Origin of the sequence: Ochrobactrum sp. AP1BH01-1 (assembly GCF_018066705.1) — a bacterium.
Taxonomy (GTDB): Bacteria; Pseudomonadota; Alphaproteobacteria; order Rhizobiales; family Rhizobiaceae; genus Brucella.
This window is the reverse complement of record NZ_JAGPOU010000002.1, coordinates 686,237-914,704: the sequence shown is the minus strand read 5'-3', so window position 1 is coordinate 914,704 and position 228,468 is coordinate 686,237. Positions and strand designations below refer to the sequence as shown.

Below are 228,468 nucleotides of genomic sequence, written 5' to 3'. Positions count from 1 at the left end.
GCGACTTTCAAAAGCTCCTTGCGGTTTTTGAAGGCTCCTGCTTCATCGCGATGGGCAACAATCGCTTCGGCGAGAGATTTTCCAAGTCCCGAAACACGCGCCAGCAGCGAGGCGGAAGCCGTGTTGAGATCGACGCCGACAGCGTTCACGGCATCTTCCACCACCGCATCAAGTGAACGCGCCAGGCGGGATTGATCGACGTCGTGCTGGTATTGGCCAACGCCGATGGATTTCGGCTCGATCTTGACGAGTTCGGCCAGAGGGTCCTGCAGGCGGCGGGCGATGGAAACAGCGCCGCGCAGCGACACATCAAGTTGAGGAAATTCGGCGGCGGCTGTTTCGGACGCCGAATAGACCGACGCGCCTGCTTCCGACACGATGACCTTGAGCGGCTTGGGGGCGGGCATGTCCGAGAGCATATCCACGACAAGACGTTCGGTTTCACGGCTTCCCGTTCCGTTGCCGATGGCAATCAACTCGATCTTGTGCTTGCGGACGAGACTTGCAAGTTCGGCCTGCGTGCCGCGCACGTCATTCTTTGGCGGGAAGGGATAGACAGTCGTGGTGTCGAGCAGCTTGCCGGTGCCATCGACCACCGCGACCTTCACGCCCGTGCGAATGCCGGGATCGAGACCCATCGTCGCGCGAGAACCGGCAGGGGCTGCAAGCAACAGATCCTTGAGATTACGGGCGAAGACGTTGATAGCTTCTTCTTCGGCGCGCTCGCGCAGGTCGCGCATCAGGTCGAGCGACAGCGACAGCGAAAGTTTCACGCGCCATGCCCAGCCCGCGACTTCCATCAGCCAGCGGTCGCCGGGAAGCGTCGCACCGATATTGTATGCGGCGGCAATCTTGCGTTCGACCGGCTTTACAGGCGAGGTGTCGTCGGCATCGATTTCAATGTCGAGCGACAGGAAATCCTCATTGCGCCCGCGCAGCATGGCCAACGCCCGGTGGCCTGCAACATTTGCCCAGCGTTCGGAATGATCGAAATAATCGGAGAACTTCGCGCCAGCTGCCTCTTTGCCATCGACAACGCGGGAGCGGAGAACTGCACGTTCCTTGAGATAGTTGCGCAAATTGCCGATCAGTTCGGCGTTTTCGGCAAAGCCTTCGGCAATGATGTCGCGCGCGCCATCAAGTGCAGCCTTCACATCGGCAACATCGGCGGTGATGTATTGGGCCGCAATTTCGGCAGGCACAAGCTTGCGGTCGGCAAGAATTGCTTCGGCCAAAGGTCCAAGGCCGCGCTCACGGGCGATTTCCGCCTTGGTGCGCCGCTTCGGCTTATAGGGGAGATAAAGATCTTCCAGTTCGGCTTTTGTCTGGACGCCCGCAATCTTCAATTCCAGCTCGGGTGTCAGCTTTCCCTGGCCGCCAATCGATTCCAGGATCGACGTGCGTCGGGCTTCCAGTTCGCGCAGGTAGGCGAGGCGTTCTGAAAGCTGGCGCAACTGCGTGTCATCAAGGCCGCCGGTGACTTCCTTACGGTAGCGTGCAACGAAAGGCACCGTCGCGCCTTCGTCCAGCAGGCCGATGGCGGCGAGCGCCTGATCCGGCTTTGCGTTGATTTCCGCCGCGATGATCCCGGCAATGCGCTTGGTAATATCCGCCATGTAGGTCCCATTTCTTGATCGTCACGGGGAACATAGTCGGATGCCGGTTCGGCGCAATCAAGGCAGTATGGATGTTCCACAGGAAAGGCGTCCGTATTCTCGTTCACGGCGATGTGAACTGCCGGCATCTTTTTAAATCGGATTTTAGCAATACTTATATCGGGAAATGACGATACGCATCGGAAGATCAGCGAGGTGACTGCAATGTCGGATGTTCAGCCTATACCCCTGGACGAGATATTGAAGGCGCTCGCCAATCCTGTGCGTCTCGACATTTTGAGCTGGCTCAAGGAGCCGGAGAATCATTTCTCCGGCCAGCACATGCCTCTGGAGATGGGCGTGTGCGCGGGCCAGTTCGAACGGTGCGGGCTCTCGCAGTCGTCCGTTTCCGCTCATTTGTCCGTGCTGACAAAGGCGGGGCTGATTACGCCCCAGCGCGTCGGGCAGTGGACCTTCTACAAGCGCGACGAGGAGGCGATAGCCGCCTTCGTCAAAGCCCTTTCCGATCTTTAATCCATCCTGAAACCGCTCTTTCCCACTTGCCCAATCTTTCCCATTTGAAGGAAATGTATCCATGGCCTCATTGTTCGATCCCGTTACCATAGGCGATCTCAAGCTCGCAAACCGCATTGTCATGGCGCCTTTGACGCGCAATCGCTCGCCGCGCGCCGTGCCCAACGATCTGAACGTTACCTATTACGAACAGCGCGCAAGTGCGGGCCTCATCGTCACGGAGGCAACGCCGATCAGCCATCAGGGACAGGGCTACGCCGATGTTCCGGGCCTCTATTCGGCCGAACAGCTCGCGGGCTGGAAGCGCGTGACCGATGCCGTGCACAGCGCAGGGGGCAAAATCGTCGTTCAGATGTGGCATGTGGGCCGCATTTCACATACCACCTTGCAGCCGAATGGTGGCCAGCCGGTCGCGCCTTCCGCGATCACGGCAAAGTCCAAGACCTATCTGGTTCAGCCCGACGGCACGGGCGCATTCGTGCCAACATCCGAGCCGCGGGCACTGGACAAGAGCGAACTGCCGGAAATCGTCGCCACCTACGGCAAGGCTGCCAAGGATGCCGTCGAGGTCGCGGGTTTCGATGGCGTGGAAATCCACGCCGCCAACGGCTATCTGATCGACCAGTTCCTGCGTTCGGGCAGCAATCACCGTACCGATGAGTATGGCGGCTCGATCGAAAATCGCGCCCGTTTCCTGTTTGAAGTCGTCGACGCCGTGACGAAGGCGGCCGGTGCAGGCAAAGTAGGTATCCGACTTTCGCCCGTGACGCCAGCCAATGATGCATCCGATCCTGATCCGCAGCCGCTGTTCGATTATGTGGTCGAGAAACTGGCGGATTATGGCCTGGCCTATATCCATATCATCGAAGGTGCGACGGGCGGTCCGCGCGATTTTCAGCAGGGGCCGCAGCCTTTCGATTATGCGCGTCTCAAGCAGGTCTATCGCGATGCGGGCGGCAAGGCTGCGTGGATGGTCAACAACGGTTATGACCGTGCGCTTGCCGAAGAGGAGGTCGAAAGCGGCCGCGCGGACGTCGTGGCTTTCGGCAAGCCCTTCATTGCCAATCCGGACCTTGTGCGTCGTTTGAAGGACAATGCGCCGCTGAACGAACTCGACCAGCAGCATATGTATGGCGGTGGGGCCAAGGGGTATACGGATTATCCCGTGCTTGCCTGATCATGCGAAGACAAAACCCGGCTAAATGCCGGGTTTTTGTTATCAGAGCCTTGCTCGTGTCGAGCGCGGCGTTGCCAGCAGCAGATTGGTTTCGCTGGCCTTGATACCCGGCACCAGCCTGATGCGGCGCAGCACGGCGTCGAAATCGGTGAGCGTCGCAGCGCCAAGTTCCACCACAAGATCGAAGCGGCCATTGGTGGTATGGATCGCCGATATCTCTGAAAAGCCGCCAAGCGCTTTGACCACGCGGTCGGCGACATGCCCTTCGATTTCGATCATCATGATGCCGCGTACCGGCAGATCGACCGCATCCGAGCGCAGGATGACCGTATAACCGAGAATATCACCGGAATTTTCCAGCCGCTCCATGCGAGCCCGCACCGTTGCCCGCGAAACACCGAGATCGATAGCAATATCCGAAATGCTGCGTCGCCCGTTGTGGCGCAATAGCGTAATCAGCTTTTCATCCAGATCGTCCATGCTTTCTCCATTTTGAAAAGCCAAACCGACATTCTGATAAACCAAACCGATAAAATTGCCAATCCGGTTGCTTCACATCGCCAAGCGTAAATGGTGAATCTTGATCTGGATATTCAGAAGGACTCCAATTTATGCATTGCAAGATTCTGGGACTGCCCGTTCAGGAAGGCACTGGCCGCGTGGGCTGCAATATGGGTCCTGATTCCTACCGTGCTGCAGGCATTGCCTCGGCCATCGAGGAACTTGGCCACGAGTTTACCGATCTCGGCAATCTCGCCCCGGCTGTCCAGCGCCCGCTGGAGCATCCGAACCCTGCAATCAAGGCTCTGCCCCATGCCGTTGCCTGGATCGAGGCAATCAGCGAAGCGGCCTATCGCGAAAGCGCGGACGGTTTCCCGATCTTTCTCGGCGGCGATCACCTTCTTGCCGCCGGCACAGTTCCGGGAATTGCGCGCCGTGCCGCTGAAAAGGGACGCAAGCAGTTCGTGCTCTGGCTCGATGCTCACACGGATTTCCATACGCTGGAAACGACAACCAGCGGCAATCTGCACGGCACGCCTGTTGCGTATTACACCGGCCAGAAGGGCTTTGAAGGTTATTTCCCGAAGCTCGCCGCGCCGGTCGATCCAAAAAACGTCTGCATGCTCGGCATCCGCAGCGTCGATCCGGCGGAACGGGAAGCAATCAAGCAAACCGAAGTCGCCGTCTATGATATGCGCCTGATCGATGAGCATGGCGTTGCGGCCTTGCTACGCCGCTTCCTTGAGCGCGTGAAAGCTGAAGACGGCCTTCTTCATGTCAGTCTCGATGTCGATTTCCTCGACCCGTCCATCGCGCCTGCTGTCGGCACCACGGTCCCGGGCGGCGCGACTTTCCGCGAAGCGCATCTCATCATGGAGATGCTGCACGACAGCGGGCTGGTGACGAGCCTCGATCTCGTCGAACTCAATCCCTTTCTCGATGAACGCGGACGTACCGCCACCGTCATGGTGGACCTGATGGCGAGCCTGCTTGGCCGCAGTGTCATGGACCGCCCGACGATCAGTTACTAAAGAATGCTCAAGGAGCAATGATGACCCAACCCAACCTCAATATCGTTCCCTTCGTCAGCGTCGACCATATGATGAAGCTGGTGCTGTCCGTCGGCGTGGAAACCTTCCTCAAGGAGCTTGCCGATTATGTCGAAGAAGATTTCCGTCGCTGGGAAAACTTCGACAAGACGCCACGTGTGGCGTCGCACTCGAAGGAAGGCGTGATTGAGCTGATGCCGACGAGCGATGGTACGCTTTACGGCTTCAAATATGTGAACGGCCATCCGAAAAACACGCGTGAAGGTCTCCAGACCGTCACGGCCTTCGGCGTTCTGGCCGATGTGGGCAGCGGCTATCCGATGCTGCTGACCGAAATGACCATCCTGACCGCATTGCGTACCGCAGCGACTTCGGCGGTTGCTGCAAAGCATCTGGCGCGTGAGAACTCCCGCACGATGGCCATCATTGGCAATGGTGCGCAGAGTGAATTCCAGGCTCTGGCTTTCAAGGCTATCCTGGGTGTCGACAAGCTGCGTCTTTACGATCTCGATCCGGAAGCAACTGCCAAGTGCATGCGCAACCTGCGGGGCGCCGGTTTCGACATCGTTGCCTGCAAGACGGTTGAAGAGGCCGTCGAAGGCGCGGATATCATCACCACTGTCACTGCGGACAAGGCCAATGCGACGATCCTGACCGACAATATGGTCGGCGCTGGCGTGCATATCAACGCGGTTGGCGGCGACTGCCCTGGCAAGACGGAACTGCACGGCGATATTCTGCGCCGTTCCGACATTTTTGTCGAATATCCGCCGCAGACCCGCATCGAAGGCGAAATCCAGCAATTGCCGGAAGATTATCCGGTCAATGAGCTTTGGGAAGTCATCACCGGCAAGATCACGGGTCGCAAGGATGTCCGCCAGATCACGCTGTTCGACTCCGTCGGTTTCGCCACGGAAGATTTTTCTGCCTTGCGCTATGTGCGCGACAAGCTGAAGGATACCGGCCTCTATGAGAAGCTGGACCTGCTTGCAGACCCCGACGAGCCGCGCGATCTCTACGGCATGCTGCTGCGCCACGAGAAACTGCTGGAAGGCGAAAAGACCAAGCCTGCGGCCTGATCTTTCTCATTTCTAGGAGCGATTTTACTCAGCTTCACCTGTTGCAACCCTGCCGCGCTCGACGTGCGGCAGGGTTATGTTTTTTCAATCAGTGCGATAAATCCTTGTGCCGGGCACGATTTCCATTATTGCAGAGGGTACTTCTGAGATTGGGGATGCATCGGGCATGGATGACAGGGTGGAAAACGCAACATCCTTCAGGCAATCGGCAAATACCATCCGGTCTGCCGCCAGCCCTCTCGTCTTCAGCGATACGCTCGGGCTTTATCAGCGGCCCATTGGTGAAGCTCTGGATACGGTCGTCTTGTTTGCAAGCCCCTGGGGGCTGGAGGAACTCTGCACGACGCGGAAGTTCTGGCGCATCATAGCCGACAGGCTTTCAGCGCGGGGCGTAGCTTCCTTCCGTTTCGACTGGCCGGGTACTGGCGACGGCCGCGACGACATCGATTTTTCCAAAGGTCTGGAACTCTGGCGCAATACGCTCGCAGAGGCGGCCCGAAAAGCGCGTGCCCTGTCAGGGGCAAGCCGTGTCGTTATTATCGGGCAAAGCCTCGGAGGAGCCGTGGCTGCCGAAACGGCATCGCAGATCGACGGCGTTGCGGCCCTGGCGCTTCTGGCACCGGTTATCTCCGGGCGGTTCTACACGCGGGAACTGGCAGTCTGGTCGAGCATGGTCGATGCCGATCTCGGGCTTACGGACGAGCAAAGGATCAAGAACAGCGTTTCCATCGCCTCCCTGACGATGCAGCCCGAAGTAGCCGACGATGTGAAGAAGATCAATCTTCTGGCGCTGGAGGCAAAACCTGCGCAACGGTGCCTGTTGCTGGCGCGGGCGGATCGCCCCAACGATGCCGAATTGGCGGCGCATCTGGCAAAGCTTGGCAGCGATGTGACGGTCGAGTCTTTCGACGATTACGACAAGCTGATTTCCAACCCCGTCATCTCGCGCCTGCCGCTGGAGGTGGCGGAACGGCTGGTCGACTGGGTGGCCGGTCTTGCAGGTTCCGCGCCTGCACTGAACACGCCGGATGAAGACGCCCTTGGCGGCACGTTGGCGGGCGATGGTTTTGTCGAAACACCTGTTTCTTTCGGCTTTGAAAACCGCCTTTCAGGTGTTCTCTGCGCACCTTTGGGCGAGCGGCAAGGCAGGACGGTCCTGTTCCTTTCGTCATCCTACGACCGGCGCGTCGGATGGGGACGCACGACCGTCGATATGGCGCGCAAGCTCGCGCGAGAGGGCGTTGCGTCCCTGCGCTTCGATATTGCCAATGCTGGCGACAGTCCGCCCAACCCCGATATGCCGGAGCAGGTGCTCTACACGCATGGGCCGGAGGCCGATGTTGCCGAAGCCCTCGACTATCTTGACGCCCTTGGCTGGGGCCGTCCCGTTGTCGCGGGGCGGTGTAGCGGTGCATTTCTCGGCTTCCATAGCGCCGTCAAGGACGAACGCATTTCCGGCGCGGTACTCGTCAATCCGGTCACGTTCTACTGGGCGCCGGGACGCTCTGTCGATGATGCCGTTCGTGAAGGCAATCGCACGCTGGAGGATTATGGAAGCCGAGCGTTCCGCGCCGAAACATTCCAGCGCCTGTTCCGCGGCGAACTGGATATCCGCGCCATCCTGCGTAACCTTACGCGCGGCGTAGCGGGGCGTATTCGCGGTCTGGCACGCAAGTTTTTGCGCCGTCACACTGAGGAAGGCCGGGCGGTCTACTCGGCTTTTGGAGAGCTGAAACAGCGTGAGGTTCCGCTGGCGCTCATCTATGCCGAAAAGGACCCCGGACGCGAACATTTCAATTTCTATTTCGATCAGGGGGGCACTGGCGTTCCAGGGTTCGACAATGTGTCGGTCGCCATCATTCCCGATGCCGATCATAATTTGACGCCGGAGCATTCGCGCGAAGTCTATATCGACGCGATCCGCTCTCTGGCCCTGAAGTAATCAGAACCAGACGATCCGCGACGAACCGGCGATGCGAATTTCCCCGGATGGCTTTTCCGGTGTTTCCTTGCGCGGGATAAGTGTGACGCGTTTCGTTTCGTAGGGGGCAAGGTGAAACCAGTTTTCGGCTGCGCGCCAGTCGCCCGCATCGATGCTGACGGACTGGGCCAGAACTGGTGTTTTGAGATCAAGGAACCAGTTCCCGTTCTCTTCCACAGTTACGGCTTCGATGGCGGCGTCGTGAAAGGCCTTTGTCCGTCCGAGCGGAAAGTGAAACGCCTCGGCGATGGTAATATCATTATGCTTCAATCGTGCGACCGTCACGTCATGCGCTGGCGGGCCGAAACGATAGGCATAGGTGACATCGAAGAACGCGCCGAACAGATCAGTTGCCGGGATGGTAATTGCTGAACGGCCGGCAATCGAAACATCGCGGCGGCCAGAAACCACCGGTTGCGAGCCGGCACGCAGGCACGCTAATTCAAGCGTAAGATCAGTGATTTCTGTCTGCTCGTTCAGAATATGAATCGCGAGACCGTTGACACCTTCGTCGGTGAAGGCAAGCTGCTGTGGACGGAAGGCGCGCTTTAGCCCATACCACGATGGCTTGGGTTCGCCGGTCGCATCGATCATGCCCCACCCGGCACCGGGCAGAAGGTCCTGAAACATCCAGGCCAGCGCACCGAAACAGGTGCTTCCCGGTCGTCTCCATTCGGCAAACGTCGTTTCCATCACTTCCGCAGTGACAGCGCGGGACAGATGGAGATATTGTTCCACATCCTCGCGCCGCAGCCGCGCTGGATCGTAACCGTATAACATCTCCAGATAGCTATCCCGCACATCCTCGAAATCCCAGGATACACCACGGTCGCGGGGTACGCGTGCTTTCCAGCGGGGATCGTGGACCGGCGGTACATCGAGATGGGTTTTCAGCGTGCGTGCTTCCGGCACGTTGGAGAAGGCGAGGCATTCGGTCGCAAAGCGCACCTCGGCCCGCCGCGCATCTTCCAGCGGACGGCAATAGGCGCTGACGCCGTAATAATGGCTGACGCCTTCATTGCTGATGAAGGGAAGGGCGCCATCGCAGGGTGAATTCGGCACATAGGGAATATTCGGGCAAAGCTCGCTGGCGATACCGGGCAGGATTTCCTCGGTAAGCGGACCTTTCCATGTTGCTTCCGGCAAGCCCATCATCGCGCCCTGCTGATAGATTTCGCTGCCGCCGCAAAGGACGGTCAGCGATGGAGCATGGCGCACGGCAGCGAGAAGCTGAGAGGCTTCGGCCCGCACTTTCTCGACAAATGCCTCGTCCTTCACCGGGTAATCGAAGTTGGCGAACATGAAGTCCTGCCAGACCATGATGCCCAGCTCGTCGCAAAGCGTGTAGAAATCTGGTGTCTCGTATGTGGTGATGCCACTCAGCCGCAGCATGTTCATGCCCGCTTCCTGTGCGAGCTTCAGCCATGGTTCGTAATCGTCGCGCGTGCCGGGCAGGCGGACAATATCGGACGAACTCCATACTGCGCCGCGACAGAAGATTTTCTCGCCATTGATCTTCAGCGCAAATCCCTTGCCGTCCGGTCCGCGATCGACCTCAATGCGGCGGAAGCCGGTGCGTCCGAGCGATCGGATTTCTCCGTCGAGAGAAAGTTCAACATCATGAAGTGCAGGATTGCCATGCGTGTGGGGCCACCACGGCTCAACATCGGGAAGCGCTAGCCTTGCCGTCCAATGACCGCCGGCTCCTCGTTCGCAAATCGCCTGTTGCCCCGCGCAATTGAGGACGAGCGTACCGGCTTTACCGCTATAGGTAAAATCAACCTGAAGTTCGCCTTCGCCGGTTTCGCCAAGCCTTGCCCGGATGGCTATGTCCGATATGGTTTCAGCATCGGGGCGGCTGATCGTGACGGGACGCCATGGGCCTAGGGCATGCACTTCCGGGCACCAGCCCGGCATGTAACCAAGCGCGGTCGTGCGGATAAGGCGAAGGCCCTGTGTATTCATCAGTTGCGTGCGCCAGCGAGCCCTCGGGCCCTTTTGATTGAGACGAGGTTCGAGCGCACGAAAACACAGAGCAATCTCGTCCTTGCCGGTCAGCGCAACGGGCAGATCATGGCTGAGAAACATGCTGTCGGTCTGCAACAGCAATTCGCCGTTGAAAAAGACATCGCAGATGGTGGCAAGCCCGCCAAAATGCAGTGTTGCAGGACCGGGTTTATCTTCAAGGTCGAGGAAATACCAAGCATCCTGATCGTCCAGTGGTACAGGACTTTTTCGGTCAAAGCGTCTGGAGATTTCCAAAGCTTCCGCCACCGTGCCGGGCACCGGCGCGTCATTGATCGCCCCACCGGACTTCGCATCATGCGGCGTTTTTGCCGCGTCAGGGGCAGTGAGAACGAGCCGCCAGCCGGTCGAGAGCGGGCGGCTCGAAGGACTGGGTTCAAGCCGCATCGCGATTGAGTTCCGTTGCAAGCGCTGTCATCAGCCGATCCCAGGCATCTGCCGCGGGTAGAAGCGTTCCGGCCAATGCGTCGAACTTCTTGCGCATGACGGCGCGGGCAAGCTGGAACTGAACGGCCTTTGCCGTTTCTGCAATCTGCAACGCATCCGCCGAGGCTGTTGCGAACCGCTTGCCTTGCCCGAGCCACTCAAGATGGCTGGCGGCCAGTTCAAAATTGGCGCCAAGCTGGCGCAGCGTGTTGAACGCATATTTATGGAAGAAGCCGAACGGACGTTCCGCGATTGCTTCCACCTGAGCGGGAAAGACGCTGGCAAACGCGCGGACCGGGTTTTCTTTCGGCCTGCGTGCGAAGTGGCGCGGCAGAAGGATTTCAGCGACGCGTCGTTGATGTCCTTCATCCGGCACGTTCTTCGGGAACTTGGCGAATTCCGTATAGGGCAGAAAGGGCAGGTCGGTTTCCGTCGGATGGCGCTGAAAGACGCCATCGAAATCCGCGCCTTCGAGATGGTAGAAACCGCCATTGTGGAAATAATCGAGCTGACGGTTTTCAACATCCATGCGGTTGATGGCGATGGTGGTCTTGCCGTGCTCGGTGCGGTAGCTGACGCCATGCGTATCAGGCATGAAGTAGCTGTCCATTTCGACCATGCAGAGGCGTCCGCGCGCGATCTGCTCGGCGACATGGCTTTCCACATGATCGAAGATTGCAAGCTCCGTGGCCCGCACGCCGTAAAGGGCTTCAAGATCTTCCAGCGGCACCTTGAAGAAAGTGAACTGGTCGCCCTCGAAATCCTGCGTCAGCGTGAAGCCGAGCATGGCTTCCGGAGCGACACCCAATGTTGCCAGCACTTCGATCCAGAGATCGACATAGCAGTTGGTTTCCGGCCAGATACGCGTCTGGGCATGCAAAGCGTGCGGCGTATAACGGTCGGGCGCGATGTTCGGAAAGACAGCCTGCATAGCCGCGCTTAGCCCCACAGTGTCTTGCGTGTGTTTTCGGGCCAGTCCTCGACGTTCAGGCCATGATGGTGGAAGAGCGCCAGCGCGATACGTTCCAGCCCGAAGCCGACACAGGCCGTATGAGCCACGGCACCGTCATCGAGCGAGAGGCCCCATTTCAAGCCGAACTGGTCCTGATGATAGTTGAAGCTCATGCAGGCGGTCGGCTTTTCGACGCTGGTGATGGGGATCAGCAGCTCGAACTTCAGGTTCTGGTCGCGCTGGTTGTTGACCAGCATCTTGCCCGCGCGTCCGAAGAACGGATCGTTGGCGACGTCGATTTCAACCGGCAGTCCAACCTTCTTCATCATTTCCGTGCCGCGGTCGATCCATAACTGGCGGAACGCCATTACGTCGGCTTCGGTGCCCATACGCACATATTCGCGCATGCGGAAAAGCTGCTGGCGGGCAGGGTCCACCGATGGCTCGTGGCGGAAGCAATAGGATTGCAGGTCGTAAAGCCCGCCGCCCTGCGGCAGCGGCCCGCGCCTGGCAATGGTTGGATAGAGCGGATAGCAGGCCGCAGGCGTCAGCACGATGTCGGTCGCTTTCTGCTCCAGCGTCCAGTCCTTGCCCTCATCCATGCATTTGATGAGGTTGATATGATCGAGTTCGCAGCCGCAGAAGCTGTGCACGGTGCCAGCCAGTTGCGGAAAGCTCTTCATATAGCCGCTTTGTTCGAAAAAAGCGCGGTTCATGCCGGGCGGGAAGCGGATTGCTTCGGCGCCGTCATTGCCTCCGGTACGGTCAACCAGCCGCTCGAAGGCGACAATCACATCCTCAAACTGGCCGGAGCGTCCGTAAAGACCTTCGACGCCGGTGTCGATCAGGAGACCGGAATCGAAGAGCCGGTCGAGAAATGATCTCTGAGCATCCATGGCGATTATCCCAAAAGGCTGGTGTTCTGTTTGTGAATGAGCAGCATGGTGGCCGTATTGCCGAGGATGCGCTCGTTTGAAATCATCAGCTGCGCGGAATGCGCGTCGCGCAGATGGCGTCCGAGGCTGAAGGGCGTACCATTCTTGTAGCCCATGATGCCGCAGACCAGCATGGCGTGATTGATGATCTGCAAGATCGTCTGCGAAGCGGCAATCTTGAGATTGTTCATCGCGATCGCAAAGCCCATGGAAGCCAGCTTGTCCGGATCGTGTTTCGCTTCACGATAGGTCTTGAGGCAGGCGACGATTTCGGACTTCAGCATCTGAAGCATGTTGGATGCTTCGGCGACGCGCAAGGCACCCGGCTGCGGCGCACCCGGATTGCGCTTTGCGGCGGCGCGCACAAATGCTTGCGCCCGGTTGACCGCATCGACGGCGATGCCATACCAGAGCGAGCTCCACAGCGTATGCGACTGGGCCAGCATGGACTGCGCTGCGATTTCAGCGAAAGGATGCGGCAGGATCTGCACCTTGTCGGCTTCGCCACGGAATACGAACCCTTCGGAACAGGTGCCACGCATGCCGAGCGTATCCCAGTCATGGGTCTTTTCGAGCGTGTACTGGTCTTTCAGGAACACGGTCATCACCTGATCCGACGATGCGGCGTCTTTGTGTGAGCGCGATGTGATCAGAATGGCATCTGCGTGAGAGCCATAGGAAATGACCGTGGCATTCTTTTCCAGGCGGCAGATATCGCCTTCAACCTCAACAGCGCAGATCGAGTTGCGCAGATCACCGCCAATGCCGCCTTCGGTCGTAGCCGAAGCGAGCAGCAGCTGATCCTTCGCGACCCTGCGCATGAAGTCCCGGTGCCATTCGACCGTCTGTCCGTGTTCCACAAGGCTTGAAAGCTTGATGTGATGCATGGCGAAGATCATGGCGCTCGACGCGCAGGACTGACCAAGAATGCAGCACAATTCTGCAATCTGGTCTATCTCTGCGCTCTCGCCGCCTAGTTCGCTCGGCACCTGAATGCCAAGCAGACCTTCCGCTTTCATCGCATCGATTGCTTCGCGCGGGAAGCGGCCTTCCTTATCGACGCTATCGGAAAATTTACCCGCTATGGCCGCAACGCGGCCTGCGCGCTCTGAAAGACTGTTTCCCGCCCCGGCATTCATTATGCAGCCTCTTTGTCCTTGAGAATCTGGGTGATCGTCTGTTCGATGGCCTTGATGCTCGCGAAAGACTTGCGGTTGAGGTACTGGTCCGGAAACTCGATATCGAACTTGTCTTCAAGGCCGAGCATAAGCTGCACCGAGGCGAAGGAGGACAGTCCTGCGCTATAAAGATCGGCGTCGTCGGTGATGTCGGCCACCGGCGTCGGCAACCCGCCGACCTTGGTCAAAAGCTCGCGGATGGATTCGTTCATATTCACTCTCCCTGCATATCCGCCCAGATGGAATGTTCGCGTTTGAGTTGACGGAATATCCGGTCTTTGGGCTTTCATAAAAAGCTGCGGCAACTGTTCGAAATTCTGATCGATTATGCAAGCGACATATTTCGAATATTAGCTATTTCGCAAACAGGTCGCAGTGCGTTTCGCCTTATCTGCTCCCGCAAGCCTTTATTTTCTATTGACGTGACTGGGTAGCAGTCCGTCTAATCTGGAGATGTGCTTATATAGTTAAATATTGGATGACAAGACGTATTGCATTGCCCGCAAGGGTTGCGATGGTGAGCGTCTCACAGAGGGCGGCGGGAATGCCTCGGTGCCGAGATTTTCCCGGCATGAGTGGCGATCGCCATTTCGAAGCTGTCGGCGATGCGGCGTGCCCGGTCGATGAAGATGATCGCGGCTTCCGGTGGAAAGATTTCGCGTGCGGTCTGTTCGAAAAGTTCCAGCCAGCGGTCGAAATGCTCGGCCTTGAGGGCCAATTTCAGGTGGGGCGGCATCGGTCGTCCCTCATATCCGCCGGTCTTGAGAATGACGGACGACCAGAAAGCCGCGATCTGCGCGATGTGGTGGTCCCAATCGTGCACAGCCTCGGCAAAGATCGGGCCGATGGCGGCATCCTCACGCGCGCGTCCGTAGAAAGTGGCTACCAGTCTTTCTATTGAAGCCGGATCGATGGACGGATGTGGCTGATTGATGAGAATGGTCATGATCGCTTTGTGATGTCTTATGCCGGAAAGCGGGCTCAGGGACGGATATAGTGGCTGCACCTGCCGCAATCCAGCGAAGTGTTGCCGCATGAGTATCAACTTGCCGTTGGCTAAGCCTTTGCAACGGCTTGGAGCACGGGCCTGATCGTCAGTGGAGAGGCTTAAATCACTCTCAAACGCCCGCTTCGGAATCGGTATTTACTGCCAAACCCAGTGGCGGAACTGCCAAAACCGTACATCCTGCTACACCGATAGCCGGACAAGCCATGTGGTTGGGCACACAATTCGGGACAGGGAGAGCAATGGTAGCGGAGGTCCGTCGCAATAACGTTAGCCGCAGCGAAATTATTGATTTGATTGCTTTTTCGCCGACGTCTGGAAGGCACGGCTGGAAGATTTTCCCACCAAATTATAGGCATACGCCCGCAAGATTTACAGAAGGCCGCGTTTAGCGGCCTTTTTCATGCGCCTGCGCTGAAATTCTCGGCTGGTCTGAAATCGACGTTCGCGTTGGTTTCGACTTTGCCGACCTGACCACAGAATTTTTTGACAACGCGGCGATTTACCCCGCAAAGCAAGGCCGCTTGATGGCGGTCGGGGAGTTCCGGGGCGAGACGGTTATAGCAACGATTTTCGTCCTACTTGGAACTGAGGCGCTCTCGGTAATTTCGATGCGCCGCACCAGCCGGAAGGAAAGGAAGTTATATGACGAACAATAAGCGAAAGGCGATCCGACCGCTGACAGATGCGGAGGAAGCGAAAATTCAGCAGGAAATTGCCGCCAACCCCGATGCGCCGGAATTGACGGACAAACAGGCCGCGCAGCGCATGACGTTCGCAGAGGCGGTTCGGCGCACGCGAGGCCCCGGCAAGAAAGCCCCGAAAAAGCGGTCGCGCTCCGGCTCGCCCCCGACGTCGTAGAAGCCTTGAGGCAGACGTGAAAGCGGCGATGGAAGGCGCGGAAGCGCTGGCGGCTCGGAATACCGAGCTTGCAGCTAAAGCCAAGGCGAAGGCCCCAAAATCCGGCCCGGCTGTCGATATCGAAGCGATCAAGGCGAAAGCAGTGCGGAGGTCGAAGAGCGTTCAAGCCCACTTGTTATTGCAACATGCTTTGAGCATGTTCTCGGTATGGGCAAATACATCTACGACATTCGCGACTGCGATGTGACCGACAGAGTTTCTGTGCAAACGTTCCGTCAAAAGCGGGAACAATGGAGTACATGGCTTGACGATGATCCAGATCACGCCATCTGGAACGTCATCCATACTCTTGTCTGGAGAGACACAAATTTTGCAGCCATTAGTAAACTGGCTCTCGAAAATCCGACAGGGCCACTGCATACCACGCTTATCGGAGAAACACTCGTCAGTGGACATGTCACGATGCAGGTCATGGCACTCCGACGCCTTATTGATCGTCGTAGGGACGTTATTTCCCTGCCTCGATTGATTACTGACCTCAAAGCTAATTGGCAGTTATTGACCCGCGAGAATTTCGTTTGTTTCGACGGGTTGCCCTATGACTATGAAGCAGCGGCACGGGAGTTTTGGGAGGATAAGAAGCCGGAAGGCGCTATATGGGTGGATACGACCGGCCCCTTGGCGTACGGAACATCGGAGAGATTGCATCGCCACTTTGATCGCCTTGCTGGTATTTCTCCGACCGACCGTAAAAGGCACGATGTTCTTCCGAAAACGCTGATTGCAACGGTTGAACGTTGGTTGCTCAATAGCCGCGCAATGGATGTAGCGGAATGGAGCCACGTACATGTAGCGCATGCAGCAAACGCGCAAAACCGTGAAGCGATTGCCCATGTGCAAGTAACAAATAACACTATTTCGGCTGCTATCCGGGAAATTGCTCGTGTTGCCGAAGCGATATCCGGTGAAATTCTATACATAGGAGGGCGATTAGGCGCATTAATGCCGATTGCGCAGTACGATATCTTTGATCGTTTGGAACGCCCCATTGCTTCAACGCCAATTCGCAAAGTGGCGGAAGAAGCATGGGATGCAAAGACACAGGAATGGGACGAAGCCGTCCGCGATGTGGCAGACGATCTTTTAAAATAAGCGGTCTAGAAGACGTGAAAAATCTGCTTCGTTTTATCGGTAGCGGCACGATTATTACTCCGGCGGGCCAGCCGCCGGAGACGTATGGTGTTGGTTAAGCCAGCCCGCGAATTTTATCGAGCTTGGCTTCCGCATTCCGCTGACGCGCAACCTGAGCCAGTTCGGAAGGAACAACCCGACGACCAACCGGCCAAAACGAAATGCCAGCAAGTTTGAACGATTGAAGGCCGAACGGGATGCCGATAATCGTCAGGCAGTTGAAAATCCCCGCCACCAGATAGGTCAAGAATAGCACGATCCCAAACGTGCAGGCCCAAATGATGTTGGCGATAAACCCAATCGTACCTGTTGCCGCCGTTGTTGCAGATAGCTTTTTGGCGTCTAGTTCACGTACATGCACGACGTCTTTTCCAAATGGAAAAGCCGACATTTTGGCCATTTCAATAGCCGCGCGGGAAATCGGCAAGCCAATTATACTGATCGCAAACAGAACTGCGCCAATCAGCCAAAGGAACGCGATAAAAGCTCCCCCAAAAACAAACCATATAACATTGCCAGCAAAACGCATTTCATACCCCCTAATTTTGCAGTGAGTGACGTTCACTCCGCAAGCTGAGCTTTAGCGTATCCGCGTTTTGGTAGTCCAGTTGTGGCGCGATCAAATTCACATCTATTGCGTGCGATATTCTTAACGTCAAAGGGCTGCTTGTAGACGCCATTTCCCAAGCGATATTGCCGCGCCTTCTTTTGCTGCAATTTGAGCCGTTAACGAACCGTATTTCTCGCCAACAATTTCAACCCAATTTCGGAGTGTCGGCGGCAAGCTTTTTGGAGAACTATCAGCATCTTTTGAGTTATGTTATTGAAAGACGTTTTAAACTGTGTTTATAGCGCCATTTTATTGCTGGCTTTCGAAGTAATATATTGGAGATTATTTATACATTAACTTGAAACTCAATATAGTTTCATTGGTTGTTCGGTCATTTTTATTGACTTTAATCGGCTTGTTGCTATCTTAATGCGCAAGGCCGACCAGCGCCCCTGTTTGATGGACTTAGAAACAATCAAGTTGATCGTCAGGGAATGCACATGCCTACGTCCGAGCCTAATTTCCTTACCGCACGCGAAGTTTGCACGATGCCGGACGCTCTGCGCCTTCATGGGGGTGCGGAATGACCGTCCGTCTTATCCCTGCCACTCACCGCAGGCGTGAAGAACTGGATAAGCAAGCGGTGCGGCTCTTCGCGCAGGTGAAGCCGTACACCTATGCTTCTGTTCGTGGGTATCTGCTAGCGGAAGGGTTAGGCATGGGCGCGGATCATACCGAAGCCAACCGTTATGCTGATGAGGCCATGGCTTATATCCGCCGCCGCATCGAACAGATCGCGGCTATTACGATCTATGATCCCGATGCACGCATTAACTTCTGGAACCATTTTCACGAAGCCACGGGAGCGAACCGTTGAAAACGTTCATGGATCACATGGACGATGAAATCGTTCGTGACGATAAACAGAAAGCGCCATCGCCAAAAGGCGGTGACGCTAATGTGCGATTGATGCTCTTCATGCGAGCTTTCAAGGCCGGTCTGGTTTGCAGCGAGAAAGACCAGAAAGGCGCTATCGAAATCCTCGCTAATGCTTGCATCTACATTTCACGCTGCCGTAACGGCGTCAACGCTCGCGATAAGTTTGAAGCTCTTTGCAAGCGCTATTTCCCCGACGCCGACCGGGAATTGACCGACCATACCTATAATGAATGGCTGGAAGAGCGCGGTCTAATGACGGTCGAAGAAACCGGCGAACGCCTCAATATTACGCCAGAACAGCGCGAAGAACATCAACTTTGGCTTCTCGGCGCTCGCGGTGAAACGCAGGAACAGCGTTACGCCCGCCGCGCGGAGCGCGCGGCGGCGCGTGAAGTAGCGCGCAAGGCTCGGAAGAAGGTCACCGTTACAAGTATCGCCAAGGAACTCGGCGTAACGCGCATGACTGTCCATCGGTGGATAAAGACCGGAAAGCTAAAGGTCGAAAACGGTGAGACTGCCCCCGGTTACACTCTTGTTTCCGTATATAATAAGGAGGAAGCGAAAAGTGTAACATCGGGTAGTCTCAATCAGTCTCAGCCTTGGATCGTCCTCGGCATTAGCCGCGCTACCTATTTCCGCAAGAAGCGCGCCGAAGGCGGACGGCTTCAAAGCCGTCCCGCCGATAATATCGCGCAGATTGATAAGACCGTCGCTACCGCGATAGAGCCGAACGTTCTTCGGCCTGATTTCAATCTCTCTGTAATCCGGTCCATTGTCATCATTGATGGCGTTGCAACCATCGTTGCTTCGCAGCAGCTTGCCGTTAGCTCTTCGCAGTCGGCTCCAACCGACATTCTGGCGAGGTCTTGCGGATGACTTTCCAGCGCCACTTCGCCCGCCATTACACGGCCCCCTGCAAAACGATCTTTTGCGGCCCCCGGAAGGGCGCGGGCAACACGGCCCCGGTTTTCGAGCGTATTTCCGATTTTGCAATCGCCGTTTTGTTTTGGAATGAGCCTAGAAAGCGGTCAGCCAATGAACTCTAATACTGACGCCGATAGGCGCGCCGAAATCAAAGCCCTAATTGATGCGATTGTCGTGGAACTAGCTCAACCGGAACCGGGCGAATATGTTCACGCAAACGGTGACCGCAGCTACAAGACCGTAGAGGCGATTGCACATCATGAAGCCGCGCACGCAATTGCTGTTGTTGCTTTCGGCTACAGGCTGATCAGCGCCAACATAGCGGACGGTAAGCCCGAAGTCTGGTTTCAGGCAGACATTCCTTTCGGCGATATGTCCGTCATCTATCTCGTTGGCGAGCTTGCCGAGGGGGTTCCTAGTCGGCGCTTCTACCGCAAGTCGGATGCCGTGTTAGTGCCGCATCTGCGTGCAGCTTGGGGCTGTGAACCGGGGGAAAACGATCTGGTTCAGTTCTTCGTGTCGGCGCGGCGCGAGCATTCCAAATGTCAGCCTAACATTCACTTCGACACTGACACCTCTATCGCCGCTTACCGGCAAGCCGAAGAAGCGGCGCTCGCATTCCTCGAAATTCCACAACATCGCATGGCGATCCGGGCTGTAGCGGACGCGCTCTTAGAGCGCGGTACGCTTACCGGCAACGAAGTGCGAGCAATCGCCAGCCGATACATCGATCTCCCCAACATCGAAAAGGAAACCTGCAATGGACTTGCAGCGTAAAGAAAACACTATGGATACAGCTTACCGGCGCGCAGCCGAACTGCGCGCCACCAGCTTTAACGAGGCCGACAACACTGTAGAAGTCATTTGGACGACAGGTGCACGGGTTCGCCGTTATAGCTGGAACGACGGTCCCTTTGACGAAGAGCTTGAGGTAACGCCGCAGGCAATTCGCCTTGACCGCCTGAATGCTGGTGCGCCGTTCCTTGATACACACGACGGGTCCGACCTCAGCAAAGTTATTGGCTCTGTTGTACCCGGATCAGCCCGCGTCGCGAACGGGATCGGAACGGCTCGCATCTTGCTTTCCGCAACTCCCGGTGATGCCGATACGATCCAGAAAATCCGCGACGGCATTATCCGCAACGTGTCTGTCGGCTACCGCATCCATCGGGTCATCAAGGAGGAAACCGAAACTGACGTAGCGCTGCACCGCGTAGTCGATTGGGAGCCGATGGAAATTTCCGCCGTTCCGATCCCTGCCGATGCCGGAGCGCAAATCCGCTCCGCCGATACGGTGGCAGGTGCTGGCGCTGCTGACCAACTTGAGGCCATCATCGCCAAACGACAAGGCCACTCTGGCGGAGATACAAGCCGCGCGCAGCAACGCGCGGCGGCAATCGAGAATGCCTTATTGTTCCGTGATGATCCTGAACGAAATCCGCTGACTGTTCGTGGGGCACAGGATTTTGTCGGTATGTCCTTGGTTGAGGTCGCCCGCGAGTGCCTTGAAGCCAATGGGGTCAGCGCTAGCGGCATGTCGCGGCAAGAAATCGCCGAGGCGGCGATGCAGGTTCGTAGTAGCGGAATGCAGACCGTCGATGCCTTCCCGACTATCTTGGCGAACGTTCTGAACAAGTCGCTTCGCTCCGGTTACGAAGCCGCTCCGCAGACCTTCCGTCCGCTCACCAAGGTCAGCTATGTTCCCGATTTCAAAGAAGTAGCCCGCGTGCAGCTTAGTGAGGCACCGACGCTTGAGCCAGTCGGTGAACACGGCCAGTTTAAGCACGGTGACATGGGCGAAGCTTCCGAGCGCTTTCATGTCGAGACTTTCGGTAAAATCGTATCGCTGACCCGGCAGACCATTATCAACGACGATATCGGGGCTTTCACTCGCATTCCCCATGCAATGGGCGTTCAGGCTGCACAACTTGAAAGTGATGTGGTTTGGGCGCAGATCATCGGTAATCCTACGATGGGCGACGGGCTTCCCCTGTTCCATTCCAAGCATAAAAATCTTCTCGCAACGGACTGGATCAGCAAATCCAGCTTTTCGGAAGCTTTCCTTCGGATGGGATTGCAGACGGGAACGGATGAAGCCACTTTCCTGAATTTCGCGCCTGTCTTCCTTATTGTGCCGAAGGCATTGCAGACGGATGCGGAAACCTTTCTTGAGCCATTCTATCCGGCAGGCCAACAAGACGCGGTTCCACCATCATTCCGCAACATCACGGTCATTTCCGAGGCACGACTTGATCAGGGTATCGAGCGCTTTGGTATCGCTGGAAGCGAAAAGGCTTTTTACTTCTCAGCCTCGCCATCTGCCGTCGATCTGGTCGAAGTTGCATATCTCGACAGCCAGCAAGGCGTTTTCACCGAAACTCGCACGGGCTTCGAAGTTGACGGCATAGAAATCAAATGCCGCCTCGACATTGGTGCGAAAGCCATCGACTGGCGAGGCTTCTCCAAAAATTCAGGACGTTAATCAATGGCCGCGCCTATGAGCGCGGCCTTCAAATTCATGAGGTCAAGAATGCTTGATACCATCAAAAAAATCATCAAAGGCGGCGACGCTCAGACGTCGGAAACCTTGAAAGCCGTACTTGTCAAAATCGACCTAGCTAAGTTGCAGTCCGATCTTGACGCTGCACGTAGCGAAAGGGCGCGCCTTCTTCTTGAGGGAACGGACGCCGATATTCAAACCGCCGAACAGAAAATCGACGCGGCCCGGATCGCTCTTGATCGCGGGCGAGCGGCTTCGGAAGAAATCACAGCCCGCATTGGCAAGGCGGAACAGATTGAAGCCGAAGAGGCGTTTCAAGCCGAACGCACAGCCGTCGAAAAAAAGGCAGATGACGCAGCCAAAAATCTCGCAAAGGTGTACCCGGAAGCCTCGAAAGTCATCATCCAAGCTCTTGAGTTGCTCATGCAAGCACAGGCAGAAGTTGACAACTTCAACAGCCGTTGCATCGCGCGTGAGCGTACCGATGATCGTATTGAGGACGTCGAAAACCGTGCCTGGGGCGAAACGGACTGGCGGCGGTATCCGCAATACGGCGTGATTGCCAACACCAGCCTTCGTCCTACGCCGACGACGCCCGGCTTCGGTTCGGGTCGCCAGCAACATAATCGTTAGCATAAGGCCGCGCCATTCGCGCGGCCCCTTTTATAGGGGGCCAACATGGCCAATCTTACATCTTCACTTCTCGTTCGGCTTGTCGATGGCATTTCCAAGCCAGCGGCAAAAGCGGCGACCGCCATGCGCGGTATTGGGAAGGCTGCGACCGACATAAACGGTATGCAGTCCCGATTAAATTCGGCGATAGACCGCAATAACAAAGCGCTCGACAACGCGCGCGGTCGAATGGTCGATGCTGTCGCAGCGTTCTATACGCTCAAGTCGGCACTGTCCGCGCCGTTAGACGCGGCAATGAACCTAGAAACGCAGCTTGAGGATATCGGCCAGAAGGCCAATATCCCGCAAGAGCGTCTTGGCGCTCTTGGCAAGCAGCTTCGCCAAGTTGCCCGCGAAACCAATCAGGCAACGTCGAAGATGGCGCAGGGTATGGATACCCTTGTAGGCTTCGGCGCAAATGAAAATGATGCGCTCGGATTGCTCAACCCAATCGGTAAGGCCGCCACCGCTTATCGGGCCGAAGTAGATGATCTTGCCAATGCGGGTTATGCCGCTTTGTCAAATCTTAAAGTCCCTGCAACGGACTTCGGCAAGGCGCTCGACGCCATGGCGCAGGCCGGTAAGGAAGGCGCTTTCGAACTTCGCGACATGGCGCAGTATTTCCCGTCGCTCGGCGCTGCTTATCAGGGCTTGAAGCAAAAGGGCGTTCCTGCCGTCGCTGACCTTTCGGCAGCTTTGCAGATCGTGCGCAAGGGCGCAGGTGATAGCGAAGAAGCTGCAACCAATCTTGGCAACGTCCTTCAAAAGATCAACGCTCCGCAGACGCGCAAAGCTTTTAAGAAGATGGGCGTTGACCTTGAGAAGTCGCTGACAGAGGCAACAGCAAAAGGCATGACGCCTATTGAAGCCATTGCCGAAATCACCAACCGGACGCTTAAAGGCGACCTCGGCAAGCTCGGCGATCTTTTCCAAGATAGCGAGGTTCAAAAGGGGCTTCGTCCTCTTATCCAGAATATCGCGGAATACCGCCGCATCCGTGCCGAAGCGATGAAGGCGCAAGGCGTCGTTGAAGAAGATTATCAGCGCCGCCTCAAGACGTCTCGCGGCTTCGCGGATCGTCTGCGGGCGACCATTGAAAACCTCAATGCTTCGCTTGGTGTCGCTCTTCTGCCAGCCTTCAACGATATCGCCGACAAGGTTTCCGAAGTGGCGAACAAGCTCGCTGCCTTTGCCGAAGCCAATCCGAAGCTGACGCGCTCCATTGTAATGGTGACGTCATCGCTGATCGGTATGCGCATCGCTCTCACGGGCCTGCAATTTCTTGGCTTGATGGGAAAAGGCGGCGCGCTATCTGTGGCATCCTTTGCCATCGGCAGTATCGGGAAGGCGAGTAGCCTTACGGGAAGCATCTTGTCGGGCACGCTCGGCAAGGCGATTACAAAGGTTTCCGGCCACTTCGGTACGCTTGCCGTCCGTTCGAAGCTCGCTACGGCTGCAACTGGCAAAGCGCCGGGCGTATTTGCCCGACTTGCTGACGCTGGTATCGTTACCGGTCGCGGCCTTCTTAGGATGCTCAATCCGCTCAATCTCTTGCGCGGTGGCTTCTCAATTCTTCGCGGTGCAGCAGTAGTCCTTCGTGGCGCTCTAATGTTTACCGGCGTCGGCGCTGTCCTTGCCGGGATCGCGGCGGCGGGCACGCTGATCTATAACAATTGGGAAGGCTTGAAATCCTTCTTCGTTGGTGTCGGCGAAGGCTTCATGAAGGCTCTTGAGCCGGTAAAGCCGATCATTGAACCCATCGCGAAGTTTTCGACGGATATCTTCAATTCGATTAGCAATCTCCTTGGGCTGTTGGGCGCGACAAACGCCGAATGGAAGTCATGGGGCGAAACGGTCGGTGGCGTCGTAGGCGGCGCTGTTTCAACCATCATCGACAAGATCAGCACGCTTGTAGGCTGGTTGCGTCAAGGCGTTGAAGCGGCAGGAAAGCTTATGTCTGCCTTGTCCGGGCCTATCGGTCCTAGCGGCCTGCCTACGTCCGTTACGGGCGGTTCCGATGGTTCGCGCGGCGTCAATACGCCTTCCTACATGGGCGGCGCGGTCGTACCGGACGGCCATCGTGCAAAGGGCGGGCCAATCTCCGCCGGAAGCTCGTATCTTGTCGGCGAGGAAGGCGCGGAAATCATTACGCCTAGCCGGAATGGCTACGTCCATCCGAACGGCCAAGCTCCGTCCGGCGGACGCGGCGGGCATTCGGCGGGGGCTTCCGGTGGATCGCGCTTCCAGTTTGGCGACATTCATATCCATGGCGTCAAAGACATTAAGAACGTCGGACGGGAGCTTAACTATGCAATCGAAGCACAGCTTCGCGGCATTCATGGCGATTGGGACTAGAAATGTCGATTATCGATGACTTGAAAGCGTTGCAGCCGCCCATATACCGTCATGCGCTTGATGAATTTCAGAAAGCCATGGACGCCGGGTTAACTTCGGAAGCCGAAATCCAGCGGGAAACGGGGTTCATGGATCGCGTTGCTAGTCGCGCGGCTTACTATTTTTACGAATTTGTCTCGCGCGATCCTGCTGACTTCAAAAGCGGCGCTGCTCACGGTTTCTCCTATGCATGGTGCATGGCCGAACGTGAAACGCTTCGGCGAGCCGTAGCAGCGATTTCGAAACCAGACGCGAAGGGGCATGAAGTCGAAATCCTGCAAGCGCTGCTGGAAGATGGTCGCGCAGACGATGCGGTCAAGCAAGCCGCGCAACCCGTCACGGCTACCAGCAATGTCGTCACGTTTCCTAGGAAACGGGTCACAGACAAATAAACGGGAGGCCCGCTTTATGCGGGCTTTTTTCCTATTCGTTTCATCCGGTCAATGCTTTCGGCAAGATCGGGGAATACTTCACGGAAAGGCCGGAAGGCTTTCAATTCTTCCTCTGTCCGGGGGCGTTCAATTTCAGGATCAGGGCCGATTATCTCGCCGGTCGCCTTATCAAACCACCAGCCTTCATCGTCCTGATATACAGTGCCGGTGGCGATCAGCGCCTTCATTTCCCTGTCGTATTGCTCCCAACGGCGCTGCATTTCGGCGTCGTCTTCCGGGGTATCGCCAAGGTCTTTTGTTTCAAACGAGGGCCACTTTGTCATTTTTGCGCCCTTTCAATTTTGCTTTGTCGCCTGAAGCGTAGGTGCGTCCCATTTCGAAATGCTGGTAGTTTAACGCCTCAAGCGGCATAGCCGCCATCGTTATTCTGCCCCCATCTTCATAGCCCACTCGGAATGCCTGTTCATATCGATCAGGACCTACAAGCCAAAGGAACGGCGGCCTGCGCTTGCGCAAAGCCGCAACCTTCTTGAAGGCATTCTTGGACGCATTCTTTTCATCGTGCAATTCATGCGGGTTCCACGCAAAATGCTTCATATATTCGGCCAAAACATCAATTTCTTTCCGCGACTTCTTCACTTCGCAGGCGATGTATTCGTCCATGCTGTCGGGGTTCGTTGTCACAATCACATCAAAAGCCCAATCCCCTGCGGACTGCGTTCCGATATGTTCTCGCGGCCAGCCAAAGTCGAAATGAAGGCGAGCCAGAACGCCGAGCGTGATTACTGGCTCAATCCATAATGTGAATGTCCGTGGCGAAGCTTTTTTGCTGCCACACCAGAAAAATTGTTCGGATGCACCGCTACGGGCTGCGCGATATTTCCCTGCTCCGATGTGGGTTACAAGCTGGCCGTTCCACGCTCGGATAAAATCAGCCATGTCGGTTTCTGACAGCCGCACGGATCGCGGATCAAAGCCGCTTGGCTGAAATCCGCCACCGTTTCCGGTGCAGAAATGCGGGATGAGCGCTTCGGTAAGAAGGTTCTGAAAAGAAAGTGAGGTGTCCGTTTTCAAATCGGCTTACTTTCGAAGTACGCGGCTTTCCCTGTCGCTCAGCCATTTCTTTCCATCTTTTTCGCTAGTCCACGGGTTGCCGAATTCCCGTTGATCGGGAATAGGCTCGCCAGCCTTAATAGCGGTGCGCACAGCACGGCGCTCGCGCCGATGCTCAGCTTCTTTAAAGGGCTTGTCGCTATCGGCGGTGGTTATGCCCGTGATAGGCGTCTTCTTTCTGGAACGGCTCATCGTCATTATCCCTAAGCTGTTGCGAAGCTAACGGGTTGCGATGAAGGCATCAAGCGCGCGTTCGCGGCAGTTTGTCAGCGGAATATAACATGCCCTTTGGCATCAGTTTCCGGTGAATATCCCTGGTTTCTGTATTGCAACACGACGCAAGGGGAGGTTGAAATAACCTGTACGCGGAAGTCAAGGGAGGGCAAAGTGGCGGGGTATAAAGAAAAAGCGCTTATTTTATGTAAAACTTATCCATCACCAAGTAGCAAGTATGTCGAATTATCTTGTGTTGCGGCAGCGCTCGAAAGTGGCGAGCTAATACGTTTATTTCCTGTTCCGTTTCGCTTGCTGAAGGACGACGCCAAATTTGCAAAGTGGCAGTGGGTTGAAGCTCGAATTGAACATTCAAAAGATGGTCGCCCGGAAAGTCACTATATTAAAATCGACACGATAGAGGTGAGAGATAAAATAGGCACTGAGAACTTCTGGCAAAAGAGACGGGATATATTAAGCAAGCTCCCAACCTTTGCCTCACCGGAAGAATTGGAAGCCAAAAGGTTGAAAACCAATCACAGTCTTGGCTTAATAAAACCAGAGAAAATAATAGACCTCTTGATTAAGCCATGCTCGGCTGAATGGGGAAAAGAAAATATTGAAAAACTTATGCAGGCGGAAAAGCAAGCGTCATTCTTTGAAGAAGAAAGACATATTCCTAGCAATATTCTTGAAAAGATACCGTTCGATTTTTATTACACATATAAATGCTCGGAAAGTGATAGAATTTATAAATCTAAAATAATTGACTGGGAGGCTGGTGCTTCTTATTTAAAATTCAAAAAATTGTATGGCGACATTTGGATTGAGAAATTCAAGCAAAAATATCTATACGAATTTCAAGAAAAAGACATTTACTTTATTATGGGAAATCACAACAGATTTAGGCACCAATGGATGATAATAAGCCTAATTTATCCTCCAAATACGCAGCCAAAACCGCAGACTATGGATTTGTTTGCTTAATTATTCAGCGGCGACTAGGCAGTAAGTAGGTAAGAAAGCGAGGTTTCTTTCATATTTCGCAGGGTCGTCGCCGTATAGGTCGAATGACGAAACACCGTAATCGACAAGCTTTTCAGCAATGATCGTGCGGTGACAAGTTTTAGGATCGCGCTCAAAGCACAACATACAGGTTATTTTTTTTGAAGCTGTCAACGAAAGCTCGGCAACTTTCTCCTTGGCTGCATCAGTTTCAATGTGATTTGTATAGATTTTGCGGAATTCATCAAATCGACCCGCACGGGCAGCATCTCTGCCCGGTTTGGGGTCCCCTAATCCCTGATAAGAATGATACTCAATACCCGCTTGCTCTAGACGTTCTCTAAGTACGTTTTTCGAGAAGCCCTTCTTGCGAGAAAGCGGTAATGCTCTAACGTCAGCAAGCACTTGTACGCCTACGACCTGAAGGGTTCGCACAAATTTTTCGATATCTGTGCCTTCATATCCGATGGTGTAAATTGTGCTCATGGTAGGTATCCTTTTCTGTGAAAACACCACAGTATGGTTAACATACCCTTATACAGTCCGGGGAAAACAACAATCCGTTAACTTTTTTTGCTCTGCTATCCGTGACAACTGAGGCGATAGCGCCACACTGTGAACGACGCTTTTTTAATCAGCTAATAATGAACGGACTAACTTGTTGTAATAGTGCGTCATCCGAAATGAGCGAGAAAATTCAAAATCCAGCCGGCTTTTACGGCGTACACAAAATTCTTTGATGCGCGAGTTACGATCCCTGCGAAATAGGCCGTTGGATTGGGTCGGCTTGCATGTACGATGAATACTGAGCCACCGCTAAGCCCGTCCGGTTCAAACGACATATTTTCCAATGGACGCAGCGTGATAACTGCTTGGTCATTTGAAGGGCGGTCGAGTTGAACAATCACCTTTGCCTTCACGGTGCCAATGTGGCTGGCGTCCATGTCGTAATTCTGAAGCTCAGTTGGAAAGCCGCTTACCTGTGCAAATGCGAACTCGTCGTAAGGCGCGTCTGGGGGGACTACTCCAACGTTATAAAATCTTGACTGCAATTGTGGTAGTGATTTGCATGGTTCCGTGAAATCGAACGCGCAAAGATCGTGAAAATCACCATCATTAATCTCAATAAAATGCTTAGCCCCGCCTGAAGTAATTACATTTCCATCAGGGCATAGAATTCCTATCTTGGAAAGTTCTAGTCCGTTGATTTGGTGGCGAGTGCATACGACAAAATATTTATCGTGCCAATGTAGGCAAGTTGCAGAGCCGATTAGACTAATGGAGTAAGTTTCGTGGCCGGTTAGCACGACCAGATTAGTAGAGAATGCTGCTAATGCACTATCCAAAGCGCTGATAGGTACAAGAACGCCATTAACTTTAGTGCTATAATGAAACAAGCGGTCTTTAATATTCTTCATATTTATCTACGTAAGCGCTTCGCTGAGTGGTCCGTTCAGGAAAGGGAGAACCGGGTGTTCGCCAGCTTCTTCTTATCCTAGTGGCCCGCCAGCGGGAGATTAATTCGTTTGGTTTCGCCGTCTGAATAAGTGATAGCGACGTAAGATTGCGGACGGAATTCCAGTGTAGCGAGTACCTTGCCCGCTTTCTGCAATGCGTCTTCGACATTGTCTGCATGGAACCGACAGGCAAAATAGCCGCCCCCGATTTCATGACCGTCGAGACTTGCTGTATCTGCCATTGCCTCTTCCAAGGCATCTTCTAGAGGATAAAGATCGAACGTTTCACCGGATGCGCCAAAGGCATCATCTGAAAGCTTTATATTGACGACAATAGTGCCGGGGACTGGCTGTGCGGTGCCCTCGTTGGCAAACACAGATGCGCCCAAGAGAGAAGCAATAAATACAACGATAGATCGAAACATTTCGAAACCTTGCTTATACGATAATCTTATCTGAGCGGGTTATATTGAAGATTGCTACCATGATCCGCCTTCTGCTTTGCCAGTAAGGAGGTCTACGGAGAACGGATATAATTTATCGTCCCTTGGATCAAAAGCTTCGCCTTTAAGCTTATTGCCTTCTATTGATATAATCTCAATTCCATCCCATGAGATGCGGCCACTTTTCCAAAGTATTCCGTCCTTAGTGTGAGCGCTGATTTCTAAGTCATCTGCGATGATCATAGCTTCAAGAGGCTTGTGATACCCCATCCAAGCGATAGGGCCGGGTAACATCTCAACTAAAGTTTGAGATAACACATTGATTTTATAAGCATTCCCGTCAGCAAGAACAAAAACCGCAGTTTCTCCTAATTCAGGATAAACGCCTGTTGCCATGGCCCAAGTACGATATCCGCGGTCAAAATTTCCAGTCCAAGTCTTGCCGTTTGAAGTCGTGAACTCGAAAACGATACCTTCGCGAAAACTGCCGGGTTTAGGAAAACACACGGCGAGGTCACCATATGCCGGTAATCCCGAAAGTCGCTTGAATGAAAACATTTCAAAAATCCTCTACTGCGGGCTTGACTTTTTGAAGAAAAATTAGAGTACGCTGCCCGATTTTTTCATTTTAGCGGAGTGTAGGTATGCTGAATGATGAGCTTCGTGAAGCGTTAATTGAAATTGCAAAACAAGGTCTACGGCGGCGTAAATCATCGGGTAAAAACCCACTTTACCACAAGCCCTCCAATGCAGGCGCGGCTTGGACGCATCTTTATGGTTCATGCCGGGCCTTGGCCGAATGGGCTTCTACGGAAAATCTGGACCTTTCAATTCAAGGGCGCAGTGAGCGCACCGACGATCAGTCAGCAAATCTTGCTGCTGTGAGGGCGTGCGTTGACGCGCTGAATATCTTTTTGGCGAAGGTGGACGCTCGCCCAAAGTAATGGGAACAAAAGCGGCGTGTATTTACGCTGTAATCGCCAAGATCGATGCAATCCATGATCGCATTGCCACAAGGACTTAGCCATGTCTGAGAAAAGCATTCGTTCGAAGATGCATAAACTGGTCAATGACGTTACATTAATCATTGCCCGCGATTATGTTTATGCCCTTGATTTCCATGGCAAACCACCGGAGCGTTAAGCATCGCATCGGAAGATGCGATGCGGGTTAGAAGCCGCAAGATCACAGGGCGCTGACTGCGCTGCGCCGATTTCGATTGGGCGGCAACTTATGGTCGGGCGTAACGTGGGGCTTTCGAGCCGTCGTGTCCTGTGCACGGTCTTCTAACCCGTTAAGCCCGACCGCCAGTTTAGAAGCTGCCGGTCGGTTCTCAAACACAGGGAGCCGAACCATGATAAACATTCGTCCAGCCAATTCCACGTCTGATACTGCCGCCTGCCTATGGGATAGGTACGAGGCGATCTATGACGAGCTTGAAGTGCTTACCAATCCCGCGTTGGCTACAGACAGGGCAATAACCGACAACCTGGCGGATCAAGCTAATTGTGTCCTTGTTGCGCTGTCTTACGCACAGCCACGATCACATAGTGGAGCAGCGGCGGTGCTGCGCGCCGCGAAAATCCTAGCTGAAAATGCTGCTGATTACGCCGACCCTGCCGAAGCTGCTGAATGTGGCGCGGCTCATGAGCGCTGCATGAAGACGGCAATAGCTTTTGTCGAGAGGCAGGTAGCTTGAATAAAAAAGCCGCTGCGGAACAATTAAGACCGCAGCGGCACCCCTGAAATGTGGAGACAAGCACGGCGCAAATTTGCGCATCCGCAGGACTTACCCTTTTATCTCATAATCGGGGTCGGGATTGGCTTGGAAACGCCTCAAAATATCATGATTTCAATGGATTATGAATACAAAAACTGATGCGTGTTTCGCTGTTAACGCAGGATTTGACCCGGTAATATTTTGTCTCCTGCTATGGTTGATGGATGGGATTTGAATATGAGTATTCGCCGCGCAGCCCTTTATGCTCGTTTCAGTACAGAATTGCAGTCTGATCGCTCCGTTGACGATCAAATCGCCCTTTGCAGGAATTTTGCAGAGCGAGGGGGTTTTGAGGTCGTGCGAACGTATGATGACCGCGCCAAGTCTGGCGCGTCTATGATCGAACGCGATGGCCTCCTGCGGCTTCTCGCGGACGCAAAGAGCAATCAGTTTGACGTTGTAATTGTCGAAGCGCTTGATCGCGTATCGCGCGATCAGGAAGACATGGCCGCAATCTATAAGCGGCTCAAGTTTCTTGGCATTGATATTATCGCGGTCCATGACGGCAAGGCCGACACCATTCAAATCGGTATCCGTGGTCTGATCGGCGCGATTTATCTTGAAGACCTAAAGCATAAGGTCCGGCGCGGTATGTCTGGCCGCGTTCGCGACGGCTTGTCAGCAGGCGGCAAAGCTTACGGCTATAAGCCGGTTCTCGGCAAGCCGGGCGAACTTGTCATTGACGAGGATGAAGCCGCTGTCGTTCGCCGCATATTCAGGGAATATGCGTTGGGTAGGACACCTCGGCAGATAGCGATTGATTTGAACCGCGACGGTATTGTCCCGCCGCGAGGCGCGGTTTGGAACGCTTCGACGCTTAACGGCTCGAAAGCGCGCCAGAATGGCATGTTGCGCAATCCCATCTATTACGGCGTACTGATTTGGAACCGGGTAACAATGGTCCGCGATCCTGAGACGGGCAAGCGCGTAAGCCGGAACAATCCCGAAAGCGAGTGGCAGCGCAAAGACGTGCCAGCGTTGCGGATCGTAGACGAGGAAACGGCGGCGAAGGTGCAAGCCCGTATAGAAGAGCGCACGTTTAATATGTCGCCGGAGCGTGCGCCGAAGCGTCCGCGAATGCTGTCCGGCATTCTCAAATGCGGAAAGTGCGGCGGCGGCATGACGCTTGACGGCTACAACCGGGGCCGAATGCGTGTCCGATGTGTTCGTACGCGCGAGACGGGCGCTTGCGATCATAAGCGCAAATATCACCTTGAGGACATTGAGGCCGGTACGGTCGAAATGCTGCGCCAGCAATTTTCAAAGCCTGAATTGCTTCAAGCCTATCTAGACGCCTTTCTTCAAGATCGGCGGCAGAAAGCCGCCGAAATTAATAACACGCGTTCTATCTTGGAAAAGCGACTAGCGCGTCTTGAAAGCGAGTTGGAGCGCGCGATTGACCTCTGCATCAAGGGCGTCTTGTCGGAAGACAAGTTGATGGAGCGCAAGAAAGAAATCGATCCAGAGATTGTTCGCATCAAGGCTGATTTGTCGATGCAGCCGCCGCCGCCAAAGATCGATGTTCATCCTGCGACGATTGCAGCCTTGCGCGGGGATATGGAAGAGCTTGGGCGTATTTTGACAAAAGGGCCAGTGGAAATAACCGAAGCCGTTGTCCAGACGCTACGCAGCGTTGTGGATAGCGTCGTCGTTTATCCAACCGAACCGCGTACAGCGCCGGTAGTTCAGGTGCGTGGAAAACTCGCGCGACTGCTTGGAGAAGACATAGAAAACGGCTTTCTTCCGAAAGCGGCTAACAAAATGGTAGCGGAGGAGGGATTCGAACCCCCGACACAAGGATTATGATTCCTCTGCTCTAACCTACTGAGCTACTCCGCCACGCGTCGCTTTACAGAGACAATCTCATGATCACCGTTTCCAGTGAGGCAAATCGTTGTTCCTGCAAGGAATGGCGGCGGTATATGTGCGGAATGAAAAGCTGTCAAGCACTCTTCGCATAGCTTTCGTCTTGTTTTCTATCATTTGCACCGATAAGGAACTTGGCATCAGCAAAGGCATGGTTTTATGGCACCTCGTATTGCGGTTTTGGGTTGCGGCTATTGGGGCGGCAATCACATTCGTACCCTGAAGAGCCTCGGTGCCCTTCAGGCAGTCTCAGACGCAAGGGCAGAACAGGCGGAACGCTTCGCGGTCGAGTTCAATGTTCCCAGCGTTCCCGTCGATGAATTATTCACACGTTCGGATATCGATGGCATCGTCCTGGCATTGCCGGCACAGTTTCATTCACAATATGCCATCCAGGCCGTGAAGAACGGCAAGGATGTTCTGGTCGAAAAGCCGATCGCGCTCGACATTCCGGCTGCCGAAGCCGAAGTGGAAGCCGCCCGCGAAAACAGTCGCGTATTCATGGTTGGTCACGTGCTGCGCTTCCACCCGGCTTTCGAGAAGCTTCTCGATATGGTGAAAAGCGGTGAGCTCGGCGATATTCGCTATGTGCATTCACATCGCGTCGGGTTCGGTAAGTTCCACAACACGTTCGATGCGCTGTGGGATCTTGCGCCGCACGATCTTTCGATGATCCTGGCCATCACCGGTGAAGAACCCAGCGCGGTTCGCGGAGAGGGCGTGGCGACGCTGGATCATCTCACCGACATTGCCCATCTTCATCTCGATTTTCCGAATGGTATTCGCGGCCATCTGTTTGCATCGCGCCTGAATGCCTATCGCGAGCGTCGCCTGACCGTCACCGGCACAAAACGCATGGCCGTGTTCGATGACGGCGAACCGTGGGATCGCAAGCTTGCACTCTATAGTCATGAAGTCTGGCGGGAGGACGACCATTGGTCTTTCAAATCCGTCGAGCCTGTCTATATCCCGATTGAGGAAGGCATGCCGCTGACGCGCGAATTGCAGCATTTCATGCATTGCATCGAAACGCGCGAAACGCCGCGCACTGATGGCAAGGAAGCGATCAGCGTGCTGCGTATTCTCACGGAAGGCACCGTCAGGCACCCGCGATAAACGGATGCCGGGTAGCCCGTACCAACTGCGTCAAGCGGTGTTACAGGAATCGCAAAACTTTGAACGCTCTGGCCGTAGCGGGGCAGGGCGCAAGCGAATAAACAGGTTGCCGAGGATTCGCATATCGACTTGTGCGGGCCAGATATATTGGAGCCAACATGCAGTTTATTGATCTTGGAGCGCAGCGCGCGCGTATCGAAGACCGTCTCAATGCCGCCATTTCCAAGGTTGTTGCGGAAGGCCGTTATATTCTTGGACCGGAAGTGGCCGAATTCGAAAAGAAGCTTGGCGAGTATCTCGGCGTAGAACATGTCATTGCCTGCGCCAATGGCACCGATGCCTTGCAGATGCCCCTGATGGCACGCGGCATCGGACCCGGCGATGCGGTGTTCGTCCCGTCCTTCACTTTTGCGGCTACAGCGGAAGTCGTCGCGCTTGTGGGTGCCGAGCCGGTATTCATCGACGTCGATGCGCAAAACTACAATCTGAATGTCGAGCAGCTCGAAGCTGCCATCGCCGCCATCCGCAAGGAAGGCCGCCTGCAGCCGAAGGCGATCATCCCGGTCGATCTGTTCGGCCTGGCTGCCGACTATAACCGCATCAGCGCCATCGCGGATCGCGAAGGCCTGTTCGTCATCGAAGATGCAGCGCAGTCGATCGGCGGCAAGCGTGACAACGTCATGTGCGGCGCTTTCGGCCATGTCGGTGCGACGAGCTTCTATCCGGCCAAGCCGCTCGGCTGCTATGGCGACGGCGGCGCGATGTTCACCAACGATGCAGAACTGGCGGACACGCTGCGTTCGGTATTGTTCCACGGCAAGGGCGAAACCCAGTACGACAATGTCCGTATCGGCCTCAATTCGCGTCTCGACACGATCCAGGCCGCTGTTCTTCTGGAAAAGCTTGCAATCCTCGAAGACGAAATGGAAGCACGCGACCGCATCGCCAAGCGCTACAACGAAGCGCTTAAAGATGTCGTGAAGGTTCCGGCACTTCCGGCTGGCAATCGCTCGGCTTGGGCCCAGTATTCCATCGAGAGCGAAAACCGCGACGGCTTGAAGGCACATCTTCAGGCGGAAGGCGTTCCTTCGGTCATTTATTACGTGAAGCCGCTGCACCAGCAGACCGCATACAAGCACTATCCGGTTGCACCGGGCGGCCTTCCTGTTTCGGAAAGCCTGCCGAACCGTATTCTGAGCCTGCCGATGCACCCTTATCTGTCGGAAGCCGATCACGACAAGATCATCGGCGCCATCCGCGGATTCCACGGCAAGAAGGCTTGATCTTTTGCTATCCGTCTGACGAAAGACCCGGCGAGAGCCGGGTTTTTTTGTTTGTCAGGCCTGCAAGTTCAATTGCCAGGAAACACCGTATTTGTCCTTGATCCAGGCGAAAAGCTTGCTGAATCCATAATTGTCGAGCGGCATCAGCGTCTCGCCGCCTTGCGAAAGCTTTTCAAAAACGTCGGTCAGACTTTCCTCATCGTGAAAATCGACGAACAGCGATACGGATGGATTGAAATCAAACTGGTGCGGAATGGGACTGTCGATCACGATCAGCCGGTGTTCTGCAAAGGTCACGCGGGCAATCTGCACCTTGCCCGGACTGCCGCTCGCTTCGTCATAGATTTTGATCGACTCGATCGCGAAGTCGGGAAAGATCGAACGATATGTTTCCAGAGCCGCGCCTGCACTGCCCTGAAACATGAGATGGGTGCAAACCTGTGTCATTCGGAAAGCCTAACATGGTCCTGCCAGTCCCGGCAATCAGGCTGTTACAGGTTCTTTTTCGTAATCCGCTCCATAGTACGCTTGTCGACGCGCGCTGCGACAAAACGGGCGATGGCCGGGCCTGCCAGAAGCACGATGAAGAAACGGCTCGTCTGCATTGCGATGATGAAGGGCAGGTCGACATTGCTTGATGCGGCGATGATCGCAACCGTGTCTGCGCCGCCGGGGCTGGTGGCAAGGTAGGCGGTCAGCGGGTCGAGCCCGAGCAGGTGTCCGAGCGCCATGCCGAACAGTCCGCAGACGGCAATGAGGAGAAGCGTGGACACCAGCACAGCCGGAAAAGCCCGTGCGGCATGAACGATGATGGCGCGAGAGAAGCCGAGGCCGATGCGCCATCCAATGAGCAGATAGCTGACCGCGAGCAGCCACGGCGGCAGGTCAATGGTGATGAAACCCGTATCCTGAAGCAGCGTGCCCAACAGGAGCGGCACGAGCATGGCGCCAGTAGGGATACGGAGAATTTCCCCGAGGAACGCACCGCCGACGATCAGAAGCAGTGTGGGGCCGAGAGTGGACCAATCGACGGGTGGAAACCAGACGATTTCGGCAGGCGCAACGGTTTCCACACCTGCGCTGAGGCGCAAGACGAGCGAAGCAGCAGTAGCAACCAGCACCACGCGCAGATATTGCATGAAGGCGACGAGACGGGCATCTGCGCCATGAGATTCCGCCATCAGCGTCATGGCTGTGGCCGCACCCGGAGAAGACCCCCATACGGCGGTTGTTCCCGGCAAGATGCGAAAACGCGCGAGCAGATAGCCAATGAAGGTGCTGGTAAACAGCACATAGCCGACAGACAACAGGATGACGGGCAGGTGTTGCCCCATGCTGGTGAAAAACTCCGCCGTGATCGAACGGGCGATGAGGCTGCCAACGACGCCCTGCGCGCCCAATGACAGCCAGCGGTGGACCCGCAACGTGCTTTCGCCCGCAGCCATCAGGATTGCGCCGATCATCGCGCCCAGAAGCATGGCGGCCGGCAATTGCAGCTTTTCACCTGCAAAGATCAGAATAGCAGAAAATATGACCAGCAGGCCCCACTGGGCTGGTCTCGGCAAGGTCCTGACGCTGAATTTTTGGGAGGCCGAATTCGGCTCCGAGGGGGAGGATTTCTGCATTATGTCTTTTCACTACATCCGGCCCGGGAGCGATGCAAACCAAGATTTGCACGGTTTTGGCCAAATCTCCGCGCTTCTTCCAGCTAACCGCCCCTGTTTTTTGCAATTGTCGCATTTGATCGGAAGAAACGGATGGTTCATTCGCTTCTCCATCGGCAGTTTGAGAGACGGCGCGTGAAGCATGGGCGGCCCTGTCCATGCGGCGTTCACGCCGATTGCCGGTCAACGGAGAAGAAGGGCGATGAAATTAAAATATCTTCCAATGCCGAGCGACGAGGTGCGTGCATTGCAAGCCGGTGGCATGGATGCTTATGGCTGTGTGCCGGAGCGAACGATTTCCGATGGAGACGGCAATCCCTGTCGCCATTGCCTTGACTTCGTACCGAAGGGGGCGGGCATGCTCATTTTGGCTTATCGCCCCTTTCCCGATATCCAGCCCTATGCTGAAACCGGGCCGGTCTTTTTGTGTGCCGACCCCTGCGAGGCCTGGGCTGGAGAAGGCGTTCCGCCCATTTTGAAGTCGAGCAAGGATTATCTGCTGAAAGGCTATACCGAAAACTACCGCATCAAATATGGAACAGGGAAAGTCGTCGAGCGCGATGATCTGGCAGATTATGCCGCCGACCTGCTCGGCCGCCCGGAGATCGGTTTCGTCGACGTCCGATCTGCCCGCAACAACTGTTTCCAGTTGCGGATCAAGCGCGCAAGCTGAATTGGACGAAGGACCGGTTTGATCAGCAGAACACGAAAACACCGCCAGCGGGGCGGTGTTTTTCATCGTTGGGCAAGGTTGAGAAACGGATCGTCAATCAACCGATCATGGCGCGGCGCTGGTTGCCCGAACGCTCGATCACTTCCCTCGGCGCCTTGCCGCCGTCGCGTTCTTCGAGCGCTTCGGCTTTCGTCAACTCGGTTTCCGCTGCCGACAGTTCGGCTTCGGCCGCTTCCTTCTGGGACATCAGGTCGCGAATCGATACGAAGAGATTGTCGCGCCGCTGGCGTGCCGCCTTGGCGAAGGTCGGATAAGCGAAATGATTGATGTCAGTGATGCCAGCTTTTTTCTCTTCCGATAGAATCTGAGCGTCGAGTTCTCCGGCCATCCGTTCGAACTCGCCGATCATCAGGTCGAGCTGGCCCAGTTGACGGCGTTTTTCCTTCACCTGGAACAGTTTCAGCCTGACTAGGCTTTCACGTGGCTTCATACGCAATACTCCTTGAACACCAACCAGCTTTCATGTGTTGGGGCGTTCCCCCCGACTTTATTAACAGGTGTAAACAGGCAAAACGCGCCCGGCTCACCCCCGAATCTCCTTGCGAATTCAGTCCCCTGAAGGGGAACTCATCGCAACCGTTCTTCTGAAACGGCTCCATAAGCGAAACAAAAAGTTAAGAATTCGCTCGTTTGGTAACCATTCCTTTACCGGCGAAGTTAATCATACGCGTTAGGACTTAAGGCTCGGTAAACCTCGTGTGGTTTTTCGGCAACAGGCGAAAGCTAGAGTCAGATGAATCGCTTAGCGAAGATTCTTAATGCGATGCTTTAGAGTCGTGAGGAAGAGAATGTCTTTATGATTCAGGCGCGTAAGAGAATTTTCTAAACAGGGCACAAATATGCTTGCCAAGCAGAATCATATTTTGTTAACCATTTGCTGGCACCTTCATGCAAAGGCAACGATAGTTCCGTGTGCTGCCGTGAGGGACATCGGGTCGGCTGCGGAAAGGGGATAAGAGATGCGCGTCCTTTTGATTGAAGACGACAGTGCTATCGCACAGAGCATCGAGCTGATGCTCAAGTCCGAGAGTTTCAATGTCTACACGACCGATCTGGGCGAAGAAGGCATCGATCTCGGCAAGCTATATGATTACGACATCATCCTGCTGGACTTGAACCTGCCGGATATGTCTGGTTACGAAGTTCTTCGCACCTTGCGTCTGTCCAAGGTGAAGACGCCGATCCTTATCCTTTCCGGCATGGCCGGCATCGAGGACAAGGTTCGCGGTCTGGGCTTCGGTGCCGACGACTACATGACCAAGCCGTTCCACAAGGACGAGTTGATCGCACGTATTCATGCGATCGTGCGCCGTTCCAAGGGACATGCGCAGTCGGTCATCACGACGGGCGACCTCGTGGTCAATCTGGATGCGAAGACGGTGGAAGTCGCCGGCCAGCGCGTTCACCTGACCGGCAAGGAATACCAGATGCTGGAGCTTCTTTCGCTTCGCAAGGGCACGACGCTCACCAAGGAAATGTTCCTCAACCATCTCTATGGTGGCATGGACGAGCCGGAACTGAAGATCATCGACGTCTTCATCTGCAAGCTTCGCAAGAAGCTAGACGCTGTTTCCGGCAGCCAGAGCTATATCGAAACGGTCTGGGGCCGCGGTTATGTGCTGCGTGAGCCGGATGCGGAAATGCGCGAAAGCGCCTGATTGGTTTCGTGCGCTTAAATGTAAAAAGCTCCGCTTCGGCGGAGCTTTTGCTTTTTGAGGGGCTGGTTGCAGGCTTTAAGCGGATAGAACGCCTGCGAACTGCTCTGTGAGATAGGCGCGGTCAAATGGTTTGAGAATATAGCCGTTGGCGCCTGCGCGCTTTGCCCGCATGATGCGGGTCACGTCGAGTTCATAAAGACACAGGATGACACGCGGCTGGTCGCCGCCAGGCATGGCGCGCAATTCGGTCACGACTTCCAGTGCCGTCATGTCCGGCAGGTCGTAGTCGAGCAGAATGACATCGGGCATGCGCGAAAAACAGGTTTCGAGCGCTTCCCGACCGCTCGAAGCTTCAGCAAATTCTGCGATGGTTTCGGAAAGGATGCGGCGGGCGACCTTGCGAATGACCGAGGAGTCATCCACCAGCAGGCAATAACCTGTCATTGGTCCATTCGTCATTCAGTCCCCCCACATACGCACTGCCTGACTGATAGAGGGTTTCATGACAGTTTGCCAGTGTGAGCGCGGGCTGGCCCCGCGCTCGGGAGCGTTTATTCAGCAGAAAATACGATGTCTTCCGCAGTCGCGTGGATGGAAATCTTCATGCCGGCCTCTTCGGCCAGAAGAAGTGTATAATAAGGCTGGACGGAATGGGCGTCGATCGGCTCTTCCGGGGCAGCACCGGAATGAAGTTCAAGGAACTTCGGCGGAACGCGCAGCATCCGGCCCTTCACGGTGATGACGAAGCGCGGTTCGGTGTCGCCGCCTTCAAGCCGCACGGCGAGCGAGCCGCCGCGCGGGATGGCTGCGTTGCCGATCAGAAGCATGTTCAGAAGCAGCTTGACCTTGTTCTTGGGCAGAAGGACGCGGGTGCCTTCCCAGGTGAATTCCGGCTTTTCGTTCTTGAAATATTCGGTGGCAACGTTCTGCGCGTCACCTGTATCGATCTGCACGCCAGCAGAGCCTGCGGCTCCGAAAGCGATGCGGGCAAACTGAAGGCGAGCGGAGGCGTTGCGGGCGCTTGATTTGATGAGCGCCATTGCATCTTCGTCGGCTCCGCCTTCTTCGAGCAGCTCCAGACCGTTATTGATCGCGCCGACCGGCGAAATAATGTCATGACAGATCCTGCTGCACAGAAGCGCACCGAGGTCGAGCGCGGAAAGGGTAACGGGCATTGGCATGGCGTTTTCTCCGGAACGCGGATTGATCCCGGTCTCCGAGCAGGTCGGATAACAGGATCGTTATCGGTTAACGAGACAGCCCGCAAAGCCAGAGTTTGCGCGCTGCATGAAGATGGGCGAATCGCCCTGAATATCGATTTAACTGGATACACGCGCCATCGGAACGCCGCAACAAAGCTCTCTTTTTGATCCGCCGGGCTCCGGCACCGCTTCACATCATATGAGAAAAGCCGGAAATTCCATGCCTTCGTAAAGTCAATTTCGGTGCTTAAAGGTTTGGACAATAAATTCGGGTCTAAAATAGGCGCGATTCGACCAAAATGTCCGTAAGAGACGTGGTCTGGCTTTTTAACAGGGCCGTCAGACAGAGGAGCGGAGAGCCAAAAGGAATTTTACATGGCCATACAATCCCTGTCGCAAATCAGGTTCCGCAATGCGGCGTGCTTCGTTGCGTTTTTTGCGGCGCTGTTTGTTTCTTTCATCGCTCTGCCCAATCAGGCGAGAGCACAGAACACATACACTGCCGAGGAAATCGTCGAATCCGGTCACAGGTTCTTCGGATCGGCTTCGGGTGGAATCGCAAGCGCGGTCGAGAAGGCGTTCCAGAGCTTTGGTCTGCCCAACGGCTATATTCTTGGTGAGGAAGGCTCCGGCGCGTTTATCGGCGGCCTGACCTACGGCGAAGGCACGCTCTACACCAAGAACGCAGGCGATCATAAGACGTACTGGCAAGGCCCCTCACTTGGCTGGGATTTCGGCGGGCAGGGCTCACGTGTCATGATGCTCGTCTATAATCTGGACGACATCCAGAACCTGTACGGGCGCTACGCCGGTGTTGCAGGTTCCGCCTATGTCGTTGCCGGTGTCGGCTTCAACGTCCTGAAACGCGAGAACATCATGCTTGTGCCGATCCGCACCGGCGTGGGCGCGAGGCTGGGCGTAAATATCGGTTATCTGAAGCTTTCCGGAGCGCCGACGTGGAACCCGTTCTAAGCCTCGGTTGTCCGGGCGCGATACTTTTCAGCCGGTGATTGTTTCTGCTGGCTGGAAAGATGGTGGACCGCGCACTATGAATAGTAAATGCTTGTCTGAAACCGCTCGGGCCATCTGAAACCGTGATCCAGTCCGCTCTCTTTTTCATATTCGGCGTTCTTGTGACGGTTTTCGCCGTGGTTCTGCTCGGCCCTTCGGTCTGGCGGCGCGCGTTCTTTCTGGCGCGGCGACAGGTCCAAGCGGAACTGCCGATCACTCTTGCCGAGATTCGCGCCGATCGTGATGGGCTGCGCGCGGAATATGCCGTCGCGGTCAGCAGACAGGAACAATTGCTGAAGCTCGAACGTCAGAAGAATGCCGAACAGAAGGTGACGCTGTCCCGGCAATATGAAGAGCTGAAACGCATTCCACGCCTCGAAGAGAGCCAGGCCGATATCGAGAAACAGCTGGCAGAACTTGAGCGGGCGACCAAGGAAGCCGAGACAGCCCGCGATAACGCGCTGGAAAAGGCGGCGATCCTTCAGGCTGAACTGGAACGGATGCAAAGCCATTACAGCGCGCTCGAGGGATTGGCGGATACCTTGCGTATCGAAATAAGTGCAAGCGAGACGGAATACAGCCGTCTGACAAACGAGATGACCGAAATGCGTCGAGATCGCAAGGAAGCCGCAGCGCGCTACAACGAAGTGTCGACCCAGTTGACGTCGGCGCAGACGGAGCTGAAAAGCGAAAAGCGCCGCAATAGTGAATTGCAGCAGAAACTTGAGAAGCTGATTTCCGAGCTTTCGGATGCGCAGGAAAAAATCGAGCGCTACAGCCGCAGGAATGCGGACGCGAGCGACAATCCCGAGTGGTCCCGGATCGAGCGCGAAAATGCAGTCCTTCGCGAAGAAATGGCTGAACTTGCCGCTCGCATGGTAGCTGCAACCGCTGAAAAGGAAGGACCGGAATCACCGATCCATTCAATTCTTGAGGCAGCAGAAAAGGCCGATGCAGGAAAAGGCAAGAAAGCGGGTCCCAAGAGCCTGGCGCGCCGCATCCGCGACCTGCAATAGGGCTGCAGTCGGCGACTATTCCTTGCCGAGAACATCCGACCAATCGGGATGGCGCATCGCCTGCGCGTGCATGAAGCTGCAGCGCGGGATGATCTTCCACCCGCTCCGGCGTGCATCCAGAACCGCATTCTTGGCAAGCGCCTGCGCGACGCCTTTGCCGCGCATCGCGTCCGGCACAAAAGTATGGTCGATGGATATCAGCGAGGGGCCAAGCTTCGTATAGGTCATTTCGGCTTCACTGCCGTCGAGAACAGCCGCATAGCGTCCGCCATCGGAGCTGTCTTCCTTGCGAATCTCGATAGTTCCGCTCATGCCATCCTCCTGAACCTTTTGTGTCTGATCAATATGCCAAGTTCACAACATAGGAACGGAATGTGCAAATAAAAACCGGCCACGTGGGCCGGTTTTCGGTTTGTCGATCCAGACCCGGTTGCGCAAGACTTGCTCCGCAGGAGGCCCGATCCTCGCCTTTCCAAAACCTGTTCCGGTTTTGGGAGACGGTTTTAGTGACGATACTGCTGTATTCTGGTGGTCCTGAGACCGGCGAGACCATGCTCATCGATTGAGGATTGCCAGGAAAGGAATTCCTCCACCGTCAATGTGTAACGCTGGCATGCCTCCTCAAGGCTCAGAAGTCCGCCCCGCACCGCAGCGACGACTTCAGCCTTGCGGCGAATGACCCAGCGCCTTGTATTGGCGGGGGGGAGGTCCGCGATGGTCAGCGGGCTGCCATCAGGACCGATAACATACTTTATACGTGGTCTTACCAGATCGGTCATTGTACTCTCTACACAACACTCAAGGACCTAATCGAGTAGGAGACTAACGCGACAGCTTTAAAAATTACCTAAGCAGCTGGTAACTCTCTGGTAAGACTTGAAAAAATACTCGCGATCGCCCTTTTGCGGGCAATTTTGCGGCATATGATCGGAAAACTTCACGCCGAAGTGTGCGTCGCCTGTCGCAATCTGGACAATGATTGCGCTCTGACCCTTGGCAAATTGCCGCAGTTTAGCCTATATAGGGCCCAGAAACCTAAATTTTGAGAAGCAGGGCATCTGCCCGGAAGCTGGAATCAATCATGAGCCTGAACAGCCTCGATCTGCCGGGAAAGCCGGAAGACACGCGCGTTGTCGTCGCCATGTCGGGCGGCGTCGATTCATCTGTTGTGGCCGGAATTCTCAAACGTGAAGGTTACGATGTCGTTGGCGTGACGCTGCAGCTTTATGATCATGGCGCAGCTGTTCATCGCGCCGGTTCCTGCTGCGCGGGACAGGACATCGAAGATGCCCGCCGCGTTTCTGAAAGTCTCGGCATTCCGCATTATGTCCTCGATTACGAAGCACGCTTCCGCGAGGCCGTGATCGATCCTTTTGCGAATTCCTATGTCAGCGGCGAAACGCCTATTCCTTGCGTTTCGTGCAATCAGACGGTGAAGTTCGCCGATCTGCTGCAGACCGCGCGGGATCTTGGCGCCGATGCGCTGGCGACCGGGCATTATATCCGCAGCCGCGCCAATGGCGCGCATCGCGCGCTTTATCGTCCGGTGGATACGGATCGCGACCAGAGCTATTTCCTTTTTGCCACCACGCAAGAGCAGATCGATTATCTGCGCTTCCCGCTTGGTCATCTGCCAAAGGCGCAGGTGCGCGAAATCGCCGAGGAAATGGGCCTGACGGTTGCCAAGAAACAGGACAGCCAGGATATCTGCTTCGTGCCGCAGGGCAAATATTCCGACATCATCTCCAAGCTGAAGCCGGAAGCGGCCAATCCGGGCGATATTGTCCATATCGACGGGCGCACGCTCGGCCGTCACGACGGTATCGTACACTACACGGTCGGGCAGCGTCGCGGTATCGGTGTTGCGACAGGTGAACCGCTTTATGTCGTTCATCTCGATGCCGCCAATGCACGGGTTATCGTCGGTCCGCGTGAAGCGCTGGAAACGCATAAAGTTTTCCTGCGCGATATCAACTGGCTGGGCGATGCGCCAATTGGCGATCTGCCGGAAGGCGGTATGGAAGTGTTTGCCAAGGTTCGCTCGACCCGACCGCCGCGTCCGGCCGTTTTGCGCCATGCTGATGGCCAGACCTGGGTTGAACTGGTCGACGGCGAAAGCGGTATCGCTCCGGGGCAGGCCTGCGTGCTTTATTCCGATGAAAGCAACACTGCGCGCGTTTTTGGGGGCGGTTTCATTGGCCGTTCCGAGCGTGAACCGCAGGCAGAAGAAATGCTGCGCCGTCTTGTTGCCAATACGGCAAGCGCCTCGGCGGCCTGATAAATCTTTCCTGCTGAAATCAAAACCTCCGGCCTGCTGCCGGAGGTTTTTTGTTTCACGCTGACCTTTTCACGAGAACTTGCTGAACCGGGACAAGGCGATGCCCGATGCGGTTGCTACATTCAGGCTGTCGAATGCAGTGGACATGGGAATTCGCGCTGTCTGAAGCTTCTGAAGTAGCCGTGGCGGCAATCCTTCCCCTTCCGTTCCGAGCAGAAGGGCGTGATGGTCGTGCTTCGCCGCATCGTAGATGCTGAGCGATGATGACGGGCTCAGCGCAAGCAGGTTGAAGTCGGCCTCGTCAAGCGCGGCGATGATTTCATCAATGTTGCCGCCGCGGAAATAGGGGACTTTCAGCGTCGCGCCGACCGATACACGGATGGCCTTGCGATAAAGCGGGTCGCAGCAGGTTTCGTCCATCAGGACGCAATCGGCCTCGAAAGCAGCGGCATTGCGAAAAATCGAGCCGACATTGTCGTGATTGGAAATACCGCACAACACCACGACAAGCGATTTGGCGGGCAGGGCTTCAAGCATGGTCTGCAGACCCGGCTGCGGTTTGCGGCGACCTACGGCAAGGATGCCGCGATGAACGTGAAATCCCGCGACTGAATCCATGACAGTCTGCGGGACGGAATAGACGGGGACACCAGGTGGGAGTTGGCTGAGTTGTTCTCCGAGCCCCTCGATCCGGTTTTCCAGAACGAGCAACGATTCCGTCTCGAAGCGTGCGGAATAGGAAAACAGGACGTTCAAGACCACCTTGCCTTCAGCGATGAAACGCTGCTGGCGCCCCACGAGATCTTTTTCACGAATGTTCCGGTAGGGGGCGAGGCGGATATCGTCCGGATCGTCGATCGTCTGGCAACAGCCGCGCGAATGAGAATTTTCGTTCATCGCACGGCTGTGACCTCATGATGTTATGCGTGAGCGACTGCCGCCAGATTATGCCTGCGCGGTGTTGGACTCATATACAGACTCGAGAGTGTCGACAACATCAACTCGATATGCGGCGAAGAGACCATGTAATAGATCGTCTGTGCGTCGCGACGAGTTGAAACGAGATCAAGAGCTCGTAGTTTTGCCAGGTGCTGAGACAAAGCGGATTGGCTAAGGTCAATCGCCTTGGCAAGTGCACCGACGGACATTTCATTGTGAAGCAACTTACATAAAATTAGTAATCGCTTATTGTTAGCAAGTGCCGAAAGAAAATCGGCAGCCTGGTCTACATTCTCAATTAAATCAAAGAAAGTATCTTGGTTGCTCATTTGCCGTCATACCCCCGTAAGACTGGACAAAGTTAAAAATATACATGCGAATTTTCATAAGCATGCATATTCAAAATAATGCTATAAGCTGCTTTTGAAAAGCCCTTGCTTATATTCAATTCAGTATAAAGAGGTGCAATTTCGTCCCAAAAAAAATGCGATTTTGTTTCAAAGGGGTTTATTTTACCGTTTGACCAGTGCTGTAACAGCTTCCCCTAGGGAATCAGGCTTCGTTGAAAACATGTGACGAAGAACGAGGTCGCCCTGGGCAATGTCAGCACCTTCGGGGTCTATACCCACAATTTTGAACTGTTCCCGCAGGCCCCCTGATTTCGAGATATTCTGTGCAATACGCGCGATTTCCTGCACGTGGTTTTCATTCAGATCGTCAAGCGCGTCTTGTTCATTTTCGGCGAAGTTCGCACTTGTCGAAGCTGCGCACAGCAAATCGTCCCGCGTAAGGTTGAATGCCTTGCCGAAGCCGCCGTTCAGGCTGGCGCTTTCCAGTTCGAGGCGAAAGAAGGCGAAATCCCCGAGATCCACGTAGAGCGAACCCTTGGGATTGTGATTGAGGTAGCGTCGGCGGATGCGTGGATAGTCAAGGGCGGTCCTCTCAACTTTTCGGGCCTGGCAATGCAGTGTGACGCGCGCATGGGCAAGAGGGTCTCCCTTGCCGACCTCGCCAAGCAGAAGCGAGCAGGCAGGGTTTGCGAGCAATCCCGGCGTATGGGCTGCCAACCCGGAGACCAATATCAGTGGAGTGCCGTCCGTGTCCGTCGCAACAGCAACGCGGCTCGCCAGCGGCCTGCCGGTCGCTGCATCGAAAACGGCAACGGCCCCATAGCGCGACGTGCGCAGCAGGGTTTTGGCAAGCTGTATGGCTTCGGGTGTTGTCGGGCGAATTGGATTGGCTTCGGGCATAATTTGCACAGCTCAAATATGACATTAATTATCCACTTAATACCGCGCCTTTTCCCAAAGCACCAGTCAATTCGGTTGCAGATTGCCGGCGATTGAACCCAGAAACAATTTCCAATTGATCGGACACATCTATGTCGCGTCCGAGTCGATGATGCACAGCTTGCATTACCCCATGCAAAATGCGTGCGAATAATATTATAATTCAATGTGCTTTAGCGCAATTTTCCGAAATTGCGTATGTAATTAGAATAAAAATCTAACGAATGACCCCACAATCGGTTGAGAATATGAAGTGGTTCTAAAAATTGCGCTTGCAAAGTGGCGATCCACACGTTTCGATAAGCGCAAGCTGCGGGCAATGGGGTGCACGCGGCATGCTTTTCCGTGGAGGCGGACAATAATGAAATTCTACCAAAAACTCCTGGCAGCAACCGCGCTGGTGGCTCTGATGAGCGGTGCTGCATCGGCGAAGACCTTTGTGTATTGCTCGCCGGCTTCGCCTGAAGGCTTCGATCCGGCTGCCTATACCGGCGGCGATACGTTCGACGCCTCGGCCCACCCGGTTTACAACCGCCTTGCCGAATTCGAAAACGGAACGACGAAAGTCGTACCCGGTCTCGCCGAAAGCTGGGACGTCACCGACGACGGTCTGGAATACACCTTCCACCTGCGCAAGGGCGTCAAGTTCCACTCGAACGACTATTTCACGCCGACCCGTGATTTCAACGCCGACGACGTGATCTTCTCCTATGATCGCATGCGCAACAAGGACAATCCTTGGCACCAGTACACCGCTGGCATTACCTACGAATATTTCGACAGCATGGAAATGGGTGCGCTGATCAAGGACATCGTCAAGGTTGACGATTACACGGTCAAGTTTGTGCTGAACCGTCCGGAAGCGCCGTTCCTCGCCAATATCTCGATGCCTTTCGCTTCGATCATCTCGAAGGAATACACCGACAAGCTCGCCGCCGATGGCAAGAAGGACGATCTCAACCAGATTCCGGTTGGTACTGGCCCGTTCCAGTTCGTCGCCTACCAGAAGGACGCTGTCGTTCGCTTCAAGGCCAATCCGGACTATTGGGGTGGCAAGCCGAAGATCGACGATCTCGTCTTCGCAATCACAACCGATCCTGCCGTTCGCGCGCAGAAGCTCAAGGCTGGCGAATGCCAGCTGATGTCCTATCCGGCTCCGGCCGACATCAAGGGCCTCCAGGCCGATTCCAACCTCAAGGTTGACGAACAGGCTGGCCTGAACGTGGCTTACTTCGCGTACAACACGCTGAAGGCGCCTTATGACAAGCCTGAAGTCCGCAAGGCGCTGAACCAGGCAATCAACAAGCAGGCGATTGTCGATGCCGTGTATCAGGGTCAGGGCCAGGTGGCCAAGAACCCGATCCCGCCAACGATGTGGGGCTATAACGACAAGATCGAGGACGACAAGTACGATCCGGAAGCTGCCAAGAAGGCTCTCGAAGCCGCTGGCGTCAAGGATCTGAAGATGAAGCTCTGGGCTATGCCCGTCAGCCGTCCTTACATGCCGAATGGCCGCCGCACGGCTGAACTCATGCAGTCCGATCTGGCCAAGGTTGGCGTCAGTGCAGAGATCGTTTCGATGGAATGGGGCGAATACCTCAAGAAGTCGGGCGACAAGGAACGTGACGGTGCCGTCATCCTCGGCTGGACCGGTGACAATGGTGATCCGGACAACTTCATGGGCACGCTTCTCGGCTGCGCTGGCGTCGGTTCGAACAACCGTGCCCAGTGGTGCTACAAGCCGTTCGAGGATCTGATCCAGAAGGCCAAGGTCACGACCAGCCAGGAAGAGCGTACGAAGCTTTACGAAGAAGCTCAGGTGATCTTCAAGGAGCAGGCTCCCTGGAACACCCTCGCTCACTCGACGGTCTTCGTGCCGATGTCGGCCAAGGTTACCGGCTTCAAGCAGAGCCCGCTTGGTGACTATCGCTTCGAAGAAGTCGATATTTCCGAGTAAAATCTGACAACACGAGCGGCCGGGTGTGGAGAGTTCCTCCGCACCCGGTCGGAGTTTTTGTATGTTCCGCTTCATATTGAACAAACTTGTCTATCTGGTTCCGACCTTCATAGGCATCACAATTGTGGCTTTTGCCTTCGTCCGTGTTCTGCCCGGCGATCCCGTCCTGCTGATGGCAGGTGAGCGCGGCGTAAGCCCCGAACGCCATGCCGAGCTGATGGCGCAGCTCGGCTTCGATCGCCCGATCTGGCAGCAATATCTCGACTATGTCTGGAACCTGCTGCATGGTGATTTCGGCCAGTCTCTGGTGACCAAAAAGCCTGTTCTCGTTGAATTCTTCGCGCTGTTTCCTGCAACTGTCGAGTTGTCCATCTGCGCGATTATCGTGGCTATTCTCCTGGGTATCCCTGCCGGCGTCATCGCGGCTGTCAAGCGCGGCTCATGGTTCGATCAGGGCCTGATGGGCATTTCGCTGGTCGGTTATTCGATGCCGATCTTCTGGTGGGCGCTTCTGCTTATCATTCTGTTCTCGGGCGTGCTGCAGTGGACGCCGGTTTCCGGCCGCATCTCGCTGCTCTATTTCTTCCCGCCTGTGACCGGTTTCATGCTGATCGACAGTCTGCTGTCGGACCAGAAGGGCGCTTTCGCCTCCGCGATCTCGCACCTTATCCTGCCGACCATCGTGCTTGCGACCATTCCGCTTGCGGTTATCGCGCGTCAGACGCGTTCTGCGATGCTGGAAGTTCTTGGCGAGGACTATGTGCGCACTGCCCGCGCCAAGGGCCTGCCGGTTCGTCGCGTTGTCGGACTGCATGCGCTGCGCAATGCGATGATACCCGTTATCACGACGATCGGCCTTCAGGTCGGCGTCCTGATGGCCGGTGCGATCCTGACCGAGACGATCTTCTCATGGCCCGGTATCGGCAAATGGATGCTCGATTCCATTTTCCGTCGCGACTATCCGGTCGTGCAAAGCGGATTGCTGCTGATCGCATTCATCATCATGCTGGTGAATCTGGTCGTCGATCTGCTGTACGGCCTCATCAATCCGCGTATCCGGCACAAGTGAGGGTATCATGACACACTCAGCTATTCAGCCGGAAGCCGCGAACGACATTGGCAAGATGCGCGCGCTGAAAGACTTCTGGTTTTATTTCAGCGTCAATCGCGGCGCTGTGATCGGTCTTTTCGTATTTCTCGCGATCATTCTGGTTGCAATCTTTGCTCCGCTTATTGCGCCGCACGATCCCACGGAACAGTTCCGTGAATTCGTGAAGGTCCCGCCATTCTGGGAAGACGGTGGCTCGACACAGTTCCTTCTGGGAACGGATGCGGTCGGACGTGATATCCTGTCCCGCCTGATCTACGGGTCGCAGTATTCGTTGCTCGTGGGCTTCGTCATCGTCATCATTTCGATGTGCCTGGGCATCACCATTGGTCTTATCACCGGCTATTTCGGTGGCGGCGTCGATACGGTGTTCATGCGCATCATGGACGTTATCCTCGCATTCCCGTCGCTTCTGCTGGCGCTGGTTCTGGTGGCGATCCTCGGACCGGGCCTGATCAATGCCGTTCTGGCGATCACGCTGGTTCTGCTGCCGCACTTCTCGCGTCTCACCCGCGCTGCCGTCATGGCGGAAAAGGAACGCGAATATGTGACCGCCGCCAAGCTCGCTGGTGCGAGCAAGCTGCGCCTGATGTTCAAGACCATCCTGCCGAACTGTCTTGCCCCGCTCGTGGTGCAGGCGACGATGTCGTTCTCCAACGCCATCCTCGACGTGGCAGCGCTTGGCTTCCTCGGCATGGGCGCACAGCCGCCAACGCCAGAATGGGGCACGATGCTTGCCGAAGCGCGTGAGTTCATCCTCAGCGCCTGGTGGATCGTTACCTTCCCCGGCCTTGCGATCCTGATTACTGTTCTCGCCATCAATCTGATCGGCGACGGTCTGCGCGATGCGCTTGACCCGAAGCTCAAAAGGAGCTGACCGATGGCGCTGTTAGAAATCAAGAACCTTACGGTTTCTTTCGACACCTCGACCGGTCCCTTCAAGGCTGTCGACGGGATCGACATCACCGTCGACAAGGGCGAAGTGCTTGCGATCGTCGGCGAATCCGGTTCGGGCAAGTCGGTTGGAATGCTCGCCGTCATGGGCCTCCTGCCCAAGTCGGCAACCGTTACCGCAGACGTCATGACCTTCGATGGCAAGGATTTGCAGGCGATGTCCGACAAGGAGCGCCGGAAAATCGTCGGACGCGACATTTCGATGATCTTTCAGGAGCCGGTTGCGAGCCTCAATCCCTGCTTCACCGTCGGGTATCAGCTTGAGGAAGTTCTGAAGCAGCATATGGGCATGAACGGTTCGGCGAGCCGCGCCCGTGCCATCGAGCTTCTGGAACTCGTCGGGATTCGCGATGCGGCGGAACGCCTGAAGAGCTTCCCGCATCAGATGTCGGGCGGCCAGTGCCAGCGCGTCATGATCGCCATTGCGATTGCTTGCAATCCCAAGCTCCTTATTGCCGACGAACCGACGACGGCTCTCGACGTGACGATCCAGAAGCAGATTCTCGATCTGCTGATGCGGCTTCAGGTGGAGCATGGCATGGGCCTCATCATGATCACCCACGACATGGGTGTGGTCGCGGAAACGGCGGACCGCGTGATCGTGCAGTACAAGGGCCACAAGATGGAGGATGCCGACGTGCTGTCGCTGTTCTCTGCACCCAAGCACCCTTACACCCGTGCGCTGCTGTCGGCCTTGCCGGAAAATGCGACCGGCGACCGTCTTCCGACGGTGTCCGATTTCGTCTTTGAAAATACTGGTGCGGGAGAAGCGCGATGAGCGAGGTTGTTCTCGAAGCGCGCGATATCAAGCGCGATTATCATGTCGGCGGCGGGCTGTTCGGCAAGCCGAAAGTGGTTCATGCAGTCAAGGGCGTGAGCTTCAAGGTGGAGAAGGGAAAGACGCTGGCAATTGTCGGCGAATCGGGTTGCGGGAAGTCCACGCTGGCCCGCATTCTCACCATGATCGATCCGCAGACTTCCGGCGAACTGAAGATCGGCGGCAAGGATGTGAACATCGCTCGCGATGGGCTGACGGCTGAAATGCGCCAGAAGGTGCAGATCGTGTTCCAGAACCCGTATGGTTCGCTCAACCCGCGCCAGAAGATCGGTGATGTATTGGCAGAGCCTTTGCTGCTCAACACCAATATGTCGGCGGAAGAACGGCGCGCCAAGGCGATGCAGATGCTGTTGAAAGTCGGCCTTGGCCGCGAGCATTTCAACCGCTATCCGCATATGTTCTCCGGCGGCCAGCGCCAGCGCATCGCCATTGCGCGCGCGTTGATGCTCAACCCGAAGCTGCTCATTCTGGATGAGCCGGTTTCCGCACTCGATTTGTCGGTGCAGGCACAGGTTCTGAACCTGCTGGCCGACCTGCAGGAAGAGTTCGGCCTCACCTATGTCTTCATCAGCCACGACCTTTCGGTCGTGCGCTATATCGCCGACGAGGTGATGGTGATGTATTTCGGTGAGGTGGTTGAATACGGTTCGCGTGACGACGTGTTCAACAATCCGCAGCACGATTATACGAAGAAGCTCTTTGCTGCTACGCCGCGTGCGGATGTGGATGCTATCAAGGCACGCGTGGAAGCGCGCGCTGCTGCAAGACAGGCCGCACATAGCTGACCCGGCCCTTGGGCAGTCTGAAATTCAAAAAGCCGCACATGCGAATGTGCGGCTTTTTTGTTCAGGAAGAGGTTCCGCGTTGCTGATGCCAGGCCAGCGCGCGCACAATGTCGTCTGCCGCAATCTTGCCGATGACAGCGCCGTTCTCAACGATGCCGACATCGCCGCTGCTGTCCGCCACGGCATTCATCAGTTCGCGGACCAGTGTTTCGCGCCGTGCCGTGGCCGCAAAAGGACGCGGCGCCGCATTGCGATCGAAAGGCACCATGATGTCTCCGGCGCGAAGCACGCCGAGTGGGTTCATATGCGCAACGAAGTCGGCGACATATGCATCGGCGGGCTGCAGGAGAATTTCCTGCGGCGTGCCGCACTGGACGATGCGCCCGCCCTCCATGATGGCGATGCGATTGCCGATCTTCATGGCTTCATCGAGATCGTGACTGACGAAGACGATGGTCTTTTTCAGGCGTGACTGGAAAGCCAGCAATTCGTCCTGCAACCGTGTGCGGATCAGCGGGTCGAGGGCTGAGAACGGCTCGTCCATCAGCAGGATCGGCGCGCCGGTTGCAAAGGCGCGGGCAAGCCCGACGCGCTGCTGCATGCCGCCGGAAAGCTCGCCAACCTTGCGCTTGGCCCAGTCCTGCAGGCCGACGAGCTCAAGCTGGTCGCGGGCCTTGGCGAGGCGCTCTTCCTTGCCCATGCCGGAAATTTCCAGTCCGAAGGCGACGTTTTCCTCGACCGTGCGCCACGGCAGCAGGCCGAACTGCTGGAACACCATGGAAACGAGCTCGGTGCGCAGATGGCGAAGGGTTCCGCGGTCGGCCTTGCCGACATCGATGGGGCGGTCGCCCTCACGCACGAGAACGCGGCCGCGCGAAATCGGATTGAGCCGGTTGATGGCGCGAAGGAGTGTGGATTTTCCCGAACCTGACAGCCCCATGAGAACGAGAATTTCGCCTTCCTCGATGTTGAGCGTGCAATTATGGACGCCCAGCACGAGATTGGTTTCCGCCTGAATCTGCGAGCGGGTTGCGCCGCGATCCGCCAGCGCAAGCGCGTCGCCGACATTGCTGCCGAAAATGATGCAGACGTCTTCGAGTGCGATGATGGTCATCCGCTTGTTCCTATTTCTCGTTCCCAGCGCGGAAGATGCGATCAAGTATGATTGCAACCACGACGATGATGAAGCCTGCTTCGAAGCCGAGCGAAATGTTGACGGAGTTAAGACCGCGCACCACCGGCACGCCGAGGCCGTCGGCACCGACAAGCGCGGCGATGACCACCATCGAAAGCGAAAGCATGATCGTCTGGGTCAGGCCTGCGAGGATTTGCGGCATCGCATAGGGCAGCTCGACCTTCCAGAGAAGTTGCGAGCGCGACGCGCCAAAGGCTTCACCCGCCTCAATGAGCGAGGACGGTGTGGAGGAAATGCCGAGCTGGGTGAGGCGGATGGGGGCGGGGATCACGAAGATAACGGTGGCAAGCAAGCCCGGCACCATGCCGATACCGAAGAATACGATTGCCGGGATCAGGTAGACGAATGTGGGTAAGGTCTGCATCAGGTCGAGAACGGGGCGCATCGCAGCATAAAGCGCGGGCCGATGGGCCGCAGCAATGCCAAGCGGCACGCCGATCGCCATACAGACAAAACACGATGACAGAACGAGCGTCAGTGTTTTCAGGGTCGGTTCCCAATAACCCTGGTTGATGATGAAAAGGAAACCCAGAACGGTGAGCAGGACGACCGAGAGGCGACGCTGAATCAGCCATGCAATGATTGCGAAGATGGCGATCAGAAGCAGCGGATGGGGCAGCTGCAAGAGATACAACAAGCCATCAATGAGGCCCTGCATGATCGCCGCCAAAGTGTCGAAGAAGAGCCCCAGATGGGTCGTCAGCCAGTCCACCACAGATTTGGCGGTTGGTCCGACAGGAATCTTGTAGTCCGTCAGCCAGTTCAACGATCAAGTCTCCTGCTGCGTGCTTGTAATAAAGGTCCTGGAATGTGCCGGGCCGCGTTTGTCACAGCCCGGAGACACGGGGGATCAAAGGCCGAGCGCCGCCTTGACGGCCGGCAGGCCTTCCTTGCCGTCAACGGTGGTCACGCCTGCAAGCCACTGGTCGAGAACGCCGGGATTGGCCTTGAGCCAGTCATTCGCGGCTTTGGACGGTTCCTGGCCGTCATCGAGAATCTTGCCCATGATCTCGTTTTCGATATCGAGCTTGAATTCCAGATTGGTGAGGAACTTGCCGACATTCGGGCATTCCTGCGTGTAGCCGGTGCGGACATTGGTTTCGACCTTGGCGCCGCCGAGATTGGGGCCGAAGAAATCGTCGCCGCCGGTGAGGTAGGCGATTTCGAAACGCTTGTTCATGGGATGCGGCTCCCACGCCAGGAACACGACCGGTTCCTTGCTCTTGATGGCGCGCGCGACCTGCGCCAGCATGCCCTGCTCGGACGATTCCGCCAGCTCGAACGACTTGAGGCCGAAGGCGTCCTTGTTGATCATGTCGAGGATCAGGCGATTGCCGTCATTGCCCGGCTCGATGCCGTAGATCTTGCCGCCAAGCTTGTCCTTGAACGCGGCGATATCCTTGAAATCCTTGAGACCTTCATCATAGGCATATTTCGGCACGGCGAGCGTGTATTTCGCGCCGGTCAGGTTGGTGCGCAGCGTCTCGACGGTCTTGTTGTCCAGATAGGGCTGGAGATCGGCGCTCATGGACGGGTTCCAGTAGCCGAGGAAAACGTCGATGTCTTTCTTGCTCAGCGAGGCATAGGTCACCGGCACGGAGAGAACCTTGATGTCGGTCTTGTAGCCGAGACCTTTGAGGATTTCCGTCGCTACCGCCGTCGTGGAGGTGATGTCGGTCCAGCCCACATCCGAGAAACGGACGGTCGAGCAGCTCTCGGGTTCGGCGGCGATAGCGGTTTCAGGCGCGCTCAGCATTGCCGTTCCCGCGGCAAGCCCACCCAAGGCAAGCGTAAGCATAAAGGTCGATGCGGACTTCATTGTTCTCTCCATTTACCGGGCCGTTTTTACGGATTGATTGTTTTTCCGGTTCCAGCTTTAGCAAACACCAAAGATTTCGCCATTCAAGTACCATAGCGGCGAAAATGTTCTTGATTGCGACGTTGACCGCAGTTTCCGGCGAAAAACCGTTTCGCACCTGACTTGAAACTGCCTTGAAGCTGTTTGTCGCTCATCATTTTCCGGAACCGTCGGCCAAGGGGAAACGAGCAGGATTGCCACGTATTTGACCGAAGCGAGTTGGCGCCATGTTACGGATCGGCCCCCGGGATTCAACCCTGTCAGCGGAAAATGACGGATAAAATCAGTTGGATGGGGCTTCGAGGTTGTCGAAAAGATGAGCACACTCTATTTGAGAACCTGAAGCTTTTTCAGGCTTGGCTGCTTGCGAACGGGACTTGCGATGTATGGGTCTGCGTGCGGCGCAGAAGCGGTGCAAAGCCCGGCGTTTTGGGCAAAAGGAAGGATTTTCTATAGTGTGGAATGCAGTAAAGGGCGTTTTTTCCTTCCTCGGGCGTTTCATCGCGGCGCTTGCCCGCCTGATTGCCATTCCGCTTGGCGGCTTGTGGCGGCTGTTCCTGCGGCTCGGAATATTGTGGAAAGTCGCCGTTTCGGTTGTCGTGATCGGACTTGGCGGGCTTTATCTCTATTTCATCTGGCAGACTCAGGCCTGGACGAATTTCGATCCCGATTATCCGGCCAAGTACAGCTATCAGAACGCGACGACGCCCGGTGAAGAGGTGAAAGCGGAGGCTGCCCCGGCAGAGGCACCATCTACTGCCGCGCCTGTCGAACAGCCCTCCACCGCGCCCGAAACCGGGCAGACTGGCGATGCCGCACCGGCGAATCAGCCGGTGCAGGCGGCGCAATTGCCGTCGCCGGCGCGTAAATGCTCGCGTTCGGCCATTGCCGAAGTCGCTGCCGACCTCACCGATTTCAACGTCAACCAGAATGCATGGATTTCCTCCATGCTGCTCTACAAGCTCGGCTTTTTCGGGCTGGATTGGGACCGTACCCCGTTCCTCGACAACAAGGCGTCGTTCCAGCGCGGCATCAATGCGGCGGTGCGCCGTACCGCGATTGAACTCGTCGACAATATCGGCCGTCTGCGCGGCACATCGCAGATCGACGGCGATCTGCAAAAGGCACGCGGCAATCTGCAGTTTGCCGAAGATTCCTGGTATTTCGGCCTGAGCCCCTTCGGCCCGAAGACGCCGACGCCGAGCTATTACCGTTCAGCGATCAAGGATCTGCGTTCGTTCAACGGGCGGCTGGAAACTTGTCAGGCAACATTCGATGCCCGCGCCGACAATCTGATTCAGTTCGTGGACCGTATCGCGAGCGACCTCGGTTCGACTTCGGCCATCCTGAAAGACCGTGCCGAGAACTACCATGCCGGTTGGTTCGACACGCGCGCGGACGACCGCTTCTGGTTCGCCTATGGCCAGCTTTATGCCTATTATGGCTTGCTGCGCGCCGCACATTCGGATTTCCGTGGCGTTCTGGCCGAAAAGCACCTCGACGGCGTATGGGACGAGATGGAAAAGCAGATGCGGGCAGCGCTCGACATGCAGCCCTTCATCGTTTCCAATGGCAGCCCTGATGCCTGGTTCACGCCGTCGCACCTGACGACGATGGGCTTCTACATTCTGCGTGTCCGTTCGAATCTTGTCGACGTGAAGCAGGTTCTGGAGCGCTGACCGGCAATGGAACTGCCAGCTTCCTTGCGACAGGCGGTGGATGCCGCGCTTGAGGGCGTGGCCTTGGCCGACCTGAAGCGGGCATCCGAAATGCTTTCACGCCGGTACCGCGCCGAGACGCGGGATGGGCGCATGCATATTTCCGACGATCTTGCGGCAAAAGCCTATCTGGCGGCGCGCCTGCCTGCGACCTATGCGGCGGTGCGCGCCAGTCTGGACAGTGCTGCCGAGGTCCGCCCCGATTTCGCGCCGCAATCCATGCTCGATGTGGGGGCAGGGCCGGGCACGGCTCTTTGGGCGGCAAAACAGTGCTGGCCCATGCTTCAATCGGCAACGATGATCGAGGCAAGCCCTGCAATCCGTGCAGTGGGAAGCGGCCTTTCGCAAAATAGCGGACTGCCGGATCTCGATTGGCGGGCAGGGGATGTGGTGCGGGAAAAGCTCGATTTTCCGCAGGCCGATCTCGTGACCATTGCCTATGTGCTGGACGAGCTTGCGCCTGAAAAGCGGCAGACGCTGATCTCGCGCCTGTGGGCAGCGGCAAGGCAGATGCTGGTGATTGTGGAGCCCGGCACCCCGGCGGGCTGGCAGCGCATTCTCGATGCGCGCCGCACGGTCATCGCTGAAGGCGCAATTATCGCGGCGCCCTGTCCGCACCAGCTCGATTGCCCACTGGTCGCGCCCGACTGGTGCCATTTCTCGCGCCGTGTTGCGCGCTCGCGTATTCATCGTCTCACAAAGGAGGCGGAAGTGCCTTGGGAGGACGAGAAATTCATCTATCTTGCCGCGGTGCGCAAGACGGTCGATGATGTGAAGGCGCGGGTGATCGCGCCGACGCGGGTTGGCGGTGGCAAGGTTTCGGTTAAAATGTGCAAGGATGACGGCACAGCCCAGGAACGGCTCCTCACCAAGCGCGACGGAGACCTGTTCCGTTGGGCGCGCCGCGCCGACTGGGGCGACGCCTTGTTGAAGGATTGAGCCGGAAACAAACCGGAACCAAAAAGATGAAGATCAGTCTGGTCCAGTTACGTCTGCTTGAAGCGGTCGCAGAAACCGGCAGTGTCGGAGCTGCGGCGCGGCGCGTGCGGCTTACACAATCGGGTGCGAGCCAGGCGATTGCGACGCTGGAAAAGATTCTCGGAATTGATGTGCTGGCGCGAAAGCGCGACGGGGCTGCCCTGACGGCATTCGGGCAATCGATCCTTGCCGATGCGAGGGCCGCGCTTCAGGCCGTGGACCGGATAGAATTGCAGGCGCGGTGCAGTGCTTCCGGTGCACCCGAAAGATTGCGTGTCGCGGCAATTCCAAGCCAGCTCGAATATGTTTTGCCCGGCCTGCGAAAGACCTTTCAGCGGCTTTATCCGGGCATCGAATTCAGCGCATTCGAGGGCGGGCACGATGATGTCACCCTCTGGGTGCGGGACGGTATCGCCGATCTCGGCATAACATCGCTGCCGGCGCCCGATCTGGAAGCGCGGGAAGTTGGCCGGGAAGAACTTGTCGTGGTGGGACGGCGCGATGATCCGTTCATGCGGAGCGACACGATCGCAGCCAAGGATCTGCGAGATCGCCAGTTGATCGCCGCAGCAGGCTGCGAAATGATTATCGACCGGATCATCCATGGCGAGAGCGAGGGCGATGGCGAAACGCGCAGCGAGCAGGTGCGCACCCGCGACGTCGCCACAGTGCTGGAAATGGTGCGGCATGGCATTGGCACGACGCTTCTGTCTGAAATCAGCCTGCCGGGCGCGGATTTGAATGGTTTGCGGGCGCGCCGCCTCGATCCGCCGACGTTTCGCACTGTCTATATTGTCTTTAGGGCCGACAGTCCGGTCAGGCATCTCATCGAACGGTTCTGCGATGTGGCTTTGGACGCCAGAAGCCGGGCGGCATAAGAAATTCTAATATCTCATATCTCGCTTATCCGTGGTGCTTGTGCAGGCCGGGAGTGCAATAGTCTGCGCTCATCCTTCAACGTGCAGTGAGTGACCATGACGGCAATTACCGACACCACCTCGACAAGCTCGACTTCGGATACCATACGCGGTCTGGCCTGGGGACTATCTGGGGTTCTGGTATGGTCCGGGTCTTTCGTCCTGACCCGTTTCGGGTTCAAGACCGCCTTGACGCCCTTCGACATCATTGCCCTGCGCTTCGGCGTGGCGGGACTGGTGCTGTTGCCGGTGGTCTTGATGAAGGGGTTCGGCTTTCGCAAGCTCGGTCCGCTCGGCTTTGTGCTTCTGGTTTCGGGAGCGGGCGTACCCTATGCGCTTTTGACCACCTGCGGCCTGCAATATGCTCCGGCATCCCATGCGGCGGCGCTCATTCCGGGGCTGATGACGGCGATGGTTGCGATATTAGGCATGGCGTTTCTCCAGGAACGTCTGGCACCGTCGCGCTGGTTCGGGGTCGTGCTGATCGTGACCGGCGCCATGCTGATCGCCGGCCTGTCGCAATTGGGCGGGCGCGAAATGCTCGGGCACCTGTTCTTTTTCGTCGCGGCGCTGGTGTGGGCGATCTATGTCATGGTGTTCCGCAGGAAGGGAATGGACGGGCTGCACGCCACCGCCATCGCAGCCGTCACTTCAGCAATCGTCTATCTGCCGATCTACATGATCTTCCTGCCCAAGGGGATGGGCGCGACATCATGGGGCGATATTGCCTTGCAGGGTTTTTATCAGGGCGTGCTTACCTCCGCCTTCGGCGTCTTTGCCTTCAACCGTGCGGTCGTCCTGCTGGGAACGGCAGCTGGCGCGGCGCTGTCGGCGCTGATCCCTGTCATCACTCTGGTACTGGCGCTCGTCCTTCTGGGCGAAGTGCCGGGTTGGGCCGACACGCTCGCCGCCTTCCTGATCAGCCTCGGCGTGCTGGCGCTGAACAGGAAGGGCAGGAAACGTGTCCCGTCATGAAGCCTGCAGGATTGGCCTCGCAGCAGGGCGGTTGATGATGAAAACCATGGCGGCTGCGGCAAAGCACATGGCACCGGCGAGGATCAGGGCAGGGGTGTAGCTGTCATAATCGGTGCGCACGAAACCGGCGAAGGCGGCAGCGGCGGCTGCGCCTATCTGGTGGCCGCTGAACACCCAGCCGAAGACCAGACCGGCCTTTTCCGGGCCGAAACGTTCGGCGGCAAGCTTGACAGTTGGCGGCACGGTCGCCACCCAGTCCAGCCCGTAAAAGACGGCGAACAAGGCCAGTTCGTAGACGGTGAAATCGGTAAAGGTCAGGTAGATCAGCGACAGGCCGCGCAGCGCATAGAACCAGAACAGGAGCCAGCGATTGTCGAACCGGTCGGAGAGCCAACCGGACATGATCGTGCCGATCAGGTCGAACGCGCCGATGACGGCAAGGATGCCCGCCGCACCGACCGGCGCAATGCCGAAATCTCCGCAAAGCGTGATCCAGTGCGTCTGGATCAGGCCGTTGGTTGAAAAGCCGCAGACAAAGAAGGTGAGGAACAGGACCCAGAAGGTTGCGGTTGAAGATGCTTCGCGCAAGGTGACGAGTGGCGAGGCAAGCATGGCGCCGAAGCTTTTGCGCGGTTCGGGGGCTGGAAGCGGAGCGGTGCGGCCATAAGGCTTGAGGCCGATATCGGCCGGATGATCGCGCATCAGGGCAAGGACCAGCATGAGCGCGGCAACAAGGAAACAGATGACGATGGTGAGCGACGTGCGCCAGCCAATGGTCTGGCTGACGCTGGCGAGGATCGGCATGAAGACCAGCTGACCGGTAGCGTTGCTGGCCGTCATCAGGCCGACGACGAGGCCGCGCCGCTTTTCAAACCAGCGTGCCGCAACGGTAGCGCCGAGCACAAGCGCGGTCATGCCTGTGCCAAGGCCGATCACGATGCCCCAGAGCCCGACCATCTGCCATTCCTCGGTCATGAAAATGGAGCCGATCAGCCCGAGTGAAATCATGATGAGAGCGGCGGAAACCACGCGGCGCAGGCCGAACTGGTTCATGAAAGCGGCTGCAAATGGCCCCATAAGGCCGAAAAGTACAAGGCGAAGCGCCATTGCGAAGGAGATATTCGCATTCGTCCAGCCGAACTCACGCTGGAGCGGCTCGATCAGGATGCCTGCCGAACCCATGGCGGCAGCCGTCGCCAGCATGGTCAGGAAGGTGATGGCGGCGACGATCCATCCGTAATGGATGTTTCTCTGGGCGAGAAAGCTGGCAAGGCGGGCAGAAATCATCTTTGGCGCTTTCGGTTCAAGCTGGCTTCTGGCCAGCCATGCGTTGATGGCGAAACCGGTCGCTCCTTAGAGGTCGCGGGGCTTCGGGTCATTGTTTTCAGTCAAAATGCGTCGGGTCATCCAAGGCTGCGAAGCAGGTCTTGCAGCTGTTCCACGCCGTCCTCTCCCAGCCGGTTTTCGATTTCCTCCTGCGCCTGATCCCAGAGCGGGCCGCCGCGTTCCACGAGATCGCGGCCATCCGTGGTCAGCGTCACGCTGGTCTCGCGATGATCGTTGCTGGCAGCGGGCTCGATCAGGCCCATTCGTTGCAGAACCTTCACATTGCGGCCCATGGTCGAACGGTCCAGCTCCGACAGCTGTGCGAGTTCCGTCACCGAAATGGAGCCCGCGCGGCGGATTTTTCGCAGCGTGCTGAACTGCGCGACGTTGATGCCAAGCGGAGCCAGAGCGTTGTCATAAATGCTCGATGTCTTGCGGGCTGCCTGGCGCAGAAGAATGCAGAAACACTGGTGTGACATATTGCGGGTATATACCCGCAAATTATCGCATGCAAGATGGAAGTGCAAAATTGGGAGTGCGTTGCTGCCATGCTGCTGACAGCAACGATGTTTTCAGGAAAAGCTTTTCGCCAGTTCAGACGGCGATATAGGCGGTTTCCTTCACTTCCTCCATCACGGCATAGGTGTGCGATTCGCGCACGCCGGGCAGGGAAAGGAGCGCTTCCGAGAGGAAACGCCGGTAGTGATCCATGTCGGATACACGGGCTTTGACGAGATAATCGAAGCCGCCCGCCACCATGTGGCATTCCAGAATGTCTGGATTGTTGCGCGTGAAGGTCGAGAAGGTCTCAAAGACTTCCGGCGTGGTGCGGTCCAGTTTGATCTCGATGAAGACCAGCATGGCGCGGTCGAGCATCTTGGGCGAAAGCCGCGCCGAATAGCCGAGAATATACCCTTCACGGGTCAGTCGCTTGACGCGTTCGGCGGTTGCCGTCTGCGAGAGATTTATGCGATCGGCCAGTTCGGTATTGGTCAGGCGCCCATTCTCCTGAAGGGCGCGCAAAATACTCCTGTCCATCGCATCGAGATTCTTCATCAGTTGTCCCCAATGGCCGTTTATGTGTGACGGCTCTATTCTTGATTTTTGCATATGTGTTTGAGTTGCCACGGAAATGAATCCGAAATCGCTTCCCGACGCAAGACGAAACTTGTTGGGTGGTCCTACAAATTTTCGAACTGTTTCGATGAATTGGACTTAAATGTAAGCATACACGCAAATAACAATCACAGATTGCATATCATATACAACCTGTGGTAATAGTACTATGCATACTGAAAGTCATATTACACCTGTAAATTTAGCATGGGGTATGGGGGTGCCCGGAGCTGAAGGAAGCGTCCCCTTCCTTCCGTCTCGTTCATCCCGGTTCTAAGGAAATCCGGACAGCCCCAAACTGTCCGGATTTCTTTGTGATAATTGCAGAGCTTGCAGAAGGCCGCGTCGGCGCCGATCTCCGCCGCACATTTCCGCGCTCGAATTTTCCGGTTGCAAGGAAACACATTGGACGCTAACAGTACGTCCATGAACATTTCGCGCAATATCGTCATCAACGGTTGGTGGTGGGCCCGCTAAAAGCGGCCACGCAGGCGTTTGTGCATTTGCGTTCAGGAACAGGCCGCTGGGATTATCCGGGCGGCCTTTTTGTTTGGCTGTTTGTATAAGACCGGCGGGGAAAACCGATTTCCGGAAGTGTTTGGAACAGTTGGAGCATGTCCCCAAAAGCTGGAACCGGTTTTGGGATCAGGGCATGCATCAAAAACAAATAGAGATAGAGCAATTTGAACCGGAAATGCTCTAGTTTGGGATAGCCGATCATGAATGCGAAGATTGCGGATAGCGAGATATTCCAGCACGAGACGGCAGGCGGCATCGTCGTCGAGCGTGTGCGCCACCTCACAGCCTACAAGGGCGCGATCGAGACCTATATCGATGCGCTGAACGAACGGCGCGGTGCGGTGTTTTCGTCAAATTACGAATATCCGGGCCGCTATACGCGCTGGGATACGGCTATCGTCGATCCTCCGGTGGTCATCACCTCGCGCGCCCGCACCATGCGCATCGAAGCGTTGAATGCCCGCGGCATCATCCTGCTTCGTCCCATTCTGGACACGGTCAAGGCGCTGGCCGAGGTAACGGTCGACAAGGCCGAGGAAAACCGCATCGAGTTGACGATTGCCGAGCCGAGCGGAACCTTTACCGAGGAAGAGCGCTCGCGCATGCCTTCGGTCTTTACGGTCCTGCGCGCCATTGTCGGCCTGTTCTTCTCCGAGGAAGACGCCAATCTCGGTCTTTACGGTGCCTTTGGCTACGATCTGGCGTTCCAGTTCGATCCGATCCAGTACAAGCTGAAGCGCCCCGACGATCAACGCGATCTGGTGCTGTTCATTCCCGATGAGATCTTCGTGGCCGATCATTATGCGGCACGCGCCTGGGTGGATCGTTACGAATTCAACTGCGGCGGTTCTTCCACGCACGGCCTTGCACGCGCAACGCCTGCGCAAGCCTTCAAGCCGTCCGACGCCAAGCTTGCGCGCGGCGATCATAATCCGGGCGAATATGCGAAGCTGGTCGAGCGCGCCAAGGAGAGCTTCAAGCGCGGCGACCTGTTTGAAGTGGTTCCGGGCCAGACCTTCTATGAGCGCTGCCACACTGCGCCGTCGGAGATTTTCCGCCGGTTGAAGGCGATCAACCCGTCGCCCTATTCCTTCTTCATCAATCTGGGGGAGAACGAATATCTGGTCGGCGCATCGCCGGAAATGTTCGTGCGGGTCAACGGGCGGCGTATCGAAACCTGCCCGATTTCAGGCACGATCAAGCGCGGAGAGGATGCAATTTCGGATTCGGAACAGATCCTGAAGCTGCTGAATTCCAAGAAGGACGAGTCCGAACTGACCATGTGCTCGGACGTGGATCGCAACGACAAAAGCCGCGTCTGCGAGCCGGGTTCGGTGCGCGTCATCGGCCGTCGTCAGATCGAAATGTATTCGCGCCTCATCCATACGGTCGATCATATTGAAGGGCGGCTTCGCGACGGCATGGATGCCTTTGATGGTTTCCTCAGCCATGCATGGGCTGTGACGGTCACCGGCGCGCCAAAACTGTGGGCGATGCGTTTCCTCGAGGAGAACGAACGCAGCCCGCGCGCATGGTATGGCGGCGCGATCGGCATGATGCACTTCAACGGCGACATGAACACCGGCCTGACGCTGCGCACCATCCGCGTCAAGGACGGCATGGCTGAAATCCGCGCCGGTGCGACCCTTCTGTTCGATTCCAACCCGGAAGAGGAAGAGGCCGAAACCGAATTGAAGGCTTCCGCCATGATTGCTGCCGTGCGTGAAGCACAGAAGAGCAATCAGGTCGCTGAGGAGCGCGTGGCAGCTAAGGTGGGCGAGGGCATCTCCATCCTGCTCGTGGATCACGAAGATTCCTTCGTGCACACGCTCGCTAACTATTTCCGCCAGACGGGCGCCACGGTCTCGACCGTGCGTTCGCCGGTTGCCGATGACGTGTTCGACAGGATCAAGCCGGACCTCGTGGTTCTGTCGCCTGGGCCCGGCACCCCGCAGGATTTCGATTGCAAGGCGACCATCACCAAGGCGCGCAAGCGGGAACTGCCGATCTTCGGTGTCTGCCTCGGATTGCAGGCGCTGGCCGAAGCCTATGGCGGCACGCTGCGCCAGTTGCGCATTCCGATGCATGGCAAGCCGTCGCGCATTCGCGTGTCGAAGCCGGAGAGGATATTCTCGGGTCTGCCGAAGGAAGTAACGGTCGGGCGCTATCATTCGATTTTCGCCGATCCGGAGCGTCTGCCGGATGATTTTCTGGTGACGGCGGAAACGGAAGACGGTGTCATCATGGCTTTCGAGCACAAGCACGAGCCGGTTGCCGCCGTTCAGTTCCATCCGGAATCGATCATGACGCTTGGCCATAATGCCGGAATGCGCATGATCGAGAACGTGGTGACGCATCTGGCGGGCAAGAACAAGGCGCGCCGCACCAATTACTGACCGGATGCATCGCCTGATGATTTTAAGCCAGCCGCAGCCAACGCTGCGGCTGTTTTTTTTATGAACTGGCGACGCTTGCCCATTGTCTGCTTTGGCAACTCATTTGCAACTGTAATGCCTTGCATTTGCAGAAGAAAATTAAATGCGGGAACTGAAAAAACAGGGTACGAAGTTTCGATTTTCTGGGGTATAGAACGGCGGTGAACTGCTGCTGCATAAGCCAGTTGCGTTGTGGATGTATCCCGCGCGCTGGAGCGCATTCCGAAAAGTGTGAAACGGTTTTCGGATAAGATGCGCGGTTCAAAACAAACGCTTGGAGCGCCGATCTCATTCAACCGGATCGATCACGCTCTGGCGAATGAATGAAGGGCCGTGCGTAGGCCCGTCCCGGTTACGGGACAAGACCACGATAATCAAAGGTTCATTATGGACGCGAGTGCAAAGGTTCGGCGGCTTGCCGCTTGGTCTATTCCCATTGCTTTCGGTGTGATGGGTCTGAAATATCTGGCCTATGCGCTGACCGGCTCGGTGGCCCTTTATTCGGACGCGCTGGAATCCATCGTCAACGTGATTGCGGCCATCGGTGCATGGTGGGCAATCCGCATGAGCTACAAGCCTGCGGATGGCAACCACCCCTTCGGCCATCACAAGGCCGAATATATTTCGGCTGTCGTGGAAGGCGTTCTGATCACGGTCGCTGCACTCCTGATCTTCCGCGAGGCGTGGTTTGCGCTGGAAAGCCCGCGCAAGCTCGATGAACCCTGGCTGGGTCTGGCCATCAACACCGCTGCCGCCGTCATAAACGGCCTGTGGGCGACATTGCTGATTCGCACCGGCCGCAAGTTCCGCTCACCTGCGCTGGAAGCCGACGGCAAGCACATCATGACCGACGTGTTCACCTCCGCCGGCGTTCTGGTCGGCCTTGTCGGTGCTGTGGCTACAGGCTGGGCCATCCTCGATCCGCTGCTCGCCATACTGGTCGCCATCAACATTCTCTGGCAGGGCTGGCATGTCATCAATTCCTCGGTGCAGGGCCTGATGGATATAGCTGTCGAGCCAGCCGAGGAAATGCGCATCCGCGACGTGATTTCAGCCAATGCTGGCGGCGCCATCGAAGTCCACGACCTCAAGACGCGGATTGCCGGTCGTGTCACCTTCATCGAGTTTCATCTGGTCGTGGCTGCGGATATGAGTGTGGGCGACGCCCATCTGATTTGCGACCGGATCGAAGACGCCGTGAAAAAGGAGATCGACAGCGCACGCGTGGTGATCCATGTCGAGCCGGAAGAGGAAGCGAAACTGCCGCTCGGCACCAGTTCCGTTCCTTTTGCGTGAGCAAAATCGTCTTGCGCTAATCTGGTCCCGTGTGTAAAAGCTTTGAACATGACGATGATGAACGCAAAATCTCTGGAACATTCGGCAGCCGCCTCCGGCGCGCCCGTGAATGTCTGCGTTCTAAACTCGCTTCTTACCCTCGGCCTTAGCGGCGATCGCCGGGCTCGTTGAAGGAGCGTCCGGCGGTCGATTACGGTCCCGCCGACTTTAGCTCCTTACACATCATCTCCATCGATTTATCATCAGGAAATCCGTGCTTGACGGCTTGAGGGCCGATGTGAAGCCGGGAGGAAACCAGAAATGAACCAGACTGTCGCCGCGTCGCAAACTGAAACCGGATCCGCCGGCCGCAAGGGCATGTCCATTGCCGGCACGAAATATTCGCCATTCCCCGCACCGCAGCTCAATGACCGTACCTGGCCGTCGAAGCGTATCGAAAAGGCACCGATCTGGTGCTCGGTCGACCTGCGCGACGGCAATCAGGCTCTGGTCGATCCGATGGGCCATGACCGCAAGGAGCGCATGTTCCGCTTGCTGGTGGATATGGGTTTTCCGGAAATCGAGATCGGCTTTCCGTCCGCCTCGCAGACCGACTTCGATTTCTGCCGCTGGGCCATCGAGCATGGCAATGTGCCTGACGATGTGGACCTGCAGGTTCTGGTGCAATGCCGCCCGGAACTGATCACGCGCACCTTCGAGGCGCTGGAGGGCGCGAAGACGCCGATCATCCATTTCTATAATTCCACCAGCGAATTGCAGCGCCGCGTGGTGTTCGCGAAGGATGTGGCGGGCATCAAGCAGATCGCCACCGATGCTGCCAAGATGATCATGGATATGGCTGCGAAAGCAGGAGGGGGTTATCGCTTCCAGTATTCGCCGGAAAGCTTCACCGGCACTGAGCTGGAAGTGGCATTGGAGATCTGCAACGCCGTCACCGAAATCGTGAAACCCACCCCGGAAAACAAGCTGATCCTCAATCTGCCTTCGACGGTGGAAATGAACACGCCGAACGTCTATGCCGACCAGATCGAATGGATGTGCCGCAATCTCGACAATCGCGAGAACCTGATTATCTCGCTGCACCCGCATAATGACCGCGGCACGGGCATCGCCGCCACCGAGCTTGGCCTGATGGCCGGCGCGGATCGTGTCGAGGGCACGCTGTTCGGCAATGGCGAACGCACCGGCAATGTCGATGTGGTGACGCTGGCGCTCAATATGTACACGCAGGGCGTGGACCCCGAACTGGACTGCACCGACATCAACCGGATGAAGGAAGTCTATGAATATTCCAACCAGATGAAGATCGCCGAACGCCATCCTTATGTGGGTGAACTGGTCTATACGGCATTCTCCGGCTCGCATCAGGATGCGATCAACAAGGGCATGAAGGCGCGCCGCTCGGCCAATTCCCCCATCTGGGAAGTGCCCTATCTGCCGATCGATCCGCAGGATGTGGGCCGCTCCTATGAAGCGATCATCCGCATCAATTCGCAGTCGGGCAAGGGCGGCATCGCCTATATCCTGCAGGCGGATTACGGCTTGAACCTGCCGCGCAACCTGCAGGTGGAATTCCGCGAGATCATCCAGAACATTACCGATGAGGAAGGCAAGGAGCTGCCATCCAAGCGCATCCACGACGAGTTCCAGAAGCTCTACGTGGCGCAGCCCAGCGCCCGCATCAAATTCGTCGATCATCACACCATGCCCGATCCCGAGCAGAAGGGCCGCCGCATTCTGACCGCCGAAATCACCGATAACGGCGTGACCAAGAATATCGAGGGCAAGGGAACCGGACCAATCGACGGTTTTGTCGATGCGCTGTCCAAGTATCTCGGCGTGAAGATGTCGGTGGTCGACTATTCCGAACATTCGCTACAGCAGGGTTCGGACGCTTCGGCGATTTCCTACGTCGAGATGGCTTATCCGGGCGGCAAGCTGTTCGGTGCAGGCATCAACGACAATATCGTCAGTGCTTCACTGGAAGCAATCGTCTCCGCTGCCAACCGGGTGATTGGCAAGTAGGTGAGAGCAACTAATGAAAACGGCGCTTCGGCGCCGTTTTTGTTATGGAATCAATAAAGAACGCGCTCGTTGAGCTTCGTTATTCTCTCGCTGGCATCGGAAACGCCGTGCTCTTCCATGAGGCAGGACCAGCCGCCCTCAGGCCGCCTGTCGATGCTGAATATATTGTAGCGGGCGGCGGGTTTATGACCGCCGAAGTTCTGGCTTGCGGAAGGCACGCTTATGACGGGAACCTTGCCGTTCGGTCCGTCAATCTCGTAATGCGTGATAAGATGCGTATGACCGTGAAGCACCAGTTCCGCCCCGTGCTTTCGTATGATCTTCTGGAAACGGCGGATGCCGTAAAGACGCTTATGGGCAGGCGTTGCGCCATGGATCGGCGGGTGATGGATCATCACGATGCGGAAGAGTCCGCGTGCACCGGCTTCGTCCAGCATTGCCGCCAGACGCTTGCCTTGCGCAGACCGGAAGTCGCCGCTTGCCATGAAGGGGGCGGTCGCACGCGCCGAGGAAACGCCGATCAGCGCAACGGGACCGCGCACGCGCATATAGGGAAATTGCGGGCGGTTGCCGTGATTGTCGATGCCGTCACCGCGCATCCACGGTTCCCATTTCCGGCACGACTTGTCGAGCGCACCCGGAACATAGGCGTCATGGTTGCCGGGAACGACCGAGACATCTTGCGGATCGCCTAGTTTGGCAAGCCAGTCATGGGCAATATCGATTTCGAGATTGAGCGCCAGATTGACGAGGTCGCCCGTCACCGCGATATGATCCGGCGATTGCGCCTGCATGTCGGCAATGAGAGTATCAAGCACGGTTCCGTGCATCGCGTTTTTGCGATTGCGCAGCCAGTTTATGTAACCGGTAATGCGCTTCGACGCCAATTCGCGGTATCGCACGCGCGGCAAGGGCGAAAGGTGGATATCGGATATATGGGCGAGACGGAACATAAGGCTCAGGACCTGTTAATTTGATCGAAATGGTGTGAGGCCATCCGTTTGGATACGAGGAGAAGATGCGAAGGAAATGTGGTTCATTTTCGAGCCTCTTCGACGAAGTAGCCGGGCGGATGGACCACATCCTTCGGACACCGAAATGACTCGCGATCTGCTACGTCGAACCGCTCGACCGGGGGAACCACCCCGTTCTTCGCGTCTCTCCTTGCAGCTCTTGTCATTTCGAGTGCCATTTCCAGCAAATTAACAGGTCCTGAGCCTATGCCTCGTTTACTGGATAATGTTTAAAATCAAAACCTGTTTAGCGACTTTTTGTTGATGTCATTAATGCATTAATACGAAGTAGATTACTTCGCGGAGAGACGGCATGCGCTTTCGACATTTTATATTTCATACATATTTTTTATTAAGACGACCGATGACATTAGGAGTAAGGGCCATTGTTTTCGATGAAAAAAAGAATTCGGTTTTCCTGGTCAGACATACCTATGTGCCAGGATGGCAATTGCCGGGCGGAGGCGTCGAGCGCGGCGAGACCTTTCTAGAGACGCTGGAAAAGGAACTGCGCGAGGAATGCAATATTGTGCTGAAAGGCTCCCCCCGGCTTTTCGCGCTTTACAAGAATGCCCACGCATCGCCGCGCGATCATGTGGCGCTCTATGTGTGCAGGCAATTCGAGCAGACAGAGCCGCGTTTGCCTGACCGCGAAATTGCCGAATGCGGGTTTTTTCCGCTCGACAATCTGCCGGAGGGAACCACGCCCTCGACAAAGCGGCGCCTGCAGGAAGCACTTCACGACCTGGAGCCGCTGCCGGTCTGGTGAAGGTGCATCCGCCGCACCTTCACCCTGGCGTGTAGAGTTTTAGAAGCGGTAGGTGATACCCGTGCCGATCAGCCACGGATTAAGCTTGGCCTTGCCGCTTACCTCGGTGCCGCCGATCAGGGTGGCGTCGAATTTCGGTTCCAGGAACAGCTTCTTGACGTCGAAGTTCACGCCCCAATGTTCGTTGAGCATGTAGTCGAAACCGATCTGCAACGCGCCGCCGAATGCATTCTTGACCTTCAGATATTCGACGCCTGTCGCATCCTGATTGTAGAACACGGTGTAGTTCACGCCTGCACCGACATAAGGCTTGAAGGCGCCAAAATTGGTGAAGTGATATTGCAGCGTCAGCGTGGGAGGCAGAATCCAGGTCTTGCCGATCTTGCCCAGTCCGTCGATTGAACCCGCACCATTGATATTGGCATAGGTTGTGCCGAGAATGAGTTCAGCGGCGAAATTGTCCGTGAAGTAGTAAGTGATGTCGAGTTCAGGCGTGATCGACTTGGAATAGTCGAGATCGGAGCCTGAAACGCCGTTCACATAGCCGGAATTCTGCGGAACGACGCCGAGTGCGCGGACACGGATCTGCCAGGGCGACAGGGCTTCCGGCACGGCCTGAATTTCGGATGCAGGCTGGGCTACGATGGCATCTGCGGCAAATGCAGCAGGCGCGGCCAAGGTCAGGGCGGTAGCGGCCAGCAATCCTCTTGTGAAGCGGTTCATCTCTCTCTCCTTAAGTCGTGGTCAGTCTTTGAAGTCCTGGGGGAGGTAGTAGTGATGCGCGCAATCTGGACCGCGCAACGAAACGCCCCATTGATCGAAATCAATGGGGCGCGAGAGATTTAAGAGATTGCTGATGTTCTCCCGGCACTGTTGCAGGAAAAGCGCAGTCTGTCCGATCAGATTTTGGGGAAGCGATCCCGATCATGCGGAGCAGAGAAGTCGATTTCCGGTCCAAGCGGCACAACGCCGGTCGGATTGATCGTCTTGTGGCTGCGATAATAATGGCCCTTGATGTGTTCCATGTTCACGGTCGGGGCCACGCCCGGCACCTGATAAAGCTCGCGCGTGTAGTTCCAGAGGTTCGGATAATCGGCGAGGCGGCGCAGATTGCATTTGAAATGGCCGACATAGACCGGATCGAAGCGCAACAGCGTCGTGAAAAGCCGCCAGTCGGCTTCCGTCAGGCGGTCGCCGGTCAGATAGCGCTGGCGGGAAAGGCGGTCTTCGAGCGTATCGAGTGCGGCGAACAACTGTCCGAACGCTTCCTCATAGGCTTCCTGCGTCGTGGCGAAACCGGCGCGATAAACCCCGTTGTTGATGTTGGGATAGATGAAATCGTTGAGCGCATCGATTTCGCCGCGCAGCGCTTCCGGATAAAAATCGAGCGAGGCATCGCCGTAAGCGTCGAAGGCGCTGTTCAGCATGCGGATGATTTCCGACGATTCGTTGGAGACGATCGTCTGGCGCTCTTTGTCCCACAGAACCGGCACGGTGACGCGGCCGGAATAGTTCGGATCGGCGCGGGTGTAGATCTCGTAAAGACGCTTCGCGCCATAGAGCGTGTCGCCGGTGCTGCCGGTGGTGCCGTGGAAGGTCCAGCCTTCCTCTGCCATCAGAAAATCCACCACCGATACCGAAATCACGTCTTCCAGTCCTTTCAGCGCACGGAAGATCAATGTGCGGTGCGCCCATGGACAGGCATAGGACACATAGAGGTGATAACGGCCCGGTTCGGCCTTGAAGCCGCCTTCGCCGGTCGGACCGGCGCTGCCATCTGCGGTTACCCAGTTGCGGAATTGTGATTTCGAACGTTCAAAGCGGCCTTTCGTGCTCTCGGTGTCGTACCAGACATCGTGCCACTTGCCATCGACCAGAAGTCCCATGCGATTTCTCCTTTTGGCAAGAGAATAGGACGATAACTGCCGTTTTGCAGCATTCCAAGCCGTGAACAGTGCGTAACGGTGTCAAATAGATCAGTTGAAGCCGCCATTTTGAAAAAAATGGTTTTACCTCTGTCCATTTTGGTGTAATGCAACTTCCAAATTGCGGTCATCCCAATTCCGGCCGCACAGGAGAACGATGTAATGGAAATGCTTTTCATCCGACGATGAAACTTGGACCGCGCCAAAGCGCGGAGCGCATTCCATTGACCTGACGGTCCCCGACTTCTCCTATTGCGATCTTAAGCCCATGCAGCAGCTTGAACTGACCTACGCGCAGGAATGCCCGGCGCACGACATTGAAATCGAAGCCATCAATGCCGAAGCTTTCGGACCGGGACGCTTTACCCGCGCCGCGCATTTCATCCGCGAGGGTGGCCCGCATGCGCTCGATCTCTCCTTCGTGGCGCTGATGGGCGGCATCGTCGTGGGATCGGTACGGCAGACGCCGGTTGTCGTCGGCAAGACGCCCGCGCTCCTGCTCGGACCGCTTGCCGTCAGGCCTGAATGGAAGAAGCGGGGCATCGGCGGCAGGCTGATGCGCATGTCGCTGGAAGCAGCCGAAAAGGCAGGCCACAAGCTCGTCATCCTCGTCGGCGATGAGCCTTACTACGGTCCGTTCGGTTTCAAGATGGTGGCGCCGGGATCCATGGTCATGCCGGCACCCGTCGATCCGCGCCGGATGCTCGCCTGTGAACTCGCGCCGGGCGCGGTGAATGGGGTCGGCGGCATCGTGTGCCACGCCAATCGGGCCTGATTCCGATCGGGGAAACTCCTTCCTCGACCCTTCGAGACGCCGCCCCTTGCCGGCTCCTCAGGGTGAGGGCGAAGCAGATTGCACGGGAGCGGTTTACCGCCCTTCGCGATACCACATGCTGCCGAAGACCATGAGCAGGGCAGCCAGCGCCAGGAAGCCGGAGAACAGCGGCAGGCGATTGACGCTTTTCAACTGCGTATCCGACGTTTCGCGCAGGCCGATCCAGTCATTGCCGCTGGCAGCGCGGTTGCCGCTGATGGCGGTGATTGCCGGTACACGGACTGCACTCTCCCCGCTTGCATGGACGCGATGGACCGAGCCGCCGGTCGCCTCGGCAAGCGGCTTCAGGCGATCCACCGTCGAAATGCTGTCGGCAAATTCCGGTGCATCGATAGGCCCCACATGGGCCAACGCTTCCAGATCGCCATTCTTCACCCGGAAAATCCCGATCTCGTCCGTCTGCAACGAGCCTTCGAACAGGCCCGGCTTGCTTTGCGCAAGATTGACCTGCAATTCCTTGCCGGAAGGGGTTGTAACCGTTGCCGCACCCGGATTGTCGCCCATGGTCTGGCGACGGATGGAAAGAGTACGGCCATTGCCCGAAGCTGTGAGCGCTTCTTCCTCCAGTTCCGGTTCCTGCATCAGCCAGTGGGCGATGCGGCGATAGAGCGAGGCATAGGGACCGCCGCCCTCAAAACCACGCGCCCAGAGCCAGCCCTGATCGGAGAGGAACATGCCGACGCGGCCCTTGCCGACGCGGCTTAATACCAGCAGCGGCTTGTTGTCCGCGCCGCTCATCACCGTTTCGCCCTGCGGCGCGGTGATGTCGATGGTGCGGAACCAGCGGCTCCAGTGTGGCGGTTCCTGATCGCTGCCATCGAGGCCGCGCGTGACCGGGTGGCGTTTGCCGAGATCGGTGAGGCGGGGATAGAAAGCCTTTTCCGTCACTGCGCCAGTCGGCATGGCGGGGAGGGCGCTATAGAGCGGCGTGCGGGCAATCGACATTTCGCCCGCATATTCCGGCCCGGCGGCGACCAGAAGCGCGCCGCCATTCTCCACATATTGCGCGAGATAATCGTAGTAGAGCAGCGGCAGTATATCGCGATGCTGGTAACGATCCAGGATGATGAGGTCGAACTCGTTGACCTTGTCCACGAAAAGCTCGCGATGCGGAAAGGCGATCAGCGACAATTCGTTGATTGGCGTGCCGTCCTGCTTTTCCGGCGGGCGCAGAATGGTGAAGTGGACGAGATCGACGGCGGCATCGGATTTGAGCAGGTTGCGCCATGTGCGTTCGCCATTGTGCGGCTCGCCGGAGACGAGCAGTACGCGCAGGTTTTCGCGAACGCCGTCCACGGTCGCGACAGCGCGATTATTGGCGTCGGTCACTTCGCCGGGAAGCGCTGGCGTGGCGATTTCGACAATGTTCACACCGGCACGCGGCAAGGTGATGGTGACGGGCGTTTCCTGCCCGACGCGCGCTTCCTCCTCGCTGACGGTTTCGCCATTGACGCGGACCTGAACCGGAGCGGGGCTGCCGAGGCTTTTGCCTTCGTCGATCACCGTAAACGACATTTCCAGCGGCTTGCCGCTGATGCCATAGCGCGGCGCCTTGTTGAAGCGGATGCGGCGGTCGAACTCGTCCGACTTGCCGGTCACAAGCCCGTGCAGGGGCGCATCGAAGCCGAGCGCATTCCTGTTGGCGGGAATATCGTGCACCTGACCGTCAGTAATCAGAACAGCGCCCGCGACGCGGGAAGGCGGAACATCGAGAAGCGAACGCGCCAGCGGGCCGAAAAGCCGGGTTGCATAACCGTCTTCGTTTTCGCCGGGCTTGCCTGCTTCTACCACGCGGGTTTCAAACTGCGGCATGGTGGCAAGCTGGTCCTGCACCGCCTTCAGGGCGGCATCCGTGTCGGCACGGCGGCTTCCCAGTTCCTGACTCTGGCTGCGATCCACCACCACCGCGACCACGCTTTTCAACGGCTCGCGTTCTTCATTGATGATGACCGGATTGAAGAGGGCCAGCGCAAGCGCGGCAGCGGCCAGAAGGCGGATCAGGCCACCGCGCATCCGCAGAAAGATGGTGGCGAGCACCAGCAACGCCAGCGGCACGAGAATGCCAATCAGCCATGGCGTGGAGAGGAACGGTTCGAAATCGATATTCATCCGTACCTCCTGTCGCCGTAGGTTGCCATCTTTAGGGACCGCAACGCTTCCCCCTCATCCTGAGGTGCGGAGCGAAGCGAAGCCTCGAAGGACGAGGGCAGGCGCGCCGTGTGTTTTTCCCTCGCCCTTCGATCCTTCGACAAGCTCAGGATGATGCGCCGTCTTTGACGGCTCCTCGGGATGAGGGGAAAAGGGAACCCGGATCTGCTGACGGCTTCGTTAAAAAACATCATGCTAATTCCCCAGCCGTTCGAGCAGGGCGGGAACGTGCACCTGATCGGACTTGTAGTTGCCGGTCAGCATATACATAACGATATTCACGCCGCCGCGAATGGCATGGATGCGCTGCATCGGGTCGCTCGGCACGGTCGGCAGCAGCGGATTGCCTTGCTCATCCACAGCCCAAGCGCCGGCGAAATCATTGGCCGTAATCATGATCGGCGTCACCCCGTCACCGGTGCGCACAGGGCGATCCTGCGGCGAAGCGTTGGGCGTGGTGGCCTCGACCCAGAGCGGGCTTCCTTCATAACGGCCCGGAAAATCGGGCATGATGAAGAAGGATTTGGTCAGCACATGATCATCCGGCACAGGTTCCAGCGGCGGAACGTTCATGCCGTCGAGGATGGCGCGCAGGCGCTGGTTGGCGGGCGAGGCGGAAGGGTCGAGGCTGGCACCCGCCTGCAACTGGTCGCGTGTGTCGAAAAGCACCGTGCCGCCCTGCTGCATATAGGCGTCGACCTTGGCAATCGCTTCCGGGCTTGGCATCGGAGCGTTGGGGTCGATCGGCCAGTAGATCAGCGGATAAAAGGCCAGTTCGTCCTTGGCCGGATCGACACCGATAGGGTCGCCCGGTTCAAGCGCGGTCTTGTCCATCAGCGCGAAGCCGAGGCCGCGCAACCCGGCCTTGCTGATATCGTCGGTCTCAGCGCTGCCGGTGATGACATAGGCAAGATGCGTCTGCGAAACGGAGTTTATGATCGCCTCATCTCCCGGCTTGCTGTCGTCATGCACCTGCTCTTGCGTCTGGGATTGGGCCTGAGCCTGCGCTTTTGCTTCATCCATTCCGGAAGGAAGAAGGTTGAAGGCGAGCGAACCGGCGAACAGCAAGGCAATCCCCGTCGCCTTGGCGCGCACTTTCATGCGGCGGCGGAAGGCACCGCGCAGCCAGAGCATCAAAAGCGTATCAAGCGCGAGAAGCATCGCGGCGGCGGCGAAGAACGGTCCGGCCAGTGAAATCGACTGGTCCGACGTGTAGGAAGCGGGTGTTATGCCGACAGAAAATGCGGGCTGGGCAATGGGTTGCAGCTTGATATTGGCACCTTCAAATATGTTGAGCGCTTTCAGGCCGTCCTCATTGCCATAGAAACCGGGCGGCGTGTTGATGCTGACGCTCGCCTGTTTGTTCTTCTCGACGATAAGCGGCTTGGCTTCCGAAGTCGGCGGTGTCAGCGCACCCGAAGCCGAAAGCAACTGGTAAGGCGGCAGCGAGACCGAAGCCTGATTTTCCTGCGCGCCGGTTCTCTGCGACAGCGACACGATGCGGCGCAGCATTTCCACGAAAGAACCCGAAATCGGCAGGCTTGACCAGCTTGCATCAGGGGAAATATGGAACAATACGATATTGCCGCGCCCGCGCTGTTCGCCCGTCACAAGCGGCGTTCCATCCTGAAGAACGGCATAAGCCTTGTCGTTGAGATCGAATGAAGGTTCGGCAAGAACCTGTCTTGTGACGGTCACGTCATCGGGAACGGCAAGACCGGCAAAAGGTCCCTTGTCCGGGAAAGCGCGCAGTTTCTGCGGTTCGGACCATGACAGCGTGCCGCCAAGCGCGCGTTCGCCCTTGCGCAATTTCACCGGCAGGAGCGGGTCGCTGTCGCTGGCACCGGCAAGGCGCGGACCGGCAAACCGCACCAGAGTACCGCCATCCTCGATCCATTTGGAAAGCTGTTCGGTGACCGGCTGCGGCAGCGTGCCGATATCGGCCATGATGAGGATCGACGGCTTTGCATCCAGCACTTCCGGCACGGATTGCATGAGATCGGCAGAGCGCGGTTCGATCAGATTGACATAGGGCGAAAGGGCCCGGGAAATATAATGCAGCGGTGAAAGCAGGGGCTGCGCCAGATCACCATCGCCGCTGGCGATCAGGCCGACAGTGCGCCGTTCCGATCCTGCATCGATCAGCCTTGTTGCGCCTGCCTGTTCGATGCCATCGACGCGGATCAGGCGGAAATCATTGCGTAGCTCCACCGGCAGATTGAACCGCGCGGTGCCTTCTGCGCTTCCAAGCGCGAAGGAAAGCGGCGCTTCGGCGATGCGGCGTCCCTTGTCGTCATAGGCGGCTGCGGTGAGCGTGCGCGGGACCGATACGCCTTCCGGGCGGATGGCGATGGCTTCCAGACCGTCAGCCTTGTTGTCGATGCCGGTGAGCGTGAAAATGCGGCTGAGGCTCGCGCCATACCAGAGAACGGAGGCGAGATGGCCGGACTTGTCCAGTTCCGCGAAGGTTTGCGCATCGTTCGGCGCAGCCAGCCCATCGCTCATGAAGGCAAGGCGAACCTTTGCACCGGCAGGCACGGTTGATGAGAGCCGCTCCAGCGCCGCCTTGCGGTCGACGGGAATAGGGCGCGGCTCCAGCGCCCGCAGGCGTTCTGCGGCGCGCTTGCCGTCATAGGGGCCGATTTCCGCATTGGCCGGCTCCGCCGTGCCTGCGATATAGATCGGCGCGTCAGTGCCTTCCGCATCGGAAATGAGCTTTTCGGCAGCATTGACGCGCTGCTGCCAGTCCTCGGCGGAAGCCCAGCCATTATCGATGACGATGGCGAGCGGTTCGTTGCCTGCAAGCGCCACCGGGCGCGGATTCCAGATCGGCGAGGCAAGTGCCAGAATGACGAGCGCGGCGATGAGCAGCCGCAGCAGCGTCATCCACCATGGGCTTTTCGACGGCACTTCCTCGCGCTTGAAGACCTGCGCTAGAATGCGGAGCGGCGGAAAGGTTTCCTCCTGCGGGCGCGGCGGCGTCATGCGCAATAGCCACCAGATGACCGGCAGGGCGATCAATCCTGCAAGGATCAGCGGCGAACCGAAGGCGAGCGGCAGGAAACTCATGCGCTCACCCCCGTTGCGCTGAGCGCATTATGCAGGCGCGCCAGCGCTTCCGCTGTCGGCCTGTCGGTGCGGTGAACCGTATAGCTCCAGCCAAGCCGCTTGCAGAAATCAATGAGGGTTGCGCGGCGCGCGGTGTAGAGGCGGCGATAGTCGTCCGCATAGGTTTCGGCGCGACCGGCGACGAGCGTCGCGCCGGTTTCTGGATCGCGGAACTCGGTGCGGCCCGAATAGGGAAAAGTTTCCTCTGCCGGATCGGCCACTTCCACCAGATGCGCGCGGACGCCGCGCTTTGCCAGACGGTCGAGAAGATCGGTCAGTTCATCGAATGGATGCAGGAAGTCGGAGACAAGGACGACTTCCGAAAAGCGGCGGATCTGGCCGATGTCCGGCAATGCGGCTGCCGGTGCTTCATGCATCAGCGCTGCCGCCAGACGTTCAGCCCCGTTGCGGGCCGAAAATGGCTGGATCAGTGACGGAAAGGCAATGCGTTCACCCGAGCGCGACAGAAGTTCGGCAAGCGCGAGCGTCAGCACCAGCGAGCGCGCTTCCTTGGAAACGGGTGCCAACTGCGAGCGATAGAGCATGGAAGGCGAGAAATCGCACCAGAGCCAAACCGTATGGGCGGATTCCCATTCGCGGTCGCGGACATAGGTATGATCGTCGCGGGCGGAGCGCCGCCAGTCAATACGGGCAAGCGATTCACCTTCCACATAGGGGCGGAACTGCCAGAAATTTTCACCCGGACCGCGTTTGCGCCGCCCGTGCCAGCCGTTCATGATGGTGTTGACAACGCGCTGCGCTTCCACCAGCAGATCGGGGATTGCGGCTGCCCGCGCACGGGCGCGGGCAAGCGTATCCTTGCGATCTGCGGAGGAAACTTCTGCGCCGATGACCATCAGACAGCAGCCTTTACCAGATTGGCGATGACGTCGCGAATATGCATGCCGTCGGCGCGCGCGGCGAAATTGAGCGCCATGCGGTGCTGAAGAACCGGCTCGGCCAGCGCCTTCACGTCGTCAACCGATGGGGCAAGACGGCCTTCATAAAGCGCGCGCGCCCTTGCACAGAGCATCAGCGCCTGACTGGCGCGGGGGCCGGGACCCCAGGCGATATGTTTCTTCGCATGGTCGTTGTCGGCGTCGGGGCGCGCAGAACGCACGAGTTTCAGGATTGCTTCCACGACGCTTTCCGACACCGGCATGCGCCGCACCAGCGTCTGCATTTCGATCAGCCGTTCGGCATTGATGATCTCATAGGCCTTGGCTTCGGAAACGCCGGTCGTCTCCAGAAGAATGCGGCGTTCCGCATCGAGTTCCGGGTAAAGAATGTCGATCTGCATCAGGAAGCGGTCGAGCTGGGCTTCCGGCAGCGGATAGGTGCCTTCCTGCTCAAGCGGGTTCTGCGTTGCCAGAACGTGGAACGGCGCGGGAAGATCATAGCGCTGGCCCGCGACCGTCACATGATATTCCTGCATCGCCTGCAAAAGTGCGGACTGGGTGCGTGGGCTGGCGCGGTTGATCTCGTCGGCCATCAGAAGCTGCGCGAAGATCGGCCCTTTCAGATAACGGAAGGAGCGGCGTCCGTCGGCATCCTGCTCCATGACTTCCGAGCCGATAATGTCGGAGGGCATCAGGTCGGGCGTGAACTGGATGCGCTGGCCGGAAAGGCCAAGGACGGTTCCAAGCGTTTCGACCAGCTTGGTCTTGGCAAGGCCCGGCACGCCGACGAGGAGCGCATGGCCACCGGCCAGCACTGCGACGAGCGTGCGCTCGATCACGTTTTCCTGACCGAAGATCACGGTGCCGACACTTGCCTTGATGCGGGCGATATCTGCGAGCGCCCGTTCGGCCTCCGCGACGATCTGTTCGGGATTGGCGGTTTCAGGCGTAACGGCAACGCTCATATGGACCTCGCAATGCTCTGGCGGAACTGCTTCTTAAATCGCTATATAATACTGACAAGCCGCGAAAGGGTGACTATTTCATGGCTTTGGGTCTATTTGCGCAGGAATAACCGAGTCGGATGATAAAAAGCACCCCTGAAGGCAAAGCCGTGCCGCAAGAATCCATGCGGACCACCGAGACCACCGGCGGGCTGGAGGCCCTGATCGCGCGCGCCCATGCCGATGCGCAAAGCGGTCCTTCCACCAGGGAGCGCGGGATTCCGCCAGTCGAGCGCTGGGACCCTGATTTCTGTGGCGATCTCGATATGGAGATCAAGGCGGATGGCACATGGTTCTACATGGGCACGCCGATTGGCCGCAAACAGCTCGTCAGGCTGTTCTCGACCGTGCTGCGCAAGGATGAGGACGGAAAGACCTATCTGGTCACGCCAGTCGAAAAAGTCGGCATCCGCGTGGAAGACGCGCATTTCATTGCCGTCGAGATGGACGTTTCGGGCGAAGGCGAGACGCAGGCGCTCACCTTCCGCACCAATGTGGGTGACGTGGTGACAGCCGATGCCGAGCATCCCTTACGCTTCGTGGTCGAGCGGGAAAGCGGTGGCCTCAAGCCTTATGTGCTGGTGCGCGGTCGCCTTGAAGCGCTGATCGGGCGCGCCGTGATGTATGATCTGGTGGCGCTGGGCGAGGAAATCGAAATCGACGGCGTGCCGACATTTTCGGTCCGCTCCGGCGGCACGGTCTTTCCGATCATGGCGTCCGATGCGCTGGAGGCGGCATTGCAATGAGCGGCTTTCCTGCCTTTTCAGCCGGTGATTTTGCCGACCGGGTCCGGCAATGGCGTCCGGACCATGATGCGGTTACGGGCGATCATTCGCTTAATCCCGATTTCACGCAGGCCATGGTGACCGCGAAAATGCGCGATGCCGCCGTGCTGGTGCCGGTGGTGGATCGCGGATCGGAAGCCACGCTGCTCCTGACGCAACGCACCGATACGTTGCGCAAGCATTCCGGCCAGATTGCCTTTCCGGGCGGCGCAATCGACCCGGAGGACGGCACAGCGGAGCGGGCGGCACTTCGGGAGGCCAATGAAGAGATCGGGCTTGCGGCGGACCGCGCCGAGATCATCGGCAATCTGCCGCGCTATCTGACGGGCAGCGGCTTTTCGATCACGCCCATTCTGGCGGTGGTGAAAACGCCGTTCGACGTGCATCCCAACCCGGACGAAGTGGCCGATATTTTCGAGGTGCCGCTGTCCTTCCTGATGAACCCGGTGAACCATCGCCGTGAAAGCAGGATGTTCAACGGCAAGGAACGCTTTTATTACGCCATGCCCTATCACGAGCGATTCATCTGGGGGGCAACCGCCGGTATCATTCGCGGACTTTATGAAAGGCTCTACGTTTGAGTGAGAGTATCAATATTGCCGGCAAGGCGGACTGGCTGAAGGCAAAGCCGTTGCAGGCCCTGTTCGGGGCGTTGAACCGCGACGGCGGCGAGGCGCGCGTGGTCGGCGGGGCAGTGCGCAACACGCTGCTTGGCAGCAAGGTGAGCGATGTCGATCTGGCAACGACGCATCTGCCGCAGGAGACAGTCAGGCTGGCGAAGGAGGCCGGTTTCAAGCCGGTGCCAACCGGCATCGAGCATGGCACCATCACCGTCGTCGTGCAGGGGCATCCGTTCGAGGTAACGACGCTGCGGCAGGATGTGGAGACGGATGGCCGCCATGCAAAAGTGGCTTTCGGGACCGACTGGAAGGCCGATGCGGATCGGCGCGATTTCACCATCAACGCACTCTATGCGACCGCAGACGGCACCGTGATCGACGATGTGGGCGGGCTCGCCGACATCGAAACCCGGACGCTGCGCTTCATCGGCGATGCGGAACAGCGCATTCGCGAGGATTATCTGCGCATCCTGCGTTTCTTCCGCTTTTTCGCCTGGTACGGTTCGGGACGGCCCGAGGCTGACGGCTTGCGCGCCAGCGCGCGGCTGAAGGACGGTCTTGCGCAACTTTCCGCCGAACGGGTCTGGTCGGAACTGAAGAAACTTCTGTCGGCTCCCGATCCGTCGCGCGCGCTTTTGTGGATGCGTCAGGCGGGGGTCCTGAACCTCGTTCTGCCGGAAAGCGAGAAATGGGGCATCGACGCCATTCATGGGCTGGTACGGACCGAGGCCGATCTTGGCTGGCAGGCCGATCCGCTGCTCAGGCTCGAAAGCATCGTGCCGCCGGACGCGGTGCGCATGGAAGAGATGGGCAAGCGGCTCAAAATGTCCAATGCGGAAAGGGCGCGCCTCGAAGCTTGGGCGCGCGCCGATGCAGTCAAGCCGGAACTTTCCGAACAGGCGTTGAAGAAGACCATCTATCGCGGCAGCAAGCAGGCCGTGCTCGACCGCATCCGGCTTGCCTATGCCGCGGCGCGGGCGGATGCCGCAGGCAGCGACGATGCCATGATCCGCGCCGGTGGTTTCGCGCGCCTTCTGGAAGCCGCCGAGCGCTACGATGCGCCTGTTTTCCCTGTCACGGGCAGCGATCTTCTGGCGCTTGGCATCGAGAAAGGGCCGGGACTCGGTGTGGTATTGCGGTCTTTGGAAACTTTCTGGATAGACTCCGGTTTTAGCCTTGACCGTGCCGCGCTTCTGGACAAACTTGATCGCGATAAAATGAATAGCTAATGGCTTGCCTGCAAATTTCAGCCGTAGTTTCATCGCTTTATAGATGAAAACTTTTTAGCGCGCGTTTTGAAAGAATATGAGATGTCCAACCCCGATACATCGATACAAGACAAGGCAGCGACCGATCCGAAGCAGAAATTTGGCACCGAGGGCATCGCCGCGATGGACCGGCCAAGCCGGATCACCCGTTTCTTCATGGGGATCGTATCCTGGGCCGAAGGTCTCAACCTGAAATATGCCAAGCTCGGCAATCCGCCGGTCTATGACAACGCGACTTTCCCATGGGCGGCGGAAATCGAGAAGGAATGGCCCGCCATCCGCAAGGAACTGGACAAGGTTCTTCTGCGCCAGAGTGAACTGCCTTCCTTTCAGGATATTTCGACCGATGTGAAGACAATCTCGACCGACAATCGCTGGAAGACTTTCTTCCTGCTCGGTTTCGGCGTGAAGTCGGAGCAGAACATCAAGGCCTGCCCGGAAACCTGGCGCATCGTCAACAAGATCCCGGGCCTCACGACGGCGATGTTTTCCATCTTCGAGCCGGGCAAGCATCTGCCGCCGCATCGCGGACCCTATAATGGCGTGCTACGCCTGCATCTTGGCCTCATCGTGCCGGAGCCTAACGACAAGCTGGCCATTCGCGTGGACAAGCAAGTCTGCCACTGGCAGGAAGGCAAGGTTCTGATTTTTGACGATGCCTATGAGCATGAGGCATGGAACCACACCGACAAGACCCGCGTGGTGCTGTTCGTCGACTTCGTGAAGCCGCTGAAGTTCCCGGCCCGTCTGGTCAACTGGTGCCTGATGAACCTCGCCATCTTCACGCCCTTCATCAAGGAAGGGCTGGACAACCACAATGAGTGGGAAAAGAAGTTCTACGCGGAAGCCGAAAAGCTTCGCAATCAGCCGAAGAACTGAGGCTGGCCTGACGCTGGTTTGACTTCCGGCCCGTAGGATTTTAGATACTGGCAGAGGGCGGTGTAGCCCTCTTAACCTTCTGCCTCTGGAAGAGGAATTGTTGATGCTGGAGATTGTCGGAAGCCTTTGAGCGTTCCGGACGAAACTGCAAGTGACGGGCGCTGAAAGCGCCTGACATGCAGGTCCAGGAGCGGAAACGGCATTGGCCGTGGATGGTTCACCGTCCGCGAAGGCTGATGCTTGTCATGGTTTCCATCCAGGCATTAACGACAATGAATATCTCACGCATGGAACAGCGCGTGTTGCACGTGCTGGCGCAGGGCGGTTACATCCGCCATCTGCGCGAAGACGGACGCATCTGCGAAATCGAATGCTATACCCGTGAAGGCTATCTGCTTTCCGATTGCACGATGGCGATTTTCCAGCAATTGCGCCGCAAACGGCTGATCGAATCGCGCATGGGCAGCCCTTATCGCATCTCCTTGAAGGGCCGCGAAAATGTCCGCGCCCAGGCAAATAACCGGTAAAGGGGTCTTCATGCATTTCGCAGGGAAACGCCAGAAGACGCCGCCGAAATCCGTCGCCTGACGGATGAGGCATTCGGCAACGCTGCCCATAACAGCGGGAAGGAAGGGGAAATCGTCGATGCGCTTCGTGCCGCAAAGGCGCTCACCCTGTCGCTGGTCATGGAAGAGGACAGGCGGCTTCTGGGTCACGTCGCCTTTTCGCCCGTCCTGATCGGCGGCGAGGAAAAGGGTTGGTACGGGCTCGGGCCTGTCTCGGTTTTGCCTGACCGGCAAGGCGAGGGGATCGGCAGCATCCTTATCCGCGAGGGCCTTGCCATTCTGCGGCAGGAAGGAGCCAAAGGCTGCGTCCTGCTGGGTGATCCCGGATATTACGGGCGCTTCGGCTTCAGGGCCGATCAGCGGCTGAAACTGCCGGGTGTGCCAGCGGAATATTTCCAGTGTCTGGCCTTTGGGCCGGACACGCCGGAAGGCGATGTCGCCTATGACATGGCCTTCAATGTTTAAAACAAAGGGCCGGGAAACCGGCCCTTTTCATTTCGTCTCTTACGGCCACTTCACCACGGGCGGCATGGAAGACAGGATGGAATTCACATTGCCGCCTGTCTTGAGGCCGAAGATCGTGCCGCGATCGTAAAGCAGGTTGAACTCGACATAACGGCCCCGGCGGATAAGCTGTTCGTTGCGGTCCGCATCGGTCCAGTCCTTGTTGAAGTTCTGGCGCACCAGATGCGGATAGACGACGGAGAAGCCGCGTCCCACATCGCGGGTATAGGCAAAATCCGCATCCCAGCCGCCCTTTTCTTCCGGAGAGTGCAGCCAATCATAGAAGATGCCGCCAATGCCGCGCTTCTCGTTGCGGTGCGGCAGGAAGAAATATTCGTCGCACCAATCCTTCACGCGCTGGTAATCGACGATATCCTTGTGCTTCTCGCAGATGAAGCGGAAAGCCTTGTGGAAGGCGACCGTGTCCGGATCGTCCTGCGTGCGGCGGCGATCCAGCACCGGCGTCAGGTCGGCACCCCCGCCGAACCACTGGCGCGTCGTCACGACCATGCGCGTGTTCATGTGGACGGCCGGCACGTTCGGGTTCTGCGGATGCGCGATCAGCGAAATGCCGCTTGCCCAGTAACGCGGGTCTTCCTCGGCTCCGGGGATTTGCTTGCGGAATTCCGGCGAGAACTCGCCATAGACCGTCGAGACATGAACGCCGACCTTTTCAAAGACGCGGCCATGCATCATCGACATGACGCCGCCGCCGCCGCGGCCTTCATCCTTCTGCCACGGCGTGCGGACGAAGCGTCCGGGTTCGCGATCCGAAAGCGGGCCCTGCAATTCATCTTCAAGTTGTTCCAGGCTTGCGCAGATGCGGTCGCGCAATTCCTCGAACCAGCGCTGTGCCGCCTGCTTCTTCTCTTCGATATCTGCCGGGATGATTGCTGGAATCTCTTCGCGTTGCATTCTCGTGTCCTTCCGGCGTGGTCCGGCGGTGTCGGCAGACCCTGCGCAGCCAAGGTTGGAGCGCATCCCGAAAGTGTGAAACGTTTTTCGGATAGATGCGCGGTTCAAAATAAATATCTAGAGCGCCGATCTGATCCAATCAGATCAAACGCGCTCTAAATGGATGAACTATTATTGCTTGGCTTACCAAAATCCCGCTTCGCCGCAAAGCGGGAAGCGCGTTGGGGGAGGCCGGTATAGACCCTCTCCCCAAGAAAAGACTCGTCTTTGCGAACCTGCTCCCCTATCTTTCTCTACCTAAGGTTTGGAAGTGCCGGGAAGGGCCCCGCATGACAGCAACACCGCCCCGTCCACCGCTTGAAGGCCTGCGCAAGCAGCTCGAGAAGAGCCGCGCCCAGAAAAGTACGAAGCAGAGCACGAAAAGCCGGATGCCGCGCGATGGCTTCATCCGCGAGACATTCACCCTGCCGAGGCTGGCAGCGCGTGAAAAGGCACGCGAGTGGTTCGAGACATTCCCGAAGGCTGCCTACTGGACCGAGATCGAAAGCTGGTGCGAGCGGCCGGACGATGTGATCGAGTTCACCATGCGCCGTCTGGCGACCGCGGATTGAGCGGCGCTTTAATCGCGACGGCCAAGGCGTTGAATTGCGATTCAGATTAGCGATCAAAAAAGGCGCCCCGCAGGGCGCCTTCGCTTTTTGAATCGTTATTCCATTACAGGCTCATTGCGCCACTGTTTGCGGCGCCTTTTCCCATGCGTTCCAGTTCTGGATGATGCTGTCGGCGTAAGCCTTGCCGACGCGGTAGGCGTTGGCCGTGGCAAGCGGGAAGCCGCCGGAATTTGCGGCAAGCGATTGAGCCGCCGTCTGGTCCTTGCCCTGACGGTCGAAATTCGAGGCGGTGCGCAGCAGCGCGATGCGGGCGAAATCGAGCTTGCCAGCTTCGGCGGCGCGCTTCAGAGAGGTCAGCGTGGCGTTGTCCTCCATCTGCGAGGTGCAATAGTCGGCCTTGCCGTCGGTCAGAAGCTTCGACCATTCGGCCATGGCTTCACCGAGCTTTGCGCCGTGCCAGTAGGTATCGCCCGACGCCGTGTCGCAGATCGTGACCTTCGGCGCGCCGGTTGCCGCTTCTTCCGTGTAGTGCTTGCGATATTCCTTCGCCGCGTCGCTATCGAGAAGTTCGACGCCCTTGGTCGTCGTCAGCGCGTAGTCGGCAAGCTTGCCGTTCAGCTCGAAGACCTCCGTCCCGGCGGCCCATTTCGGCTTTTCGCCGGGCTTTGCCGCGCCGAGGCCGAAGAAATCCGTGGGCGAGCCTTCCGGCGCTTCACGAATGTCGATGCGATGGTTCAGATTGGCGTCGATGGCATATTTTGCCCAATGCGCCGAGCCGAGCGTGCCATGCTTCGGGTCGACACCGGCAATACCCGCGATTACGAAATAGGTGTGGCTGAGGTCGAGCTTGTCGCTCAGCGCCATCGCGGAAACCGAGCTTGCAGCATTGGCGAACCCCATGGCCGTCGTCATGTGGCAAAGGCCTTCGGCGGTGCAGTCGATCTCCGGATATTCAGGGTTGAGACCCGGCAGCTTGATCTTCTGCGTGAATTTTTCGCCTTCCAGCCATGGCTTGGCTTCCTCGCCGAACATGGTGATGACCATCACTTTCGGCTTAATGGTTTCAGGTTCCTTGGCGAAAGCCGGGGCGCTTGCCAGCAAGGCAGCGGCAGAAGCGGCGAGAGCGACGGTGCGCATGGGCAGGTTCATGGGAGAAGCGGGCCTTTCAGACCGGACGGGAGATGCTGCGCTTCGCGAATCCGGTCATTTCGCGAGGCTTTTCCTTTGCCGCAGAGCTTCGCCCGTCGTCATCGCAACCGAAATCGCAAGATTTAGCGAGCGCGCGCCGGGCATCATCGGGATCAGAAGCCGCGCATCGGCGACGTCATGCACAGCGTCGGGAACCCCCGACGACTCGCGTCCGAAGAGCAGGATGTCATTTTCCTGAAACTGATAATCCGTATAGGGAACCGCTGCCTTGGTGGACAGCAATACGATGCGGCGCCCGGCCTGCCGGCGCCAGTCCTCGAAATGCTGCCAGTCGGCATGACGGGTGAGGGCTGCCTGCTCCAGATAGTCCATTCCGGCGCGCTTCAGCGAGCGGTCGGAAACATCGAACCCGGCAGGCTCGATCAGGTCGACCGCGAAGCCGAGGCAGGCGGCCATTCGCAGGATGGTTCCCGTATTGCCGGGAATGTCGGGCTGGTAAAGTGCGACGCGCAGTTCCATATGATGCGGGTAGCTCACAAAACCGATGGCTGCAAGCGTTGAGCGTGGTCGGGTGTCCGGCGTCAACATCTCAGTAAGCGGGAATCGTGCCGGCAAGAAAAAATCATTCTCGCATCGCGAAAATATTCCTGTTTTGTTCCTGTCCCGTCTTGGAAATTCTGCAAGGTGCCCGTAAAAGGATCGCCATGTTTAGATGGTTTGAAAAACGACTCGAAGCCTATCCCGAAGAACCGCCGCGTGAACCGCCGCGCGGACTGGTGGCCTTTTGCCTTTATTACACCCGTGGCGCATGGCCGTGGATCATCGGCATGGCGATTTTCACGACGCTCATCGCCGTGATCGAAGTGTCGCTTTTTGCCTTCATGGGCAATATTGTCGACTGGCTGTCGCACCAGTCGCGCGAGACTTTTCTCAGCAATGAAGGCTGGCGGCTCGCCTTGATCGCGGGCGTCGTCCTGATCGGCCTGCCGGGGGTGGTGCTGATCCATTCGCTGCTCATCCACCAGACATTGCTCGGCAATTATCCGATGCGCGTGCGCTGGCTGATGCACCGTTACCTGATCCGCCAGTCGATGTCGTTCTTCCAGGACGAATTTGCCGGGCGCATATCGACCAAGCTGATGCAGACCGCGCTTGCCGTTCGTGAAACGGTGATGAAGCTTCTGGATGTGCTCAACTATGTCATCGTCTATTTCGCGGGCACGCTGTTCATCGCGGCGTCTGCGGATCTGGTGCTGATGATCCCGTTTGCCGTCTGGCTCGTTGCCTACATCCTGTTGCTGCGCTTCTTCATTCCGCGTCTGCGCGTGATTTCCGAACAGCAGGCCGATGCGCGCTCGCTGATGACGGGCCGCATTGTCGACAGCTATACCAATATCGCGACGGTGAAGCTTTTCTCGCATTCGAGCCGCGAGGAATCCTATGTGCGTGAGAGCCTCGACGGCTTCCTCGGCACCGTGCATCGGCAGATGCGTCTCATCACGATGTTCCACTTCACTCTCTATATGGCAAACTGCATCCTGCTGTTCGCTGTAGGGGCAATCGGCATCCAGCTCTGGATGAACGAGGCGATCACCGTCGGCGCCGTTGCCGTCGGCATCGGTCTGGTGCTGCGTCTCAACGGCATGTCGCAGTGGATCATGTGGGAAATGTCGGCTCTGTTCGAGAATATCGGCACGGTGGAAGACGGCATCACCACGATTGCGCGTTCGCATGAGGTCGTGGACGTTCCAAATGCACCCGCCTTGCAAGTGACCCGAGGCGAGCTCGACTTCGACAAGATCGGCTTCCATTACGGCAAGGGCAAAGGGGTTATCGAAGACCTCACGCTCACCATTAAGCCGGGCCAGAAAGTGGGATTGGTTGGACGCTCAGGCGCTGGTAAATCCACGCTGGTCAATCTGTTGCTGCGTTTCTACGATCTGGAGAAGGGCCGCATCCTGATCGATGGGCAGGACATTTCCAGGGTCACGCAGGATTCGCTGCGCGCCAATATCGGCATGGTGACACAGGATACGTCGCTGCTGCACCGGTCGGTTCGCGAAAACATCATGTATGGGCGGCCGGATGCCACGGAGGAGATGCTCCAGCAGGCGATCCGCCTGGCGCAGGCCGACCAGTTCATTCCGCAACTGACCGACCCGAAGGGGCGGCAGGGGCTGGATGCGCATGTCGGCGAGCGCGGCGTCAAGCTTTCGGGCGGGCAGCGCCAGCGCATTGCGATTGCGCGCGTGATGCTGAAGGATGCGCCGATCCTCATTCTGGATGAAGCCACCTCGGCCCTCGATTCGGAGGTGGAGGCCGCCATTCAGGACAGCCTCAACACCTTGATGGAGGGCAAGACCGTGATCGCCATCGCGCACCGCCTTTCCACCATAGCAGCACTTGACCGTCTCGTGGTGATGGACAAGGGGCGCATCGTGGAAGACGGCACGCATGAGGAACTTGTGGCGCTCGGCGGCATTTATTCAAGTCTATGGGCCCGCCAGTCCGGCGGCTTCCTCGGTTTCGATGAAAACACCGAGGACACGCTGGTCAAATAAGGACAGAAGCCATTGATGAAAGCGGTTTACAGCCTGTTCGAACGTTGGGTCGATCCCTTTCGTGAACCGGACAAGCTGAGACCGCCTTCAACGACGCTCGGCTTTCTGTGGCATTATGCGCGGCAGGCGAAATGGCCGCTGGCGGCTTCCCTCGTCGTCGGCGGATTGCTGCCGCTGGTCGAGGCGGGCCTGTTCTATTTCACCGGCAGGCTGGTTGATATTCTCGATCAGGCGGGAAAGGGCGGCGTCGAACGCAGCTGGTCGGCGCTCGTGCAGGCGGCAGGACCCGAGCTGCTTTTCATGGGAATCACCGTTCTTGTGATCCGCCTCGTCGTGACGGCGATCAACACGTTGCTCGAAGAGCAGGTGATGGGCCCGAATTTCTATAACCTGATCAGGTGGCAGGCCAATTCCTATGTGTTGCGTCAATCCTACGGGTTTTTCCAGAATGATTTTGCAGGGCGCATAGCAACCAAGGTTTGGCAGGCCGGACAGGCTGCCGGTGACTTCATTCAGAGCCTGATCCAGGTGGTCTGGTTCATGCTCATATACAGCATCAGCACATTGTTCCTGATAGGGCGGCTGGACTGGACGCTGGCGGCAGCCGTGCTGGCATGGATTGCTGTTTTCGTGTTGATTGCGCGCCATTATCTTCCACAGATCCGCCGTCAGGCCGAGGCTTCCGCCGAAGCGGGGTCGTTGATAAACGGGCGGCTGGTCGACAGCTATTCCAACATCCAGACGATCAAGCTCAACACCGTCAATGACGATGTTCAATATCTGCGTGAGGGTTTCAAAGGATACATCGCAGCGCTTCTCCCATTCATGCGCTCGCTCACCGGCGTTCGCGTGTCGCTCACGGCACTGTCGGGCCTGATGATCGTGACGGTTGCGGCGATTGCCATCGACCTGTGGACGCGGGATGCCATCACGGTCGGTCAGGTGTCGTTCACGCTCGGCCTCGTGTTGCGCCTCAACATGCTTCTTGGCCGTCTCATGATGCAGTTGAACGGCATGCTGCGCCAGCTCGGACTGATCGAAAATTCCATGCGGCTGGTTTCGGCTCCGCTCGGTCTGGAAGACCGGCCTGACGCGAGACCCTTGCAGGTGACGGAAGCGCGCATCGATGTCCGCAACGTCACCTTTCACTATGGCAAGGCCGCGGGGGTTCTCGACAATATCAACCTGACGGTTCGCGGCGGCGAGCGCGTCGGGCTTGTCGGCCATTCCGGCGCGGGCAAGTCCACGCTCGTGAACCTCATCCTGCGTCTCTACGATGTCGAGAAGGGTTCTATTCTTGTCGATGGGCAGGACATCCGCGACGTCACCCAGACATCGCTGCGCCAGGCCGTCGCGGTCGTCAGTCAGGAGACCGCATTGCTGCACAGGTCGCTACGCGATAACATTATGCTGGCGCGTGACGATGCGACCGATGAGGAATTGCTGCAGGCGGCGCGGCAGGCCGAGGCAGACGGGTTCATCGCCAATCTGGAGGATTTTCAGGGGCGGCGCTCTTTCGATGCCTTTGTGGGCGAGCGCGGCGTCAAGCTTTCGGGCGGGCAGCGGCAGCGCATCGCCATCGCGCGCGCCATCCTGAAGGACGCGCCCATCCTGATCCTCGACGAGGCGACTTCCGCACTCGATTCGGAAGTCGAAGCCTCAATTCAGGAGAATCTGAAACGCCTCATGGACGGAAAAACCGTAATTGCGATCGCCCATCGCCTTTCCACCATCGCAGCGCTTGATCGTCTCGTGGTGATGGATCATGGCCGCATCGTGGAGGAGGGCACGCATGATGAACTTATCGCCCGTGGCGGCATCTATGCGGGACTTTGGGCCCGCCAGTCGGGCGGTTTCCTGGGGCGGAACGGAGAAAGTTGAAATCTTTCGACTGCCGGGGCTTTGTTGCGCATTCCCTGAATCGAGCAGGCAAATTCGCCTGCGACATCGTGCCGTCATAAGGGCTTGGTGTCTGGACAAGCGATTTTTACACGCATAAACCGGATAGTGAAATGGAGGGAATTTCGTCCTGTGAGCACTTGCGGGACTACTTTTGCGCAAGTGCAAAAGAGGACGAGGGGAGAGTTCAATTGAACATGCAGGTTGAAAAGGAATTGGCACGTGAGCGCACACGACACGGCTGAGCCGACACGGCGTGATTTTTTGTATATTGCGACGGGAATGGCCGGTGTCGTCGGAGTTGGCGGACTGGCCTGGCCGTTTATCGACCAGATGCGTCCGGACGCTTCGACACTCGCGGCTGCGTCCATCGAGGTTGATGTTTCGTCCCTGACGGAAGGAGCATCATTAACTGTTAAATGGCGTGGTAAGCCGGTTTTCATCCGTAACCGCTCCGCCAAGGAAGTCGAGGATGCCAAGGCGGCCGCCCTTGGAGATCTCAAGGATCCAATCGCGCGTAATGCCAATCTTGCTTCGGACGCGCAGGCGACCGACCTCGCCCGCTCGGCAGGCGAGGGCAAGGAAAACTGGCTGGTGATGATCGGCGTGTGCACCCATCTGGGTTGCGTGCCGCTCGGTGAAGCCGGCTCTTTCGGCGGCTGGTTCTGCCCATGCCATGGCTCGACCTATGACACGGCCGGTCGTATCCGCAGCGGCCCGGCGCCGGAAAACATGCACATCCCGCAATATGCGTTCACTTCCGATACGGTCATCAGGATCGGCTAACAGGTCTTGGGGAGAGAAGACATGAGTGGTGGACACTCCACATACACGCCGAAGACCGGCATCGAAAAATGGGTGGACGAACGGCTTCCCTTGCCGCGTCTCGTCTATGACTCTTTCGTGGCCTATCCGACGCCGCGTAACCTGAACTACATGTACACCTTCGGTGGCATTCTGAGCTTCATGCTCATTTCGCAGATCGTTACCGGCATCGTGCTGGCAATGCATTATGCTGCGGATACGGGCATTGCGTTCAATTCCGTCGAAAAGATCATGCGCGACGTCAACTCCGGTTGGCTGCTGCGCTACATGCACTCCAACGGCGCATCCTTCTTCTTCATCGCCGTTTATCTCCATATCGCTCGCGGCCTCTATTACGGTTCCTACAAGGCGCCGCGCGAGTTGTTGTGGATTCTGGGCGTGGTGATCTTCCTTCTCATGATGGCAACCGCCTTCATGGGCTACGTGCTGCCATGGGGCCAGATGTCCTTCTGGGGCGCGACGGTCATCACCGGCTTCTTCACGGCTTTCCCGATCATCGGCGAACCGATCCAGCAGCTGCTGCTCGGTGGTTTTGCGGTCGACAATCCAACGCTCAACCGCTTCTTCTCGCTGCATTATCTGCTGCCGTTCATGATTGCCGGCGTCGTCATCCTGCACGTCTGGGCGCTGCATGTGACGGGCCAGACCAACCCGACCGGCATTGAAGTCAAGTCCAAGACCGATACGCTGCCGTTCACGCCCCATGCGACCATCAAGGACGCTTTCGGCGCGCTCGTCTTCTTCGTGTTCTTTGCCTACTTCATCTTCTACATGCCGAACTTCCTCGGCCATCCGGATAACTATATCCCGGCCGATTCGCTCAAGACGCCTGCTCACATCGTTCCGGAATGGTACTTCCTGCCGTTCTACGCGATGCTGCGCGCCATCACCTTCAACATCGGCCCGATCGATTCGAAGCTCGGCGGCGTTCTGACCATGTTCGGTTCGATCGCGATCCTCTTCGTCGTGCCCTGGCTCGATACGTCGAAGGTTCGTTCGGCTGTCTATCGTCCGTGGTTCAAGCTGTTCTTCTGGCTGTTCGTGATCAACGCCATCTTCCTCGGCTGGCTCGGTTCGCGTCCGGCGGAAGGTTCCTACGTCTTCATGGCGCAGCTGGGTACGCTCTACTACTTTGCCTTCTTCATTATCATCATGCCGGTCATCGGTCTGATTGAAACGCCGAAGCGTTTGCCGAACTCGATCACCGAGGCGGTTCTGGAGAAGAACGGCAAGGCCGAGATTACCCCCGTGGAAATCAAGGGCTAAGCAGCGAGATGAAGGACGTAACAATGAAAAACATCCTCAAGAATTTCGCTGCCTTCGGTATTGTTCCGCTGGTTGCGCTTGGTATCGCCCTTGCCAGTTCAATGGGTGGTGCCTCGGCTGAGGAAGGCGGTAACCCCGCGGAGCCGGAACATTTTCCGATCCACCATCCCAAGCAGGAAAAGTGGAGCTTCGCCGGTCCGTTTGGAACCTACGACAAGGGCCAGCTCCAGCGCGGCCTGAAGGTCTACAAGGAAGTCTGCTCGGCCTGCCATTCGATGAACCTGGTGGCCTTCCGCACGCTGGAAGGTCTCGGTTACTCGCCTGAACAGGTCAAGGCGCTTGCCGCTGAATATGAAGTGCAGGACGGCCCGAACGCGGATGGCGAAATGTTTACCCGCAAGGCGCTTCCGACCGACCACTTCCCGTCGCCCTATCCAAACGCGGCTGCGGCCGCTGCGGCAAACAACGGCGCAGCTCCGCCGGATTTCTCGCTCATCGCCAAGGCGCGTGCGGTGGAGCGTGGTTTTCCGCAGTTCATCTTCGATATATTCACGCAATATGCCGAAGGTGGCCCGGACTATATCCATTCACTGCTGACCGGCTTCGATGAACAGCCGCCGGCAGGCATGCAGATTGCCGAAGGTACGCATTATAACCCGTACTTCATTTCGGCGAAGGCACTCGCAATGGCGAAGCCGCTCAGCGACGATCAGGTCACCTATGACGATGGCTCGCCGCAGACGGTAGACCAGTATGCACGCGACGTTTCGGCTTTCCTCATGTGGGCTGCAGAGCCGCATCTGGAAGATCGCAAGCGGACCGGTTTCCGGGTCATGATATTCCTGATCCTCTTTGCAGGACTGGTTTATGTCGCCAAGCGTTCGATCTGGTCGGATGTGAAGCACTGACAGGGATCAACTCTCACTTTAAGGATGGGCGCCGTGAGCGCCCATTTTTTTGTGCTTCCAAAAATGGCGCGCCGTCGCCGCCGCCACAATTCAGCCATGAAAAGAACGGTTCGTCGCCGCAATGTTTCTGGCGGAAACGGGCAGTTTCTTTTGCAATTTACCCGTTTGAAGGTGTAAAGGGGCTTTGCCCCAACTTTGCCTTGATTAGTTTGACCGGCCCGCAGGCCGCCTGAAAGGATGGAAAATGGAATCCGGATTTAAAGCCAGCTTGAAGGATGCGATCCGCACCATTCCGGATTATCCGAAGCCGGGCGTCCAGTTCCGTGACGTGACGACGCTCATGGGCGATGCGCAGGCATTTCGCCGCTCCGTCGATGAACTGGTCTATCCCTATGCCGGCAACAAGGTCGACAAGGTAGCCGGTATCGAGGCGCGAGGCTTCATTCTGGGCGGCGCAATCGCGCACCAGCTTTCCGCCGGTTTCGTGCCGATCCGAAAGAAGGGCAAGCTGCCGCGCGATACGGTGCGGATTGCCTACAGCCTTGAATACGGCATCGACGAAATGGAAATGCATCGCGACGCGATTGAAAAGGGCGAGCGCATCATTCTGGTGGACGATCTGATTGCCACCGGCGGAACCGCGGAAGCGGCTGCGAAGCTCCTGCTTCAGATGGGCGCGGAGATCGTCGCCGCCTGTTTCATCATCGACCTGCCGGACCTCGGCGGCCGCAAGAAGCTCGAAGCGCTCGGCGTGCCGGTCCGCACGCTGGTTGCCTTTGAAGGCGATTGAGAATACGAAAAAGCCCGGATCGCTCCGGGCTTTATTGTTTCAGAGGTCTGCTTTCGGCGGCAGTTTCACCATTGCCGCATTGTCGAATGACAGTACCTCTTCGCCATTCTGGTTATGCGCGGTTGTCGTCATTGTCAGCATAGACCAGCCCGGACGGGACACGAGCGGCCTGATGGCATGGACCACGCGCTTGTAGGTGATCGTATCCCCGGCATAGACCGGCTTTGGCCATTTCAGGTTCTCAAAGCCGGGCGAGGGGCCGAAGGTCGGCGGCGTCTCCCCGCGTTTCAGAGCCTCCTTCGTCGCCTTGACGATGGAAGCGACATTGAGCTTCATGAACACTGCGGTCGTATGCCAGCCGGAAGCGCACAGCCCGCCGAAGACGCTCTTCTTTGCCGCTTCGCTATCCAGATGGAACGGCTGCGGATCGTATTTCCGGGCGAAATCGATGATTTCCTCGGCAGTAAAGGTATAGCTGCCGATGATGACGGTCTGCCCGAGATTGTCTTCCAGAAAACTCATGACGCATCTCCCGCAGCCGCATCGTAGTCACGCCGCAACATCATGCATGGATGCTGCATTTCGCACACGCTTTCGCCGCGCTGATTGAAAAGCTCATGATGAAAGGTGACAAAGCCTATGGAGGGGCGCGATCTGGAAATGCGCTTGTCCTTGATGGTGGTCACGCCGTTCAACGTATCGCCTGCGAGCACGGGACGCTTCCACCGCGTGAATTCGACGCCGGGACCGCCCTGCGAGGTGGAATTGGTGAGATAGGCGTCGCACACCATGCGCATGATGAGGGAAACGGTCTGCCAGCCTGATGCGGCCAGTCCGCCGAGGACACTCGCCTTGCCTGCTTCCTCATCGAGATGGAACGGTTGCGGATCGAACGCGCTGGCGAATTCGATGATTTCTTCCTTGGTGATGGTACGAGGACCGAAGGGAAGGGTCATTCCCGGTTCCATATCCTCATAGGCATATTTCGGCAGAGGCTTGCTCACCCTCGATCTCCTCCATACTCATAAAGTGCGATGCACTCACACTGAATCGTACCACGATTTTCCCTCATCCTGAGGAGGCTCACGAGCTTGCGAGGGAGCCGTCTCGAAGGACGAGGGCGGGCACTGTGCGTTTTTCCCCGACCCTTCGAGACGCCGTTTTCAACGGCTCCTCAGGGTGAGGGAAAAGAAAAGCGTCGAGAGTATAGGTGATACCTCCCGGAATCAAAAACTCTCCCACATCACTACACATTATCCAGACGCGAAATCAGCTCACACTTTTGGGAGGCGCGCTTTATACCAGAGCGGTTCCTGTTCTAACAGAATCGCCGGAACCGCTCTAACTATTTGTTTTATCGCATTATCCAACGCATCGAAGCGGGATAAGAAATCAGTCCGGTGAACTGATTTCCCCGCGTAGACGTTTCACACTTTTGCTGGAAATGCTCTAGGTCTCGTTGAGCTTGACTCATCGAGACTTGGTCGAGCCCGTGCGGTGATTGAGCATTTTCAGGGCGTGATGCGTTAGCATTTCAGCGCCCTGCTATCAGGTATTGAAGCGGAACAGCATCACATCGCCGTCATGGACGATGTATTCCTTGCCTTCGTCCCTTGCCTTGCCTGCTTCCTTCGCGCCGACTTCGCCATTGTATTTGACGTAGTCTTCATAGGCGATGGTCTGGGCGCGGATGAAGCCGCGCTCGAAATCGGTATGGATGACACCGGCAGCGCCGGGAGCCTTGGTGCCGCGCCGGATGGTCCAGGCGCGGGTTTCCTTCGGTCCTGCGGTGAAATAGGTGATGAGGTCGAGAAGCTTGTAACCGGCGCGGATCAGGCGGTCGAGGCCCGGTTCCTCAAGATCCATGCTTTCCAGATATTCCCTGGCTTCCTCATCGGGCAGCTGTGCGACTTCCGCCTCGATAGCGGCGGAAATGATGACCGTCTGCGCGCCCTGTTCCTCGGCCATCTTGTCGACGGCTGCGCTATATTCGTTGCCCTTGGCGGCGTCGCCTTCCGCAACGTTGCAGACATAAAGAACGGGCTTGGAAGTCAGCAGGTTCAGGCCCTTCAGGATCAGAAGGTCTTCCGGCGAAATGTCCTTCAGCATCAGGCGGACCGGCTGGCCGTTCTGAAGCAGTTCAAGTGCGGCTTCCATCACCGGCAGGATGGTAAGCGCTTCCTTGTCCTTGCCGGTGGCGCGCTTGCGGATCTGCACGATACGGCGCTCGATGCTTTCGAGGTCCGACAGCATCAGTTCGGTTTCAACGGTCTGGGCGTCCGATACGGGATCGATGCGGCCTTCAACGTGGGTAATGTCGTCATCCTCGAAGCAGCGCAGAACATGCACGATGGCATCGACTTCGCGGATGTTGGCGAGGAACTGGTTGCCGAGACCTTCGCCCTTCGAGGCGCCGCGCACGAGGCCCGCAATGTCCACGAAGTTGATGCGGGTCGGGATGATTTCCTTTGATCCGGCGATCTTGGCGATTTCGTTCTGGCGCGGATCGGGAACCGCCACTTCGCCGGTGTTCGGCTCGATGGTGCAGAACGGATAGTTCGCGGCCTGTGCGGCGGCCGTTTTGGTCAGCGCGTTGAAAAGCGTCGACTTGCCAACGTTTGGCAGACCGACGATGCCGCATTTGAAACCCATGATCGTACCTGTCTCGATAAATAGAATTACCGTCGCTATGCGACATCGGAGTATGGAGCGTCAAGAGGCGCGGCCGTCGCCAGGGATTAATCCTTCTTTCCCAGCAGCTTTTTCAGCATTTCGGCCATAGGGCCGCTTTCGGGAATGGCCGGTTTCTTCTGGTTCTGCCGCGCCTGACGGATATGGCTTTGCGCCTTGGCCTTTGCTTCAGGGGGAGCCTTTTCCAGTTGCGCCGGGTCGGCCTTAAACCCGTTGGGCCGCTGATTGCCGTCGCCCATGGCGAGCGCAACGCGGTTCATGAAACTGTTGTCCTCGCCCTTGGCGAGCATGGCGACATTATCGGCGACAGCGCCCAGAAGCGTATCCAGCCATTCATTGTCGGCCTTGGCGAAATCGCCGAGGACATAATTATGTACCAGTTCCTTCGCACCCGGGTGACCGATGCCAAGCCGCATGCGGCGATAATTCTGGCCACCGGGAAAGGATTGCATATGGGCGTCGATAGACTTGATGCCATTATGGCCGCCGGAGCCGCCGCCGGTCTTGATGCGCAGCTTGCCGGGAACGAGGTCCAGTTCGTCATAGATCACGACGAGATCGGCAGGCGTCAGCTTATAAAAGCGCATGGCCTCGCCGATGGACTGGCCGGAGAGATTCATGAAGGTCTGCGGCTTGATGAGCAGCACCTTTTCGCCGTCGATCACGCCGTCGGCGATTTCGGCCTGAAATTTCTTCTGCCAGTTGGAAAAGCGATGGCGGCGGAATATTTCATCCGCCGCCATGAAACCGATATTGTGCCGGTTATGCGCATATTTGGGGCCCGGATTGCCAAGACCTGCGATGAGCAGCATGGTATTCAGACCCCTAATATCAGGAAGCGATTATTCGCCGTCCTTGGCTTCTTCTTCTGCAGCGCCTTCTGCGGCTTCTTCCGACTTCAGGCCGGCAGGAGCAGCGATCGTGGCGATGGTGAAGTCGCGATCCTGGATAGCAGGCGTCACGCCCTTCGGCAGCTTGATTGCCGAAATGTGAACCGAGTCACCGATTTCGAGGCCGGTCAGGTCGAATTCAAGTGCTTCCGGAATTGCATTGGCCGGAACGATCAGTTCAACGTCGTGGCGAACGATGTTGAGAACGCCGCCGCGCTTGATGCCGGGAGCTGCTTCTTCGTTCTTGAAGTGAACCGGAACATTCACGTGGACGACCGACTTCGCGGAAACGCGCAGGAAGTCGACATGCTGCGGGAAGTCGCGGACCGGGTCCAGCTGGTAGTCCTTCGGGAGGACCTGAATCTTCTTGCCGTCTACTTCGATCGTGGCAACCGTGGTCTTAAAACCACCGCCATGGATCTTGTAGAAGATCTCCTTGTAGGAGACGGCGATTGCGAGGGGCTCCTGCTTGTCGCCATAGATGACTGCAGGAATCTGGCCGTTGCGACGCAGTTCGCGGGAGGACCCCTTACCAACCCGGGTACGCAGATCGGCCTTGAGCACGTAAGTCTCGCTCATGGCATTTCCTTTCGATGTTACTGGAGTGTCGCTTGTTTTCTGAGCATGATCTTGTCCGAAAACCGGTTTCCCACTTTTCGAGATCATGCTTCAACAAACGACATGAAACAGCCCGTATCGTCTGTCACAAGGTGAAAGACCGGACCGCTCCATTCCGCGTTGCCTCCAAGGGTGTCTACGCGGATGGCGGTGCTATAGAGCATAGCGTGCGGCGGCGCAAGTTTTTTGGGTTTGCCTTTGCGCAGGGCTGACTAGACCATAGTTGAAAAAATGCACCCGATGGCCTATATTCGGATCGGTAGCTGAAGCGCTAACTCCAGCTACCGGGTTCTTAGCTAAAGAATTGTACCCGCACTGTAGCTCGCCAGCTGGTGCGGGTTTTCTTTATTCTAAGTGTGAATCTAATGGGTATTAACCACATAGAGTTCACCTCCGAATAGAGGGCAAAGCCTTTGCCTCGGTCGGAGTGGCTCATCCTCCCCGACGCGCCCGCTGGCTGGACGCCTGCTGCTTTTGCCCCCTCGTCAGATTGCTATCAAAACTTCAGGTTGAAATCTACTGCCCGGCATCTGTGGGCATTTGTCTTAACGGGTGGCATTTGACGCGCCAAAGATGTTAAGCGAATGCCTGATCGACTGGCGGCATGGCCGTGCGAGTCGTCTGTTTCTGTCATTTTCAATCAAGGAGGCGAGATGCAGGTCGGTATCGACATGGGTTCCGTCACTGGTAGCGGTTCTGCTTCGGCAGCGGCGCTGGGCGGTGGCAAGCAGGCCATGCTTGATCTTGAGGAGCTTCTCGCCACGCGCCTGCTCGTGCAGGGCAATTCCGGCTCCGGCAAATCGCATCTTCTGCGCCGTCTGCTGGAACAGAGCGCGCAATGGGTGCAGCAATGCATCGTCGACCCGGAAGGCGATTTCGTCACGCTGGCCGATCTTTACGGCCATGTGGTCGTTGATGCCGCTCGCACCGAAGCCGAACTGACCCGCATTGCCGGACGCATCCGCCAGCACCGTGTTTCGGTGGTGCTCAATCTGGAAGGGCTGGACGTTGAACAGCAGATGCGTTCGGCTGCGGCTTTTCTTGGCGGACTTTTCGATGCGGAACGTGATTATTGGTATCCGATGCTGGTCGTCGTGGATGAGGCGCAATTGTTTGCGCCTGCTGCCGCCGGTGAAGTGTCGGACGAAGCGCGCAAGCTTTCGCTGGGCGCGATGACCAATCTCATGTGCCGTGGGCGCAAGCGCGGGCTGGCGGGCGTCATCGCGACGCAACGACTGGCGAAGCTTGCCAAGAACGTTGCTGCCGAAGCCTCCAATTTTCTGATGGGGCGAACCTTTCTCGATATCGATATGGCGCGTGCTGCCGATCTTCTCGGCATGGAACGCAAACAGGCGGAAATGTTCCGCGATTTGCAGCGCGGGCATTTCGTGGCGCTTGGTCCTGCTCTGTCGCGCCGTCCATTGCCGATCAAGATCGGCAAGGTTGAGACATCGGCGCGTTCATCGTCGCCGAAGCTGATGCCGCTTCCCGATGCGCCGGAAGATGCGCTCGACCTCATTTTCACGCCTGCGCCGCAGGAAATCCGCACCGCTGTCCGCAGAGCGCCGCCACCGCCGCCGCCGCCATCGACAGCGGAAATTCTGGCTCAGGTGGCAAAGCCCAAGCCCGAAGCCGAACCGGTCGAAGCGCCGCTTTTCCCCGGTATCGTGGAAGCCGAACGCGAAGAGCTTCTGGAAAAGGTGATGCGCGAGATCGTGGACGACCCCGAAGCCTCGTTCCGCTCGGTTGCCGTTCTCTATCAGGATTTTCTGGTGCGCTGCCGCATTCACCGCGTTCCGGGCGAACCGCTGGCGCTACCGGCCTTCCGGCGCAGGCTGGCGGTGGCGCAAGCCAGCATCGAGAGCGATGTCGCCAATGGCGAGACATGGCAGCAGGCGCTTTCCTTGTCGGAAAGCCTCACCGACGATGTGCAGGGCGTGTTCCTGATTGTGGCGCAGGCAGCGGTGACAGGTGCTCCTTGCCCGTCCGATGCGGCTTTGGCGCGGGCCTATGGCACGCATTCGTTCAGCCGTGCGCGGCGTCTGCTGACCTATTTCGAAGAGCGCGGGCTTCTGGTGGTCCGCAATGATTTCAAGGGTATGCGCATCGTCAATTTCCCCGATCTCGGTTGTGAGACCGCGCCGGGCGACCCCAATGCGCCGGACGATTTTGCCGAAGAAGGTGCCGCAGCCGAGTAAGCCTGTGAAAACCGTCATGAACCTGCAATGATTGTCAGCAAGAGCTTGGTCGGATCATTCAGGATGACAGCGTGACACAGCCAATAAAGCAGCCGGATTTCAAAGAACTTTTCACGACATTCGGCAAGATCGGGCTTTTGTCCTTCGGCGGTCCGGCGGCGCAGATCGCCATGCTGCAACGCATCATCGTTGATGAGAAGAAATGGATGGATCAGGAACGACTGATCCACGCGCTCAATTTCTGCATGTTGCTGCCGGGGCCGGAAGCCATGCAACTTGCGACCTATGCAGGCTGGGCGGTGAAAGGCTGGCGCGGCGGCCTGCTGGCGGGGCTTTTGTTCGTGCTGCCCGGTGCGGCGGTCATGCTTGCATTGTCGGCGATCTATATTGCCTTCGGACATGTGGACGTGGTGGCCGGGCTCTTGTTCGGCCTGAAGGCTGCGGTTCTGGCCGTGGTTTTCGAAGCGCTGTACCGGATGGGAAAGCGTACGCTTGCTTCCGGTTTTTCCTATTGCGTAGCGATTGCGGCATTCATTGCGATAGCGCTTTTGAAACTGCCGTTTCCGCTTGTCGTTCTGCTGGCGGCTGTTGCGGGTGGCCTGCGACACGTGGTTCAGGGGAATGGCGCAACAACCGTTCTCGGCGAGGCGACGCCCGGCGCTTTGCGCGAGTTCACGCAGCAGACGGTCATCTGGGGCGGGCTTTGGCTTCTGCCGCTCGTCCTTCTTTATATGACCTTCGGCGGCGCGCATGTCTTCGCGCAGGAGGCGGGGTTTTTCTCAAAGCTGGCGGCGGTAACCTTCGGCGGCGCTTATGCGGTGCTGTCCTATACGGCGCAGCAGGCGGTAGACCATTTCAACTGGATGAAGCCCGGCGAAATGCTGACCGGGCTCGGTCTTGCCGAAACCACGCCGGGACCGCTGATCCTCGTTCTGGTTTTCGTCGGTTTTGTGGGGGCCGCGAACCTGTCCGGTCTGCCGCCGCTTGCGGGCGGGGTGATAGGCGGGCTGATCGCGCTGTGGTTTACCTTCGTGCCCTGTTTCCTATGGATACTGGCAGGGGCGCCTTTTGTGGAACGGCTACGTCAGGTGCGCTGGCTTTCGGCCATGCTAGGCGGCATCACGGCTGCGGTCGTCGGCGTTATCGCCAATCTGGCGCTGTGGTTTTCGCTCCATGTGATCTTTGCGCAGGTCGTGGAAAAGAGCGTCGGCCCCTTCGCGCTGCCCGTGCCGGTCTGGAGCACAATAGACAATGCCGCCGTCCTGATCGCAGGCGCGGCGGCATTTCTGCTTGTCGTTCTGAAGCTCAACATGCCGCTCGTGTTGTTGCTGGCGGCATGTCTCGGGATTGTGATCCGACTGGTGTTTTAGTCGAACAGGCTCGAAACGGATTCTTCCGCCGCCGTGCGGGCGATGGCTTCGCCGATGAGATCGGAGATCGAGAGCACGCGGATATTCGGCGCATCGTTGATGGCGGTCGTCGGCTGGATGGAATCGGTGATGACCAGTTCCTTCAGCTTGGACGAGGCGATACGGGCAACCGCGCCGCCGGAGAGAACGCCGTGCGTGATGTAGGCGGTGACGCTGTTCGCGCCCTTGTTGAGCAGGGCTTCGGCTGCGTTGCAGAGCGTGCCGCCGGAATCGACGATATCGTCGAACAGCAGGCAGTCCTTGCCGGAAACGTCGCCGATGACGTTCATGACTTCGGATTCACCCGGACGTTCGCGGCGCTTGTCCACGATGGCGAGCTGCGCGTCGATGCGCTTTGCCAGCGAACGGGCGCGCACCACGCCGCCGACGTCGGGGGATACGACCATGCAGTTGCCGGTCGCGTAATTGGCCTTCACGTCGCGGGCGATGACCGGAACGGCATAGAGATTGTCGGTCGGGATATCGAAGAAGCCCTGAATCTGGCCGGCGTGGAGATCGAGGGTCAGCACGCGGTTTGCACCGGCTTCGGTGATGAGATTGGCGACGAGCTTGGCAGAGATCGGCGTGCGCGGACCGGGCTTGCGGTCCTGACGGGCATAGCCGAAATAGGGCAGGACGGCGGTGATGCGGCGGGCCGAGGAGCGGCGGAAGGCATCGATCATGATGAGCAGTTCCATCAGGTGATCGTTTGCCGGGTAGGAGGTCGATTGCAGAACGAATACGTCTTCGCCGCGCACGTTTTCCTGAATCTCTACGAAGATTTCCTGATCGGCGAAGCGACGGACGCTGGCCTTGCCGAGCGGAATGTTGAGATATTGAGCAACGGATTCGGCAAGAACCCGGTTGGAGTTGCCTGCGAAAAGTTTCATTCTTTTGCCTCTGACGCCGATGCGGTCGCGGTTTGCAGTTTGGTTCTGTCGCAACAGTCCGCCGGAACGGACTTAATCTCTTAAAAACTTTAAGCTGCGTAGTTTTTGACGGGATCAAGTACTGCAGCTTGCAAGGTTTTCTTTCGGATGCGGGGGCTATTGCAAAGAGTCATCGTCATTGCAAGGCCCCCGGGAACACAATTGCTGTAAAAAGCCCGGTTTTCCGGCTTTCCCACAGTAGGCAAAACAGATTCAGCAAAAGATTTCAGTCTTTTGCTGCCAAAGCAAGTTTCTATGCGCGATTTGCCGCAAGCCAGGTGGAATATTCCTGCATGGTGCGATCGGCGATTGTCTGCATAGCGGAGGCGGGAACGACGCTCCATGAGTCTGCGGCGGCGCCCGGAACCTTCTCCTGCCCCTGTATGCGGTGGAGCCGGTTGCCCGAAGCGTCCAGAACGTCCCAGACATAGAGCACCGTGGTCTGGTTATCTTCCGAAAGAACGGAGAAATATCCCTTCATGACATAGGCGGCACCCGGCTCATTATTGCCCGCGAGCGCGATGCCTTTCGCCTTCGCGTCATCATTCATACGGTGGGTGAGCGGCGTCACCACATTGACCGGCGCGCCGACAATCGGGGCGATATGCAATTTGCCCGGTTTGAGCGCTGCACTGCGTTGCGGCGCTGCCGGCGTGGACGTTGCAGGTGTGGACGTTGCAGGCGTGGTGCCGGTTGCGGTTGTTCCCGCAGGTTGCGCGGCGCCCGTTGCCGAGGTGCCGGGCGTCGTCGTCGGCGCAACTTGGCCCGAACTCTGGCCAGAGCCCTGATTGCTGCCTTGCACGTTCAGCGCGGATTCAGTGCTGTTGCAGGCGGCAAGGACGCTCACAAGCAACCCGGCCAGCAACGACATCGTTGAAAGATGTGCCTTGTTCATGTTCGGCTTCATGCTCCTGAAGGCGCAGGTTCTCTGCGATAGGGCATTTACAGTTCAATCTGTCGACTTTTGCCGACGTGCCGTTTTATCGCCGATTGCGCCTCATTTGACAATCATATCAAGAGAATGGCGGGATAATGGCTGAGCCGCGCCATTTGTTGTGAGATATGTCTGCCCCAGCGTCATGGCGGTCTGCGTATCGGAATCCATGATGATCATATGCGCAAAAAGCGTCATGTCCGGCTGGATGCTTTCCGGGTTTCCGGCATAGAACATCTGCGGGTCCATCCATGACGGGGTGAAGCGCGCGCCCACCGAATAACCGCAGGCATTGAGCCGGTGACGGGTGAGGCCGTGCGCTTCCATGGTCCGCGCATGGGCGTCGAACACGTCGCCGAATGTCGAGGCGGGTGTCATCGCCGCTTCCACCGCTTCCAGTGCCTCGCGCGCAGCGGCATAAAGTTTCTGATGGTGCGCGGTCGGCTTGCCGACGATCAGCGTGCGCATCATCGGCGCGTGGTAGTGCCGGAAGACGCCCGACCATTCGAGCGTGAGCTGGTCGTTCTTGTTCAGCTTGCGCCGCCCGGACTTGTAGCGGCAGAGCAGGGCGTCGTCGCCGGAGCCGATGATATATTCGTTCGCGGGATAATCGCCGTCGCCCGCGAAATTGGCGCTCATCATCGCAGCCAGAATATCGGCTTCGTTCGCGCCGCCCTTGGTCAGCTTTATCGCCGCATCCAGCGCATCGTCGCTGAGTTCCGCGGCGCGTTTGGCATAGGCGATTTCAGCCGGGCTTTTCATCAGACGCAGGCGATCCACCATGCCGGACGCATCGTAAAGCTTGGCAAAGCTCTGCAACTGTTCGTCCAGCTTGCGGGCATTGGCACCGGTCAGGCCATGCGTCTGGTATTCGATCCCGATCCGCGTGCCGAGCAGGTCCAGTTCCGTCAGGATATTGCGCAGATCCGAGGCCGGATTGGCATTGTCGCGGTCGGTCCAGACGACGATGTTCTCGATGTTGGATGTATGGCGCGCCTGCCGCAGATCGGCGGAGCGCGTCATCAGCACCATGGACCCGTCGGCCTTCACGACAAGGCACTGGAAGAAGCAGAAACCGAATGTATCATAGCCGGTCAGCCAGTACATGCTCTCCTGCGCGAACAGCAGCAGTGCATCCAGCTTCTCCTCCTCCATCTTCAAGGTCAGACGGTCGCGACGTGCGGCGAATTCTTCCGGCTCGAAGTGAAGGGCCATGCGGTTCTCCTAATCTTCTATGATGGCGATCGCTGCAATCTGGCGCCCGTAATCGGGTTCGTTGCGATGGGTGGTGCGCCGGTAGGAATAGAACTGTTCCTCATCGGCATAGGTGCACTGGCGCAGCGATTCTGCCTGCACACCTGCCTTCGTCAGACGGTCGGTGATGAAGGTCCACAGATCGAACAGCTTGTGGTCGGCTTTTCCGGATGGACGGAAATAGGCGGTATAGGCCGGGTCCTTGCCGATGAATTCGGCATAAAATTCCGGTCCGACCTCATAGTTTTCCGGCCCGATGGTCGGGCCAAGAACAGCGACGATATTTTCGCGCTTCGCGCCAAGCCCGATCATCGCTTCGATGGTGTTTTCCAGCACGCCCGCAAATGCGCCGCGCCAACCGGCATGAGCGGAGCCTATGATTCCCGCTTCGTGATCGGCAAACAGCACCGGCCCGCAATCGGCGGAAAGCGCGCCAATGGCGATGCCCGGAACATTGGTCACCATAGCGTCGGCCTTCGGGCGCGGGCTGCCGAAGGGTTCTGTGACGTGAAGGACATCGGGCGAATGAACCTGATGCACGGTCATGAGATGATCGGGCGCAACGCCGAGGCTTTCCGCCACGCGGCGGCGATTTTCCGCGACCTTTTCCGGCACATCGTTCGATCCGCTGCCGACATTGAGGCCCGTATAGATGCCATCCGAAACGCCGCCCTTGCGGGTGAAGAAGCCGTGCGCAATCCGCTTCCCGTTCTGTCCGACGGGCTTTTCAAGGAGAGGCGAACGGAGCGGTTGCGGCGTGTCTGTCATGGCATTCTCACTTTAAACGGCGGGATGGTGGGGTAGGAGGGTCTGCTTGTCAAAAGCTTTTTGAAAGGCTTCAGGCAGGTTCGATAGGATAGAGGCGTGTCTGCCGGTCACTCAATGCGAGAACCTTGAACAAGGTTCCCATCTGGTCGGGTGCGGCCAGTCTTTCGACATCCTGCCTGATTTTTTCCTGAAACGCCGCATCCTTGCCTGCGCCGAGCCTTCCGGCGCGATCCAGCAGGCCCATTGCGAGCAGAAACTCGCCCTGCGTCATCGTCCCGGTCTTGCAGTTGCTGGCCCGAGCGGTCTTTTCCAGACTATCGAAATCGACATGGCTGGTGAGGTCGGCTTCCCCCGGATGGGCGAACACATCGTCAAAGCTGTGTTTCAGCATGGCTTGCAGCGTGTCGCCAAAGCCGGATTCCAGATGGCCGTAATCGATGTTGAGCGCCGCGCCGCGCGTTGTCGCGATACGGCTGGCGATTTCCTGCATCAAGGCCGTGCGCGCCGGGGCTGCTTCAAAGATAGCCCCTTCTTCTGCGTCTGCGTGACCTTGCGGCAGGAGAGCCGGATCGATACCGCCCAGACCGCTGACGAAGTGAAACTCTCCCCTGTCGTCGAGCGCGATCATCCGTTCGACAAAGCGGCCATTGGCCTTGACGAACTGCCGGAACGGGAGCGCATCGAACAGCTCATTGGTAACGAGGATCAAGGGGCCGTTGGGAATGTCAGCAAAGCGCTCGAACCAGTCGATTTTTACGCCTGCACTGGCCAGCTTTTCCTTTTGCCTCTCGACAAGGCGCGGGCTGGTTTCGATCATGGCTACGCGGGCAGTTGCCAGCATTTGCGGGGCGAGCCTTTCGATGGTGCGCAGCATGTCGCTCATCAGCGTGCCGCGGCCGGGGCCGATTTCGCACAGCACGAATGCGTCCGGGCGGCCCAGCGCATCCCATTCGCTGACGCACCAGATGCCGATCAGCTCGCCAAACATCTGGCTCACTTCCGGCGCGGTGATGAAATCGCCGTCACGTCCGAACGGTTCGCGCGTGGTGTAATAGCCTGCCTCACGATCGCCGAGGCAGGCTGCCATGTAATCGGCCACGCTGATCGGCCCGGAGGCGGCGATGAGGCGTTTCAGCCGGTCTTTCAGCGAGAGATCAGGCATCCTTGGCGGCAGCCCGGTTTGCACGCCACATGGCCCAGAGCCCGATCAGCACCATCGGCACCGAAAGCACCATGCCCATGGTGAGCCAGCCGCCGACGAGATAGCCGAGCTGGGCGTCCGGCTCGCGGAAGAATTCGACCGCGATGCGGCTGAGGCCGTAGCCGGTGACGAATGCGCCTGCGATAAAGCCCGGCTTCTTCAGCTTGCGCCCGACCCAGACCAGCAGGAACAGCACGAAGAAAAGCACAAGCCCCTCGAGGAAGGCTTCGTAAAGCTGGCTTGGATGGCGCGGCAGCGGGCCGCCATTGGGGAAATAGACCGCCCATGGCACGTCGCTGACGCGGCCCCAGAGTTCGGAATTGATGAAATTGGCGATGCGCACGACGCCGAGGCCGACCGGAACGCCGGCGGCAATCGTGTCGAACATGCTCCAGACCCTGATGCCGCGTGAGCGGGCGAACAGGATCATGGCGAGCGTCGTTCCCAGAATGCCGCCGTGGAACGACATGCCGCCATCCCACACCGCCGGAATGGCGAGCGGGTTGGAGATATAATAGGAGAAATTATAGAAGAGCACGTAGCCGATGCGTCCGCCGAGCACGACGCCGAGCGCGGCCCAGATGACGAAATCGTCGAGCGCTTCCGGGGCCATGGGCGGCTGGTTATTTGCCCACAGGCGATGGCTTCGCAGGAGCTTCTTGCCGTACCACCAGGCGAACATGATGCCGACCACATAGCCGAGGCCGTACCAGTGCACTGCCAGCGGCCCGATCCGGAAAATCACCGGATCGATATTGGGGAAGGCGAGCGCCGATACGGGCAGCAACGTCTCAATCATGAAATCACTCCGTTTTGTGAGGGAACATGCTGGACCAACCCTTTATGGTCAAGCCGTTCCCGCCGTGCTGCAAATCGCGTTTTTATGCGCTTCGGGTGCTGATGTACCCTTAAGGCAGCCTTAAGTACATTCGCCTCGTTCCTCGGGAGCTTGTGGTTTTTGCTCAGGCCGAGCGCGATCACTTTCCATGGCTGCGCTTGCATCGGACCCGAGACGGCCCTATTTCAAATTTATGTTTTCAACAGGTCTCTCCTGGAAATAAGGAATGATTGCCATGACCAGCGGACAGAACCGGGTTTTCGATGAACTCGCCAAGCTTGTGACGGATGCGGCAGGCGCTGCGCAGGGCGTGCGCCGCGAAGTGGAAACGGCGTTGCGTTCGCAAGGAGAACGCGTGCTGAACACGCTCGACGTGGTGCAGCGCGAAGACTTCGAAGCCGTCCGTGAAATGGCGATCAAGGCACGTGCGGAAAACAGCGCCTTGCTGGCAAGAATCGAAGCTCTCGAAGCGCGTCTTGCGAAATTTGAAGTCGATTCTGATGCCAAACCGGCAAAATCGGCTTCAACTTCGGCTAAATCCAAAAATAATCCCTGAATATTTATTAACAGGCCGCAAGTGGCAAAAACCCTTGTCTTAGAGTCGCTTAAGGCAAGGGGCGCGGCCGGTCCCTCGTATATTTCCACATGCTTTCATGTCTCTTTTTTGAAAAGGGGCTGGCGTTCAGATTCAGCATCAATAGACTGAAAACACTACATGATTCGTAACGCGGTCATGTAGGCGGCGGCGAGGGGCTGAGTGTCAGGTTTCGCGTCTTTCAGGCTGCTTTCCAGTATCAGTTGCGTATGTGCGTGTGCCATTGGGGCGCTTGCATGCCGTTGTGCATGCCGGTTCCTCGACCGATCAATTCGTGCCTGTTTTCCTGCGCTTGTTCTTGCGCGGTGGCTGGCGCGGGCGGGCAAATTCTTGCGCGCCGGGAATTAGGAAGCATCTGGGGGCAGGTGTTTCCCAGAACAGGAAACGGACATGGGCCTTCTTGAGCTTGAATTCGCGCGTGAGGCGCATCCGGTGGATGTGATCGAGCAGGTCGCGCATTCAAACGACTGGACGTTCGAGCGGACTGGCGACGACGAAATCGCAATCTCGGTTGCGGGCAACTGGACTGACTATCACATCTCGTTTTCCTGGATGGAGGATTTCGAGGCACTGCATCTGGCCTGCGCATTCGACATCAAGGTGGCCGAGCCGCGCGTGAACGAAGTGATGCGCCTGCTTTCGCTCATCAACGAAAAACTGCTGATGGGCCATTTCGACCTCTGGCAGCAGGAAGGCGCGATCATGTATCGCCAGTCGCTGCTGCTGGCAGGCGGTGCGGAACCGACGAGCCGTCAGGTTGAAGTGCTGCTGTCGGCGGCGCTGGAAGCGTGCGAAGCCTATTTCCAGGCTTTCCAGTTCGTGGTCTGGTCGGGCGTCACGGCGCGCGAGGCGCTGGAAAGTGTTGTATTCGAGACCGTCGGTCGCGCCTGAGAGCCTGTTCCAAAAGTCGCCCTGTGCGGCTGCAAATGGCAATTTGTCTACGTTCCGGTGCTCACGTAGCTTTCTCAGACGCATAGTCTTATCCGAAAAGTTTGCAACTTTTCGGGACTATGCTCGGAAGTACGCTCCGGTACTCGAAAATCGCCATTTTCGCACACACATGACGCTTTTGAATTCAGGCTCTCATCCGATCGTGAATGAGTGAGGGGGACGAGAAAATGAGCGAAGCAACCACCATCAGCTGGGCGGATTTCGAAAAGGTCGATATCCGCAGTGGAACCATCGTGGAAGCCGTGCCCTTTCCGGAAGCGCGCAAGCCCGCCTATAAGCTGAAGATCGATTTCGGCGAAAAGATCGGCATCAAGAAATCGTCGGCCCAGATTACCAAGCGCTATACGGCGGAGGAACTGGTCGGCAAGCAGGTCATGGCCGTGGTGAATTTCCCGCCACGGCAGATCGGCCCCTTCATGTCGGAAGTGCTGACGCTCGGCATGCCGGACGAGGACGGCGAAGTGGTCCTCGCGGCAATCGACAAGCCGGTGCCGAACGGCGGCAAGCTTTATTAAGAGCATGATGATTTTGCGTTGAGCAACTGCGTTGATCCCTCATCCTGAGGAGGCTTCTGAGCTTGCGAAGGAGCCGTCTCGAAGGACGAGGGCAGGCACTGTGCATTTTCCCTCAGCCCTTCGAGACGCCGTTTTCAACGGCTCCTCAGGATGAGGGAAAAGAAGCGTGAAAACTCCTGCTTATCGCTTTGCTCTGAAGTTTATTTCCCCAGCCCCAAGCCAGAACGCCCAGAACATTTTCAGCAAAAGTGTGAAACGGCTACGCGGGGAAATCAGTTCACCGGACTGATTTCTTAACCCGCTTCGATGCGTTGGATAATGCGATAAGTTAGAGCGGTTCCGGCGATTGCGTTAGAACAGGAACCGCTCTAAGCCGGAATATGGATGATGGCGCGGAGGCCGCCCAGAGGCGAATCTTCCAGCGTGATGTCGCCGCCATGACTGCGCGCGATGTCGCGGGCAATCGCAAGACCCAGCCCGCCCGTGCCGCCTGAATCCTGCGTCCGCGCTTCATCCAGCCGGACGAACGGCTTGAAGACATCTTCCCGGCGGTCTTCCGGAATGCCCGGTCCATCATCGTCCACGACGACTTTCAGCCAGCCCTCAACATGCGAAATCGACAGCTCGACATTTTGCGCGTGACGGAAGGCATTCGATACGAGATTGCTGACCAGACGCGAGAAGGCGTTGGGGCGCACATGAACTTCGCTGTCACCCTCGATGCGGTATTTGAAGCCGCGTTCGCGCAGGCGCGCCTCGTTCTCCAGCTTCTCGCACAGTCTGGTGACGTCATAGCTTGCCGTTTCTTCCGAACCTTCGCCGCGCGCAAAGGCAAGATAGCCTTCAAGCATGGTCTGCATGTCGGCGATATCCTGATTGAGCGGTTCCGTGTCGATGGAATGGCCAGCGAGCGCCAGTTGCAGCTTGAAGCGGGTGAGGATGGTGCGCAGATCGTGGCTGACGCCCGACAGCATCGCCGTGCGCTGCTCGATCTGGCGCTCGATGCGCGAGCGCATCTGGATGAAGGCGATGCCGGCGCGCCGCACTTCCTCGGCCCCGCGCGGGTGAAAACCTTCCGGCATGGGCCGACCCTTGCCGAAACTTTCGGCTGCCTCGGCAAGCTGCTGGATCGGCTTGATCTGGTTGCGCAGGAAGGCGATGGCGATGATCAGCAGAACGAGCGCGGTGCCGACCATCCATGTCAGGAAGATGCCGGTATTGGATGCATAGGCCTGGCTGCGCCTTGCAAAGACGCGCAGCACCTTGTCCTCAAGCTTGATGCGGATTTCGATGAGATCGGAATCGCCCACCGTGTCCACCCAGAAGGGCCTGTTGATCTGGCGGGTAATCTCTTCGCTCAGGAAGTAATCGAGAATGGCGAAGAACGGCTTCGGTCCGGGCGGCGGCAGCGGATCGGGCGGCAGGATCGAGATGTTCAGCGCCAGCCGCTGCTGCGAGATGCGGATCAGATTATCGTAGCCCGGTTCCTGCGGATAGGTTTCGAGAATGTCGATGATTGCGGAAATATCGCGCACCACGGCGGTGGAAAGGCGTTCCGTCACCATCTGCCAGTGACGTTCCATGAACACATAGGCGATCACGGACTGCAGCAGCACCATCGGCGCGATGATGATGATGAGCGACCGCGCATAAAGCCCCTTGGGCATTGTGCGGGCCAACCAGCGGGAGAATTTTCTCAAGGGCGATTTCATCCTGTCAGGCCCACACTGGCTGCGGCATAAGGGCGATGTTCGCGGTCAGCGATGCCAATTCGCAGCGTTCCGCACAACCGGTGAAATCTTTCCAGGTTGCGCTTCGCGTTCTGTGAAAACGCCATTTCAGATCGCATCGCCCCGGCACTGCCGATTGCTACTCGATGCTCAGCTTGTAGCCGATGCCGCGCACGGTCTGGAGCCAGACCGGATTGGCCGGGTCCTGCTCGATCTTGCGGCGAAGGCGATTGATCTGGACGTCAATCGTGCGCTCGCCGACATCGCCGTCCTGGCCGGTCAGCTCGTGACGGGGGATCGTTTCACCGGCCCGCTCGGCGAAGATCGCCATGATGTCCTGCTCGCGATCGGTCAGCTTGATCGTTTCTGAGCCCTTTTTCAGCTCGCGGCGCGGGATGAAGAAAGTATAGGGGCCGAACACGATCTGTTCGATCTTCGGCTGGGCGGGCGGAGCTCCGCGCCGCAGGATGTTGTTGATGCGAAGCGTCAGCTCGCGGGGATCGAAGGGCTTGGGCAGGTAGTCATCGGCGCCCGCGGCGAGCCCGTCGATGCGGCTGTCGGTCTCCGACAGGGCAGTCAGCATGAGAATGGGGACATTCTTCTGCTCGCGCAGCGAGCGCGTCAGCGAAACGCCGGTCTCGCCCGGCATCATGACGTCGAGGATCAGAAGGTCGAAATCGATGCCTTCCAGCTTGCGGCGCGCTTCGGCGGCGCTGCCGGCCATGGTGACACGGAAACCGCTATTGGTCAGATATTGCGAGAGAAGGCTGCGGATGCGCGTATCGTCATCAACGACGAGGAGATGCGGCGCGTCATCCGAGAGCTGCTTTTCTTCTTCTGCTGCCATGGCGTCTTTCGATCCCGTTCCGATTATTCGACTATGACGCAACGTGCGTCGCCGGGCATATTACTCATTGGAATGCGGCACGTCTATTCACTGCCTGTATGGACATGTTTTTATACAAGCACTTACTGCAACCAGACGTAACACTAGAGCGCCTTTCGATCTGATTGGATCAGACCGGCGCTCGATCTCTTCGTTTTGACGCGCATCTTTTCCGAAAGCCGTTTCACACTTTTCGGGATGCACTCTAATATCTAATCATTACCGGCGCCGGCAGAAAACTCGTCGATCTGCGCACGCCGTTCGGGATTGACCATATTATAGAGGAAGCGTTCGATCACTGCGCGGTCCTGCGGGGCGCAATCCTCCAGTGCGCGCGCGATGCGCCGCGACTGGGGCAGGGCGAGGGCCAGCGTCAGCTCGCGACCGCTCCTGGTCGGGTAAAGCTTGCGGTGGCGGCGGTCATGCAAGCCGGTGGCCTGTACGACATGGCCGGTATCGATCAGCTGCTTGAGCACCCGCGACAGGCTCTGCTTGGTGATCCGCAAAACCTCCAGCAGCTCCGCAACCGTCATGCCGGGCTTGCGGTTGATGAAATAGAGGACACGGTGATGGGCCCGCCCGAAGCCGATCTTCTCCAGAATAAGATCAGGGTCGGCGGTGAAGTCGCGATAAGAAAAAAACAGAAGTTCGATCACGTTGAGATCGGCCGCCTCCTCAGCCGTCAACGGATTGCTTATATAATTCAGATCGTTCGTCGAATTCACATCTGTGCTCCGTTCTGCCGCGTTAAATATGTCAGCATTATTGACATAATTCAATCGCCCAGATAATTTTCGATAAGCGTGAGCTGGCTTTTTTGGAATAATGTTTGCGCTGACGCATGTATGGAGGGGGAATAATTGCGCTGACCGGTTTGCCGCCGCGTCTTCTGAAGACGGGACGGTGAGAAATGGACGACGCAATATTTCGTCCCGATGGAGGATTATTTTCTTTCCATGCATGCTCCGGCTGGATTTCGCGCAATATGTTTGCGTGACCTCAAAGCATTTTGAACAAAAAGGCCAGCAATTACGCAGAAAAAGGTGGCCGTCTCACCATTTATATCGATTTAACTGGGGAAGACGGGTCGCGGAGAAGTTCGTCCGGTCTGAAATCGGCCTGAAACCGTGTCGAGACAGCGCCGCGAGAAAGTTAAGGAGCAAGAAAATGGCTGCGATTCCATTCGATCAACGGGACGGATTTATCTGGCTGGACGGAGAATTCGTCGACTGGAAAGATGCAAAAATCCATGTGCTGACCCATGGCCTGCATTATGCGAGCGCCGTGTTTGAGGGCGAGCGCGCCTACGGCGGCGAGATCTTCAAGCTCAACGAGCATACCGAACGCCTGCACGAGTCGGCGCGCATTCTCGGCTTCGAGATTCCTTTCAGCGTCGCGGAAATCAACAATGCCTGCCGCGAGCTGTTGAAGAAGCAGGGATTTGAGGACGCCTATGTGCGCCCGATTGCCTGGCGCGGATCGGATTCGCTTGGCGTATCGGCGCAGAACAACCGCATTCATCTGGCCATCGCCATCTGGCAGTGGCCGAGCTATTTCTCGCCTGAGGAAAAGATGAAGGGCATCCGGCTCGACATCGCCGAATATTGCCGCCCGGACCCGCGCACCGCGCCGTCACGCTCGAAAGCGTCCGGTCTCTACATGATCTGCACGATCTCGAAACATGCCGCCGAGGCCAAGGGCTATGCGGATGCGCTGATGCTCGACTGGCGCGGGCAGGTTGCCGAAGCAACCGGCGCGAATGTCTTCTTCGTCAAGGACGGGGCGCTGCACACGCCGAAGCCTGACTGCTTCCTCGACGGCATCACGCGCCGCACGATCATTGATCTTGCAAAGCGCCGCGGCATCGAAGTCATCGAACGGGTGATCATGCCGGAGGAACTTGCCGGTTTCTCCGAATGCTTCCTGTGCGGAACGGCTGCGGAAGTGACGCCGGTTTCCGAGATCGGACAATACCGGTTCAAGCCTTCCGAAATTACAAATGTTCTAATGAATGACTATTCTGCGGAAGTTCAGCCGAAGCGGGCGGCGGCCGAATAGTAGGTACTGATCCAGGTTTTAAACAGAAAAAGAGCGGTCTTCGGGCCGCTTTTTTGTTAATCCGTCGCTTATTGTTTGACATTGGAAAGTTTCGGCACAAGATTTTTTTGCCGGAGTCGCGCTATTCCGGTTTTAAAACTCAGATGGGGTGACGATTATGGAAGCTCTACTACCTCTCATTCTTCAGCTGGTCGCTGGCGCGGTTGGCGGCAACATCGCAGGCGCAGTCAAGAATATCAGTCTGGGCACCACGGGTAACACGGTGGCAGGCGGCATCGGTGGTGTCATCCTCGGTCAGCTGCTCCCGATGCTGTCCGGCGGCGGCCTCGATTCCGTTCTCAACGGCGTTGTCGGCCAGCTGGCTGGCGGCGGTGTCGGCGGTATCGTACTCACGGCCATTGTCGGCCTGATCAAGAACGCGATGGCCGCCAAGGCCTGATGCATCGCAGAACGTAAGGTTGTGGGGACAACCGGCAAGACGAACTGTCGGGGCGCAACTCGAAAACCGTAAAGCGGTTTTCGGAGAGGTGCTCTGGACATTCCGGAGAGGGAAAACGGGCGGCGGCAAGCCGCCCGTATTTATTTGGAGCGGTTCCGGCCGAGAGGGTGTCGCTGGAACCGCTCTCGATATTGTTTTGCAGCATTGGCCTTGCGCAAAGCCGCTTCGCACCTTTTGTCGGAAGTGCATTGGAGCGGGCTTCGGCGCTCCAAACCCTTCACTTGAAGCATAATCTTATCGATCCTCGGGTCGGATTATGCTCTAAAGCTTCACCTGACAGGCGGAGCAGACTATCTGTGTAGGACAGAAAGCGTTTTCCAGACCGCCATTTATTCGGGACGCGCTATAAAGTGGAGTAAGACCATGGGGCAATTGCAGGCCATCATCGTTCCCGTCACGCCTTTCCAGCAGAACTGCACCATTCTGTTCGACAGCGAGACCAAGAAGGGCGTGGTGATCGATCCGGGCGGTGACCTCGACCGCATCCTGGATGCGATTGGATCCCAGGGGGTCGATGTCGAGGCCATCTGGATCACACACGGCCATATCGATCATGCTGCGGCTGCGCTCGATCTCAAGGAAGCCCTGGATGTGGACATTATCGGCCCGCACAAGGATGACAAATTCCTGCTCGACAATCTGGCAACGACCGGCCTGAAATACGGCCTTACCGAAGGCGTGCGCAATGTGACTCCGGACCGCTGGCTGAACGAGGGCGACAAGGTTTCCGTTGCCGGTCACGAGTTCGAGGTCTTCCATACGCCGGGTCATGCGCCGGGCCATGTCGTGTTCTTCAACCCGGAAGCGCGATTCGCCATTGTCGGCGACGTGCTTTTCAATGGTTCGGTCGGGCGCACCGACTTGCCGGGGGGCGACCACGCGGCGCTGATTCGCTCCATCAAGGAGAAGCTGCTGCCGCTCGGCGACGATATCGGCTTCATCTGCGGGCACGGTCCCGGCGGACGGTTCGGCGAGGAGCGACGCTCCAATCCGTTTCTGAACGACATCGGATATGCATAATGAAAAAGCCGCCCCGAAGGGCGGCTTTTTACTGACTTGTGCTGTCTCAGTTGGCGGAGCAGAAATGATCGCGTCCGTCATAACCGCGATAGGTGCCGGTGTTCGGATTGAACGACCGGTAACGGTCCGAGCAATACTGATACCAGCCACGGCTCCACGGTTCATAGCCTGAGCGGTAATAGGTTACCTGACGCGCCGGAGCTGCCGGATAATAGGCGGGCGGCGGCGGAGGCGGTGCATAGACTGGCGCAGCAGGCTGCACATAGGTCGGCTGCGGCTGGCTCAATGCGCTGCCGATGAGGGCGCCTGCGGCAAGGCCGATCACGCCGGCGGCGACAGCGTCGCCGTGATCGCGATGCCGGTCACGGTAGTAATAGGGACGATCCCAGCCGCCACGATCCCAACCAGGGCGACCCCAGGAATCTGCCGATGCCGCGGCAAGCGGTGCAGCAACCGCTGCCAGGGATGCCGCTGCCAGAATGGCTGTTTTCGCAAATCGGTTCATTGTTCGCTCCTTCAGAAGCTCGACTGCAATCTCTCCGATACGCTTGCCGAAAGAAGCACGGACGTATCGTTTATGAATAACTAATTAAATCTTTCGACATGAATGGAGGCTGAACAATGGTGAAGGCCGGGAGAAAGCGGGCAGTTTCCGGTAAATTACGTGCAATATCTGTAATATTTCGCGTTTGGAACGAGATACATCGACACGCGCTCCCGAGGCAGCCATAGGCGCGAGGGAGAAAACAATAAAAAACCCCGGCAGAAGCCGGGGCAAGTGGTAGGTTCATTTATGAACGATCAACCGGTGACGGTGATGTTCACGGCCTTCGGGCCCTTGCCGCGACGATCCGGTTCCGTCTCGTAGGAAACCTTCTGATTGTCTGCGAGGCCGGTTAGGCCAGAAGCCTGTACTGCGGAGATGTGTACGAAGATGTCTGCGCCACCGTCGTCCGGCTTGATGAAACCGAAACCTTTTTCGGTATTGAAGAATTTGACCTGTCCGGTCTGTGCCATGGGATCCGTTCCTTTTCCTTGGCGCCACCGCTCTTGTGGAGACGGTGGTATTACTATTTCTGCCAAGCGCACCACACACCCGGCAGAGGGTTATGCAGGCAGTTCTCGACATTGGGAAGGAACCGATCATTGCCGAAGGGGAGCCTCCGACCCGGAACTTATAGCGGCCCCGGCACGCCGTTCTTCCAGTCTTCCATTTGTTCGCTAAATGCCCGAACAGATGGAGACTGATCTATGAAGCGGTATTTGGCAAGCAAATTCTTTGGGTGAGGTATGATTGTTTCTCTTTGAACCGGTACGGTTTTAATTTTTTACGATTGTTTCAAGAAAATCGCCTGCCGATTTCCAAAATAGAACAGGGTATCGCCAATATATAGAGAATTTAACCGGTTATGCTTGGGTTTTCTCATCGATTGCGCGAAACTATGCATGCGCCGCCGGCTGCGCGCAGCTTCGCGCAAATGCCGTCGGCAGCGGCCCGGCTGTCGGCGCCGATGCGCACGGCATAGATGCCGCGACGTCCCATCGGCGTGCGTATCCGGCTGATGACGGGATCGTGGCCTGCCAGCACGGCGCTGAACTGCCTGCGCAGGCGTGCCCATTGATTGGCGGCAGCGCTGCGGCGGAAATTGCCTGCGACCTGTATGCCCCAGGGCTTCGGCTTCACGCGCGACATCGGAATGGTGGCGCTGCGGATGATCGGCAGGCGCTTGCAGGCGTCATCGAAGGCAAGCTTGGCGTCGAGCGGACGGTTCACGATCTCCTTGCCCGCGGCGAAGTCGTCGGCAGGCGCGCCGGTGATATCCAGCACGTAATTTTCAGTCTCGAGGGGCAGAAATCCGCCGGATCGCATCCAGCTGGAAACGCGCCCGGCCCCTGCATTATAGGCGGCGGCTGCAAGGCCCCAATTGCCGAAAGCGCCTTTCAGGTCGCGCAGGAAACTCGCCGATGCGGGGATGGCCTGCTCGATATCGAAGGGATCGGCCAGCCCGCGCTCCCTTGCGGTATAGGGCATGAACTGCGCAATGCCTTCGGCACCGACCGGGCTCACGGCCTTGTGGTCGAACCGGCTCTCCTTCCAGATCAGCCTGGCGAAGAAATCGCGCGGGATGCCATGGGCATCGGCATTGGCGCCGATAAGCTGGCAGATGCGGCCGACGGTCGGCGCCTTCTTCTCCGGCGGCAGGGGCGGCGCATAGACCGGCGGGGTGGGCTCGCTGGCTGCATAGGGCGAAGTGATGCCGAAAGGCATGCTGAAAAGCTGCGAAGCCAGAATAATCGCTATGCTGTGCCGGTACCGATTCATGCTGCCTGTTCCGCCCCTCGACCACGGCCAAGGTAACCTATATGGGCCGGTTGTCGATATGGTCCGCATGGTTTTGCACTTTCTGCAGAAGACTTGCCGTTATTGCAGGCTGCGCCATCTTAATTTTCGGGAAAAAAGGAGAGGAAAATGCAATTTCACCAATTCAGACAATTAGCTGCGCTCGCGGGCGCACTGCTTCTCGCCGGTTGCGTTGCGGAAGGCGGGGTGGACCATCGTCCGCCGATGCGTCCCGGTCCGTCGCAGCCGCAAATCTGCCCGATGAATTATGCGCCGGTCTGCGCGCAGCGCGGCTCCTCGCGTAAAACCTTCGGCAATTCATGCCAGGCGCGGGCTGAGGGTTATCGCGTCATTTCCAACGGTGCTTGCTCATCGCGGCCAGGACCGGGCTGGGGTGGGGCGGGCGGAATGCACCCGCCGCACCAGGGCAACAGGCCGGGCAGACCGGCCGCGGGCGCCTGCACCCGGGAGTTCATGCCGGTTTGCGCGCGGCGCGGCAATGACAGGCGCACTTTCTCCAACCGTTGCGAAGCCGACCGTGCGGGCTACCGCATCATGAGCAGCGGGCAGTGTCGCTGAGGAGGGCTCAAAGAAGGGCAGCAAATGCTGCCCTTTGCTTCTTCTTGCAGAAAACTTGCGATTCCAGGTCGAACTGCGCTTGCCTGATTAGGCTTTCACATAACGAAACTTAAAGGCTGTCGCGTGCTCGTCGAGCGGTTTGATTTTCCCGGCGGTTCGGAGCTTTTGCAGTGCAATCTTCACTTTCTGCATGTCATCCTCTCCGCTAAGTTGTCGAACAATTTTATTTGTAAGTTCAGCACCTGGATTACCGTCAAGATGGGAGAGAATAACGTCTTCTATGGACGCTATCTTTTGGTGCTTAATTATTACCAAGAAGGCATTTTCTTTTTCAAGGAAAACTGGATCAACCAAGCCGGCCTTTTTAAGCTCATTCTTTGCCGTATCTAAGCCTTCACCAATGTCGTGATTGACGGGATTAGGTAAGTTATGCAGCATTCTTACGATGTTAGGATTCCGGGAAAAACGGTCATCATAAAGATTCTCTATCTTCATATAACCGGGCAGTCGTCCAGGACTTTGTATTTCAATCTTATTGTCAAATATTCTGACGTGTATATCGTCATTAAGGCTGTAATCTCTATGTATGACGGCGTTTACAAGTATTTCTTTTAATGCTTCGGATGGGTATTGAAGTTTTACGAGTTGCCCTCCATCATGAAATGATGCGCCGTCAATATATTTTGATACTTGATGTATTGTCTTTTTGATTACGTCCTCAATCCCACCTGTAATCGTTATCGGTAGTTCTTCAAGTTGCTCTCTTTTGTATTCCGATTCTGTTGTTCTAAGTCTGTATACCTTCACAGCGCATCGAGTTTCCATCGTGGCTTGCGGTTCTTCATCAAATAGCAATACGCAGCCAACATTAGGAACCCTTGATCCTTCCTTGACCGTTAACAAACGTTGTTTGCGTAGGAAATTTTCAACACTTAAATTCGTCCCCACCCTTTGCATATAGTCGGCCAAGCTCGGACTGTCCGCAAAATCGCTAATTTCAACATGCATCACCGGACGAGTTTCAAATGGTTCCGCACCTTTTGAGTAGCCGAGTTGAGTTATACGCTCCCCTTTTATTTTCTTTTTCTGGGCATTTATTCTGATATAACAATCCCCAGCCGCAGTATAATGCACTTTCGGGCTTTTAGGGACCGATATATGTAATATTAAGCCTTTATTCTCCACTTTTAGGAATTCTATGCCTACATTTTCAACGGCGGGTGATGTTTCTTCCAAAAGTGTGGAAATAACCTGGTTCGCTTCTTCGGGTTCAACATATCCGATAATACGTTCACCAGGCTGAACTTTATCTTCAATGCCAACATAGAGATCCCCGCCGTCCGAATTGGCAAAAGCTACGAAGCATTCTTGCAACTTAGACGGGGATATTCTTTTACTTTTGAAATCGTTGAAGTGGTCCTCATTCAAGTTCAATATCGACGATATGTCTTTCCTCGTTATTTCTCTTACTTCCAATTTAATCCCCCTCCCCATTTGATGAATTCAAGGCATAGTCCATACATAGTTGTCTATCAAGTCACCGCCCCGGTCGGCCTGTCTTGCCGGGGCGACGCTTCTTGCGCGCTGTCTCTGCCGGGTCTTCGTATGAGCCGATACCAGTGCGCTCACGGCGGATCGCCGCGTCGTTGCCGCCGCTTGGCACTTCCGTCCGCTTGACCGTCATTTCATCAAGCGTGTTCTTGCGGAACAGCGGTTTTGCCATGTCGGAGCCCGGTCCCATATCGTCAAGCGACGGCTTCTGGAACAAAGACGGTTTGCCAAGTGGGCGCGTCGTATCCGCGCCCATTTCATCCAGCGTCGGCTTGCGGAAGCGCGAATTGCCGGTGGGCTTGCCCTTGTTGCGGCCGGCTCCCGCATCGCCCGCCTCGAACTCGCGCGCCAGCGGATCGTCGGCGATGGCCAGTTCCGTTTCGCGCAGGCGCTTGATCTCGTCGCGCAGGCGCGCCGCTTTTTCGAAGTCGAGATCGGCAGCGGCGTCGCGCATCTGCTTTTCCAGATGCTCCAGATGGGCGGCAAGGTTGTTGCCCATCATCGCGCCTTCTTCCGCGAAGCCCGAAATATCCGCGCGGACATGATCGCGCTCGTAAACCGAGCCGAGAATATCCGAGATATTCTTCTTCACCGAAGCAGGCGTGATGCCATGCTCTTCATTATAGGCGACCTGCTTTTCACGGCGGCGGCTGGTTTCGTCCATCGCCCGCTGCATCGAGCCGGTAATATTGTCGGCGTAGAGAATGACCTTGCCGTCAACGTTACGCGCCGCACGGCCGATGGTCTGGATGAGCGAGGTTTCCGAGCGCAGGAAGCCTTCCTTGTCGGCATCGAGAATGGCGACGAAGCCGCATTCGGGAATGTCGAGGCCCTCGCGCAGCAGGTTGATGCCGACCAGCACGTCGAAGGCGCCAAGGCGCAGGTCGCGGATGATCTCGATGCGCTCCAGCGTGTCGATATCCGAGTGCATGTAGCGCACACGCACGCCCTGTTCATGCAGATATTCGGTCAGGTCTTCGGCCATGCGCTTGGTCAGCACCGTGACCAGCGTGCGATAGCCCTTCGCCGCCGTGTCGCGAATTTCGCCGAGCACGTCATCGACCTGCGTCTTGGCCGGGCGGATTTCCACTGGCGGGTCGATCAGCCCGGTCGGGCGGATGACCTGTTCTGCGAACACGCCTCCCGCTTCTTCCATCTCCCAGTTGCCCGGCGTTGCCGAAACCGCGATGGTCTGCGGACGCATGGCGTCCCATTCCTCGAAGCGGAGCGGACGGTTATCCATGCAGGACGGCAGGCGGAAGCCATATTCGGCCAGCGTTGCCTTGCGGCGGAAGTCGCCGCGATACATGCCGCCGATCTGCGGAACCGTGACGTGGCTTTCGTCGATGAAAACCAGTGCATTGTCGGGAATATATTCGAACAGCGTCGGCGGCGGCTCGCCCGGATTGCGGCCCGTGAGATAGCGCGAATAGTTTTCGATGCCCGCGCAGGAGCCGGTCGCTTCCAGCATTTCGAGATCGAATGTCGTGCGCTGGTCGAGGCGCTGCGCTTCCAGAAGGCGGCCGGCGCGTGTCAGTTCGTCAAGGCGGTGCTTCAGCTCCTCCTTGATTGACTTGATCGCCTGATTGAGCGTCGGGCGCGGCGTCACATAGTGCGAGTTCGCGTAGATCTTCACCGATTTCAGCTCGCCGGTCTTCTGGCCGGTCAGCGGGTCGAACTCGGTAATGGATTCGATCTCGTCACCGAAAAGCGAAATGCGCCAGGCGCGATCTTCCAAGTGGGCCGGGAACAGTTCGATCGTGTCGCCGCGCACGCGGAACGAGCCGCGCACGAAGTTGATGTCCTGCCGCTTGTATTGCTGCGCCACCAGATCGGCGAGAAGCTGGCGCTGGTCGAGCCGGTCGCCGATCTTCATCTCGAAGGTCATGGCCGTATAGGTTTCGACCGAACCGATACCGTAGATGCACGACACGGAGGCGACGATGATGACGTCGTCGCGCTCAAGCAGCGCACGGGTGGCCGAGTGGCGCATCCGGTCGATCTGCTCGTTGATGGACGATTCCTTCTCGATATAGGTGTCCGAGCGCGGCACATAGGCTTCCGGCTGGTAGTAATCGTAGTAGGAAACGAAATATTCGACGGCGTTGTTCGGAAAGAAATTCTTGAACTCGCCGTAAAGCTGCGCGGCCAAGGTCTTGTTGGGCGCGAGGATCAGGGCAGGGCGCTGCGTCTGCTGGATGACCTGCGCCATGGTGAAGGTCTTACCCGAGCCGGTGACGCCGAGCAGAACCTGCGTGCGGTCGTCGTTCTCCAGCCCCTCCACGAGATCGCGGATTGCGGTCGGCTGGTCGCCGGACGGCTCGAAGTCGGTCTCCATTCGGATCGGCACGCCGCCTTCGGATTTTTCCGGACGGGCGGGGCGATGCGGCGTCCAGAGTTCGCCATTCTTGAACAGCGGATTGCCGGAGGCGATCAGGTCCGACAGGGCCTGAACCGTCGCCGTCGCGCCGGACGCGTTGAGGCCGGTGGCGTCTTCCAGGCTGATGTCGAGACCGGCGACCGGATTGAGGCCCGCCGCCGCGCGTTCCTTGGCCGAAGCGGCGCCGCCCATCGACGTGCCGCGACCGGTGCGCGACGCTTCCTTGCTGCGCTCGGGAATCTTCTTGGGTTGTTTGGGATTTTTCGCACGTGGCTTTGCAGCCTCGTCTCCGATCTCCTTCGCCCAATCGGCGATGGAGCCGGACAGGGGCGCGCCGGAAAACCCGGCCTGCGGCGCTTCACCGAAGCCGCCAGCCTTGTCGTGCGAATCCTGGGAATGTTTGTCTTTTGAGGAAGCCATGACCCTATATTGTTACCGCATGTCTTAAGCGGAAAACCGGTTTCCACTTTTCTGCGACATGCTTCCAATATGGAATTTCAGGGCCCAAATGAAAAGAGTGCCGAGACGAAATCCTCGGCACCCTCAACGGATCCGGCGATGCTCCTGACAGCAGGCTGTCAGGAGGCGCCCGTTCCGCAGATGGCTTTACAGCCTGCCGCCCATGCGGATGCGCGGGCCGGGACCAAAGCCGCGACCGAAACCGGGATGATAGCCCGGATGGTCGTTCCAGCCCGGACGGTCTACCCAATGCGGGCGCGGCGGTCCCCAGTTCGACTGGCAATTGCGGCCGATACAACCATTATAGATGTTGGGGCCGCGACCGCCCCAGCCGCCGCGATAATAAGGATCGTAATACCGCGGGCCGCTATTGGCGACCGCAGCGCCGATGGCCATGCCTGCGATCAGCGGTATGCCGACTGCGGCGGCGGTAGAGCCGAAATTGTCATTGGTCGTGTAGCCATTGCCCGTCTGGATGGCGATATAGCTTGATGCCGCCCAGCCGGTCATGCCGCCATAAGTCACCTGACACCAGCCATAGCCATTGGTGCAGCCACCGACTGTAACTCCAACACCATTCGGGATCGCCCCGATGGTTCCATACTGGGTGCCGGGGCCAGTGCGCAGATTAACGGTCGAGGTGACGATTGCCGACGATGCATAAGCATTTGCTGAAACAAGGAATGCTAATGTAAATATGGAAGCTTTCACCGATAGGTTCATTTATCGTTCCTCTAATATACTTTCGATGATTACTTATAGCATGGAGATTATTATCGGGACGCATCACGGATCATCAATTTCAATTCATGATTAATTATTGCCAACCTTTTGGGTTCAACCTGATTCTAACGGTTTAAGCGCGTTGCGCGGCACTTTTCTTCCGGGCGGCCTTGTCTCATATTAGAGCCCGACTCTCTCAAGCACTTAAGGACTGACATCGATGAATACTGACAATGCGCCGAAGGGGATGCTGACATTGCGCGTTCCGGCCATGCCCAAGGATGCGAACGCGGCGTTTGACATTTTCGGCGGCTGGGTTATGGCGCAGATGGACTCGGCATCCGGCATTCGCGCCGCCGAGCGTGCGAAAGGCCGCGTGGTGACTGCGGCCGTCCGTGAAATGTCCTTCGCCAAGCCGGTGAAGATCGGTGACGCGCTCTGCGTCTATACGGAGATTACGCGGGTGGGGCGCAGCTCGATCACGCTGCGGGTTGAAGCATGGGCGCAGCGTTATCTGACCCAGCAGATGGATCTCGTGACCCATGGCGAGTTCGTCATGGTTTCTCTCGATGAGAACGGCAAGCCGACGCCGGTGCCGCCGGAAGAATAGAACGGACAAGGAAAAGCCCGGTATCAACCGGGCTTTGTCTTACTTGCAGGCGCGATAGCCGCTGCGGCGCTGCATCAGGTCGAAATGGAAGTGATCGGCATGTTCCGGGTTGTAGCCGGGGCCGAGAACCGTCGTGAAATAGCCGCAGGCATCGGAGCGCACGCTGTTGAGCAGGCCTTTTTCCCGGAAGGCGAAGAAGCCCGGCTTGCGCACCATGATATTCTTGCCGTTGTTCAGCACGATCTTGGTGACGTCGATGGCGTTGCCGCGTGAATGTTCCGACATTTTCGCGCCGCGACGGTGGTTCATGGTGCGGCAGGAATAGCCGCCTGCATTATAGATCGTGCTGACACCGGACAGATAGCGCAGCCGCGAGGCGGGTTGCAGGTCGCCCTTGATCCAGCGGGCAAAGGCCTCCGTCACCTGACAATTCAGCGTCGCCGCCGGTTTGAAGGCGATGGACCCGCCGTTGAAGCCCGACACTTCGATCGGGTTCTCGATATGGCAGGAGCTGCTGCGATAGATGGTCGGCTTTTCCCTGAAGACGACACCGAGCCGTTTGAGGCGCGTGCGGCAGGCCGCTTCCGCATTGGACATCGTGTAGATGTTTTCCGCGGCTGTTACCGGATTTTGGATCGGAGCCGCGAAGCCGTAGTCGCCAGAATATTGGGGCCGGTTCTGCGGCGCGGATTGCGCGACGTGGTTTTCCTCCTCTTCGGCAAGCCCGACGACGCGCTCTCCCTGCGGCTCCTGCATGACGGGCGCGGCGGTAACCGGGGCGGCATTTGCCACCGGGGCTTCAGGCACCATCACGTCCGAATTGCCGACGCTTGCCAGCGGGCGCGGGGCGCTCTCGCCGGAACAGCCAGCGATAATGGCCAGCAGAGCGATGGACAAAGAGGGGGCCAGACCTCGCAACCGGGGGCGCTGGCGGCTGACTGGGGCGGACAACGCAGAACTCATGTCCATACCTTTTCTTCAGGAGACCAGACCGATGGCGTTCCCTGAATATTAGCTTGCAAGCGTAAAGGAAGAGTCAGCGCCCGCGTTAAGGGCTGTGGCGTAAACGGGGCAGGCGCAAACGGCAGGATTGGCAAAATGCCGCCGTTGTTCTATCACCGTGCGGCGGTTTCGGGCCACGCCGCAACACCATCCTCCCGGTCCCTGAAGTCATTTCCATGTCAGCACTGATTTCGCCAAGCGTCCTGCCGATCCTGCTTCTCATCGGCTCCAACGTTTTCATGACATTCGCCTGGTACGGGCACCTGAAATTCACCAGCACGCCGCTCGTCACCGTCATCTTCATCAGCTGGGGTATCGCGCTGATCGAATATTGCATGGCGGTCCCGGCAAACCGCATCGGGCATGAGGTCTATTCGGCGGCGCAGCTCAAGACCATCCAGGAGGTCATCACGCTGGTGATCTTCAGCCTGTTCTCGGTGTTTTATCTCAAGGAAGCCTTTACCTGGCACCACCTACTGGGCTTTGCGCTCATTGCAGGCGGGGCGGCTTTGATTTTCAAGGCCTGATGGAAATCACTCGGCGGCAGCAAGCGCGGGCTTGCGTTTCCAGAACATGGGAATGAGTTCGACGGCCATCATGGCGGAGAAGATCAGTCCGCAGCCGACAAGGCCGATGAAGGTCACGCGTTCGCCGAGGAAGATGGCGCCGAACAGGGCCGCGAAAAGCGCTTCCGAGGCCAGGAAGATCGCGGCCTGCGCGGAGGTGGTATAGCGCTGCCCGATGGCCTGCAAGGTGAAGGCGACGCCGGACGAGAAAACGCCGGTGAAGAGGATTTCCTTCCAGGTCAGCGCGATGGCGGTCCAGTTGAAGTCCTCCACCATGGAAGCAATGGCAAGCCCGGCGACGGCGCTGGTCGCGAACTGGACACAGCTCAGCGTTATGGGTCTTCCAGCGCGGTTTGCCTTGCCGATTAAAACCACCTGCAAAGCCCAGAACACGGCGCCGCCGATGACCAGCAGGTCGCCCTGCTTGAGCGCGGTCAGCGTGCCGCCGGAGAGCAGGAAGATGCCTGCAAGGCAGGCCGCCGCACTTGGCCAGACCACCGGATGCGGCCATGTGCGAAACAGGATGACGCCGAGCACCGGCACCATCACGACATAAAGCCCGGTCAGAAAACCGGCATTGGTGACGGATGTGGTGATGAGCCCGATCTGCTGGAGAACAAGCCCGATGAACAGGCTCAGGCCGATGACCATGAAGAAGAGATAATCCGACCGGCTGAGGCCGATCTTCATGCGGCGCCCTTCGGCCACGGCCCATGGCAGGACCGTGAGCGAGGCGATTGCCGAGCGGATGCCGATGAACAGAAACGGCCCGATGCTGGCCATCGCCGTCGATTGCGCGACGAAGCCCATGCCCCAGATGGCACCCGCCAGAAGCAGCAGCATGTTGGCCTGTACGCGCGTCATTCTTACCTCGGTTCGATCTTTTTCAGCCGTCATGCTATATGCAATATTACGGGCAGGCGGCAAGGGAACTTCCGATTCTGCGACATTCATGCATGATTTGATTCTGGTCAGTGTGGTTTCTTGCGGCGGGGGTTTTATGCTTTCTTTGTATCGTCAATTTGCTGTGGTGGCCGCTGCCGTGGCGTCGATTGCCACAACCATGCTGTTTATGGCGGGTGGAGAATCGCAGGCGGCCTTCAGGAAGGTTCGCGACACACAGGTTCTGTGCGATTTCGCGCAGAACTGCACATTGACCCTGACGCCGGTTGCGAGCGATGGCGCGCCGGGATTTGGCATCTTTCGCGGCAGCCAGCCGGGGTCGAAACCGGCTTTGCGGCTCTCCTATGTCGACCCGTCGCAGAAAAACGGCAAGCTGGAGATTTCCGTCGACGGTGAGGCGCTGCTTGACGTGGTTGTTTCGGCTTTGAAGGGGCAGGACGATCAGCTGGATTATACGGGTGATCTCGCCAGGGCGCTCGAAGCCATGAAGAACGGCCAGAAGTTGCAGCTGAAATTGGCCGGAAAGACGTTCACCTATTCGCTTTCGGGCCTCGTCGGCGGGCTGATCTATGTAGACGAACAGCAATCGCGCGATGGAACCGTCGAGGCGTTGCAGGTCAAGGGCAGCAAACCGGCGCCCCTGCCGCCGGTGCTCAAGCTGATTGAAACGGTGGAACGGATACCGGCAGAAATCCGCAAGGATTTTTCCGATGAAGCGGCGGTTTGCGGTGGGGCAAGCCCCGAAACCTTCCGCAATGCGGGCGGTTTCGAAACGAAGATTGCCGATGGGCTCGATCTCATCGGCCTGCCGTGCGGATCGCCCGGCGCCTATAACCAGCCCTATGCTTTTTACAGCCGCTACGAAAACAAGATCGTGCCGATCTCCCTGCCGACCATTTCCGACGCCGGCCCGACGGTGACCGATACGGCATGGAACATCGACTGGAACCAGAAAACCCTGACGCTGACGGCTTTCTTCAAGGGCAGGGGGCTGGGCGATTGCGGCATTTACGATGCCTGGAAAGCCACGGACAGCGGCGAGGGCCGGGTGCGTTTCGTGCTGGTGCAGGAACGCTCGAAAGGCGACTGCGACGGCAATTATGCGGGAGGTCCGGAAAAGTGGCCCGCGAGCTGGCCTGTCAAGGCGAAATAGTCGTCTTGAAAGAGTGCCGCTTCGCATAGAATTGACAGGAACATGTTTTTCCGCGTGAAATGATTGATGGAAATGCTATAGTTCTGTGAATGGTTATTCGAACGGTTCCGAGACGGATGTTTCGGTGACCGTTTTCTTTTTGTGTCTCGGAGGCTGGCAAGCCTCCAAAGGGCGCCTCGCACTATCCAAGCATTGCGCGAGGTGAGGCGGGCAAATCAAACTGCCGGTGCGTGCAGGGCCTCGGGGAGAGGCGAAGCGCCGGACGAAGGAAAGGAATGGGTATGGAAAAATTCCCTATGACCCCTGGCGGTTTCGAAAAGCTCAAGGAAGAGCTGCGCTGGCGTCAGCAATCGGAACGCCCCCGGATTATTGAGGCGATTGCGGAAGCACGCGCACATGGCGACCTTTCGGAAAACGCCGAATATCATGCTGCGAAAGAAGCCCAGAGCCTGAATGAAGGCCGTATCAACGAGCTGGAAGATCTGGTTGCGCGCGCTGAAGTCATCGACGTTTCCAAGCTGTCTGGCGACCGCATCAAGTTCGGCGCTACCGTCACCATGATCGACGAAGATACGGAAGAAGAGAAAATCTACCAGATCGTCGGCGATCAGGAAGCCGATGTGAAGGAAGGCCGCATCTCCATTTCATCGCCGATTGCCCGCGCGCTGATCGGCAAGGGCGAAGGCGACACGATCGAGGTGAATGCACCGGGCGGTTCGCGTTCCTACGAAATCGTCGCACTGAAATTCGTCTGATTTCCATGAAAGTCCCGGTTCACGACGTCGAGGTGGTGGCGCCGAATTTCAAGCGCCGCCTCTCGGGTGTCACATCGACGATCGTTCAGCTTATCCCATTGCAGCGCGCAAAGGGCCTGAACATCGCGACGATGGGGCCGGGCCTGCCCGACGCGCTTCCGCATCTTGGCTGGGGCGCGTTGTTGTCCTTCTGGTCGAAGCCGCGATCGAAACCGTTCCGCATCTGGCATGCGCGGCGCAACATCGAAATGCTCGCCGGTATTTTCATGCGCGATGTGCTGCGCATGAAATTGAGGCTGATCTTTACTTCGGCTGCGCAGCGCCACCACAAGCCTTTCACCAAATGGCTTATCCGCCGCATGAATGCGGTGATTGCAACGAGCGGTCGCTCGGGAAGTTTTCTCGAGGTGCCGCATCAGGTCATCATGCATGGCGTGGACTTGCAGCGGTTTCATCCGCCTGTTGGCGATGACGATAGTTTCGCGGCGTCGGGCCTGCCCGGAAAATATGCCGTCGGCTGCTTTGGCCGCGTGCGTTCCTCCAAGGGGACGGACCTTTTCGTCGATGCGATGGTCGCGCTTTTGCCGAAATATCCGGAATGGACGGCGATCATTACCGGACGAACGACTGCCGAACACCAGTCGTTCGGGGACGGGCTGAAAGCGAAGATCGCGGCTGCCGGTTTGCAGGACCGTATCTTCATCCTGGGCGAAGTTCCCGACATTCGCGTCTGGTATCGCCGGCTGACGCTTTATGTTGCGCCATCGCGCAATGAAGGTTTCGGGCTGACGCCGCTGGAAGCCATGGCGTCGCAGACGGCAGTGGTTGCCAGCGATGCAGGCGCCTATGCCGAAATGATCGTGGAAGGCACCGGCACTTCGGTTGCGGCTGGCGACGGCGAAGCGCTGCGCAAGGCTATCGAGCCTTATCTGGCCGATCCGGCTCTGGCCGAGCGCGACGGCGAAAATGCTCTCAGGCACGTTCGCGCCACGTTTCCGCTCGAAAAGGAAGCCGCTGCAATCAGCGGCGTTTACGAGCGCGTGTTCGCCGGGAAATAATCGGAAACTTCCCGGCACAGACCGTCAGAATATCAGAGAATCATCAGCGGTTCGTCCTTGACCGGACGAATGGTGAGAGCCGTGCGCACAGAATCCACATTGGGAGCGGCGGTCAGTTCCTCGATCACGAAGGTCTGGAACGTGTTGAGATCGCGCGCGACGCAATGGAGCAGGAAATCGGACTCGCCCGAAACCATCCAAGCGCGGCGTACCAGCGGCCATTGCTTGGTTTTTTCCGCAAAAGCCTTCAGATCGGCGTCCGCCTGACGGTGCAGGCCGACAGAGCAGAACGCAACGAGGTCCTGTCCGAGCGAATTGCCGTTGAGAATGGCGCGATAACCCCGGATGACGCCGCTTTCTTCCAGCTTGCGCACGCGGCGAAGGCAGGGCGGAGCCGAGATGCCGACGCGTTCAGCCAGCTCGACATTGGTGATGCGCCCGTTATTCTGGAGCTCCCGAAGGATTTTCCAATCGATTTCATCCAGATCGGCCTTGATCGGCATGCGTAACTCCGCGCGCAAGGAAATTTCATTCCGGGGTAATTATAGAACATTCGTCGCCATCGCGGCGCAATCTAATCCTGCTCATATCAAATGATACGGTCGGATGTAAACCGTCTAACACTCTGTCAACGCACCCAAAAAGCGCGAGTGAACAGGATATACACGGTAACGAGCTCCAGACGTCCGGCCAGCATCAGGAAGGAAAGGACCCATAGGGCCGGGTCGTGAATGGTGGAAAAGTTGCCGACAGGGCCAATCGTATCGCCCAAACCGGGGCCGACATTGGAAAGCGCGGTCAGCGAGCCGGTGAAAGCGGAGACGAAGTCCAGTCCCAGCGCGGCGAGCAGCACCGCGCCGACGACAAGCGAGGCGCAGTAAAGGAACAGGTAGAGAAGGACGTTCTGCGCGATGTCGCCGGAGATTTCGGAGCTTCCATAGCGCATCCTGATGACGGCGTGCGGCATGATGAGCCGGGCGAGGTTCGCCTGCGTCAGGCTCCACAGGATGATGAGGCGGTTCATCTTTACGCCGCCGGAGGTGGAGCCGGCGCAGCCGCCGAGAAACGAAGCGAGAAAGAAAATTCCGATCGCCGGCGGTCCCCACAGCGAATAGTCTTCCGTGGCATAGCCGGTCGTGGTGATGACCGACACGAAATGGAACGAGGCGGAAATCAGCGCGTCGCCGAAAGGTACGTCGGAGCCGAGCCGCAGCACCACGGCAAGCGCAAAGCTGAACCCGATCACGATTGTGAAGAACAGTTTTACCTGCGGGTCGGCAAGCGATTCCATGCGGCGCGGCATGAAGGCCTTGATGTAAAGCACGAAGGGGAGCGCCGAGAGCGCCATGAAGATCGTGGACACGACCAGAAGCAGGCGGTTTCCTTCATAAAAGCCGATTGAACTGTCGTGGGTGGAAAAACCTGCCGTCGCCACTGTGGTCAGGCCATGGTTGATGGCGTCGAAAACGCTCATGCCAACCGCGAAATAGGCGATGATGCAGGCGGCTGTGAGGCTGAGATAGGCTGCGACGATGCCAAGCGCGATCTGGTTCATGCGCGGCAGGATTTTTTCCGATTTATCGGAGTTCTCCATATGAAACAGCGCAAGCCCGCCCGCCCGCAGCGACGGCAGCAACAGAAGGGCAAGGCCGATAAAGCCTATGCCTCCGATCCAGCAGAGCAGGGAACGCCACAGGAGAATGCCGCGCTGCATGTTGTCGAGCCCGGTGAGCGCGGTCGCGCCGGTGGACGTGACCCCTGACATAGCCTCGAAGAACGCCGTGGCATAGCTGATCGGCAGATGCGAGAAATAGAGCGGGATCGAGCCGAGAAAGCTCGCAGTCAGCCAGAGGCACGCCGTCAGCAGAAAACCGAGACGCGGCGTGAAGCGCATTGTCTGGTTTTGCGTGGCAAGCAGGAACAGCGCAGAAAGAGCGCCTGTCGCGGCGGCGGAGCGGACGAAGATCAGCCAGTCGTCGCTTCCGTCGCGTAGGTCGATGGCCGCAGGCAGAAGCATGGCAGCCGCCATGATGAGGCCGAAACGCGCACAGATATTGGCGACTGTCTTGTAAATGGCGGCCGGCTCCGGGTTGGCGGATTATTCCTCGTATCAAGCTTGTTTAGCGTGAGATCGATCCACCCGCAACGTACTGGCGCGAAAGGGTTTGCTTAAATGGTCACAAGCTGTGGCTAAAGCACAGCAAATCCCTGTGGAACCTTGCAAACAATCAGGGGCGGACCTACCTTGGCCATAATATCGGGGCATTGGCCGAACAGGATGCGCAGGCGATTCTGGTGGGCCGAAACCCGCTGCTTTAAATCGATTTTAGAGTGCGCCGGATCGGGAACGGTTTGGGGTGCACGCGAAAACCAACATATGGGGCGCTGATCCGGCTTGAGCAGGCCGAAGCGCTCCGGGACCGGAGAAAACTTCATGTCACAGCGTCATGCGCCAGTCATTGTCATCGGCTCGGGTCCTGCTGGTTATACTGCGGCGATTTATGCTGCCCGCGCCATGCTGAAGCCCATCGTGATTGCCGGGCTGCAGCAGGGCGGTCAGCTGATGATCACGACCGACGTGGAAAACTATCCGGGCTATGCCGATCCGGTGCAGGGACCGTGGATGATGGACCAGATGGCGACGCAGGCGCAGAATGTCGGCGCTGAAATCGTCCACGACATCATCACCGAAGTTGAGACGACGGTGCGTCCTTTCCGTCTGAAAGGGGATTCCGGCACCATCTATACCTGCGATGCCCTGATTATCGCCACGGGCGCACAGGCCAAGTGGCTTGGCCTCGACAGCGAGCAGACCTTCATGGGCGGCGGCGTTTCGGCCTGCGCCACCTGCGACGGTTTCTTCTATCGCGGCAAGGATGTGGTCGTGGTCGGCGGCGGCAATACCGCTGTCGAGGAAGCGCTTTATCTTTCGCACATCGCCAAGAGCGTGACGGTCGTGCATCGCCGCGACGGTTTCCGTGCGGAAAAGATCATGCAGGATCGCCTGCTTTCGCGCCAGAACGTCTCCGTTGTCTGGAACAGCGTGATCGACGAAATCCTCGGCACCGAAGCGAAGCCGCCGATGGGCGCGACTGTGACCGGCGTTCGCCTCAAGAATGTGGTGACGGGCGAAACGCAGGAACTCGATACGCACGGCGTTTTTGTCGCTATCGGCCACGCACCTGCGGTTTCTTTGTTCGAGGGCAAACTCAAGCAGAAGCCGAACGGCTATTTGTGGACCGCGCCTGATTCGACGGCTACCGACGTTCCGGGCATTTTCGCCGCGGGCGACGTCACGGACGACATCTATCGTCAGGCCGTGACTGCTGCCGGTATGGGCTGCATGGCTGCTCTTGAAGCCGAGCGCTGGCTTGCCGCACAGGAACCGCTGCACGAAGCTGCGGAGTAATGAGAGGGGAAAACCGTGGTCGCACCGCTCGACTGGGATAAACTGCGCATTTTTCATGCGGCGGCTGAGGCTGGGTCGTTCACCCACGCGGCCCAGACATTGCATCTGTCGCAATCGGCTATTTCGCGTCAGGTAAGCGCGCTTGAGCAGGATGTCGGCGTCCCGCTGTTTCATCGTCATGCGCGAGGGCTGATCCTGACGGAGCAGGGCGAAACGCTTTATCGCACGGCGCATGACGTGCTGATGAAGCTGGAGAATGTCCGCTCGAAGCTTGCCGAGAGCAAGGAAAAGCCAACCGGCCGCCTTCGCGTCACGACGACCGTCGGTCTCGGCTCCGGCTGGCTGATCGAACGCATTCAGGAATTCGTCGAGCTTTATCCAGATATCCAGCTCCAGCTGATCCTCGACAATGAGGAACTGGACCTGACGATGCGCCATGCCGATTGCGCCATCCGGTTGCGGCAGCCGCAGCAGCCCGACCTGATCCAGCGCCGCCTGTTCACTGTGCATATGCATGTCTATGCGTCGGCGGGCTATGTCTCGAAATATGGCAAGCTGAACTCAATCGACGAGATCGACCAGCACCGCGTCGTGACCTTCGGTGAACCGGCGCCAAGCTATCTGACCGGCCTGAACTGGCTGGAGATTGCTGGACGTGCTGACGGAAGCTCGCGCATTCCGGCATTGCAAGTCAACAATCTCCTGTCGATCCGCCGCGCCGTGCAGCGGGGCGTCGGCATCGCGGTTCTGCCCGACTATATGGCGGACAAGGAATCCGGTCTGGTGCAGCTTTTGCCGGAACTCGAAGAAATACCGTCCTTCGATACGTTCTTCTGCTACCCGGAAGCCTTGAAGAACTCCGCGAAATTGCACGCCTTCCGCGACTTCCTGTTCTCGAAGGCCCGCAACTGGACCTATTGATCGCATCTTGCGATTCATCAAAAGGCCGCGCTGGTGATTAGCGCGGCCATTTTTGTTTAGGGCGGCCGCCACCCCGCTCCCTCATCCTTGTACGTTGGCGGTGGTATAAAATGGATGGCGTGGCGGAAGCGCGTAGCGCCGTCTCGAAAGGTGAGGGCCCGCCGCCTCGGTTCATGGTTGCCGATCAGAGTGAGCTTGGGATATGACGTGCAACGTGTGCATTATAAAGAACTGTCAACTGCGACAGTAGATTAGATAATGGTGACAATTATAATAACAACCGTGTTTATTCAAAACTAATTTTACTAAAGTTTACTGGAGATAGAAATGAGCGCGTCAAGTTGGACGTCGATTGATTTTTTTCAAGTTTCTCTGGAAGGGTATCAGGACGAGGCTGAATTATACGCCAATGGTAACATGCAGATCCCGGTCTATATTGATATTAGGGCTGTCGACAACAATGGTCTGCCGGTTCAGCTTTATAAGCCGTAGAAAATTCGAAGCATAGATCACGTTGTATTGCTGGAAAAAAAGATCGATAATTTTATTCATCGACCTTTTTATCATGGACTGCGATATGCACATCAAGGTGAGGGTGATGCGATTGTGATCATACTCTTTACTTGCGTGGCAGCAGGCGCTGGACTTCCTTGGAAGCATCGGCAAGGGCCTCTTCCGGCGTAGCGGACTGCTCAACGACGCGGGAAAGATTGTCCACGATGGTCTGCGTCACCTTCACGCCGTTGGAACCGGGGAAGGCATACCACGGGATCATCAGGTTCATCTGGCTGAGACCAGCCTTGAAGAGCGGATTTTCCTCATAGAACTTGCCGAGATATTCGTCGGACTTTGCGGCGAGTTCGTTGTTAGGCACGTAGCCGGTGCCGGGAACGACCACGGACGCGCCATATGGTCCGGCGGCAAACTTGGCGAATTTCCATGCGGCATCAAGCTTGGACTGATCTTCGGTCAGGATGACAACCGCGTTGCCGCCGGTCGGCAGGCGACCCTTCTCAGCGTTGATGAGCGGGATCTTCGCCGTGCGAAGATCGAACTTGTCGCCGACATTCTTGATTGTGTTGCGCAGCGCGCCCGTCGTCTGGAACGAGAAACCGACCTTGCCAGCCGCGAAAGCCTGTTCGCCAGCCGCCTTGGTCAGAACCGGCATGCCGCCTTCCTTCACCATGCGGTCGACGAGCTTGAAGGCTTCGAGCCCCTCCGGCCCGTTGAAGGCGACCTTCTTCTCGTCTTCGGTCAGCATGGTGCCGCCCGCGCCGAACAGAAGCGCGGAGAACATCCAGTCGTCGCCCTGCCAGCGGAAATCGATGCCCTCATTGCCGTTGCCGAGCGCCTTGATCTTGCCGCCCAGTTCAATCACTTCGTCCCAGGTGGTGGGGGGATTGTCGGGATTGCCGCCTGCGGCCTTCAGAAGATCGGCGTTGTAATACATGATCGGGTTGGAGGTTGCGAAAGCAAGGCCGACCTGACGGTCGCCCACGCGGGCGAGGCTGAGCAGGTGATCTGTGAAGCCCTGCGCTTCCATGTCGGTTTCTTTTTCGACCAGCGGTTTCATGTCGACGCCGATATTGCGTTCTGCCAGTACGCGCAGGCGGTTCAAGCCGGTGAAGGTGATATCCGGCATTTCCGACGTGCCGGCCTGACGCATGATCGTCTGGATGCCTTCTTCGTAGGTGGCCGACGGGCTGACGAAGTTGATCTTGATGTCCGGATTTTCTTCCATGAACTTCTTGGAGATGTCGGCCATGACATCCTTGAAGAAGCCGGGCATCGGGTAGTGCACGTTCAGTGTCGTGTCGGCAAAGGCAGGCGAGCCGAAGGCCGTTGCCATGGCAAGAGCGGCAAGCGCGCCGGAAAAGCGTTTCATGTTTTGAACTCCTGTGGAGGATGGGAGGGAAGAATTCAGCCCTTGAGGCCGGTGAGGGTGATGCCTTCGATGAAGCGGCGCTGGGCCGCCAGAAATGCCAGCAGCAGCGGCAGCGTGATGATGAGGGTCGCCGCCATCAGCGCTCCGTAATCATCGCCTGCTTCCGCGGCGCGGAAATAAAGGAGGCCGAGTGGCGGCGTGGCGCGTTCCATGCCGTTGACGACGATCAGCGGCCAGAACAGGTCGTTCCAGTGCGCGACAACCGAGAAGATCGAAAAGGCGGTGATGGCAGGCCATGCATTGGGCACGATCACCCGCATGACGATGCCTGCTTCCGACATGCCGTCGAGGCGCGCGGCGCTGATGAGATCGTCCGGCATGGCGCGGAAGAACTGCAGAAACAGGAATATGCCGAAGACCGAGATGAAGAACGGTGCGCTGAGGGCAAAATAGCTGTTGAGCACGCCGAGCTGATTGAAACCGACATAGAAGGGCAGTGCCGTGGCATGGATCGGCACCAGAAGGCCGAGCATGACCATCATCATCATGATGCGCTGGCCGCGGAAGTTGAGCTTTGCCATGGCGTAGGCGCAGGGAATGGCAACCACGACCTGAATGACCAGAACGAGCGCGCAGACGACGACGCCGTTGAACAGCAAAAGCCCCATCGGCACGCGGCTCATTGCCTTGGAAAGATTATCCCATAGCGCCCAGTTGTGCGGGATCAGCGACAGGGAAGACGAGAAAATATCCTGCTGCGACTTTGCTGCCGTCGACAGCATGAAGATGTAAGGCGCGAGGAAAAGCAGGGCACCCAGTGAAAGAATGCCGAGACGAAACGAACGGGCGAAAGACATACCGGGTTCCTCAATAGTGGGTGCGGCGGTCCAGCACGCGGAATTGCAGCATCATCAGGATCACGAGAACCGCGAGAAAGATCACTGTCATGGCGGAGGCATAGCCGACGCGCAGATAGACGAAGCCTTCCTGATAAATGGTCCAGAGCAGGACTTCCGAAGCCTTGTTCGGACCGCCTTCGGTCAGCGTCTTGACCGTCTCGAAGACTTTCACTGCATTGATGATGCTGATGGTCGTGACGAAAAGCGTGGTGGGGCCGAGCAGCGGCCATGTGACCAGCCGGAAGCGCTCCCAGCTGTTTTTCACGCTGTCCACTTCGGCAGCCGAATAGAGTTCTCGCGGAATGGCCGTCAGACCCGCCAGAAACAGCACCATATTGAAGCCGACGCTCTGCCAGATGCCGATAAGCGCGAGGCTGAACAGCACCGTTTCGCTCGATCCGAGCCAGTTGGGACCGGCAATGCCGATCATGCCCAGCATGGCGTTGACGGGACCCAGCGTCGGATGCAGCAGATATTGCCAGACGGTGGCCATGGCAACGAGCAGCGATGCGACAGGCAGGAAATAGACCGTCCGGAAGAAGGACTTGCCGCGAACTTCGCCTTCGATGAGAAGCGCCACGCCAAGGCCGAGAAAGACGGAAGCGGGGGCGACGATCGCGGTATAGATGGCGGTGTTCTTCAGCGAGATCAGAAATGTCCGGTCGCTGAACAGTTCGGCATAGTTTTCCAGCCCGATGAATTCGAAACCGTCATAACCAAGCTCGAAATTGGTAAGGCTCCAGAAAATGACGGCGGCTGTCGGCAGGAGAATGAGCAGCACCGTCAGGATGATGGCCGGAGCCGCGAGTTTCCAGGCAAGCCGTTCTTCGCGGCGGCGGGCTTCCTCAGCCGCCGTGCGTGCGCCGGTGGCCGCAGAGCCGGGTAACGTTATATCAGACATGAGCGGCAGCCTTTGCCGGAGATGCGGTTCTGACGATATTTCCGGCGGGCTGGCGCAAGCGCAAGCCGTCCTCTCCGAAGAGATAGGCGTGGCTGGCATCGAAATGCAGGCCAACAGGCAGGCCGACAGCGATGTCGCGGGCTTCTTCGGGCGCAAGCTTCACGATGAGATCGTGCGCTGCACCGGGAGCCTTGAGATAGACGAGCACTTCGGAGCCCAGAAATTCGATCCGCGAGACCGTGCCCGCAATGCCTGACTTGTCGTGCGGCTTGAGCTGGAAATGTTCAGGACGAATGCCGATGCGGATATTCGTGCCGGAATGGACGGCGACGTCCTGTAGGATGGTGCGGCCTGCAAAATGCACCATGCCGTTATCGCTGACCAGGGCTTCCAGAATGTTGATGCGCGGCGTGCCGATGAATTGCGCGACCTCGATATGGCGCGGATCGTTATAGATCGCGGTCGGCGTGTCGATCTGTAGCAGCTTGCCGCCCATCATCACCGCAACGCGGTCGGCCATGCTGAGCGCTTCGGCCTGATCGTGGGTCACGTAGATGGTGGGAACACCGGCGCGGCGATGCAGTTCGACGATTTCGGCCCGGGTGTGGACGCGCAGATTGGCATCGAGGTTCGAAAGCGGCTCATCCATCAGGAATGCGCCTGGCTGACGGACGAGCGCGCGGGCAAGGGCGACGCGCTGGCGCTGACCGCCAGACATCTGGCCCGGCTTGCGGTCGAGCAGGTGGTCGATCTTGAGGCTGGTCGCGGTTGCCCTGACCTGTTTCTGGATGGCGGCGCGTTTGCGCCGCTGGCCGGGAACGAAGGCGCCGATCATCGGCAGGCGCTCCGCGGCGGTCAGATCGCGCATAGCAAGCGGGACGGCAATGTTCTGTGCCGCCGTCAGATGCGGATAGAGCGCGTAGGACTGGAACACCATGGCGATGTTGCGGTCGGCGGGATGCGCGCCGGTTATGTTGCGGCCTGCAAGCTCGACGCTTCCTTCATCGGCATGGTCGAGACCGGCGAGAATGCGCAGCAATGTGCTCTTGCCGCATCCTGACGGGCCGACAAGGGCGATGAATTCGCCTTCCGCCGCTTCGATGGAAATGCCATCGAGGATGCGGTTGCCTCCATAGGATTTGCCGATGTCGCGAAGGACGAGCGTGCTCACTGGCTTGCCTCCTCGGTGACCTTTTCGCCGTCGCCCGTGTGGTGCGGATAGACCTCGTGCACCACATCGTCGATGACATAGGGTGTCAGTTCATCGATGCGGACGATGCTGCTCGTGGCGATTTCATCAAGGTCGTGAATTGCAGCGCCGAGGATGCGTTCGCCCGGCAGGTCGCGTTCCATCGGCCCGACGATGAAGGCCGCAGCCGGAGCCCAGACGTAGTTCGTGCCGAAAGCGTCGCCCGACCATGCGCGGTGCAGGTGGCCGCTCGCGTGCAGCTGCACATTATACTGCGCGAAAAGATCATAGAGGCGCTGGCGCGGGGCAGGGCGGATGCCCCAGTAACCGCTGTCGCCCTCATCCGGATCGTCAACGAAGAGCGGCTTGTGCGCAAAGACGGCGACCGGCTTGCCATCACTGTTCTTCAATTCGTCTTCGAGCCACTGGAACTGTTCGGCTTCTTCGGCTTCGCCGGAGCCGATGACGAGGCTGTTGAGGCCGATAATCCGCCATTTGCCGAAATTCTCGGCCCAGCGGTCCGGGCCGATATGACGGCGCCAGCGCATCAGGCGCTGGGCATTGACCGGCTGGTGACTATCAGGAAGATGACCGATGTCGTGATTGCCCGGAAGGGTGAGGACGCGTGCGGGAAGTTCGTTCAGGCAGGCGCGGCAGAACAGAAGGTCGGCCTCCACGTCGGCGCCATCGACCGTGAGGTCGCCGGTGTGAATGACGAGGTCAGGCTTCTGCTGGTCGATCCAGGCAACGAGCGGTTCCCAGTTGCGATTGAAGTGCGGCTTGATGGGGCTGAGGTGGGTGTCTGTAATCTGAACGATCCGCACGGGTACGCTCCTTCTCGGGTCTGTCTGTTGGCGCAGCGGTTTTTCACGCGCCGCATACGCGCCGGGCGCATCATGCGCGGCGTCTTGCCGGGGCTTTTAGGCCCGTTATGTGACAAGCCCGCTGCACTGCAGTGACAGTTGCGTGACATCTGCTTTGCGCGACTCAGGAACGGTGATTTGCCAAATTTGCGGGCACTGTTCTGTTGCCGATGCCCATGGTTTAGGCGGCGGATCTGCTCATGATAATATTACGAAGTAATTTTATTCGATCTAACCAGATGATTTTAAATAGTTTTATTGCCTGATCTAGACATGCGTAAAACGCATAGCTGCATTGCGCTAAAGTCGCATTGCAAAAACAATGGGCAACAGGCATATAAGGGTCATCTCAGCGCTGCGTTTCCTCCTCCCATTTGCGCGGGCTGAGTGTTCCCCTCTGGAGGTTTGCCTCGAAGGCACCTTCAAAACTCAAAGCCAGACATTTGTCTGGCTTTTTTTTTGGCTTTTCGCCGGGCTGGGCGATGCGTTGCAACGATAGCCAAACGGTTTCCACGCTCAACTGTCTCTTTTGACAGGTCCCGGCGACAGCCGACTTGCGCTTCCCATCGCATATTCTCGAATTGCAGATATGAAAAAGGGGCCTTTCGGCCCCTTGGTCTTCTTTGTTCTGATTATTTGCTTTGTCGCATTATCCTACGCATCGAAGCGGGATCAGAAATCAGTCCAGTGGACTGATTTCCCCGCGTAGGCGCTTCGCGCTTTTGCTGGAAATGCTTTAGCGCAGGCTGGCGCAGAAGCGCTGGATGCGGGTGCAGGCTTCTTCGAGCAGCGCGTCCGACGTTGCATAGGAAATACGGAAGTTCGGTCCGAGACCAAATGCCGAACCATGCACGACGGCGACGCCTTCGGCTTCCAAAAGTTCAGTGACGAAATCTTCGTCGGTCTCGATGACCTTGCCAGCTTCCGTTTTCTTTCCGATGAGGTCCGCGCAGGACGGATAGACGTAGAAGGCACCTTCCGGCGTCGGGCACTGGATGCCTTTTGCCTGGTTGAGCATCGAGACGACCAGATCGCGGCGGGCCTGGAAAATCTTCTTGTTTTCCGGAATGAAGTCCTGCGTGCCGTTGAGCGCTTCGACTGCGGCCCACTGTGCAATGGAGCAGGCGCCGGAGGTCTGCTGACCCTGAACCATATCCATGGCCTTGATAAGCTGCAGTGGCCCTGCCGCGTAGCCGATACGCCAGCCGGTCATGGCATAGGCCTTCGAGACGCCGTTCATGGTGAGCGTGCGGTCGTAAAGCGACGGCTCGACCTGAGCGGGCGTCGTGAAGACAAAATCGCCATAGACCAGATGCTCATACATGTCGTCGGTCAGGATCCAGACATGCGGATGACGAACGAGAACATCGGTCAGAGACTTGAGTTCCGCTTCCGTGTAAGCCGCGCCGGTCGGGTTGGACGGCGAGTTGAAGATCAGCCACTTGGACTTCGGCGTGATGGCCTTTTCAAGATCGGCAGCGGTCAGCTTGAAGTTGTCCTCGATCTTGGTGTTGATGAAGACCGGGTTGCCGCCGTTGATCGCCACCATTTCCGGGTAGCTCACCCAGTAAGGGGCAGGGATGATGACTTCATCGCCGGGGTTCAGCGTCGCCATGAAGGCGTTGAACAGAATCTGCTTGCCGCCGGTGCCGACGATCGTCTGTTCCGGCTTGTAGTCGAGACCGTTCTCGCGCTTGAACTTGGCAACGATGGCCTGGCGCAGCTCGGGAATACCTGAAATGGGCGTGTACTTCGTTTCGCCGCGATTGATGGCGTCGATGGCAGCCTGCTTGATATTGTCCGGCGTGTCGAAATCGGGCTCGCCCGCACCGAGACCAATCACGTCCTTGCCCTTGGCTTTCAGTTCACGTGCTTTCTGGCTGACCGCGATGGTCGCAGATGGCTTTACACGAGAAAGGGCGTCGGCGAGAAATGCCATGATAGATCTCCATAGATGGCAGGCTCTGTTAACCGGCACCGGGCGCGGTCCGGTTTTGCGGATTTTCTATGTCCCATCGGCGCGGGAAGCGCAACAGAAGGATTGAGAATTCGTCCGCAATTGCCGGATTTCGCGCAAATGTGTTGCCGAAACGAACAGATCCATCAGCAATGCTGACATATTGGCGCAAAGAAACTGATTGGACAGGAAGCGGGCGGGCAGAAATATTGCGGCAAACAGGAGACGACCATGCTGACACTTTATGAACACGCCGATTCCGGCAATTGCTACAAGCCTCGCCTGCTTCTGGCGAAGATCGGCAGACCCTTCCGACACGTCGCGGTTTCATCGCTCGACGGATCGACGCGCACGCCGGAATATCTGGCCAAGAACCCGAACGGCAAGGTTCCGCTGCTGGAACTGGAAGACGGGCGTTTTCTCGCGGAATCGAATGCCATTCTCCTGCATCTCGCCGAGGGGACGCCGCTCCTGCCGCAAGACGCTTACGAGCGCGCGCTGGTCTATCAATGGCTGTTCTTCGAGCAATACAGCCACGAGCCTTATATCGCGGTGCGCCGGGCGTTGATGGTCTATCCGGAGCGGTCGCGCGATGCGACGCCGGAGCGTCTCGCTTCCACGCTTGCCGGTGGCGAAAAGGCGCTGGCTGTGATGGAAACCCAGTTGCAGAAAACGCCGTTCATCGTCGGTGACAATTATACGGTGGCTGATATCGCGCTCTATGCTTACACGCACGAAGCGCATCGTGGCGGTTTCGACATGCAGAAATATCCCGCTGTGGGTGCATGGCTGCAGCGCGTGGCCAGCGACAAGGGGCATGTGCCGATCGAATGGCTGCCGTAAGGTTCTATCCTGCCATCAGGTTACGCAGGCTGCGCGTGGCCATCAGCTTGTAAGCCGCTATCAGCGCATCGCATTCGCTTTCCGAAACCTCGACGGCGATGCGCATGGTGGATTCGCCGAAATGCATCAGCAGGAAGGCCGTTTCGTCCAGTTGTGGCGGCAGCTTGCCGGGGACGATCCGGCGGATCGTATCGGCCAGCAGCTGGCCGTTCTGCCTGCTTTCAGCAATTTCCAGCTTTGACAGGGACTTGTCTGTCTGCGTGGCCGACCAGATGTCGCGCATTGCCGGTTCCAGCCGCATCAGGCCCAGATACTCATCAATTAGTGCATTGAAGGCGACGATCAACTCATCTGCCGAATTGGCTGCCGCGAGCCCCTCGGCGATACATTGGCGCGATTGTGCATTGGAGCTTTCAAACAGGTAGCGGATCAGGGCGCTCTTGTCGGGGAAATACTGATAGAGCGCGCCAATGGAGATACCGGCCTGCTGGGCGATTTCACTCATCCTGAGACTGTCGCTGCCTTTGGCGGCGATCAGAGCCGTGGCGCATTCTGCGATGCGACGGATCTTTTCCTGCGCGCGGCTCTGGCTGGGCGTGCGGCGGAGGACAGGGGTGCTGGTGGCCTCTGCTTGCCCGGCGGAATTCTGCTTCATGACCGACTCACATATTACGCTCTTGACAGAATATGAGGATTGCTCACATATTGCAAATATGAGGGTTGCTCATATTTTGGGAGAGGGAAGGTGAATAGATATCGTGCGCGCAAAGCTGCCGTCGAAGACAGAGGGAGGACAGTCATGACAACGGGTTTTCAGTTGCTGGTTCTGCTGGCAGCATGGGGTAGCGCCATTACAGGCGGCATTTTCTATGCGTTCTCAAGTTTTGTGATGGCTGCGCTGGCGCGCATTCCGGCGAGCGCGGGCATGATGGCGATGCAGTCGATCAACATCACCGTGCTCAACGGCACGTTCTTCGCCGCCTTTTTCGGCACCGCATTGCTGTGCCTCACGATCGTCGTGCTGGGATTGATGGGCTTCGAGGGCCTGTCGGCGTGGGCGATGACCGGCGCTGTTGTCTATCTCGTCGGCACTATCGGCGTCACGATGGTTCTCAACGTGCCGCTGAACAACCAGCTTGCCCTGATGGACGCCGATGCGGCTGCGTCGGTCGACGCCTGGCTCGCTTATGTACGTGACTGGACCTTATGGAATCACGTCCGCACCATTGCCGCGCTGGTCGCCGCCCTCATTCTTGGCGCAAGCGCGATGGGGCGGGGCTGACCGGAAAAGCGGACAAACAAAAAGGCGGGCCCGAGGACCCGCCTTTCTCTGCCTTGCGGCAAAACTTATGCTGCGACGAGGTTGTCGGCAGACGAACGGCCCGAACGGCGGTCCTGAACGATTTCGTAAGAAACCTTCTGACCTTCATCGAGCGTGGCAAGGCCAGCGCGCTGAACGGCGGAGATGTGAACGAAAACGTCCGTGCCGCCCTGATCAGGCTGGATGAAGCCGAAGCCCTTGGTCGTGTTGAACCACTTAACTGTTCCCGTAGCCATGGGAAATTCCTTTGTAACAAGTAGTAGAATAGTCCGTATGCTTCGCACACGTCCCTGTGAATCGAATTTATGGACAGGAGATCGTCAGGAAGCACGGCGGGCCGCACGGGTCGCAAAGTCACTCGACCGAAAAATCGATGCACTAACTATATGCGACAAATTTGACCAACACAAGACAGCTGCGTTGCCAGCTAGAAATTGATTTTATTCAGGCTTCCTGCCATTCCGAGGCCCAGCCGGTCTTGTGCGCTCCGGCGGTCGAGCCAGAACAGCCGGAATAAAATCGGGGTGCTGCCGCCGCAAGGCGACATTTCATAATGATCCCAGGTTTCAGGGAGCGCAGCCCGCAATTTCAGATGGAAGCAATGGCGGCGATGAGGCTCCGTATAGCCTCTTTCCGGATAGTCATAATCGACGGTTTCGAGATGGATCATCCCGTCGCCATAAAGAAGGCCGGTTTCCTCGGCGAATTCTCGATAGGCGGCGGCGAGAATATCTTCTCCAGCCTCGACCGTGCCGCCCGGCACTTGAAGCGGCGTTTCGGGGAAATCCGGTTCTTCAAAGACCAGAAGGCGGCCGTTCCACGTCGCATAAATGAGCACTTTGTCGATGGGCTTGATGGTGACAGCCATGGATTGCTTTCCGTCAGGGGTTCTGGTTCCGGCCATGATTGCAGCGAATGATCGGCGGTAAAACCCGCACATTGTTGTGGGTCACTACAGCTGGTTTGCACGAAAAGCGTGCTGATCTCCTATCTTTGACTTCCGCGTGACGTACATAATGCGCATGTTGCGAACATATCTGCAAAATTGAACGGCGGGTGGGCAGCGAGGCCGAACATGACGTCTGAACCAGACAAGGATAAGACCAAGCAGGGCGCCCCCAAAAAAGGCCGCCCCCGCAAGAAGTCGAGGCGCAGCGTCACCGAGCGTCTGCGCAAAGGTTCGGCGAAACTGGTCGGCGGCGCTCCGTCACGGGACGGCACCGATCTTTTTTCACAGGTTTCGATGATGGTCGGGGCCTTTATGGCTTCGCCGGTGCGCAACACGCTGATTGCGCTTGGCCTCGGTATCTTCGCCCTCATCGTTCTGATCGCCATTGGACAGGTCGCCATCAATCGCTGGAACGAGCCATTCTACGATGCGCTCGCCCGGCGGGATTTGCAGGCTTTCTTCCATCAGTTGATGGTATTTTTCGGGATTGCAGGTGCGCTGCTGGTGCTCAATGTATCGCAAACCTGGCTCAATCAGATGTTCAAGCTGAAGATGCGCGAGGGGCTGGCGCGGGATCTCGTCGGGCAATGGCTGGTGCCGGGGCGCGCCTTTCGGCTGGCCAATGCGGGCGAAATCGGCATCAATCCCGATCAGCGCCTGCATGAAGATGCGCGCCATCTGGCCGAGACCTCCTGCGATCTTGGCATAAACCTGCTCCAGTCCACCGTCATTCTGGTGAGTTTCGTCGGCGTTTTGTGGTCGCTGTCGAGCGGCTTCGTGTTCCATGTCGCAGGCTACAGTTTCTCGATCCCCGGCTATATGGTCTGGGCCGTCGTCATCTATGCCGCTTCCGCCTCGTGGCTGACATGGATCGTCGGGCGCAGCCTCGTCAACATCAATGCCAACCGTTATGCCCGTGAGGCGGATTTTCGCGCTTCCCTGATGCGGGTCAACGAACATCTGGACGCGATCACCCTTTCGCGCGGCGAAGCGGACGAGAAGCGGCGGCTGGGTCTGGACATCGATGCGGTTCTGGCCGCGATCCGCAAGATCGTCTATGCGACCACGCGGCTGACATGGGTGACTGCCGGTTATGGCTGGCTGACAATCGTGGCGCCGATCCTGGTAGCGGCCCCGGTCTATTTCGGAGGTGGATTGACCTTCGGCGGGCTGATGATGGCTGTCGGCGCTTTCACGCAGGTGCATAATGCGCTGCGCTGGTTCGTCGACAATTTCGGCGCGATTGCCGACTGGCGGGCGACGCTTCTGCGCGTGGCGAGTTTTCGTCAGGCAGTGCTGCACATGGATGCGCTTGGCCGTCTCGATCGGCAGATCGATCTTGCCGTCAATGACGGCGATGTGCTGACGCTGGACGGAGTTTCCATTGCGGCGCCCGAAGAGTGCCTGAAGCTTTCGCGCCGGACTCTCGCGGTGAAGGCCGGAGAACGCGTGCTCGTCACCGGAGGGACCGAGACGCAGAGAACGCTGCTGTTCCGGGCGCTGGGCGGGCTGTGGCCGTGGGGGGAGGGACGGATCGGCATGCCGGTCAGCGACGGCGTCGCCTTCATGCCGCGTGCGCCCTATTTTCCGCCGGGAAATCTGAGGGGCGTGATCGCCTATCCCCTCGATATCAAAAAGTTTTCCGACGAAGCGCTGGAAAAGCTTCTGCAGCGGGCCGGGCTGGGGCGGCTTTCTGCCAGCCTCGACAGCGTCGCCCGATGGGACCGCGTCCTGACGGATGACGAAAAGCAGTGCCTGGCCTTTGCGCGGCTCATCCTCCAGCAGCCGAAATGGATTGTCATCGATGGCGCGCTCGATGGTCTCGATACAGAGGCTTATCAGCGGATACGCGACATGCTGGACGATGAGCTGAAAGAGGCTGGCATCGTTCATCTGGGCAAGCCGCATCTGCATGAAGGGCTTTTTACCCAGCAGGTTCATCTGGAAGACGATCCCGACCGCAAGCCGCTGGAACTGGCTGCGCTGAAGACCGCATGAAAAAAGCCGCCGGGATGTCCGGCGGCTTCAATCTGCTCATACTGATACGATGATCAGCGGAAATAATCCTGCAGCGGACGCACTTCCAGCGATCCGGCCTTGAGCGCGGCGATGGCTTCGGCTGCGGCTTCGGCGCCTGCCATGGTGGTGTAGTAAGGCAGCTTCTGCATCAGCGTTGCGCGGCGGATCGACTTGCTGTCAGAAACGGCGCTGGCGCTGTCGGTCGTGTTGAAGACCAGATGAATCTGGCGATTGCGGATCGCGTCTTCTACATGCGGACGGCCTTCGATGACCTTGTTGATCTTGGTCGATTCGACGCCGTTGGCTTCGAGGAATTTTTGCGTGCCGCCGGTTGCCATGACCTTGAAGCCGATGCTGGCCAACAGGCGAACCGGACCGAGCACGCGCTCCTTGTCCTCGTCACGGACGGATACGAAGACGGTGCCTTCACGTGGCAGCTCCACGCCTGCGCCAAGCTGTGCCTTTGCAAAGGCCAGGGCGTAGTCGTAGTCGAGACCCATGACTTCGCCGGTCGAGCGCATTTCCGGCCCGAGCAGCGTGTCGACGCCGGGGAAGCGGGCAAACGGGAACACGGCTTCCTTGACCGCGATATGCGGGCGGGAAGGTGCCTGCGGCTTGCCGCCATAGGCACCGAGTGCGGCTTCCAGGCTTTCACCGGCCATGATGCGGGCCGCAACCTTGGCAATCGGCGTACCGACCGTCTTGGCAACGAAGGGAACCGTGCGCGAGGCGCGCGGATTGACTTCGAGAATGAAGATTTCGCCGTCCTTGATGGCGAACTGAACATTCATCAACCCGCCGACATGAAGCGCCTTGGCGAGCGCTGCCGTCTGGCGTTCCAGTTCGGCAACGATTTCCGGCGAAAGCGTGTGCACGGGCAGCGAGCAGGCACTGTCGCCCGAGTGGATGCCGGCTTCCTCGATATGTTCCATGATGCCGGCGACAAAGCTATCCTTGCCGTCGCACAGGCAGTCGACGTCCACTTCGATGGCTTCGGTCAGATAGGTGTCGAACAGAAGCGGATTCTTGCCGAGCAGCGTGTTGATCTGGCCTGTCTTGTCGTTCGGATACTTGGCCTTGATGTCTTCCGGCACCAGTTCCGGCACGGTATCGAGCAGATAGTTCTGCAAGGACCGTTCGTCGTGGATGATTTGCATGGCGCGGCCACCCAGAACATAGGACGGACGCACGACCAGCGGGAAGCCGAGGTCGGCGGCGACGAGGCGGGCCTGCTCGACCGAATAGGCGATGCCGTTCTTCGGCTGGTTGAGGTCGAGCTTGATGAGAAGCTTCTGGAAACGGTCGCGATCTTCGGCAAGGTCGATGGCGTCCGGCGAAGTGCCGAGGATCGGGATGCCGGCCTTTTCAAGCGCATTGGCGAGTTTCAGCGGTGTCTGGCCGCCAAACTGCACGATGACGCCGTGCAGCGTGCCCTTTTCCTGTTCCACGCGCAGGATTTCCAGCACGTCTTCCGCGGTCAGCGGTTCAAAATAAAGACGGTCCGAGGTGTCATAGTCGGTCGAAACCGTTTCCGGGTTGCAGTTGACCATGATGGCTTCGTAATCGGCGTCGCCGAGCGCGAAGGCTGCATGGCAGCAGCAATAATCGAACTCGATGCCCTGGCCGATACGGTTCGGACCGCCGCCCAGAATGACGACCTTCTTGCGATCCGACACTTCGGCTTCCGAACGCGGCTGGCCGACGAAAGGCGTTTCGTAGGTCGAATACATATAGGCAGTCGGCGAGGCGAATTCGGCGGCGCAAGTGTCGATGCGCTTGTAGACCGGATGCACGTCCAGTTCGGCGCGCAGCTTGGCCACGTCTTCGGCGTCCTTGCCCGTCAGGCTTGCAAGGCGGGCGTCGGAGAAGCCCATGGCCTTCAGCATGCGCAGGTTTTCAGCGTCCTGCGGCAGACCATGTTCGCGAATGCGCTCTTCGGTTGAAACGATCCCTTCGATCTGTTCGAGGAACCACGGATCGATCTTGGAGGCGTCGTGGACCTGTTCGGTGGTGAGGCCAAGGCGCATTGCCTGCGCGACCATGCGCAGGCGGTCCGGCGTCGGCGTGCCGATGGCGGCGCGGATGGCGTTCTTTTCGTCGCCTTCCTCAATGTTGGGAATGGCGATTTCATCAAGGCCTGTCAGGCCGGTTTCAAGGCCGCGCAGCGCCTTCTGCAAGCTTTCCTGGAAAGTGCGGCCAATGGCCATCACTTCGCCGACCGATTTCATGGCCGTGGTCAGGATCGGCGAGGAACCGGGGAATTTCTCGAAGGCGAAACGCGGGATCTTGGTGACGACATAGTCGATCGACGGTTCGAACGAGGCAGGCGTCGCGCCGCCGGTAATGTCGTTGTCGAGTTCATCGAGCGTGTAACCGACCGCAAGCTTGGCCGCGACCTTGGCAATCGGAAAGCCGGTTGCCTTGGAGGCGAGTGCCGAGGAGCGCGAGACACGCGGGTTCATTTCGATGACGATCATGCGGCCATTGGCCGGATTGATCGCGAACTGCACGTTGGAGCCGCCGGTTTCGACGCCGATCTCGCGCAGCACCGCAATCGAGGCGTTACGCATGATCTGGTATTCTTTGTCGGTCAAGGTCAGCGCAGGAGCAACGGTGATCGAGTCTCCAGTGTGCACGCCCATCGGATCGAGGTTTTCGATGGAGCAGATGATGATGCAGTTGTCCGCCTTGTCGCGGACAACTTCCATTTCATATTCCTTCCAGCCCAGCACCGACTCTTCAATCAGAACTTCGGTGGTCGGCGAGGCGTCGAGGCCGCGTTCGATGATCTCGAAGAATTCCTGACGGTTATAGGCAATGCCGCCGCCGGTGCCGCCGAGCGTGAAGCTTGGCCGGATGATCGCCGGAAGGCCAACCACGTCAAGGGCCTGCGCTGCCTTTGCGAGCGCGTGGCTCATGTAACGCTGCTTGCGCTCCACTTCGCCGAGTTGCCATTCGGTTTCCAGCTTGTCGAGCGCCTTGTCGAGATCGTCGCCGGAGAACTGCGCCTTCACTTCGGCGCGCTTGGCTTCGTGACGCTTGCGATCCTCGTCCTTGATTTCGGTCGCGTTGGCGAGCATCGAGCCCGGCGTGTCGAGGCCGATCTTCTTCATGGCTTCGCGGAAAAGCGCACGGTCTTCCGCCTTGTCGATGGCCTCGGCGTTCGCGCCGATCATCTCGACGTTATAACGTTCAAGCACGCCCATGCGGCGGAGCGACAATGCGGTGTTGAGCGCGGTCTGGCCGCCCATGGTGGGCAGGATAGCGTCCGGGCGCTCCTTGGCGATGATCTTGGCGACCACTTCCGGCGTGATCGGCTCGATATAGGTCGCATCCGCCAGATCGGGATCGGTCATGATCGTGGCCGGGTTGGAGTTGACGAGGATGATGCGGTAGCCTTCCTCTTTCAACGCCTTGCAGGCCTGCGTGCCGGAATAGTCGAACTCGCAAGCCTGGCCGATGACAATGGGACCCGCGCCGATAATCAGGATCGATTTGATATCTGTACGTTTCGGCATGGGCGCGTCCTGTTCTTCTCGGTTGCGCATGTCAGTCCCGAAATGGTTTCAAACTCCGGGTGACACGCTGATTTAGCCTGCCAGAAAAGCCCGCGCGGTTTTCCGGCGGGTTGGCAGCGTATGAATTCTGTGGGCTAAGCGGGCCTTATAGGCAATCATTTCGATAAGCGGAACCCCACAAATCGTTTTATTTCAAAGAAAGTGCGAGCATTCACGGAAATTCTGCACTGTCTATGGATGATGCACCCGAACCGAAGCGCTCGCGGGCCGTTCAGGCTTCTGCCTGAGCGACCTTCAGCGATGGTTTGTTGCGCTTTGTGAGCATCTGACCGAACCTGTTTGATGGCTGTTCGATGAGGCGGTAGGAAATCTTAGCCGCAATGATTGCGGCGACGACGATGCCGGCCATTCCTGCTATTTCGGCGGCCGCACCAAGGTTGAGCTTGCGCAGTACCGCCCAGCCGAAACCGACGACGAACATGTGTGTCAGGTAAAGCGAATAGGAAATCGCGCCGAGATCCACGAAGAAATTGTCTCGCAGGTCTCCCATCCAGCGTTCAATACCCAGTGCGCCTGCGACCAGCAAGACAGCCGCGCCGCACATGATGAGATATGTCGAGAAATTGTTGAATGCAGCCAGCGGGGTGGAGAAGGTGCCGTAAAGAGCGGCTGCGGCGAGGATGCCTATGCCGGCCAATGCGACCGGAGGCATTTTTTCCCACAGGCGATGCTTTTCCGCTTCGGCCAGCCACATGCCGAACATGAATGTCAGGAGGTTCTTGTGCAGGTAGAACGCGGCAATGCTTGCCGACGGCTCGACAAAGAAGCTTCCGATGACACAGGCGCCGAACACGATGGTCAGGAGCACGGTGCGCTGCAAGGCGCTTCTGCACCACCAGAACAGGGCGAAGATCGCATAGAAAAACAGTTCGTAATTGAGCGACCAGCCGAGCTTGAAGATCGGGCGCCAGTCGCTTGGGTCGCCCGGAGCGGCCGCGGGTATGAAGAAAAGCGACTTTATGAAATAGCCAACATCCGCCACAGTGGTTTTGAACAGGGATGGCAGATAGAGCGCGCAGAAGAAAACCGTGATCGTGCACAGCCAGTAAAGCGGCACGATGCGGAAAATGCGCCTTGTCAGAAAGTCGCCCGGTCGGAACGGGCCATCGGCGTTGACATAGGCGATGATAAAGCCGCTGATGACGAAAAACAGCTGAACGCCGAAAACGCCCAGCATCGTGATGGCATTGTTGGTTTCAGCACGTGGATGCTCGATCGTGTGAGCGATCAGGACGGCGGTCGCGGCAAGACCGCGCAAGATCTGGATCGAGTAAAGCTGTTTTCGATTCTGCATTATCTGTGCCTCGTTGACGGTACACGCTGTAGCGAAAGCCGCGAATTTTCGCAATTACTAGCGTATAGATTGTGGTGCCGCAGTCGGGAGGAGAAAAGGTGGTTATGCCTTCTCCGTGAATGTTATAACGGAACCGAAGCGCTCCCGGGCTGATTTCTGGCTCGCGCGGCTGATCGGCAGCAAGGTACCATCGTTTGCCAGCAAGCTGAGACCACTATCGGTTTTGCGCAATTGCGCGACGTGCCGGTCGGCGATCCAGTGTGAGCGGTGAATCTGCAGACCGCTCGTATCGCCGACTTCCTTCACGGCGTCGGAAAAGCGGAGAAGAAGGAGTTCCTCTCCTCGGCTGGTGACGACACGCGTGTAGTGATCTTCCGCAGAGAGACGGAGAATCGCGCCGCGATTACCCGGGTTCAATCGGGCCAGCAATGGCGGCGGCGTGTCGGAAGCACTTCTCGGTACGGTTTCCAGATCACGGTGCAACGTCATGTAGGCGAGAATGCAGAACAGTGCGCTGAGGGGGAGGGCGACGGCGGCATTGGCGAGAATGGCTGGGGTGGTCGGCGTAGTGCCAGAAAAACCCCAGTCGATGAAGCCGATCCAGAGTCCGATGGGCAGCGCAGCCGCAACCGCCCCGACCATCATGCGGACAAAGGCGTGTTTCGCGACAGGTTCCAGGAAAGCGTCGGCCAGCACGGAAAAGACGATTGCCGTAGCCCATCCCGCAAACTGCACCGAAAGCCAGTAAAAGAAACGGACCGCCACGGGCATGGACCGTTCAGTTCCGAACGGACCTGTAACGGTGAAGATCAGGACGACGACGATGAAAGTGCCCCACAGTCGCGGCGCGCGAATAATGGCCGACAACTCGCGAAGCGCGAATTGCAACAGGCTCCCGTTCACGTAGTTTTCCTGCATTTGACGCCGTTTCGATTGAGTTGCGCGCAGTCTTGTTGAAAGCGACGGGAAATTCAACAGGAACGCCGCGATGAACTTCGAACCGCTTCTTCAAGCACCGCTCGCCATCCAGATTCACGTCGCGGCCGTCGTGCCCGCCGCAATCATAGGTCTTGCCATCTTCTCGCGTCGCAAGGGCACCCGGTTGCACAGGATGCTTGGGCGATTCTGGGTACTGCTGATGATCGTGACCGCAATCTCCAGTTTTTTCATTCATCAGCTCAATTTCGTTGCCGGGTTCAGCCCGATACACATTCTTTCGATACTGACGCTGTCGGGCTGCGCGCGTGCGGTCGTTGCTGCCCGCGCAGGGCAAATCGGGACACATCGCAGAATCATGAAAAGCGTTTATCTCGGCGGCATTGGCGGAGCGGGATTTTTCGCCTTCATGCCCGGACGCATCATGAACGAGGTTGCTTTTGCTCAGGGATGGAGGTCGCCATTGCTTGTGGCTTCTCTTCTGCTGGTGCTTGTCGCCGCAGGTTTCGTCTATCGAAGCCGAAAGAGTTTTCTTGTGAGCAAACTGTTGCGAAAGAGTCTTCGTTTGTGATTGAGACTGCCATTTACTTTTTATGTTGCCGTGCCAACTCTTTATGCGACAATTGCAGGTATAATTTTGGTGGCGCTTCGTTGGGAGCGGCACGGTGCAGGGGAGTTGGTCAATGCGCTGGCAAGGCCGTAGGCAAAGCGATAATGTGGAAGATCTGCGCGGAGAGCAGGGCGGCGGCTTCGGTCGCGGTGGCGGTTTTGGCGGGCCGGGCTTCCGAATCGTTCGCGGCGGCGGCATTTCCGGCATTCTGATACTGGTGGTGATGTTCTTCGTGCTGCGCGCCGTCGGCATCGATCCGCTGCCGATCCTGTTCGGTGACGGCAGCATGGGGCCGAGCGTAACGCAGCAAGTCGACCAATCCGGACGGACAGTTGCCGAAGGCGGCAATGTCGCCAATGACGAAACGACGCAGTTCGCCCGCACGGTGCTGGCCGAGACGGAAGACGTGTGGAGCGGCATTTTCCAGTCGCGCGGCCAGACCTACACGCCGCCGACCATGGTGCTGTTTTCCGGGCAGGTTCGTTCAGCTTGCGGCTTTGCTTCCGCCGCCTCTGGCCCGTTCTACTGCCCCGGCGACCGCAAGCTCTACATCGATCTGAGCTTCTATAAGGAACTGGCAAACCGCTTCGGCGCTTCCGGCGACTTCGCGCAGGCCTATGTGCTGGCGCACGAAGTGGGTCACCATGTCCAGAACCTGCTTGGCATTCTGCCCAAGTTCAACCAGATGCGGCAGCAGATGAGCGAAGTGCAGGCCAACCAGATGTCGGTTCGCGTGGAGCTTCAGGCCGACTGCTTCGCGGGCGTATGGGGCTATTACACGGAACAGAAGGGTATTCTGGAGGCGGGCGACCTTGAAGAAGCGCTGAATGCCGCGCATCAGATCGGTGACGACACGTTGCAGCGCCGCAGCCAGGGTTATGTCGTGCCGGAAAGCTTCAATCACGGCACTTCGGCCCAGCGTGCCAAATGGTTCCAGCGCGGTTTCGACAGCGGCAAGCTGGAATCTTGCGATACATTCAGCGGCGACGTTTAAGATCGTTTCGATATTCCGGGAAAGGCGGTTTCGACCGCCTTTTTCTTTATCCGGCCGAATTCCATTTTCTTTTTGTCGAAACCGGGCAATATTCGCCTTGTCGCGAAATAATTTTCCAGATAAATGCTTTCGCACCGGCGCGGCCCTTTTCCGATTTGCAAGCGTGACGCTCATTTTTGAGCGGCGATGGCGCGCGAGTTCTCCAATCAACACAGTTTTTGAATGTTCCACCTCGTCCGTCGTGGAGCGTATTTCAGGTGTCCCATGCATGATCCCCAATTTGTACGGCGGGGCTTGTTACTCGTCTTTATGACATTGTTTCTCGACATTATCGGCATTGCAATCATCATGCCGGTTCTGCCGACTTTTCTTGAAGAGCTGACCGGGGCGGATATCAGCACGGCTGCCGTGGATGGCGGCTGGCTTTTGCTGGTCTATGCCGGGATGCAGTTCCTGTTCGCGCCGATGATCGGCAATCTGAGCGACCGTTTCGGGCGGCGCCCGGTACTGCTCGCCTCGATTTTAACCTTCGCGCTCGACAATCTGATCTGCGCGCTCGCAGTCTCATACTGGATGCTTTTCGTCGGCCGTGTGCTGGCGGGGATCAGCGGGGCGAGCTTCGCGACCGCATCGGCCTACATCGCCGATGTCAGCGATGACAGCAATCGTGCGCGCAATTTCGGCTTGATCGGGATTGCCTTTGGTGTCGGCTTTGCGCTTGGTCCGGTTCTGGGCGGTTTGCTGGGTGAGTTCGGCCCGCGCGTTCCGTTCTACGGAGCGGCGTTTCTATCCTTCATCAACTTCATTCTGGCTTATTTCCTGTTGCCGGAGACGTTGAAGCGTGAAAACCGGCGCAGCTTTCAGATCGCCCGGGCCAATCCGCTCGGTGCGCTCAAGCAGATGCGGAACTATCCGGGCATTGGCTGGGTGGTGCTGGTCTTCTTCCTGTTCTGGCTGGCTCATGCCGTCTATCCGTCCGTCTGGGCGTTTGTCGGTGCTTATCGCTATAACTGGAGCGAAGCCCAGATCGGTCTGTCCCTGGGGCTTTTCGGCATTGGCGCGGCCTTCGTGATGGCGCTGGTTCTGCCAAGGGTTCTGCCGGTGCTCGGCGAGCGGCGCACGGCGATCACAGGCGTGCTGTTTTCCTGCCTCGGCATGATCGGCTACGCCATCGCGTGGGAAGGCTGGATGGTTTATGCCGTCATCTTCCTCACCGCGCTGGAAGGACTGGCCGATCCGCCGCTGCGCAGCATCGCGGCGGGCAAAGTTCCGCCTTCGGCGCAGGGCGAATTGCAGGGCGCGCTGACAAGCGTGTCGAGTATTACGACCATTATCGGCCCGCTCATCTTCACGCAGCTTTTTGCGATTTTCACCGGCAAGAACGCTCCGTTCGTCTTTGCGGGCATGCCCTATGCCGTGGGTGCCGGGCTGGTCTTTCTGGCGTTGGTCATCGTGGTGGCGCGGGTGCGGCCTACGCCTGCGGCCAAGCTGTCAGAAGTCTGATCGATACAAAAACAGAAAGGCCGGAGTTTTGCTCCGGCCTTTTCCATTGATATCTCATGCGGAGAATTTAAGCCGCCTGCTCGCGTTCCGGAAGCGGCGCTTCGCCTTTCTTTTCGCGGATCAGATTGATGAAACGACGGAACAGATAGTGCGAATCCTGCGGGCCGGGGGAGGCTTCCGGATGGTGCTGCACCGAGAACACCGGCTTGCCGACGACGCGCAGGCCGCAATTGGTGCCGTCGAAGAGCGACACATGCGTTTCCTCGACATTTTCCGGCAGTGAATCCGAATCGACCGCGAAGCCGTGGTTCATCGATACGATCTCGACCTTGCCCGTCGTGTAGTCCTTGACGGGATGGTTGGCGCCGTGATGGCCCTGATGCATCTTCTCGGTGCGTCCGCCGAGCGCGAGCGCCAGCATCTGGTGACCGAGGCAGATGCCGAAGACCGGAAGATCGGTTTCGACAAGTTTCTTGATGGTGGGCACGGCATATTCGCCGGTCGCTGCCGGGTCGCCGGGGCCATTGGACAGGAAAACGCCATCCGGCTTGTGAGCCAGCACGTCCTCAGCGGTTGCCGTTGCAGGCAGCACGGTGACTTTTGCACCGAGACCGGTGAGCAGGCGCAGGATGTTGCGCTTCACGCCGAAGTCGATCGCTACCACGTGATAGTTCGGAGCGTCCTGTTCGCCATAGCCATCCGCGAGCGTCCATGGCGTTTCCTTCCAGGTGAGGCTCTGTCCGACCGTGACATCCTTCGCGAGGTCGAGATTTTCGAGGCCGCTCCATGCGGCGGCGCGTGCCTTGAGCGCGTCGAGGTCGAACTTGCCGCTCGGATCATGCGCGATAACCGCGTTCTGCGCGCCGCGCTCGCGGATGAGCGAGGTCAGCGCGCGGGTATCGATACCGGCGAGCGCGATGATGCCGCGATGCTTGAGCCAGGCGTCCAGATCTTCCGTGGCGCGGAAATTCGATGGCGATGTGATGTCGGCCTTGAAGATCGCGCCGACCGCGCCGTGGCGGTTGGCTGGCGTCAGGTCTTCGATGTCTTCTCCATTGGCGCCGACATTGCCGATATGCGGGAAGGTGAAGGTGACGATCTGTCCGGCATAGGATGGATCCGTGAGGATTTCTTCGTAACCGGTCAGCGCCGTATTGAAGACCACTTCGGCTTCGATTGCGCCCGTCGCGCCGAGGCCCTTGCCTTCGATTACGGTTCCATCGGCAAGTACGAGGATGGCGGTTCGCTTCTCAACAGTCCAGGGTGCTGTTTTCGGTGTGGTTTCTGTCATGGTCTGCACTCCTGTTTCGCCAGCGTGTTATTTTATTACCAGTTAAAGCGTCGAACTGATGGAATCAAATCGACGCTCTAAATTATTTGTTTTCATGCATGCCGTTGTCCCAAAACCGGTTCCCACTTTTGGGCGGCATGCTTTAGGCGGCACGCATTCGCGCTTCGACCCGCCACCGGGTAGGCAGCTTGAAAGATGAAGCGTCAAGGGTCATATATGCGCCAAAAGGCAGCGGGGATTTCAAACCTCCCACTGCCAGCACGTGCCGATGTCCTGCTAAGCCTTGAGCAATAGAGAAACTTGGAAGCCGGGTCAATCGTTCGCGACCATGCTTTCCTGAAATAATGACGATAATCATCACATTATTTCACGGGATGGCGGTTCGTACAGCTCGGCGTTTCTATTCGCTTGCTGTATAGATGCACGAAACGAACAACACAGAACAAACACCGTCAGGAGAGACGTTATGCTTCGCCAGGAGATTTCCCAGGCCCTCACGACCGCGCTGAAGGCGCAGGACAAGCGCCGCATGTCGACGCTGCGCCTCGTCATGGCCGCGGTGAAGGACCGCGATATCGCCAATCGCACCGCTGGCAAAGACCCGGTAGGGGATGAGGAATTGCTCGGCATTCTGGGCAAGATGGTCAAGCAGCGTGAAGAATCCGCCCGCATCTACGAGGAAGGCAGCCGTATCGAGCTGGCAGACGCCGAGCGCGAGGAAATCGCGATCATTTCCGAGTTTCTGCCGCAGCAGATGTCGGACGATGAGATCAAGCAGGCTTGTGCGGATGTAATTGCTGAAATCGGCGCCCAGGGGCTGCGCGACATGGGCAAGTGCATGGCAGTGCTAAAGGAGCGCTATGCCGGCAAGATGGATTTCACCAAGGCCAGCGCCATCGTGAAATCGCTCTTGCAGTGAAAGCGTTTTGATTTGTTCAAGCCCTCGCTCTGGCGAGGGTTTTTGTTTGTGCTATGCATGGCGAAGCCCAACCAACCACCGGATGCTGAGAGATGAAAACAGCTTTGCTCGTCATAGATGTTCAAAACGACATCGTGGCCGGGATGGGCACGCCAGAACGGCAGCCCGCTATCGACCGTGCCCTCGATGAGATCGTCGTGCGGCTGCGCGGCTTGCAGGAGAAGGCGCGTCAGGCCGGAATTCCGGTCATCATGGTGCAGCATGACGGCGGTCCGGGTGACGAGCTGGAAAAAGGCATAGCTGGATGGGAAATCCGCGAGGAGCTTGCCTTGAAACCGGGCGACATTCTGGTGGAAAAACGAAGCTGCGATTCTTTCCACGAGACCGAGCTTCAGGCCATCCTGAAACAGCGGGATATTTCGCATCTGGTTGTCGGCGGCTGTCAGACGCAATATTGCGTCGACACCACCGTTCGGCGCGCCGTTTCTCTCGGTTATGATGTGACATTGATCGGCGATGCGCACACAACCGGCGACACCGCCAGCCTGCAATTTGCGGATATTGTCGCGCATCACAATGAAACGCTGAATGGTTTCAGAGCTGGAAATTCACGCGTGCGAGTGTGTCCTGCCGCGGATATTTCCTTTTGATATTCAACGTCATGCGACAGCGGTGGTGTAACTGCTGCCGCTTGACCCGATGCTCAGCTCTGCTTGACGGTCTTGAGGCGCGTATCGCTGAGCAGACCCTGTTCTTCGAGGACTGGATAAGCCATCGATGCCAGGAGCGAGTTGATCTGCTTGAGGTCGCGGATCGTATCGAGGTGGATCGTGCTCGTCTCGATACTGCGGGTGGCGCCTTCGCGCAGGCGGGTGAAGTGCCGCATGCTCGTCTGCTTTTCCAGTTCGCGCAGCTGGTCCTTTTCCTGCACAAGCTGGCGGGCCGTGCGGCCATCCCGTGAAACGATCACGTTGAAAGCCATATGCGCATTGGCCAGCACCATGGCGTGGAAATGGCTGAGTTCCTTCCAGCCTTCCTCGGTGAATTCCAGCTTGTGGTCCATCTTCTTTTGAACATGCGCCAGCATGTTGCGGACGATGATGTCGCCCACCTGTTCGAGCTTCACGCAGGCTCCCAGCAGTTCCTGCATCCGCAGGGACTCGAAATCCGTCAGCTCATGGGTTGCAAGCCTGGTCAGGTAGAGCTTGATCGCGGCGTGTTTCTTGTCCACCCGGTCGTCAAGCGCCGCCAACTCATTGATCCGCGCCTGATCCGGCTTTTCGTAAAGTTCGATGATGCGGCGCAGCATGACCTCGATCGTGTCGCAGACGCCGACCACTTCGCGGGTGGCATTGGCGAGCGCTTGCGAAGGCCGGTCGAGCACGGCGGTATCGAGCGCGCTGTATTCCTCGGCCGCCAGAGGCTGCGCGGGCGCATTCCTGTCGGCATTGAGGTTCACGAGCGCTTCGGTCGCACGCAGAACGAGGCCGGAAAGCGGAATGCCGGCAATCATCACGATGACATTGAACAGGATATGCGCGTTGACCACCTGCGAAACCGGATCGGCGCCAAGGAAGGCGATAGGCGGCTTGAAGGTCTGGTAAAGCACCAGCATTACGAGCGATCCGGCGCCGCGCATCAGGAGGTTGCCGAGCGGCACGACACGGGTTTCAGGCGGTGCATGACGGGTCAGGATTGGAGCGATGATCGACGACCCCAGATTGACGCCGAGAACCATCACCACGGCAAGTTCTGGCTGGATTAGCCCGCGGGAGGCAAAGGTGGTAAGCAGGATGACGGCGGCAACGCTTGAATGAAACAGCCATGTCATCAGCGCCGCAAGCAGATAGGCTGTGATCGGATCGCCGGAAAGATAATCCACGATGACCGGCAGCAATTCGCTTTGCCGCAGCGGCTCCGTGGCCTGTCCGGTCATTTCCAGCGACATGATGAGAAGGCCCACGCCGACCAGAATACGCCCGATCTGCCGCCAGTCACGGCGCTCGGTGGTCATGAAGATGCCGGTGCCGATGACGAGGCAGAGCGGCACCAGAAGGGTGAGGTCGTAGCTCAGGATCTTGACGACGAGGGCGGAGCCGAGTTCGCCGCCGCGCACGGCCATGAGACCGGCGACGCCGCTGACAAAGCCCGAACCGACAAATGAACCGACGAGAAGCGTAACCGCTGTCGAGCTTTGCAGGGCGACCGCAAGGGCAAGGCCAAAAGCAACGGAAAGCAGCGGATTCTGCATCTGGTTGCGCAGGCGTCTGCGCAGCCTATCACCATAGGCGCGCTCCACCCCGGTCCGCACCATGCGTGTTGCCCACAGCAGGAGGGCAACCGCACCGGCCAGATGCAAAAGGACTACAGAACCATTCACGGCAAGATCCCTTCGGGTTGGAGACAGGGTTGAAACTCTGGTTGATTGAGCTAACGCAACAAATGAAGAAAAAATATGTTCCGGCTAATCAAATTTCCAAGAGATATGGGCTTGTTCGCAATAAAAAGCAATCCATTCCCACAGCGTCGTGACGAATATATGACAGTTTTGTGACAGTGCGCTGGTCCGTCGGCGACATGTGATTAGCGGGGAGGGACGCGCCTGCGCGATGGACTGTCGAAGCGGGCGAGCCTATATACTCTGTAGAATGCACTCGCTGCCTGAACGGCCTGCCGTATGAACCGAAAGTGAAATCTGTAATGCGTTTTCCGCCCTCCTTTCTCGATGAGATCAGAGACCGCGTCCCGATCTCGGCGCTGATAGGAACGCGCGTTTCGTTCGACCGCAAGAAAAGCAATCCGCCAAAGGGCGATTTCTGGGCCTGCTGTCCATTCCATGGCGAGAAGACGCCAAGTTTTCACTGCGAAGACCGCAAGGGCCGCTATCATTGTTTCGGTTGCGGCGTGACCGGCGATCACTTCAAGTTCCTGACCGATCTTGAAGGCTTGAGTTTTCCCGAGGCCGTGGAGCGCGTTGCCGATATGGCAGGCGTTCCGATGCCGGCGCGTGATCCGGAAATGGAAAAGCGCGAAGCGCAGCGCGCCACGCTCTACGATGTCATGGAACTGGCCGCGCAGTTTTTTGAAAGCCAGTTGCAAAACGCCGTCGGAGCCAAGGCGCGTGCCTATCTGCGCGACCGCGGCCTTTCGACTGCAACGCAGCAGGCGTTCCGCATCGGCTATGCACCGGAATCGCGCAATGCCTTGAAGGAATTTTTGGCAGGCAAGGGCGTGTCGCGCGAACAGATCGAGGGGTGCGGCCTTGTCGTGCACGGCGAGGGGATTGCCGTTTCCTACGACCGTTTTCGTGACCGCGTCATGTTCCCGATCGAGGATCTGCGTGGGCGCATCATTGCTTTCGGCGGACGAGCGCTTTCCGCCGATGCCCCGGCCAAATATCTGAACTCGCCGGAAACCGAGCTCTTTCACAAGGGCCGGGTGCTTTACAATGGCTTGCGGGCGCGCAAGGCCTGTCAGCCGCAAGGTGGCGAACCCGCCAAATCCATCATCGCCGTCGAAGGCTATATGGATGTGATCGCGCTGGCGCAGGCCGGTATCCATCAGGTGGTGGCTCCACTCGGCACGGCACTGACGGAAGAACAGCTTGAACTTCTCTGGCGCATCAGCCCGGAACCCGTTCTGTGCTTCGATGGTGACGGGGCGGGGCTTCGCGCCGCCTATCGCGCCGTCGATCTGGGACTACCTGCCTTGCAGCCCGGCAAGTCGCTGCGTTTCGCGCTTCTGCCGGAGGGGCAGGACCCGGACGATCTCGTCAAGGCGGAAGGGTCGGCTGCGTTCCACGCGGTCCTGCGCGATGCCAGGCCGCTGGTCGATATGGTGTGGACGCGGGAAACGACGGGCGGTGTCTTCGATACGCCGGAACGCCGGGCCGAGCTTGAAGCGCGGTTGCGCGAGATTACCAGCCGCATCGCCAATGAAGATATTCGCCGCCACTACAGCCAGGATATGCGCGAACGGGCGCAGGCCTTCTTCGGTCAGGGACGTCAGGGGTATCAGGGCGGAGGCCAGCGCAATTCGTCTTTCAATCGCAGGAACGAAGGCGGACGCGGGCGCGGCGGACCGGCTGGCGGCAGCGGGCGCCTTGCGATTTCCGACAGCCTGGTGCGTTCCACGCTGGTAAAGGGTGGCAGGCCGGGCGCTGGTTCGCACGCTCCCTTGCGCGAAACGGCAATCGTGTTGACGCTTCTCAACCATCCGCGTCTGATCGAAGAGGATTTCGAGACGCTGGCCGCGCTCGATCTCGGGCATGAAGCCTTGAGGTCGCTGCATCTGGCCATGCTGGACGTACTGGCCGCCGGCCACATGGAAGATGGCCACGCGATGCGGCGGGCGCTGGTCAATGCCGGGTTTGGCGAACAGATTGAAATGCTCGAACTTGTGGTGAAGGGCGCGAAGCTCTGGACTGCGACGGCTCTGGCCGCGGAAGACGATGCGCGCGAGGCACTTCGCCAGGCGCTTCACTTGCATCAGCGGGCGCGCACACTACATAAGGAGCTGCGGGCCGTTGAAGCCGCACTTGAAACAGATGAAACGGGCGAGTTGTTCGCACGTCTCAGAGATATACAAAATCAGATATTGAAAGCTGATGCGACCGAAGCGCTGATAGACGGTTTCGGCCTGTCTTCGGGGCGTCCGCCCGGCGGCTTCTGATTCGTTTTCACGAATCAAACTTGCGAGAACAGCCGGAAATGCGGGGTTGCGATCCGAAAAACGCGCTCTATCTGGCCGACGGCGAGGCCGTGACAACAAAATGATTCGCTTTTTAGGCGCGAATCAGGTGAGTCGCTCTTGACGTATGGCGCAAATGACGGAATCACGACAGTTCGAACAAGGAAAAAGAACAGAAACCGGTGATATCCGAGGCTGCAAAGGCAGTAGGCAGCAAGCCGGATACGGGCCGGAAACGTGGCCCGGAAAAACGGCATTGTCTGGTTGACCGCCTGATCTGCCCACAAGAAATCGGAGATGAAGAAGCCCGATACCGATGGCAAGGTTAATCCGCCATTAACAGGAAATCGGCTACTCGCAGAATCAACTGACGGATTGCGACCTCGCAAAACTGTCCGAGAACTCTATATATCTTAGAAGCGACCGGGGTCGCCTGGAGAAGAACATATGGCAACGAAGGTTAAGGAAAACGAAGAAGCCGAAGTCGAGCGCGAGGGTGCTGCTGACGGTCCGCTTCTCGACCTTTCTGACGACGCTGTCAAGAAGATGATAAAGGTCGCGAAGAAGCGCGGTTACGTCACCATGGACGAACTGAACGCCGTGCTGCCTTCCGAGGAAGTGACGTCCGAGCAGATCGAAGACACGATGTCGATGCTGTCCGATATGGGCATCAATGTCGTTGAAGACGACGAGCAGGACAATGACCGCGAAGAAAACAGCGACGACGACTCAGAAGAGGGCGGCGATCTGGTCGAATCCGGCGGCACGGCTGTTGCCACCACCACGACCAAGAAGGAGCCGACCGACCGTACCGATGACCCGGTGCGCATGTATCTGCGCGAAATGGGTTCTGTCGAGCTTCTGTCGCGTGAAGGCGAAATCGCGATTGCAAAGCGCATCGAGGCCGGTCGTGAAACCATGATCGCCGGGCTTTGCGAAAGCCCGCTGACCTTTCAGGCAATCATCATCTGGCGCGATCAGCTGAACGATTCCAACATCTTGCTGCGCGAAATCATCGACCTCGAAACCACTTATGCCGGTCCGGAAGCCAAGCAGGCGCCGGTGATCGAGCGCGTGGAAGAGGAAAAGCCGCGCGATGACAAGCCTCAGCGCCGCTCGCGTGACGACGACGACATCACCAATGTCGGCGGCGACATGCCGGTGGAAGAGGAAGAAGAGGACGAGGACGAAGCCAACCTGTCGCTGGCGGCCATGGAAGCCGAACTGCGTCCGCAGGTCATGGAAACGCTCGACCTCATCGCCGACACCTACAAGAAGCTGCGCAAGCTGCAGGATCAGCAGGTCGAGGGCCGTCTGGCCGCGACCGGCGAGCTGTCGTCCAGCCAGGAGCGCCGCTACAAGGAACTGAAGGATCAGCTCATCAAGGCAGTGAAGTCGCTGTCGCTGAACCAGAACCGTATCGAACAGCTCGTCGAACAGCTTTACGACATCAACAAGCGTCTGGTGCAGAACGAAGGCAAGCTTCTGCGTTTGGCCGAGTCCTTCGGTGTGCGCCGCGAGGAGTTCCTGAAGGAATATCAGGGCCACGAACTGGACCCGAAATGGGTGGAGCGCGTGAGCACGCTTTCGGCACGCGGCTGGAAGGAATTCGCAGCCAAGGAAGAACGCACCATCGACCGCCTGCGTTCTGAAATCCAGATGCTGGCGACCGAAACCGCGATTTCGATCGGCGAATTCCGCCGCATCGTCAATCAGGTGCAGAAGGGCGAGCGCGAAGCAACCATCGCCAAGAAGGAAATGGTGGAAGCCAACCTTCGTCTCGTCATTTCGATTGCCAAGAAGTACACGAACCGTGGCTTGCAGTTCCTCGATCTCATTCAGGAAGGCAATATCGGCCTGATGAAGGCTGTCGACAAGTTCGAGTATCGCCGCGGCTACAAGTTCTCGACCTATGCGACATGGTGGATCCGTCAGGCGATTACCCGTTCGATTGCCGATCAGGCGCGCACCATCCGCATTCCGGTGCACATGATCGAAACGATCAACAAGATCGTTCGCACCTCGCGCCAGATGCTGCATGAAATCGGCCGCGAACCGACGCCGGAAGAGCTGGCGGAAAAGCTGGCCATGCCGCTTGAAAAAGTGCGCAAGGTTTTGAAGATCGCCAAGGAACCGATCTCTCTCGAAACGCCGGTCGGCGACGAGGAAGATTCACATCTGGGCGATTTCATCGAGGACAAGAACGCGCTTCTGCCGATCGATGCCGCCATTCAGGCCAATCTGCGCGACACGACGACCCGTGTTCTGGCTTCGCTGACGCCGCGTGAAGAACGTGTTCTGCGCATGCGCTTCGGCATCGGCATGAACACCGATCACACGCTGGAAGAAGTCGGCCAGCAGTTCTCGGTCACCCGCGAACGTATCCGCCAGATCGAAGCAAAGGCACTGCGCAAGCTGAAGCATCCGAGCCGGTCGCGCAAGCTGCGTTCGTTCCTGGATAGCTAAACGATATAAAAGGGGAGGCGATATGTCCTTTTTGAAGCGTCTTTTCGGTGGAGGTACCGCCTCCGAAACACCGGCAGAGCCGAAAGAGGCCGGTCGTCTCGAGCACAAGGACTTTCTGATCATTGCCACGCCCTATAGCGAGGGCGGGCAGTATCAGGTCTGCGGTGTCATCTCGAAGACGGTCAACGGCGAATTGAAGGAATATCGTTTCGTGCGCGCCGACCGCTGCCCGGGCATCGAAGATGCTGCCAGTATTGCACTGAACAAGGGACGGCAGATCGTGGATGAGCAGGGCGAACACATCTTCAGCTGAAGATGGAAGTTTTATCAAAATGAGCCGCGCATCCCTGATGCGCGGCTCTTTTGTGTTTACCGTCAGTGCGGATGGCAGACGAGTGAAACGATTTTCCGGACCACCGGCAGGACGGCGAGGAGGACCGGGAAAGCGACGACCCATGAGAGAGCCCATGATGACATCCAGCTTGATGCGAGATCGGGATGGCTGATGCCAAGGCTTTTCGCCGTTGCGATCAGCGAGACGACGAAGGTCATCATGATCGATAGAATGAAAGGCATCACAATGGATGCATAACGTGCGGGCAGTTTTCTGCTGCGTGCGCATTCAAACCGGGACATGAGAGTTCCTGAATATTATGCGGGAAAGGCGCAACGAAACATCAATGCGAAATGCCGTTCCCGGCGGATTGATGCGTTGCCTGACGTAAGACGCTTACGGTCACGGTAATGACGCCCGACTGTTATCCTGATAAAGACCGCATTTCAAGCGTCGTGAAATGGCGGCGATTTGTCCACGCCATTCCGGACATAATTCCATTATACGCTGCATCATGAACGACAAACCATTCTGGCGCACCAAGACCCTGAACCAGCTTACCCGCAGCGAGTGGGAAAGCCTTTGCGACGGTTGCGGCCAATGTTGCCTGCACAAGTTGCAGGACGAGGACACCGACGAAATCTATTGGACGAGTGTCGCCTGCACGCTGCTCAATCCCGAAACCTGCCAATGCCGCGATTATCCCAACCGCAAGAAGACGGTGCCGGACTGTGTGTTCCTGACGCCGGAAATCGTTGACGAGGTGGACTGGCTGCCGGTGACATGCGCCTATCGTCTGGTTGCGGAAGGTTCGGACCTGTACTGGTGGCACCCGCTTGTTTCCGGTTCGCCCGAAACCGTGCATGAAGCAGGCATCTCCGTTCGCGGCAAGGTGACGGCCTTTGATCACGATATGGAAGACGATGATGATTATCTCGATCATATGGTAATGCCCGGCGACCGGTGACGGATCGCCTGTATTATTCAAACATTGCGTAAATTTAATCCATGTCCCGAACAGAACGGCGCGAGTTCTGTTCTCTTCTAACTCATTGAATTTATTCATTCTCTATAGGGGATTTGCAGATACGCCTCCCGCTTCACGGAAAGCTGAACGGTACATGAATGATGGTTTTTCATTCTGTTCATCTATTGCGGGCTACTTCTCGGGTGTCCCAGGCAAGAACTGGAAACAAATCGAAAGAGGTTCAAAGATGTCTGCTATTTCGCTCAAGTCGCTCGCTGTAACCGCCGCCCTTGGTGTTGCCGCCATCTTCACGACGGCAGCTTCAGCCAGCGCTGCATCGCCGGTTGCCGTTCCTGCTGTCAGCACGTCGGCAGGTTCTGCCATCGTGAATGTCGACTACCGCGGTCATCGCCACGGTCGCCCCGTCTATCGTGGCCCTGCCTGCTCGGTCGAAGGCGCCAAGATGAAGGCCAACCGCATGGGCATCCGCAATGCGCGTGTCGTCTATCGCGGCAAGTCGGTCCAGGTTCGCGGCTTCCGTCACGGTCGCCCTGCCGGTGTCGTATTTGCGAATGTGCGTGGCTGCCCTATCATTCGCTAAGCCGCGTGATTTAAGTTTCAAAAGCCCCGGCCTGTGCAATCAGGCCGGGGCTTTTTGTCGTTCCTATAAAAGAAAGGGACGCTGATGCACCCCTTTTTATCCGAAGTCAGCTAGAGCGGCCCCGCTTTAACGAAATCGTTGGAGCCGCTCTATCTATGTGTTTCCAAACGCAAAACTGTTTCACACTTTTGCTGGAAATGCTCCAGCCGTTAATCCTTGATTTCAAAAACGACGTTGACCGAAACATTGTAGCTGTTCTCGCCTGCCGCAACCGGCACGGCGTCTTCCGGTGCTGCCGCAGCCATGGTCTTGAACTGCGCGCGCGCGATCGGCATCGGCATGGGTGGGCGGCTCTGCTCGTTGATTTCGACGACGCGACCAAGAGTGACACTGGCGGCATCGGCAAGGGTCTTTGCCTTGGCGATGGCATCGGCAACGGCACGCTTGCGCGCTTCGTTGATCGTGGCCGAAGGATTGTCGTTCACGAAGTTCAGGTCGCCGCCCTGATTGACGCCGAGCGTCACGGATTCGTCGAGAACGTTTCCGACCTTGGCTAGATCGCGCACACGCACCGTCAGGCTGTTTGAAACAGTGTAACCGGTGATGCTTGGCTCTTTCAGGCCGTTCTTGTCGTCCGGATAGACGTAGCGCGGCTGGATGTTGATGCCGCCGGTCTGAAGATCACGGTCTTCAATGCCAGCCTTCTTCATGGCTTCGAGTACCTTTGCCATGGCTTCGTTGTTGGCGGTCATGGCTTCGCGGGCGGTCTTTGCCTCGCGCAGTACGGAGAGATTGAGAATGGCCATATCGGGCGAGGCGGTCATGGTGCCCTCGCCGGTGACGGCGATACGCGCAGGCTGCTTCGTCATCTGATTCTCCTGTGCCAGAGCTGGCAGCGTCAGAGCGCCTGCGAGCACGATTGCAGAAAAGGAGGTTGCAAGAAGAGTGGTAGCGCGGTTGTTCATAAAATCTCCTGTAGAGAAAGTTGAGGCAGCTCTGACAGAGCAGCCCGTGCCGGGACGGCTGGCCGCTTTGCCTTTGAAATCGTTTATTTCTTAAGTTCCCTCTCATGCCTTGAACCGACGATATCAGATTCGAATTGCGAGCCAAATGCAACCGCTGGTTCAAATCAGAACACCGTGGTTCCAGAGCGGTTTCCGTTGAAGTCCGGTCGCTGGAACCGCCCTAACTACTTGTTTCATCGCATTATCCCTGGCAAAACCGCGTCGCGCTTTTGCTGGAAATGCTCACGGTTGCATGCATCGCAACTGAATATGTGCGCATTAGGGCAACTGATGCATTTGACAGCTTGTGTCCCGGCGTTCTTTAGGGTAGGGCAGGGATGCGTGGGGCCTGTAGCTCAATTGGTTAGAGCCGGCGGCTCATAACCGCTTGGTTGGGGGTTCGAGTCCCTCCGGGCCCACCATTTTCCTCCCAGTCAGTTTGTAGCAATAGCTAATTCCAGTCGGAACCTGCGCTTTGTCCGTGGGCCGCTCTGTTCGACATACCTTGCGTTTCGGTCTGATTGCAAACTTTCAACAAATTTTAGCGGTTCGTTAAGAAAATAGTAACGCAATGAAACAATTTTTTAAGTGACGTGAATTGGCAACAAAATGGAGGTTTTGGGCGATGAGAAAAAATGCAACCACCGTTGCGCTGGTATTGGCGGGGTTGGTGGCGAGTTCTCTCGCGGCTTCAGCGAAGACGAGTTATTTGGGTGAATTTCGGGATTGGGGTGTTTACCAGAACACTGACCTTGCAGGAAACAAGTGCTATGCCTTGACTGTGCCGATCAATTTTCATCCAGCCGGTGTGCGGCACGGCGATAATTTCGTGATTATCTCCAAGGCGGATGGACAATACAGCCCTCAATTGGTGATGGGATATCAGTTGAAGGCCGACAGTTCGGTCAATGTGATGGTGGACGGAGCGCGTTTCCCGTTTTTCAGCGAAGGCAATCGCGCCTGGGCGGAAAATGTCGCCGATGAGGCAAAGCTGGTACGCGCGATGCGCGCGGGCAAGACGCTCAATGTGCAGGCGACGTCCGCGCGGGGCACGCAGACCCGTTATACGTTTTCGCTGATGGGGCTGTCGGCCTCCTTGCAGCGCGTGGACAGCTGCCGATAGCAAAAAGAAAAAGCCCTGCCGGCTGGCAGGGCTTCGACTTGAAATTGGGGCGTTAGGAAAGCCAGGTTTGACGATTATACCAATCGTCCAGCTCGGACCTCACACGGTCCTTCTCGATGCCGTAGCGTTCCTGGATTTTGCCTTCCAACTGTTCGCGCTGGCCGTTGATCTGGTCGAGATCGTCATCGGTGAGTTTGCCCCACTGTTCCTTGATCTTGCCCTTGGCCTGTTTCCAGTTTCCTTCAACGCGATTCCAGTCCATTGGTCGTTCCTCCGTTCTGGGTTGGTTATGGTTAACTAACGCAACGGAACACGATTGGTTCAGTAAAAAATTGCGGAATCCGCTCAGAGACCGAGAAACCGGAAGGGCTCGCTCTCCTTGAAACTGTCGTTGACGAGGCCATTGAAAGTGTTGGTTTGATTGACGCCGAGGTCGAGTTTCTTCACTTTGCCGGTCTCCGGTGAAAAGTCGATTTTCTTCAGATCGACCCAGAAGACATTCGGTGTCAGAGCGGATTCAAAGAAGTAAAGCTTGCGCTTCTGGTCAGCTACCGTTCGCCAGCGGGTGGAGGAAATGTTCGGCTGGTCAGGCGTCGTCAGGCCGAAAGGAACGGATGTGTTCCGAATGACACTGAACACACTGGCAATCGACTTGACCGGATCTTCGGTTTTCGGGACGGCGTTTACGTAGAACGATGCGCGCGCAAAACGGTCGGCAGCGCGATTGGTGCCCGGCAGCATGACAGTGCCGCCAATCTGGGTCCAATAGGCATTGAGCGCCAGCTGTTCGTCATAGGTCGGCGAGTTGGTCATCACCTGATATTGCTTGCCGTGATGGATTACCTGCTTGCCGTCGATATATTCGATGACCGCGCTGTCGCCGCTGGAATCGGATATGGCCAGATGTAGCGTAGCCAGCCTGTCTTCTCCGGGAACCTTGTCCGTTACGATTGTAAAGGGATCGGTGCTCAGCTTTTTGACCGCCTCGTCGACAGTAGCGAAATTATCGAGCACATATTGCGCCCAGGCCGCGATGCTGAGGCCCGGCGTGGTGCCGTCATATTTGGGATATTCGGATTCGACCAGCCACAGCGCGCCAACGGAGAGTCCTGCTTCGTTGAGCCCGTCGGTTGTGGAAATGTCGTAACCGGAGGCGATGACGCTGCCATATTTGGACGTCCATCGGAGCGAATTCTTGCCTGCCTCGCCGGAACGTTTCATGCCGCGTGGAAATATCCAGAGATTGGTTGCAACATCCACTTTCCAATCCATGGATCGGGCGGTCATCACCTGGTCGTCGTCCCCATGATAGACGAAACGCGTACAGGCTTCTGCAACTGGTGCGGCAAGCATGCTACCTGCAACGAGCGCTGTGATGCAGATGCTTGAAAAAGACCGCTTCGAAATTGGCATGGATAGTCCCTCTCTGTTGCCCGGAATTTCAGGGCAGGATTCGCGCTGGCTGTTGAGCGAATGCCCTTCGCAACGCGATATAAGGCAGTGATTGCAGTTGGAAAGACAGGCGTTCTAAACCCTTTTACTTGAAGCATAATCTTATAGATCCCCGTTCCACACCGGTCGGATTATGCTCTAACGCTCCCCCATATATCCGCGCTGTTTCCATTGCTGCAATGGCATGATGTCCGGTGGCCCTCCGCCTGCCTCATACCAGGAATCGACGGCCCAGCGCTGCCCCTGCCTGTCTTCGATAACCGCGGTCCAGTGCGGGTAACGACCGTCGAAGAACGCACCGCGGGAGGCGCGCCGGGCGACGGAATGATGCTTCAGCCAACCGCGTGATTGCAGATAGCGCAGGAAACCATCGGTATTGGTGGATTCATCTATGCAATCCATCTGCCCCTTGATGCGAGCCTTGCCGAACTGCATTTTCGGCTTGTCGCGAACGCCGATGGTCGCGGTGCTGCGCTGTTCGAAGATCGCCACCGCCGCCCGCAATGCCTTCCGCTCGCCATCTGCACTTCGATTGCCGTTCTGCAGCAGATTGCGGATGCGCTGTTCGTCCCTTGACGTCAGCGTAACCTTGGTCCGGTAGTAGCATTCGTAACCGTGGCAGACGCTGAAGGTCTGTGCCGAAGCCAGCCCGACCGGGAACATCAAACCTATGAGGATGCCCGTGCCCAGCAGTTTTATCAAATCGCTGCTCCGTATCCGATTGACCGAATTTCCGTGCAATTTCAGTAAGATAAAATAGACCGAATCTCCCGATATTCTAGCGCTGCTTGTGGCTGGTGAAAAGCAGGGACGGCTCCAGACGCTCCAGTCCCTGATAGGGATTGGCGTGAATGGCCAGTATCCAAAGACAGAACGAGGCTGTCAGCGAGTAGATGACGAGCGCTTTCACGCCAGCCCGCACGCGATCGGCGTGGGTGGCGGCGATGGTTATCGCGGTCAGAAATGTGAGCGAAAGCACAAGATACCATTTGTAATAGTCGATTGAGGTCGAACCGACAGCCAGACGGGTATTGCGTGCGTCCTGTAATTCATCGAAGTCGTTGATGAGTTGGGAAATTACGGGCGAGGGGACGTCGGTGCGTGCCAGATTGATGATCTCGCGCCTTATATTCTGCAACGCGGTTTCAACGGAATCTGCCGGCTCGACATTGATCTTGTCGCGCCATTCGTCGTCGATGACGGCAAGCCGATAGCTGGTAAGAGCGGCGGTAAGATCGGGCGCGTTCAATATTTCTGCTCTGGACGTTCCGATCAAGCGGGAAATGGCCGAGCGTTCTTCGCTGGTGGCTTGATCAGCCCGGGAATTGACACTCCAGATATCGGCCGCGACAAAGCCGAGCGATAAAGCCCAGGCTGTGGCGATGGTGCCGATGAAGGCGCCGATGGGAATCGACAAAACATCGCTGGCTGCGTGTTTTGACAGCATGTCCAGTGCGAAACGCCCGACTGCATAGAACACAATTCCGAGTATGACGAAGGCCGCAAACGACAGATAAATCGGCAGCTCGAAGATAAAGGCCATTCATTCCCCCTCAGAGCGCTTCCAGTCGATCGGGCCGCTCCAACTCATTGTTCTGGCGGATATCTTTCCCGAAAGCCGCTTTCAGCGACGCTCCGATATCCGGCATAGTGCCAGCTAATATTAGGGAGAAGTGGTTGAATTTTACTTAGGCCGACGATCTGTCACTCCGGAGCCTGATCATTTCCAATTTCGACGGACATATTGAGCGGACCGAAATAATGGGAGCCAGAAAGAAAAACCCGCCGGTTGGGCCGGCGGGTCGAACGACTGATATCAAATCTATCGCGATCAGAACGAGACGGAGAAACCGACGACAGGCCCATGCTGGGTCACGTCATACTTGAACTTCGCAATCGTATCGTTGTCCTTGTAATCCTGATAAAGCGCCCGATAACCGACGCGGAACGTCGTCGGCACATCGAAAACCAGCGTGCGGTAACCGAGATAGACCTGGCCATTGGCGCTGAGTTTGGTCCCAGCTCCAAAACCGCCAATATCGGCCTCCGCAAAAATGTTCCACCGGTCATTGATATCATAGAAGACGCGCGTTCCTACGAACGGATCTGTCCACTCCACCTTGCTCGTTTCGTTGAAGCGGCCAACTTGCAATCCTGCTTCCAGCTTTGTCCAGCGAACGCCGACTGTCGGCTCGATCGCGAAGACGCGCTGGTTTCCGAACAGAGTCGTTCCTTCGAGCTGCTGCTCATAGATTCGATAGTAAGCGCCAGCCGACAAGCTCGCCGTCTTGATGTCGAGAGCAAGTTCGTTGTCGCGGAGGCTTTCGTCCTGACTGGTCTTGACGTACTGCCCGTCGATGAAAAAGCCGAACGTACCGTTGGAAATATCGACATTGCCCATCAGGCCCATATCGAGATTGTCGAAAATCTCACTGAACGGCATATGCACATCGGTGCTGCGGCCGAGCAATCCGGCGCTGCCATTCAAAGATGCACCCCAGAGATAAGGGCTGAAGACCACCCGCCAGCGCTGCTGATCCTGAATTTCTGGTTGTGGCGCTACGGCGTCCGCGGCAAGTGATGCCGTTGATACACCAATTAAAACAGTTGATGCTAATATAATACTTCTGGAAAATTTTGACAGTAAATTCGCGTTCTGGTTACGTGATATTCCGTTTTTCACTGAAAAAGCCCCCTCAGTATGTATTAGCATATGCGTCAATACATCAGACTCGAATCTCTTTCCATATATATGTTAATATTTCCACGAAATAAACTCATATTTATATTGGATTTGTTTGCCGGTCGATGGGAGCGGAGCCGTTTACTGACAATGGCCCCGGTACTCCCTCTTCTGTGGTTCCTCGCTGAAATGCGGGTGAGTTGGCGTCGTTATACGTCGTTCCAGAACTGGATCTCGCAAATTAATGATGACCGGAATTGTCGCCCTTTTTTCCCGCACCATTGATTATGGTTTCGAGCAGCCAGGGCCTGCGGTCGATTATTTCGGACAGTTCCTGAAGTCCGATCTGCGAGCCGGCTTCCTTCAGCAGTGCGTTGGCGTCAGAGGCGGATCCGTTTTCACCTTCGAGCGCCAGACGGTGCGCCCGGCGGATCAGAAGCTCGGGCTGCGTAAAACTGCTCTCGGCGAGTCTTTTCTCAATTCGGCGCTGTAGCTCTTCCGGAGCAATCATCTGCTGAGTTCCTTCATTCCTGTAAAAACTGCGCAGCCACTGCTGGCTACGATCCGCAACCCGGAATCTATGTTGAGATTAAGTTTTTACCACGCGACAATTCGTACAAACCGAGCATGTGGCCGGATTTTACTGCGTGGATGCGTGGGTGAGATGACGGGTTCGTTCGACTTTAGTATCACGGGATAGTAACGAAATATTTCAGCACATCAAATCCGCAAAATAGCCAATTTATTGCCACGCTTTCTCTTGTTTGCATCTGACGTGCTACTTACATAGCCGATACGCCTTGGCGGGAAGAGGAGTGGTCAGCCGAAACGTGTGCGGGAAGCGGATTTCGCTTCGCGGGTCCGTTGTGCGGTCTCCAGCGCCTGTTTCCGTTTGATAACAATAATAATCCGATGGTTTGCAATGGCCACTCTTCGCTATTTCATCTGGCCCATGGTTTTTACCGTATTGGGTCTCGCAGGTGCCGTCTGGCTCGGTTATGAATTGACCGGCACTTTTGGAGGAATGGTCTCCGTCTTCATCATCTGTGCGGTTCTCAGCGTTCTGGAAATTTCGCTTTCCTTCGATAATGCCATCGTCAATGCCCGCATCTTGCGCGACATGACGCCGGAATGGCAGCATCGCTTCCTGACCTGGGGCATTGTCATTGCCGTTTTCGGCATGCGCATCATCTTCCCGCTGGCCATCGTCGCGGTTGCCATGTGGACCGATCCGATCTCGGCGCTGAAACTCGCCATCTGGCAGCCTGATGAATATGCGCGCGTGATCTCGGAATCGCATACCGGCATTGCTGCCTTCGGCGGTACATTCCTGCTGATGGTCGGCATGAAATACTTCTTCGATGTCGAGAAGGATGTGCACTGGATCAAGGCCATCGAAAGCCGCATGTCGAAGTTCGCCTCGGTTCAGGGGGTGGAGATCGGCGTCGCTATCGCACTCATCATCTTCTTCTCCTACCAGTTGGATGCCGGGCATTCGCACACCTTTCTGATCGCGGCCCTGTTCGGTCTTCTCACCTTCCTTGCTGTCGAAGGGCTGGGCGAGGTGCTGGACGCGACGCAGGAACAGATGGACATGGTCCATCGCGGCGGTTTGGGCGCCTTCATCTACCTCGAAGTGCTCGACGCCAGCTTCTCGTTTGACGGTGTTATCGGAGCTTTTGCGCTGACCACAAACCTGTTCATAATCGCCATTGGTCTGGGTATCGGTGCCTTCTATGTCCGTTCGCTCACCATCATGCTGGTGGAGCGCAAGACGCTTGGACAGTATCGTTATCTCGAACACGGCGCGTTCTATGCCATCCTGGTTCTGGCGGTGATCATGTATGTCCAGACACTGGTGCATATTCCGGAAGTCATCACCGGTGTTATCGGTGCGGTCCTGATCGGTCTCTCGTTCATGTCTTCGCTGCGCTACAACCGGCTCAATCCGAACTGGCAGGAAGAAGCCGAAGAAGCCACAGGGCATTGATCGCACCTCCTATCGGTCTACCAAACGGGCAGCTCCGGCTGCCCTTTTTTGTTGGTCTTGACCGAATCGCCGGAGTTGAAGACCATTGATGAATGCGATGGGTTTCGCAATTTTGCCGCTGATCGTCTCAAATGCAGCGATGCGGCTTACCGGGGAGGCACGTTTCCATGGTCGTTACACGGTTGAGCAAGACCGCCTTCGTGGCGGCAATCGCCTTTTTTGCAACGCTGGTTTCGTTCGGCAATATCACCGACTACGACACCAATTTTGCGTTCGTGCAGCATGTTCTGATGATGGATACGATCTTTCCCGATGCGACCATCAAATACCGGGCCATAGACAATCCGACTCTGCACAATGCAGCCTACATCCTGATCATTGCGGCTGAAACGCTGACCGCCGTTCTTTGCTGGATCGGCGCATTTGCGATGCTTGGGCGCTTGACCGAACGGGCGACGAGCTTCAACCGCGCCAAGAAATGGGCGATCGCAGGCCTGGCGCTTGGCTTTCTGGTCTGGCAGGTCGGTTTCATGTCCGTCGGCGGGGAATGGTTCGGCATGTGGATGTCGCAAACCTGGAACGGGATTGAATCCGCGTTCCGGTTCTTCATCACCATCATCGCCGTATTGATATTCGTCGCGATGCCCGACGGTGAACTAGAGTAAGTGCGATGCCGAAACAGGCTCGTCGATCAGCTCGACGCCAGCCTGTTTCATCTTTTGCAGCATGATGTCCATCGAGCCGTTGAGGTCGATGCCGCGACAGGCATCGAGACGGACGCGCACCTGAAAGCCTTCGGCTACTGCATCGAGTGCCGAATAAGCGACGCAGAAATCGGTGGCGAGGCCCACCAGCGTGAGAGAGCCGATACTGCGTTCGCGCAAATATCCGCCAAGGCCGGTCGGCGTTTTATGATCGTTCTCGAAGAATGCTGAATAGCTGTCTATCCCGATGCGGAAGCCCTTGCGGATGACGAGCTGCGCTCGCGTCCATTGTAGTTCGGGATGGAAATCGGCTCCGCGGCTGCCTTGCACGCAATGGTCGGGCCAGAGCGTCTGTGGGCCGTAGGCCATTTCGACTGTATCGAAAGGCTTGGCGCGGGGATGGGTCGAAGCGAAGCTTGAATGGTTGGCCGGGTGCCAATCCTGCGTGAGGATGACGTTTTCGCTTTCCTCGATCAGCCGGTTGACGGTGGGAATGATTTCATTGCCGTGAGCGACCGCCAGCGAACCGCCGGGGCAGAAATCATTCTGAACATCGATAACCACCAGTGCATGACCGATCATAAGGCGCTCCCGCTTCGCTTGCTCTGCCAACCAACTATAGCCAGACAGGGTTCGCGAGACCAGCAATAAGCCGTGTTCTGGTATAACATGGACAAGGGTGCTACGGACGATTCCAATCAGGAACCAGACAGGAAGCGATATGACAGACGTAATCGTCCGCGACAGCAATGGCACTCAGTTGAATGACGGAGATTCCGTCACGCTCATCAAAGACCTGAAGGTCAAGGGAACTTCCACGACATTGAAGCGCGGGACGCTGGTCAAGGGCATTCGCCTTACCGGAAATCCGGCGGAAGTCGATTGCAGCACCAAGCAGGTCAAGGGGCTGGTGCTGCGGACCGAGTTTCTGAAAAAAGCCTAGAGCCTGTTCCAGCACTCACCCTGTGTGAGTGCAAGGTCAGGCATCGATCTCCACGCGGCCGCGCGGGCGACTGCAGCAGGCGAGAATATAGCCTTCCGCGATCTCGTCGTCGCGGATGCCGCCATTGTGGTTCATCTCGGTCTCGCCGCCGAGGCACTTCACCTTGCAGGTGCCGCAGATGCCGAATTCGCAGGCGCTTGGAATCTTGAGCCCGCCATTGCGTGCCGCAAGCAGGATCGTGTCGTTTTCCGTGCATTCGACTTCCACGCCGGAAAGGCTGAAGACGACGCTGGCGGAAGCTACCGCCGGGGCGGCGGGCGCTGCCGCAGCCGTCTCGGAAAGCGTTGAAGGCACCGGAACCGACGAAATCTCGCTCGCCGGATTGAAGCTTTCCTGATGGTAGTTGGCCATGTTGAAGCCGGCTTCTTCCAGCAGGCCGCGCACACCGTTCATGAACGGCTCCGGCCCACAGCAAAACACCTTGCGATGCAGAAAATCAGGCGCCAGCAGTTCGAGCCGGGCGCGGTCGATGCGCCCATGCAGGCCCGGCCAGACATGGCGTGCCGATGATTGCTCTACGATGAAGGCCAGCCGCATGGCTTCCATGCGGCCGGACAGCAGTTCCAACTCCCGGCGGAAAATGATGTCGTCCGGCGTGCGGGCGCAATTGATGAAGGCGACGTCTGTTGCCGGGGCGCAGTCGAACAGCCAGCGCGTCATGGAGACCATCGGCGTTATGCCGGAACCGGCGGAGACGAAGAGATATTTTTCACCGGGATGGTTGGCGAGCGAGAAATCGCCGTTCGGCCCATACGCCTTGATCTTCATCGGCGGACGCAGATTATCCAGCATCCAGCGCGTGCCGATGCTGCCCTTCTGCGCCTTGACCGTGACGGAGATGTGGTAGGGACGGGAAGGGGTCGAGGAAAGCGTATAGGTCCGCAGCACCGGTCCGAGGCCGTCGGCCCTTTCGATCGGCAGTTCGAGTGTGACGAACTGGCCCGGCGTATAGCGGAACCAGTTGTCTTCAGCAGTCTTGAAGGAGAAGGTCATGACGTCTGGCGCTTCTTCGATGGCCGAGATGCATTCCAGCATCTGCAACCTGTCGTTCCACGGCAGCATCTCATCCAGATATTTCAGAGGCTGCATGGCCTTCTCACTTCTCGATTCATATTACGGTATCAGGCGACGCGGCTGAGCTTTGCCGCTTCGCCGCGCAGACGCGGCGTCATGGTGTTGGTGTACCATTCGAGGAACTGCATCACGCCGCCTTCATGCTCGACCGAATAAGGGCCGGGCTGATAAGCGGGCGACCGGATGCCCACCGCATTTTCTTCGACGATCTGCCGGTCCTGATCGTTGGTCTGTATCCAGACGTGGGTCAGTTCATCGAGGTTGTAATCCACACCTTCGACAGCATCCTTGTGAACGAGCCATTTGGTCGTGACAAGCGTTTCCTCGGCGCTGATCGGCAGAACGCGGAAGGAAATCGCGTGATCCGCCATGAGGTGGTTCCAGGTCGATGGATAGTTGAACAGGAGCATGGCGCCGATGTTGGTGCCGCCCGCCACCTGATCGCTGAGTGGCTTATTGACAGCCGCCTTGCCGGACATGGTGTAGCTCACCGCGTCGCGCAGGAGCGGGATGCGGGTGATGCGGTAGCGACCGTCTTCCGACATGTTGAATTGTGCTGGCAGGCCGACGCTGGCGCAATTCTTCCAGAGCTGGTTGATCTCGGGGTCTTCCATGACGCCCTGCACGCCGGTTGCCGACGGCGCTTCCGGGTAGGTGCGGCAAAGTTCGGGATGGTTCGCGGCGCAGTGATAGCACTCGCGGTTGTTTTCCCAGACGAGCTTCCAGTTGCCCTTCTCGATGATCGAGCTTTCAAAGGCGACCTTCGCATCCTTGATATTGTGCGGCGCGAGATAAGGCTCGACCAGATTGCGGAAAGCCCCAAAATCGGGTGCTTCGTCAGCGACGCAGATATAGATATAGCCAGCGACGGTTTCGCAATGGACCGGCTTGAGGCCGTATTCGGCTGGTTTGAAGTCCGGGCCGACCTGACGCGCGAAGAGCAGGCGTCCGTCCAGTTCGTAGGTCCACTGGTGATAGGGGCAGACGAGCTTTGCGGCAGTGCCCTTTTCGGCAGCGCAGATGCGCGAGCCGCGATGGCGGCAGGAATTGTGGAAAGCGCGAATGCCGCCCTGCGCGTCGCGAACGATGACGACTGGATAAGCGCCGATCTGCACGGTCAGATAGGAGCCGGTCTTCGGCAGCTCGCAGTCGTGGCCGACAAACAGCCAGTCCTTGTAGAAAATGTTCTCCAGATCCTGCTTGTAATATTCAGGATCGGTGTAGAATTTCTGCTCCAGGCTGAAATTGGGGTCGCGCCCGGTCAACAGCCCCAGCATTTCGTTGCGAACGTCCATAGCCTCGAACCCTTGCTTTCCATCTTGGACCGGCCTTCTGCTGTTCTCCCAGCGACTATGGCTCGATCCGGTGTTCCCTTTGTCTTCCGGAAGCACGGCTTGTCCCGTTATCTCAATGGCTTGCCCACATCTTCCGAGGTGAGTGGACTGGCTTCCGTTATCCTGATTCAATCACTGAACTATTCTAAACGCGCATTGGGATGCGACATGGTTTTCGCGTAAAGACGACACGTCAAAATATCGCGTTTACGACGTTTCCGGGATTGCAAATTGGTTTAAAAGCCAGTTACCACGTCACCACATCCCAATCTGTTTCATTCCATGGGAGGCTCGGTGGCCATGAAACGTTCTGAAATCAACGAAATCATTCGCGAAAGCGACGCTTTCATCCGCTCTTTCGGCTATGTCATGCCGCCTTTCGCCTATTGGTCACCGGAGGAATTGAAGGCGCGCACCTCGTCCGATGCGCACGCCATCCGCGACGCGCGCCTCGGCTGGGATATTACGGATTATGGGCAAGGCAAGTTTGCCGATCTCGGCCTGTTCCTTTTTACCACGCGCAACGGCAATGCCGAGGACCTCAAGCGCGGCGGCGGCATGCTTTATGCCGAAAAGATCATGATTTCGCGTGAAAATCAGCTTTCCCCGATGCATCGCCATGTGGTGAAGGCAGAGGACATCATCAATCGCGGCGGCGGAACGCTGGTGCTCGAACTGTTCAACTCGCTTCCGGACGGCAGCGTGGATGAGGAAACCGATGTAACGGTCGCAACCGACGGACGCCTTGTGACGCAGAAGGCCGGCGCGCATCTGAAGCTGCAGCCGGGTGAAAGCGTGACGCTGCTGCCCGGCAACTGGCATGCATTCTGGGGTGAGGGCGGCGACGTTCTGATCGGTGAGGTTTCGACGGTCAACGACGACCTGACCGACAATATTTTCCGCGAGCCTATCGGCCGCTTTTCGAATATCGAAGAAAACGAGAAGCCGCTGCATCTCCTGGTGTCCGACTACGACAAATGGCTGTGAGCCTACCGATATTTCGGCTCTGGCCGCAGCGAATGGCGTTGTTTGACACTTCCGGTCCGCATGTAACTTTAAGTGAACGACGCTCCGGTTTTCCAACGTCGCCATTTCCGGCAAACCGGAACCGGAATCTCAACAGGCTCTCGCGAAGCAAACTGAAGGACTGAACAAATGAAGCTGGCGATGATCGGAACGGGCTATGTGGGGCTGGTTTCGGGGGTGTGTTTTGCCGAATTCGGCTTTCACGTCACCTGCGTCGACAAGAATCCTTCGATCATCGAGCGGCTGAAGGCCGGAAAGGTCACCATCTTCGAGCCGGGGCTCGATGAATTGCTGACCCGCAATATTCGCGATGGCCGGCTGGAGTTCAGCACCGATCTTCCGGCCAGTGTCGCGGATGCCGACGTCATCTTCATCGCTGTCGGCACGCCGTCCCGCCGCGGTGACGGCGAGGCGGACCTGCAATATATCGAAGCGGCTGCGGATGAAATCGCCGCCGCCATGAAGCCGGGTGCCGTGGTCGTCATCAAGTCGACGGTCGTGGTAGGCACCAATGCGCGCATACGCGACCGTATCAAGGCCGCCAATCCGGGTGTGCCGTTCTCGATGGTGTCCAATCCGGAGTTTCTGCGCGAAGGTTCGGCAATCGAGGACTTCATGCGGCCTGACCGCGTGGTTGTCGGCGTGGAAGACGAGCGCGGCAAGGCCGCGATGCAGCGTCTTTATCGTCCGCTTTATCTGCGTGAAACGCCGATGGTCGTCACGTCGCTGGAAAATGCGGAAATCATCAAATATGCGGCCAATGCGTTTCTGGCGATGAAGGTGACGTTCATCAATGAGGTGGCCGATCTCTGCGAGAAGACTGGCGGCAATGTGCAGGAAGTGGCGCGCGCCATCGGCATGGATAATCGCATCGGCTCGAAATTCCTGCATGCCGGTCCGGGTTTTGGCGGGTCATGCTTTCCGAAGGACACGCGCGCCTTTGCTGCAACCGGCAAGAAATACGAGGCGCGGCAATCGCTGATAGAGCAAGTTATCGCTGTCAATGAAGCGCGCAAGCAGTCGATGGCCGAACGGATCGTGGCCGCCGCCAAGGAAAGCGGTGCCCAGACCGTCGCTGTTCTTGGTGTTGCCTTCAAGCCGAACACTGACGATATTCGGGAGTCTCCGGCGCTTGATATTATCGCTGCCATTCAAAAGGCGGGGATCAATGTACAGGCGCATGACCCGGAAGCCATGGACGCCGCAAGAGCGGTGCTTCCCGGTGTCGTGTGGTGCAATTCAGCCTATGAAGCGGCGAAGGAGGCGGGCGTCGTGGCCCTGCTTACCGAATGGAACGCTTATCGCGCGCTCGACCTGAAACGGTTGGCCGGGGTCATGGCCGGAAATGTGCTGATCGATCTGCGCAATGTCTACAAGGCAGAAGACATTGCCGGCACAGGACTTGATTACCGTTCGGTGGGGCGGACGCTTCTGGTGTGACCAGAATATTTTAGCAAAAGTGGATGTCTGGCAAGACTTGGCGCGGCTCATGACGCACGGCGTCGTGTTTAAACACTTCGCTGAAATTCGATTTTCTCATGATGCTCTTCTTGTTTCAAAGCCAGGAATGAGAGAGCACGTCTACAAATCTTGTGGCCATTTAGAGTGTCGATCTGATCCGATCAGATCGGCGCCTTATCTGTTTTTTGGCGCGCATTTATCTGCATGGTTTTACAGCTGTAGTTAATCATGGTTTGACGGATGTATTTTATTCGGAAATACTAAAATTTAGACAATAGATAATTATCTATAATGAATCCACTTATAGTAAGTGTAGTATTTTTTATAAAACATTAACGGTGGCATTATGTCGAATGAACAATATTTTCACGCTAATTCAACTGGCGTTCAACCGACGGCTGGCGGAGCTGACTCCATTGCGGTTGGTGTGCAGGCAAGAACAAAAGGCGCTAATCAGATAGCTATAGGTAGCAATGCCATCGTTGACGACGTGGGGATCGGTGCCATCGCTATTGGTAAGGATGCCCGAATTAGAGACCGTTCCGGCAATCAAGGCGCTCTGGGAACCGGTACAATCGTTATTGGTGACAGTGCAGTTGGCTATTCCAATAATTCTGTAGTCATTGGCGATCACGCAGAAAGCGCACATTCGAATAACGTGTCGGTGGGGAGCGGTGCAAAGGGGGGGCTATCAGGAAGCGTCACCGTTGGCGTCGGTGCTCAAGGACTCGGATACTGTGCAGTTTCTGTTGGTGGCGGTTCTCTTGCGGAAAGGGATGGGTCGATTTCTGTTGGTTACGGTGCTCAAAGCCTCGCGATTGGTGCGGTTGCTATTGGCCAGGCTTCGGTTGCTGACGTGGCCAATTCGGTATCTGTCGGGAGTAAGGGAAAAGAGCGTAAAATCGTCAATGTAGCCGATGCAAGCCTCTCGGAGACGAGCACCGAGGCCACTACAGGACGGCAATTGTTTGTTACCAACCAGAATGTAACGAGCAATACCCAGGCGATTGGTTCGAACACGAACAGAATCACGCAACTGGAAGGTCGTACTGACGTTCTGGAACATGAAGCTGTTCGCTACGATACCGAACAGCACGATGTGGTTACCTTTAACGCGGCAGGAGCTGAAACGCGATTATCGCACGTCGCCCCCGCGGTGGAGCCCAATGATGCGGTGACCAAAGTCCAATTGGACAATTTGGATCAAAAGCTCCGATACTTTCGGGCGCGGGGCGAAGATGGTAGTGATACGGAAGCAGCAGCTGAAGCTGATGGCAGCATTGCTGTCGGCAGTCATTCGATTGCGGAAATGGCTAATTCGGTTTCCGTTGGTTCCCGTGCTCAAAGCCTCGCGATTGGTGCGGTTGCCATTGGCGCCGGTTCGATTGCGGATTTGGCTAACTCGGTATCTGTCGGGAGTGCGGGAAGCGAGCGTAAAATCGTCAATGTGGCCGATGCAAGCCTCTCGGAGACGAGCACCGAGGCCACTACAGGACGGCAATTGTTTGTTACCAACCAGAATGTAACGAGCAATACCCAGGCGATTGGTTCGAACACGAACAGAATCACGCAACTGGAAGGTCGTGCTGACGTTCTGGAGCATGAAGCTGTTCGCTACGATACCGAACAGCACGATGTGGTTACCTTTAACGCGGCAGGAGCTGAAACGCGATTATCGCACGTCGCCCCCGCGGTGGAGCCCAATGATGCGGTGACCAAAGTCCAATTGGACAATTTGGATCAAAAGCTCCGATACTTTCGGGCGCGGGGCGAAGACGGTAGTGATACGGAAGCAGCAGCTGGTGCTGACGGCAGCATTGCTGTCGGTAGTAATGCGCGCGCACATATGCCTTACTCTATAGCGATGGGACAAGGCAGTTTGTCGAATGACCATTATGTGATGGCATTAGGAGCAAACGCCGTGGCAGATAACAATGCCTATGTGGACGATCATCTGTATGTCAGTCAGGCATTTGGCGCAGAAAGTATAGCGCGAAATGGCAGTCTTGCCTTTGGGCACAGCACTCAAGCGACGGCGATGCTGGGTATCGCAATGGGTTCTGGTGTGACTTTAGACTCGGGCTATGGGGTTTCTATTGGTACCAGAAGTCAGGTGAGAGGTGATCACGGGACGGCAGTCGGTGCTCTTGCCGTCGCGGAGGAGGTGCGGACTGTCGCCCTCGGCGCAACAGCTGTCGCCAAGGGTAGCGAGAGTACGGCTGTGGGCAGCATGGCGCAGGCATGGGGGCAGAATAGCACCAGCTTAGGTTATACCGCTTTGGCAGCCGGCGATTTCTCCGTGGCGATTGGACACCAGTCGCGAGCGCCTCTAGCGTGGAGTGTGTCTTTTGGAAATGCTTCCATTAAGCGGCAGTTAGTGAACGTTGCAGCTGGTATTGATACTAACGATGTCGTGATCGTAGGGCAGTTAAACCAGGCTCTGGAAAGGCTAGAAAAGAAGATCGCGCAGCTCGAAGCGCAAATAGCGGCTCGCTAGAGATGCCGGGGAGTTTACTCCCCCGCTGTCAGCCGCTTCTTTTCGTTGGCGATGAGCCAGAGATTGCGGATATAGACGACGAGGCCAAGCCCCTGTCCGGCGATGAAGACAGGGTCCTTGCGCTGGATCGCATAGATCAGCAGCAAAGCGCCGCCGAACAGCGAGAAAAACCAGAAGGCGACTGGCATAACGCTACGCTTTGCCTTTTCGGATGCGAGCCACTGCACGACGAAGCGCATGGTGAAACAGGCCTGAGCGATAAAGCCCAGCACAATCCAGCCGTCCCACTGCGCCACGAAGACATCGTGCAGCCATTGCGAAAGGCTGTTGAAAATATCAGTCATGGCTGATCTCCCTCACGCGAGGAACGACCTTGCGGCGCTTCCGCAGCCACCAGACGCCATAAAGGTCCAGAATGCCGCGCATTCCACGGTCCAGAATGCCGTAATTGGATTTTCCATGGCGGCGTTCGCGGTCAACCACGTCCACATGCACCACGTCGTAGCCTTCACGCAACGCTAGCGCGGGAAGGTAGCGATGCCAGCCATCGAAGAAGGGCAGTTGCCGGAACAGGTCAGTGTGCAGCGCTTTCAGGCCGCAACCGGAATCGCGCGTCTTGTCCTTGAGGATCGCGCCGCGCAGATTGTTGGCAAAGCGTGACGAAAGCTGCTTGAGTTTCGTATCCGTGCGCTTGAGGCGCTGTCCGGCTGCAATGCCGTAATCCGGTCCGGCCTTGATCAGGGCGTCCGCCAGTACCGGAAGATAGGCGGGATTATTCTGCCCGTCGCCATCCATCGTCACGACGATGCCACCGCGCGCTGCGAAAACACCGGAGCGCACAGCGGCGCTCTGGCCCGACGAACGGTCATGGCGCAGATGACGCAGCGGCTTGCCCGCATGGATGCGGCCCGCGAGCACATCGCTGGTCGAGTCTGTCGAACCGTCGTCTACGACGATGACTTCGTATGCGCGGCCCTGCATGGCGGCATCGACTTCATCCAGCAGAAAGGCAAGATTGTCGGCTTCGTTGCGGCAGGGGATAACCACAGAAATCGTCGGTGTTTCCAAGCGGAGTTTTCCTTTATTCCTCGCGCTATCTGCTTAAGCCCGGTTTTCCTGCCCGGAAACCCGATAGCGCGCAAGGCGCGCTCCATAGCATTGATTGGATGGCAAAGCCAAGACGGTTCAAGTAATCGTGAGTTCTAGTGGATTGAATTTGACGTTCGAATCCCGATTGGCACATACGCTGTTTCAAACGTCAAATTCGAAAAATCCACTAGATACATATGTTTGCTGGTGGTCTTTTTGATTCCAACATTTGCTCGGCGCTTGAACCGAGGGATGCAAATGTTGGAATCAGACCACTATCCCGGATAATAGTTCGATTGATCGGTTGACTGCCGTTTTATCCGGACATTGGCGGAGACGGAAGGGCCCCGGCCAGCCAATCCAGAAAAATCTGCGTCACCTCATCCCGGTTGATCTCGTTGAGGCTTTCATGGCGGGTGCCAGGCAGGATCGTGCAATCGACACGCTGGAAGCCCATGTTCCGCATTCTCTCCGCCAGCCTGCGCACAGCGGCACCGTTTGCCGTTGCTGGATCTTCCGCGCCGCCAACGAGATTGAAGGGCAAGGACTTCGGAATGCCCGCGAAGTTGCGGTGTTCGGCGCCCCTGCGGATCATGCGGAAGATGTCGATCCAGAGCGCCACGCTCGCGTCGAAGCCGCAAAGTGGGTCAGCGATATAGGCATCGACCTCCGCTGCGTCGTGCGAGAGCCAATCGAATAGCGTCCGGTGACCCTGTATGGACCGACCCCAGGCGCGGAAGGTCATTTTCGGCAGAATGGCGCTCGGAACATCGGAGCCTTTGAGCATGCGCTCCATATAAAGGAGCGCGAGCGCGGCGGCGCTTTCCAGGCCACCGTCGAAATTGGCATTCCAGATCGCGGCTGCATCGACCGTATCGGCGTGGTCCAGCACATAGTTCAGCGCGATCAGCCCGCCCATGGAATGTCCGAAAAGCACGAGTGGCAAACCCGGATGGTTCTCGTGAATATGGCGGTTGAGCGAGCGCACATCCTCAATGGCCACAAGGTGGCCCTGCTTTTGCGCGAACATTCCTCTCGGTGCATGGGCGCCGATATTGGCGCCGTGCCCGCGATGATCGTGAATATAGACGTGATAGCCCGCCGAGGCGAGGGCGGACGCGAAGCGTTCGTATCGCGCCGAATGTTCGGCAAGGCCGTGACATATCTGGACGACTGCTCGCGGCTTCCCACCGCGGACGGTGCGGAACGGGAGTTCTGATTTGTCTGAAGCCGATAGATGATGAATGGTTTGGAACGTCATTTCGCCATCTGATTTTATGCCGTGCAAATAGTCAATCTCTCCCAATGCGGCGTCGCTTAAACAGGCATTGGACCGAGGGGTGAATGAATTTTAGGCAACAGCGTTTTTTGTGCAGATTCTGCTTGAAAAGCGCAAAAGCTTGGGCAAATCTAGCTTCTAAGACGGGTTTTTGAAGGGCAATCAACGGCGTCCAGAACGAGATTTTCACGGCATAACTTGCAGGCTGTCCGATGAAAGGGAGGAAACTTTCGCGGACAGTGGCCAGAGGGGAAACCGGGTGACGGAAATATCCGCGCCCGGTTTCATTATATATTTCCCCAGCAGATATGAGACGGGCGGTTTCGGCTGCTTCCGCTTCGCGGGTTGGCGTTTGCTTCCGGGGCATATTTGGCCTACATACGCCTCAGTGTCTGATCCAAAAGTCGCCATGCCTGGCTGCAAATGGTGATTTTCTGCGCTTCCGGTGCTCATGTACTTATGTACACTGCGCTCCGGTTCTCGAAAACCACCATTTTCGCCACGGCTTGACGCTTTTTGATTCAGACACTCAGCAATTTCCGCGCGGTTCGACACGATCGGCGACCCGCGCTTCTCAACCTGCGGAGACGACGCGCTTTATGGCACGCCAGTTCATTTATCACATGTCCGGCCTCAACAAGGCCTATGGCAACAAGAAGATTCTGGAGAATATTCATCTCTCCTTCTACCCTGACGCCAAGATCGGCATTCTCGGCCCGAACGGCGCCGGCAAGTCGACCGTGCTCAAGATCATGGCCGGCCTCGACAAGGAATATACCGGCGAGGCATGGCTCGCCGAAGGTGCTACCTGCGGTTATCTCCCGCAGGAACCGGAGCTCGATCCCTCAAAGGACGTGCTCGGCAATGTGATGGAAGGTGTCGCTGAGAAGAAGGCGATTATCGACCGTTACAACGAGTTGATGATGAACTATTCCGACGAAACGGCGGATGAGGGCGCAAAGCTCCAGGACATCATCGACAGCCAGAACCTCTGGGATCTGGAAAGTCAGGTGGAAATGGCGATGGAAGCGCTGCGCTGCCCGCCGGGCGATGCTGACGTCACCAAGCTCTCGGGCGGTGAAAAGCGCCGCGTGGCGCTTTGCAAGCTTCTGCTCTCGAAGCCCGACCTGCTGCTCCTCGACGAACCGACCAACCATCTAGACGCCGAAACGACCGCATGGCTTGAAAAGCACCTGCGCGAATATCCGGGCTCGGTGCTGATCATCACCCACGATCGCTACTTCCTCGACAATGTGACGGGTTGGATTCTCGAGCTCGACCGTGGTCGCGGCATTCCGTACGAAGGCAACTATTCCGCCTATCTGGAAGCCAAGGCGAAGCGCATGGCGCAGGAAGGCCGTGAAGAAGCCGCCCGTGAAAAGGCGCTGTCGCGTGAACGCGAGTGGATTTCGGCAAGCCCGAAGGCGCGTCAGGCCAAGTCCAAAGCGCGTATCAAGGCCTATGATGAACTGGTCAAGAGCGCGGAAGAGCGACGCCCCGGCGATGCGCAGATCATCATCCCGGTCGGCGAGCGTCTCGGTCAGGTGGTCATCGAGGTTGAGAACCTGTCGAAGGGCTTTGGCGACCGCCTGCTGATCGACGATCTGAGCTTCAAGCTTCCGGCTGGTGGCATTGTCGGCGTGATCGGCCCGAACGGTGCCGGTAAGTCGACGCTCTTCAAGATGCTGACGGGTCAGGAGCAGCCGGATAACGGTTCGGTTCGCATCGGCGACACGGTTCATCTGTCCTATGTCGACCAGAGCCGCGACGCGCTCGATGCCAACAAGACCGTCTGGGAAGAGATTTCCGGCGGCAATGACGTTATCAAGCTCGGCAAGTTCGAGATGAACTCCCGCGCTTATTGCGGTGCGTTCAACTTCAAGGGCGGCGATCAGCAGCAGAAGGTCGGCAATCTTTCGGGCGGACAGCGCAATCGCGTTCACCTCGCGAAGATGCTGAAGTCCGGCGGCAATGTCCTGCTCCTCGACGAACCGACCAACGATCTCGACACGGAAACGCTGGGCGCGCTTGAAGATGCGCTGGAAAACTTCGCTGGCTGCGCGGTTATCATCAGCCACGATCGTATGTTCCTCGACCGCTTGGCAACGCACATCCTCGCATTCGAAGGCGACAGCCATGTCGAATGGTTCGAAGGCAACTTCGAGGACTATGAGGCTGACAAGATCCGCCGTCTTGGACCGGATAGCGTCAACCCCAAGCGGGTCACTTACAAGCCGCTGACGCGGTAAGGTTCGAGATGTTCAGGTTCTGGCGGTCTGCAAATGGCGCGGTTCTGCGCTTCCGGTGCTCACATGCGCAAAGTACGCTCCGTTCCGGTTCTCGAACCTCACCATTTTCGCCTCGCCATACCCAGAACCTCAACGAACCTTTGGCGGTTTAAAGTTAAGGCCGGTGCATTGCACCGGCCTTTTCATTTGATGAAAGGAAACAGGATGAAAGACTGGTCTGCACAGCAATATCTGAAGTTTGAAGATGAACGCAGCCGCCCGGCGCGAGACCTTCTGGCGCGGATACCGATCGATGAGCCGCGCAAGGTCGTCGATATCGGCTGCGGACCGGGCAACTCGACGGAACTGCTGGCCGAACGCTGGCCGGACGCGGAAATTTCCGGCTTCGATACGTCTCCCGACATGATAGAGAAGGCTAAAGCCCGCTTGCCCAAGCTCACCTTCGCTGTTGGTGACGCAAGTCGCTTCGAACCGGATGCCGGGACGGATGTCCTTTTCTCCAATGCCGTTTTCCAGTGGATTCCCGATCACATAGCAGAGATGAAACGCCTGTTGTCGCGGCTTCGTCCGGGCGCGGTACTGGCTGTCCAGATGCCTGACAATATGAATGAGCCAACCCATGTCGGGATGCGCGATGTTGCCAGAACAGAAGCTTTTGCCGCGAAGATCGGCACCGAGGGGAGAGAGCCTCTGCCGCCGGTGACGGAATATTATAACGCGCTGGCCGGTCAGTCCGCCCGGATCGATATATGGCATACGATCTATAACCATCCTCTGGACGGCGTGGATGCAATCGTGGAATGGGTGAAGGGGACCGGACTGCGGCCGTTTCTCGATCCGCTCGACGAACAGGAGCAGGCCGATTACCTGAAGGCCTACAAGGCGAGGATTGCTCCGCATTATCCTGCGACGGTCGATGGAAAAGTCCTGCTGCGTTTTCCGCGTATTTTTCTGGTCGCTCAGAAAAAATAGCGTCTCAAAGATCGTTCTACACGGGGATTTGATCGACTACCCGTGTAGATGCCCCGTCCTATTTCGCAGTTATTTCAACTCGTTACATTGCCCCGGATCGCGCAGCGGTTCCGACGATGCCATTTAGCAATTTCTTATACTGGAATAGATTGCATGCAAACGATTTTGTTCCTATGGTCTGGCCGCTTCCTGAAGCCGCTCTAGATATGGAGTTCGTAGTCACAACGTCGTGATGCGTTTCATCCCGTTGCGATTTCGTTCAGGACGCCGGTTTCGATGCTCTTGCTCCGCTCATATTTTCGTCGGGAATGAATACCGAGACCGCCGGTTTGCCGTCTGTCATCGCAGACGATTCAGACGGCATGATTAGACCGGGAGGACATTTCAAATGCGAGGCTGCCTTTCGATTGAGATGCGGTTCGCGCTCTATGTTTGTGAAGTGAAACAATCGCCGATTTCAGTAACCCCGCATGGGATCGGCGGCTTGCAGGCTGCTTCATAACCGCCTGCTATCGGGAGTTTTCAGAATGAACAATGCAGAAATGCATGCTGACGCCAATGGCGAGATCGAAGGGACACATGATGCCCATGACACGCGCCGCCGCGTCTTTGCCATCGTGGCCAGCGCATCGGGCAATCTGGTGGAATGGTACGATTTCTACGTCTATTCCTTCGGTGCGCTTTACTTCGCATCGCAGTTTTTCCCCGCCGAAGACCAGACCAGCCAGCTATTGAATGCTGCTGCGATTTTCGCCGCTGGTTTCCTGATGCGTCCTATCGGGGGCTGGCTTTTTGGCCGCATTGCCGACAGGCTCGGACGCCGCACATCGATGCTGATTTCGGTCACGATGATGTGCCTTGGCTCCTTCGCTATCGCTATTCTGCCGACCTATGAGAGCATCGGCATTCTGGCGCCGTTCCTGCTGCTGATCGTGCGGCTCTTGCAGGGGCTTTCCGTCGGTGGCGAATACGGCACCACCGCTACCTATATGAGCGAGGTGGCGCTTGCCGGTCGCCGTGGCTTCTTTTCCTCGTTCCAGTATGTCACGCTGATCGGCGGGCAATTGCTTGCGGTTCTCGTGATCGTGGTGCTGCAATTTTTCCTGACATCGGATGAGCTTCATGCCTGGGGCTGGCGCATTCCATTCGCCATTGGCGGTGTTGCAGCCATCGTGGCGCTTTTCCTGCGCCGGACCCTTCACGAGACCTCGACGGAAGAAACCCGCGGCAACAAGGCGGCGGGCAGCTTCGCCAATATCTGGAAGAACCATCGCAAGGCTTTCCTCGTCGTCGTCGGCTTCACCGCCGGCGGTTCGCTCGCCTTCTATACTTTCACCACCTATATGCAGAAATATCTGGTCAATACCGCCGGCATGAGCAAGGAAACGGCCAGCGAAACCATGACCTTCGTGCTGCTGGTCTACATGCTTATGCAACCGCTCTTCGGCGCTTTGTCCGACAAGATCGGACGCAAGACGATGATGATCGGCTTTGGCGGCATTTCGATCCTGACCACCATTCCGCTCCTGACGCTGATCGGTTCGGTGCAGAGCCCGGTCTGGGCATTCATCTATATCGTGATCGCGCTCGCGATTGTCAGCATGTACACCTCCATCAGCGGCATCGTGAAGGCAGAGCTGTTTCCAGCGGAAGTGCGGGCGCTTGGCGTGGGCTTTTCCTATGCGATTGCCAACGCGATTTTTGGCGGCACGGCTGAATATGTGGCGCTGTGGTTCAAGCAGCAGGGCATGGAAAGCGGCTTCTTCTGGTACGTGACCGTGCTGATGGTAGTCGTCTTCGCCGTCAGTATCCTGATGCCGAACCCGCGCAAGCACGGCTATCTGCAAGGGCATGGCTCGGTCGACTGATATTCGCGATGCTGGAATGTTTCGGGCCCGGATCGATACGATTCCGGGCCCGAATGCATTCAGTGGCCTTGCATCCCGCGATGCGCTATCATTGAGTTATTTGGGGGTAATTTCATGAAATATTTTTCGAGATTAATGCATTGCAAGCAAAACCGTGAAGCGTCTGCGCCGAAAGACAACGATATAGAGCGTCCATTCGCGCTCCCGTTAGCTGGAGCAGCTTTGTCCATATTTCTGCTGACTTTTCCAGCCCATGCGGTGCTCGCGCCGAATGTCGAGGAGGGCCGTGAACTTGCCTCAGTGACCGAGGCGGTAGGAAAGCGCTTTCCCGGCCAGCCCATCAAGAGCATCACCCGGCAGGATTTCGGGTCCTACAACGTCCTGGTCGGGACATGCAGGTTGAAGGCCAGAATCGTCACCCAGCCGACGCCGCAGGGCCTTGTCGGGCCGCGACAATATACGGTGCGGCTGACCCGCCCCAAATGTGCGGCAAAGCAGTAATCCCAACCGATCAGGGTCGATCTTTTCGCGCGCTACATCTGCACTGCTTCGTCGTCCTCCGGCGAGACGAGCCGTGTGGCGCGCCATTCCGTAAGTTTGGCGTTGATCGCGTCCAAAACGAAGAAACGCGCCGAATCCTTGTCATAGCCTTCGTCCCGCAACGCATCGTAGTCGGTGTGGGAATGGCGCACATGCGCAACGGTCGCAAGCCACACGGCGGTGGAGGGTGGCAGTGTCTTCATATGCGGCGCAAGTGCCGCAGCGCGAATGGGCTCGGAGTCTGAAAAGGGGACAGCCGGAAGCAGAAGCGTCAGCGATTTGGCGATTGCCTTCTGGCGATTGGTGCCTGCACTCATTCCGTCTCCCTTCCTTGTTTGCGCCCTTTGGCAAGTGCTGTCGGGGCGCGCCATCATGAATCCCTTATACCAAGCTGTTAAAGATGCGAATGCACCACACCTTGAAAAGTTCAACCAACACTTCGGCTTAATCGGGCTTTGGTCAATCAGGCCCGTCGAGGCCGGATATTGCCTCAACCCTTCTGCATGAAAAGTCCTTGCACCAAAATTGTTTTCGATATAAACATATCTTTATGTCTTTTATTCAATCCGAGAGCAAAGCGATGAGCGGTTTGCAATTGCAACTCGATCAGATGGTGGATGTGTTGAAAGCGGTGGCTGAGCCAAGCCGTTTGCGCATTCTGGCGCTTTTGGCGCGGGGGGACCTCACCGTCTCGGACCTCACGACAATATTGGGGCAATCCCAGCCGCGTGTTTCGCGTCATCTGAAGCTGCTTGGGGAAGCTGATCTCATCGAGCGTTATCAGGAAGGCGCATGGGCCTATTTCCGTCTTGCCGACAATGCGATCAGCGGCGATCTCGCGCGCGGGCTTCTGGCGCGTCTCGACAGCGCCGATGCGCTGGTCGAGCGCGACATGGAACGGCTCTCGCAGGTAAAGTCCAGCCGTCAGGAAAAGGCAGCCGCCTATTTCAGTGCCAATGCCGGCAGCTGGGATCAGATACGCAAGCTGCATGTTTCCGAGGACGCGGTCGAGGTCGCGCTCAAGAAGATTGTCGGGGACAAGCCGTTTCAGTCCATGCTGGACGTCGGCACCGGCACGGGCCGGTTGCTGGAGCTTTTTGCGCCGCTTTACCTTCGCGGCGTCGGTATCGACATCAATCGCGACATGCTTGCCGTGGCGCGTGCCAATCTCGATCTGGCGGCAATTGGTAATGCGCAGGTTCGCCAGGGCGATGTCTACGCGCTTCCCGTGGAGCGCGAGAGTTTCGATCTGGTGACCATTCATCAGGTTTTGCACTTTCTTGACGACCCGCTGGCTGCGATCAGGGAGGGCGCGCGGGCGCTGCGCCCCAACGGGCGGTTGCTGATCGTCGATTTTGCACCGCACAGGCTCGAGTTCCTGCGCGAGGACCATGCACATTTGCGGCTCGGCTTCAGTGACGAGCAGATGCTGGGCTGGATGAAGGATGCCGGTCTTGAGCCGGAAAAGACGCTGGAACTGGAACCGAAGGCGGCCAACGGAGATGAGGGGCTGACAGTGAAGCTGTGGCTCGCCCGCGATCCGCGTCTTCTGATCGCCGACCCGGTATCGAAAACGATAGAGCGCGTTTCGGCTTGATGACGTTAGACGGAAACACGTTCTAAATATTTGTATTCATGGCATTTATGCGACGCCAGATGTTCCATCTGGCTGCAGAATGCTCCGAGCATGACGGAGACAGTTTGATGGGTTTTTACGGTCTTTCCCGCCGACCGGACGTTGGCCAGACCACCCGGGTATCGTTCGAATTCTTCCCTCCCAAGACGGAAGAAATGGAACAGCGTCTCTGGGATACGGTCACGCGGCTTGCCCCGTTGCAGCCCGAATTCGTTTCGGTGACCTATGGCGCCGGTGGGTCCACGCGAGAGCGCACGGCGCGCACCGTAGCGCGCATTCTCAAGGAAACCGACATCAAGCCCGCCGCGCATCTGACCTGCGTGGACGCGACGCGTGAGGAAGTCGACCGCGTGGTGCGCGAATTCGCAGCGCTTGGCGTCAATCGTTTCGTGGCGCTGCGCGGCGATCCCGCGGCGGGTATAGGCGAAAAATATGTGCCAACGCCCGGCGGCTACCAGAACGGTGCCGAACTGGTTTCGGGCCTCCGCAATATCGCAGATTTCGACATTTCTGTCTCCGCCTATCCGGAAAAACATCCGGAAAGCCCGGATTTCGCGACCGATATCGATATGCTGAAGCGTAAAGTGGATAATGGCGCGACGCGCGCCATCACTCAGTTCTTCTTCGAGAACGATCTTTACGAGCGTTATGTCGAGCGGGTGCGCCGCGCCGGCATCTATATTCCGATCGTTCCCGGCGTGTTGCCGGTGCATAATTTCAAGCAGGTCAAGAATTTCTGCGCGCGATCGGCAACACATATTCCAAGCTGGCTGGCGGAGCGTTTCGACGGGTTGGACAACGATCCGCAGACACATCAGCTCGTCGCAGCGGCAATTGCCGCCGAACAGGTGATGGATCTGATCGAACGCGGCGTGCAGGATTTCCATTTCTACACGATGAATCGCGCCGATCTGCCCTTTGCGATCTGCCATATGATCGGCATAAGGCCGAAGGCGGAAGCAGCGCTGGAAATGGCCTGAAACAAAAGAAAGCCCGGCGTTTTTGCCGGGCTTTCTCGTTTTCGTGCGGGTCGGCCTATCCTCAAAAACCGAAGCCGCCGTAATGGTTTAGGCTATTTCCCTTAGAGCATTTCCTGTTTAAACTGAATCGTCGGAAATGCTCTCGATTTGTTTTTACGCATGTCTTTATCCCGAAACCGGTTCCCACTTTCGGGAGACATGCTCTAAGGGATGACGCCTGCTATCAACGCTGCAACAAATGCAAATGCCGCACAGATCATGAGGACATTCAAAGATCGCGTAAGTCCCATTGGTCTGTCTCCTTCATATGCGCCCGACTGGTCGGACGCGCGCTGGTAGGAAACAGGAATCTAAGCGCAAAACGCTTCGAACAAAAGAAGATTTCGTTCTGCAATCTGCCGTGATAGGGGAATAAACCTATTGTTTACCCTCTAAACTATTGAAATATTTGACCAGAAAAATTTGTTCACATTTCATGAAAAAGACATCGAACTGCCACGTTTGGTGCTGTTTTCGCCGCAGTTGCCACAGGTTTTTCGGCATGTTTTTTGCGAGTTTCAGCGAATTAGCGCCAGATATGCCGACAAGGTGAGGATAGATATCACGGTCGAATAGAGGATGACGTTGGAGGTTATCGCCGCTTCGCGACGATAATGTTCGGCCAGCATGAAGGGGCCGGTGCCAGTCGGCAACGCTGCAAGAAGCGCGGCGCTTTGCGCGAGCAGCGGCGGCAGCCCGAACACATAGACCGCCAGCAGCCAGGTGGCGAGCGGCTGAACGATGAGTTTTACGGTCACGAGAAAGGCGATGGCATTGACGCTTTCGCGTTCGATCTTGCGCGGCTGGGCGAGGAACAGGCCAAGCGCCACCAGCGCGCAAGGGGACGCTGCACCACCGAGCATCTTGAGAAAGGTTTCCGCAGGGGCCGGGATGGTGAGACCCAGAAAGGACACGACCGCGCCAAGTGCCGGAGCGAAAAGCAGCGGATTGCGGATCAGCGACCACACGACCTTCCAGATGAGACAGAGCGGCTTTTTCTCGGTCTGCAAGCCGATTTCGATCAGCACGATCGCAAAAGCAAAAGTAACGCAGACGGTGATGATGATCGAAATGGTGGTCGCAGCCAAGACCCCCGAGCCGAAAGCGATCATCGAAAGCGGGATGCCCATATAACCGGTATTGGGATAGGCGGCGTTCAGGCCGTCAAGCGCAGTATCCGCCAGCGGCAGTTTTCCGCGCAGCCGCACCAGAAATGGCAATGCGAAAGCAATTGCACTCGAAAGCAGAAACACTGCAATGAAGCCCGGCTGCCACAGTTCGCTGCCATGGGTGTTGGCCATGATGTCGAAGAGCAGGGCAGGCAGTGCAAGATAGACGACGAAACGGTTCAGCTCCGCTATTGCATGCGGCCCAAGAATTTTCAGCCTGAAGGCACCCCAGCCGGAGAAAATCAGCGCGAAAACGGGAAGGACGACGAATAGCGTGGTGAGCATGGGGCGCATTTCAGTTCAGGAAAGGAAAAGGCGCGGGCTTTGAAACCCGCGCCTTGTCGAATATCAGAGCTTGTCGAGAAGCTCCTTTGTCGGCCAGGAATCGGCAGGCATTCCAAGGCGCATCTGTTCGGCGCGCACGGCATCGCGGGTAGCGACGCCGAAAACGCCGTCGATCTTGCCCATTTCATAGCCACGCGCCTGCAGCTTGGTCTGGAGTTCCTTCAACTGGTCTTGCGTCAAGCCCTGATCGGGATTGCCGGGATCGAAGGCGGGCGCACCGGCCAGACGGGTCGCAAAATAAGCTGCCGTGGTGGCATAGACGATGGACTTGTTCCATTCCACGAAGACGTCGAAGTTCGGATAGGACAGGAAAGCCGGTCCCTTGCGGCCAAGCGGCAGCAGAAGCGACGCATCGCCATCGTCCGGGCCGAGCGGACCATTGAGACCCGTTACACCCTGTGCAGCCCACCAGGAATGCGGCTTGCGATTGGTGCGGATCGCTTCTTCCCAAGGCAGGTCCTTGGTCAGGCGAACTTCCTCTAGCCAGGGCTGGCCGCGTTTCCAGCCAAGTTCCGAAATCATGCGGCCCGCTGTCATCATGGCATCGGGAACGCTGTTCTTCAGGTCGACCTTGCCGTCGCCATCGCCATCGACGCCCCGTTCAAGATAATCCTTCGGCAGAAGCTGCATCATGCCGATCTCGCCGGCCCATGCGCCGGTGGTCGCCGCATCGACAACACCCTGATCGAAAAGCTTGAGGAGTGCGATCAATTGCGGGCGGAACAGGTCCGGTCGGCGACAGTCGTAGGAAAGGGTGACAAGCGCATTCAGCGTGTCGAAATCGCCCTGGATCGCGCCGTAATCGGTTTCCAGACCCCAGAAGGCGGCGAGGACAGGGCCGGGGACGCCATAGGTATCTTCAACCTTCTTGAAGACATCGGCATGTTTGACCAGGTTTTCACGGCCTTTCTTCAGGCGCGCTTCCGAGATGAGGCGCTTGGAAAATTCGGTGAAGGTCAGGTTGAAAACGGTCTGCTTGCGGTCGCGGTCGAGCACCTTCTGCTCAAGCATGGCCTTGTGCAGCTCGGCGATGCCCTTTTCACCAACACCGGCGTCGCGGGCTTCCTTGGTCAGATTGTCCATCCACTGGCCGAAGTCGATCTCGCATTCGGGCTTTGGAAGACTGACGGCGTTTTCAGCTGGCGCGGCAGCAGGCGCCGGAGATGCGGTGGCCTGTGCATTGGACATGGCTGTCGACGCAAGCAAGGCGGCTGCGATAACTGAAGCAAACAACTTCATTGGTAACTCACACTAATAAACCGGGAGCAGGCAGCTCCCTTCCGAGGATTGTTTTGCTATTGCCCCAACAAGCCCCGGAAATGAAGCAAAACTTGGTGTGAACCGCCAAACCGGGCCGTGTTAGCGGACCTTGTTGCTTTCCAGCCACTTTTTCCACGAATTGGCGTCACCTGCGAAGACGTTGATGTCGGCGTCGCCCTTGATGCCGGGAATGGAGCCAGTGCCGGTATATTGCCAGAACGTCCACGGATGGGGACCGTATTTCTCGTCGGGATGACCGGCAACGGAGCGCAACCAGAACGGATAATCCGCCATCTGCCGCAGATCGTTGTCATCGAAGAAATCGACCGTGGTGTAGATGATGGGGCGCTTGCCGTAATGCTTTTCCAGCGCTTGCAGGAAGATGCGCATCTCCTTGCGCACGACCGCCGCGTTGGGGCGCAGCTTGCAGGTTGGCGATTGCGGGTTCCATTCCATATCGAGAACGGGCGGAAGGGCGCCCGGGTCACGCGGCACATTCTGGATATACCAGCGCGCCTGTTCGATTGCCGGACGGCAGAAATAGTAGAAGTGATAGGCGCTCCGCGCAATGCCCGCCTGACGAGCGCCGTTCCAGTGTTCCTGAAAGCGGTCATCGACCCGGTCGCCGCCTTCCGTCGCCTTGATGAAGGCGAAGGAAATGCCGCTGGCGCGCGCAGCACTCCAGTCGATATTGGTCTGATATTTGGAAACATCGGTGCCATGAATTGGATAATGCCATGGCGTTTTCCCCGTCCAGCTGTGCGGATCGCGGTCGCCAAAGCGTGGCGCTTTCACAGGGCCGGATGGCGGTGCGATGCGGGCCACTGAACCACCTGATTTCTTTACATCGGAAAAATCGTAATCCACCGTGGTGCAGGCGGAGAGAAGTAAAGCGCCGAGGGCGAGAATGCTGCAGCTGGCCAGACGGTTCATATAGTGGTTCCGTGTCGCGAATCAGTCCCCTAACGGTTACGCGATCCAGAGGCGAACGTCACCAGTCTGACGGGCAAGTTTGCTGCTAATCTGTGGGGGTGAACGGCGCGGCTGAACGAATAACCGCTATCCAGGCAAAACCGCGATACAGAATGCGCTTTTCAACGGCGGCACTGTTTTCCTGCGCGAGCTGTTCGCAAACTGCAAACAGGTCGCTGCGCGGTGTGACATGAAACCATTCCAGCCATTGGAAAAGCGCTTTTCCAAACCAGCGGGGCAGGCGGGCCTGATCGCCGAAATCGACGATATGCAATTCGCCGCCCGGACTGAGGTGCCGGATGCTTTCCCGAATGACCGACTGCCATTGCGGGATCATCGACACTGCATAGGAAATGAAAATCCGGTCGAAGCCCTTCTGCCCGAACAGTCGCTCCGGATCGAATTGCGCTGCATCGGCACGGTCAAGGCGGACACGGTCTTCAATACCTGCGCGTTCAGCCGCCCGGCGGGCCGTATCCAGCATTTCCGCGGAAATATCGATGCCGAAGAGCTGGGCGTCGGGATAGTGTTCGGCGGTTTTCACCAGATTGCGGCCTGTGCCGCAGCCGATCTCCAGAACTGTGCCGTTCCGGGGAACGTTCAGCCCTGCAATCATGGGGTCGCGACCCAGAAGATAGTATTTGCGGGTTGCATCGTAGAAGTGCCGCTGGCGGCGGTACACCCGGTCCATGAGGCCCGCGTGGTCGATACCCTGAACGCTCCATGGGCTGCGCAACATGTCAGGCATCCTTCAAGACATAAAGATGGAAACCGCCATAGATCGAGGACCGGTCGCGATCATGAAGGGCGCGTGATTCCTCGGCGCGATAATCCCATCGGTCGAGAATTTCCGGCGCGACACGTCCGGGAAGCAGACTCGGTTCGGCGGCGGTGCGGAAAATCACCCGCGCCCCGGGCGCGGCGGTGCGGGTGATCTCGCTCCAGACCCCGTTGAGCTGGCTGTCATTCATCCAGTCCTGCGCGTCGAGAAGGATATAGCGATCGACGGAAGCCGCAGGCTTTGCTGCCAGAAAGTCGGTATAATTGGCGTTCTGGACCGTCATTCGGTCAGCGCGGGCGCGCACCGTTTCGAAATTGGCGCGGGACAGATAGGGCGGCAGCGGCCCCGTTTCCTCGTCGCCGCTATAGCCACGTCCGAAAGCCTGCCAGGCGAAATAGTTTTCGGTCAGCGGAAAGCCGCAGGCAAGTTTTTCCAGGCGGCTTCGCAGGACAAGCGCCATGTCGCCATTCCCAGCGGTGGCGAGGGCGTCATATTGCTGCGGCGGTATGCCAAGCCCGAACAGGGACGATTTGCGGGCTGTTGCCCAGCGCACCATGCGTTTTTCAAAAAGCGGCGCCAGAGCCGTGTCGAAGAAGCTGCGCTGTTCTTCCATCGTGCGCGCCTTCAAGATGTCGCGCGGATCGATACCATAGAGCCGCGCCACGCGATGCCCCATGCCGATGAAGACGCCGAGCAGGCCGTGGCGATAGAGATCGCGCCAGAAAATGGAAATGCGCTGGCGGCCGTTCCACTTGCGCTTTTCCCAATAGGCGCGGCTCTCGCTGTCGAGGTGCGGGCGGATGAAGCGCTTGTAGGCGGCGAGGTTGGTCTTGTCGTGGGCCTTGCCATAGAAGCGGTAGAAGGCCTGATAATCGGGCAGATGCTTCAGTGCCGCCAGCTTCAGCCGGTTGAAGGCGACATGGGCTTCGTTGAGGTCGACGGCTTCGATGCGGGCCGGATCGGCGGTCAGATAGGAAAGCGCGTTACAGCCGCCCGATGCGATCGTGACGATGCGGTGACCCGGCTTGATGGCGAGCGCCGCCATATCGACTTCCGGGTCCTCCCATATCTGCGGATAGACCAGTCCCTTGAACAGCCAGGCGAACAACCTTTCGGAAAAGCCGGCCCGCGAGAGTGCGTTGTTTTGTGTCACAGCACGTTTGAGAATTGTGCCGCCTGCTGCACTGTCAGTCATCAAAAGTTCCCCTAAACACGAAACCCGACTTCGATTTTGCGAAGTTAAACACCGTCCAATGACAGGGACGTGACGAAAAAATTGCGGGCTTATAACGAGGAAAAAGCGGCTACAGCTCTGTAATACTGTCGCTTTATTACGTTCAGTAAGACTATTTGAGAGAACTTTTTCGCGCTGTTGTCGTTTTTTCGTGTGAGAGTTTCAAGTCGACAGGACCTCTGTGTCGATGAACGACCGCAAAGTTGACTGGCCGGCAAATCGGCCACGCACGGAGAAACAGAGAGGCGTTTGGCAATCTTGCCATTTGATGCCTGAAACCAGGCCAAGAGCCTAACTTAGGAAGGAGAGCCTACGTGAAGAAGTTTCTGATTGCTTCCGTCGCCGCCGTATCACTTCTCGGTCTTGCTGCTTGCAACGACAAGAAGGACGACACGAATACCGCACCGGCACCATCCACGCCGGCAGCGCCTTCAAACAATGACACGACGCCAGCGCCGACTACACCAGCACCGTCCACACCGGCCCCATCGACGCCGGGCACGGGGACGGCACCGTCCAACTAAGTTGGTGATGAGTGCTTTTGCGAGCGGATGGCGATCCGGTTTCGGGTCGCCATCCGTGCATGACGGCTTTGGCCGGCAGTTTTGGGTTTGATATGGACGTTAAAGCAAGCACAGCGGGAAAACACGGGCATTCTGTGTTTTCCGTGTTTCAACGCAGGCTGCGTTCGGTTATGGCTTTCGTCATGAACCGTAACTTTCTGTTTTTTATCTCTGCGATCGTTCTCGTTGCGCTTGCTGCCTGCGGGAAGGGCGATGACGAGACCGCTGCCACGACCAATGGTGGCGAAAAGGGCGCTGCCGCCATATCGCAACCTGCCAAACCGGCAGAAAGCACGGGCACTGAAAAAGGTCCTGATCTGGTCAAATCGCTTCGCGAGAGTTCAGGCGTCGTAACCCCGGAAGAAAAAGCCGCCGCCATTGAACGGGCGCGCGCAAATGCGGTCGCTGCCGCCCAGTCCGTAGGTCAGACGGATGAGCAGGCACAAGCGGCAGGAGAGGCTGCGGCTGCTGTCGCGCAGCGCTCTTTCAACGACCGCCAACCCCAGCAATAATGTAAGCCTTCGGCTCGATATTCTTTCTAAATATTTGTTTTTTCGACTTTCGCCCGCGTGGGCGGTTTTCAGCCCGTCCGGAATTCTATAGAAAAGTCTCATGTCGATTTGGGTCCGCATTGGTGAATTCGTCACATCGGTGGCGTCGAATGCCATTACTGGCGTTATCGAAGCCGTGCGCACCGTTTTTGAAGGCGATGCCGACACGCGCCGCCGGGTGGCTTTCTCCATCGCGATGATCGCGCTCTCCGCCAAGATGGCCAAGGCCGACGGGGTTGTCACCCAGGATGAAATCCGCGCCTTTCAGGACATATTTGCCGTGCCGAAGGAAGAAACGGCGCATGTCGCGCGGCTCTACGATCTCGCCAAGCAGGATGTCGCGGGTTATGAGACCTATGCGCGTCAGCTTGCCGGATTGTGCAGCGAGGGACAGACCGACTGTCATCTGCTGGAAGACATCCTCGATGGGCTTTTCCATATCGCCACCGCCGATGGCTATGTGCACGAAAAGGAAATGGCCTTTCTTGCAAGCGTTGCGGATATTTTCGGCTACGATGAGGTGGCCTTCGACCGCATTGCGGTCCGGCATGTCCAGCGCGGGGCTGACGATCCCTACGCCATTCTGGGACTGGAGCGCGGCGTTTCCTTCGATTTGGCCCGCAAGCGCTATCGCTCGCTGGTCAAGGAGCATCATCCTGACCGGCTGGTGGCGGAGGGCTTGCCGCTCGAATTCATAACCATTGCCAACAGGCGGCTTGCGGCGATAAACGCCGCCTGGGCAAGTATTGAGAAGAATCTGGAGGCTGCATGAGCAGCGCGTGCGAAACAGAGAGCGGATTGTTGGAGGAGCTGGCGCTTGTCCGGCCTGATTTCGCCGGGGCAACGCTTGACCCGTCTCCCAATTTCGGTCCGCGCCGCGACGGCAAGGTGCCTGCCTTTCTCATTCTCCATTATACGGGTCTGGCGACCGCCGAAGAGGCGGTGCAAGTCCTGAAGTCGCCGGACATGGAAGTTTCCGCACATTATCTCGTCCATGAAGACGGACAGATCGTGCAGATGGTCAGCGAAAAAGCGCGCGCCTGGCATGCGGGCAAGAGCTTCTGGAAGGGCGAAACGGATATCAACTCGGCTTCCATCGGCATTGAGATCGTCAATCCAGGCAATCTGGAAGACTATCCGCCCTTCAAGGACGCGCAGATCGAGGCCGTCATCCGCCTCTGCCGCGACATATGTGAGCGCCATGCGATCAAGCCGGAGAACGTCCTGGCTCATTCGGACATCGCCCCGGCGCGCAAGACCGATCCCGGCCACAACTTTCCGTGGAAGCGGCTCCATGAGGCAGGTATCGGCCATTATATCGAGCCGACGCCGATCCGCGGCGGGCGGTTTCTGGCACGTGGCGAAAACGGCCAGCCGGTCGAAGCGTTGCAGTCCATGCTGGCACTTTACGGCTACGGAATTGCCATCACAGGTGTCTTCGATGAGGACACGGAGACTGTGATCAATGCCTTCCAGCGCCATTTTCGGCCACAGAATGTGGACGGCGTGGCCGATGTTTCTACCATAGATACCCTCTACAGGCTGATTTTTTCCCTGCAGAATGTTACCGCCTGACGCGGCGCGGGCGGCCAGGTCCTCTATGGGGCCGTATTTCGTATTTCTGTAATGTTTTCATAAAAATAGATCAATCCGGTCCCGTTACAGGGTGGTGTGACGGCGGTTCGTGGCGCTCGTGTATGAATCGCTAATGTTGCAACCTGTAAGACTATTTTACTTTTGCAACCAATCTTCAGCTGCATTTGACCGCCAATTCATTCGGCAATCCCAGCGGTCATGGGCCTGACGGGCCATATCGAACGGGATCAAAAAACAGGATCGTCTCCCCCAAGACAGGCGGTCTGACAAAAGAAACGTTCCAAGACGGTAGGTTATGAAAATTAAATTTGTTGTTGTTAGCGCCCTTGTCGGCGCGATGAGTTCGTTTGGCCTGAATCCGGCACTGAGTGCCCCATCCACTGAACCGACCAACCTCGCAGCTCTCCTCAAGGCACGCCAGCAGAACAAGTCTGCCGAGGCGGAAAAGCCAGCCACAGCGCCAAAGAAGGCATCGGTCGTCAGCCGCCGTGCGGCTCCGGCCACAAAGGGGTCTGCTGGCAAGCGTTCGCAGTCGAAAGACACGACCGCCCGTAACGCCAAGGGCGGCGCCTATTCCAGCATCATCAACCGTTATGCATCGACCTATGGCGTGCCTTCCGCACTGGCCCATGCGGTTGTTCGTCACGAGAGCAATTTCCAGCCGAATGTGCGCGGCAAAGCCGGTGAAATCGGCCTGATGCAGATCAAGCTCTCGACCGCCCGCAGCCTCGGCTACACGGGTTCCGCCAAGGGCCTCTACGAGCCGTCCACGAACATCCAGTTCGGCATGAAGTATCTTGCCATGGCGCAGAAGCTTGGCGGCGGCAGCACCTGCGGCACGATCCTCAAATACAATGCCGGTCACGGCGCAACGCGCATGAACCCGACCTCTGCCAAGTATTGCAGCTCGGTCAAGGCTTATATGCGCGCGCTCTGATTTGAATGCAGATTTACGTCGGCGGCCGCGTAGAGTACAGGCCGCCTGATGTGAACGGAGAGCCGACAGTGGAGACACTGTCGGCTTTTCTGTTTGGTTGAGTTCAGATTTTTTCCGGAATCCGGTTTCACTGCGGCACTATCGTTGCTATATGCGCGCTGTCAGTCGGTCGGGCAGCCGCGCCTGTCATATGCCGAAAGGCGGCAGGTGAGGAAAGTCCGGGCTCCAAGGAAACACGATGCCGGGTAACGCCCGGCGGGGGCGACCCCAGGGAAAGTGCCACAGAAAGCAGACCGCCCCGTCTTCCGTACCGTTGCATGAAGAAACGGCAGGGATGACGGGGTAAGGGTGAAAGGGTGGGGTAAGAGCCCACCGCGTCTGCAGCAATGCAGATGGCACGGTAAACCCCATCGGGAGCAAAACCGAATAGGGACGGCGCGTCGGTCCGCAAGGGCCGACAATCGGTTTCCGGATCAGCCGTCCGGGTGGGTTGCACGAGGCGGGTGGCGACATCCGTCCCAGATGAATGGCTGCCACGTCGGGCGCAAGCCCGGCCATACAGAACCCGGCTTACAGACCGGCTGACATTTTTTCTCAAGAAACGGTTTCGATATTTGAGCGCAAGAAACGGATAGTTGCGTTGCGAGCGAGCCTCTAATTGGGACCTCCCGAAATCATGGCACGAAATCATGGAGGTTCATTATGACCAGCTTGAAAGACAAGGTTGCAATCATCACCGGCGCATCGTCCGGTATAGGACGTGCAACGGCGTTGCTCTTTGCCAGGGAAGGCGCGTCGCTCGTGCTGAATGCTCGCGGGTCTGCCGGTCTCGAACGTGTTGCGGAGGAAATTGCAGCGTTCGGCGGGAAGGCGCATTGTGTCGCCGGTGACGTTTCGAGCGCGCAAACCCATTTGGAACTTGTCGCGGCAGCGAAGGATAAATTCGGCGGCCTCGATATCGCAGTCAACAATGCCGGAACGGTCGGCCCCATCGCGCCACTTGCTGAAATCGCGCCTGACGATTGGCAAACGGTCCTGTCAGGAAATCTGACCTCCGCATTTCTGGGAGCGAGATCGCAAATCCCGCTGATGCTCGAGCGGGGCGGCGGTTCTATCGTCTTCACCTCCACATTTGTCGGTACGAGCGTCGGCATTCCCGGCATGTCGGTTTACGGAACCTCAAAGGCCGCCCTGATGGGGATGGTCAAGGGCATCACCGCCGATTACGGGGCTCGCGGTATCCGGGCGAATGCGCTTCTGCCGGGCGGTGTCGATACGCCTATGGGTGGAGATGAGAAACAGAAGGAATGGGCGGCTGGTCTTCATGCCCTGAAGCGGATCGCCCAGCCTGAAGAGATTGCGCAGGCCGCGCTGTTTCTGGCAGGCCCGATGTCCAGTTTCGTTGCGGGTTCAGCACTTTATGCCGATGGCGGCAATGCCGCGGTGAAGTAAAAAAATGGGTGGTTCCGGCATATGGAACCACCCGCTCAAACGACTTGGGGGGCCTTTTAGATGGGTACACCCGTCAGAAAATCATAGATGAGCTTCACGTTCAGGACGACGATGATTGCAGCGGTGATAGCGGCAAGCAAGGTTACCCAGCGCGGCGCGACCAGTGATCCCATCTTCTTTTTCTCCGCCGTGAATATGACGAGCGGAATGACGGCAAAGGGGAGCTGAAGGCTCAACACGACCTGAGACAGAATCAGAAGCTCGGTCGTTCCCTGAGAACCATACATGATCGTCACCACAGCGGCCGGAACGATGGCCACGAAGCGGGTGATAGCACGGCGCAGCCATGGTTTCAGACGAATGTCGATAAAACCTTCCATGACGATCTGCCCGGCCATGGTCGCGGTAATGGTCGAGTTCAGTCCGCAACACAGAAGCGCAATCGCAAAGAGCGTCGGCGCGAGAGCCGAGCCAAGCAGCGGGTTCAGCAGGGCATGGGCCTTGTCCAGATCTTCCACAGCAGTATTGCCGGTGGCGTTAAAGCTTGCCGCCGCCAGGATCAGGATCGACGCGTTGACCATAAGTGCGAAAGTAAGGGCAATCGTGGAATCCCACGTCGCAAAGCGGATGGCTTCGCGCTTTTCAGGGGTCGTATGGCCGTAATCGCGTGTCTGGATGATGCCCGAATGCAGATAGAGATTATGCGGCATGACCGTCGCGCCGATGATGCCAAGCGCAATATAGAGCATGTCCGGGTTGCGGATGATTTCGGTCGTTGGCGCAAAGCCCTTGATGACTTCGCCCCATTGCGGCTGCGCCATCAAAATCTGAATGAGGAAACACAGCGCGATCACGCCCAGAAGCGTGATGATAAGCGCCTCGACGCGGCGGAATCCCTTGTTCTGGAGATAGAGAACCAGAAGCACATCAGCGGCGGTGATGATGACACCGATTTCGAGCGGAATGCCGAAGAGCAGGTTGAGGCCGATTGCCGTGCCGATGACTTCAGCAAGATCGGTGGCGCAGATTGCGAGTTCGGCCAGAAGCCAGAGCGGCCATGCAAGAAAACGCGGATAGGCATCGCGGCACGCCTGCGCCAGATCGCGCCCCGTTGCGACGGCAAGGCGGGTGCAGAGCGCCTGCAGGAGCACGGCCATCAAGTTGGATAGCAGGACGACGGATAGCAATGTGTAGCCGAAGCGGGAGCCGCCAGCCAGCGAGGTTGCCCAGTTGCCGGGGTCCATATAGCCAACGGCTACCAGATAGCCGGGTCCGAAAAAGGAAAGTGCGCGGCGGAACTTCGAACCGGAGCGATTGACTCTGATAGAGCGGTGGACATCCGACATGGATGCCTCGCCGCGATCCCGCCGCCAGCCTTCAAATGTTACTTCACCAGCGCCGGAGGGTCCTGCTCCATGGGGTACCATAATCAATGCCTTGGGTGCTTATGCAGTTGCAAACTATTTGCATTAAATAAGGGCGCATGCGTCAAGTGTCAACCGGGAAGAACAGGGGAATAGGGGAATAGGGGAATAGGGGAATAGGGGAATAGGGGAATAGGGGAATAGGGGAATAGGGTGCGAAGCGGATGTGGATAAGGCAAGCAAAATATTTGTCATGCCGAAAAATAATGATCCTCTTCCCTTACTCCCTTACTCCCTTACTCCCTTACTCCCTTACTCCCTTACTCCCTTACTCCCTTACTCCCTTACTCCCTTACTCCCTTACTCCCGTCCAAAGGATAACGCTTCATTAAGCTTAATATCCGATAACTGACGAACGAATCCGTCATGCCCCTAAGTTGACGGCAAATGGGCGGAATCCAAAGGCAACACTCAGGCATGTCTCCCGAAAGCGGGAACCGGTTTTGGACAAAGACATGCGTGAAAACAAAAGATTGAAGCGCAACGCGCTTTAGATGACGGGCCGCGTACCCGGGAAAGGATCGGAATGATGGCAAGCCTCGGCGGAGACAATTCTCAAGCCGGTGGGGCTGAAGTCCGTCACGTTCCGGTGCTGATCGCCGAAGTGATCGACGCCCTGAAGCCTGTCGCTGGCGCGGTGATCGTCGATGGGACATTCGGCGCCGGTGGCTATACGCGCCGCATACTCGAAGCAGGCGCGGACGTGATCGCGATCGACCGCGATCCGACCGCAATCGAAGCCGGGCGGGCGATGGAAAAGCAGTTTCCCGGCAGGCTCAACCTGGTCGAGTCGCGGTTCTCTGCGCTGGATGAAGCAGTCTCGACAGTCAAGGGAGTGGGCAGCAAGGTGGACGGCGTCGTGCTCGATATTGGCGTTTCATCGATGCAGATCGACGAAGCCGAGCGCGGCTTTTCCTTCCAGAAGGACGGTCCGCTTGACATGCGCATGTCGAAAAGCGGGCCAAGTGCTGCCGATGTGGTTAACCGGCTCAAGACAGGCGATCTGGCTCGCATCTTCAATTTTCTGGGCGAGGAACGCCATGCGGGCCGCATAGCGCGCATGATCGACAAGCGCCGAACGGCGCAGCCTTTCACGCGCACGCTCGATCTTGCCAATGCCATTGAAACGCTGGTGGGGCGCAATCCGAAGGATCGCATTCATCCGGCGACGCGGGTTTTTCAGGCATTGCGCGTCTATGTGAACGATGAGCTGGGAGAACTGGCGCGGGCGCTGCTTGCTGCCGAACGCATCCTGAAACCGGGCGGACGGCTGGTTGTCGTGACCTTCCATTCGCTCGAAGACCGCATGGTGAAGCGCTATTTCGCGGACCGGGCGGGCGGGAGTGCCGGATCGCGCCATATGCCGGAAACGCATGTCCGTCGCCCGAGCTTTACGCCAGCGGTCAAGGGCGCGGTGGGCCCCACGGCTGAGGAAGAAGAACGAAACCCGCGTGCGCGCTCAGCGAAGCTGCGTGCCGGAATAAGGACGGAAAATCCGCCACTGGAAGACGATTTATCGCTTTTCGGGCTGCCCAAACTGCCTGAGACGAACGAACTGGCCCGGAGTTGAACGAGTGCTGCGTACTTTCGACATCATCATGATAGCGGCGATGCTGGTGGCGGCGACCGTCACCTACACGATCAAATATGACGCGGAAAAACAGATCGCGGTCATCGCCAAGCTGAAGCGGCAGATCGATTCCGAGAAGGACACGATCACGCTTCTGCGCGCCGACTGGGCATTGATGACCCAGCCCGGTCGCCTGCAAAGCCTCGTTGGTGTCTATGAAAAGGAACTCAATCTCAAGCCGATCGAAGCAGAACAGCTTGTGCTGGGCGTCAACGAAATTCCGGAACGTCCGATCGACGATATTCAGAAGATCATCTCCGGCAGCGACGAACTGCTGGCAAGCGGCGTGCTGGAAAAGGATGCCGTCACGACCGGCAGCGTCAAGAAAAGCGGGGCGAGGCACTGATCATGCGGCTGAGACCTTTCAGAAAAAAGAACATGCAAGCAGGTAACGGCATTGAGCCGGCTGGCGATGAAAAGCTGGCCGGCAACATGGCGTTTGTCGGCTCACGCAAGAAGCACGGCAACCGCGCCCGCAATCGCCTCTGGATGGCGATGGCCTGCTTTGTCGGCATCTACGGTGTCATGGGCGGAAAGCTCATCTATTTCGGTGTCATCGGCGGTGAAAACGAGGAGAGTGCAGGTCCGGCCGTCCAGCAGTTGGCCTCGCGGCCCGATATTCTCGACCGCAACGGCGAAATTCTCGCGACCGACATCAAGACGGCCTCGCTTTATGCCGAACCGCGCAAGATCGTCGATCCTGACGAAACCATCGAAATGCTTTCGACGGTGCTGCCGGATCTCGACTGGGAAGCGACGTACAAGCGCCTGAAAAGCGGGGCGGGCTTCGTGTGGATCAAGCGCGGACTGACGCCTCGCCAGCAGAGCCAGATCATGGCGCTCGGCGTGCCGGGCATCGGCTTCCGCACGGAAAAGCGCCGCTTCTATCCGGGCGGCCCGACCGCTTCCCATATCCTCGGTCTCGTCAATGTCGATAATCAGGGCATTGCGGGCATGGAAAAATATATCGACAGTCAGGGCCTGACCGACCTGCGTTCTGTCGGTCTTGCGACCGGACAGTCGCTGGAGCCGGTGCGCCTGTCGATCGATATTCGCGTGCAGCACATCATGCGCGACGTTCTGGTCAATGCCATGGAACGCTACCGGGCGATTGCTGCCGGTGCCGTGGTGCTGAACGTCAAGACCGGCGAAGTGATCGCCATGGCCTCGGTGCCGGATTTCGACCCCAACAATCCGGTCCATGCGCTGGACAAGGATCGCCTGAACCGCATGTCGGCGGGTACCTATGAAATGGGCTCGACCATCAAGAGCTTTACCACGGCGATGGCGCTCGATTCCGGCAAGTTCAACCTGAATTCGCGGCTTGATGCGTCGCGTCCGCTCGTGTTTGGCCGTCAGACCATCCGTGACTTCCACGGAAAGGGCCGTGTGCTTACGCTGCCGGAAGTGTTCATCTTCTCCTCCAACATCGGTTCGGGCCGCGAGGCCGATGCCGTGGGTATCGAAGGCCACCGGGCATTCCTGAAGAAAATTGGGCTTCTCGACCGCTTGCAGACGGAACTGCCGGAAGTGGCGCGCCCCGTCGAGCCGCGCGTGTGGAAGAAGGTCCATTCGATGACCATTTCGTTCGGTCATGGAATGATGACGACGCCGTTGCAGACGGCGGTTGGCGCCTCGGCGCTGATGAATGGCGGCAAGCTGATGCCGCCGACATTCCTGATGCGCACGCAGGCCGAGGCCGATCAGGTGGCCAAGCAGATCATCCATCCACAGGTTTCTGCCGACATGCGTTATCTCTACCGCCTCAATGCGACCGCGCCCGGTGGCTCCGGCAAGCGCGCCACGGTTCCGGGCTATCGCGTCGGCGGCAAGACCGGCACCGCGGAAAAAGTGGTGCACGGCCGCTACTCGAAAGATGTGCGCTTCAATGCATTTCTCGCGTCATTTCCGATGGATGACCCGACCTATGTCGTGCTGACCATCATCGATGAACCAAAGCCGGAGGAAGGCAAGTTCAGCGCAACCGCGGGTCTCAATGCTGCGCCAATGGTTTCGGAGATCATCCGCCGGTCTGCATCGTTCCTCGGGGTGAAGCCTGATTTCCAGCTCGAAGCCCAGCCAGCAATGGTTAGCAATTTAAGCGGCAGGCCCGATTTTCAACAGGAAGTGCCGCCAGCAATGGTTTCCAACGAATACGACTGATTCGCATAAAACAGCCTTTGCAGCGTTACGCGCACAACTGAATCTGGATTTGGTATGACCATGAAACTGAAGGAAATCGCACTTTTCAAGGAACTGGCCTCCGGCAATGTCGGTGAGGTGGAGATCACCGGTGTCACGTCGGATTCCCGCAAGGTCGAACGCGGTTTTCTCTTCGCAGCTTTGAAGGGTGTGAAAGCCGATGGCGCGGCTTTTGCCGCCGATGCCATCAAGCGCGGCGCCAGCGCCGTCGTCGCGAGCAAGGATACGGTCATCGCCGACGCAGGCGTACCGATCCTCCATGTCGACGATCCGCGCCTTGCACTTGCAGTTGCGGCAGCGCAGTTCTATGGCAAGCAGCCGCAGGTCATGGTTGCGGTCACCGGCACCAGCGGCAAGACTTCCGTTGCGTCCTTCACCCGTCAGATCTGGGCTTATGCCGGTTTTCCCGCCGCCAATATAGGCACGACCGGCGTCTTCTCGCCCACGCGCAGCGATTACAATTCGCTGACCACACCCGATCCGGTGGAACTGCATCGTGTGCTGGCCGAACTTGCCGACGAAGGCGTGACCCACGCGGCCATGGAAGCTTCGTCGCACGGTCTCGACCAGCGCCGTCTGGACGGGGTCAAGCTCGCAGCCGGCGCCTTCACCAATCTCGGTCGCGACCATATGGATTATCACGCGACCATCGACGAATATCTTGGCGCGAAGATGCGCCTCTTCAACACGCTTTTGCCGAAGGGCGCGCCAGCCATCATCTTCTCCGACGATCATTTCTCGGCCCAGGCTATCGAAGCGGCGACGCTTGCCGGTTGCGACGTGAAGACGGTTGGACGGAAGGGCAATTTCATTGCGCTCAAGCGTGTCGAGCATGAACGTTTCCGCCAGCATGTGGAAGTGCGCATCGGTGACGAGATTTTCGAGATCGAACTGCCGCTCGCCGGAGACTTTCAGGTCGCGAATGCATTGGTTGCCGCAGGGCTTGCCATGGTTACGGGCGTTCCGGCTGCAGCTGCAATGCGCGCACTGGCGCTCCTGAAAGGTGCGCCGGGACGGCTCGACCTCGTCGGCGCGACGGAAGATGGCGCACCGGCCTATGTCGATTATGCCCATAAGCCGGAAGCGCTGGAAAATGTCCTGACTTCGGTGCGCCCGTTCACGACGGGCCGGGTCATTGTGGTTTTTGGCTGCGGCGGTGACCGTGACAAGGGCAAGCGTCCGATCATGGGCGAAATCGCCTCGCGACTGGCCGATGTGACCATCGTTACGGACGACAACCCACGTTCGGAGGTTCCGGCCCAGATACGCTCGGAAATCATGGCGGCGGCACCGGGTGCAACCGAAATTGGCGATCGCCGTGAGGCAATCTTCACCGCCGTGTCGATGATGCAGCCGGGCGATACGCTGGTCGTTGCAGGCAAGGGACATGAAGAGGGGCAGATCGTCGGCAATATCACCTTGCCGTTCTCGGATCATGCGGAAGTTGCGGCAGCGCTGGCTGCCCGTCTTGAGGAGCGCTCGGAATGAGTGACTGGCTCTGGAAATCCGACGATATGGTCGAAGCCATGGAAGGCAGGCCCTTCGGCAACCTTCCTGCCGGCATAACCGGTATCTCTATCGACAGCCGCTCGCTGAAGCCGGGCGAGGCATTCTTCGCCATCAAGGGCGAGCAATTCGACGGCCATGATTTCGTCACCGCTGCCATGGCTGCCGGTGCCGGCCTGATCGTGGTGGCGGAACACCGTCTGCCTGCTTTCGGCAATTCCAAGGTGCCGATGATCGTGGTCGAGGACGTGCTTGAAGCCCTGACCAAGCTTGGCATTGCCTCGCGCGCACGCTCAAAAGCGCAGATCATCGCGGTCACGGGTTCCGTCGGCAAGACGACGACCAAGGAAGCATTGCGCCATGTGCTTTCGGAAGTCGGCAAGGTTCATGCTTCGGTGGCTTCGTTCAACAATCACTGGGGCGTGCCGCTGACCCTTGCGCGCATGCCTGCCGATACGGATTATGGCGTCTTTGAAATCGGCATGAACCATCATGACGAAATCCGCCCGTTGGTGAAGATGGTGCGCCCGCATGTGGCGCTGATTACGCTGATCGCTCCCGCGCATCTTGGTCATTTTGCCAATCTGGAAGAAATCGCCGTCGCCAAGGCGGAGATTTTCGAAGGCATTGTCCCGGGCGGTTATGCACTCCTCAACCGCGACGACAAACGCTTCAAGCAACTGGAAGAACTGGCTGAGAAGGCAGGCGTCGAGCATATCGTCACATTTGGCGAGAATGCCCGTTCGGACTACCGTCTGCGCGAGGTGAAGCTTCATCCTACCTGTTCCTGCATGACGGTGAAGGCGGGCGCGCATGAAGCTGCGGTCAAGGTCGGCATGCCGGGCCGTCATATCGCGCAGAATATGCTCGCCGTTCTCGGCGCGGCCGATCTGGTCGGTGCGGATATTGCCAAGGTGATGATGGCAATGGCAACGCTTTCCGCCGAAGGTGGTCGCGGCGCGCGCCATGTGCTGCAGCACCCCGAAGGCACGTTCACGCTCATCGACGAAAGCTATAACGCCAATCCGACCTCGATGCGCGCGGCTCTGTCGCTCTTGCATTCGACGACACCGGAAGCGCGTGGCCGCCGCATTGCGGTGCTGGGCGACATGCTTGAGCTTGGCCGTCAATCGGGCAAGCTCCATGCCGATCTGGCGCGTCCGATCGTGGATGCCGAAGTGAACGCGCTTTTTATCGGTGGACCGGACATGTCGGCGCTTAAAAATGCCTTGCCGGTTGAAATTCATACCGAGTACAGGCAGAGCACCGACGAATTGTTGCCGCTGGTGATCAAGGCGGTCCGTCCGGGCGATGTCATCATGGTGAAATCGTCGAAGGGGATCGGTTTTTCCAAAATCGTCAAGGCGCTGATCAGCCAGTTTCCGCCGGTCGAACCGGCGGAATAAGCGGTATTTGAGGGATTTTTCTCTACATGTTGATGCTTCTCACCTTCTTCGCCGAACATATGACACCGCTCAATGTGTTCCGCTACATTACTTTCCGCACCGGCGGCGCGATGATCACATCGGCGCTGATCGTGTTTCTGTTCGGCCCGTCGATCATCAATTCGCTGCGGGTACGTCAGGGGAAAGGCCAGCCGATCCGCGCCGACGGCCCACAGACCCATTTCAAGAAAGCCGGTACGCCCACCATGGGCGGGCTGATGATCATGACCGGCATTCTTGTGTCGTGCCTGCTCTGGGCCAATCTCTCCAGCGTCTATGTCTGGGTCGTGCTGCTGGTTACGGTGGGTTTCGGCGCAATCGGCTTCTATGACGATTATCTCAAGGTGACGAAGCAGTCCGACAAGGGCTTTTCCGGCAAGGCGCGTCTTGGCATCGAATTCCTGATCGCCGCCGCCGCCGCTTTCATCATCATGCGGGCAGGGCAGGAGCCGTTCTCGTCTTCGCTGACATTCCCATTCGCCAAGCAGTTCGTCGTCAATCTGAGCTGGTTCTTCATTCCGTTCGCTGCCTTCGTCATGGTTGGCGCTGGCAATGCCGTGAACCTGACCGATGGTCTCGACGGGCTTGCAATCGTGCCGGTCATGGTGGCCGCAGCCTCTTTCGGTTTCATCGCCTATCTGTCCGGTAACGCGATCTTCGCCGACTATCTGCAAATCCATTTCGTGCCCGGCACGGGTGAGCTTGCCGTCGTCCTCGGCGCCGTCATCGGCGCGGGCCTCGGCTTTCTCTGGTTCAACGCGCCGCCCGCCGCAATCTTCATGGGCGACACGGGTTCGCTGGCTTTGGGCGGCATGCTCGGCACGGTCGCCGTTGCGACAAAGCATGAAATCGTTCTCGCCATTATCGGCGGCCTGTTCGTGATGGAAGCGCTTTCCGTCATCATTCAGGTCGGTTCCTTCAAGCTGACCGGCAAGCGCGTCTTCCTGATGGCGCCGATCCACCACCATTTTGAAAAGAAGGGCTGGACCGAGAGCCAGGTCGTGATCCGCTTCTGGATTGTTGCGATCATCCTTGCGATGATCGGCCTTTCCACCCTCAAGCTCCGGTAAAGTGCCATGATCCCGATCACCGCCCTCAAGGACAAGACAGTCGCCCTTTTCGGACTGGGCGGGTCGGGCATTGCGACCGCCAAGGCCATTCTTGCAGGCGGCGCAAAGATTATTGCCTGGGACGACAATCCCGACAGCGTTGCCCGTGCCCAGAGCGCGGGCATTGCCACGGGCGACCTGCGGCAGGCGGACTGGTCGCAGTTTGCGGCTTTCGTGCTTTCGCCGGGCGTTCCGCTAACCCATCCAAAGCCGCACTGGACCGTCGATCTGGCCCATGCCGCAGGTGTCGAGATCATCGGCGATGTGGAATTGTTCGTCCGCGAGCGCAACCACATTGCTCCCGATTGCCCGCTCATTGCCATTACAGGCACCAATGGCAAGTCGACGACGACCGCCCTGATCGCCCATGTCCTCAAGGCTTCCGGCCGGGATATGCAGCTTGGCGGCAATATCGGCACGGCAATCCTGACGCTGGAGCCGCCGCAGGCGAACCGCTTTTACGTGGTTGAATGTTCATCATACCAGATTGATCTCGCGCCTTCGCTGAACCCAACCGCAGGCATCCTGCTCAATCTGACGCCGGACCATCTCGACCGTCATGGATCAATGGAAAACTATGCCGCGATCAAGGAACGGCTGGTGGCGGCAAGCGACACGGCGATTGTCGGGGTCGACGATCAATATTGCGAAGCCATTGCCGACCGGCTTTATCGTGACGGCGTCAATGTCGTGCGGATTTCCAAGGAAAAACAACTCGGCAAAGGTTATTTTGCTGACGGTGCGAAACTGTTCTGGTCGCAGGATGGAGAAATCGACGAAATCGCTTCGCTGGAAGGTATCGGCTCGCTGCGCGGCGCGCATAATGCGCAGAATGCGCTTGCGGCGATTGCAGCCTGCCTCTCGGTGGGCTTGAGCCTTGAGGAAATCCACGCCGGTCTGAAGAGCTTTCCGGGCCTCGCTCACCGCATGGAACAGGTCGGACATCGCGGAAAAGTCCTGTTCGTCAACGATTCCAAGGCGACCAATGCGGAAGCGACGGCTCCGGCCTTGTCCTCCTTCCCGCAGAATATCTACTGGATTGCAGGCGGCGTACCGAAGGCAGGCGGGATTGCTTCGCTGGCGGGGTTCTTTCCGCGGATTGCCAAGGCCTATCTGATCGGTGAAGCCGCAGCGCAGTTTGCGGCAACGCTTGGCGATGCGGCGCCGTTCGAGATTTCCGACACGCTTGCAGTCGCCGTTGAACACGCTGCCCGGGATGCCGGCAACGATGCCGCTCCGGAGCCGGTCGTGCTGCTGTCGCCCGCTTGCGCGAGCTTCGACCAGTTCCAGAATTTTGAAAAACGCGGCGATGCATTCCGCAGCGCCGTTCTGGCGCTTCCGGGTGTAACGCCAATAAGAGGGGAAAGCTGATGGTAAGCCGTGTCGATCGCGGTCCTGTCGCCAACTGGTGGTGGACAATAGACCGCTTCTTCCTCGCCGCATGTCTGGCCCTGATGGGGCTTGGCATTCTGCTGTCATTCGCCGCAAGTCCCGCCGTTGCGTCGCGCATCGGGCTGGACAGTTTTCATTTCGTCGAGCGCCAGATTTTCTTCATGCTTCCGGCGGTCGCCGTCATGATCGGCGTGTCGTTTCTCTCGCCGCGTCAGATCAGGCGCTTTGCGCTTATCCTGCTCGGCATCGCGCTGGTACTGATGGTTGCCGCTTTGTTTTTCGGCATCGAAGTGAAGGGTGCGCGGCGCTGGGTCAATCTGGCGGGTATCTCCATCCAGCCATCGGAATTCATGAAACCGGCTTTTGTGGTGGTTTGCGCCTGGCTGTTTTCGGAACGAGAACGCGGTGGGGAAATGCCTGGCAATTTTCTTGCCATGCTGCTCTTCGGCACCGTTGCGGCTCTGCTCGTCCTCCAGCCTGACCTTGGCCAGACAATGCTGACCACCGGCACATGGGGTGCCATGTTCTTCCTCGCCGGCCTGCCGATGTTCTGGATCATGGTTCTTGGCGGTCTTGCGGTTTGCGGCGGTGTTTCCGCCTATTTCATGTTCGATCACGTCGCAGGGCGTATCAACCGGTTCATGACGGGCGAGGGCGACACGTTCCAGGTCGATGCGGGTCGCGAGGCAATCCTGCGCGGCGGCTGGTTCGGGCAGGGGCCAGGCGAAGGCACCGTGAAGCGCATCATCCCGGACAGTCACACCGATTTCATTTTCTCGGTCGCTGCGGAAGAATACGGCATCATCCTGTGCATGATCATCCTGCTGCTGTTTGCGTTCATCGTCGTGCGCGGTGTTTCCATCGCACTGCGCGAGCGCGATGCGTTTACGCGTCTTGCCGTCTCGGGGATTGTCATCCTGTTCGGTTTCCAGTCGATCATCAACATGGCGGTGAACCTGCATCTCATGCCTGCAAAGGGCATGACCCTGCCGTTCATCTCCTATGGCGGCTCGTCGCTGGTGGCAATTGCCATCACAATGGGCATCCTGCTGGCGCTCACCCGTCGCCGCCCGGAAGCGCGTATGACGCATACGGTTGGGCATATTGGTTCAAATCGGGGCGAACGCATTCCTGCGCTGTGAGGGGTCGATGGGTAAGGGTGTTATCGTATTGGCCGCCGGGGGAACGGGCGGCCATCTTTTTCCGGCAGAAGCGCTGGCGCATGAATTGAAGGCGCGCGGCTGGGACGTTCATCTTGCAACGGATGCGCGCGCGCAGCGTTTCGCGGGCGCCTTCGCGGAAGACCATGTTCATGTCATTCGCTCGGCGACGATTGCGGGCCGCAATCCGATAGCACTCCTGAAGACGTTCTGGTCGCTATGGCAGGGCAATCTCGATTCCCGCAAATTGTTTCGCGGGCTGAAGCCAAAACTCGTTGCAGGCTTTGGCGGCTATCCGACGCTGCCGCCGCTTTACGCGGCGAGCAACATGAACATTCCGACCATGGTCCATGAGCAGAACGCCGTCATGGGCCGTGCCAACAAGGGCCTTGCAGGTCGCGTGAAAGCTATTGCGGGCGGCTTTTTGCCTGAAACGGGCGGAGTACATGCCGAAAAGACAGTCGCGACGGGCAACCCGGTGCGTCCGCCTGTGCTCGTCGCAGCCGGGACGCCGTACAGGCCGGTCAAGGCGGATGAACGGTTCCGTCTGCTTGTCTTTGGCGGCAGCCAGGGCGCGCAGTTCTTTTCGACCGCCATTCCTGCGGCCGTAGCCTTGCTGCCGGAGAAAGACCGGGCGCGGTTGCTGATCACCCAGCAGTCCCGCAAGGAAGACGAAGCCGCCGTGCGGGACGCCTACAAGAAGCTTGGCATTCCGGCGGACGTCGCGCCGTTCTTCAACGACATGCCGGCACGCATGGCCGATGCCCAGTTCGTGATTTCACGTTCCGGGGCTTCGACCGTTTCCGAGATCACTGTCATTGGTCGCCCGGCCATGCTGGTGCCGTTCCCGCATGCGCTGGATCACGATCAGGCAGCGAATGCGGCAGCACTGGCCGCCGTTGGCGGCGGCGAGGTCGTTCGCCAGTCGGAATTGTCGCCGGAACGGCTGGCAGAGATACTCCAGGCCGCGATGAATGAGCCACAGCGCCTCGAAACTATGGCAAGAGCTGCAAAAAGCGTTGGCAAGCCGGACGCTGCGCGGTTGCTTGCCGATCTGGCAGAGGCTATTGCAGCGGGTAAATCTGTTCAGGAATTCAAAGAAGGAAACCGGCCATGAAAATGCCGCTGAATATCGGGCTTGTCCATTTCATCGGAATTGGCGGCATCGGCATGAGTGGTATTGCCGAAGTGCTGCATAATCTGGGCTACAAGGTTCAGGGTTCGGACCAGTCCGACAGCGCCAATGTGCAGCGCCTGCGCGAAAAGGGCATTGAGGTTTTTGTCGGCCACAAGGCTGAAAATATCGGTGATGCCGAAGTCGTCGTTGTTTCTACGGCGATCAAGAAGAACAATCCCGAACTGGTTGCCGCACGCGAAAAGCTGCTGCCTATCGTGCGCCGCGCGGAAATGCTGGCCGAACTGATGCGCTTCCGTCATGCGGTCGCGATTGGCGGAACGCATGGCAAGACCACCACGACCTCAATGGTCGCGGCATTGCTCGACGCCGGGCATCTCGATCCGACCGTCATCAATGGCGGCATCATCAACGCCTATGGCACCAATGCCCGCATGGGCGATGGCGACTGGATGGTGGTGGAAGCCGACGAAAGCGACGGCACCTTCCTGAAGCTGCCAGCCGATATTGCGGTTGTCACCAATATCGACCCGGAACATCTCGACCATTACGGCAATTTCGATGCCGTGCGCGCTGCATTCCGCCAGTTCGTCGAGAATGTACCCTTCTATGGTTTCGGCGTGATGTGCCTCGATCATCCGGAAGTGCAGGCTCTGGTGAGCCGCATCGAGGATCGCCGCATCATCACTTACGGTCAGAACCCGCAGGCGGAAGTGCGTTTCGTCAATCACCGCATGGACGGTGCTGCGAGCCTGTTCGACGTCTTGATCCGCTCGCGCAAGGGCGAGGCGACCGAGATCAAGGATCTGCGCCTGCCGATGCCGGGCCAGCACAACGTATCCAACGCGACGGCGGCAATCGCCGTTGCGCACGAACTCGGTATCTCCGCCGAAGATATTCGTCGCGGTCTCGGTTCTTTCGGCGGTGTGAAGCGCCGCTTCACCCATACCGGCACATGGAACGGCGTCGAGATATTCGACGATTACGGCCATCACCCGGTTGAAATCCGCGCGGTCCTGAAAGCTGCGCGTGAAGCCGCCAAAGGCCGTGTTATCGCCATCGTGCAGCCGCACCGTTTTACGCGTCTGGCAAGCCTGTTTGACGAATTCGCGGCATGTTTCAACGATGCCGATACGGTCATCGTGGCGCCGGTCTATACGGCAGGCGAAGACCCGATCGAAGGCGTCAATTCCGAGGCGCTCGTATCGCGCATCAAGACCGCAGGTCATCGCGATGCGCGATATGCCAGCGGCGCGGAAGCGCTGGCGCCATTGGTCGCCTCGATTGCGGAGCCGGGTGACTTTGTGGTGTGCCTCGGTGCAGGCAATATCACCCAATGGGCCTACGCACTGCCGAAAGAACTGGCTGAACAGGGCAAGAAGTAAGATGGAAAGCGGCGAGACGCTTCTGAAGAAGCTCGATGGCAAGCTGTCGGGCCTGCGTGGCCGGCTGACAGCCGATGCCGGCATGGACAAGATAACCTGGTTCCGCGCTGGCGGACCGGCGCAGGTCCTGTTCCAGCCTGCCGACGAGGAAGACCTTTCCGTGTTTCTGAGGGCGGTGCCTGAAGAGATACCGATCCTGGTCGTCGGTATCGGCTCCAACCTGTTGGTGCGCGATGGCGGCGTTCCCGGTTTTGTCGTGCGGCTCTCGGCCAAGGGCTTTGGCGAAGTCGAACAGGTTTCCGACACGCAATTGCGGGCAGGGGCGGCAACGCCTGACAAGCGTGTGGCTGCGGCGGCACTGGAGGCGGGGCTGGCCGGATTTCATTTCTACCATGGCATCCCCGGCGGCATTGGCGGCGCTTTGCGCATGAATGCGGGCGCGAACGGCGTGGAAACGCGCGAGCGCGTCGTGGAAGTGCGCGCGCTTGATCGCAAGGGCGAGGTGCAGGTGCTTTCCAATGCGGATATGGGCTACGCTTACCGGCATTCCTCGGCTTCGCCGGACCTGATTTTTACCTCTGTCCTGTTTGAGGGGATTGCGGGCGAGCGCGACGCGATCCGGCAGGCCATGGACGAGGTGCAGCATCACCGCGAGACGGTGCAGCCGGTGCGCGAAAAGACAGGCGGTTCGACCTTCAAGAATCCGGAAGGCACGTCGGCCTGGAAGGAAATCGACAAGGCGGGCTGCCGCGGCCTGCGCGTCGGCGGTGCCCAGATGTCGGAAATGCACTGCAATTTCATGATCAATACCGGCACCGCAACGGGGCACGATCTGGAGACTTTGGGCGAAACGGTTCGCGCCAGAGTTTTTGAAAATTCGGGCATTCGCCTTCATTGGGAAATCAAACGTCTCGGTTTGTTCCGCGAGGGCGAGCCGGTTGAAGAGTTTCTTGGAAAATTTTGATAAAAAAGTTGCCCGGATTTTCTACCTGATATTCCGGGCTTTTTTGCCTTCGCAAGCGATGCGTAAGGTTCGTCCCTTTCTATAGGGTCTTGTCACGGAATCAATCCTCTGATTCTTTAGGGTTAACCACACAGTGATTTGATTCGGCAGGATTTTCCTGCCGCGGGTACCTGCGGCCTGTGCTGCTGGGTTGCTCGGATTCTGTTTAATTGATGCGCAGGGGATTGCGCAGAGGGGATGCTAACATGACGGGAAAGCACGTTGCCGTTTTGATGGGCGGTTTCTCTTCGGAGCGTCCTGTCAGTCTTTCTTCCGGCGAGGCTTGCGCAAAGACCCTTGAAGAATGCGGCTATCGCGTGACGCGCGTTGACGTGGGTCGCAATGTTGCCAGCGTTCTTACCGAGCTGAAGCCCGATGTTGTTTTCAATGCTCTGCATGGCCCTTTCGGTGAGGATGGCGCTATTCAGGGTGTTCTGGAATATCTTCAGATTCCCTACACGCATTCGGGCGTGCTTGCTTCGGCGCTCGCCATGGACAAGGATCGCGCCAAGAAGGTTGCTGCCGCTGCCGGTGTTGCTGTCGCTCCCTCGCTTCTGCTCAATCGTTTCGAGATCGGCGCCGAGCATCCGATGAAGCCGCCTTACGTGGTCAAGCCGGTGCGCGAGGGGTCGAGCTTTGGGGTTGTGATCGTCAAGGAAGATCAGGCTCATCCGCCGCAAATCATCAGCTCTGCCGAGTGGAACTATGGCGCCGAGGTGCTGGTCGAAAAATACATTCCCGGTCGGGAGTTGACCTGCGCGGTGATGGGCGATCGCGTCATGGACGTGTGCGAGATCATTCCTGTCGGGCATCAGTTCTATGATTATGATTCAAAATATGTTGCAGGTGCATCAACTCACGTGTGCCCGGCAAAAATTTTACCAAATATTTACCAAAAAATACAAACAATGGCCCTTACGGCGCATCGGGCAATCGGGTGTCGGGGCGTAAGCCGGTCAGACTTCCGTTTCGATGATCGTTTCTCCGAAGATGGCGAAGTTATCTGGCTGGAAATCAATACCCAGCCGGGGATGACTCCTACCTCGCTCGTGCCTGATATCGCCAGAGCGGCTGGTATCTCTTTCGGTGAATTGTTGAGTTGGATGGTGGAGGACGCGTCTTGTTTGCGTTGAACGGAAAATCGGACGGATACGGGCGCTCGGGCTCGATGCGGGATGCATCGGGTGCGATGGGTGCCGCTTTTGTCCTGCCGCGCTTCCTGCGCAAGCCGTTCCGCTTTGCTGTCCGTCTGTTTCAGGGCAATGTCAACATTCCACGTCATGCCGGTACTGTCGGCATGCTGGGCTTCCTAGGTGCAACCGGTCTTTATGGCATGGCTGTTGGCGGTCATACGCCCGAGGTCATCAAGGCAACTGCATCCACGCTTGGTTTCGCAATTGAGGATGTGAAGGTTGTCGGCAACAACGAGACCTCCGACATCGATATTCTGGGCCAGCTTGATCTCGACGGCGAAACGTCCCTGGTCGGTCTGAGCGCCGAAGAGGCGCGCCAGTCCATCGACAAGCTGCCGTGGATTGAAAGTGCGGAAGTCCGCAAGGTTTATCCCGGCACCGTTCTTGTCTCGCTGCGCGAGCGCAAGGCGTTCGCCATCTGGCAGAACGACAAGGACCTGTCGTTGATCGACGCTGCGGGCGATACCATCGTTCCATTCCGTCCGGGCCGTTACAATTCGCTGCCGCTCGTAGTGGGCGAGGGTGCGGAAAAGAAGGTCAAGGGTTTCGTCGATGAAATCGCCGCCTATCCGGCGCTGGCCGGAAAGGTTCGTGCTTACGTCCGCGTCGGCGACCGTCGCTGGGACCTGCTTCTGGATAATGGCGTGCGCATCATGCTGCCGGAAACCGATCCGCTGAAGGCGCTGGCACATGTCGAGAAGCTCGATCAGGAGCAGCACCTGCTGTCGCGCGATATCGCTGCGGTCGATCTTCGTCTCGAAGACCGCGTGACGGTGCAGCTGACGGCAAGCGGCATGGAGCAGCGTCAGAAATTTCTGGCTGAGCGTAAGAAAGAACTATCCCGCACGGGGAAACGCGTATGAGTATTCTGGGCGGCAAGGGGACATCACAAGGCGGAACTGCAGGGCGCAAGGTGCGCCTGTTAACGGTTCTGGATGTCGGATCGAGCAAGGTTTCCTGCGTCATCGCACGGTTGCGTCCGCATGAGGGCGGCGCCCTGCTGCCGGGCCGCACGCACCGTATGGAAGTGCTGGGCATTGGCCATCAGCGTTCGCGGGGCGTCAAGTCGGGTGTCATCATCGATCTGGACGCGGCCGAACAGTCGATCCGTCTTGCGGTCGACGCTGCAGAGCGCATGGCCGGGCTGACGGTCGATAGCCTGATCGTCAATATTTCCGCTGGCCGCCTCAAGAGCGAAACCTTTACGGCTAGCGTCAATCTGGGCGGCCATGAAGTCGAGCAGACCGATATTCGCCGCGTTCTGGCGGCTGGCGCAAAGCAGGCGCTTGCCGCTGAACGTCACCTCGTTCATTCGCTGCCTGTCGGCTACACCCTCGATGGCGAGCGTGGCATTCGCGATCCGCTCGGAATGCTCGGCGACAGCCTTGGCGTCGACATGCATGTGCTGACGGCTGATGCCGCGCCGCTGCGCAATCTGGAGCTTTGCATCAATCGCTGCCATCTGTCGGTGGAAGCCATCGTTGCAACGCCTTATGCCAGCGGTCTTGCGGCTCTGGTCGGCGATGAAGCTGAAATGGGCGCGGCCTGCATCGATATGGGCGGCGGCACGACGACAATTTCCGTCTTCTCTGAAGGCAAATTCATTCACGCCGATGCGGTTGCTATCGGCGGCACGCACGTCACGATGGATGTGGCGCGGGGCTTTTCCACCCGTATGGAAGACGCCGAACGCCTCAAGGTCATGTATGGCTCGGCTCTGCCAAGTGCAGCCGATGACCGCGACCTCATCTCGGTTCCGCCGATCGGCGACGATGAGCGTGATGTACCCAATCAATATCCGCGCTCGGTACTGACGCGGATTATCCGTGCGAGAGTGGAAGAGACACTGGAACTGGTGCGCGACAGGCTCAACCAGTCGGGCCTCGGACATATCGTCGGCAAGCGCGTGGTTCTGACGGGTGGCGCAAGCCAGCTGCCGGGAATGCCGGAGGCTGCCAGACGAATCCTTGCAAGAAATGTACGAATCGGGCGTCCTCTAGGAATAGCGGGATTGCCTGAGGCGGCTAAGGGGGCGGCTTTCGCCGCGACCGTTGGACTTCTGATTTACCCGCAGGTGGCCGGGATAGAAGAACGGTCGGTGAAAGCGGCTTCCTCCGGTCTGATGACCGGTACGGGTGGGCGCATTCAACGTGTCAGCCAATGGCTGAAAGAGAGTTTCTGAGTAGCAAGTATTGTGTAAGCTGTTGAAATAGCGTGTTGAATTAGCGTGTCGACTTATTGGGGCGTGACCATCTGGGTAACAACCAATCCACACCGCGGCGGCGAAGCGGTGGTAAGGCTTAAGAGGAACAAGGACCTATGACTATCAATCTGCAAAAGCCGGATATCACCGAGCTGAAGCCCCGCATCACCGTATTCGGTGTCGGCGGCGGCGGCGGCAATGCGGTCAACAACATGATCAATGCCGGCTTGCGCGGCGTGGATTTTGTCGTGGCCAACACCGACGCTCAGGCTTTGACGATGTCGAAGTCCGAACGCATGATCCAGCTCGGCGCTGCCGTTACAGAGGGTCTTGGCGCTGGTTCCCAGCCAGAGGTTGGCCGTGCGGCTGCTGAAGAATGCATCGACGAGATCGTCGATCACCTGAACGGCACGCATATGTGCTTCGTGACCGCAGGCATGGGCGGCGGCACCGGCACCGGTGCAGCTCCGGTCGTGGCGCGTGCTGCCCGCGAACGCGGTATCCTCACCGTTGGCGTCGTGACCAAGCCTTTCCATTTCGAAGGCGCCCGCCGCATGAAGACCGCCGATCTCGGCATCGAAGAACTGCAGAAGAATGTCGATACGCTCATCGTCATTCCGAACCAGAACCTCTTCCGCATCGCCAATGACAAGACCACCTTCGCCGATGCTTTCGCAATGGCTGACCAGGTGCTCTATTCGGGCGTTGCCTGCATCACCGATCTGATGGTCAAGGAAGGCCTGATCAACCTCGACTTTGCTGACGTTCGCTCGGTAATGCGCGAAATGGGCAAGGCCATGATGGGCACGGGTGAAGCTTCCGGCGAGGGCCGTGCAATGGCTGCTGCCGAAGCTGCAATCGCCAACCCGCTGCTCGACGAAACCTCGATGCGCGGCGCGAAGGGCCTCCTGATCTCGATCACCGGCGGCCGCGACATGACCCTGTTCGAAGTCGACGAAGCCGCGACGCGTATTCGCGAAGAAGTCGATCCGGATGCGAACATCATTCTTGGCGCAACCTTCGACGAAGGCCTTGAAGGTGTCATCCGCGTTTCTGTCGTCGCTACCGGTATCGATAAGCAGTTAGGAGACGCGGCGCCTGCGCCGCTGGAATTTCGCCAGCCGGTAAAGCAGACCGCACAGGCCAAGCCGATGGCTCCGCATGGCGCACTTCGTCCTCCGGTCGTTGAACAGCCGCGTCAGGTCGATCCGATTGCGCAGGCGATCCAGTCCGCCGAAGCTG

General features: G+C 57.7%; 220 protein-coding genes, 2 tRNA genes, 1 other RNA gene and 2 pseudogenes (2 of these 225 only partly in view). 120 read left to right on the top strand and 105 right to left on the bottom strand.

The annotated features are described in order from the left end of the window. Positions 1–1,616, bottom strand: partial view of a Tex family protein gene (locus J9800_RS09815; protein ID WP_114216252.1) — the 5' portion only. Its footprint begins 688 nt before the window's first position; only the first 1,616 of its 2,304 coding nucleotides appear in the window; the start codon lies at positions 1,614–1,616; its stop codon lies off the left edge, out of view. 204 nt (positions 1,617–1,820) lie between these two features. Here J9800_RS09815 and J9800_RS09810 point away from each other — a divergent pair, with 204 nt between their 5' ends. Further along, positions 1,821–2,129 (top strand): ArsR/SmtB family transcription factor, encoded by a 309-nt coding sequence (locus J9800_RS09810; protein ID WP_114216253.1) that lies wholly within the window; start codon positions 1,821–1,823, stop codon positions 2,127–2,129. A gap of 61 nt (positions 2,130–2,190) precedes the next feature. After that, positions 2,191–3,306 (top strand): alkene reductase, encoded by a 1,116-nt coding sequence (locus J9800_RS09805; RefSeq protein WP_114216254.1) that lies wholly within the window; start codon positions 2,191–2,193, stop codon positions 3,304–3,306. Positions 3,307–3,348: 42 nt separating this feature from the next. On the opposite strand, the gene J9800_RS09800 is transcribed toward J9800_RS09805, so the two are convergent. Then, on the bottom strand, positions 3,349–3,786 hold the full coding sequence (locus J9800_RS09800; protein WP_112585634.1) for an Lrp/AsnC family transcriptional regulator: 438 nt from the start codon (positions 3,784–3,786) through the stop codon (positions 3,349–3,351). Between the two features lie 131 nt (positions 3,787–3,917). On the opposite strand from J9800_RS09800, the gene rocF reads away from it, so the two are divergent. The 3 genes from rocF (at position 3,918) to J9800_RS09785 (ending at position 7,877) form a co-directional block, all read left to right on the top strand. Then, positions 3,918–4,838: an arginase gene (gene rocF / locus J9800_RS09795; RefSeq protein ID WP_114216255.1), complete on the top strand. Its 921-nt coding sequence runs from the start codon at positions 3,918–3,920 to the stop codon at positions 4,836–4,838. Positions 4,839–4,858: 20 nt separating this feature from the next. Further along, a complete protein-coding gene (gene ocd / locus J9800_RS09790) occupies positions 4,859–5,935 on the top strand; it encodes an ornithine cyclodeaminase (RefSeq protein ID WP_112585638.1) in 1,077 nt (358 codons plus the stop codon). A 166-nt stretch (positions 5,936–6,101) separates the two neighbouring features. Continuing rightward, positions 6,102–7,877, top strand: a complete 1,776-nt coding sequence (locus J9800_RS09785) for an alpha/beta hydrolase (RefSeq protein WP_114216256.1) — start codon at positions 6,102–6,104, stop codon at positions 7,875–7,877. Here J9800_RS09785 and J9800_RS09780 read toward each other — a convergent pair whose 3' ends face one another. The 6 genes from J9800_RS09780 to J9800_RS09755 all read right to left on the bottom strand — a co-directional run bounded on the left by J9800_RS09780 (position 7,878) and on the right by J9800_RS09755 (position 14,378). Beyond that, the gene (locus J9800_RS09780) at positions 7,878–10,328 is read right to left on the bottom strand and encodes a glycoside hydrolase family 2 protein (protein ID WP_114216257.1); all 2,451 of its coding nucleotides are present in this window, start codon (positions 10,326–10,328) and stop codon (positions 7,878–7,880) included. Next, the gene (locus J9800_RS09775) at positions 10,318–11,298 is read right to left on the bottom strand and encodes a DUF1839 family protein (protein WP_114216258.1); all 981 of its coding nucleotides are present in this window, start codon (positions 11,296–11,298) and stop codon (positions 10,318–10,320) included. Before J9800_RS09775 ends, J9800_RS09780 begins: the two co-directional genes overlap by 11 nt. A gap of 8 nt (positions 11,299–11,306) precedes the next feature. Next, entirely contained in the window at positions 11,307–12,215 is a 909-nt protein-coding gene (locus tag J9800_RS09770) for an amino acid--[acyl-carrier-protein] ligase (protein WP_114216259.1), read from the bottom strand. 5 nt (positions 12,216–12,220) lie between these two features. Then, entirely contained in the window at positions 12,221–13,393 is a 1,173-nt protein-coding gene (locus J9800_RS09765; protein WP_112585648.1) for an acyl-CoA dehydrogenase family protein, read from the bottom strand. Continuing rightward, positions 13,393–13,644, bottom strand: a complete 252-nt coding sequence (locus J9800_RS09760; protein ID WP_112585650.1) for an acyl carrier protein — start codon at positions 13,642–13,644, stop codon at positions 13,393–13,395. The genes J9800_RS09765 and J9800_RS09760 overlap by 1 nt, the downstream gene beginning before the upstream one ends. A gap of 314 nt (positions 13,645–13,958) precedes the next feature. Then, positions 13,959–14,378, bottom strand: a complete 420-nt coding sequence (locus J9800_RS09755; protein WP_114216260.1) for a group III truncated hemoglobin — start codon at positions 14,376–14,378, stop codon at positions 13,959–13,961. Between the two features lie 479 nt (positions 14,379–14,857). On the opposite strand from J9800_RS09755, the gene J9800_RS22080 reads away from it, so the two are divergent. The 3 genes from J9800_RS22080 to J9800_RS09745 all read left to right on the top strand — a co-directional run bounded on the left by J9800_RS22080 (position 14,858) and on the right by J9800_RS09745 (position 16,451). After that, positions 14,858–15,097, top strand: a complete 240-nt coding sequence (locus J9800_RS22080; RefSeq protein WP_114216261.1) for a BrnT family toxin — start codon at positions 14,858–14,860, stop codon at positions 15,095–15,097. Continuing rightward, positions 15,084–15,299: a hypothetical protein gene (locus J9800_RS09750; RefSeq protein ID WP_286167593.1), complete on the top strand. Its 216-nt coding sequence runs from the start codon at positions 15,084–15,086 to the stop codon at positions 15,297–15,299. Before J9800_RS22080 ends, J9800_RS09750 begins: the two co-directional genes overlap by 14 nt. 207 nt (positions 15,300–15,506) lie before the next feature. After that, the gene (locus tag J9800_RS09745; RefSeq protein ID WP_162792666.1) at positions 15,507–16,451 is read left to right on the top strand and encodes a hypothetical protein; all 945 of its coding nucleotides are present in this window, start codon (positions 15,507–15,509) and stop codon (positions 16,449–16,451) included. Between the two features lie 94 nt (positions 16,452–16,545). Here the strand turns inward: J9800_RS09745 and J9800_RS09740 are convergent, their stop codons facing one another. Next, positions 16,546–17,019 (bottom strand): YccF domain-containing protein, encoded by a 474-nt coding sequence (locus tag J9800_RS09740; RefSeq protein WP_114216264.1) that lies wholly within the window; start codon positions 17,017–17,019, stop codon positions 16,546–16,548. A gap of 604 nt (positions 17,020–17,623) precedes the next feature. Here J9800_RS09740 and J9800_RS09735 point away from each other — a divergent pair. The 7 genes from J9800_RS09735 to J9800_RS09705 all read left to right on the top strand — a co-directional run bounded on the left by J9800_RS09735 (position 17,624) and on the right by J9800_RS09705 (position 24,861). After that, positions 17,624–17,917 (top strand): hypothetical protein, encoded by a 294-nt coding sequence (locus J9800_RS09735; protein WP_162792667.1) that lies wholly within the window; start codon positions 17,624–17,626, stop codon positions 17,915–17,917. Beyond that, a complete protein-coding gene (locus J9800_RS09730; RefSeq protein ID WP_162792668.1) occupies positions 17,914–18,855 on the top strand; it encodes a helix-turn-helix domain-containing protein in 942 nt (313 codons plus the stop codon). Before J9800_RS09735 ends, J9800_RS09730 begins: the two co-directional genes overlap by 4 nt. 159 nt (positions 18,856–19,014) lie before the next feature. Next, positions 19,015–19,680, top strand: a complete 666-nt coding sequence (locus J9800_RS09725; protein WP_114216266.1) for a hypothetical protein — start codon at positions 19,015–19,017, stop codon at positions 19,678–19,680. Positions 19,681–19,690: 10 nt separating this feature from the next. Continuing rightward, the gene (locus J9800_RS09720) at positions 19,691–21,385 is read left to right on the top strand and encodes a phage major capsid protein (protein WP_114216385.1); all 1,695 of its coding nucleotides are present in this window, start codon (positions 19,691–19,693) and stop codon (positions 21,383–21,385) included. 48 nt (positions 21,386–21,433) lie between these two features. Then, the gene (locus tag J9800_RS09715; protein ID WP_114216267.1) at positions 21,434–22,036 is read left to right on the top strand and encodes a hypothetical protein; all 603 of its coding nucleotides are present in this window, start codon (positions 21,434–21,436) and stop codon (positions 22,034–22,036) included. Between the two features lie 45 nt (positions 22,037–22,081). Further along, positions 22,082–24,430, top strand: coding sequence for a phage tail tape measure protein (locus J9800_RS09710; RefSeq protein ID WP_210845699.1), 2,349 nt, complete (start codon positions 22,082–22,084; stop codon positions 24,428–24,430). Positions 24,431–24,432: 2 nt separating this feature from the next. After that, a complete protein-coding gene (locus tag J9800_RS09705) occupies positions 24,433–24,861 on the top strand; it encodes a hypothetical protein (protein ID WP_114216269.1) in 429 nt (142 codons plus the stop codon). Between the two features lie 14 nt (positions 24,862–24,875). Here J9800_RS09705 and J9800_RS09700 read toward each other — a convergent pair whose 3' ends face one another. The 3 genes from J9800_RS09700 to J9800_RS09690 all read right to left on the bottom strand — a co-directional run bounded on the left by J9800_RS09700 (position 24,876) and on the right by J9800_RS09690 (position 26,166). After that, a complete protein-coding gene (locus tag J9800_RS09700; RefSeq protein WP_205315953.1) occupies positions 24,876–25,088 on the bottom strand; it encodes a hypothetical protein in 213 nt (70 codons plus the stop codon). 73 nt (positions 25,089–25,161) lie between these two features. Next, positions 25,162–25,935, bottom strand: a complete 774-nt coding sequence (locus J9800_RS09695; protein ID WP_114216270.1) for a hypothetical protein — start codon at positions 25,933–25,935, stop codon at positions 25,162–25,164. Between the two features lie 6 nt (positions 25,936–25,941). Further along, positions 25,942–26,166 (bottom strand): hypothetical protein, encoded by a 225-nt coding sequence (locus J9800_RS09690; protein WP_171058759.1) that lies wholly within the window; start codon positions 26,164–26,166, stop codon positions 25,942–25,944. A gap of 195 nt (positions 26,167–26,361) precedes the next feature. Here J9800_RS09690 and J9800_RS09685 point away from each other — a divergent pair, with 195 nt between their 5' ends. Then, positions 26,362–27,174, top strand: a complete 813-nt coding sequence (locus tag J9800_RS09685; protein ID WP_138785373.1) for a DUF8757 domain-containing protein — start codon at positions 26,362–26,364, stop codon at positions 27,172–27,174. On the opposite strand, the gene J9800_RS09680 is transcribed toward J9800_RS09685, so the two are convergent. From J9800_RS09680 to J9800_RS09665, 4 genes are all read right to left on the bottom strand, one after another. Then, positions 27,175–27,678, bottom strand: a complete 504-nt coding sequence (locus J9800_RS09680; protein WP_114216272.1) for a DUF488 domain-containing protein — start codon at positions 27,676–27,678, stop codon at positions 27,175–27,177. Between the two features lie 188 nt (positions 27,679–27,866). Then, positions 27,867–28,610, bottom strand: a complete 744-nt coding sequence (locus tag J9800_RS09675; RefSeq protein ID WP_114216273.1) for a hypothetical protein — start codon at positions 28,608–28,610, stop codon at positions 27,867–27,869. A 77-nt stretch (positions 28,611–28,687) separates the two neighbouring features. After that, positions 28,688–29,074 carry a hypothetical protein gene (locus J9800_RS09670; protein WP_162792670.1) on the bottom strand — a complete coding sequence of 129 codons (387 nt, stop codon included), beginning with the start codon at positions 29,072–29,074 and terminating at the stop codon, positions 28,688–28,690. Between the two features lie 54 nt (positions 29,075–29,128). Beyond that, the gene (locus J9800_RS09665) at positions 29,129–29,650 is read right to left on the bottom strand and encodes a hypothetical protein (protein WP_162792671.1); all 522 of its coding nucleotides are present in this window, start codon (positions 29,648–29,650) and stop codon (positions 29,129–29,131) included. 86 nt (positions 29,651–29,736) lie between these two features. Between J9800_RS09665 and J9800_RS09660 the strand changes: the two genes are divergently transcribed. From J9800_RS09660 to J9800_RS22185, 3 genes are all read left to right on the top strand, one after another. Continuing rightward, positions 29,737–30,036: a hypothetical protein gene (locus tag J9800_RS09660; protein ID WP_114216276.1), complete on the top strand. Its 300-nt coding sequence runs from the start codon at positions 29,737–29,739 to the stop codon at positions 30,034–30,036. 410 nt (positions 30,037–30,446) lie between these two features. After that, a complete protein-coding gene (locus J9800_RS09655) occupies positions 30,447–30,791 on the top strand; it encodes a hypothetical protein (protein ID WP_114216277.1) in 345 nt (114 codons plus the stop codon). A gap of 234 nt (positions 30,792–31,025) precedes the next feature. Further along, entirely contained in the window at positions 31,026–32,678 is a 1,653-nt protein-coding gene (locus J9800_RS22185) for a recombinase family protein (protein WP_353618731.1), read from the top strand. Here J9800_RS22185 and J9800_RS09635 read toward each other — a convergent pair. Continuing rightward, positions 32,635–32,711: transfer RNA gene (locus tag J9800_RS09635), tRNA-Met, on the bottom strand. The two genes, J9800_RS22185 and J9800_RS09635, sit on opposite strands and share 44 nt — an antisense overlap. Before the next feature lie 186 nt (positions 32,712–32,897). Between J9800_RS09635 and J9800_RS09630 the strand changes: the two genes are divergently transcribed. Further along, positions 32,898–33,854 (top strand): Gfo/Idh/MocA family protein, encoded by a 957-nt coding sequence (locus J9800_RS09630; protein WP_114216279.1) that lies wholly within the window; start codon positions 32,898–32,900, stop codon positions 33,852–33,854. 158 nt (positions 33,855–34,012) lie between these two features. Beyond that, a complete protein-coding gene (locus J9800_RS09625) occupies positions 34,013–35,137 on the top strand; it encodes a DegT/DnrJ/EryC1/StrS family aminotransferase (protein WP_112585656.1) in 1,125 nt (374 codons plus the stop codon). Positions 35,138–35,191: 54 nt separating this feature from the next. On the opposite strand, the gene J9800_RS09620 is transcribed toward J9800_RS09625, so the two are convergent. Next, complete coding sequence (locus J9800_RS09620) at positions 35,192–35,584, bottom strand: VOC family protein (RefSeq protein WP_112585658.1); 393 nt, start codon at positions 35,582–35,584, stop codon at positions 35,192–35,194. A gap of 44 nt (positions 35,585–35,628) precedes the next feature. Further along, positions 35,629–36,762, bottom strand: coding sequence for an AbrB family transcriptional regulator (locus tag J9800_RS09615; RefSeq protein WP_114216280.1), 1,134 nt, complete (start codon positions 36,760–36,762; stop codon positions 35,629–35,631). A gap of 241 nt (positions 36,763–37,003) precedes the next feature. Between J9800_RS09615 and J9800_RS09610 the strand changes: the two genes are divergently transcribed. Then, positions 37,004–37,474: a DUF1203 domain-containing protein gene (locus J9800_RS09610; protein ID WP_114216281.1), complete on the top strand. Its 471-nt coding sequence runs from the start codon at positions 37,004–37,006 to the stop codon at positions 37,472–37,474. A gap of 97 nt (positions 37,475–37,571) precedes the next feature. Here J9800_RS09610 and J9800_RS09605 read toward each other — a convergent pair whose 3' ends face one another. Further along, complete coding sequence (locus J9800_RS09605; protein ID WP_112585663.1) at positions 37,572–37,964, bottom strand: flagellar export protein FliJ; 393 nt, start codon at positions 37,962–37,964, stop codon at positions 37,572–37,574. Positions 37,965–38,493: 529 nt separating this feature from the next. On the opposite strand from J9800_RS09605, the gene ctrA reads away from it, so the two are divergent. Then, positions 38,494–39,192, top strand: coding sequence for a response regulator transcription factor CtrA (ctrA, locus tag J9800_RS09600; RefSeq protein WP_006467396.1), 699 nt, complete (start codon positions 38,494–38,496; stop codon positions 39,190–39,192). A 75-nt stretch (positions 39,193–39,267) separates the two neighbouring features. On the opposite strand, the gene J9800_RS09595 is transcribed toward ctrA, so the two are convergent. Continuing rightward, on the bottom strand, positions 39,268–39,651 hold the full coding sequence (locus J9800_RS09595; RefSeq protein ID WP_114216282.1) for a response regulator: 384 nt from the start codon (positions 39,649–39,651) through the stop codon (positions 39,268–39,270). A 92-nt stretch (positions 39,652–39,743) separates the two neighbouring features. Next, positions 39,744–40,373 carry a histidine phosphotransferase ChpT gene (chpT, locus tag J9800_RS09590; RefSeq protein ID WP_006467394.1) on the bottom strand — a complete coding sequence of 210 codons (630 nt, stop codon included), beginning with the start codon at positions 40,371–40,373 and terminating at the stop codon, positions 39,744–39,746. Between the two features lie 396 nt (positions 40,374–40,769). Between chpT and J9800_RS09585 the strand changes: the two genes are divergently transcribed. Continuing rightward, complete coding sequence (locus J9800_RS09585) at positions 40,770–41,366, top strand: DUF1134 domain-containing protein (RefSeq protein ID WP_112585667.1); 597 nt, start codon at positions 40,770–40,772, stop codon at positions 41,364–41,366. 146 nt (positions 41,367–41,512) lie between these two features. Then, entirely contained in the window at positions 41,513–42,421 is a 909-nt protein-coding gene (locus J9800_RS09580; protein WP_205315956.1) for a coiled-coil domain-containing protein, read from the top strand. Positions 42,422–42,436: 15 nt separating this feature from the next. Here J9800_RS09580 and J9800_RS09575 read toward each other — a convergent pair whose 3' ends face one another. Next, the gene (locus J9800_RS09575; protein ID WP_114216284.1) at positions 42,437–42,733 is read right to left on the bottom strand and encodes a GNAT family N-acetyltransferase; all 297 of its coding nucleotides are present in this window, start codon (positions 42,731–42,733) and stop codon (positions 42,437–42,439) included. Positions 42,734–42,924: 191 nt separating this feature from the next. Continuing rightward, entirely contained in the window at positions 42,925–43,200 is a 276-nt protein-coding gene (sciP, locus tag J9800_RS09570; protein WP_002964694.1) for a CtrA inhibitor SciP, read from the bottom strand. Between the two features lie 302 nt (positions 43,201–43,502). Between sciP and mnmA the strand changes: the two genes are divergently transcribed. Next, entirely contained in the window at positions 43,503–44,699 is a 1,197-nt protein-coding gene (gene mnmA, locus J9800_RS09565) for a tRNA 2-thiouridine(34) synthase MnmA (RefSeq protein ID WP_025090540.1), read from the top strand. A 69-nt stretch (positions 44,700–44,768) separates the two neighbouring features. Here the strand turns inward: mnmA and J9800_RS09560 are convergent, their stop codons facing one another. The 3 genes from J9800_RS09560 to J9800_RS09550 form a co-directional block, all read right to left on the bottom strand. After that, positions 44,769–45,596: a TrmH family RNA methyltransferase gene (locus J9800_RS09560; RefSeq protein WP_114216285.1), complete on the bottom strand. Its 828-nt coding sequence runs from the start codon at positions 45,594–45,596 to the stop codon at positions 44,769–44,771. 23 nt (positions 45,597–45,619) lie between these two features. After that, on the bottom strand, positions 45,620–45,967 hold the full coding sequence (locus J9800_RS09555; protein ID WP_006467382.1) for an ArsR/SmtB family transcription factor: 348 nt from the start codon (positions 45,965–45,967) through the stop codon (positions 45,620–45,622). 183 nt (positions 45,968–46,150) lie between these two features. After that, on the bottom strand, positions 46,151–46,888 hold the full coding sequence (locus tag J9800_RS09550) for a HugZ family pyridoxamine 5'-phosphate oxidase (RefSeq protein WP_114216286.1): 738 nt from the start codon (positions 46,886–46,888) through the stop codon (positions 46,151–46,153). Positions 46,889–47,288: 400 nt separating this feature from the next. Between J9800_RS09550 and J9800_RS09545 the strand changes: the two genes are divergently transcribed. The 5 genes from J9800_RS09545 to J9800_RS09525 all read left to right on the top strand — a co-directional run bounded on the left by J9800_RS09545 (position 47,289) and on the right by J9800_RS09525 (position 52,569). Further along, entirely contained in the window at positions 47,289–48,884 is a 1,596-nt protein-coding gene (locus J9800_RS09545) for an ABC transporter substrate-binding protein (RefSeq protein WP_112585677.1), read from the top strand. A gap of 61 nt (positions 48,885–48,945) precedes the next feature. Next, positions 48,946–49,953, top strand: coding sequence for an ABC transporter permease subunit (locus tag J9800_RS09540; protein ID WP_114216287.1), 1,008 nt, complete (start codon positions 48,946–48,948; stop codon positions 49,951–49,953). A 7-nt stretch (positions 49,954–49,960) separates the two neighbouring features. Beyond that, positions 49,961–50,869: an ABC transporter permease subunit gene (locus tag J9800_RS09535; RefSeq protein WP_114216288.1), complete on the top strand. Its 909-nt coding sequence runs from the start codon at positions 49,961–49,963 to the stop codon at positions 50,867–50,869. 3 nt (positions 50,870–50,872) lie between these two features. Continuing rightward, a complete protein-coding gene (locus J9800_RS09530) occupies positions 50,873–51,724 on the top strand; it encodes an ABC transporter ATP-binding protein (RefSeq protein WP_112585683.1) in 852 nt (283 codons plus the stop codon). Continuing rightward, positions 51,721–52,569, top strand: coding sequence for a dipeptide ABC transporter ATP-binding protein (locus J9800_RS09525; RefSeq protein WP_112585685.1), 849 nt, complete (start codon positions 51,721–51,723; stop codon positions 52,567–52,569). The genes J9800_RS09530 and J9800_RS09525 overlap by 4 nt, the downstream gene beginning before the upstream one ends. 61 nt (positions 52,570–52,630) lie before the next feature. On the opposite strand, the gene choV is transcribed toward J9800_RS09525, so the two are convergent. The 3 genes from choV to J9800_RS09510 form a co-directional block, all read right to left on the bottom strand. After that, complete coding sequence (gene choV, locus J9800_RS09520) at positions 52,631–53,683, bottom strand: choline ABC transporter ATP-binding protein (RefSeq protein WP_114216289.1); 1,053 nt, start codon at positions 53,681–53,683, stop codon at positions 52,631–52,633. A gap of 10 nt (positions 53,684–53,693) precedes the next feature. Beyond that, the gene (gene choW, locus J9800_RS09515; RefSeq protein ID WP_112585689.1) at positions 53,694–54,530 is read right to left on the bottom strand and encodes a choline ABC transporter permease subunit; all 837 of its coding nucleotides are present in this window, start codon (positions 54,528–54,530) and stop codon (positions 53,694–53,696) included. A gap of 84 nt (positions 54,531–54,614) precedes the next feature. After that, positions 54,615–55,583 carry a choline ABC transporter substrate-binding protein gene (locus tag J9800_RS09510; RefSeq protein WP_112585691.1) on the bottom strand — a complete coding sequence of 323 codons (969 nt, stop codon included), beginning with the start codon at positions 55,581–55,583 and terminating at the stop codon, positions 54,615–54,617. Between the two features lie 494 nt (positions 55,584–56,077). Here J9800_RS09510 and J9800_RS09505 point away from each other — a divergent pair, with 494 nt between their 5' ends. The 4 genes from J9800_RS09505 to J9800_RS09490 all read left to right on the top strand — a co-directional run bounded on the left by J9800_RS09505 (position 56,078) and on the right by J9800_RS09490 (position 60,210). Further along, a complete protein-coding gene (locus tag J9800_RS09505) occupies positions 56,078–57,301 on the top strand; it encodes a DUF2333 family protein (protein ID WP_114216290.1) in 1,224 nt (407 codons plus the stop codon). Between the two features lie 6 nt (positions 57,302–57,307). Further along, the gene (locus tag J9800_RS09500) at positions 57,308–58,279 is read left to right on the top strand and encodes a small ribosomal subunit Rsm22 family protein (protein ID WP_114216291.1); all 972 of its coding nucleotides are present in this window, start codon (positions 57,308–57,310) and stop codon (positions 58,277–58,279) included. A 26-nt stretch (positions 58,280–58,305) separates the two neighbouring features. Next, entirely contained in the window at positions 58,306–59,196 is an 891-nt protein-coding gene (locus J9800_RS09495; RefSeq protein ID WP_112585695.1) for a LysR family transcriptional regulator, read from the top strand. A 96-nt stretch (positions 59,197–59,292) separates the two neighbouring features. After that, on the top strand, positions 59,293–60,210 hold the full coding sequence (locus J9800_RS09490; protein ID WP_114216292.1) for a DMT family transporter: 918 nt from the start codon (positions 59,293–59,295) through the stop codon (positions 60,208–60,210). On the opposite strand, the gene J9800_RS09485 is transcribed toward J9800_RS09490, so the two are convergent. The 3 genes from J9800_RS09485 to J9800_RS09475 form a co-directional block, all read right to left on the bottom strand. Further along, on the bottom strand, positions 60,205–61,497 hold the full coding sequence (locus tag J9800_RS09485; RefSeq protein ID WP_114216293.1) for an MFS transporter: 1,293 nt from the start codon (positions 61,495–61,497) through the stop codon (positions 60,205–60,207). The two genes, J9800_RS09490 and J9800_RS09485, sit on opposite strands and share 6 nt — an antisense overlap. Before the next feature lie 116 nt (positions 61,498–61,613). Beyond that, positions 61,614–62,015: a MarR family winged helix-turn-helix transcriptional regulator gene (locus J9800_RS09480; protein ID WP_114216294.1), complete on the bottom strand. Its 402-nt coding sequence runs from the start codon at positions 62,013–62,015 to the stop codon at positions 61,614–61,616. A gap of 115 nt (positions 62,016–62,130) precedes the next feature. Continuing rightward, entirely contained in the window at positions 62,131–62,592 is a 462-nt protein-coding gene (locus J9800_RS09475; RefSeq protein WP_006472719.1) for an Lrp/AsnC ligand binding domain-containing protein, read from the bottom strand. A gap of 779 nt (positions 62,593–63,371) precedes the next feature. Between J9800_RS09475 and J9800_RS09465 the strand changes: the two genes are divergently transcribed. Further along, the gene (locus J9800_RS09465) at positions 63,372–65,567 is read left to right on the top strand and encodes an anthranilate synthase component I (RefSeq protein ID WP_114216295.1); all 2,196 of its coding nucleotides are present in this window, start codon (positions 63,372–63,374) and stop codon (positions 65,565–65,567) included. On the opposite strand, the gene J9800_RS09460 is transcribed toward J9800_RS09465, so the two are convergent. Continuing rightward, positions 65,561–65,902, bottom strand: coding sequence for a twin-arginine translocation signal domain-containing protein (locus J9800_RS09460; protein WP_162792672.1), 342 nt, complete (start codon positions 65,900–65,902; stop codon positions 65,561–65,563). The genes J9800_RS09465 and J9800_RS09460 overlap by 7 nt on opposite strands. Before the next feature lie 91 nt (positions 65,903–65,993). On the opposite strand from J9800_RS09460, the gene J9800_RS09455 reads away from it, so the two are divergent. Both J9800_RS09455 and leuA read left to right on the top strand, forming a co-directional pair. Further along, positions 65,994–66,902 (top strand): cation diffusion facilitator family transporter, encoded by a 909-nt coding sequence (locus J9800_RS09455; RefSeq protein ID WP_112585705.1) that lies wholly within the window; start codon positions 65,994–65,996, stop codon positions 66,900–66,902. Positions 66,903–67,202: 300 nt separating this feature from the next. Then, on the top strand, positions 67,203–68,927 hold the full coding sequence (gene leuA / locus J9800_RS09450) for a 2-isopropylmalate synthase (RefSeq protein ID WP_114216296.1): 1,725 nt from the start codon (positions 67,203–67,205) through the stop codon (positions 68,925–68,927). A gap of 50 nt (positions 68,928–68,977) precedes the next feature. On the opposite strand, the gene J9800_RS09445 is transcribed toward leuA, so the two are convergent. After that, complete coding sequence (locus tag J9800_RS09445; RefSeq protein ID WP_114216297.1) at positions 68,978–69,880, bottom strand: metallophosphoesterase family protein; 903 nt, start codon at positions 69,878–69,880, stop codon at positions 68,978–68,980. Positions 69,881–70,253: 373 nt separating this feature from the next. On the opposite strand from J9800_RS09445, the gene J9800_RS09440 reads away from it, so the two are divergent. After that, entirely contained in the window at positions 70,254–70,709 is a 456-nt protein-coding gene (locus J9800_RS09440) for an NUDIX domain-containing protein (protein ID WP_112585710.1), read from the top strand. Between the two features lie 39 nt (positions 70,710–70,748). On the opposite strand, the gene J9800_RS09435 is transcribed toward J9800_RS09440, so the two are convergent. Beyond that, entirely contained in the window at positions 70,749–71,432 is a 684-nt protein-coding gene (locus J9800_RS09435; RefSeq protein WP_114216298.1) for an OmpW/AlkL family protein, read from the bottom strand. A gap of 176 nt (positions 71,433–71,608) precedes the next feature. Further along, a complete protein-coding gene (locus tag J9800_RS09430; RefSeq protein WP_114216299.1) occupies positions 71,609–72,595 on the bottom strand; it encodes a glutathione S-transferase family protein in 987 nt (328 codons plus the stop codon). Positions 72,596–72,902: 307 nt separating this feature from the next. Between J9800_RS09430 and J9800_RS09425 the strand changes: the two genes are divergently transcribed. Next, on the top strand, positions 72,903–73,409 hold the full coding sequence (locus tag J9800_RS09425) for a GNAT family N-acetyltransferase (protein ID WP_114216300.1): 507 nt from the start codon (positions 72,903–72,905) through the stop codon (positions 73,407–73,409). A gap of 93 nt (positions 73,410–73,502) precedes the next feature. On the opposite strand, the gene J9800_RS09420 is transcribed toward J9800_RS09425, so the two are convergent. The 4 genes from J9800_RS09420 to J9800_RS09405 form a co-directional block, all read right to left on the bottom strand. Then, positions 73,503–75,578, bottom strand: coding sequence for a hypothetical protein (locus J9800_RS09420; RefSeq protein ID WP_114216301.1), 2,076 nt, complete (start codon positions 75,576–75,578; stop codon positions 73,503–73,505). A 234-nt stretch (positions 75,579–75,812) separates the two neighbouring features. After that, positions 75,813–78,686 carry a DUF4159 domain-containing protein gene (locus J9800_RS09415; protein WP_114216302.1) on the bottom strand — a complete coding sequence of 958 codons (2,874 nt, stop codon included), beginning with the start codon at positions 78,684–78,686 and terminating at the stop codon, positions 75,813–75,815. Then, positions 78,683–79,582: a DUF58 domain-containing protein gene (locus J9800_RS09410; RefSeq protein ID WP_114216303.1), complete on the bottom strand. Its 900-nt coding sequence runs from the start codon at positions 79,580–79,582 to the stop codon at positions 78,683–78,685. Before J9800_RS09410 ends, J9800_RS09415 begins: the two co-directional genes overlap by 4 nt. Continuing rightward, the gene (locus tag J9800_RS09405; RefSeq protein WP_114216304.1) at positions 79,582–80,589 is read right to left on the bottom strand and encodes an AAA family ATPase; all 1,008 of its coding nucleotides are present in this window, start codon (positions 80,587–80,589) and stop codon (positions 79,582–79,584) included. Before J9800_RS09405 ends, J9800_RS09410 begins: the two co-directional genes overlap by 1 nt. 119 nt (positions 80,590–80,708) lie before the next feature. On the opposite strand from J9800_RS09405, the gene J9800_RS09400 reads away from it, so the two are divergent. The 6 genes and pseudogenes from J9800_RS09400 to J9800_RS09375 all read left to right on the top strand — a co-directional run. Then, the gene (locus J9800_RS09400; RefSeq protein WP_114216305.1) at positions 80,709–81,374 is read left to right on the top strand and encodes a DUF1285 domain-containing protein; all 666 of its coding nucleotides are present in this window, start codon (positions 80,709–80,711) and stop codon (positions 81,372–81,374) included. Continuing rightward, positions 81,371–81,994 carry a CoA pyrophosphatase gene (locus J9800_RS09395; protein ID WP_112585725.1) on the top strand — a complete coding sequence of 208 codons (624 nt, stop codon included), beginning with the start codon at positions 81,371–81,373 and terminating at the stop codon, positions 81,992–81,994. The genes J9800_RS09400 and J9800_RS09395 overlap by 4 nt, the downstream gene beginning before the upstream one ends. After that, positions 81,991–83,262 carry a CCA tRNA nucleotidyltransferase gene (locus tag J9800_RS09390; protein WP_114216306.1) on the top strand — a complete coding sequence of 424 codons (1,272 nt, stop codon included), beginning with the start codon at positions 81,991–81,993 and terminating at the stop codon, positions 83,260–83,262. The genes J9800_RS09395 and J9800_RS09390 overlap by 4 nt, the downstream gene beginning before the upstream one ends. An 81-nt stretch (positions 83,263–83,343) precedes the next feature. Further along, complete coding sequence (gene olsC, locus J9800_RS09385; RefSeq protein WP_114216307.1) at positions 83,344–84,180, top strand: ornithine lipid ester-linked acyl 2-hydroxylase OlsC; 837 nt, start codon at positions 83,344–83,346, stop codon at positions 84,178–84,180. A 272-nt stretch (positions 84,181–84,452) separates the two neighbouring features. Beyond that, entirely contained in the window at positions 84,453–84,707 is a 255-nt protein-coding gene (locus J9800_RS09380) for a YjhX family toxin (protein WP_112585985.1), read from the top strand. A gap of 18 nt (positions 84,708–84,725) precedes the next feature. Beyond that, positions 84,726–85,211, top strand: a pseudogene (locus tag J9800_RS09375) (GNAT family N-acetyltransferase); the annotation flags it as partial. Positions 85,212–85,250: 39 nt separating this feature from the next. Here J9800_RS09375 and hemF read toward each other — a convergent pair. Then, positions 85,251–86,165 carry an oxygen-dependent coproporphyrinogen oxidase gene (gene hemF / locus J9800_RS09370; protein ID WP_112585733.1) on the bottom strand — a complete coding sequence of 305 codons (915 nt, stop codon included), beginning with the start codon at positions 86,163–86,165 and terminating at the stop codon, positions 85,251–85,253. A gap of 329 nt (positions 86,166–86,494) precedes the next feature. Between hemF and J9800_RS09365 the strand changes: the two genes are divergently transcribed. Further along, positions 86,495–86,776: a hypothetical protein gene (locus J9800_RS09365; RefSeq protein WP_112585734.1), complete on the top strand. Its 282-nt coding sequence runs from the start codon at positions 86,495–86,497 to the stop codon at positions 86,774–86,776. Positions 86,777–86,887: 111 nt separating this feature from the next. On the opposite strand, the gene J9800_RS09360 is transcribed toward J9800_RS09365, so the two are convergent. After that, positions 86,888–87,925 carry a purine-nucleoside phosphorylase gene (locus J9800_RS09360; RefSeq protein ID WP_114216309.1) on the bottom strand — a complete coding sequence of 346 codons (1,038 nt, stop codon included), beginning with the start codon at positions 87,923–87,925 and terminating at the stop codon, positions 86,888–86,890. Between the two features lie 54 nt (positions 87,926–87,979). Next, on the bottom strand, positions 87,980–88,444 hold the full coding sequence (locus J9800_RS09355) for a tRNA (cytidine(34)-2'-O)-methyltransferase (protein ID WP_112585987.1): 465 nt from the start codon (positions 88,442–88,444) through the stop codon (positions 87,980–87,982). 185 nt (positions 88,445–88,629) lie between these two features. On the opposite strand from J9800_RS09355, the gene J9800_RS09350 reads away from it, so the two are divergent. The 7 genes from J9800_RS09350 to J9800_RS09320 all read left to right on the top strand — a co-directional run bounded on the left by J9800_RS09350 (position 88,630) and on the right by J9800_RS09320 (position 96,174). After that, positions 88,630–90,486, top strand: coding sequence for an ABC transporter ATP-binding protein (locus J9800_RS09350; protein ID WP_114216310.1), 1,857 nt, complete (start codon positions 88,630–88,632; stop codon positions 90,484–90,486). A gap of 15 nt (positions 90,487–90,501) precedes the next feature. After that, a complete protein-coding gene (locus J9800_RS09345; RefSeq protein WP_114216311.1) occupies positions 90,502–92,367 on the top strand; it encodes an ABC transporter ATP-binding protein in 1,866 nt (621 codons plus the stop codon). A gap of 240 nt (positions 92,368–92,607) precedes the next feature. After that, positions 92,608–93,171: a ubiquinol-cytochrome c reductase iron-sulfur subunit gene (petA, locus tag J9800_RS09340; RefSeq protein ID WP_114216312.1), complete on the top strand. Its 564-nt coding sequence runs from the start codon at positions 92,608–92,610 to the stop codon at positions 93,169–93,171. A 21-nt stretch (positions 93,172–93,192) separates the two neighbouring features. Next, complete coding sequence (locus J9800_RS09335; RefSeq protein WP_114216313.1) at positions 93,193–94,476, top strand: cytochrome b; 1,284 nt, start codon at positions 93,193–93,195, stop codon at positions 94,474–94,476. Positions 94,477–94,499: 23 nt separating this feature from the next. After that, the gene (locus J9800_RS09330) at positions 94,500–95,384 is read left to right on the top strand and encodes a cytochrome c1 (RefSeq protein ID WP_205315954.1); all 885 of its coding nucleotides are present in this window, start codon (positions 94,500–94,502) and stop codon (positions 95,382–95,384) included. A 33-nt stretch (positions 95,385–95,417) separates the two neighbouring features. After that, complete coding sequence (locus tag J9800_RS09325) at positions 95,418–95,561, top strand: hypothetical protein (RefSeq protein WP_162792673.1); 144 nt, start codon at positions 95,418–95,420, stop codon at positions 95,559–95,561. Positions 95,562–95,628: 67 nt separating this feature from the next. Next, positions 95,629–96,174 carry an adenine phosphoribosyltransferase gene (locus J9800_RS09320; protein ID WP_010659612.1) on the top strand — a complete coding sequence of 182 codons (546 nt, stop codon included), beginning with the start codon at positions 95,629–95,631 and terminating at the stop codon, positions 96,172–96,174. A gap of 39 nt (positions 96,175–96,213) precedes the next feature. Here the strand turns inward: J9800_RS09320 and J9800_RS09315 are convergent, their stop codons facing one another. From J9800_RS09315 to J9800_RS09295, 5 genes are all read right to left on the bottom strand, one after another. After that, a complete protein-coding gene (locus tag J9800_RS09315) occupies positions 96,214–96,696 on the bottom strand; it encodes a MaoC family dehydratase (RefSeq protein ID WP_114216314.1) in 483 nt (160 codons plus the stop codon). Continuing rightward, on the bottom strand, positions 96,693–97,178 hold the full coding sequence (locus J9800_RS09310; protein ID WP_114216315.1) for a MaoC family dehydratase: 486 nt from the start codon (positions 97,176–97,178) through the stop codon (positions 96,693–96,695). Before J9800_RS09310 ends, J9800_RS09315 begins: the two co-directional genes overlap by 4 nt. Positions 97,179–97,722: 544 nt before the next feature. Next, a complete protein-coding gene (gene ychF / locus J9800_RS09305) occupies positions 97,723–98,826 on the bottom strand; it encodes a redox-regulated ATPase YchF (protein ID WP_114216316.1) in 1,104 nt (367 codons plus the stop codon). Between the two features lie 86 nt (positions 98,827–98,912). Further along, positions 98,913–99,677 (bottom strand): aminoacyl-tRNA hydrolase, encoded by a 765-nt coding sequence (gene pth / locus J9800_RS09300; RefSeq protein ID WP_114216317.1) that lies wholly within the window; start codon positions 99,675–99,677, stop codon positions 98,913–98,915. Positions 99,678–99,707: 30 nt separating this feature from the next. Further along, entirely contained in the window at positions 99,708–100,334 is a 627-nt protein-coding gene (locus J9800_RS09295) for a 50S ribosomal protein L25/general stress protein Ctc (protein WP_112585756.1), read from the bottom strand. A gap of 692 nt (positions 100,335–101,026) precedes the next feature. Between J9800_RS09295 and J9800_RS09290 the strand changes: the two genes are divergently transcribed. Next, complete coding sequence (locus tag J9800_RS09290; RefSeq protein WP_112585758.1) at positions 101,027–102,571, top strand: ATP-binding protein; 1,545 nt, start codon at positions 101,027–101,029, stop codon at positions 102,569–102,571. Between the two features lie 71 nt (positions 102,572–102,642). After that, positions 102,643–103,941 (top strand): chromate efflux transporter, encoded by a 1,299-nt coding sequence (chrA, locus tag J9800_RS09285; RefSeq protein WP_114216318.1) that lies wholly within the window; start codon positions 102,643–102,645, stop codon positions 103,939–103,941. On the opposite strand, the gene J9800_RS09280 is transcribed toward chrA, so the two are convergent. From J9800_RS09280 to lgt, 6 genes are all read right to left on the bottom strand, one after another. Beyond that, entirely contained in the window at positions 103,938–104,870 is a 933-nt protein-coding gene (locus J9800_RS09280) for a ribose-phosphate pyrophosphokinase (protein WP_061345920.1), read from the bottom strand. The genes chrA and J9800_RS09280 overlap by 4 nt on opposite strands. Positions 104,871–105,162: 292 nt before the next feature. Beyond that, positions 105,163–105,816: a hypothetical protein gene (locus J9800_RS09275; RefSeq protein WP_114216319.1), complete on the bottom strand. Its 654-nt coding sequence runs from the start codon at positions 105,814–105,816 to the stop codon at positions 105,163–105,165. Positions 105,817–105,906: 90 nt separating this feature from the next. Next, positions 105,907–107,058: a M24 family metallopeptidase gene (locus tag J9800_RS09270; RefSeq protein ID WP_112585764.1), complete on the bottom strand. Its 1,152-nt coding sequence runs from the start codon at positions 107,056–107,058 to the stop codon at positions 105,907–105,909. A 9-nt stretch (positions 107,059–107,067) separates the two neighbouring features. Next, the gene (gene pgeF / locus J9800_RS09265; protein ID WP_114216320.1) at positions 107,068–107,865 is read right to left on the bottom strand and encodes a peptidoglycan editing factor PgeF; all 798 of its coding nucleotides are present in this window, start codon (positions 107,863–107,865) and stop codon (positions 107,068–107,070) included. Positions 107,866–107,935: 70 nt separating this feature from the next. Then, complete coding sequence (locus J9800_RS09260; protein ID WP_114216321.1) at positions 107,936–109,027, bottom strand: class I SAM-dependent methyltransferase; 1,092 nt, start codon at positions 109,025–109,027, stop codon at positions 107,936–107,938. Further along, positions 109,020–109,865, bottom strand: coding sequence for a prolipoprotein diacylglyceryl transferase (gene lgt / locus J9800_RS09255; RefSeq protein WP_114216322.1), 846 nt, complete (start codon positions 109,863–109,865; stop codon positions 109,020–109,022). Before lgt ends, J9800_RS09260 begins: the two co-directional genes overlap by 8 nt. A 274-nt stretch (positions 109,866–110,139) precedes the next feature. Here lgt and J9800_RS09250 point away from each other — a divergent pair, with 274 nt between their 5' ends. The 3 genes from J9800_RS09250 (at position 110,140) to J9800_RS09240 (ending at position 111,965) form a co-directional block, all read left to right on the top strand. Further along, on the top strand, positions 110,140–110,460 hold the full coding sequence (locus J9800_RS09250) for an accessory factor UbiK family protein (RefSeq protein ID WP_114216389.1): 321 nt from the start codon (positions 110,140–110,142) through the stop codon (positions 110,458–110,460). Between the two features lie 429 nt (positions 110,461–110,889). Then, positions 110,890–111,390 (top strand): type III secretion system chaperone family protein, encoded by a 501-nt coding sequence (locus tag J9800_RS09245; RefSeq protein WP_112585772.1) that lies wholly within the window; start codon positions 110,890–110,892, stop codon positions 111,388–111,390. Positions 111,391–111,617: 227 nt separating this feature from the next. Beyond that, complete coding sequence (locus J9800_RS09240; RefSeq protein WP_114216324.1) at positions 111,618–111,965, top strand: tRNA-binding protein; 348 nt, start codon at positions 111,618–111,620, stop codon at positions 111,963–111,965. Between the two features lie 368 nt (positions 111,966–112,333). On the opposite strand, the gene J9800_RS09235 is transcribed toward J9800_RS09240, so the two are convergent. The 3 genes from J9800_RS09235 to J9800_RS09225 all read right to left on the bottom strand — a co-directional run bounded on the left by J9800_RS09235 (position 112,334) and on the right by J9800_RS09225 (position 115,306). After that, positions 112,334–113,677, bottom strand: coding sequence for an ATP-binding protein (locus J9800_RS09235; protein WP_114216325.1), 1,344 nt, complete (start codon positions 113,675–113,677; stop codon positions 112,334–112,336). Positions 113,678–113,834: 157 nt separating this feature from the next. Next, complete coding sequence (locus J9800_RS09230) at positions 113,835–114,542, bottom strand: response regulator (protein WP_114216326.1); 708 nt, start codon at positions 114,540–114,542, stop codon at positions 113,835–113,837. A gap of 251 nt (positions 114,543–114,793) precedes the next feature. Next, positions 114,794–115,306, bottom strand: a complete 513-nt coding sequence (locus J9800_RS09225) for a MarR family winged helix-turn-helix transcriptional regulator (protein WP_112585778.1) — start codon at positions 115,304–115,306, stop codon at positions 114,794–114,796. Between the two features lie 442 nt (positions 115,307–115,748). On the opposite strand from J9800_RS09225, the gene J9800_RS09220 reads away from it, so the two are divergent. The 3 genes from J9800_RS09220 to J9800_RS09210 all read left to right on the top strand — a co-directional run bounded on the left by J9800_RS09220 (position 115,749) and on the right by J9800_RS09210 (position 118,158). Next, on the top strand, positions 115,749–116,639 hold the full coding sequence (locus J9800_RS09220; RefSeq protein ID WP_112585780.1) for a branched-chain amino acid aminotransferase: 891 nt from the start codon (positions 115,749–115,751) through the stop codon (positions 116,637–116,639). A 157-nt stretch (positions 116,640–116,796) separates the two neighbouring features. Next, positions 116,797–117,078: a hypothetical protein gene (locus tag J9800_RS09215; protein ID WP_006471911.1), complete on the top strand. Its 282-nt coding sequence runs from the start codon at positions 116,797–116,799 to the stop codon at positions 117,076–117,078. A 423-nt stretch (positions 117,079–117,501) separates the two neighbouring features. Next, a complete protein-coding gene (locus tag J9800_RS09210; protein WP_114216327.1) occupies positions 117,502–118,158 on the top strand; it encodes an MBL fold metallo-hydrolase in 657 nt (218 codons plus the stop codon). A gap of 46 nt (positions 118,159–118,204) precedes the next feature. On the opposite strand, the gene J9800_RS09205 is transcribed toward J9800_RS09210, so the two are convergent. The 3 genes from J9800_RS09205 to J9800_RS09195 form a co-directional block, all read right to left on the bottom strand. Further along, entirely contained in the window at positions 118,205–118,663 is a 459-nt protein-coding gene (locus tag J9800_RS09205) for a BA14K family protein (RefSeq protein ID WP_114216328.1), read from the bottom strand. Between the two features lie 296 nt (positions 118,664–118,959). Continuing rightward, positions 118,960–119,175, bottom strand: coding sequence for a cold-shock protein (locus J9800_RS09200; protein ID WP_006471910.1), 216 nt, complete (start codon positions 119,173–119,175; stop codon positions 118,960–118,962). A 406-nt stretch (positions 119,176–119,581) separates the two neighbouring features. Then, complete coding sequence (locus J9800_RS09195; protein WP_286167605.1) at positions 119,582–120,481, bottom strand: SPOR domain-containing protein; 900 nt, start codon at positions 120,479–120,481, stop codon at positions 119,582–119,584. A gap of 147 nt (positions 120,482–120,628) precedes the next feature. Between J9800_RS09195 and J9800_RS09190 the strand changes: the two genes are divergently transcribed. Further along, positions 120,629–121,078 (top strand): Kazal-type serine protease inhibitor family protein, encoded by a 450-nt coding sequence (locus J9800_RS09190; RefSeq protein WP_112585788.1) that lies wholly within the window; start codon positions 120,629–120,631, stop codon positions 121,076–121,078. A gap of 87 nt (positions 121,079–121,165) precedes the next feature. On the opposite strand, the gene J9800_RS09185 is transcribed toward J9800_RS09190, so the two are convergent. From J9800_RS09185 to J9800_RS09175, 3 genes are all read right to left on the bottom strand, one after another. Then, a complete protein-coding gene (locus J9800_RS09185) occupies positions 121,166–122,506 on the bottom strand; it encodes an RNA-binding domain-containing protein (protein WP_205315955.1) in 1,341 nt (446 codons plus the stop codon). A 109-nt stretch (positions 122,507–122,615) separates the two neighbouring features. Next, positions 122,616–125,429, bottom strand: coding sequence for an excinuclease ABC subunit UvrB (uvrB, locus tag J9800_RS09180; protein WP_114216330.1), 2,814 nt, complete (start codon positions 125,427–125,429; stop codon positions 122,616–122,618). Between the two features lie 186 nt (positions 125,430–125,615). Further along, positions 125,616–126,191 (bottom strand): SH3 domain-containing protein, encoded by a 576-nt coding sequence (locus tag J9800_RS09175; protein WP_112585796.1) that lies wholly within the window; start codon positions 126,189–126,191, stop codon positions 125,616–125,618. A gap of 220 nt (positions 126,192–126,411) precedes the next feature. Here J9800_RS09175 and J9800_RS09170 point away from each other — a divergent pair, with 220 nt between their 5' ends. Further along, a complete protein-coding gene (locus tag J9800_RS09170; RefSeq protein ID WP_010659642.1) occupies positions 126,412–126,801 on the top strand; it encodes an acyl-CoA thioesterase in 390 nt (129 codons plus the stop codon). Between the two features lie 39 nt (positions 126,802–126,840). Here J9800_RS09170 and J9800_RS09165 read toward each other — a convergent pair whose 3' ends face one another. Further along, positions 126,841–127,764 carry an extensin-like domain-containing protein gene (locus J9800_RS09165; protein WP_112585991.1) on the bottom strand — a complete coding sequence of 308 codons (924 nt, stop codon included), beginning with the start codon at positions 127,762–127,764 and terminating at the stop codon, positions 126,841–126,843. A gap of 215 nt (positions 127,765–127,979) precedes the next feature. On the opposite strand from J9800_RS09165, the gene J9800_RS09160 reads away from it, so the two are divergent. Then, a complete protein-coding gene (locus tag J9800_RS09160) occupies positions 127,980–128,330 on the top strand; it encodes a DMT family protein (protein ID WP_112585798.1) in 351 nt (116 codons plus the stop codon). A 6-nt stretch (positions 128,331–128,336) separates the two neighbouring features. On the opposite strand, the gene J9800_RS09155 is transcribed toward J9800_RS09160, so the two are convergent. Continuing rightward, the gene (locus tag J9800_RS09155) at positions 128,337–129,233 is read right to left on the bottom strand and encodes a DMT family transporter (RefSeq protein WP_114216390.1); all 897 of its coding nucleotides are present in this window, start codon (positions 129,231–129,233) and stop codon (positions 128,337–128,339) included. 136 nt (positions 129,234–129,369) lie between these two features. On the opposite strand from J9800_RS09155, the gene J9800_RS09150 reads away from it, so the two are divergent. From J9800_RS09150 to J9800_RS09140, 3 genes are all read left to right on the top strand, one after another. Next, a complete protein-coding gene (locus tag J9800_RS09150; RefSeq protein ID WP_114216391.1) occupies positions 129,370–130,425 on the top strand; it encodes a DUF1176 domain-containing protein in 1,056 nt (351 codons plus the stop codon). A 281-nt stretch (positions 130,426–130,706) separates the two neighbouring features. Continuing rightward, the gene (greA, locus tag J9800_RS09145) at positions 130,707–131,180 is read left to right on the top strand and encodes a transcription elongation factor GreA (protein ID WP_112585800.1); all 474 of its coding nucleotides are present in this window, start codon (positions 130,707–130,709) and stop codon (positions 131,178–131,180) included. Between the two features lie 5 nt (positions 131,181–131,185). After that, positions 131,186–132,238, top strand: coding sequence for a glycosyltransferase family 4 protein (locus J9800_RS09140; RefSeq protein WP_114216331.1), 1,053 nt, complete (start codon positions 131,186–131,188; stop codon positions 132,236–132,238). 32 nt (positions 132,239–132,270) lie between these two features. On the opposite strand, the gene J9800_RS09135 is transcribed toward J9800_RS09140, so the two are convergent. Both J9800_RS09135 and J9800_RS09130 read right to left on the bottom strand, forming a co-directional pair. Then, entirely contained in the window at positions 132,271–132,741 is a 471-nt protein-coding gene (locus J9800_RS09135; protein WP_006471903.1) for an Lrp/AsnC family transcriptional regulator, read from the bottom strand. 125 nt (positions 132,742–132,866) lie between these two features. Next, positions 132,867–134,267 carry a TrkH family potassium uptake protein gene (locus J9800_RS09130; protein WP_114216332.1) on the bottom strand — a complete coding sequence of 467 codons (1,401 nt, stop codon included), beginning with the start codon at positions 134,265–134,267 and terminating at the stop codon, positions 132,867–132,869. A gap of 405 nt (positions 134,268–134,672) precedes the next feature. On the opposite strand from J9800_RS09130, the gene trxB reads away from it, so the two are divergent. The 3 genes from trxB (at position 134,673) to J9800_RS09115 (ending at position 137,060) form a co-directional block, all read left to right on the top strand. Then, positions 134,673–135,647 (top strand): thioredoxin-disulfide reductase, encoded by a 975-nt coding sequence (gene trxB / locus J9800_RS09125; RefSeq protein WP_006471901.1) that lies wholly within the window; start codon positions 134,673–134,675, stop codon positions 135,645–135,647. Between the two features lie 15 nt (positions 135,648–135,662). Further along, the gene (locus J9800_RS09120) at positions 135,663–136,568 is read left to right on the top strand and encodes a LysR family transcriptional regulator (protein WP_114216333.1); all 906 of its coding nucleotides are present in this window, start codon (positions 135,663–135,665) and stop codon (positions 136,566–136,568) included. 327 nt (positions 136,569–136,895) lie between these two features. Continuing rightward, on the top strand, positions 136,896–137,060 hold the full coding sequence (locus J9800_RS09115) for a hypothetical protein (protein ID WP_162792674.1): 165 nt from the start codon (positions 136,896–136,898) through the stop codon (positions 137,058–137,060). A 127-nt stretch (positions 137,061–137,187) separates the two neighbouring features. On the opposite strand, the gene J9800_RS09110 is transcribed toward J9800_RS09115, so the two are convergent. From J9800_RS09110 to J9800_RS09080, 7 genes are all read right to left on the bottom strand, one after another. After that, positions 137,188–138,453 carry an ABC transporter substrate-binding protein gene (locus J9800_RS09110; protein WP_114216334.1) on the bottom strand — a complete coding sequence of 422 codons (1,266 nt, stop codon included), beginning with the start codon at positions 138,451–138,453 and terminating at the stop codon, positions 137,188–137,190. A gap of 35 nt (positions 138,454–138,488) precedes the next feature. Beyond that, on the bottom strand, positions 138,489–139,310 hold the full coding sequence (locus J9800_RS09105) for a carbohydrate ABC transporter permease (RefSeq protein ID WP_114216335.1): 822 nt from the start codon (positions 139,308–139,310) through the stop codon (positions 138,489–138,491). A gap of 10 nt (positions 139,311–139,320) precedes the next feature. Next, positions 139,321–140,253 carry a carbohydrate ABC transporter permease gene (locus J9800_RS09100; protein WP_114216336.1) on the bottom strand — a complete coding sequence of 311 codons (933 nt, stop codon included), beginning with the start codon at positions 140,251–140,253 and terminating at the stop codon, positions 139,321–139,323. Further along, on the bottom strand, positions 140,246–141,424 hold the full coding sequence (locus J9800_RS09095) for an ABC transporter ATP-binding protein (protein ID WP_114216337.1): 1,179 nt from the start codon (positions 141,422–141,424) through the stop codon (positions 140,246–140,248). The genes J9800_RS09100 and J9800_RS09095 overlap by 8 nt, the downstream gene beginning before the upstream one ends. Beyond that, positions 141,421–142,266: a metallophosphoesterase family protein gene (locus tag J9800_RS09090; protein ID WP_114216338.1), complete on the bottom strand. Its 846-nt coding sequence runs from the start codon at positions 142,264–142,266 to the stop codon at positions 141,421–141,423. Before J9800_RS09090 ends, J9800_RS09095 begins: the two co-directional genes overlap by 4 nt. Before the next feature lie 388 nt (positions 142,267–142,654). Further along, entirely contained in the window at positions 142,655–142,825 is a 171-nt protein-coding gene (locus J9800_RS09085; RefSeq protein WP_210845705.1) for a hypothetical protein, read from the bottom strand. A gap of 216 nt (positions 142,826–143,041) precedes the next feature. After that, a complete protein-coding gene (locus tag J9800_RS09080) occupies positions 143,042–144,244 on the bottom strand; it encodes a pyridoxal phosphate-dependent aminotransferase (RefSeq protein ID WP_114216339.1) in 1,203 nt (400 codons plus the stop codon). A 249-nt stretch (positions 144,245–144,493) separates the two neighbouring features. Between J9800_RS09080 and J9800_RS09075 the strand changes: the two genes are divergently transcribed. Beyond that, entirely contained in the window at positions 144,494–145,105 is a 612-nt protein-coding gene (locus tag J9800_RS09075) for a glutathione S-transferase family protein (protein ID WP_114216340.1), read from the top strand. 4 nt (positions 145,106–145,109) lie between these two features. Here J9800_RS09075 and J9800_RS09070 read toward each other — a convergent pair whose 3' ends face one another. Further along, positions 145,110–145,760, bottom strand: coding sequence for a TetR/AcrR family transcriptional regulator (locus J9800_RS09070; RefSeq protein ID WP_114216341.1), 651 nt, complete (start codon positions 145,758–145,760; stop codon positions 145,110–145,112). A gap of 144 nt (positions 145,761–145,904) precedes the next feature. Between J9800_RS09070 and J9800_RS09065 the strand changes: the two genes are divergently transcribed. Continuing rightward, positions 145,905–146,387: an anthrone oxygenase family protein gene (locus tag J9800_RS09065; RefSeq protein ID WP_114216342.1), complete on the top strand. Its 483-nt coding sequence runs from the start codon at positions 145,905–145,907 to the stop codon at positions 146,385–146,387. A gap of 65 nt (positions 146,388–146,452) precedes the next feature. On the opposite strand, the gene J9800_RS09060 is transcribed toward J9800_RS09065, so the two are convergent. Continuing rightward, positions 146,453–146,662: a cold-shock protein gene (locus J9800_RS09060; protein WP_006471898.1), complete on the bottom strand. Its 210-nt coding sequence runs from the start codon at positions 146,660–146,662 to the stop codon at positions 146,453–146,455. A 191-nt stretch (positions 146,663–146,853) separates the two neighbouring features. Beyond that, entirely contained in the window at positions 146,854–147,294 is a 441-nt protein-coding gene (locus J9800_RS09055) for an NUDIX hydrolase (RefSeq protein ID WP_114216343.1), read from the bottom strand. A gap of 207 nt (positions 147,295–147,501) precedes the next feature. On the opposite strand from J9800_RS09055, the gene J9800_RS09050 reads away from it, so the two are divergent. After that, a complete protein-coding gene (locus J9800_RS09050) occupies positions 147,502–149,373 on the top strand; it encodes an ABC transporter ATP-binding protein/permease (RefSeq protein ID WP_114216344.1) in 1,872 nt (623 codons plus the stop codon). A gap of 53 nt (positions 149,374–149,426) precedes the next feature. Here J9800_RS09050 and carB read toward each other — a convergent pair whose 3' ends face one another. From carB to J9800_RS09035, 3 genes are all read right to left on the bottom strand, one after another. Continuing rightward, entirely contained in the window at positions 149,427–152,912 is a 3,486-nt protein-coding gene (gene carB, locus J9800_RS09045) for a carbamoyl-phosphate synthase large subunit (RefSeq protein WP_114216392.1), read from the bottom strand. A gap of 271 nt (positions 152,913–153,183) precedes the next feature. Further along, a complete protein-coding gene (locus tag J9800_RS09040; protein WP_114216345.1) occupies positions 153,184–154,266 on the bottom strand; it encodes an acyltransferase family protein in 1,083 nt (360 codons plus the stop codon). Positions 154,267–154,368: 102 nt separating this feature from the next. Beyond that, a complete protein-coding gene (locus J9800_RS09035; protein ID WP_114216346.1) occupies positions 154,369–155,184 on the bottom strand; it encodes a LytTR family DNA-binding domain-containing protein in 816 nt (271 codons plus the stop codon). A 70-nt stretch (positions 155,185–155,254) separates the two neighbouring features. Here J9800_RS09035 and J9800_RS09030 point away from each other — a divergent pair, with 70 nt between their 5' ends. From J9800_RS09030 to J9800_RS09020, 3 genes are all read left to right on the top strand, one after another. Continuing rightward, positions 155,255–155,773, top strand: a complete 519-nt coding sequence (locus tag J9800_RS09030; RefSeq protein ID WP_114216347.1) for a DUF2306 domain-containing protein — start codon at positions 155,255–155,257, stop codon at positions 155,771–155,773. Between the two features lie 112 nt (positions 155,774–155,885). Next, positions 155,886–156,806, top strand: coding sequence for a KPN_02809 family neutral zinc metallopeptidase (ypfJ, locus tag J9800_RS09025; protein WP_114216348.1), 921 nt, complete (start codon positions 155,886–155,888; stop codon positions 156,804–156,806). A gap of 264 nt (positions 156,807–157,070) precedes the next feature. Beyond that, positions 157,071–158,309 (top strand): TCR/Tet family MFS transporter, encoded by a 1,239-nt coding sequence (locus tag J9800_RS09020; protein WP_114216349.1) that lies wholly within the window; start codon positions 157,071–157,073, stop codon positions 158,307–158,309. Positions 158,310–158,376: 67 nt separating this feature from the next. Here the strand turns inward: J9800_RS09020 and carA are convergent, their stop codons facing one another. After that, on the bottom strand, positions 158,377–159,600 hold the full coding sequence (carA, locus tag J9800_RS09015) for a glutamine-hydrolyzing carbamoyl-phosphate synthase small subunit (protein ID WP_114216350.1): 1,224 nt from the start codon (positions 159,598–159,600) through the stop codon (positions 158,377–158,379). 466 nt (positions 159,601–160,066) lie between these two features. Here carA and J9800_RS09010 point away from each other — a divergent pair, with 466 nt between their 5' ends. Further along, entirely contained in the window at positions 160,067–160,519 is a 453-nt protein-coding gene (locus J9800_RS09010; protein WP_112585843.1) for a GatB/YqeY domain-containing protein, read from the top strand. A 92-nt stretch (positions 160,520–160,611) separates the two neighbouring features. Further along, positions 160,612–161,169 carry a cysteine hydrolase family protein gene (locus J9800_RS09005; protein ID WP_114216351.1) on the top strand — a complete coding sequence of 186 codons (558 nt, stop codon included), beginning with the start codon at positions 160,612–160,614 and terminating at the stop codon, positions 161,167–161,169. Between the two features lie 53 nt (positions 161,170–161,222). Here J9800_RS09005 and J9800_RS09000 read toward each other — a convergent pair whose 3' ends face one another. Continuing rightward, positions 161,223–162,899, bottom strand: a complete 1,677-nt coding sequence (locus J9800_RS09000; RefSeq protein WP_114216352.1) for a Na/Pi cotransporter family protein — start codon at positions 162,897–162,899, stop codon at positions 161,223–161,225. A gap of 320 nt (positions 162,900–163,219) precedes the next feature. Between J9800_RS09000 and dnaG the strand changes: the two genes are divergently transcribed. Further along, positions 163,220–165,190, top strand: coding sequence for a DNA primase (gene dnaG / locus J9800_RS08995; protein ID WP_114216353.1), 1,971 nt, complete (start codon positions 163,220–163,222; stop codon positions 165,188–165,190). Between the two features lie 14 nt (positions 165,191–165,204). Here dnaG and J9800_RS08990 read toward each other — a convergent pair whose 3' ends face one another. Beyond that, positions 165,205–165,531 carry a hypothetical protein gene (locus J9800_RS08990; RefSeq protein ID WP_162792664.1) on the bottom strand — a complete coding sequence of 109 codons (327 nt, stop codon included), beginning with the start codon at positions 165,529–165,531 and terminating at the stop codon, positions 165,205–165,207. Between the two features lie 124 nt (positions 165,532–165,655). Between J9800_RS08990 and rpoD the strand changes: the two genes are divergently transcribed. Further along, positions 165,656–167,674, top strand: a complete 2,019-nt coding sequence (gene rpoD / locus J9800_RS08985) for an RNA polymerase sigma factor RpoD (protein ID WP_112585851.1) — start codon at positions 165,656–165,658, stop codon at positions 167,672–167,674. Positions 167,675–167,696: 22 nt separating this feature from the next. Beyond that, positions 167,697–167,987, top strand: coding sequence for an HlyU family transcriptional regulator (locus tag J9800_RS08980; protein WP_114216354.1), 291 nt, complete (start codon positions 167,697–167,699; stop codon positions 167,985–167,987). 62 nt (positions 167,988–168,049) lie between these two features. Here the strand turns inward: J9800_RS08980 and J9800_RS08975 are convergent, their stop codons facing one another. Next, complete coding sequence (locus tag J9800_RS08975) at positions 168,050–168,310, bottom strand: DUF2798 domain-containing protein (RefSeq protein ID WP_114216355.1); 261 nt, start codon at positions 168,308–168,310, stop codon at positions 168,050–168,052. Positions 168,311–168,522: 212 nt separating this feature from the next. Between J9800_RS08975 and J9800_RS08970 the strand changes: the two genes are divergently transcribed. Continuing rightward, positions 168,523–168,975: a YcgN family cysteine cluster protein gene (locus J9800_RS08970; RefSeq protein ID WP_114216393.1), complete on the top strand. Its 453-nt coding sequence runs from the start codon at positions 168,523–168,525 to the stop codon at positions 168,973–168,975. 247 nt (positions 168,976–169,222) lie between these two features. Next, the gene (locus J9800_RS08965) at positions 169,223–169,576 is read left to right on the top strand and encodes an antifreeze protein (protein ID WP_112585999.1); all 354 of its coding nucleotides are present in this window, start codon (positions 169,223–169,225) and stop codon (positions 169,574–169,576) included. Between the two features lie 209 nt (positions 169,577–169,785). Here the strand turns inward: J9800_RS08965 and J9800_RS08960 are convergent, their stop codons facing one another. After that, positions 169,786–170,541, bottom strand: coding sequence for an SIMPL domain-containing protein (locus J9800_RS08960; protein ID WP_114216356.1), 756 nt, complete (start codon positions 170,539–170,541; stop codon positions 169,786–169,788). Positions 170,542–170,925: 384 nt separating this feature from the next. On the opposite strand from J9800_RS08960, the gene J9800_RS08955 reads away from it, so the two are divergent. Then, a tRNA-Ile gene (locus tag J9800_RS08955) sits at positions 170,926–171,002 on the top strand. Between the two features lie 203 nt (positions 171,003–171,205). Continuing rightward, positions 171,206–171,703 carry an invasion associated locus B family protein gene (locus tag J9800_RS08950; RefSeq protein WP_114216357.1) on the top strand — a complete coding sequence of 166 codons (498 nt, stop codon included), beginning with the start codon at positions 171,206–171,208 and terminating at the stop codon, positions 171,701–171,703. Positions 171,704–171,755: 52 nt separating this feature from the next. Here J9800_RS08950 and J9800_RS08945 read toward each other — a convergent pair whose 3' ends face one another. The 6 genes from J9800_RS08945 to J9800_RS08920 form a co-directional block, all read right to left on the bottom strand. Next, on the bottom strand, positions 171,756–171,965 hold the full coding sequence (locus tag J9800_RS08945) for a CsbD family protein (RefSeq protein ID WP_112585861.1): 210 nt from the start codon (positions 171,963–171,965) through the stop codon (positions 171,756–171,758). Between the two features lie 83 nt (positions 171,966–172,048). Then, positions 172,049–173,056 (bottom strand): linear amide C-N hydrolase, encoded by a 1,008-nt coding sequence (locus J9800_RS08940; protein ID WP_286167607.1) that lies wholly within the window; start codon positions 173,054–173,056, stop codon positions 172,049–172,051. Positions 173,057–173,293: 237 nt separating this feature from the next. Then, on the bottom strand, positions 173,294–173,854 hold the full coding sequence (locus J9800_RS08935; protein WP_114216394.1) for a hypothetical protein: 561 nt from the start codon (positions 173,852–173,854) through the stop codon (positions 173,294–173,296). 79 nt (positions 173,855–173,933) lie between these two features. After that, positions 173,934–174,698 carry a bestrophin-like domain gene (locus tag J9800_RS08930; RefSeq protein WP_114216359.1) on the bottom strand — a complete coding sequence of 255 codons (765 nt, stop codon included), beginning with the start codon at positions 174,696–174,698 and terminating at the stop codon, positions 173,934–173,936. 288 nt (positions 174,699–174,986) lie between these two features. Beyond that, entirely contained in the window at positions 174,987–175,868 is an 882-nt protein-coding gene (locus J9800_RS08925; protein WP_286191624.1) for a hypothetical protein, read from the bottom strand. A 211-nt stretch (positions 175,869–176,079) separates the two neighbouring features. Then, positions 176,080–176,349 carry a hypothetical protein gene (locus J9800_RS08920; protein ID WP_114216360.1) on the bottom strand — a complete coding sequence of 90 codons (270 nt, stop codon included), beginning with the start codon at positions 176,347–176,349 and terminating at the stop codon, positions 176,080–176,082. 411 nt (positions 176,350–176,760) lie between these two features. Here J9800_RS08920 and J9800_RS08915 point away from each other — a divergent pair, with 411 nt between their 5' ends. Further along, the gene (locus J9800_RS08915; RefSeq protein WP_112585870.1) at positions 176,761–177,828 is read left to right on the top strand and encodes a DUF475 domain-containing protein; all 1,068 of its coding nucleotides are present in this window, start codon (positions 176,761–176,763) and stop codon (positions 177,826–177,828) included. A 167-nt stretch (positions 177,829–177,995) separates the two neighbouring features. After that, complete coding sequence (locus J9800_RS08910) at positions 177,996–178,493, top strand: DUF2165 family protein (protein ID WP_114216361.1); 498 nt, start codon at positions 177,996–177,998, stop codon at positions 178,491–178,493. Here the strand turns inward: J9800_RS08910 and pncA are convergent. Further along, the gene (gene pncA, locus J9800_RS08905; protein ID WP_114216362.1) at positions 178,485–179,114 is read right to left on the bottom strand and encodes a bifunctional nicotinamidase/pyrazinamidase; all 630 of its coding nucleotides are present in this window, start codon (positions 179,112–179,114) and stop codon (positions 178,485–178,487) included. The genes J9800_RS08910 and pncA overlap by 9 nt on opposite strands. Before the next feature lie 139 nt (positions 179,115–179,253). On the opposite strand from pncA, the gene J9800_RS08900 reads away from it, so the two are divergent. Further along, positions 179,254–179,475, top strand: coding sequence for an alkylphosphonate utilization protein (locus tag J9800_RS08900; protein WP_006467255.1), 222 nt, complete (start codon positions 179,254–179,256; stop codon positions 179,473–179,475). A 36-nt stretch (positions 179,476–179,511) separates the two neighbouring features. Here the strand turns inward: J9800_RS08900 and J9800_RS08895 are convergent, their stop codons facing one another. After that, on the bottom strand, positions 179,512–180,624 hold the full coding sequence (locus J9800_RS08895; protein WP_114216363.1) for an FAD-binding oxidoreductase: 1,113 nt from the start codon (positions 180,622–180,624) through the stop codon (positions 179,512–179,514). Positions 180,625–180,656: 32 nt separating this feature from the next. After that, a complete protein-coding gene (locus tag J9800_RS08890; protein WP_114216364.1) occupies positions 180,657–181,904 on the bottom strand; it encodes an aromatic ring-hydroxylating oxygenase subunit alpha in 1,248 nt (415 codons plus the stop codon). Between the two features lie 339 nt (positions 181,905–182,243). Between J9800_RS08890 and J9800_RS08885 the strand changes: the two genes are divergently transcribed. The 3 genes from J9800_RS08885 to J9800_RS08875 all read left to right on the top strand — a co-directional run bounded on the left by J9800_RS08885 (position 182,244) and on the right by J9800_RS08875 (position 186,927). Then, positions 182,244–182,930 (top strand): D-lyxose/D-mannose family sugar isomerase, encoded by a 687-nt coding sequence (locus tag J9800_RS08885; protein WP_112585880.1) that lies wholly within the window; start codon positions 182,244–182,246, stop codon positions 182,928–182,930. Between the two features lie 168 nt (positions 182,931–183,098). Then, positions 183,099–184,409, top strand: a complete 1,311-nt coding sequence (locus tag J9800_RS08880; RefSeq protein WP_114216365.1) for a UDP-glucose dehydrogenase family protein — start codon at positions 183,099–183,101, stop codon at positions 184,407–184,409. 367 nt (positions 184,410–184,776) lie between these two features. Further along, on the top strand, positions 184,777–186,927 hold the full coding sequence (locus tag J9800_RS08875; RefSeq protein WP_210845696.1) for a hypothetical protein: 2,151 nt from the start codon (positions 184,777–184,779) through the stop codon (positions 186,925–186,927). A 14-nt stretch (positions 186,928–186,941) separates the two neighbouring features. Here the strand turns inward: J9800_RS08875 and J9800_RS08870 are convergent, their stop codons facing one another. From J9800_RS08870 to J9800_RS08860, 3 genes are all read right to left on the bottom strand, one after another. After that, entirely contained in the window at positions 186,942–187,271 is a 330-nt protein-coding gene (locus J9800_RS08870; RefSeq protein ID WP_112585884.1) for a lipid-A-disaccharide synthase N-terminal domain-containing protein, read from the bottom strand. Next, a complete protein-coding gene (locus J9800_RS08865) occupies positions 187,264–187,995 on the bottom strand; it encodes a glycosyltransferase family 2 protein (protein ID WP_114216838.1) in 732 nt (243 codons plus the stop codon). The genes J9800_RS08870 and J9800_RS08865 overlap by 8 nt, the downstream gene beginning before the upstream one ends. 337 nt (positions 187,996–188,332) lie before the next feature. Continuing rightward, positions 188,333–189,277, bottom strand: coding sequence for an alpha/beta fold hydrolase (locus J9800_RS08860; RefSeq protein WP_114216853.1), 945 nt, complete (start codon positions 189,275–189,277; stop codon positions 188,333–188,335). A gap of 617 nt (positions 189,278–189,894) precedes the next feature. Between J9800_RS08860 and ettA the strand changes: the two genes are divergently transcribed. From ettA to J9800_RS08840, 4 genes are all read left to right on the top strand, one after another. Then, a complete protein-coding gene (gene ettA / locus J9800_RS08855; protein ID WP_112585893.1) occupies positions 189,895–191,544 on the top strand; it encodes an energy-dependent translational throttle protein EttA in 1,650 nt (549 codons plus the stop codon). A gap of 204 nt (positions 191,545–191,748) precedes the next feature. Then, on the top strand, positions 191,749–192,516 hold the full coding sequence (gene tam / locus J9800_RS08850; RefSeq protein ID WP_114216837.1) for a trans-aconitate 2-methyltransferase: 768 nt from the start codon (positions 191,749–191,751) through the stop codon (positions 192,514–192,516). A 527-nt stretch (positions 192,517–193,043) separates the two neighbouring features. Then, on the top strand, positions 193,044–194,384 hold the full coding sequence (locus J9800_RS08845; RefSeq protein WP_114216836.1) for an MFS family transporter: 1,341 nt from the start codon (positions 193,044–193,046) through the stop codon (positions 194,382–194,384). A 222-nt stretch (positions 194,385–194,606) separates the two neighbouring features. Continuing rightward, positions 194,607–194,885: a hypothetical protein gene (locus J9800_RS08840; RefSeq protein ID WP_286167627.1), complete on the top strand. Its 279-nt coding sequence runs from the start codon at positions 194,607–194,609 to the stop codon at positions 194,883–194,885. Positions 194,886–194,917: 32 nt separating this feature from the next. Here the strand turns inward: J9800_RS08840 and J9800_RS08835 are convergent, their stop codons facing one another. Further along, positions 194,918–195,241 (bottom strand): DUF2293 domain-containing protein, encoded by a 324-nt coding sequence (locus tag J9800_RS08835; RefSeq protein ID WP_114216834.1) that lies wholly within the window; start codon positions 195,239–195,241, stop codon positions 194,918–194,920. Positions 195,242–195,504: 263 nt separating this feature from the next. Here J9800_RS08835 and J9800_RS08830 point away from each other — a divergent pair, with 263 nt between their 5' ends. Both J9800_RS08830 and metF read left to right on the top strand, forming a co-directional pair. After that, positions 195,505–196,521, top strand: a complete 1,017-nt coding sequence (locus J9800_RS08830; protein ID WP_114216833.1) for an ArsR/SmtB family transcription factor — start codon at positions 195,505–195,507, stop codon at positions 196,519–196,521. 107 nt (positions 196,522–196,628) lie between these two features. Then, positions 196,629–197,540 (top strand): methylenetetrahydrofolate reductase [NAD(P)H], encoded by a 912-nt coding sequence (gene metF, locus J9800_RS08825; RefSeq protein ID WP_114216852.1) that lies wholly within the window; start codon positions 196,629–196,631, stop codon positions 197,538–197,540. Between the two features lie 557 nt (positions 197,541–198,097). On the opposite strand, the gene J9800_RS08820 is transcribed toward metF, so the two are convergent. The 5 genes from J9800_RS08820 to J9800_RS08800 form a co-directional block, all read right to left on the bottom strand. Continuing rightward, positions 198,098–199,033 (bottom strand): AEC family transporter, encoded by a 936-nt coding sequence (locus tag J9800_RS08820; RefSeq protein WP_114216832.1) that lies wholly within the window; start codon positions 199,031–199,033, stop codon positions 198,098–198,100. Between the two features lie 63 nt (positions 199,034–199,096). Beyond that, complete coding sequence (locus J9800_RS08815) at positions 199,097–200,332, bottom strand: lytic murein transglycosylase (protein ID WP_112585909.1); 1,236 nt, start codon at positions 200,330–200,332, stop codon at positions 199,097–199,099. A 120-nt stretch (positions 200,333–200,452) separates the two neighbouring features. Next, complete coding sequence (locus tag J9800_RS08810; protein ID WP_114216831.1) at positions 200,453–201,286, bottom strand: glycoside hydrolase family 25 protein; 834 nt, start codon at positions 201,284–201,286, stop codon at positions 200,453–200,455. Between the two features lie 85 nt (positions 201,287–201,371). Next, positions 201,372–202,064, bottom strand: coding sequence for a class I SAM-dependent methyltransferase (locus J9800_RS08805; RefSeq protein ID WP_114216830.1), 693 nt, complete (start codon positions 202,062–202,064; stop codon positions 201,372–201,374). 1 nt (position 202,065) lies between these two features. After that, positions 202,066–203,301, bottom strand: coding sequence for a BtaA family protein (locus J9800_RS08800; RefSeq protein ID WP_114216829.1), 1,236 nt, complete (start codon positions 203,299–203,301; stop codon positions 202,066–202,068). 353 nt (positions 203,302–203,654) lie between these two features. Here J9800_RS08800 and J9800_RS08795 point away from each other — a divergent pair, with 353 nt between their 5' ends. The 7 genes and pseudogenes from J9800_RS08795 (at position 203,655) to J9800_RS08765 (ending at position 208,439) form a co-directional block, all read left to right on the top strand. Beyond that, positions 203,655–203,864, top strand: coding sequence for a hypothetical protein (locus J9800_RS08795; protein ID WP_114216828.1), 210 nt, complete (start codon positions 203,655–203,657; stop codon positions 203,862–203,864). 132 nt (positions 203,865–203,996) lie between these two features. After that, positions 203,997–204,415 (top strand): annotated as a pseudogene (locus J9800_RS08790) (hypothetical protein). Positions 204,416–204,515: 100 nt separating this feature from the next. Then, positions 204,516–205,226 (top strand): J domain-containing protein, encoded by a 711-nt coding sequence (locus J9800_RS08785; protein ID WP_114216827.1) that lies wholly within the window; start codon positions 204,516–204,518, stop codon positions 205,224–205,226. Further along, the gene (locus J9800_RS08780; RefSeq protein ID WP_114216826.1) at positions 205,223–206,029 is read left to right on the top strand and encodes an N-acetylmuramoyl-L-alanine amidase; all 807 of its coding nucleotides are present in this window, start codon (positions 205,223–205,225) and stop codon (positions 206,027–206,029) included. Before J9800_RS08785 ends, J9800_RS08780 begins: the two co-directional genes overlap by 4 nt. Positions 206,030–206,345: 316 nt before the next feature. Beyond that, positions 206,346–206,987 (top strand): lytic transglycosylase domain-containing protein, encoded by a 642-nt coding sequence (locus J9800_RS08775; protein WP_114216825.1) that lies wholly within the window; start codon positions 206,346–206,348, stop codon positions 206,985–206,987. Between the two features lie 161 nt (positions 206,988–207,148). After that, positions 207,149–207,576: RNase P RNA component class A (gene rnpB, locus J9800_RS08770), an RNA gene on the top strand. A 113-nt stretch (positions 207,577–207,689) separates the two neighbouring features. Beyond that, on the top strand, positions 207,690–208,439 hold the full coding sequence (locus tag J9800_RS08765) for an SDR family oxidoreductase (RefSeq protein WP_114216824.1): 750 nt from the start codon (positions 207,690–207,692) through the stop codon (positions 208,437–208,439). A gap of 56 nt (positions 208,440–208,495) precedes the next feature. On the opposite strand, the gene J9800_RS08760 is transcribed toward J9800_RS08765, so the two are convergent. Then, positions 208,496–209,866, bottom strand: coding sequence for an Nramp family divalent metal transporter (locus J9800_RS08760; protein WP_114216823.1), 1,371 nt, complete (start codon positions 209,864–209,866; stop codon positions 208,496–208,498). A 523-nt stretch (positions 209,867–210,389) separates the two neighbouring features. On the opposite strand from J9800_RS08760, the gene rsmH reads away from it, so the two are divergent. From rsmH to ftsZ, 15 genes are all read left to right on the top strand, one after another. Next, positions 210,390–211,433 (top strand): 16S rRNA (cytosine(1402)-N(4))-methyltransferase RsmH, encoded by a 1,044-nt coding sequence (gene rsmH / locus J9800_RS08755; protein WP_205315973.1) that lies wholly within the window; start codon positions 210,390–210,392, stop codon positions 211,431–211,433. A gap of 4 nt (positions 211,434–211,437) precedes the next feature. Continuing rightward, complete coding sequence (ftsL, locus tag J9800_RS08750) at positions 211,438–211,839, top strand: cell division protein FtsL (protein WP_114216822.1); 402 nt, start codon at positions 211,438–211,440, stop codon at positions 211,837–211,839. A gap of 2 nt (positions 211,840–211,841) precedes the next feature. Then, on the top strand, positions 211,842–213,656 hold the full coding sequence (locus tag J9800_RS08745; protein WP_114216821.1) for a peptidoglycan D,D-transpeptidase FtsI family protein: 1,815 nt from the start codon (positions 211,842–211,844) through the stop codon (positions 213,654–213,656). Positions 213,657–213,710: 54 nt separating this feature from the next. Then, positions 213,711–215,183 carry a UDP-N-acetylmuramoyl-L-alanyl-D-glutamate--2,6-diaminopimelate ligase gene (locus tag J9800_RS08740; protein ID WP_114216820.1) on the top strand — a complete coding sequence of 491 codons (1,473 nt, stop codon included), beginning with the start codon at positions 213,711–213,713 and terminating at the stop codon, positions 215,181–215,183. Beyond that, positions 215,180–216,607 (top strand): UDP-N-acetylmuramoylalanyl-D-glutamyl-2,6-diaminopimelate--D-alanyl-D-alanine ligase, encoded by a 1,428-nt coding sequence (locus J9800_RS08735; protein WP_112592574.1) that lies wholly within the window; start codon positions 215,180–215,182, stop codon positions 216,605–216,607. The genes J9800_RS08740 and J9800_RS08735 overlap by 4 nt, the downstream gene beginning before the upstream one ends. A 26-nt stretch (positions 216,608–216,633) precedes the next feature. Further along, the gene (gene mraY / locus J9800_RS08730) at positions 216,634–217,716 is read left to right on the top strand and encodes a phospho-N-acetylmuramoyl-pentapeptide-transferase (RefSeq protein ID WP_112592573.1); all 1,083 of its coding nucleotides are present in this window, start codon (positions 216,634–216,636) and stop codon (positions 217,714–217,716) included. A gap of 6 nt (positions 217,717–217,722) precedes the next feature. Next, a complete protein-coding gene (gene murD, locus J9800_RS08725; RefSeq protein ID WP_114216818.1) occupies positions 217,723–219,126 on the top strand; it encodes a UDP-N-acetylmuramoyl-L-alanine--D-glutamate ligase in 1,404 nt (467 codons plus the stop codon). Beyond that, a complete protein-coding gene (ftsW, locus tag J9800_RS08720; RefSeq protein ID WP_114216817.1) occupies positions 219,126–220,289 on the top strand; it encodes a putative lipid II flippase FtsW in 1,164 nt (387 codons plus the stop codon). Before murD ends, ftsW begins: the two co-directional genes overlap by 1 nt. Positions 220,290–220,296: 7 nt before the next feature. Next, positions 220,297–221,424 carry an undecaprenyldiphospho-muramoylpentapeptide beta-N-acetylglucosaminyltransferase gene (murG, locus tag J9800_RS08715; protein WP_114216816.1) on the top strand — a complete coding sequence of 376 codons (1,128 nt, stop codon included), beginning with the start codon at positions 220,297–220,299 and terminating at the stop codon, positions 221,422–221,424. Then, positions 221,421–222,827, top strand: a complete 1,407-nt coding sequence (murC, locus tag J9800_RS08710; RefSeq protein ID WP_114216815.1) for a UDP-N-acetylmuramate--L-alanine ligase — start codon at positions 221,421–221,423, stop codon at positions 222,825–222,827. Before murG ends, murC begins: the two co-directional genes overlap by 4 nt. Position 222,828: 1 nt before the next feature. Continuing rightward, entirely contained in the window at positions 222,829–223,791 is a 963-nt protein-coding gene (gene murB, locus J9800_RS08705) for a UDP-N-acetylmuramate dehydrogenase (RefSeq protein WP_114216814.1), read from the top strand. A 245-nt stretch (positions 223,792–224,036) separates the two neighbouring features. Continuing rightward, the gene (locus J9800_RS08700) at positions 224,037–224,963 is read left to right on the top strand and encodes a D-alanine--D-alanine ligase (RefSeq protein ID WP_114216813.1); all 927 of its coding nucleotides are present in this window, start codon (positions 224,037–224,039) and stop codon (positions 224,961–224,963) included. Then, positions 224,951–225,886 (top strand): cell division protein FtsQ/DivIB, encoded by a 936-nt coding sequence (locus tag J9800_RS08695; protein WP_114216812.1) that lies wholly within the window; start codon positions 224,951–224,953, stop codon positions 225,884–225,886. Before J9800_RS08700 ends, J9800_RS08695 begins: the two co-directional genes overlap by 13 nt. Beyond that, on the top strand, positions 225,883–227,205 hold the full coding sequence (ftsA, locus tag J9800_RS08690) for a cell division protein FtsA (RefSeq protein WP_006467216.1): 1,323 nt from the start codon (positions 225,883–225,885) through the stop codon (positions 227,203–227,205). Before J9800_RS08695 ends, ftsA begins: the two co-directional genes overlap by 4 nt. A 137-nt stretch (positions 227,206–227,342) precedes the next feature. Then, a protein-coding gene (gene ftsZ / locus J9800_RS08685) for a cell division protein FtsZ (RefSeq protein WP_114216811.1) crosses the window boundary here: on the top strand, positions 227,343–228,468 show its 5' portion. It continues 581 nt past the right edge of the window; the window shows 1,126 of its 1,707 coding nt (coding positions 1–1,126); the start codon lies at positions 227,343–227,345; its stop codon lies beyond the right edge, outside the window.

Coding starts and splice junctions, on each gene's coding strand:
- J9800_RS09195 (WP_286167605.1), bottom strand. CDS start 120,481: ATGAATCGGTACCGGCACAGCATAGCGATTATTCTGGCTTCGCAGCTT.
- J9800_RS09280 (WP_061345920.1), bottom strand. CDS start 104,870: ATGAAACTTTTCGCAGGCAACTCCAACCGGGTTCTTGCCGAATCCGTT.
- J9800_RS09155 (WP_114216390.1), bottom strand. CDS start 129,233: ATGACGCGCGTACAGGCCAACATGCTGCTGCTTCTGGCGGGTGCCATC.
- J9800_RS09355 (WP_112585987.1), bottom strand. CDS start 88,444: ATGGAACTGCGCGTCGCACTTTACCAGCCCGACATTCCCGGCAATACG.
- J9800_RS09740 (WP_114216264.1), bottom strand. CDS start 17,019: ATGCGTTTTGCTGGCAATGTTATATGGTTTGTTTTTGGGGGAGCTTTT.
- J9800_RS08945 (WP_112585861.1), bottom strand. CDS start 171,965: ATGGACTGGAATCGCGTTGAAGGAAACTGGAAACAGGCCAAGGGCAAG.
- J9800_RS09480 (WP_114216294.1), bottom strand. CDS start 62,015: ATGTCACACCAGTGTTTCTGCATTCTTCTGCGCCAGGCAGCCCGCAAG.
- J9800_RS08885 (WP_112585880.1), top strand. CDS start 182,244: ATGAAACGTTCTGAAATCAACGAAATCATTCGCGAAAGCGACGCTTTC.
- J9800_RS09150 (WP_114216391.1), top strand. CDS start 129,370: ATGCTTTCTTTGTATCGTCAATTTGCTGTGGTGGCCGCTGCCGTGGCG.
- J9800_RS08830 (WP_114216833.1), top strand. CDS start 195,505: ATGAGCGGTTTGCAATTGCAACTCGATCAGATGGTGGATGTGTTGAAA.
- J9800_RS09200 (WP_006471910.1), bottom strand. CDS start 119,175: ATGGCACAGACCGGACAGGTCAAATTCTTCAATACCGAAAAAGGTTTC.
- J9800_RS08940 (WP_286167607.1), bottom strand. CDS start 173,056: ATGCTTGCCGCACCAGTTGCAGAAGCCTGTACGCGTTTCGTCTATCAT.
- J9800_RS09760 (WP_112585650.1), bottom strand. CDS start 13,644: ATGAACGAATCCATCCGCGAGCTTTTGACCAAGGTCGGCGGGTTGCCG.
- rpoD (WP_112585851.1), top strand. CDS start 165,656: ATGGCAACGAAGGTTAAGGAAAACGAAGAAGCCGAAGTCGAGCGCGAG.
- J9800_RS09030 (WP_114216347.1), top strand. CDS start 155,255: ATGAACTTCGAACCGCTTCTTCAAGCACCGCTCGCCATCCAGATTCAC.
- J9800_RS09345 (WP_114216311.1), top strand. CDS start 90,502: ATGAAAGCGGTTTACAGCCTGTTCGAACGTTGGGTCGATCCCTTTCGT.
- J9800_RS09035 (WP_114216346.1), bottom strand. CDS start 155,184: ATGCAGGAAAACTACGTGAACGGGAGCCTGTTGCAATTCGCGCTTCGC.
- J9800_RS09485 (WP_114216293.1), bottom strand. CDS start 61,497: ATGATTTCTGCCCGCCTTGCCAGCTTTCTCGCCCAGAGAAACATCCAT.
- J9800_RS09020 (WP_114216349.1), top strand. CDS start 157,071: ATGCATGATCCCCAATTTGTACGGCGGGGCTTGTTACTCGTCTTTATG.
- J9800_RS09705 (WP_114216269.1), top strand. CDS start 24,433: ATGTCGATTATCGATGACTTGAAAGCGTTGCAGCCGCCCATATACCGT.
- J9800_RS09260 (WP_114216321.1), bottom strand. CDS start 109,027: ATGCCTGATCTCTCGCTGAAAGACCGGCTGAAACGCCTCATCGCCGCC.
- carA (WP_114216350.1), bottom strand. CDS start 159,600: ATGACAGAAACCACACCGAAAACAGCACCCTGGACTGTTGAGAAGCGA.
- J9800_RS09295 (WP_112585756.1), bottom strand. CDS start 100,334: ATGAGCGAGACTTACGTGCTCAAGGCCGATCTGCGTACCCGGGTTGGT.
- J9800_RS09050 (WP_114216344.1), top strand. CDS start 147,502: ATGACGTCTGAACCAGACAAGGATAAGACCAAGCAGGGCGCCCCCAAA.
- J9800_RS09555 (WP_006467382.1), bottom strand. CDS start 45,967: ATGAGCAACCAAGATACTTTCTTTGATTTAATTGAGAATGTAGACCAG.
- J9800_RS09235 (WP_114216325.1), bottom strand. CDS start 113,677: ATGAAATCGCCCTTGAGAAAATTCTCCCGCTGGTTGGCCCGCACAATG.
- J9800_RS09710 (WP_210845699.1), top strand. CDS start 22,082: ATGGCCAATCTTACATCTTCACTTCTCGTTCGGCTTGTCGATGGCATT.
- J9800_RS09190 (WP_112585788.1), top strand. CDS start 120,629: ATGCAATTTCACCAATTCAGACAATTAGCTGCGCTCGCGGGCGCACTG.
- J9800_RS09330 (WP_205315954.1), top strand. CDS start 94,500: ATGAAAAACATCCTCAAGAATTTCGCTGCCTTCGGTATTGTTCCGCTG.
- J9800_RS09060 (WP_006471898.1), bottom strand. CDS start 146,662: ATGGCTACGGGAACAGTTAAGTGGTTCAACACGACCAAGGGCTTCGGC.
- J9800_RS09800 (WP_112585634.1), bottom strand. CDS start 3,786: ATGGACGATCTGGATGAAAAGCTGATTACGCTATTGCGCCACAACGGG.
- ychF (WP_114216316.1), bottom strand. CDS start 98,826: ATGGGTTTCAAATGCGGCATCGTCGGTCTGCCAAACGTTGGCAAGTCG.
- J9800_RS09675 (WP_114216273.1), bottom strand. CDS start 28,610: ATGAAGAATATTAAAGACCGCTTGTTTCATTATAGCACTAAAGTTAAT.
- murC (WP_114216815.1), top strand. CDS start 221,421: ATGAAAATGCCGCTGAATATCGGGCTTGTCCATTTCATCGGAATTGGC.
- J9800_RS09630 (WP_114216279.1), top strand. CDS start 32,898: ATGGCACCTCGTATTGCGGTTTTGGGTTGCGGCTATTGGGGCGGCAAT.
- murD (WP_114216818.1), top strand. CDS start 217,723: ATGATCCCGATCACCGCCCTCAAGGACAAGACAGTCGCCCTTTTCGGA.
- J9800_RS09130 (WP_114216332.1), bottom strand. CDS start 134,267: ATGGCGGCTGCCATGCTTCTGCCTGCGGCCATCGACCTACGCGACGGA.
- J9800_RS09500 (WP_114216291.1), top strand. CDS start 57,308: ATGGAACTGCCAGCTTCCTTGCGACAGGCGGTGGATGCCGCGCTTGAG.
- J9800_RS09425 (WP_114216300.1), top strand. CDS start 72,903: ATGCAGCAGCTTGAACTGACCTACGCGCAGGAATGCCCGGCGCACGAC.
- J9800_RS09210 (WP_114216327.1), top strand. CDS start 117,502: ATGGGGCAATTGCAGGCCATCATCGTTCCCGTCACGCCTTTCCAGCAG.
- J9800_RS08880 (WP_114216365.1), top strand. CDS start 183,099: ATGAAGCTGGCGATGATCGGAACGGGCTATGTGGGGCTGGTTTCGGGG.
- J9800_RS09430 (WP_114216299.1), bottom strand. CDS start 72,595: ATGGGACTTCTGGTCGATGGCAAGTGGCACGATGTCTGGTACGACACC.
- J9800_RS08975 (WP_114216355.1), bottom strand. CDS start 168,310: ATGTCCCGGTTTGAATGCGCACGCAGCAGAAAACTGCCCGCACGTTAT.
- J9800_RS08860 (WP_114216853.1), bottom strand. CDS start 189,277: ATGACGTTCCAAACCATTCATCATCTATCGGCTTCAGACAAATCAGAA.
- J9800_RS08820 (WP_114216832.1), bottom strand. CDS start 199,033: ATGCTCACCACGCTATTCGTCGTCCTTCCCGTTTTCGCGCTGATTTTC.
- dnaG (WP_114216353.1), top strand. CDS start 163,220: ATGCGTTTTCCGCCCTCCTTTCTCGATGAGATCAGAGACCGCGTCCCG.
- J9800_RS09490 (WP_114216292.1), top strand. CDS start 59,293: ATGACGGCAATTACCGACACCACCTCGACAAGCTCGACTTCGGATACC.
- J9800_RS09475 (WP_006472719.1), bottom strand. CDS start 62,592: ATGAAGAATCTCGATGCGATGGACAGGAGTATTTTGCGCGCCCTTCAG.
- J9800_RS09455 (WP_112585705.1), top strand. CDS start 65,994: ATGGACGCGAGTGCAAAGGTTCGGCGGCTTGCCGCTTGGTCTATTCCC.
- J9800_RS09380 (WP_112585985.1), top strand. CDS start 84,453: ATGAATATCTCACGCATGGAACAGCGCGTGTTGCACGTGCTGGCGCAG.
- J9800_RS08700 (WP_114216813.1), top strand. CDS start 224,037: ATGACGGGAAAGCACGTTGCCGTTTTGATGGGCGGTTTCTCTTCGGAG.
- J9800_RS09105 (WP_114216335.1), bottom strand. CDS start 139,310: ATGTCTTTCGCCCGTTCGTTTCGTCTCGGCATTCTTTCACTGGGTGCC.
- J9800_RS09680 (WP_114216272.1), bottom strand. CDS start 27,678: ATGAGCACAATTTACACCATCGGATATGAAGGCACAGATATCGAAAAA.
- J9800_RS09605 (WP_112585663.1), bottom strand. CDS start 37,964: ATGAAGCCACGTGAAAGCCTAGTCAGGCTGAAACTGTTCCAGGTGAAG.
- J9800_RS08805 (WP_114216830.1), bottom strand. CDS start 202,064: ATGTTGCGCAGCCCATGGAGCGTTCAGGGTATCGACCACGCGGGCCTC.
- J9800_RS09765 (WP_112585648.1), bottom strand. CDS start 13,393: ATGAATGCCGGGGCGGGAAACAGTCTTTCAGAGCGCGCAGGCCGCGTT.
- J9800_RS09770 (WP_114216259.1), bottom strand. CDS start 12,215: ATGGATGCTCAGAGATCATTTCTCGACCGGCTCTTCGATTCCGGTCTC.
- J9800_RS08845 (WP_114216836.1), top strand. CDS start 193,044: ATGAACAATGCAGAAATGCATGCTGACGCCAATGGCGAGATCGAAGGG.
- J9800_RS09250 (WP_114216389.1), top strand. CDS start 110,140: ATGACCAGCGGACAGAACCGGGTTTTCGATGAACTCGCCAAGCTTGTG.
- J9800_RS09735 (WP_162792667.1), top strand. CDS start 17,624: ATGACCGTCCGTCTTATCCCTGCCACTCACCGCAGGCGTGAAGAACTG.
- J9800_RS09775 (WP_114216258.1), bottom strand. CDS start 11,298: ATGCAGGCTGTCTTTCCGAACATCGCGCCCGACCGTTATACGCCGCAC.
- J9800_RS09465 (WP_114216295.1), top strand. CDS start 63,372: ATGAATGCGAAGATTGCGGATAGCGAGATATTCCAGCACGAGACGGCA.
- J9800_RS09720 (WP_114216385.1), top strand. CDS start 19,691: ATGGATACAGCTTACCGGCGCGCAGCCGAACTGCGCGCCACCAGCTTT.
- J9800_RS09100 (WP_114216336.1), bottom strand. CDS start 140,253: ATGTCTGATATAACGTTACCCGGCTCTGCGGCCACCGGCGCACGCACG.
- pgeF (WP_114216320.1), bottom strand. CDS start 107,865: ATGACAGACACGCCGCAACCGCTCCGTTCGCCTCTCCTTGAAAAGCCC.
- J9800_RS09350 (WP_114216310.1), top strand. CDS start 88,630: ATGTTTAGATGGTTTGAAAAACGACTCGAAGCCTATCCCGAAGAACCG.
- mnmA (WP_025090540.1), top strand. CDS start 43,503: ATGAGCCTGAACAGCCTCGATCTGCCGGGAAAGCCGGAAGACACGCGC.
- J9800_RS09810 (WP_114216253.1), top strand. CDS start 1,821: ATGTCGGATGTTCAGCCTATACCCCTGGACGAGATATTGAAGGCGCTC.
- J9800_RS08800 (WP_114216829.1), bottom strand. CDS start 203,301: ATGACTGACAGTGCAGCAGGCGGCACAATTCTCAAACGTGCTGTGACA.
- J9800_RS08810 (WP_114216831.1), bottom strand. CDS start 201,286: ATGAACCGTCTGGCCAGCTGCAGCATTCTCGCCCTCGGCGCTTTACTT.
- J9800_RS09755 (WP_114216260.1), bottom strand. CDS start 14,378: ATGACCATTCTCATCAATCAGCCACATCCGTCCATCGATCCGGCTTCA.
- pncA (WP_114216362.1), bottom strand. CDS start 179,114: ATGATCGGTCATGCACTGGTGGTTATCGATGTTCAGAATGATTTCTGC.
- J9800_RS09360 (WP_114216309.1), bottom strand. CDS start 87,925: ATGAACCTGCCCATGCGCACCGTCGCTCTCGCCGCTTCTGCCGCTGCC.
- J9800_RS08920 (WP_114216360.1), bottom strand. CDS start 176,349: ATGATTGCTCCGGAAGAGCTACAGCGCCGAATTGAGAAAAGACTCGCC.
- J9800_RS09540 (WP_114216287.1), top strand. CDS start 48,946: ATGTTCCGCTTCATATTGAACAAACTTGTCTATCTGGTTCCGACCTTC.
- ypfJ (WP_114216348.1), top strand. CDS start 155,886: ATGCGCTGGCAAGGCCGTAGGCAAAGCGATAATGTGGAAGATCTGCGC.
- J9800_RS09240 (WP_114216324.1), top strand. CDS start 111,618: ATGAGCGAAGCAACCACCATCAGCTGGGCGGATTTCGAAAAGGTCGAT.
- J9800_RS09545 (WP_112585677.1), top strand. CDS start 47,289: ATGAAATTCTACCAAAAACTCCTGGCAGCAACCGCGCTGGTGGCTCTG.
- sciP (WP_002964694.1), bottom strand. CDS start 43,200: ATGACCGATCTGGTAAGACCACGTATAAAGTATGTTATCGGTCCTGAT.
- J9800_RS09335 (WP_114216313.1), top strand. CDS start 93,193: ATGAGTGGTGGACACTCCACATACACGCCGAAGACCGGCATCGAAAAA.
- J9800_RS09585 (WP_112585667.1), top strand. CDS start 40,770: ATGGCCATACAATCCCTGTCGCAAATCAGGTTCCGCAATGCGGCGTGC.
- J9800_RS09615 (WP_114216280.1), bottom strand. CDS start 36,762: ATGCAGAAATCCTCCCCCTCGGAGCCGAATTCGGCCTCCCAAAAATTC.
- J9800_RS09170 (WP_010659642.1), top strand. CDS start 126,412: ATGAATACTGACAATGCGCCGAAGGGGATGCTGACATTGCGCGTTCCG.
- J9800_RS09415 (WP_114216302.1), bottom strand. CDS start 78,686: ATGAGTTTCCTGCCGCTCGCCTTCGGTTCGCCGCTGATCCTTGCAGGA.
- J9800_RS08915 (WP_112585870.1), top strand. CDS start 176,761: ATGGCCACTCTTCGCTATTTCATCTGGCCCATGGTTTTTACCGTATTG.
- J9800_RS09405 (WP_114216304.1), bottom strand. CDS start 80,589: ATGAGCGTTGCCGTTACGCCTGAAACCGCCAATCCCGAACAGATCGTC.
- ctrA (WP_006467396.1), top strand. CDS start 38,494: ATGCGCGTCCTTTTGATTGAAGACGACAGTGCTATCGCACAGAGCATC.
- J9800_RS08950 (WP_114216357.1), top strand. CDS start 171,206: ATGAGAAAAAATGCAACCACCGTTGCGCTGGTATTGGCGGGGTTGGTG.
- J9800_RS08835 (WP_114216834.1), bottom strand. CDS start 195,241: ATGAGTGCAGGCACCAATCGCCAGAAGGCAATCGCCAAATCGCTGACG.
- J9800_RS09410 (WP_114216303.1), bottom strand. CDS start 79,582: ATGGTCATCGGCGCAGAAGTTTCCTCCGCAGATCGCAAGGATACGCTT.
- J9800_RS08780 (WP_114216826.1), top strand. CDS start 205,223: ATGAGCAGCGCGTGCGAAACAGAGAGCGGATTGTTGGAGGAGCTGGCG.
- J9800_RS09140 (WP_114216331.1), top strand. CDS start 131,186: ATGAAAGTCCCGGTTCACGACGTCGAGGTGGTGGCGCCGAATTTCAAG.
- J9800_RS09245 (WP_112585772.1), top strand. CDS start 110,890: ATGGGCCTTCTTGAGCTTGAATTCGCGCGTGAGGCGCATCCGGTGGAT.
- J9800_RS09040 (WP_114216345.1), bottom strand. CDS start 154,266: ATGCAGAATCGAAAACAGCTTTACTCGATCCAGATCTTGCGCGGTCTT.
- J9800_RS09525 (WP_112585685.1), top strand. CDS start 51,721: ATGAGCGAGGTTGTTCTCGAAGCGCGCGATATCAAGCGCGATTATCAT.
- J9800_RS08965 (WP_112585999.1), top strand. CDS start 169,223: ATGTCTGCTATTTCGCTCAAGTCGCTCGCTGTAACCGCCGCCCTTGGT.
- J9800_RS08815 (WP_112585909.1), bottom strand. CDS start 200,332: ATGAAGTTGTTTGCTTCAGTTATCGCAGCCGCCTTGCTTGCGTCGACA.
- J9800_RS22185 (WP_353618731.1), top strand. CDS start 31,026: ATGGTTGATGGATGGGATTTGAATATGAGTATTCGCCGCGCAGCCCTT.
- carB (WP_114216392.1), bottom strand. CDS start 152,912: ATGCCGAAACGTACAGATATCAAATCGATCCTGATTATCGGCGCGGGT.
- J9800_RS09205 (WP_114216328.1), bottom strand. CDS start 118,663: ATGAACCGATTTGCGAAAACAGCCATTCTGGCAGCGGCATCCCTGGCA.
- ettA (WP_112585893.1), top strand. CDS start 189,895: ATGGCACGCCAGTTCATTTATCACATGTCCGGCCTCAACAAGGCCTAT.
- hemF (WP_112585733.1), bottom strand. CDS start 86,165: ATGCAACGCGAAGAGATTCCAGCAATCATCCCGGCAGATATCGAAGAG.
- J9800_RS08740 (WP_114216820.1), top strand. CDS start 213,711: ATGACCATGAAACTGAAGGAAATCGCACTTTTCAAGGAACTGGCCTCC.
- J9800_RS09535 (WP_114216288.1), top strand. CDS start 49,961: ATGACACACTCAGCTATTCAGCCGGAAGCCGCGAACGACATTGGCAAG.
- J9800_RS09055 (WP_114216343.1), bottom strand. CDS start 147,294: ATGGCTGTCACCATCAAGCCCATCGACAAAGTGCTCATTTATGCGACG.
- J9800_RS09655 (WP_114216277.1), top strand. CDS start 30,447: ATGATAAACATTCGTCCAGCCAATTCCACGTCTGATACTGCCGCCTGC.
- J9800_RS09435 (WP_114216298.1), bottom strand. CDS start 71,432: ATGAACCGCTTCACAAGAGGATTGCTGGCCGCTACCGCCCTGACCTTG.
- J9800_RS08760 (WP_114216823.1), bottom strand. CDS start 209,866: ATGGTACCCCATGGAGCAGGACCCTCCGGCGCTGGTGAAGTAACATTT.
- J9800_RS09690 (WP_171058759.1), bottom strand. CDS start 26,166: ATGAGCCGTTCCAGAAAGAAGACGCCTATCACGGGCATAACCACCGCC.
- J9800_RS08775 (WP_114216825.1), top strand. CDS start 206,346: ATGAAAATTAAATTTGTTGTTGTTAGCGCCCTTGTCGGCGCGATGAGT.
- J9800_RS09275 (WP_114216319.1), bottom strand. CDS start 105,816: ATGAAGCCGAACATGAACAAGGCACATCTTTCAACGATGTCGTTGCTG.
- J9800_RS09160 (WP_112585798.1), top strand. CDS start 127,980: ATGTCAGCACTGATTTCGCCAAGCGTCCTGCCGATCCTGCTTCTCATC.
- choV (WP_114216289.1), bottom strand. CDS start 53,683: ATGACCATCATCGCACTCGAAGACGTCTGCATCATTTTCGGCAGCAAT.
- J9800_RS08960 (WP_114216356.1), bottom strand. CDS start 170,541: ATGAACAACCGCGCTACCACTCTTCTTGCAACCTCCTTTTCTGCAATC.
- J9800_RS09745 (WP_162792666.1), top strand. CDS start 15,507: ATGGGCAAATACATCTACGACATTCGCGACTGCGATGTGACCGACAGA.
- murG (WP_114216816.1), top strand. CDS start 220,297: ATGGGTAAGGGTGTTATCGTATTGGCCGCCGGGGGAACGGGCGGCCAT.
- J9800_RS08900 (WP_006467255.1), top strand. CDS start 179,254: ATGACAGACGTAATCGTCCGCGACAGCAATGGCACTCAGTTGAATGAC.
- J9800_RS09010 (WP_112585843.1), top strand. CDS start 160,067: ATGCTTCGCCAGGAGATTTCCCAGGCCCTCACGACCGCGCTGAAGGCG.
- J9800_RS08980 (WP_114216354.1), top strand. CDS start 167,697: ATGTCCTTTTTGAAGCGTCTTTTCGGTGGAGGTACCGCCTCCGAAACA.
- J9800_RS09440 (WP_112585710.1), top strand. CDS start 70,254: ATGCGCTTTCGACATTTTATATTTCATACATATTTTTTATTAAGACGA.
- J9800_RS09550 (WP_114216286.1), bottom strand. CDS start 46,888: ATGCCCGAAGCCAATCCAATTCGCCCGACAACACCCGAAGCCATACAG.
- J9800_RS09660 (WP_114216276.1), top strand. CDS start 29,737: ATGCTGAATGATGAGCTTCGTGAAGCGTTAATTGAAATTGCAAAACAA.
- J9800_RS08735 (WP_112592574.1), top strand. CDS start 215,180: ATGAGTGACTGGCTCTGGAAATCCGACGATATGGTCGAAGCCATGGAA.
- J9800_RS09320 (WP_010659612.1), top strand. CDS start 95,629: ATGGAATCCGGATTTAAAGCCAGCTTGAAGGATGCGATCCGCACCATT.
- J9800_RS09665 (WP_162792671.1), bottom strand. CDS start 29,650: ATGTTTTCATTCAAGCGACTTTCGGGATTACCGGCATATGGTGACCTC.
- J9800_RS09365 (WP_112585734.1), top strand. CDS start 86,495: ATGACAGCAACACCGCCCCGTCCACCGCTTGAAGGCCTGCGCAAGCAG.
- J9800_RS09750 (WP_286167593.1), top strand. CDS start 15,084: ATGACGAACAATAAGCGAAAGGCGATCCGACCGCTGACAGATGCGGAG.
- J9800_RS09110 (WP_114216334.1), bottom strand. CDS start 138,453: ATGAAACGCTTTTCCGGCGCGCTTGCCGCTCTTGCCATGGCAACGGCC.
- J9800_RS08875 (WP_210845696.1), top strand. CDS start 184,777: ATGTCGAATGAACAATATTTTCACGCTAATTCAACTGGCGTTCAACCG.
- J9800_RS08910 (WP_114216361.1), top strand. CDS start 177,996: ATGGTCGTTACACGGTTGAGCAAGACCGCCTTCGTGGCGGCAATCGCC.
- J9800_RS09230 (WP_114216326.1), bottom strand. CDS start 114,542: ATGGCAGCAGAAGAAGAAAAGCAGCTCTCGGATGACGCGCCGCATCTC.
- leuA (WP_114216296.1), top strand. CDS start 67,203: ATGAACCAGACTGTCGCCGCGTCGCAAACTGAAACCGGATCCGCCGGC.
- murB (WP_114216814.1), top strand. CDS start 222,829: ATGGAAAGCGGCGAGACGCTTCTGAAGAAGCTCGATGGCAAGCTGTCG.
- J9800_RS09510 (WP_112585691.1), bottom strand. CDS start 55,583: ATGAAGTCCGCATCGACCTTTATGCTTACGCTTGCCTTGGGTGGGCTT.
- pth (WP_114216317.1), bottom strand. CDS start 99,677: ATGCTGCTCATCGCAGGTCTTGGCAATCCGGGCCCCAAATATGCGCAT.
- J9800_RS09165 (WP_112585991.1), bottom strand. CDS start 127,764: ATGAGTTCTGCGTTGTCCGCCCCAGTCAGCCGCCAGCGCCCCCGGTTG.
- J9800_RS08785 (WP_114216827.1), top strand. CDS start 204,516: ATGTCGATTTGGGTCCGCATTGGTGAATTCGTCACATCGGTGGCGTCG.
- J9800_RS08970 (WP_114216393.1), top strand. CDS start 168,523: ATGAACGACAAACCATTCTGGCGCACCAAGACCCTGAACCAGCTTACC.
- olsC (WP_114216307.1), top strand. CDS start 83,344: ATGTCCAACCCCGATACATCGATACAAGACAAGGCAGCGACCGATCCG.
- J9800_RS09270 (WP_112585764.1), bottom strand. CDS start 107,058: ATGGCCCTTCACTTCGAGCCGGAAGAATTCGCCGCACGTCGCGACCGT.
- J9800_RS09135 (WP_006471903.1), bottom strand. CDS start 132,741: ATGCCGATCAAGGCCGATCTGGATGAAATCGATTGGAAAATCCTTCGG.
- ocd (WP_112585638.1), top strand. CDS start 4,859: ATGACCCAACCCAACCTCAATATCGTTCCCTTCGTCAGCGTCGACCAT.
- J9800_RS09805 (WP_114216254.1), top strand. CDS start 2,191: ATGGCCTCATTGTTCGATCCCGTTACCATAGGCGATCTCAAGCTCGCA.
- J9800_RS09315 (WP_114216314.1), bottom strand. CDS start 96,696: ATGAGTTTTCTGGAAGACAATCTCGGGCAGACCGTCATCATCGGCAGC.
- J9800_RS09725 (WP_114216266.1), top strand. CDS start 19,015: ATGAACTCTAATACTGACGCCGATAGGCGCGCCGAAATCAAAGCCCTA.
- J9800_RS08765 (WP_114216824.1), top strand. CDS start 207,690: ATGACCAGCTTGAAAGACAAGGTTGCAATCATCACCGGCGCATCGTCC.
- J9800_RS09785 (WP_114216256.1), top strand. CDS start 6,102: ATGGATGACAGGGTGGAAAACGCAACATCCTTCAGGCAATCGGCAAAT.
- J9800_RS08895 (WP_114216363.1), bottom strand. CDS start 180,624: ATGCAGCCTCTGAAATATCTGGATGAGATGCTGCCGTGGAACGACAGG.
- tam (WP_114216837.1), top strand. CDS start 191,749: ATGAAAGACTGGTCTGCACAGCAATATCTGAAGTTTGAAGATGAACGC.
- J9800_RS09005 (WP_114216351.1), top strand. CDS start 160,612: ATGAAAACAGCTTTGCTCGTCATAGATGTTCAAAACGACATCGTGGCC.
- J9800_RS09780 (WP_114216257.1), bottom strand. CDS start 10,328: ATGCGGCTTGAACCCAGTCCTTCGAGCCGCCCGCTCTCGACCGGCTGG.
- J9800_RS09220 (WP_112585780.1), top strand. CDS start 115,749: ATGGCTGCGATTCCATTCGATCAACGGGACGGATTTATCTGGCTGGAC.
- J9800_RS09670 (WP_162792670.1), bottom strand. CDS start 29,074: ATGTTTCGATCTATCGTTGTATTTATTGCTTCTCTCTTGGGCGCATCT.
- uvrB (WP_114216330.1), bottom strand. CDS start 125,429: ATGGCTTCCTCAAAAGACAAACATTCCCAGGATTCGCACGACAAGGCT.
- J9800_RS09495 (WP_112585695.1), top strand. CDS start 58,306: ATGAAGATCAGTCTGGTCCAGTTACGTCTGCTTGAAGCGGTCGCAGAA.
- J9800_RS09530 (WP_112585683.1), top strand. CDS start 50,873: ATGGCGCTGTTAGAAATCAAGAACCTTACGGTTTCTTTCGACACCTCG.
- lgt (WP_114216322.1), bottom strand. CDS start 109,865: ATGATTGAGACGTTGCTGCCCGTATCGGCGCTCGCCTTCCCCAATATC.
- ftsW (WP_114216817.1), top strand. CDS start 219,126: ATGGTAAGCCGTGTCGATCGCGGTCCTGTCGCCAACTGGTGGTGGACA.
- rsmH (WP_205315973.1), top strand. CDS start 210,390: ATGATGGCAAGCCTCGGCGGAGACAATTCTCAAGCCGGTGGGGCTGAA.
- ftsA (WP_006467216.1), top strand. CDS start 225,883: ATGAGTATTCTGGGCGGCAAGGGGACATCACAAGGCGGAACTGCAGGG.
- greA (WP_112585800.1), top strand. CDS start 130,707: ATGGAAAAATTCCCTATGACCCCTGGCGGTTTCGAAAAGCTCAAGGAA.
- J9800_RS08745 (WP_114216821.1), top strand. CDS start 211,842: ATGCGGCTGAGACCTTTCAGAAAAAAGAACATGCAAGCAGGTAACGGC.
- J9800_RS09700 (WP_205315953.1), bottom strand. CDS start 25,088: ATGAAGGCGCTGATCGCCACCGGCACTGTATATCAGGACGATGAAGGC.
- J9800_RS08930 (WP_114216359.1), bottom strand. CDS start 174,698: ATGGCCTTTATCTTCGAGCTGCCGATTTATCTGTCGTTTGCGGCCTTC.
- J9800_RS09175 (WP_112585796.1), bottom strand. CDS start 126,191: ATGAACCTATCGGTGAAAGCTTCCATATTTACATTAGCATTCCTTGTT.
- chpT (WP_006467394.1), bottom strand. CDS start 40,373: ATGCCAATGCCCGTTACCCTTTCCGCGCTCGACCTCGGTGCGCTTCTG.
- J9800_RS09215 (WP_006471911.1), top strand. CDS start 116,797: ATGGAAGCTCTACTACCTCTCATTCTTCAGCTGGTCGCTGGCGCGGTT.
- J9800_RS08890 (WP_114216364.1), bottom strand. CDS start 181,904: ATGGACGTTCGCAACGAAATGCTGGGGCTGTTGACCGGGCGCGACCCC.
- J9800_RS09080 (WP_114216339.1), bottom strand. CDS start 144,244: ATGGCATTTCTCGCCGACGCCCTTTCTCGTGTAAAGCCATCTGCGACC.
- J9800_RS09420 (WP_114216301.1), bottom strand. CDS start 75,578: ATGAATATCGATTTCGAACCGTTCCTCTCCACGCCATGGCTGATTGGC.
- J9800_RS09560 (WP_114216285.1), bottom strand. CDS start 45,596: ATGAACGAAAATTCTCATTCGCGCGGCTGTTGCCAGACGATCGACGAT.
- J9800_RS09595 (WP_114216282.1), bottom strand. CDS start 39,651: ATGACGAATGGACCAATGACAGGTTATTGCCTGCTGGTGGATGACTCC.
- J9800_RS09290 (WP_112585758.1), top strand. CDS start 101,027: ATGCAGGTCGGTATCGACATGGGTTCCGTCACTGGTAGCGGTTCTGCT.
- J9800_RS08870 (WP_112585884.1), bottom strand. CDS start 187,271: ATGACTGATATTTTCAACAGCCTTTCGCAATGGCTGCACGATGTCTTC.
- J9800_RS09445 (WP_114216297.1), bottom strand. CDS start 69,880: ATGTTCCGTCTCGCCCATATATCCGATATCCACCTTTCGCCCTTGCCG.
- J9800_RS09715 (WP_114216267.1), top strand. CDS start 21,434: ATGCTTGATACCATCAAAAAAATCATCAAAGGCGGCGACGCTCAGACG.
- J9800_RS09075 (WP_114216340.1), top strand. CDS start 144,494: ATGCTGACACTTTATGAACACGCCGATTCCGGCAATTGCTACAAGCCT.
- J9800_RS09620 (WP_112585658.1), bottom strand. CDS start 35,584: ATGACACAGGTTTGCACCCATCTCATGTTTCAGGGCAGTGCAGGCGCG.
- J9800_RS09625 (WP_112585656.1), top strand. CDS start 34,013: ATGCAGTTTATTGATCTTGGAGCGCAGCGCGCGCGTATCGAAGACCGT.
- rocF (WP_114216255.1), top strand. CDS start 3,918: ATGCATTGCAAGATTCTGGGACTGCCCGTTCAGGAAGGCACTGGCCGC.
- J9800_RS09610 (WP_114216281.1), top strand. CDS start 37,004: ATGAAATTAAAATATCTTCCAATGCCGAGCGACGAGGTGCGTGCATTG.
- J9800_RS09115 (WP_162792674.1), top strand. CDS start 136,896: ATGAGCGCGTCAAGTTGGACGTCGATTGATTTTTTTCAAGTTTCTCTG.
- trxB (WP_006471901.1), top strand. CDS start 134,673: ATGTCACAGCGTCATGCGCCAGTCATTGTCATCGGCTCGGGTCCTGCT.
- mraY (WP_112592573.1), top strand. CDS start 216,634: ATGTTGATGCTTCTCACCTTCTTCGCCGAACATATGACACCGCTCAAT.
- J9800_RS09575 (WP_114216284.1), bottom strand. CDS start 42,733: ATGAGCGGAACTATCGAGATTCGCAAGGAAGACAGCTCCGATGGCGGA.
- metF (WP_114216852.1), top strand. CDS start 196,629: ATGGGTTTTTACGGTCTTTCCCGCCGACCGGACGTTGGCCAGACCACC.
- J9800_RS09395 (WP_112585725.1), top strand. CDS start 81,371: ATGAGCGGCTTTCCTGCCTTTTCAGCCGGTGATTTTGCCGACCGGGTC.
- J9800_RS09070 (WP_114216341.1), bottom strand. CDS start 145,760: ATGAAGCAGAATTCCGCCGGGCAAGCAGAGGCCACCAGCACCCCTGTC.
- J9800_RS09065 (WP_114216342.1), top strand. CDS start 145,905: ATGACAACGGGTTTTCAGTTGCTGGTTCTGCTGGCAGCATGGGGTAGC.
- J9800_RS08925 (WP_286191624.1), bottom strand. CDS start 175,868: ATGCTAATACATACTGAGGGGGCTTTTTCAGTGAAAAACGGAATATCA.
- J9800_RS09400 (WP_114216305.1), top strand. CDS start 80,709: ATGATAAAAAGCACCCCTGAAGGCAAAGCCGTGCCGCAAGAATCCATG.